We start from the raw sequence: 230686 nt of genomic DNA, 5'->3' as shown, positions 1-230686 counted from the left end.
AAAAACAAAAACAGCGCTCACAAGCCGCTTGATACCGGAGGAATACACTATGTCTGAATGGCGCCTTTACGAAGTCTTTGTTCGGTCCAAGCACGGCCTGAACCACAAACACGTTGGCAGCGTGCATGCCGCTGACGCCGAGATGGCCATGGAAAATGCCCGTGAACTCTACACCCGCCGTAGCGAAGGCGTAAGCATCTGGGTCGTTCCCTCCGACACGATCACGGCGTCCGCGTCTGACGAGAAGGAAGTGCTTTTCGACCCGTCGGAAGACAAGGTTTACCGGCACGCTTCCTTTTACAAGCTGCCCGATGAAGTCGGACACATGTAAGGAGCGGTTCCAGTGACACAAGCAGAAGCCCTGAAAGAATACCTGCTGCGCCTGGCAGACTCCGACATGATCCTGGGTCAGCGCCTGTCCGAGCTGTGCGGCAAGGCCCCGGCGCTTGAGGAAGAACTGGCCCTGATGAACGTTGCCCTCGACCTCATCGGTCAGGCCCGCAACTGGTACGAGTACGCCGCCGAGCTGATCGACGATGGCCGCGATGCAGACAAGCTGGCGTTCCGCCGGGATGCCCATGACTTCCGTAACCTGTTGCTCACCGAGCAGCCTAACGAAGATTACGCCGTTACCATGGGCCGCCAGTTCTTCTTCGACGCGTGGCACTACTTCACGCTCAAAAGCCTGACCGGATCCAGTGACGAGCGTATTGCCAGTATCGCGGCAAAGGCCGTGAAAGAGGCAACCTACCACCTGCGCCGCTCCTCGGAGTGGGTAAAGCGCCTGGGTGATGGCACCGAAGAGAGCCACCGCCGCATGCAGGATGCCGTTGATATCCTCTGGCGTTTTACCGGCGAACTGATTACCCCGGACGACACCGATCGTGTCATGGCCGAGGCGGGCATTGGCCCGAACCCCGACCAACTGGCCGAAGACTGGCGAGGCATGGTGAACGAAGTGCTGACCCAGGCAACCCTGACACCGGGTGCGGAAGACGCCTGGATGTATATGGGTGGCAAACACGGCGAACACACCGAACACCTCGGTTTCATCCTGGCAGAAATGCAGTTCCTGCAGAGGGCCTATCCCGATGCCACAACATGGTGATTCAGACAGCCGGTCAGCTGTCGACATTCTGATTGCCAGCGATCGGGTGCCGGCCAATGCCCGCCCCGATCTGCTGACAGAAAACGACATCTGGGCACTTCTGGAAGAGGTCAAAGACCCGGAAGTGCCGGCAGTGAGTGTTGTTGAGCTCGGCATTGTCCGGGCTGTTCGCTGGGACGGAAAAACACTGTCCATCGACGTAACACCAACCTACTCCGGCTGCCCGGCCACCGAATTGATTGAGGAACTGATTGCCGAAGCCATGCGTGCTGCCGGCTTCCGGGATCCCGAGATCAATCAGGTGCTGACCCCTGCCTGGACTACCGACTGGATTACAGACGAAGGCAAAGAAAAGCTCAGGGCATTCGGAATCGCGCCCCCCGAAGGCAGCTCCAGCAAAATGAGCCTGCTCGGGGAATCGGACGTCATTGCCTGCCCCCACTGTGGCAGCAAGGACACCGAACGGGTCAGCGAGTTCGGGTCCACCGCCTGCAAAGCCCTGTACCGTTGCAAGGAATGCCTCGAGCCCTTCGACTATTTCAAATGCATCTAGAGCCGATACGATCATGAACAAATTCTACTCACTGACCCTCAAAGAGGTCAGACCTGAAACAAAAAACGCCGTATCACTTGCTTTTGACGTGCCGGAAGATCTGGCAGACAAGTTCCATTACCAGCAGGGCCAGCATCTGGTTGTGCGGACCAAACTCGATGGCGAGGAAGTTCGTCGCTCCTATTCGATTTGCCGCAGCGTTAAGGACCAGGAACTGCGTATTGCCGTCAAACAGGTTTCCGGCGGCCGCTTCTCCACGTTTGCCAACGAGCAGCTGAAACCCGGCCAGACTCTGGAGGTCATGCCGCCGCAGGGGCATTTCTCCATCGATCTGGACCCGGAACGTGAAGGCAATTATCTGGCCGTTGCCGCCGGCAGTGGCATCACCCCGATCCTGTCGATCGTGAAGACCACGCTGGAAACCGAGCCCAAAAGTGAGCTCACCCTGTTCTACGGCAACAAGGCCACCAGCAGCACCATGTTCCGTGACGAGCTGCAGGACCTGAAGAACGAGTACATGTCCCGCCTGAATCTGGTGTACATCTTCACCCGCGAAGAGCAGGACATCGACCTGTACAACGGCCGCATTGATCACGAGAAATGCGACAAGCTGTTCGACCACTGGATCAATGCCAAAGAGCTGACTGCAGCCTTCATCTGTGGCCCCCAGCTGATGACCGAGACAGTGCGGGACTCACTGCTCAGGCACGGCATGGAAAAGAGCAAGATCCACTTTGAGCTGTTCACGCCGGCCGATGGCGTCCCTCAGGCCCGGAAAGACCGGGATCCGGCCCACGTTGATCCCCAGTCAATCAGCGAAGTGACCGTCATTGCCGATGGACGCACCCTGACCTTTCCACTGGTACGCGACACCAAAAGCATCCTCGATGCCGGCAATGAAGAAGGCGCTGATCTGCCCTATTCCTGCAAGGCTGGTGTCTGCTCCACCTGCCGCGCCAAAGTGGTGGAAGGCGAAGTGGAGATGGACCAGAACTTCGCTCTGGAAGACTACGAAGTGGACGCCGGCTACGTGCTCTCCTGTCAGTGCTACCCGATCAGCGACAAGGTGGTTCTGGACTACGACGAGATGTAGTTTCCGCCCCGACAACAAGACACAAGCAGGGCAAGTTCCGCAGCAACGGAGCTTGCCTTCGCCTTTCAGAAACGAATGGAGTATCCCATGTCAGTCCTGAAAAGTTTCATTGCCGGCCAGTGGGTCGGTGAAAAGCCCGCCAAAGCCCTGCCCAGCGCGGTAAACGGCGACATAATCGCCCACACCCACGACGACACCCTGGATTTCAGAAACGCCGTCGAGTATGGCCGCAAGGTCGGTGGCAAGAACCTGATGGCCATGGATTTCCAGGAACGAGCCCTGGCCCTGAAAGCCATGGCCCTGTACCTGCAGGAACACAAGAAAGAACTCTACGCCCTGTCGATGCATACCGGGTCCACCAGGGGCGATAACGGCATCGATATCGACGGTGGTTTTGGCACCCTGTTTTCCTATGCCAGTATGGGCCGCCGCGAGCTGCCCTCCGGCAATGTGGTCCACGAAGGACCGGTGACCCCGCTGGGCAAGAACAACCACTTTGCAGGCACCCATATCCTGGTGCCCCGTGGCGGTGTGGCGGTTCACATTGATGCCTACAATTTCCCGGTGTGGGGCATGCTGGAGAAGTTTGCGCCCACATTCCTGGCGGGCATGCCATCCATCGTGAAACCTGCCACCTCAACCTGCTACGTGACCGAACTGGCCGTTCGCCTGATGCAGGAATCCGGCGCGCTTCCTGAAGGCAGCCTGCAGCTGATCATCGGCAGCACCGGCGATCTGTTTGAGCACCTGGAAGAGCAGGACGTGGTGACGTTCACCGGTTCCGCCGCCACTGCCCGCAAGCTGCGCAACCATCCGAACATCATCAACCGTTCAATTCCGTTCAACGCGGAAGCGGATTCCCTGAACAGTGCAATCCTCGCCCCGGATGTCACCCCCGAGCACGAGGAATTCGACCTCTTCGTCAGGGAAGTGGGACGCGAGATGACCGCCAAGGCGGGTCAGAAATGTACCGCCATCCGCCGTGTACTGGTGCCGAAAGACCAGGTGGATGCGGTTTGTGAGAAGCTCAAGGAGCGGTTATCAAAAGTTACGGTGGGCGATCCTTCCGTGGAAGGCGTGCGAATGGGCGCCCTGGCATCCATCGACCAGCTGGAAGACGTGAAGGCCAACATCCAGGAACTGCTCAAGACCAGTGAGCTGGTGACCGGTGGCGAAGGTACCTTCGAGCCCACCGGCGACGGCACCGGGAAAGGCGCCTTCATCGAGCCGCACCTGCTGCTGTGCCGGAACCCGGAAAACGGCTGTGGCGCCCATGACATCGAGGCATTCGGCCCGGTTGCTACCGTGATTCCTTACGACACCATCGATGATGCTGTTGAGTTGTGTTCAAAAGGTCGCGGCTCCCTCGTCACCACCCTGACCACCCGTGACCCCGCCATTGCCGGCAAGGTCGCGCCACTTCTGGCCGCCTTCCATGGTCGTCTGCACCTGCTGGATGCCGAAGCGGCGAAAGAATCCACCGGTCACGGTTCCCCCTTGCCCATGCTCAAGCATGGCGGTCCGGGTCGCGCCGGTGGTGGTGAAGAACTGGGCGGTATCCGTGCGGTGCACCATTACCTGCAGCGCACTGCCATTCAGGGCTCTCCTAGCATGCTGGCCGCCGTTACGCGTGAGTATGTCCGCGGCGCAGCTCTTATCGAAACCGAAGTGCACCCGTTCCGTCGCCATTTCGAAGATCTGCAGATCAACGAGTCCCTGCTGACCCATCGCCGCACGGTGACGGAAGCAGACATCGTTAACTTCGGCTGCCTCTCCGGTGACCACTTCTACATGCATTTCGATGAACTTGCGGCCCGGGAATCCCAGTTCGGCAAGCGCATTGCTCACGGTTATTTTGTACTGTCGGCCGCGGCAGGCCTGTTCGTTTCTCCGGGCGAAGGTCCGGTGTTGGCGAACTACGGCCTGGATACACTGCGCTTCATTGAACCGGTGGCTCCGGGTGACACCATCCGGGCGCGGCTGACCTGCAAGCGCAAGATTGATCAGGGTCGGACTTCCCCCGACGGCCACCCCCAGGGTGTCGTTGTATGGGACGTCCAGGTAACCAACCAGAACGACGAGCTGGTTGCAAGCTACGACATCCTGACACTGGTTGCCAAAAAGCCCGAGTAACACCGGGCTTGCCTGCTTGCGCCCTGTCCTGGACCCCAGGGTGCAAGCGCGAGGCAAATAAAAGGGGGACAGGTCGCAAGACCTGTCCCCCTTTTATTTGTGTCGAGAAAACATCGGAGCGTTACATCCCCAGGTAGGCCTCCCGAACCTTCTCATTGCTGAGCAGATCACGGCCGGTTCCTTCGATCACAACCTTGCCCGTTTCCAGCACGTAACCGCGATCGGCCAGCGCCAGAGCCTGGGAAGCATTCTGCTCTACCAGGAAGATCGTAATACCCTCTTCCTTCAGTTCCTTTACGATGTTGAAGATCTCTTCGATGATCAGCGGCGCCAGGCCCATACTGGGCTCGTCCAGAAGCAGAAGTCTCGGCTTGGCCATCAGGGCACGCCCCATGGCCAGCATCTGCTGCTGACCACCGGACAGCTCACCCGCCAGGTTGTGGCGCTTCTGACGAAGGATCGGGAACTTCGTGTACATCCGCTCCAGATCGTCCATCACTTCAGGCGTCTTGCCCCGCGTGTAGGCGCCCAGCAGCAGGTTGTCATGGACACTCAGGTCCTTGAACACCTGCCGGCCCTCTGGCACCTGGACAATCCCACTGCCCACCCGCTGATCGGCACTTGTCTTCGACAGATCCTTACCCTCAAAGGTAATGGCTCCGCGGTCAGTGGGCTGCAGGCCGGAGATGGTCATCAACAGGGTTGATTTGCCGGCGCCGTTGGCGCCGACAAGCGAAACAATTTCGCCACTGTTGATGTGTATATCCACATCGTGCAGAACCTCAATCTGGCCGTAGGAAGTCACCAGCCCCTTGATAGACAGCATCTCCTGTTTGGCGTGGGGTGCAGTCACCCGCTCCGCGTGCTTCAGGCCCAGCCCGCCGAATTTCTCCGGGGTGTAGCTGACAATCTGGTGCCGCAATTCCCGGAAATCTTCCCGGACCCGCTCACCGAACAGAGGATCATTTTCCACATCCCGCGCGTCAATGATCTGCTGCCAGTCTTCTTCGGTCAGGAGCTTGCGGGCCCTGGGAATCACCACGCCCTCTTCCTTGCGAATGTGCTTGCGCAGGGCTTCCGTGAAACGCGCCAGGGCATGACTGAATTCCTCGCGACCCTCTGGCCAGCGTTCCTCACACTCAGCCAGTAACTGACGTAATTCCAGAAGCTTGCCATGACCGATGACATAGCCTTTGGCCAGTTTCTCCAGCAAGGGCGCGGTTTCCGGGGATTTTTCACCTAGCCTTTTGTACAGTTCAATATCGGTCGGTGTGCTATGGACACGCTGGGAGAAATGCTGGATGTAATCGAAAATCGTCTTCAGCAGCCGTTCATCCGGCCGCTGGTCGTTAAGGTTCATGTCACTCAGCAGCTGATCCAGCAGATCCAGAATCCGCCACAGCGCCTGGTGTTCCTGAACAATAATCCGGACGGCCTGCTCACTGCGTGACTGGGCAGGCGCCATTTCAGTGTTTTGTTCGCTCATGTGAAATGTCTCCTGGCTCAGCCACCCAGATAGGCGGCGATAACATCCGGGTTCTGACGGATTTCCTCGGGGCTTCCTTCGGCCAGCACGCGGCCATAGTTAAGCACCAGCAGCCGGTCGGATATTCCCATTACCAGCTTCATGTCGTGCTCAACCAGCATCACGGTAGTGCCCTGATCGGCAATTTTCCGGATCAGATCCTCCAGGGCAGCGGTTTCAACCGCATTCAGACCGGCGGCCGGCTCATCCAGAAGAATAACCCTGGGCTCAGCCGCCAGTGCCCGGGCAATCTCCAGACGCTTGAGAGCGCCATAGGACATGGCCGATGCGTCTGTATCCAGGTATTCACCACAGCCCACATATTCCATCAGTTCCGCTGCACGCTTGCGAGCGGCGGCCTCGTTGCGGCGCAGAGACGGCAACCGGAACAATGTGGTAAACAGACTGCTCCTGAGCTGCAGGTGTCGGCCCAGCATCACATTCTCGATGGCCGTCATGTTCATGCAGATCTGCATCTGCTGGAACGTGCGGCACATGCCTCTCTCAGCCAACTCATTCGGCTCCAGTTTGGCGGTGCTCTCACCATTCAACAGGATCTCACCCTTGGTCGGCGTATAAAGCCCGGTAATCAGGTTGAACAGCGTGGTCTTGCCAGCGCCGTTGGGACCGATAACCGAATAGACCTGCCCGGCTTCCACGGAGAAACTGACACCTTCCACCGCATGCACGCCACCGAAGGCCTTATCCAGCCCTTTGACTTCAACCAGCGCGGTCATGCCTCACCTCCCGCTTTCCGGCGCATTCTTTTGGAAAAGAATATGGTCAGCGTAGGCAACAGTCCCTTGGGCATAAAAATCATGGTGAGCATCAGGATCAGACCGAACATGACATGCTCCAGCTCCTGGAAATCCGCCAGAACCTGGGGTAACAGCTTCAGCACCACAGCACCGAGAATCACACCAAAGGTGGACCCCATGCCGCCGAGCACGACCATGGTTATAAAGAGAATGGAAAACTCGAAACTTGCCACCGCGGGCGTGATAAAGCCCTGAAAATGGGCATAGAGACTACCCATCAGACTGGCATAGACGGCAGAAATCACGAACACCAGACTCTTGTATTTCGCAGTATTCACGCCAACCACACTGGCAGCCACTTCCGAGCCATGAACCGAGCGCAGCGCCCGGCCAATGGGTGATTCGATAAGGTTCAGAGCGAACCAGACCGCCACCAGCAACACCACGCTGGCAAAGATGTACCAGGCCTGGAAACCTTCAATATCGATACCGAACAGCGAATAGCTACCGAACGCGCTCAGCTCCCAGCCGAAGACCTCGAACGCTGGCACTGGCATGCCGTCCGGCCCACCGGTGAGTGCCCGCTCGTTGTTCAGGATAATGGCAATAATGAACCCCACGGCAAGGGTCGCCATGGAAAGATAGTGGCCTTTCAGGCGTAGAATCGGCCGGCCAACAATCCAGGCAATAAAGCCGACAACGATCGCTCCCACCACCAGCGCAGGAACCGACGGCCAGCCGTATGTTCCGGTTGCGATGCCGGTAAAATAGGCACCAAGGCCAAAAAAGCCGGCATGGCCCAGACTGATCTGGCCCGCAAAGCCCACCAGCAGATTCAGACCAACCACTGTGGCGGCGATGATCGCCATCTGGGTAACCAGCTCATAATGGAACGGGTTGCCCAGAAACACGGGCAGAATGAGGAGAATCAGTGCAAGGATCACCAATCCCCGCAGGCGCGACTGCATAAGATTATTCAGCATCAGACGCGCTCCACTACTTTGGCACCAAACAACCCGCGGGGCATGAAGAACAGCACCAGCAGAATCATGGAGAATGCCACCGCATCCTTGTAATCGGACGAGATGTAGCCGGCCGCCATGGCTTCAACAATGCCCAGAGACAACCCACCGACAACCGCACCAACTCCGCTGCCCAGGCCGCCAATGGCCGCTGCCACAAAGCCTTTAAGTCCGAGAATGATACCGATGTCGTAGGAGGTGAACGTGATGGGCGCCACCACAATACCGGCCACTGAACCCAGCAACGCAGACACCATAAACGCCAGCATGAGAACCATCTGGGTCCGGATACCGACAAGGCGTGCCGCTTCCTTGTTCATGGATGTTGCCAGAATCGCCTTACCAATTAACGTTTTGGTAAAGAACAGCACCAGGGCCACCACCAGGATCGCACCTACACCCAGAACCCACAGGCTCTGACTGTTCAGCACGGCACCAAATACCTCAATAGGCTGGTCTGTGCTGAAATTCTGCATCACATGGTATTCCTTGCCCCAAACCAGCTGGGCAATACCGCGAATAAAGATAGAAGCACCAATGGTGATGATGATCAGGGTAACAACATCCGCCTGTTTGGCAGGCGCAATGGCAAAACGCTGCAGGGCGATGCCGAGAATGCCAGCCAGAACGACGGCCAATACGACCGCAATGATCATGGGCACACCCATGGCGGTGAGGGAAACCGTGGCCATGCCTCCAATCATCAGAAACTCGCCCTGGGCAAAGTTGATGACGTGACTGGCGTTATAAATCAGGGTAAAGCCGAGGGCTATCAGTGCGTAGGTCGCACCAATAGTAATCCCGGTAAACAGGTACTGTAAGAATTCTGCGAGCATAGCGGTGTTCCCGGTCGAACATCGGCTGGCCCCCTACCCGGCGGTCGGGGCGTGGCCAGCCGCGAGACAGGTTAAAGGGGGGTCACTTGATCAGTTTCCATTCGCCATCCTGGACTTCCAGGATGCGGAAGGAATCCGGATCAAGACCGTTGTGGTCTTCCGGCGACATGTTGAACACACCGGTTACGCCCACGTAGCCATCGATGTTTTCCAGCGCCTCACGAACCGCTTCCGGATCCGTCGAGCCCGCTTCTTCAATGGCACGAACTGCCAGCATCAGGCCGTCGTAAGCGTAGGCTCCGAAAGTGGACACCTTGGAATCCCAACGCGCTTCGTATTCAGCCTTGTAGTTCTGAACCACTTCTTTCTGGGGATCGTCTTCCGGCAGGGAATCCGGCACCAGCAGCGGAGACGCAGGCAGACGAAGGCCTTCGGCAGAAGCGCCCGCCAGCTCAAGGAAGCTGTCAGATGCAACACCGTGAGACTGATAGAACGGCAGCTCCATACCCAGCTGAGCGTAGTTGCGGGTCACGATGGCCGGTCCCTGACCAAAACCGAAGTTCAGCACCGCTTCCACACCGCTTGTGTTACGGATATTAGTCAACTGCGCGGTCATGTCTGTATCAGATCCGCTGTAGGTGACATCGGCCACTACTTCCATGCCCATCTGCTCGGCCACTTCCAGGGTCTGGGTACGACCAGAGCTGCCGAAACCACCGGTACCGGAGATCAGGCCGAACCGGGTAATACCGCGCTCTTTCATGTCGGTCAGGATTCGCTCTGCCGCCATGCGGTCCGTTTGCGGCGTTTTGAAGACCCACTCTTTTACCGGCGTGGTAATGACCACGGCACCGGCCAGGGAGATTAATGGAACCTTCGCCTGCTGAATCAGTGGAACAGCCGCCATGGTAGCGCCGGTGGTACTGCCGCCGACGATGATATCAACCCGATCCGACCGGATCAGGCGGCTGGCGAAGTTTCGGGCAGAAGACGCATTGCCAACGTCGTCATAGTGGATAAGTTCGAGCTGACGACCAAGGACACCGCCTTCTTCATTGATTTTTTCAACGTACATCTCGAGCGTTTTCAGCTCGGGATCGCCAAGGAAGGAGGCCGGACCTGTCACGGACAGGAACGAGCCAATCTTGATAGGTTCAGCTGCCTGGGCGCTCATCATCATGAGACCGGCGGCAGCAACGACTGCGCACTTTCCTGCGCGGCGTATCACTGTTTTGAACATTGTTTTTATTCTCCCGAATTGTGCAAGGGCTTTAGTGTTTTTATTTCTTCTTCCTTGACTATGACCATCCCTGTGCTTCGCTATGGGTACGCATAATTCGATACCATTGACGAATATCAAATGAAGTTATTGTATCATAACGTTCGTGTCAACCGATTTAAGGGAGCCCAGCGACAGCTCCTTCAATAAAGCCGATACAAGTGCCATGCGCCAATAGGGCAAACCGGAACACAAACCTTTACCTGACACGTAAGAACCGCATAATACGGGGAACGTGTTTCATTGATTTTTATCTGCGAACCCAGGCCATGACTGCAAAAAGCCAGCTAGAACTGCTCGTCAAAAACTTCCAGAAGAAGCGCCCCCTGCGGGCCGGCTCCCTCATTATCACCATTTATGGTGATGCCATCGTGCCGCGCGGCGGCAATGTCTGGCTCGGCAGCCTGATGAAACTGGTCGAACCCATGGGCATCAGCCAGCGACTGGTTCGTACCTCTGTGTATCGACTGGTTCAGGAATCCTGGCTACAGACCGAAAAGGTTGGCCGTTGCAGCTATTACAGTCTTACCGGCCCTGGCCTGCGCCGGTTTGAGCAGGCTTTCCAGTATGTCTACAGCCTGGATACCGAAGAGTGGAACGGCAGTTGGTGCCTGGTATACCTGAACCAGTTGTCTCCGGAACTTCGACAGAAGGTTCGGGAAGAGCTGAAATGGCTCAGTTTCGGCAGTATGGCACCCGGCCTGATGGAGCATCCTAGGTTTACCAGCGCGGAACTGATTCCCATGCTGCAGGAATGGGGTGCCCTTGAAGACACCGTTGTGATGCAGACCGTTCCCATGGAGCAGAAAAGCCCGAAGGCACTCAGGCTGCAGGTGCGCGAAAGCTGGAACCTGGACGAACTGGGAGGCCGCTACCGCCGCTTCCTTAGCCAGTTCCGCCCTCTGTGGCGGGAGCTTCAGTCTGAGGACACCCTCAGTCCCGAGGAATGCCTCATTCTGCGAATCCTGCTGATTCACGAATACCGGAAAATTCTGCTTCGAGACCCGCTCCTGCCGGATGAGCTGTTACCAGGTGATTGGGAAGGACGTAGCGCTAAACAGCTGTGCCGCAACCTGTACCGGCAGATCTTCGCGCGGGCCGAACAATGGCTTGATGAAACCCTGGAAAACGCCTCTGGCCCACTACCCGGACCAGGAGAAAAGTTTTACCGGCGCTTTGGCGGATTGCGAGACATGTCCAGTCAGGGCGCACAACCGCTGGAACCAGCTGTCTGAACCGAAAAAACTGGTGTATTCTGAACAGATCAGATGCGACCCTGGTGCTTTATGAGCACAACAAAACAACGCCTGAAACCCGAATTTGAGTGGGTCGATCAGCACGGTGATGAATCGATCCGCTACCTTGACCATGGCTACCCCAGCCCCCTCGTTCGCTGGCATTACCATGAAGAATACGAACTGCACCTGATCACAGAAACATCAGGCAAGGTTTTCGTTGGCGACTACATTGGCAACTTCTCGCCCAACAGCCTGATCCTCGTTGGCCCCAATCTGCCCCACAACTGGATCAGCCAGCTCGACAAGGGAGAGCACATCGACTTGCGCGACCGCGTCGTCAACTTCTCTCACCAGTTTGTGAAAGGCTGTGAATCTTTCTTTCCTGAAGCCAGACAGCTGGCACCTTTCTGGGAGCGAGCACAATATGGCATCGAGTTCCTGAACGCCGACACCATTGCCCGGGCGGTGGAGTTGCTTGAAGACATTGCAAACTACGGGGGATTCAGGCGCCTGACCCGCTTCTGGATGCTGATTGAGATCCTGGCAAGCAGTGATAATTACCGGGTGCTCTCTTCATCAACCTACATACCCATTACCGACGAGAAAATTCTCCATCGGCTCAACCAGGCCGTCAATTACATATTTGAGTCTTATGACTCCAGCATCTCACTCGAAGAAGTTGCAGATCATGTAAACATGGGCCCGACCTATTTCTCGAAATTCTTCAAAAAGGCGACCGGCCAACGCTTTGTCGAGTTCGTTAACACTCTGCGCATAAACAAAGCCTGCGAACACCTCGCCCATACTGACGAGCCCGTTACCGAAATCTGCTTCTCGGTGGGGTTCAACAATATTGCCAATTTCAACCGGCGCTTTTTCCACCTGAAGAAGATGACCCCCTCGGACTATCGAAAAGCCTCCCTGGACGCCCTGTACCGGGGCTGACCAACGCCTCTCACCAATACTTTATCGCCCCGATTTATTTTCCTTTTCAATCAGACAGATGGCGGAGCAGCTCCTTGTTCGGAGGCGGCTCTGCAACAACGAACACAACCGGGCACTGTTTTTTGAATGGCAAAAAAGTACATAAATCCGGCGAAGTATGTATTTGTCCGCATGTTCCGCTCGGCGTGTAATAGGCTCATAGGACTAAACACCCGAATGGGTGGACCGACAACAATGTTGACGGGTTTCCAGATTTAGCCCGGATCGACCTACTCCAAAAATAAACAGAGGTTCGAACATGAGCAGCAACCTTCTTCTTCCTGCGCTGGTAACAGCGGGGATCCTGAGCGCATCCTCCTCCGCCCTGGCAGCCACCAAAGTCACGATCGGCACTGTGAACAACGGCGACATGATTCGCATGCAGAGCCTCTCCGATGCTTTCGAAGCCGAATATCCCCACATCGACCTGGACTGGGTTGTACTGGAGGAAAACGTCCTGCGCCAGCGCCTGACGACCGACATTGCCACCGGCGGTGGTCAGTTTGATGTCATGACCATCGGCATGTACGAAGCCCCGATCTGGGGGGAAAAGGGCTGGCTGACGGTGATGGATGATCTGCCGGCAGACTACGACAAGGAAGATATCTTCCCGTCTGTTCTCGGCGGCCTCTCCAAGAACGGCAAGCTCTACGCGCTGCCCTTCTATGCCGAAAGCTCCATGACTTACTATCGCAAGGATCTGTTCGAGGCAAACGGCCTGACCATGCCCGATCAGCCTACCTGGGATCAGATGAAATCGTTCGCCAAAACCCTCCACAAACCAGACGAAGGACAGTACGGGATTTGCCTGCGTGGTAAAGCCGGCTGGGGCGAGAACATGGCACTGATCACCACCATGGCCAATGCCTTCGGTGCCCGCTGGTTTGATGAGGAGTGGAAGCCCGAATTCAGTGGCCCGGAGTGGAAAAACGCCCTTACTTTCTACGTCGACCTGCTGGGCAACTATGGCCCGCCAGGTGCGTCATCCAATGGTTTCAATGAAAACCTGGCGCTGTTCAACTCCGGCAAATGCGGAATGTGGGTAGACGCCACCGTCGCCGGCGCCTTTGTCACTGACGAAGCCCAGAGCAAGGTTGCCGACAAGGTTGATTTCGCTCTGGCCCCCAGCCAGAAGACCGACAAGGGTGCAGGTTGGCTGTGGTCCTGGGCACTGGCCATCCCGGTCAGCTCGGATGCCAAGGAGGCCGCCAAAACGTTTATCACCTGGGCGACATCCAAAAGCTACAGTGCCCTGGTGGCAGAGACTACGGGTATCGCCACTATTCCTCCGGGCACCCGGGCGTCCACCTACGAGAACGCGGAGTATATCGCTGCGGCACCGTTTGCGACCAGAACCCTTGAATCAATGGACAAAGCCGACCCCAATGACGCCACACTGAAGCCAGCCCCCTATGTGGGCGTCCAGTTTGCTGCCATCCCGGAGTTTCAGGCCATCGCAACCCAGGTTGGCAAACTCTTCTCTGGCGCGCTCGCCGGTTCCATGTCGGCAGAACAGGCTCTGATGGGGGCCCAATCGATTACCACCCGAGAAATGACCCGAGCTCGCTACTACTCGAACTGACCCGGGCGCACTAAACCCAAACGACTGACGCCAGAGTCTCCCGTCAAACCGCCTGAGCGGTTCTGACGGGCAGCCCCGTCGTCAGGGCTCCTTTCAGGAGGCATCGGTATGGAAACAAAGACTTTGGATGCGGGCGCGATCCGCACGTCAAAAGATGCAGCGCCCACTACAGGGGGCGTCAGCAAGCAGAAAGCCCGGATGAGCCGACTGATGGTATCGCCGTCTGTGCTTTTGCTTCTGCTCTGGATGGTTGTCCCGCTGTCCATGACCATTTACTTCTCTCTGATCCGCTACAACCTTCTGTATCCGGGCGAGAACGAATTTGTCGGTCTTGAGAACTTTCATTTCTTCGTGACCGACCTCGGCTTCATGGCCGGGATGACCAACACCCTGCTGCTGGTTGGCTCGGTACTTCTGATCACCGTGGTATTCGGCGTTCTGATCTCACTGCTGGTCAATCTGGCGTTCTGGGGTCAGGGGATCGTGAGGGTTTTGCTGATTTCTCCGTTTTTCATTATGCCAACCGTCAATGCCCTGGTCTGGAAAAACCTGCTGCTGCACCCGGTATCGGGCGTCTTCGCCGCTATCTGGCAGTTTTTCGGTGCTCAACCCATCGACTGGTTTTCCGAGTTCCCGCTGTTCTCCATCATCATGATCGTATCCTGGCAGTGGCTCCCCTTCGCGATACTACTTTTGATGACGGCGCTTCAGTCACTGGACCAGGAGCAGCAGGAGGCTGCGCGCCTTGACGGTGCCGGTCCATGGGCCCTGTTCTGGCATCTGACGCTTCCCCACCTGGCCCGCCCGATTGCCGTAGTGGTGATGATCGAGACCATATTCCTGCTATCGCTGTTTGCGGAAATCTTCACCACAACCGGAGGTGGTCCTGGCTACGAAACCACCAACCTGGCCTACCTGATCTACAGCCAGGCGTTGCTCCAGTTCGATGTTGGCCTTGCGTCAGCCGGCGGACTGATTGCCGTCATCCTTGCCAATATCGCGGCCTTCTTCCTGGTTCGTGTCGTTGGCAAGAGCCTGACCGAAAAACAATAACGCCGGAGAAGACATCATGCTTACACTGAAACAGCGTCGAAGCCTGACAACGGCCCTGATGGGCATTCTGGCCTGGGGTGTCGCCCTTGCCATCTTCTTTCCGATTTTCTGGATGCTGTTGACCAGCTTCAAAACTGAAATCGACGCCTTCGCAACGCCACCCCAGTTATTCTTCACGCCCACGCTGGAGAATTACACGCTGGTCAACGAGCGCAGCGACTACTTCCACTTTGCCTGGAACTCGGTCGTTGTGTCTTTTGGCTCAACCATTATCGGGATGCTGCTGGCGGTGCCCGCCGCCTACTCCATGGCGTTTTTCGAGACCAAACGCACCAAGGCCACCCTGCTGTGGATGCTCTCGACCAAAATGCTGCCGCCAGTCGGCGTTCTGGTTCCGATCTACCTGCTGTTCAAAGACCTGCAGATGCTCGACACCCGTCTGGGGCTTACCATCATCTTCACCCTGATCAACCTGCCCATCATGATCTGGATGGCTTACACCTACTTCAAGGAAATCCCCAAGGAAGTACTGGAAGCCGCACGTATGGATGGCTCAACGCTATTTCAGGAGATCTGGCGGGTTCTGCTCCCCATGAGCAAGGGGGGACTGGCGTCCACCGTTCTGCTGTCGTTAATCCTGAGCTGGAACGAGGCGTTCTGGTCACTGAATCTCACCGCATCACAGGCGGCACCGCTCACCGCGCTGATTGCCTCCTACTCGAGTCCCGAAGGACTGTTCTGGGCCAAGTTGTCCGCAGTTTCAACCCTGGCTTGCGCGCCAATCCTGATCTTTGGCTGGATCAGCCAGAAACAGCTGGTTCGCGGTTTGTCCTTTGGCGCAGTGAAATAACGGAGTATTCCCATGGCTGATTTAACGATAAAAAATCTGAAGAAATCCTTTGGGGATCTGGAAATCCTCAAGGGCATCAATCTGAATATCAAGGATCACGAATTCGTGGTCTTCGTTGGTCCATCAGGCTGCGGCAAATCCACCCTGCTCCGCTCGATTGCCGGCCTTGAAGAGGTCACCAGTGGGCACATCTATCTGGACGACCGGGAAATCACCGAACTGGCGCCTGCCAAGCGGGATCTCGCGATGGTCTTTCAGAGCTACGCACTTTATCCCCACATGTCCGTACGCAAGAACATGTCGTTCGCGCTGGAGTTGGCCAAGGAAAGCAAAGAAACCATCAACTCCAAGGTGGCTGAAGCCGCCCGTATTCTCGAGCTGGAACCGTTGCTGGATCGGAAACCCAAGGAACTGTCCGGAGGTCAACGGCAGCGCGTTGCCATTGGCCGGTCCATCGTCCGTCAGCCCAAGGTGTTTCTGTTCGACGAACCACTCTCGAATCTCGACGCGGCACTTCGCGTGCAGATGCGGCTTGAACTGGCCCGCCTTCATCATGACCTGAAGGCCACCATGATCTACGTAACCCACGATCAGGTAGAGGCCATGACCCTCGCCAACAAGGTCGTGGTACTGAATCAGGGGCAGATCGAACAGGTTGGCTCACCCATGGAGCTCTATCACAGCCCGGCAAACCGGTTTGTTGCAGGCTTCCTTGGCATGCCGAAAATGAGTTTTCTGCCAGCCACAGTCGTTTCATCCGACCATCAGGGAACCCGGATCCAGCTTGCAGACGGAGCCACCCTTGCCCTTCCGGTCAACGGTGCAACCCTGCATAAAAACAGCCAGGTCACTCTGGGTGTCAGGCCTGAAAACATCCATGTCTCTGATCCGTCAGAAAGCGACTTCACCGGCCGCCTGGACATAGCGGAAAACCTCGGCAGCGACACCTACTGCTACGTCAAGACCAGCAGTAATGAAACGCTCACCGTCCGGACACCTGGAAACTTCACATGCAACTTTGGCCAGCAGATCGGCCTGAGCCTTGAACTTGACCAGTGCCATCTGTTCGACGACCAGGATCAGGCCCTGCCCAGACTGGAGCGGATCGCCGCATGACATGCCAAGAGCCAGCCCCGACGGGCGGGAAACAGGGTGAAGCTATGAAGTTGAACGAAACCACACTGCCCGATTTGCCGGCCGGCGTTTCACGCCCGCAGTACAATCGGGCCCATCTGAAGCACGGCATTGTCCACATCGGCGTTGGCGGCTTTCACCGCGCCCATCAGGCCATGTACACAGACCGATTGTTGCAACAGGGCGACAACGACGACTGGGCCATTTGTGGCGTCGGGCTGCGTGAGGCAGACCGTGCCATGCAGTCTGCCCTGGGCGAACAGGACGGTCTCTACACTCTGATAGAGCTGGGCTCGGATGGCACCAACAAACTGAGCGTGATCGGTGCCATCACTGATTACCTGTTTGCGCCCGACGACCCGGATCAGGTGATCGAAAAACTTGCCAGTCCCGACGTACGGATCGTTTCCCTCACCATTACCGAGGGCGGTTATAACGTTGACGACAACACCGGTCTGTTCAATCACCACCATCCGGATGTCGTACACGACCACGAGCATCCCCGACAACCACGCACCGTGTTCGGATTTCTCACCGAAGCCCTGGACCGTCGCCGGAACCGGGGACTGGCTCCGTTTACCATCATGTCCTGTGACAACCTTCCCCACAATGGTCTTGCGGCACGGAGCGCGCTGCTGGCGTTCGCCTACGCGCGCGATGCCGGGCTTGCCGACTGGATTGATCAGCACGTCACCTTCCCCTGCAGCATGGTGGATCGAATCACCCCAGGAACGACACCTGCACACACACAATGGCTGAAGCTCGCGCATGGCATTGAGGATCGCTGGCCTGTTATCTGTGAACCCTTCACCCAGTGGGTTCTTGAAGACAACTTCTGCAACGGGCGTCCTGACTGGGCTTCTGCCGGCGCACAGTTCACAGGCGACGTCGCCCCCTACGAACTCATGAAAATCCGGCTGCTGAATGCCAGCCATTCGGCCATGGCCTACCTGGGCTACCTTGCCGGCTATCGCTACACCCACGAAGTGATGCAGGACAACCGGTTTACCGGCTTTATCCGGGCCTTCATGGACGAGGATGTCACACCGATTCTGGGCGACATCCCCGGGGTCGATCTGGACAGATACAAAGCGACACTGATCGATCGATTCTCCAACCCCCAGGTCGGGGATCAGCTGGCCAGGTTGTGTCTTGACGGATCCAGCAAGATCCCCAAGTTCCTGGTACCGACCATTCGGGCACTTATCAGCGACTCCCGGCCGCTCGATCGGGTGGCTCTGGTCATCGCAAGCTGGGCGATCTACCTCAGGGGAAAAGACGAAGCGGGCCAGCAGCATGACATCATGGACCCCCTTGCAGTACAGCTGAGAACCGCCGTGCAGAACCGGGAAACCCTGATCCAGACGTTTCTTGGCAAGACGGATCTGTTCAGCCGGGACCTGATCAATTCCCAGGCCTTTTGTGAGGCCTTTGAATCCGCGGTCAGCAGACTTGAATCCGATGGCACACTGGCAACGCTGCAATCGTTGTCCGTGGCCTGAAGCCGCCAGCCAGGAAACAGAGAATGCAAAAGGTCATCGCCTTTGGAGAAGCCCTGATCGACATGCTCTCCAACAACGTTCGCAACCCATCCGATACGGATGACACGCCGGTCTCCGGCCAGGAAACGTTCACCAAGTTCCCTGGTGGAGCGCCTGCAAATGTCGCTGCTGCTGTCGGCAAGCTGGGTGGCCGCAGCTTTTTTGCAGGCAAGGTCGGATCCGACATGTTCGGAGACTTCCTCAAGGCATCATTGCAAGCCAATGGTGTCAACACCGACTACCTGTTGCAGACCCGCGAAGCCAAAACGGCACTGGCATTTGTATCGCTGGATGCTCATGGTGAGCGAAGCTTCGAGTTCTATCGGAACCCGTCTGCGGACATGCTGTTTCGTCCGGAGGAGTTTCAGGATGACTGGTTTCAGGAACCGGGCATCTTTCACTTCTGCTCCAATACACTCACCGAGCCTGGTATCCGGGCAACCACTCTGGCCGGTCTCGAGAAAGCCCGGAACGCCGGATTCGTCATCAGCTTTGACCTGAACCTCAGGACGAACCTCTGGCCCGAGGACGGTGACCCGTTCGGTGCGGTATGGTCCTGCATCAAGCGGGCCCATGTTGTAAAACTCAGTGCAGAGGAACTCGGGTTTCTGTGTCGCGACCAGGACGAAGACATCGTTCTGCAGACACTTCAGAACGCCGGGGCGGGCTTGATTGTCATTACCGATGGCGGCGCGCCAATGCGCTATTACGCAGGCAGACAGATCGGCATCATCCAGCCCGTTACGGTTGATATGGTGGACAGTACAGCAGCAGGTGATGCGTTTGTTGGCGGCCTGCTCTACCGTCTGGCCGACAACGATCTGTCACCAGCGCAGTTGGCGGGTTTGGGTGAGAACCCTGATGTTCTGGAGGATATTCTGAGGTTCGCCAGTGCCTGCGGCGCCCATGCGGTGACCCGCGCCGGCGCCTTTACGTCCCTGCCCAGTCAGGCCGATCTTGACGCCTTGCTCAGGGCTTCCCACCAGACCTTGCCAACTGGTCTCGGGTACTGAGACGGCCCTCTCGCCGGATCTGGGCATTGTCATACCGACGCCTCTGCTCAGCGGTCTCTGGCCGAACTTCCGGCACATCCACCGGCCTGTCATTTTCATCGAGAGCCACAAACGTAAAAAAAGCCGAGAGGATGTGCCGGGTATCTCCGGTGTAACTGTTCTCGGCTTCAACCCTGGCGCCAATTTCCATGGAAGACCCCCAGCTTCGATTGAGGGCCAGGCTGAACAGCAAGGTATCATTGCCCTTGGCAGGGGCCCTGAAGTGGATCGAATCGACAGCCGCCGTCACACATACGTGCGCGGAGTGCCGCTCTGCAACCACCAGAGCCAGCCGGTCGCACTTCGCCATGATCATGCCCCCGAACACCGTGTTGTGAGCATTCATGTCGTTCGGGAAAACTTTGTAGACGTGCTTCTCTATGGCAGAGGCAGACACCGGCCTGGAAGGTCTATCAGACATGGAACATCCTCTCAATCCGGCTTTGATGAAGCAATAACGTCCCTGACAACGCCTGCGCTGTGAAGGAACGCAGCCTGCTCCCTCTCGTTCAATTTCGGGTGCAGGACCCGCTCAATACCGTTGCTGCCAATAACGGCCGGAAGGCTCAGGCAAACATCGTCAACACCAAGAAAACCATCCACCTTGAGACTGACCGGAAGCGTATGTTTTGCGTCCGTGGCGATGCAATCGATGATCTCTGCCGCCGCCAGTGCTACGGCATAGTTGGTACACCCTTTGTGCTTGAGAACCTCGAAACCCGCGCGGGAGGCGCGTTCAAAGAGGGCGTAGCGACCCGGTGTGGGATCAAGCATTTCACCGCCAACATCCGCACAACTCATGGCCGGAAACTGGCTGTCACCATGCTCACCCAGAATGTACGCCCGGATATCTTCGGTATGGATGCGAAGCTCTTCCGCCAGCAACTGACGGAACCGGGACGAATCCACCAGGGTGCCGGTACCAATAACCTGATTCGGGCGGAAATCACCAAACGCCAGGGCATAATGCACCAGAACGTCCACCGGGTTCGACACCATGACAATTTTGCAGCCGGGCGACAGGCGAGCAAGCTCGGGCATCATGTCTTTCATCAACCTGACGTTGCCCTGTGCGAGCTCCAGGCGACTGCTCATATTTTTCGGCGTTGGGACCGATGCGCAGACCGCAATGACATCCGAGCCGGCGGTATCACCAATGGTTCCGGCAGTAACCTGCGCAGGCGTGTTCACAAACAGCTGACCATGCCGCAGATCAAGTACATCGCCCAGGACCGAGTCTTTGCTACGTCCAACCAGAACCAGTTCTTTAACAATGTTCTTCAGGGTCAGAACAAACGCAAGCGTTGAGCCTACGTTGCCCATGCCGATGACGGATACTTTCATGTTCTCTCCAGAGTTGCCTCACCAGCATCGCTGGCTTGAGCCTTTCGGGCCAGGTGCAGAACAAAAACACCCAGCGCCATGACAACCAGTGTAAGCCAGAGCCCGTTGGTGTAGTTACCTTCTACGTCGGCCAGATAGCCAACCACTGCCGGCGCCAGCATCTGCGCAATGCCGTAGCTGAAGGTCAGCCGGCTCATCGGTCGCGAGGGATTTTCAGGGAACACTCGCCCCACCATCGCCAGCATCATGCTGACAATGCCGATAAAGCTGGCACCATAAATCACGGAGCTGAGCATCACACTGGCCAGACTGGTATTCACGATCAGCATAAAGATACTGAGCGAGTTCAGCGTATACGCCAGATACAAGGCCAGCCACTGCCCCCAACGGCGGGAAAACACGTCCCACAACCAGCAGGCCGGGGTAGCCGCCAAACCGGCGATCAACCAGACCAGCCAGCCCTGGCCACGAAGCTCAGGCATGGATTCAGCAATGGCCACCAGGAAGGTGGCCGTTACCACGTACCCTACGCCCGCACAGAAATAGGCCAGTTGCAGTATCCAGATGAACCGGCTGCGCTCGTTTGCGCCATTGGCCTGCCCCGTTTGGGGCAATGCACAGGCCCGGTAGTCAGGCATCCAGCGCCACGCAGGCACCAGAAGGGCCAGGGCCACCAGTCCGTAGATCACCCATTGCTGATCCCAGGCGAAAGGCTCCTTGATCAGCTCGGCCAGCACAGCGGTAAGAACAATCCCGAGTCCGATGCCGGAAAAGAACACACCGAGCTCAGACTTCTGGTTGTTCTTGATCAGCCAGCTCATCAACAGACCGGCACCCAGCAGCATGCCTGCAGAGGTGCTCAGCCCTGAAACAAAGCGCAGTACGAACCACAACCACACATTGGTGGTATACCCCATGAGCACCGTTGATACCACGGCAACCACCAGGCCGAGCTGATAGAGCCGCACCTTGAGGCCGAGATCGCTGATCCGGGTAATAAGCACCGCACCGGTCAGGTAACCGGCATAGTTCACGGTTGCCAGCATGCCAACAACGGATTTGCTCAATCCGAGTGCCGCGACCATTTCCGGGATCATTGGCGTATAGGAGAACCGGGCAATCCCCACCATGACCACAACGGCGATCACGCTGGCCGCCAGGACCTTAACTGTTTCTATCGGCTTCACAGGGTGTCCTTACTTCAGAACGACTGCAGATCAGGCGCGACCCAGGAACTTTCGCTCCTCCACGTTAATGCGAATACGGTCTCCGGTCGAGATATGCTCAGGAACCTGCACCACCAACCCCGTGGCGAAGCGGGCGGGTTTGGTTCTGGCCGTCGCAGATCCGCCTTTGACAGACGGATCTGTTTCCTCAATCACCAGTTCAACCGTAGGCGGAAGTGCAAGTGAAACCGGCGAATCGTTCAACAGGATAACCATCACGCCCTGGGTGTCTTCAGAAATGAACAGCAGTTCTTCGGCAATGCCCTCCCGATTCAGGCTGTACTGGGTAAAATCTTCCGCATCCATGAACACATACTCATCGCCATCGGCGTAGGAAAAGGTGGCTTCCCGGCGCGTGAGGTCGGCCAGGTTGAGCATATCCGAATCCTTGAACGTCTCATCGAGCTTCTGGTTGGTCACCACATCGTACAGGCGCATCCGGTATAGACTGCCACCGGCGCGACCCTGGGGCACTGAACGCTCAATGTCTTTCACAAAATACACTCGCCCATCGTATTCAACGGCGGAGTTTTTTTTGATTTCACTGGCTCTGGGCATATCGTCTGTTTCCGTAAAAATTAGAGGTTTTGGGGCTGCTGATATACCACGACAGCGTCCCCGAATCGATAGTTGTTAGCGTAACAGGGCACGCACATCAGACAGAAAACGGTCTACCTGTTCATTGCTCGTAGCCCAGGAACACATCAGGCGGGCACTGCCGCCAATAAAATTGTAAAAGCGCCATCCCCGGGCCCGTAGTGCGGTCTGCACCGTCTCCGGCATTTCCACAAACACTCCGTTTGCCTGTCTCGGGTAGCGTAGCTGGACCCCCGGCATGCCTTCCAGCCCGCTCGCAAGTCGCTCGGCACAGGCATTGGCATGGCGGGCATTCTGCAACCAGACATCCCCCTCAAGAAGTCCACACCATGGCGCGGAAATATAACGCATTTTGGACGCCAGCTGGCCGGCCTGCTTGCAACGCCACTCGAAATCCTCTGCCAGGGCACGGTTGAAGAACACCACGGCCTCTCCGAGCGCCAGTCCGTTCTTGGTACCGGAGAAGCACAACACATCAACACCCGCCTTCCAGGTGATTTCAGACGGATGCACGCCCAGCGCAGCTGCGGCATTGGCGAACCGCGCACCATCCATATGGATGCTGAGTTTGTGACGATCAGCCACCGCCCGAATGGTTCTGAGTTCCTCGGGCGTATAGACCGTCCCCACTTCCGTGGCCTGGGTGACGCTGAGTACCTTGGGCTTGGGATAATGAATGTCGGTCCGCTTGGTCACCAGATGCTCGATGCTCTCAGGCGTTAACTTGCCGTTCTCACCCTGACCCAACAGCAGCTTGGCACCATTGGACGCATACTCCGGTCCGCCGCATTCATCGGTTTCGATATGGGCCAGTTCATGACAGATCACGCTGTGGAATGACTGCCCCATAGAAGCCAGGGCCAGGGAGTTGGCGGCCGTGCCATTGAAGACGAAGAAAACGTCACAGTCGGTATCGAACAGCTTCCTCAGACCATCCGCTGCCCGCTGCGTCCAGCTGTCTTCACCATAGGCCGGTTCATCCACCCGGTTAGCTTGCTCCATGGCTTTCCAGGCCTGGGGACAGATACCACTGTAGTTGTCACTGGCAAACTGTTCGGATTCGGACATCACCCACTCCTGATTTATCCAGAGGAAAGCCTTTCACGTTATACCAACCAACGGTCCTTGCCAACGGCAACATACTCTATAATCCCACCCCTGAAAGACACCGGAACAAGGACCCCTCCCGCCATGAGGCGCTTTAACATAGCCAGTATTCCCGGCAGGATCATCACCACCATCATCGCGGTTGCCTGCCTGGCCGGCAGCTACTACGCCATGACCACCGGTCTGCGCCAGCTCGCCGAGGCACGCCAGCTCGAACGGCTTCCGGAGACACCCGTAGGCGCCCTGACCACTGGCCCTTACGTGACTGCGGGTGAAATAACTGACCGACTCGCCACCGTGGCCACCCCCTACTCCGGAACCGAGGCAGTCTACTATCGTTATAAACTGGAGGAGGAGTACAGAGACTCCGATGGCGATCTCAGGACCCGCACTCTTGAGTCCGGAACCCGTGCAACCGACTTCCTGCTCAGCGACAAGACCGGCTCGGTGACCGTGGCCCCGGGTATCGAACCGGAAACCGTAGAATGGAACCTGGACCGCACTTACCGCCAGCAATCCGGACGCAAGATCTACTCGGAATGGGCACTCGTTCCGGGTGACAGTGCCAGGGTTATTGGCCAATATGACAGCGAGACGGCGACGATTACGTTTGCCGGCCTCGACACCTTCAGTCTGCCCGCCATGGTTTCCCGGAACACCCTTGACGTAGACAGCGGCGACCGTTTTTTCGGTGCAGCCATCCGCATATCCATCGCAACCGGTCTTCTGGCTCTGGGCATAGCGCTGGTGCTTCCACTGATCAGAGTCCACCGATTCTGGGTCTACGTTCTGGTAATGACCCTTGCGGTGTCCGGGACCCTCTCGGTGCTCGGCATCAGTAAACTCCGGCAGGAATGGTCTGCCATCGCGTCCCTTTACGAGGCCCGCTATCACCAGATCGACACATCCGGTTCGCGCACTCTGCTGGTGTTGGCCGATGTTGCGGCGCTACAGGAGCTGATCCGCCAAAGCACGAGCGGCTGGCTGGATCGCTGGATGTTCCGGAGCCTGGTCGAGAATCGCCTGCCGATCCCCGAACTGGATGAGCAGACCGCCAGCACGGCTGAAGCAATCGTGGCAAGCCAGCCCGAAGGACGATACCAGCACATCTGGATCAGTCGCGGGCTTGCAGCGGCCAGTATCATCGCCGCTCTGCTGCTGTTGTGGCTGTCGATCCGAACCGTCAAATTCAAGCGATTGATTGAAGCGGTTCCGACCAGCAGCACGCGTGGGCTGAGTTTCGGTCTCTCGGAACTCAAGGCCATGGTGGATGTGGGTGACAGGCATCCGCCTCTCAGAGATCCGTTGAAAAACGAGAAATGCGTGGCCTTTGACTATAAGGTCGAAGAAAAACGCGGCTCCGGGAAAGATGAGAAATGGCGGGTTATCGAGCATCAGGAAGAACGGGTCCCCTTCTGGCTGGAAGACAGTGACGGCCGGGTTCTGGTCCAGCCCGAGGGAGCGAAGATTGAATACCCCCGGTTCCATTCGGAGCGGCGCGGCGATCGACGCTATACGGTCCGGTTCCTGGACACCTTCGTGAATGTCTATTGCCTTGGCTTTGCCGGGCTTGATCGTGACCAGCCAGACCGCCTCACCATTCAGCAGGATACCACCTCCCCTTTCCTGATCAGTGGGAAAGAAGAACAGGAGATCGTGCTGGATCGTGGCGCCCGTGGCTTTGCCGGCATCGCGCTGACACTCGGCCTGTTCCTGTTTTCAACCACCGCGCTCTTTGCTGCCGACGGCGGCTTCAGCCCCGACAACCTCATCCTGTCAGCCCTTGCGGTACCTGTGGTACTGCTCATCTACACGGGAATACTTCACTACAACGACATTGTCTTCCTGAGAAACCGCGTCGACAGGGCCGCCGCCAATATCGACACCATTCTTCAGCAACGCCATGACCTGTGGCCCAGCCTGGAGAAAGTGGTGAAGGCGTCTCTGGCCCACGAAAAACAGTTGCTGAAAGCCATTGCCCAGTTACGCAGTACCAACCCGGCGGAGATGCACTCGGAGGGCCAAACAGACAAGCTGCTCCAGTTTGAAAAGAAGGTGACTAGTGCCCTCCAGGCCCGGATCGAAGGTTATCCGGACCTGAAGAACAACGAGGTAGTTCAGACGTTCATGTCGATGATGGCAGAGACAGAAAACTACCTGTCACTGCTCCGGAACAGCTTTACCGAGAGCGCCATGATCTACAACACGCGAATCCAGTCATTCCCGGACGTGATCCTGGCAAAGCTGTTTCGGTTTAGCGAAGCACCGCAGTTCCGGTCAGAATCCTGATCTAGCCGTTCAGACCAAGGTTCGCTGCATCCTGCTCAATGCAACGATCCAGCAAGGCCAGATATTCCGCCTTGGCCTTTACCTTGGTCTCCCGGTGCGCTCGCATATTCAGGGTTTTGAAATGCTGGGCCAGCCCGATAGCTCGTTCGATCAGCTTGTCCTGGGCAACCACTTCATCAAGGAACCCTGCTTCTACCGCGCCTTCCGGGCTGTAGATCTCAGCATTCACGACTGACCGGTAAAAGTGGGCTGGCACCAGTCGGTGGCGCGCCATTTCAATGCCAGCGTGGTGCATGGTCATGCCAATTGCCACTTCATTCAGACCGAGTTTGAACGGGCCCTCGATTCCAATCCGGTGGTCTACTGACAGCAGAATAAACGCACCTTTGGCAATCGCATGGCCACTGCAGGCACCGATCACTGGTAAGGGAAACGCCGCCAGACGTCGGGTAAAGCTGGAGCCGGTTTTTACCAGCATAGCGGCCTCCTTCGGCCCCTTTTGCATTTCTTTCAGATCGTAACCCGCAGAGAAAATGCCTGGCTGGCCCGTCAGGATAACAACGGCCTTGTCCTGTTCTGCGCGATCAAAGGCCGCGTTGAGCCCCTCGAAAACCTCGTGACTCAGGGCATTGGCCTTGCCGTTACTGATCGCAATTGTCGCAATACCGTCTTTCAAATCATAACTTACCAGCTCAGTCACCTGTTCTACCTCTCTACGGGATTTAAAGTGAGCGTTTGTTTACCTAGCCGGACCCGATTGTGGGTTAGCCGGGGCCGACTTTCAATATGAATTGCAGACTCCCGAAGCTCCGGGGCAAGAAATGAGTTACCCACAGATTCTGTGGATAACTTTGTGGGAACCGTTCGGATAGGTGTCGTCAGCCCTGTAAACACAGGGCATCAGCAATTGTGGCGCTTTAATGACCGACCGGCGTCGATTGCCATCGGATAGCAATGTCCCGCAAGTCCAGGGTTTACCTTAAAAAGCCGACATCACATCCTGAAGATCCTGCTTGAGCTCTTCAGGCTCAGTGATCCACACGGTTTTATCCAGTCCGGGGAACACCCCGACATCCAGACCATCTTTAGTCAGTCCAGGCACCCATTTCCGGAAAAAGTCGGGCAGGGAGATGCTCCGGGGCGTCAGCTCATCGGCCCCTTGCGCGTACTGCGCTGCAAACTCCGAGGACGGCCATACGGGAAGATACTCCACATCGCCATCGTCAGAAGCAATTTTCAGAAAACGACTGTCACTGTTAACCAGAATCCAGATGTCCCGCTCCTCGCCCACCTGGGTAAGGAAAAAGTCGTACCGTTCTTCACCGTCCATTTCGATTATCTGGTTAAGCTCATCACTGGTCATATCGGGTACGCCACTCCAACAGGTTTCTTTCGGGTATGTGTCGGAGCCTATCACGTATACCTGAAAAACTGACCACAAAACGACTGAAATCAACCTGGTTCAGGTTCCAGGCGTTGCGGCGTTCAAGCCACTGTGCTGCCAGCGCTCCAGATCGTCGACGCTCAAGGGCTTGGCATAATAGTAACCCTGCCCGTAGTCACATCCCAACGCCATGAGAAACGCCTCGTCCTGCTCCGTCTCGATGCCTTCCGCAACCACTTTCATTCCGAGCTCGTGAGCCATTTTTATGGTCGATCGGACGATCGTCTGATTGTCCCGGTTATTTTCAATATCCGTTACAAAGGAACGGTCGATTTTCAACACCGACGCATGCAGGTCTTTCAGGTAGGCAAGCGATGAATAGCCGGTACCGAAATCGTCAATTGCCAAGGTGGCCCCGCTGCTCAGTAATTCCTCAGCGAGATTTATCGCACGTTCCTGGGAGCTCATCAGAGCCGTCTCTGTGATTTCAAACTCAATCTGAAAATAGCCAATAGACGAGGTTAAAAGATGATTCAGCTCGCGAATAAAATCGGCATCATGCAGAAGCCTGGCAGACACGTTGATCGCGATGTGACGGGGCAGGTCTTTTGCTTTCCACTCTCGCTCTTGCCGGAGTATGGCTTTGACCACCCAAAAGGTCAGCGGCGCAATCTGCCGTGAGTTTTCAGCCACTTCAATCAAGGTATTGACCGGAACGACAGTACCGTGATTCTGGGGCCACCGAAGCAAGGCCTCGCAGCCATATGCCTCGCCGGTCCTGAAGTCAAGCTTCGGCTGATAGACAAGATTGAACGCATCGGCCTCGATCAACGAGTGAATTGCCGGCACCAGTTTCAGGCGCTGACCTGCTGCCTGGCGGTCAGCTGAGCTGTATGAATGAATAGCAATGCCCTCTCCCTTCGCCAATCTGAGAGCATCAGCCGCGTTCCGCAACAACTCTTCTGCTGAAACTTCACCCTCCTCAGTCAGACCCTCGTCTTCGCCAGCCCTGCCCCAGGCCTCCGCCGCGCCAATCGTGCAGAAAACCCGGAGATCAACTTCAACCCCGTTATCAATCGGAACCCGTTCTTCGACACAGCTCATCAGTTGATTGCAAAATGTGCGGGCCATACCCGAGAAGCCAACACCTGGCAACCAGAGCGCAAACCCGTCACCACCGACACGGGCCACGCACCCATCTGGACTCGTCTCGCGCAGAGCGTCGGTCAGGCGATTCGCAATAACCCCAAGCAGATAATCTCCAACATCATGACCATAGGTATCGTTTACCTCGTGGAAGTAGTCCAGGTTCAGAGACAACACCGTCCCCCCGGAGCCAGCTTGCAAATCCCGATTGATCCGGGCAAACAACGAGGTACGGTTCAATAAGCCTGTCAGCGCATCATGACTGGCCTGATACTCGAGCTCTCTCTCCCTGGCTACCCGTTCGCTCAGATCCCTCAGCACAATGGTATAAAGAGGCTCCACAGACAGTTCAACGGTGCTGATCGTCGCCTCAACCGGGATGGCCTCTCCCCGGCTATCCAGCAGAACCGTATCAAATGGTTTACCGCTCAGTCTCTTCATCTCGTCTTCGATGTCAGGCAGCCATTGCGAAACGGGCGCCTCAATCAGTGCGGGTTCCGGTGCGTGACTGAGGCTCTGCATGGCAGGGTTGGCACGAGTGATTCGGCCGGAGGGAGTAACACACAATATACTGTCATTGGCCGTTGCCATGATCCGATTGTGGACTGCCTCACGGTCACGCAGGGTGATCTGCAGCCACAGATGCTCAAGCGTCACAACATCAAGCCGGGCAAGATTAACCGAAACATAGACAAGCGCGGCCGCCAGTACCGGCGCCACCATATTCAGAATCAGGTTAAGCTGGAAATAGGCAGCGACGGCTGCAAGGATCAGCAGAACGGTGAGGCCACCCAGACACTTCAGACCGTTTGCCCAGGACATCCTCGGGAAGACCAACACGGAAACCAACCAGATCAGCCCCACAAAGGCGATGGCAGCGACCGATCCGAGACGGTATAACCCGCCCCTGTTCAGGGTTTCGGTTCCCAAAGCCTGAACGACCACACCGGGCAGGCTCCGATGAACGGGTACAGCCAGGATATCGCCAAGTTCAATGGCGGTAGCACCAAGGAAGACATCTTTTCCTTGCAGCCTTTGATCGTCAACGTCGCCGCTCACGAGATCGTGGAAACTGATGTAATCGAAAGAGCCCGGAGAGATGCTGAAATCAATCCAGGTGCCATGATTCTCGCCCCGGGCTACGGCATTCCAGGCACCGGGAAAACTCTGGCCCTGCCACTCAAACCCCATGCTGAGTCTGCGCACCAGTCCGTCGGGCTCTGGGTACATATTCACCGAAACCAGTTCAGCCAGACCGGCAAACTCTGGTAAGGGTTTACGTAGCATAAGGTCTTCACTGACCAACGACCGCCGCTGCATGAATGCTGGCAGGTAAACGGGTGTGGCCTCAGAGATAGAGGCCAGAGCCTCTCTCAGCGCCGCATCATTTTCCGGAGTGGAGTGGGCACTGAAATCCACATCCATCATCAGAGACCGGATGCCGGCTGCTTCCAGGCGGACAATCGCCTCAGAGTAGAGGGATCTGGGCCACGGCCATCGTCCAACCGCTGCGACACTCGCGGAATCAATCTCCACGATGACCAGATTGGTTGGTTCCGACTCAGCCAACCATTCGACGTAAAGATCTCTGGCTTGATTCTCAAGCTTGTACAATCCGCCGGACGCCCACACGGCTATCATCAGCAAACCGGCGATCATAACCGCTAACGGGGGGAGGCCAAGGCCACGCTTAGCCGGTGTTACCGCCATAAATTCCAGGCTCCGGTCGCGGGAGGTTTGTCAGGCTAAAAGCCAATGTCAGAAGCCGCACATCAAAATGGTAAACCAAGGCCAAGATCAAGATCGAGATCCACGTTCAGATTATCGCCCAGATCAACATCCAGATCGGCGCCCAGATCAACATCCAGACCGTCGCCCAGATCGACCTCCAGATCGTTACCCAGTGCAACATCCAGGTCGTCTCCCAGATCAACCTCCAGATCGTTACCCAGATCAACCTCCAGATCGTTACCCAGATCGACCTCCAGATCATTGCCCAGCCCGACATCCAGATCGTTACCCAGGCCGACATCCAGATCATTGCCCAGCCCAACATCCAGATCGTTGCCCAACCCGACATTCAGATCGTTGCCCAGATCAATATCCAGATCATTACCCAGCGCCACATCGAGATCATTACCCAGATCGACCTCCAAATCGTTACCCAGATCGACCTCCAGATCATTACCCAGATCGACCTCCAGATCGTTACCCAGTGCAACATCCAGGTCGTCTCCCAGATCAACCTCCAGATCGTTACCCAGATCAACCTCCAGATCGTTACCCAGATCGACCTCCAGATCATTGCCCAGTGCAACATCCACCGCCGGGCCGACATCCAGTTCCTCTGTGACATCCGCCCCCATTGCCAGCTCGTCACCCACATCGGCGCCAAAATCATTGCCCAGGTCCGCCGCCCCAGAACTGCTCAGGCCATCAACGAACGCCAGCTCCGGAACAAGTGCATTCCCGTCCGATGCAAGGTCAAGTGCTAACCGCTGTTCCGGAGCGCTGAGCGCATCGGGAGTCTGTTGGAGGGAATCGATACCCGCCTGATCGTTTTTCACACTTGCAATATCACCCGGCTCCAGAATCCGGATATCACCACCTTCCAGATCAACAACCTCAAGCCGCCCTTCCTTCAGGGTCACGAACGACGAAGCTTCGGTGGCAACAATCGTGAATTGTGTCCCTTTGACCGTGGCAACCAAAAAAGCGGTTTCGACACTGAAGGTGTCTGGCTGACGCTCAACATCATAAAAAACGGTACCAAACCATTGTTTCACCCGAGATACCAGACCATCAGGATCATCGTCCTCGTTGGTCAGGGTAACTCGGCTATCGGCACTGATATCAAACGACGTTCCAGACTGGAATACCCGAGCCGAGCTATTCACGCCAGATCGGAATTCAACAGGAATCGGCAGTTCCGAATCCTCGGAAACCGGCCTCCATGCCTGGCTCTCATCGTGACGAAACTCAAGCACCCCATCAACAGCCACCACTTTTACGGGCTCGGCGACGGCTGCCGCCGACATCAGCATGGCAACAACGGTGCCTAAAGTGACCAACCAATAGTGAGTCCGAATGCTCTGTATATTGCCCATCATCCCAGTCATCCCTTCACATTCTCCGCCATTGCCCACAACGAATGCCGAAACAATTCGTTACTGTCGTGCTCTATCAAAGCAACTAGTCTAGTTTCTTAACATAGACAATTAATGGACACAGCGGTGAGATATTACGTTTTTATTTGTATCCTTTTACTACACACCGTACTTCCATCCAATGGATTCGCTGCCACACATTCTGCCGCCGTTATCGGCGCGGTAGCCTTTGAAGGTGTTACTGTCTTCAATGCGCAGCAGATCGCAGGCGTGTACCAGCCAATCATTGGGCAACGTTTTCAATCAGATACCCGTTCCCGTCTCGCCGACCGGTCCCGGGAACTCTATATCGAAAATGGATTCCTTACGCCCGATGTCAAAATCACGGAGCACCCGGAAATCGCCGGAGTCATACTCGTACAAGTGACTGAGCCGGGGATCAGCCTGATCAAGCTCACCAATGCCAATGCACGAGAAACCAGCCGGATCCAGCGACTACTGGCGCCGCTGAAACGACGCCGCCCCATCGCAAAAGCCCTTATCGAACGAACCCTTGCCTCTCTGAGTGATCGGACAGATCTCAACTTTGACTATGAACTGATCTCGTTACCAGATCGCCCTGCAGACTTGCAGCTTGTTCTGACCGTGCTTCCTGACATCAACGGCTCCCTGACCTACACCTCAGAGGGCGACCGTCGGCTGGACCGACACCTGGTTCTGGGCCACGTCTCAGTGCTGAAACCGGTCAGTCATGTAAACGAGTTTTCGGTGAGTGCTTTGCATTCGCTGGAATCGGATAGTTACCGCGTCGGCAGCGGCAACCTGGAATTTGGCGTTAACGCACGAAACAGCGTTGCTGTGAGCGCAAAAACGGGACGAGCCATTCTCGACCGGGACACTGCACCCGACACGGTTTACCGGTTTCAGGAAATGCAGTCCAGGTGGACTTATGATCTTGCCCCGGCCAGCCCCTACAGTACAGAGGTATACGGCAGTGTTATCACCCGGAGCTTTACGCGCACCGCCGATGGCGTTCGTGAACTGAACGAACATCTCCGAATGGCTGAGACCGGCCTCCACAGGTTCCTGGCCGGTACCGACAGACTTCACAGGGTCGCATTGAGTGCCCGCTTCGGATTCGATACATGGGGTGCCCGAAGAGATGGAACCCAGGCCGGGAGCACAATCGACACCGAGTTTCAGATAATCAGGCCGGAATATACCCTGTGGCAGGGATTACCCGCTGGGTTCATGGTCCGTGCTGATATTGAAGGCCAATATTCTCCAGACAATCTGCCATCGTCCCAACGCTTCACTATAGGCGGAAGCAGCTTCTCCCGGGCTTATGAGCCCGCAGAGTTCTCCGGAGACAGTGGTCTTGGTGGTCATATCGAACTGAGACGGAAACTGGCAGACAGCCACTGGCTCCCTGCCCAGGTGACTCCTTTCATTTACTACGCGCTCGCAGCTATTCGTAACAATGACAGCAATGAAAAGGACTCTGCGGCTGCCGCCGGCATTGGATTGCGTGTCAGCAGCAATGACTACTCCGGCTTTCTGGAATACGGCAAACCATTAACCGTCAGTTCCCGCTACAAGGATGATGAAGCCCGGCTGAATGGCCGAATCACCGTGCACTTTTAACCCGTCCTCCGGAAAACCCGCATGCTTCAGTTGCCCTGTCGGTTACGGCAGGGTCTGAACCAGCCCCTGCTCCCGTGCCATCGCCATGGCCGCTTTCGGCCCGGTCCAGAGAGAAGGAAGGATAATCAGGGAAACCGGAATTGCTGTCAGCACAATAAACTGCTGCAACACTCCGATCTGACCAGCCCCCATATACAACAGAATCGCAGCCATCAATGCCATTGCGCCACCCCAGAACACACGGACCCAGGGATCAGGTTCATCATGGCCAGCACCGACCATGGCGATGGCATAACTCATGGAATCACCGGTTGTGGCAACAAAGATCGTTGTCAGCAAAAGAATCGCAGCCGCCATCCAGGTGCCGCCAGGTAATGCCTGAGCCACGGTCAGCGTTGCCACATCAAACTGAAAATTGTTCAGTGCCTCCGTCAGATCGAAGGTGCCTGCAAGCTGGTGGTAAATGCCTGAGCCACCCAGAAGGGTGAACCAGATGGTGGTCGCGATGGGTGCCAGAACAGCCACCGCCAGAACCATTTCGCGAACCGTCCGGCCGCGGGAAATTCTTGCCACAAAGACTGCCATCAACGGTGTATAACCAATGAACCAGGCAAAGAAAAACACCGTCCACCACTGCATCCACCAGGCAGGTGCCGTTTCGGCGGTCATGGTGGCCATCGAAAAAAAGGAGGTGACGTATTCGCCCATAGACTGGGTATAGGTGTTGGTCAGGAACAACGTGGGACCGAAGACGAAGATCACCCCGGCAATGACCAGAGCCAGTATCACATTGAACCGGCTGAGCAGCTGGATACCCTTATGCAGTCCCGTCATGGCCGAGCTCATATACACTCCGGCAAGAAGCACCAACACCGTTAACTGAGTACCGTAACCATCAGGTACACCAAACAGCTCATGCAGGCCAAAACTCATCTGAGTCGCCAGAAAACCAATAGGCCCCACCGTTCCGGCAACGACGGCAATGACGCAAAAAGCATCAATGACACCACCCAGACGCCCCTGAATCACCTTCTCGCCAAATACCGGGTACAACAGAGTTCTTGGCTGCAGAGGTTTTCCCTGACCATAATGAGCCCGGCTCAGCACCAGGGCGGTCAACGACCCCAATACAGCCCACGCCAGAAAGCCCCAGTGAGTGAACGACTGGGCCATGGCCGGAGCGACTGCAGTTGCAGTGCCTGCCTCGGTGTCAAAGGCGGGAGGGGTCACCACGAAGTGATAGACCGGCTCCCCAGCGGCGAAGAACACACCGCCACCCGCCAGCAACGTGCACATGATCATTGAAAGCCAGCGAAAGCGGCCGATTTCAGGCCTGTCCAGCCCGCCTATCCGGGCTGCACCGGCGCGACTCAGGGCAGTTCCGATAGCAATGAAGAACGTCAGCAACAGCAGTAACTGGAAGAACGAGCCAAGATACGTTGCGGTCCAGGCGAACCCGCTTCCGATAAGGTCAGCCACATAATCGCTGTCGGTCACGGACGCGCCAACAAACACAAGGATGAAACCAATAGTCAGCACCAGAACCACTGGATCACTGTCGCCAAACGGGCCACTTCGGGCGCGCGCAAGAGGTTGGGATTGGATGGTCATAAGGTCTGCCTCTGGAAGAAAAAGCCGCGCAGGCTACAGGATGTGAAGGGATCATGCACGGGAATTTCTGAAACTACGCATGGTCCAACGAAATCTGTCACCGTATTGTTAGGATTCTAACTTTCAAGGAGGTTATTCTTGTCGCATCTGCAACTGGCGATACTGCTGGGCATGACGGTTGCCCTGGGGCCACTGGCACTTGATGCCTATCTGCCGGCCTTCCCGGACATAGCCGATGGCCTTGGCGTTGACCACGGGCATGTGGGCCTGACGCTCAGCGCTTATGTCACCGCTCTGGGGCTGGCACAACTGGCAGGAGGGCCGCTGTCTGACCGGTACGGTCGCAAGCCTGTGCTGTTCGGGGGGCTACTGATCTTCACAGCCGGTGCGGTCATGGTATCACTGGCTGACTCGCTCTCTGACATGGTGTTCTGGCGCATTGCCCAGGGTATCGGTGGTGCCTTCTGTGCGGTATCGGTTCCCGCGATTGTCCGGGATGAGGTCAGTGGGCAGGATGCCGCCCGGCTGTTCGGGCTTATCGGCCTGATCATGTTTATTGCGCCGGCAGCAGCACCCTCTCTCGGGGCCCTGATGATGGCGCTCGGCGAGTGGCACTGGATATTCCTGATGCTGGCCGGCTATGCGGTATTCCTCATTTTCACACTGCAGGTCGCCCTGTTCCCCAGGCTGCAGCCGCGCTCAAGGGCAACCACTCCGGTTCGGACCCTGGTAACCAATTATCTGCTGGTGCTCCGGCACGGGACCACCATGCGTTTCATCGGTATTCAGGTCTTGTGCTTCAGCACCATGCTTCTGTTCATCACGCACTCCTCGTTCATCTATCAGGAGTGGTATGGTCTCTCCAAAAACAGCTTTGCCATTCTGTTCGCCGCCAATATTGTCTTCATGGCGTGCCTGAACCTGGCCAACCGCCCGTTGTTGCGGAGGTTTTCATCGGTCAGTCTTGTGCGTGCCCAGGTTATCGCACAATGTCTGGCACTGAGCGCACTGGTCATAACAGTGTATTCACAGGGACCGCTGTGGGCGGTTGCCGGATGTATCATTGTTGCCATGGGTTGCCAGGGCGGCATCGTGCCGAACAACATGGCCAACGCCATGGAGTTCTTCCCTCACCTTAGCGGCACCGCCGCTGCTCTGCTGGGCGCCTCGCAATTTACCATTGCCGGGGCCATCAGTACTGTGTCGTCCCTTTTTGGTGATCAGACGCTGCTCACCATTTCTCTTGCTATGCTAACTTGTTCAACCGGTGCTGTTCTGCTTGCTCTGGGGGCTCCACGGTCCGTTGCCCGCGCGAAGGAATCAGCCCTGTAACATTTCGGGCACTGGGTGTGTCTGTATAGTTTTTGGGGAGTGTTGAACCATCCCTGATGTGCGAGACGTATTCCTGTAGACCAACAAAACGAAGGACCTGTTCGAAATGACATCGCCAATACCGGAAACTCCATTCTCAGCCAGACCGCTCAAACATAGCACCGGCCTCCTGAGAACACCTGATTTGAGCACCGGGTCGCCAGCAGAGAAACGTGAAGAGATCGCCCTGTACTTCGCCAACACCTTCGACACCTACACGGAACTCTTCGATTGCCTGGCCGATGATGCAGGTTACTTCAGGAAGTCGATCCCACTGCGACACCCGCTTATTTTCTACCTCGGCCATACCGCCACATTTTTCGTCAACAAACTGGTCCTGGCCAAACTCCTTCCCGAGCGCATCGACCCGCGCATGGAATCGGTTTTTGCCGTGGGTGTGGATGAAATGAGCTGGGATGATCTGAACGAAGACCACTACGACTGGCCCAGCGTTTCCGATGTCATGGACTACCGGGCCAAAGTACGGACAGCCGTGCTCGATCTTATAGAAACACTCCCTCTCAGTTTGCCCATCAATTGGGAAAGCCCCTGGTGGCCAGTCGTAATGGGCGTTGAGCACGAACGAATCCACCTGGAGACGTCGTCCGTTCTGATCCGTCAGCACGACCTGGCCAGAGTCCGTCCGCAGCCCCGTTGGGCGCCTGACCGTGAGACGGGTGAAGCCCCCGAGAACGAACTTGTCACCGTACCGGCAGGCAGTATCTGCATCGGAAAGCCCTATGACGACGCCTACTACGGCTGGGATAACGAATACGGCAGGCACGAGGCACAGGTGGATGAATTCAGGGCCAGTCAATATCTGGTCAGCAATCAGGAATTTCTGACGTTTGTTGAGGCCGGGGGATACCAGCAGGATCGGTTCTGGAGTGAAGAGGGCTGTGCCTGGCGGCAGTTTGCTCAGGCCAGGCATCCAACGTTCTGGCGCTGGCAGAACACTGGCTGGCGCCTGCGCCTGATGACCGAAGAAGTCGATATGCCCTGGGACTGGCCCGTCGAGGTGAACTACCACGAAGCCAAAGCCTTCTGCGAATGGAAACGGGAGCAAACCGGTCAGCCTATCCGGTTACCAACCGAAGACGAATGGTACCGCCTGTGTTCTGAGGCAGGCGTCGAGGAAGTCGGAAACGATCTGGCGAAGGCCAACCTTCATCTGGACCACGCCGCATCTTCCTGTCCGGTTACCCGATTCCGGCACGGTGAGTGGTTCGATGTGGTTGGCAACGTCTGGCAATGGACAGAAACACCCACATACCCATTCGATGATTTTAAAGTGCATCCGCTGTACGACGACTTCACAACGCCCACGTTCGATGGCCAGCACAATCTGATCAAAGGCGGATCCTGGATTTCCTGTGGCAACGAAGCCCGGCTGGCTGCGCGCTATGCCTTCAGGCGCCACTTCTTCCAGCATGCCGGCTTTCGCTATATCGCATCGGAGCGCGAAGCAGCTCAACCGAACGCTTACTATGAAAGCGACAAGTTGCTGACGGAGTATGCGGAATTCCACTTCGGTGACACCTGGTTCGGCGTCGAGAACTTCCCCAAGGCCCTGGCAGATCTGGCTCTCGAGGCGATGAAAGACAAACCTACCGGCAAGGCACTGGATCTCGGTTGCGCCTGCGGTCGTTCAAGCTTTGAACTGGCCAAACAATTCGACGAGGTGGAAGGCGTAGACTTCTCCGCGAACTTTATCCGGCTCGGCGTGGAAATGGCCGAGCAAGGCTCTGTTCGCTACGCTCTCGCGGAGGAAGGCGAATTGGTCAGTTATCATACCCGGACCCTCAAGGAGCTGGGGCTTGATGACTGCGCAGGAAACGTGAGCTTCCAGCAGGGCGACGCCTGTAACCTGAAACCTCAGTTTACCGGCTACGACCTGGTTCTGGCAGCCAACCTGATTGACCGGCTTTACCGGCCACGGCGCTTCCTGGAGAGCATTCACGAACGGATCAATGACGGTGGACTGCTAGTCATTGCCTCACCTTATACCTGGCTGGAAGAACACACACCGAAAGAGGAATGGATTGGCGGCTTCAAGAAGGACGGTGAGAATCACACGACCCTGGACGGTCTGAAAGAGCACCTTTCACCCTATTTCCGCTTGGTCAGTGAGCCGACAAAGGTCCCATTCGTTATCCGAGAAACCCAGCACAAGTTTCAGCACACTCTGTCTGAGGTGACAGTCTGGGAGCGTTTACCGCGCTGATCAGCGCGGTAAACTCATGACTGATCGGGCCATGCCGCATCCGGACAGGCGCGGCATGGCCGGGGGATGCATTGCTCCGGAAAAAGGAGACGAACGGAATCACAGGCGTTACGTTCTCGCGGCCCGGAACAGGACATAGTTGCCCAGCAGCGCCAGTGATGCTCCGATTACCGCCGTTACCGTCCACTCAAAACCTTCCAGCCAGGTCGAAACGCTCAGGGCAACGACCGGGAAAAGCACAGTCGCGTAGCCAGCCTTATCGGCGCCGAGGGTCTGAATCACAGTGATGTAGCAGTAGAACGCCACAATAGACCCCGGGATCGCCAAGAACACCGTTGCCCCCCAGAACGTCGCTGCGGTAGGTAGCACCCACTCCACACCCTGAACCAGACACCAGATTCCCAGAATCAAGGCGCCGTATACCATCGCCCAGGCATTGGCCAGGAACAGTGGCACCCGGGATGCCCGCACCTTGATGCTGACAAGGTTCCCCATGGAAAACCAGAAGGTGCCGGCCACCGCGAACAGAATGCTGGTCGCGGTGGCGTTACCCAACTGCAGATCATGCCAGAACAACAAAGCCACCCCGGTGATACCCAGAGAGATCGCGGGATAGAGCCGGGCCGTGGGCTTCAGCCTCAACCAGAGCCAGCCATTGAGAGCATTGAACAACGCAGCCAGCGAAAACACCACAGCCAGCAAACCACTGGTCATGGATTCCGCGGCACGGTAGATCAGCAGGAAATTCACGCTGTAGAGCGTCAATCCCTGCAACACGAGCCAGCCGTGCTGCTTCAGTGTCAGCTTCTCAAGCCGGCGCACCAAAGCCAGAACGACCAGAGCCACGGCGGAGGCCATCAGGAACCGGTAAAAAACGGCGATGTCGACGGATGCGGATTCCACCTGCAGGCGAATCGCCGTCCAGGTAAGGCCCCAGATCAATACCGTCAAACAATAATGAACAGAGATTGGCATGCCAGTGCTTCCTGTCGCTATAGGGAACAACCATTTATCAGTCGAACACAATAGGGCGAACACGACACCAGAACTTGTCAGATCCTGCTGAACCATGGATGATTCTTGCGGAGGCCTGATATGCAAACCAACTCTACATCTGCATCAAACCTGCCGACGCACTCGCGTCAGGCACCCCGGGATATTGTTGATTCCCTGAAAAGCGCCGGCGTTGTCCCCCGGAGAATCCTCGAACTCGATCAGGGACGGGCTCTGGCCCAGTGGCAGAATCACCAGGGCCAGGTGCAATACGAGAGGCCCAGGCACCACGCTCTTAGCATTTATATTGATAAGGGCGAGCAAGCCAGACGTGTTATGAAGGGCAAGGTTGTCAGCCAGGGCTTTCCGGGTGCCGTTTGCCTGTTCCCTGCGGGCAGCCGCTCAACCTGGGAGATAAGTGGACCGTTCGAGTTCTTCCATTTCTACTTCAATGACCTGGACATTACCCGCTGCGCAGAGCAGACATTCGATAGCGATCCGAACCAACGCCAGCTTGCCGAGTTATACCATGGCGAAGACCCGGTTCTTGCCGAGGCCGGCAGGCTTTTGACGCTCAGCGACTGGCAGGCACCCGGCCAGACCATGGCCATGGATCATCTCGCACAATGGCTTCTGCTTCAGATTGTCTGCCGACACGCTAACGTACCTCAAGCACCTCCGGATGTGACCGGTAAGCTGTCACTCAGATACCGCCGCCTGCTGCAGGAACGAGTCAACGCTCAACTGGATCAGCCGCTGACGCTGGCTGCCATGGCCAGCTGGGTCAATCTGAGCCCCTACCACTTTGCCCGGCTGTTCAAGGCAACGTTTGGCTGTGCCCCCTATCAATACGTCCAGGAACAGCGATTGATTCGGGCCCGAGACATGCTTCGTCTGCGAGACAACAACATTACCGCCATTGCACTGACCTGCGGTTTCAATGATTCCAGTCAGTTCAGCCGGGCATTCAAGACAAGGTTTGGTATAACGCCTTCCGGTTACCGGGCAGCCAATCAACCAACCAGGCCCGGTCGGGGTACCAGGCACTCCATCGCTGTGAGCGACACATCCCGGAATACCGACTCCGAAGCAACAACGGCCGGAAATCGATCGTAAAGCATCCTCCTGCAGGACGACGTGCGGGCGTCGGCTTTTTCGACACAATCGAGATGCGCGCTTGCGCCCTCGGCTTCTCCGGTCGCGTCTGAACAGAACTGAGGGATCTGGGTAACAATCCAGTCCACGGCGGCGCTCAACTGAACCGGATTCGCCCTCAAATTGCTCAGACGGCTTGCGTCGACCGGTTCGGGTTGTTCGCGGGTCTGCTCCCACAGGACAAAAAGCAATGCAGCACAGACCAGTACGACAGTGACCTTGGGAAACTTCATGGGTGCCTTTTTAATCGGAGGAATCAGGTCGCCCGATGATAAACGCTCGGGCATCTTCTGTCCCGGTTTCCTATACTGTCCGGGGTCCAACACATAAGGGCCTTCGACGGATAACCGGCCCGACACTCAAGCCCCAAATTCACAAAACCACAGGGAGTATTGCCAATGACCACACTGATTGTCGGTCTGATTCTGTTCCTCGGAGTACACTCGCTATCCATCGTCAACGAACCGCTGCGCAACCGGCTTAACATCTCCATGGGCGAGCTCACGTTCAAAGGGCTCTATTCCCTGGTGTCCCTGGCAGGACTCATTCTGATCGTCTGGGGTTACAGCGCCGCCCGAATGGATCCGACCGTCATCTACACGCCCCCGGGCTGGCTCAGGCACCTCGCCTTCCTGCTTCTGGTCCCTGTATTCCCGTTGCTGTTCGCTACGTATTTACCAGGCAAGATCAGGGCGAAACTGGGGCACCCCATGCTGGTTGCGGTCAAACTCTGGGCACTGGCCCACTTGCTGGCCAACGGGATGCTCCATGACCTGTTCCTGTTTGGCTCATTTCTGGCCTGGGCCGTGGCTGACCGGATTTCAATGAAACGCAGAACCCAGCGGGCAATTCCTGCCCTGCCAGTCAGCAAGGCCAATGACGTCATTGCTGTGATTGGTGGCCTTGCGGTGTACGTATTCATGGTGGTCTGGGCACACCGCTGGCTAATCGGTGTGGCGCCGGTCTGAGTGACCGGTGTATCGCTGAGTCAGAGTCCCTGGGCGCCCCGACGCAACCAGTCGTGCACGAATGAGAGTTTGCGTTGCGCCGTTTCAGAGAGCACGAACGGATACAGGTCTGAAAGCCCCATGGAACGATTCACGTGGTTTACCCGAATGGCCAACGACGCCGCTGCATGAATCAGCATCGCTGTATCAGACTCCGCATAGGGATCCCAGCCGGGTCTCGGCAATTCGGGTGAAGTCAGACCGGATGCAACGAAACTGTCCGAGATATCTGTCAGGTGCAGCAAATGCGCCGCAGTCTCGGCCCAGTCTTCGTGAGGGTGTGCCGACGCATAACTGGTCAGGTAAGACAGCTGCCAGTCAGACGGGGGCCCATCGTGATAATGCCGCTCAAGCGCCGCCGGGTAATCCGCGCGCTCGTCGCCAAAGGTTGCCCGGAACGCATCCAGAAAGTCTTCCCGCAGACTCAGCCGCCACCACAGCATGTGCGCAATTTCATGGCGCATATGGCCCATCATGGTTCGGTAAGGCTCGTCCAACGCCTGCCTCCTGGTTGCACGAACCACCGGGTCAGCTTCCGCCACACTGATTGTCACAACACCATTTGCATGCCCCATGGCAACTGCCGTCAAGCCCTCAGCGAGCATATGAAAAACCGGACGGGTACCTGGATCTTCTGGCCGGAACCAATGCCAGCGGCCAAGATTGTCGAGCACCCAGCGCTTTGCCGCCTCGGTCTCGGCCCAGTTTGGAATGGCATAAGCGATATCAGGATCCGGAGCCAGAGCTGTCATCGCGCAGGACCGACAAAACGCGCCCTGCTCCGGCGCTATCCAGTTGCAGCCAATAACCTCCCGGTTTGCACAGAATGGTGGCATGGGAACAAACGCCCGTGCCTGGGGGTCGTAAGCGACCGGCGTGCCCTCGGCGGTGGTCAGGTTGTCGAACCAGAGATTGCCGGAACCGACCGGATTGGAATAAACCTTCATTGAGCAGATGCTCCTTTTGCACGGCAGCAGGCAGAAAATGGATTGCCGTTCTCTCGAACCTATACCCTACAGCAAAGGAACACCAGCCAGAGCAGGAAATGGACCGGGCTACACTCACATCCTGACCACCAGTTCATCGTAGTCAAAACGGACTTTCTGCAAGCCGGCCGTTCTGTCACGGTCACTGCGGTAGCCCAGAGCCACAATGGCCGAACTTTCCAGGCCCCGCGCAGGCAAACCAAGCACTTCATCGTAAGCCTTGTGATCAAAGCCGGTCATCGGACAGCTGTCGATCCGCATCAAGGCGGCTGCAGTGAGCAACGTGCCCAATGCAATGTAGGCCTGCTGGTGCGCCCATGCCTGCTTTTCCGCAAGCGACTTGGCCGCCAGCGCCTCCTTCATATGCTTTACATAGCCAGAGATATCATCGGCAGGAACACCCCGGTCCTTGACGAACCGGGTGACGTAGCGATCCACCGTATGATCACCAATAGCCGTCTGCGCCGCAAAAACGATGAGATGTGAGCAGTCCAGCACCTTCTGCTGACCGAAGGAATATGCAAGCAAATCCCGCCTGACCGCACGGCTCTCCAGCACAAGAATCTTGTAGGGCTGAAGTCCGTATGAGGACGGGCTCTTCCGGGTTGCATCCACCAGGGTTTCGACCGTTTGGTTATCCAGTTTATCCGCAGAGAATTCACGGACGGCATAACGCCAGTCCAGAGCTTCATGTATGTTCATGACAACTGCTCCGATACAGGCAAACCGGTCGATACCGCCTTTCGAGAGCTGCATCTCAAAGCTGCAATGGTCAGGTTCAGGTGCTCAATAGCGGGTGTGGTTCGACGTTTCACAGGGTTTCCTCCTTCAGGTTGGAAGACTCACTCTATGAAATCGGTCAGGCGCAAAAAACGGACAAAACAGAACTACATATTTTCCAGAACGGAAACAGTTGCAGCGACACTATCCCGTGCCTGGCCCGGCAGCCCCTATTCCCAGTAGGGCTTCTCTCCCAGGTGCTGATCCAGATGTTCAAGCAGGAGACGTACCTTTGTCGGCTGTTTACGCCCCGGCGGGAACAAGGCAAACACCGTGTAGGGCTTTGGCGGGAAGTCGGTCAGCAAAGGAACCAGGGCGCCACTATCAAGGTCCCGCTGCACCAGAAAGCGGGGTAACAGGCCGATACCCGCCCCCCTCAACAGACTCTGCCGGATCGCCAGGCTGCTGTCTGTCCGGTAATTGCCGCTCACAACCACTTCCCGCTCACCAAGCGCCCAAACCCTCGGCCTGTCGTGGAGCGTAAACATCAGACAGTTATGCAGGGCAAGATCTTCCGGAACATTAATCGCAGGCGCACTCTCGAGGTAGCCCGGTGAGGCACAGACGATGTTCCTGGATTTTCTCAGCGGTTTGGCAAGAAGGCTCGAGTCGGCCAGGGAACTGCGCACCCGAATGGCTATATCAACGCCCTGCTCGACCAGATCAACCATCCGGTCGCTGAGTTGCAGGTCGATATCAATGTCGGGATAGCGCTGGAGGAAGCTATCGATCGCTTCCGTAATGTGGGTTAATCCAAACGACATCGGCACATTGAGCCGGATCGTACCCTTCGGCTCCGCCTGAAAACCCCGGGCCTCCAGCTCCGCATCTTCCAGCTCATCCAGCAGGGCCTGAGTTCGCTTCAGGAACGCCAGTCCGGCATCGGTAAGATTCATTCTGCGGGTCGTCCGGTGGATCAGTCTTGTGTCGAGGTCCTGCTCCAGAAACGCGATGTGCTTGCTGACCGTCGCCGCGGTTATGTCCAGATCGTCGGCCGCTCTGGTGAAGCTGCCCAGCTCCGCAACCCGCCTGAAGATGTTCATGGCTACTAGCTTGTCGGTGGCCACGGCTCCCCCTTGATTGTTTCCAAACTGGAAGGAGTATTGTTCGAATCCGTCCGATTATCAACTGAATCAACTGCGGCACACTGGCTCCTGGTAACGAAGCAACCGCAACCCGGAGCATGCAACAATGATGATCTCGATCCAGCGCCCGACCATTTCCCCCCAGACCATTGTCTGGGGCCTACTGATCACCAACGGGTTCCTGATAGCACTGATGCTGGCACTGGCAAAAACCGCAACCTCACAGGGTGTACCAGCCGTCTCTTATGCCTTCTGGCAGACGTTCATTGCCGGGTCCCTTCTGCTATCGACGTCGCAACAGCGCAGAACCATTTTCGCCGGCCGTCTGACCCGCTACTTTGTCATCAGTGGACTGACCGGTATCGCCGTACCCAACGTCATTGCGTTTTTTCTGGTCACAAAGCTGGGCTCCGGTTTCACGGGCATCATGTATGCGCTTCCACCGATCTTCACCGTTCTGATTGCAACCAGAATGGGCCTGGAAAAGCGAAGCCGGCAGCGCCTCTTCGGCCTTACGCTTGCCGTCCTCGCCTGCGTCTGGATTTTGTGGCAACGCCATTCGGAACTCAACGCAGCCAACCCGCTGTGGTTTCTCCTGGGTTTGATCATCCCGGCGATGCTTGCCATCGGGAACGTCTATCGCTCTGTCGCCTGGCCAGAACATGCCGACGCCAGGACACTTGCCGCCGGCACACTTCTCGTTTCGGCAATCGTGCTCGGGGTATTCGCAACACTGACGGATTCTTCACTGATTCCGGCCGGATTGGGCACACCTATGGTCGGCTTGATGGCTCTGCAGGGATTACTGACCGCGGCAACCTATGTCTGTGCCTTCGAGGTTCAACGACGCGCAAGCCCGGTTTTCTACAGCCAGTTAGGCGCTGTGGCCGCAGTCTTCGGCCTGATCATAGGTCTGGTCTGGTTTAACGAGACATACTCGTTTGCGATCTGGGTGGGCGTGGCAGGGGTTGTGCTCGGATTGAGACTTGGCAACGGACAACCCCGCCTGGCTTCAGTGAAAAGAGCTTCCAGAATTTCCAGTGATAAAAGCGCCTCTCATACGCCCCATTAATGCCCCGGACTCAACGCTCAGGTGGCCGCCATACCGGAACGTCCTCCCTTTTCGGTTCTTCCCAGTCCCGCTGCATGGCGCTGCTTAACGCCTCCTCCAGCTTCATGAACAGCTCGCCATAGCGGGGACTGAAGCGGATGCCCTCTTCAATTTCTTTCCAGGCACCGAACAGTTGGTCTTCGTGAGCTTTTTCATTATCCAGAAAGGCCCAGGTCATCTGCCGGGCGCGCATCGGGTGCACACCCATGGCGGTGAGTGCATGGCCACCCAGCTCAAGAGCCGAATGATAGGTTTCACTCACCACATCGTCGGCACCTGCCGCCCTCAACCTATAGCCGTGACCGCGATCAAAGGCGCGGGCGAGGACCCACACACCGGGAAAAAACTGCTTCACATGCTCAACCATCTGAACCGATCGGTCACGGTCATCAATAGCCACCACCAGCAGGCGCGCCTTCTCAATACCGGCCGTTTCCAGCAAATCAGGCCTACTCGCATCCCCGAAGAAACTCTTGATATTGATCAGCCTGAGATTCTCTATCTGGTCAATTTCATGGTCCAGAGCCACGATCGGGACATCATTGGCCCGCAACAGACGGCAGACGATCTGCCCGAAGCGACCGACACCGGCCACGATGACCGGGGCCTGCTCATCAATGGCATCGGCCTCCCGGTCATCGTTCTTTGAGCGCCGGTAACGTGGAAGCACGACCCGGTCATAAACAATGAACAACAGCGGCGTGAGGAACATTGAGAGCGCCACCACGAGCGAGAGAATCGCGGAGATCTCCGGGGGAATAACATGACTCTGGACACTGTAGGTCAGCAGAACAAAACCAAACTCGCCCGCCTGCGCCAGAGCAAGTGTGAACAGCCAGCCATTGCTGCCGTGAACCCGAAAAAGCAGGGCGAGGCCAAGCAGAATCAAGGCCTTGACGGCAATAACAGCGACCGCAAGCGACACCACGGTGCCCCATTGATCGAACAGAACATCAAAATTTATGCCGGCGCCAACGGTTATGAAGAACAGCCCGAGCAGCAGTCCTTTGAAGGGTTCGATATTCGCTTCCAGCTCGTGCCGGAATTCACTGTTGGCCAGGACGACGCCGGCCAGAAAGGCGCCCAATGCAGGAGAAAGATTGACCAGACTCATCAGGGCAGCAATTCCGATAACCAACATCAGTGCCGTTGCCGTGAACACCTCCCGCAACCCTGACTGCACCACATATCGGAACAGAGGTCGGCTCAGATAGTGCCCGCCAATAATCACCGCTCCAATGGCCGCTACCACAACCAGCCCGTGCGACCATCCCGAAAGGTTCGCCACCAGGCTCAGACTGCTTCCGTGCCCCTCGCCCCCGCCAGAGGCATCCATCAGTTCCGGTAAAGCCAGCAAAGGAATCAGTGCCAGCATGGGGATCACCGCAATGTCCTGAAACAGCAGAACCGAGAAGGCGCTCCGGCCACCTTCGGTTTTCACCAGGCCTTTCTCATTGAGGGTCTGCAATACAATCGCGGTGGACGACAGCGCAAAGATCAAACCAACAGCAAGCGCCGTCTGCCACTGAAGCCCGAGCCAGGCAGCCACGGCCATCCCGGCCGCCGCAGTCAGCACCACCTGAAGCCCCCCCAGTCCGACGAGCCGCACTCTCATGGCCCAAAGCGCCTTGGGATCAAGCTCCATACCAACAAGGAACAACATCATTACCACGCCAAACTCGGCGAAATGCTGAATGGTATTGGCTTCCTGGCCAACCAGCCCGGTCACCGGTCCAATCACCACTCCCGCCACCAGATAGCCAAGCACAGAGCCCAGACCAAAGCGTTTTGCCAGCGGCACGGCGATCACGGCGGCAACCAGATAAATAAACGCCTGAACAAAATACACTGTCATTGGTGGTTTCCTTGATTCGGGATCAATCCGTCTGCCGACCCTTTCAACAACTGCACCCGGCGGACTGGGGCTGGTTCAGCGCAGGCGTTGAAAGGCATCTTTCACATGCGATGCAAGCGCATCATTCAATGGGTTGGACCCCTTACGTACGAGCGCCAGCTGATAAAGGCCAATCTCCGGCAAACTCTCACCCGTTACCTCTTTCAGGGGCGGTCGTATCAGGCTTTGCGGAAACGGTGCCACGGCGAGGTCGGCGAGCATGGCAGCCTCCTGGCCCGAGCAGTGCTCACAGGTATAGGCGATCCTGTATTGCACGCCGGCCCGATCCAGGGCGCGCAGCGTCATCCGCCGCCAGGCACACCCTTCATGCGCCATGGCAATCGGCAACGGAGAGCGCTGGTAGGCCGACGAACCTTCCCGCCCGGCCCAGACCAACGGTTCCTCATGAACAACTTCGCCACGGGAAAGCCGGCCCTCATCAGCCACGGTCACCAGTGTCATATCCAGCTCACCGGCATCCAGACGAGCCAGGTTCTGTTTACTGGAACCAACCACCACGTTCACCAGCACTGCCGGGTATGACCTTGCAAACTCGGCCAGAACCTCAGGCAAAATCCGGGTACCGACATCGTCGGAGGTGCCAATGCCGACCCTTCCTTCGAGAGACGGTGAAATGAAGTGTTGCACGGCTTCTTCATTCAGCCGTAATAATCGCCGGCCATAGTCGAGCAGAACCTCACCCTCTGCGGTCAGGGTGACGCGTCTGGGTTCGCGGATAAACAGCATTTTGCCAAGACTCTGCTCAAGCTGTTTGATCTGCATACTGAGGGCAGAAGGAGTCCGGTGAACCACTCTGGCGGCGCTTGTAAATGTGCCACATTCAGCAATGGCGACAAAACTCCTGAGCACATCATTATCAAGTAGCGGCATATTCATGGAGGGACCTTTCAAGTCGGATTCTGGCCTGAAACTGACTTAAGAATAACTGAACGAGATCTTAAATTCTTTTCGTTTGATTGAATTCAGTGTCACCACCAGAATAATTCCGGTAGGCACCCGTATGCGAGTTTAACGAATTCTCCAAACGAGCTGCTGCAAGCCATTCACCGACCATCGGGGCCGTAGACATGTTGAAGAGCACAGAGCAACACGCAACCGCCACAATGCAGCCAATCACGTCCTGGATTCAGGGGTATTCAAAACGTCAGCAATTCCGCCGAATGGCGCAAACGTTGCTGAAGGAGAATGACGATACGCTTTCAGATCTTGGCTACGACCGTCATGACCTGGAGGGCGCTCTGCACCTCCCAATCAGAAATGATGCGATGCAATTTATAGAAGCACGCCGGTCCAGACGCGCGCTGGAAGCCCGACGTGCAAAAGGCTACCGGCTAGCCGGCTAATGCAGAGAAACGCACCAGTTCATAGTCACCATCCAGCACATCCGCCAAATGGCGGATGTGCTCAGGTGTAATTTCACAGCAGCCGCCAACGACCTGAGCACCATCCTCCAGCCACTGTTGCACCTGTATTGCGTAGACTCCCGGGGACACGTCAGGTCTGGCTTCCAGTTCATCCACCAGAGCACCACCTGCCATGGGCTCCACGGTTTTGAACGCGTTCGCGTAGCCGCCAGTGCAGGGAAACAGCCCGGCCAGTTCCGGCATCGCCTGCGAAATTATCTCCGGATCGCTGCAATTGAGCATGATGGCCGTTGGCCCGAACGGTTTCACCGCCTCAACAGCCTGCGCCAGCGTTTCCCCGGAGCGGAGCCTGCCATCCGCCTCAAGCCTGAACGCCACGCCAAAGGGCTTGCCTGACGCCCCGGCGGCCGCACAGGCAGCCGTTGCCTCCAGGATGTTGGTCATGGTTTCGATAAGAAAGACATCCGCCCCATCTTGCAGGCTAACCAGAATATCGAACTCCGACTTCAGATCCTCGAACGACCGGGCCGGTTGCCCCCGGTAGCTACCCACCAGGGGTGGCAGGCAGCCGGCGATATCAATCTCTGCGCCGGTGATCTCGATGGCGCGTTGCAGTACCTCGAACGCCCGTTGATGTATCACTGCTATCTGGTCACCCAGACCTTCCCGGGCCAGGCGAGTAGGCGTTGCGGTGTAGGTGTTCAGCGTCAGGGTCCGGGCGCCCGCCCGGATAAAATCCGCATGAACATCGGTGACAACGTCAGGCTGCTCCTGCATTACTGCCACCGACCACAGCCGTGACGTGACATTCATGGCCCGGCGATAGATTTCCTGGCCCAGGCCGCCATCAAGAAGCGCAACAGATTTCATAATCTACTCATCAAGGTGTAATTAAAGTAAGCCGGTAACAGCAGAGACAAGACCGAACCTTCTGCTCAGCCAAAATACTCTTCCACCCAGTCGAAAAGCATACTGGCAGTCATCTCGCCAAGAACCATCTGTTGGAAATCATTCCCTACTTCATCTTCTATAGTCACGAACTGATACAGAAGAACACCAGGCTGCTCATCGTGAAGAATAAGCGTGATACGCCGGCGGGTGCGAAGACAGTCGATGGTCATCACGTCTGCCGGTATGCCGGCGTCACGCATGCCCCGACGCACTTCAATTACCGGATTGATGTGCTGATGAGTTGCCTGAATGCGAGCGTGGGCATCGCTGGCAAGGTCAGACAGGGTTTTCAGGGGATCTTCAGACATTACATGGCAGCCTTTGTACCGGGTTGACTCAGAACCGACATGGTAGCCCAACCTGGGCTGCAAATGAAAAAGCCGCCGTCCTGTCAGGTCGACAACCAACTGCCCCATGGATGCACCCGCTGCGTGCAAGCGCACCATTCTTTACCACTTTCCCCGCCCCAAAACACCTGCCGGGCAAACCCACTTACATGCCAGCCTGTATATTTAAGGGCATTTAGAACTTATGGCACAAGGGTTGCAGCGTACCCAGGAAACATCTCAGGTATCGCTCAGGAGACGACTGTGAACTTAAAACGATTCAAAACTCTCTGGGGCCACGAGGGCTCTCTTGAAGAAGCCATAGCTCAGGTCAAAGACGCCGGATTCTCAGGTATCGAAGCGCCCGTCCCCGACTCCGCCGCCGACGCCGCAGCGTTCGGTGCGACCCTCGCCGACAACGGACTGCTCTGGATTCAGGAAATCTGTACAGCAGGCAGTTATGTGCCAAGGCGTGAGGCAACAATCTCAGAACATCTGACCGACTTCGAGGCGAAAATCGTCAGCGCGGCGACCACCGGCCTGAAACCGGAATTCGTGAACGTCATGGGCGGTTGCGATGCATGGGCAATCGACGAGTCCGTGCGCTTCTTCTCAGAGGCCCAGAACATTGCCGACAAACACAACGTGCCCGCCAGCTTTGAGACTCATCGCGGACGCAGCTTTTTCAGCCCCTGGAACACCGTTGCCATTCTGGAAAAAATACCGCACATCGACGTGACGTGTGACTTCAGCCACTGGGCCGTTGTCTGCGAGCGGCTGCCCCATATCGAGTGGGACTGCATTGTGCGGACCGCCCAGCAGGCGCGCCATATCCACTCCCGTGTCGGCTACGATCAGGGACCGCAAGTGCCGCACCCGGCCGCGCCTGAATATGCAGACGCCCTCGCCTCCCATCAGGCGTGCTGGGAAGCGGTATGGGATGCCCAGATAGCCCGCGGCCTGGAGGGCACCACCATGACACCGGAATTCGGCACAGACGGGTATCTGCATCTGCTGCCCTTTACCAAAGCCCCCATCGCCGATCTCTGGTCCCTGAATCGCTGGATCGGAGAAGAGGAGCTGGCCCACTACCAACGCTGGCAGTCCTCGGCCGCCAAAACACCCAAGATCGCCTAACCCCCTCAAGGAGAGAACAGGACCATGTTCAACCTGACTCAGCATTTTCGCCATTCAGACGGTGTCTGGCCGCTGACGCTTGTGCTGGCCTACATCCTCACAACCTATATCGGCGGCTGGTTCCTCATGGCCCAGCCCGGCTTCCTTCTGCCCGTCATCGGTGTATTGGCCTGTGGCCATGGGATGGTCATCGCCGCCTACCTGATACATGACTGCGGACACAATGCGCTGTTCAAGAAGACCGAATACAACACACGCCTCGGGAAGGCCTTGAACTGGCTCACCGGCGGCTGCTACGGCACCTATGAAGATCTGCGCTACAAACACATGCGCCACCATGTAGACAATGCCGACCCCATCTCCTTTGACTACCGGGCGTGGCTGAAAGCCCACCCGAAAACCGAAAAGCTGGTCTTTGCCCTGGAGTGGTTCTACTTCCCGGCCGTTGACATCGTTATGCATGCAATGCTGATCGTTGCCCCGTTCACAAGCGTCGGTAAGGGCGAGTTAAAGAAACGATCCCTGGCTGTTATTGCAATTCGTGTAGCCCTGCTAGCGGCGCTTGCGTTCTGGAGCCTGAAAGCGGTTTTGCTGTACGGGGTTGCCTATCTCCTGATGCTCACCGTGCTCCGTTTCTTCGATGCCTACCAGCACAACTATGAAATTCTGGTGAACCTGAACGATCCGGACGCAACCTTTCCTCACAAAGGTGACCGTGAGTATGAGGAAAACAACACCTACAGCAACCTTGTCAGCCGTCGCTGGCCGGTACTTAACCTGCTGGTGCTGAACTTCTGCTACCACAACGCCCACCACACCAGACCAACTATGCCCTGGTACAAGCTGCCTGCGCTGCACAAAGAGCTCTATGGCGACAACTACACCCGAACCGTGGGTCTGAAGGGACAGCTCAAGAGTTACCACCGAAACCGCCTGGAAGGCATTTATGCCGAAACCTACGGTCAGGTGGAAGTACCGGAGGCACTGCGCGATGGCAAAGCTGTCCCGGTGTATGGACTCAGCTTTCTGACGGCTTTCTGAGGTTAATCTCATGACCGCAAAACTCTCCAGACAGGCAACCACGCAACCGCTAAGCAGGACCACTATGAACAGTGCCAGGGCGAAACCGGAAGCGGAGAAATGGTTCGACTTCAACCAGACCATCTCTGGAGGCCAGAAACTGGCCCTGGGAGCCGTCGGCTGGTTCGCGTTTCTTGCCCTCTGGCAGGTAACGTCCCAGATGGACCTTGCTCCCGACCGGCTCTACCCTGGCCCCGTCGCTGTATTCAGTTCCCTCCGGGAACTGTTCATGGAGAAGGACTTTTTCAGTGACGTACTGGCCAGCGTCGGCCGAATCGTCATCAGCTTCGGGATTGCGGTCCTGATCGCCCTGCCCCTGGGCCTCCTGATGGGGTCATTCACCCGTGTGGACAGCATCCTCAACCCCCTGCTGGGAGCCTGGCGCTACCTGCCGGCTCCTGCGTTCATTCCCCTGCTTCTGATGTGGCTCGGGACCGGTGACAGCCAGAAAATCACCCTCCTGCTGATGGGCGTTGTGTTTTTCCTGGTCATTATGCTGGCCGACGTTACCCGACAGACGCCCCGCGTATTGATTGAAACGGCAAAAACACTGGGCGGAGGTCGGCGCATTATTCTGTGGACAGTCCTGTTCCGCAATTCACTGCCCGGCTATGTGGACACCTGCCGCCAGATGCTGGCGGTGAGCTGGACCTACCTGGTGATTGCCGAAATTGTGGCAGCAACCGATGGCATCGGCGCCATGATGATGCGGGCAAAACGGTTTGTGCACGTGGACGACATCATGGCAGGCATTGTCACCATTGGCGTGCTTGGTCTCATATTCGATGTGCTGTTCCGATTGATTTACCGAAAGTGTTTTCCCTATCTCGGTCATGCGAAGTAAGGATGAGCGCTATGGCCCCGATTCGTTTTCCAACCCAAGAGGTACTAAAAATGAACTGGCTCAAACGTGGAATGTCCCTGGTGCTGCTGGCGCTGCTTTCCAGCACCGCACTATCAGCTGAAAAAGTCAGGTTGTCGTTATTCTCATGGCCTGGTTACGGCTTCTGGTTTATCGCCCAGGAAAAGAATCTGGCGCCGGACCTTGAATTTGAGATTGCGATTATCGAAGACCCCTATGAAAGCTTTGCTCTGATGTCGGCGGATGCTCTGGATGTAACCTCCAGCACCGCAGAATACGCACCCATTGCGGCCGACAAAGATGTGCCCGTAAAAATGGTTACTTACACCAACCCCTCCTATGGCACAGACAAGATCGTTCTGGCACCCGGCGTGAACGGCGCTGAGGACCTGAAAGGGCAGTCTGTCGCAGTTCTGGAAGGCGGCCTGACCCAGATCTTTATGGGAATCTGGCTGGAAGAAAATGGAGTCAGCATTGACGATGTCCAGTTCACTAACCTGATCATGGATGACGCCGTTGGTGCCCTCGTCGGTGGTGATGTCGCAGCCGCAGAATTCTGGGAACCGTTCGGATCTCAGGCACTTGATGCCCTGCCTGGCGCAACTGTTGCCGCTACATCCGAAGAACCCGGCTGGATCGAGACAGCGTTGCTGGGCGATGCCATGTACATGAGCGACTTCTTCCTGAAAGAGAAGCCTGAAACAGCGGCCAAGGTGATGCAGGCGTATTTCGACGCGGTGGACTTCTGGAAAGCCAACCCCACAGAAGCCAACAAGATTATCGCTGAAAAGCTCAACTTCCCTGTTGCTGATGTCGAAAAAGTGCTCGGAACTGACGGTGAAATCTACAAGGGTGGTATCTGGATCTTCGACAAACTTCAGGCTGCCAGATACATGGGTCTTATTCCTGGTGAGCTGCCCTTGGGACTGCCCAACGGTCAGGTGACCAACAACTGGGAAACCGTTACCGATTGGTGGCTCAAGTTCGGGCTGGTGGACGAGCGCCATCCAATCGATGCCGGAGTTGATATGACACCACTGAAATCGACGCTCTGAACGAACGTCCATCAAGGAGCTAACCCATGTCTTCCAATACCGGTCTTGAGATCACAGGCGTGAACAAGGTTTTCAGGTCTGGCGGGCGCACCGTCCAGGCACTGGAGAACATCTCACTGTCGCTGTCAGCTGGCAAAGTGGGCGTTCTGCTGGGACCTTCGGGGTGCGGCAAATCCACGTTACTCAGAATGGTCGCAGGTCTTGAGAAACCGTCGGAAGGCGACATCAACCTAAACGGTCGGGCTGTTTCCCAGCCCGGCCGGGACAGGGGCATGGTGTTCCAGGATTATACATCCTTCCCCTGGCTGTCCGTTCGTGAGAACGTGGCTTACGGTCTCAGAATCAACGGTGACCGCAGCGCTTTGAATGAAGGCACCGTTGATCACTTCATTCAGGCCGTTGGTCTCGAAAAGTTCGCCAACGCCTATCCTCATCAACTTTCGGGCGGCATGCGCCAGCGGGTAGCCATCGCCCGAACTCTGGCCAACTATCCCGAACTTCTGCTGATGGACGAGCCATTCGGCGCACTGGACCCGGAAACCCGCTGGCAGATGCAGGATCTGCTGCTGAATGTGGTCCGAAAGGAGCGCAATACCGTGTTGATCGTGACGCATGATATTGAGGAAGCGCTCTATCTGGGGGATGTCGTGTACTTCCTGTCACGCCATCCTGGCCGGCTCAATGAAACCATTCATACCGATTTTAAAGCCGGATTGCCCGAGGGTGATCGTGAGGCATTTCTGAAGTCGGAGGACTACCGACGCCTCGAACTTCACATTCGTCGTCTCATGCGAGAAGAAGGCCGTGACGCAGCCTGAACCGTTCCAGAGATTACCAGCGAATGAGCATTTCTTAAGCGAAATCAGCGTTTATTACCGTTAGCCTGCGCCTCAATTGATCAACATTGAGGATTGTCCGACATGATCAACATGCTGGCAGCTATTCCGGTCCGGGCATTGTTTGCCCGGCTGTTTTCACTCGTTTTCTTTGTGCTGGCGTTCACCCTGGTCAGCGCCACCGTTGTAGAGGTGGTCAACTACATCCAATCCGGCCAACAGTTGATGCAGGCACTGATCAACGGCGTTAACGGCAGCATTATTGCACTGGCTGTGTACGAGCTGGCCATGGTGATCCGTTCCGAGTACAGCGGGAGCTCTGAATCCCACGATGTTATTACCATGATGAGGAGAACCCTGCCGCGCTTCATCGGTACGGTTTGCGTGGCGATGTCGCTTGAAGGGCTGATCATGATTATCAAGTACAGCCAGCTGGAGCTGGCCGGCAATCTCTATTATCCGGTTGCCATCATTGCCAGCACCGCACTGCTGCTGGCCGCCCTGGGGCTGTTCCTGAAATTGGCGCCCACAGAGCAGAGTGACTCTTGAATCAATACCTGTCCGCTCACAGGGTTCAGTTCTCGCTGATCTGCGAGTATTGCTCGGCCAGATAATCAATGAACGCTCTTACCGCGGGCAACATGCCCCGGCGTGAGGGGAACACCAGATGGATCACCTCTCGCCGCGGCGCCCAGTCAGGCAACAACCTGACAAGAGCACCACTGCCCAGCTCTCTGTTGAGCATGAGCAGGGGGAGCTGAACCACGCCGGCACCGGCCAGGGCCGCCTTCTTGAGAGCCTGCATGTCTGTCGTTGCATAGCGGGGAACGTAGATCACTTGCTGTTTCCCGCCGGTATTGTCGTACAGTGTCCACACCTGTTCAGCCAGCGAACCGGAACGAGTCAGGGCAGGCCATTGCGCAAGGCCTGCCGGATTCTCAGGCAGCCCGCCCATTTGGTCGACAAGGTCCGGACTGGCCACCAGACACTGCCCGCGATCTGACAGAACGCGAAGAACCAGCTCGCTGTCCTCCAGTGGCATCGGGCGAACGCGAAGCGCCACATCCACTCCCTCAGCCAATACATCAACACGGCGATTGGTTGCTTCCAGTTCGAGCGACACCTTGGGATATCGACTCAGGAACTCAGCCACCATGTCCCCAACATGAAAATGCAGCAGGCCCACCGGGCAGGTCACTTTTATTGTTCCGCAGGGCTCACCCTGCACCTGTTCCACCACTTCTTGCGCCGCTTCCGCCTCGACCAGCATTGCCTGACAGTGCTCGTAATAACGCTGCCCGATATCGGTCACCGAAAACCGCCGGGTCGATCGGTGCATAAGCCTTACGCCCAATCGCTCCTCAAGGCGGGCAATCCGCCGGCTCAGCTTTGATTTCGGAACGCCAATCGCTCGCTCAGCCGGCGCAAAACCGCCGGACTCGATGACTTTCACGAAATAATAAAGATCGTTCAGATCCTGCATGGCCGACCACCATTGTTCTAAAAACGAAACACTGCGACTCATTTTAGCAGTCTTATCGCCGATGCAACGCCGGTTTAGCCTTAATGTGAACTCCGCCGGTGCCCTCACCAGCGGATACTTCATGACATCTGCAAGGAGATCATCATGAGCACACCCTACGTTCGTCTCGACAAAAATAACGCTGCCGTACTGCTGGTCGACCACCAGACCGGGCTGCTATCTCTGGTCCGCGACATCGACCCGGACAAATTCAAGAACAACGTGCTGGCCTTGGCCGATCTGGCAAAGTATTTCGAGCTGCCCACAATCCTGACCACCAGCTTTGAAGCTGGCCCAAACGGTCCTCTGGTACCAGAACTGAAAGAAACCTTTCCGGATGCGCCATACATCGCCCGTCCCGGCCAGATCAACGCATGGGACAACGAGGACTTTGTACAGGCAGTCAAAGCAACGGGTAAGAAGCAACTGATCATCGCGGGCGTGGTAACAGAAGTCTGCGTGGCATTCCCGACGCTGTCTGCCCTGGCAGAGGACTTCGATGTGTTTGTTGTTACGGACGCATCCGGCACGTTCAACGAGTTGACCCGCGACTCCGCGCTGGACCGCATGTCCTCATCCGGAGCCCAGCTGATGACCTGGTTTGGCGTGGCATGCGAACTGCACAGGGACTGGAGAAATGACATCGAGGGTCTTGGCCAGCTGTTCTCCAACCACATTCCGGATTACCGGAACCTGATGAACAGCTACACCGAGTTAACGTCAAACTGATCTCAGGTCTGAGTGCCCCCGACCAGGAAAACCCTGGCCGGGGGCTCAGCATCGGGCTAGACCATCACATAGCGGGCCCGGCCTTCATTTTTTGCGCGATAGAGCGCCTCATCGGCTCGCTTGATCATGTCATCAACCGACTCGAAATCGTTGGCCAGGCCCTGGCAGATACCAATCGAGCAACTGAGATTTCGTCGATCCGGGCTGGCCTCGTTCGGAAGCGCCTGATTGCGCCAATGCTTCAGAACCTCTGCGGCCTGTCGCTCAAACTCCCCGGATTCTGAACCTTCAATGACGGCCATGAATTCTTCGCCACCATAACGCCCAAGAATATCGGTCTGTCGCCGGAACACCCGCCTCATGATGTCAGCCTGTAATCGAATGGCCCGATCCCCTTCCTGGTGGCCATAGCTGTCATTGAATTGTTTGAAGTGATCCAGATCTATCATAAAGACCGCCAACCTGCGGTCTGTGCGTTTCATGAGGGCGAACAGACGCTCTGATTCGGTCATCAGGACCCGTCGATTAAATAACCGTGTCAGTCCGTCAACCGAACTGAGTGTGATCAACTTCCCGTTGGCCTCTTCAAGTTCGCCCAGAAGCCGATCAACCCGGTGCCGTCCAATCACTCCGATAAACAGGGAGCCAACCACAAAGCCTGTGTTGATAACCGTCAACTGACCATACACCGGGTCGATCAGCATCAGCCCGATAAATCCAAGTGAGCTGACCACCATCAATGTCAGCGCATAATGGAATTTCATTCCCAGCACAAAGAAACCGAAATAAGCGTAAAGCAGCGTTCCCTCGTATGGAAAGCTGAACGCAGCCTGCTCCCAGGCGGCATGGATGAGATAGTAATTCGCATACGTCAGGCTCAGTACCATCAACAGAAAGGCGGGCTGGGCATAGCGATGAAATTGCGGAAAAAAAGTGAATACGAGCAGGCCACACAGAATAGGAAGCTGGATCAGAACCCTGTTGGTTATGTACGTGCCTGCCAGCTCCCGGGGGATCAACTCAAGATCACCGGTCATGAACAAAGCGATCAGAACCCCGCCAACCACGATGGAGAGTCGGATCATCAGCATGTCACTGGGGGACATGGAATGGGCATCAACCGAAGAATCCGGCATAAAAATAGATCTCTCAGCGCTCTTTATTTATCCAAATGACAAGTTCAAGGGCAAAGTTGATGTCCCGACCGGCCATAGAAACAGGTTCCTTCCCGGGAAGAGCGTACTGCAAGTGTAGCCCAGTTTACGATCGACAATCACTGCACCATAAACGCAACCTGCAACCAAAAATGCACCAAGGTCATGCGCACTGGTGCAAAATGATCACAGAGCCCGGGGGTTATTGTGCATTTTGCACACCCGGGCCTCGGAGCATCCGGCGGATAACGCCAGAAAAGATGGCCATGGCACAAACGTTGCCAACGCTCTGTGTGCATTCTACGACAAGGAGAGATCGCCATGACCACTGAACCAACCCCGAAAGAACAAGACTACCCCCTCAGCCCCGTGCCCATGGACCAGCGCAAGAGTGTCTGGTCCATGGGGCTGGTACTCCTCGGCTTCACCTTTTTTACCGCCACCATGTGGGCAGGTGGCAGCGTGGGGGTCGCATTCGATTTTTCCACCATGCTGCTGGTGCTGGTCATCGGTAACCTGCTGCTGGGCGTCTATGCCGCCGGTCTCGGCTACATCGCCGCAAAAACCGGGCTCAATACTGCGCTAATGAGCCGCTTCACCTTTGGTGAGCTTGGCAGCAAACTGTCTGATTTCATTCTCGGTTTCACCCAGATTGGCTGGTACGCCTGGGGTACGGCCACTATGGCCATTTTGCTGGTAAAGCTCACTGGCATGCCAGAAGTCATGACCACACCGCTTATGGTGCTGTTCGGTTTCGGCTTCTGTGTAACTGCGTTCATCGGTTATCGCGGCCTTGAATGGCTGTCTCGGGTTGCTGTCCCTGCGATGATCATTCTCGTCGCTGTCAGCATGTCCATCGCCACCTCCGATGCCGGCGGTCTTTCCGGTCTTCTGGCCATTACCCCGACTGATGAAATGAGCGTTGCAGCTGCAATCACATTGGTCTTCGGTACCTTTGTGAGTGGTGGAACTCAGGCCACCAACTGGACTCGCTTCGCCAAATCCGGCAAAACTGCCGTCTTCGCAACGTTACTCGCTTTCTTCCTCGGGAACGGATTAATGACCCTCATCGGCGCCTTCGGTGCTCTGGTTTATCAACAGGCCGACATTGTCGATATCATGGTCGCTCAGGGCCTGGCAACGCTGGGGATCCTGATGCTGTTCCTGAACCTGTGGACGACCCAGGACAACACCGTCTATAACTTTGCCGTCGCCGGCTGCAACCTGATCCGAACCCGCAGACGCAAATCGGTCACTGTCGCCGGTGCGGCCATCGGTACTGTTCTTGCGGTCCTGGGCATGTATGAATGGCTGATCCCCTTCCTGATTCTGCTGGGAACCTTTATTCCTCCGATCGGTGGCGTCATCATGGCCAGCTACTTTGTCGGCTATAAACGCCAGTACCCGGATCTGAACACGGTAACCTTACCAGCCTTCAACGTTCCGGGACTCGCCGCCTACGTTATCGGCTCAGCCGCCGCCTACACGTCGCCCTGGATCGCCCCCCTTGTGGGTGTCCTCGTTGCGGGCCTGAGCTACAGCCTCATTCTGGTTGTCAGCGAAGCGGTGCGTGAGCGTAAAGCACAGGCCATGGGAGCCATCTAAGTGACATTGCGATGCCGGGACGTTCCACAGCTTCCGGGCCTGGATGCCATTCGGCTCCGGGGCGGGGCGTCTGCCGCAAACAACTCAGTTCGCTGGCCCTATGTCGCAGAGAACCGCTCCTTCAAGAGCTGGGTAAAGGGCGGCGAACTGATCTTTGTGACGGGTATCAGCCGGCATCGCAGCCCTCAGAACCTGGCCGAATGCCTTTACGAAGGCAAAGAGTGTAACGTCTCCGGGTTGGTCGTATTGACCGGAGATGCGTATATCGGCCAACTGCCCAATACGCTTTGCCGGCTGGCCGACGAGCTTGCCATACCACTGTTCGAGCAGCCTTATTCGCTGCCCATGGTTACAGTAACCGAAGCCATCGGCAGAGCCATTGTCTGGGCTGAACAAACGTCGGCTCACCCGTTTGATCGGAATGCTCTGGCCGAGGCCACCGAACTGCTGGAAGCCTGGATTGCCTGCCGGGGCAACCAGAGCGCCATGGCCGAGGCGTTAGGTTGTCACAGAAACACAGTACGCAACCGAATGAACCAGCTTACTGAGCTGATACCCGATCAGACGAACCCGACTGACTCATTCAAAACACTACTCTTGAACCACCTGTTATCGAGACCCTGAGTGCTCGTGAGCCACTTGCCGGAGACCATATGACGACACAACTGAATGCCATAGTAAACGCACGTTTACAGGGCCGAGATGGGCTACACAGACTCGACATCCGCAAGGATCGTTTTTCGACTATCGTCGCCCAGACTGAAACTACCGTGCCAGGCGAGAATGAACTCGATGCCGGCGGCAACCTTGTTACACCCGCATTCGTGGAACCACACATTCATCTCGACGCTGCCCTGACTGCCGGGGAACCCCGCTGGAACACAAGCGGCACACTGTTTGAAGGTATTGAATGCTGGTCCGAACGCAAGACAACGCTGAGCCACGAGGATGTCATCAACCGCGCCACCCAGACACTGAAGCTGTTTGCAGCACATGGCATCCAGTATGTTCGCACTCACGTGGACGTGACCGATCCAAACCTGACCGCCCTCAAAGCCATGCTTGAGGTTCGCGAACAAACCTCAGCCTTCGTTGATCTGCAGATTGTCGCCTTTCCCCAGGAGGGCATCTGGTCGTTCAAGAACGGTCGGGAATTAATGGAAGAGGCAATCCGTCTCGGTGCCGACGTGGTTGGCGGTATTCCCCACTTCGAGTTTACCCGGGACTATGGCACCGAATCGGTTCGATGGCTGATGGAGCTGGCCCACAAACACGATCGGCTGGTGGACGTTCACTGCGATGAAATCGACGATCCGGAATCCCGTTTCCTGGAAGTTCTGGCAGCAGAAGCCTTGAGACTGGATTATGGCTCCCGGGTATCTGCCAGCCACACCTGTGCCATGGGATCCTACAACGACGCCTACTGCAGCCGCCTGTTCCGCCTGCTGAAAAAGTCCGGCCTGCGTTTCCTTTCCATGCCCACGGAAAGCCTTCACCTGCAGGGCCGTTTTGACAGCTATCCAAAACGCCGGGGAATTACCCGGGTGCCCGAACTTCTCGATGCGGGCCTGAAAGTCGCTTTCGGCCAGGACTCCATTCGCGATCCCTGGTACCCCATGGGCAACGGCAACATGCTGAGGACACTCGATGTCGGCCTGCACGCGTGCCATATGTTGGGCATGAGCTGGATCGAGCGCTCCCTTGAACTGATCACTGATAACGGGGCCGCAGCCCTGGACCTGAAGGAATATGGAATTGCCGAAGGACTACCGGCACGATGCATAGTTCAACAAGGACAAACGCCCTATGAAGTCCTGCTTGGCCAACGGCCGGTGCTGGCTTCAGTGAGAGACGGCCAGCCTCTGGTTCAGCGGGCAGCCAGCCATCCTGAAACTGGCCTGATGCTCTGATATCAACATCGAAAAGCTAACGTAGATCACAATCATCCGGCAAAAGGAGCTGGCGAAAAGGCCCGCTCCTTTTGGATGAGGAGAATACCGATGCTGCTGTCGGTACCGGACTTTACTCGGTCTCTGCACCAATCTCTTCAAACGCCTGTACCAGCGTGTCGGGTTCCTGCGCTCCGGCAATAAGATATTTACCGTTCACGATAAACGCCGGCACCGCTGAAACGCCGGCCCGCTGATAGGTCGCTTCGTCTTCCCTCACAATAGTTGCGTACTCATCCGACTCCAGTACGGCTTTCGCCCTGACCGTATCCAGCCCCAGGCTCTCGACACAACGGATCAGGACCTCGTGGTTGGAAACGTCTTCTGCACGACCGAAATAAGCCTCGAACAGCGCTTTTTTCATCTCGGTCTGCCGGCCCTGTTCCCCGGCCCACTTCAATAATCGATGGCCGTCAAAGGTATTGGTTGTGAGGCGCTCCTGCAGCATTTCAAAGTTGACGCCGAGATCCTTTGCGATCGTCATCATCTGATTCTGGGTAGCGCGAGCCTCTTCCTCCGTACGGCCATATTTTCGTGCCAGCGCCGGCAGGATCGGCTCACCCTCACCACTGTGATCAGGATTCAGTTCAAATGCGTGCCACTGAATGCTGAACTCGTACTCCGGAGCCAATTGCTCCATGGCGCGTTCCAGGCGTGCATAACCGATGGCGCACCAGGGGCAGGCAATATCCGAAACAATGTCGATCTGGATGTTGTGCATGGGGGAGATCCTGTCAATGAAAATGAGAGCAAGCTTGACCCTACCCTAACACGGAGACGTGTTAACCATCTCCTGCCAGATGCTCGCGGATCAAATCTGCCATCTGGCGCGCCGGCTCCGTTGGCCGGCCAGACGAACGGTGCAGGGCCATCTCGATGGACTGCAACGCAGGCATTCCGCTACGCTCATCCAGAACACGCAACTGCGGTGTCAGCATGTCGCGGGTCACCGGCACCACGGCCAGCCCGGCTACCACGACAGGCATCAGTCCGGTCATGGACTGGCTGGAGTAGGCCAGCCGCCATTGTCGTCCGGCAGCACGAAGCGCCTGCTCGGCCATATCCCGGAAAACGTCGGCTCCCGGAGAGTAGAGCGCCAGAGGAATGGGATCCGTCAGTGACGGCTGCTTCTCTGCGCCCACGGCCCATACCAGCGGTTCCCGTCGAATGATTTCGCCCCCTGGTGAGCGGGTCTGTCGGGTGACAACGGCAAGATCCAGCTCACCCGCCTGCACCTGCTCCAGAAGCCTCACACTGGAGCCACAGTTGACCTGCAACTGGACAGCAGGAAACAGTTGGCTGAAATGAGACAGAACCGATGTCAGTAAAAACGCATAATCCTCAGGAACACCAAGACTCAACTGCCCGGAAACCCGCCGCTGACGGAGTGCATCCAGCGCCTCGTTATTCAGTGCCAGCATCTTCCGCGCGTAACTGACCAGTTGCTCGCCCTCAGCCGTGAACCGGATCCGTCGCCCTTCCCGTTCGTGAAGCGACAGCTCAAGTGCGGCCTCAAGTCGGTGCAGTTGCATACTGACGGTTGACTGGGTGTACGCAAGACGATCGGCGGCGGCAGTCACCGTTCCGGTGTCAGCAATAGCGACCAATGTCTGAAGCACGTTCAGATCGAGAGTCTGCGCACGCAAAATATCAATTCCCGTGATGTTATAAATCAAAAACTGTTGATTTTGTGATGCATCAAGCAAGTATATCCTGCCGGTGCTGAATCGCAATGTAACCGCAACAGGAGGACTGCCCATGAGGATTCTGGACACATCAATCCGGATGCAAAACGTTCTGGGCATCGCCGCAGCCCTGTTTGCCGTCTTGCTCTGGGCCAGTGCGCCTTTGCTGGTAGAAGCAGCGCGATCCATTCCGCCTTTCCAGCTTGCGACTATCGCCCTGACCAGCGGTGCACTGACGGTGCTACCCATGAGTTTCCGGGGCCGCAGTGCCCGTGGGCAGGTAACCCTATCCTGGCAATGGAACCTCGTGATTTTCGGCCTGGTGCCTTTACTGGTACTTGGCGCCGTCGGTGCCTACCTGGCCGGGTTAGCTTTAGCACCCACCGCCGAGGCTTCACTGATCACCTACACCTGGCCCGTCATGTTTATTCTGATCAGCCAGTGGGCCTTTCATCGACGTATCGCTCTGCCTGTGATCGCCGGTTCACTCATCGCGTTTTCCGGCGCCGCACTGCTGCTTGCACCGGAAGCTCTCAACCACGGTTTTTCGGGTAACCTCACTGGCTACGGACTGGCACTGCTTGCCGGAGGGTGCTGGGCTCTGTACTCGTGGATTTCTCAGACAACGCCCGTGGCCATCGCACCCGTCATGCCCGGCCTGTTTGTGCTGGCCGGCGCGGGAGCCGCAGCCGCCGATACCCTGTCCGGCACCGCGACAGTGCTCCCCTCGGGAACCGCCCTTGCAGCGGGTGTTGGTCTTGGCCTGGGCCCATACGGCCTGGCCATGGTGGCCTGGGATCTGGCGCTTCGCCGGGGCCCGACGGCGCTGGTCGGCAGCCTCGCCTATGCTGTACCCGTTCTGGCTGCACTTTTCCTCGTTCTGGCCGGGATCGCGGCTCCAGACTGGAGGCTTCCACTAGCCGCGGTGCTGGTTGTCCTTGGATCTCTTGTTGCCGCAAGTCGCAGACACCATTGAGAATTACGCGGCGGGTTCCACCCGGTTCCTGCCGTTCGCCTTGGCCACCAGTAACGCGGCATCGGCACGCTTGAGGACGGAATGGGGCACCTCATCTTGTCGCAGTTCAGCAACCCCCTGACTTATCGTGAGGGAGCCGATCAGGGGCATGACTAACTCGTGAATGCGCTTGCGCAGATTCTCGGCAAGCAGAATGGCACCATCCAGTTCCGTCTGCGGTAGCAAAGCGACAAACTCCTCTCCGCCCCAACGGGCAAGCCAGTCGCTCTGTCGTAAACGAAGCCCCATCTCTTGAGAGACCATCTGCAAGGCCACATCCCCTGCGTCATGCCCAAATTGATCATTTACCTGTTTGAAATGATCGATATCAATGATGATCAGGGAATACGTCTGCCCGTAACGAAGTGCTTCTCCATGGGTCTGCAGTAACGCCTGCTCAAAGCGTCGACGATTCCACAAGCCAGTCAGCGAATCGTGGCTTGCCTCGTGTTCGAGTTTCGAAAGACTGCTCTTCTGGTCGGTAATATCCCAGTATTGCCACAGATGGCCAAGATAGGTATCGCCATGAAAGATAGGGACGTAAGTACGCTCAAGTATGAGCCCGTCGACCGTCTCCAGCTCATCCGTAACCGTTTGTCGCGATTGCAGGGCCAGATGAATGCCCTCGATAAAAGCCTGAGGATCTCTGAACCGGGACTTGCTTTGCTCCGCTGCGGCGGCACAATCTGCACCTTCCTGCGCCATCAGGAAACCAAAGAGATCGCAAAAACTCTGATTAACGAGGATCATTTTGCGGTTTTCGTCTTCAACTACGATACCACCTCGCAGGTTCTTGATAAGCGCAGCAAGCCGCTCGCGGGCATTGGTAAGCGCCTGCTCACTCTCGACTCTGGCGGTAATATCACTTTCACTGGCCAACACCACTCGCTTTCCTGTTACCGGATCAAATGTCCGTTGCAGGTCTACCCGGTGCCAGCGTTCTCCATTACGGGTTGCAACCGGTGCCTCCATCGACAGGCTTTCCTGACCACTCGCTATCCAGTTCTGAACCCTTTCCCGGTCCGACATCCGGGTAAAACTCTTAGCGAAACAGTGCTCGTCTGGCAGACTCTTCTTTGCCGCCGGATTTCTGGCAACAAGCCCACCATCCAGATCATAGGTAGACAGCAGGGTAGGCACATGACGCAAGGCTTCCTGGGCACGCAAGGCCGGAATGTCCTCCTGCCCGATAACTGGCATGGCTTCCACCAGCATCGCCATGCCACTCTCGGTCTGGTATCCGGAACACAGACATTGAAGGTTGGCCGGTTCTCCATCCGGGTAGATTGTCCAGGTTTCAATAACGGTCTCGCCGCGCCGAAACCTGACCAGGTAGCCGTTAAGACGGGTCAGAACCGGGCCGGACATTTCCGACTCAAAATCCCTTCGACGAAGTGACTCCAGGTCCTCCGCGTTCCACAACCTCAACCCCGCTGAGTTTGCCCACAGCATCGCACCTTTCTCGATATCGAATATCCACAACGCAGTCTGCAGCTGTTCGGTAATATCCGCTTCTATACCTGGCACCGGGTTTGTTTTCTGGACGGGCCTGCCAGTCATTTATCACCCATTCAACATGGTTCTTGAAACAGTAAAACCTTCACTATTACCGTAAGATAGATAACCAACTCGAATGTAACAACATTAAAGCCCTACAAAAGAGCGCTCGCAATGAATGATCAAGATACCCTGGAAGCATTGAAAATAGCCTTTACCTTCATGCCCCAATCCGTGGAAATCAATCGGTTTGAATACGGCGACAATGCTGGCAAAATTCTGGCACAAGTGAATTTTGTGCGGGAAGTACTGACCAGTCATGGTATTGATCCGGACGAGGTCGCCGGCGAGATCAACCCGGACTCATCACCAAATTCCTGTTACTGAGCCAACGGTGTTTCCCGGAGAAAACGAGCTTTATCAGTTCGAAATCCTTAAAAGAGCTTCCAGAACCACTGATTCGACAGCCACACAGGAATGAGCATGTCACACCCGAAACGCATCTACCTCGCCGGCCCGGAAGTCTTCTTCCCGGCAGACGAGCACCGGGCGATTGTCAGCCAGAAAAAACACATACTCCGCGAGCACGGATTCGAGGGCGTTGACCCACTGGACACCGACCTTGTCTTCGCCGGGCATGAATCGAAACCAGAGCGTGGCTCCCGGATTTATCTGGCCAACCGCCAGTTGATGGACAGCTGCCACGCCATTATTGCCAACCTGACACCGTTCCGGGGCATCAGCGCCGATCCGGGCACTGTCTTTGAAGTAGGCTACATGATCGGTCAGGGCAAACCCGCTTTTGGATTCACCATGGATAACCGCGGTTACCGGGAAAGGGCAGGATCAACGGAACGTGACGGCCTAGGCCATAGCATCGAAGACTTCCAGCTCAACGACAATCTGATGATCGAATGCGGGATGGCAGAATCTGGCGGCAGGCTTTTTGTGGCAGAAGCTGCCGGTGCGCACGCGTATTTTTCAGGCGACCTGTTCGGTCAGTGTGTAAAGTCACTGTCCGGTCAATTACCAAACCCTCTGCCCTGACAAAAGCAGGGCATGGGCTCGGCAAGAAACGGTAGCACACTTATTTGAGTCAGAGATTGCCCTGATCGTTTTCTGCCTGCTCCTCCCGCAGTTTGGCCCTCACGTTCATCAGCACTTTCCCGTAATGGTTCTCGCCCCGACGATCGCGACCACAGCCCCAGAAATAATCAAAGTTGCTGTTTTCAACAATCTTCTGATCACCGGTATCCAGTAATGCCCTGGCCAGTTCCGGGTGCGTGCGACAGCGGATATACACTCCGCGCGTCATCACAGTTTCACGCACCTGCTTCCAGTCCGGGCGCAGGCTCTTGTGACGCTTCCGTCCCAGTTTCCCTGCTTTGGCGGGAGTCGCTGCTGTGCGTATTTTTTCCTGCCGGTTTTCATCGGAGAACTTCATACCCTGGAAATAGTGTTCAACCGTTGGCCAGACCTTGCCTTCCAACTCAAAACTGTAAGGCGCATGCGTTCCCAGCAGGTTGTCTGGATCTGCTCGTGAGGTGAACAGATCATTCTCGCCGTTGTCGGCCGGAAAAATTGCCATAGCTAAATACCTTTCAGAAAAATACCAATGTTCAGATAGCGCCCAGTATCAACGAGTAAGAGCCAATGGTCACGCCAATAAATCCACCCTTGCTTCCTACAGGAGCCCTCGCAGATACCCGGGCCCGAGTTGCGCCATCTGGCCCCGAATCCACTCCACCCGCTCCTGTACGTATGCGGAAGGCGAAGAGACGCTGAGCACCCCGGGATTCGGGAGCACTGCGGCCAGCCGGGCAGCCTGATATAGGGAAAGGTTACGGGCAGGCTTGCCAAAATAGGCCTGGCTGGCCGCTTCCACGCCATAGATACCGGGCCCGAACTCGGCGATGTTCAGATACACCTCCAGCACCCGCTGTTTTGGCCACAAACCGTCGAGACCAACAGCCAGCACCGCCTCAATGGCTTTGCGAACGAAGCTCCTGCCGTTCCAGAGAAAAAGGTTTTTGGTGGTTTGCTGGGTAATGGTACTGGCACCGCGGAGGCCCTCGCCGGCCCGATACTCTGTGAAGGCCTGGCGAATCGCCTTGAAATCCACGCCTGCATGATGTGGAAAACGCTGATCCTCACTAGCCACCACCGCCAGGGGCATCCACGGAGAAATGTCAGACAGGGGCACCCATTCATGAGCAAGGGATTCGTCCGGGTGCTGCAACTGATAGCCCAGCATAAACGCAGAGGTTGGCGGATTCACAAACCGGAACAGCAGAATCACCGACAGGATCAAAGCGACTGCAATGCCGAGTGCCAGTACGAAAAAACGTAAAAATTTACGACCCGTGGTCGATGCCATTGAGCTGCTCCAGTTGTTTGCATCAATCTTTGCACACTCCAGGACCCCGGGCACAATTGACCGTCACCCCGGAGACCGCGCACACTAGGGGGGTCCAATTCAAGAGTGAACGCACCTCCAAATGCCAGCAAACGTAAAAACCCGGATCCTGTTTCATTCCAGACGACTGAATATATACCTGGTCCGATACCCTGAAGGCCACAAAGTGGGGCCCCACCTGGACATGATTTCCGAAGGCCGGCTTTACAAACTCAATTGTGTTCTGGCTAAACCCAAAGCCGGTGGTGAGTTTATCTGCGAGAAGAACATCTTCAACCTGTTCGGACGCTTGTATCTGTTCCGCCCGGATCTATACCAGCACCGGGTCTCGAAAATTGAACAAGGAAACCGTTGGCTACTCAGCGTTGCCTTGACCACCCCATAGTTCGCGCGCACCAGCATCAAACACCAATATTCCGCTGTTGCCCTTTTTCGAAGCGCGCTTTTCTGCTTCCCGGTGACTAACGCGCGAAATTCCTTCTCTTCGGACATTCGTAACTCATTGTTTAAGTGTGATTTACAGATCACCCCCGATGTTTTGGCACAAATTACGCTTTACCTCGGGCAACTGAAGAAACCCGCCGCCCGGGTTCCTGCCTTTTTCTTCCGGGACGACCCGGACGGTTTTTACAACCGCTTTCCCGTCTGGACGACCAGCCCCCACGAATAAGGATGAGCACCGATGCGCATTGCCGACCGATGGTTTGAAACAAAACGCATAGACGACCGCATTACCCTGCTGTGGGAGCCCCATGTTTCACGACTGGACCAGTGCAACATGTGGCATATACGGGGCCGTGATGCAGATCTTCTGGTAGACGCAGGTATGGGCATCAGTAGCCTGAAAGACGCGATGGCAAAACTTCTGGACAAGCCTCTCATCGCCGTTGCCACCCACAGCCACACGGATCATGTCGGTAGCCTGCACGAATTCGACCAACGCCTTGTCCACCCTCTGGAAGCAGAACAGTTGAACCAACCGGATGAGTTTCCGGTGCTGTGCAGTTGCCACTGGCCTAAAGGCCTGCGGGAGTCTATCGAAAGACAGGGCTATGAAGTGCCGGATATTCTGATAGACGCCTACCCTTATGAAGGTTTCGATCCTTTGGCATTCCGCACACAGAAAACCGAACCCACAAGACTAATCGACGAAGGTGACGTACTGGATCTGGGTAATTGCGCCTTTGAGGTCCTGCACCTGCCCGGACACTCCCCCGGCAGCATCGGCCTTTGGGAGCAATCCACCGGGACACTCTTTTCCGGTGATGCGATTTACGACGGCCCACTGCTCGATGACATCGAAGGTGCCGACAAGTGCGCCTACGCGACCACCATGGAACGTCTTCGTCAGTTGCCGGTATGCGTGGTTCACGGCGGCCACGACCCCAGTTTTGGCAAACAGCGCTTGCACACACTGATTGACCAGTACCTGTCGTCACAGTGAGAAGGCAATCGCGCGCTAAGGCTCCCAGGTCAAAGCAAGGGAGCGGCGCTTGCACCATCTCCGGACAATAGCCGGCTATTTCATCATGTGTGCCACATAAGCCACAGTAAACGCAGTTTCCTGAAAGACCTTCAGCCCGGTCTCGGCAAAAGGGATCGGCAAGGGGTTGGCTGCCAGCGTCGATTTGATCAGCGCTGGCGATAATAGCGAGACCTCAAGCTCTGCATCAGAAATAAGCTGAATCGCAGCCTCCAGCTTGAAACTGACAGCGCCACCGGCAAACTTGCCTTTGGGCATACGCTCTTTTATCGCCACCTGTTTAACGCCGGCTTCAGTCATCAGTTCTGCAAATGAAGCCTGAAACGCCAGGAGATCCTCCCGTGTGTGGTTCTTCTTGAGCGTGAGCTTTCGCACCTTGCTTTCCGGCAGGCTGAATTGCGCCTGATCCAGATTCAGAAAACACACAACGGCATCGCTGCCGGTAAGTTCAACACCGCAAATAATCATCGAAATTCCTTAACAGGCTCTAGCCACAACACTTCTTGAATTTCAGACCACTACCGCAACTGCAGGGATCGTTTCGTGACGGCAGCCTTTCCTGTTTGACCGTCGGACTCTTGTTCAGAATCGCGGTCAGTTCAGTAATGGATTCGACCGCACCCTCTCGGGTATCCAGCGTAATATCGGCGTACAGCCCGGCGTCGGCAACCAACGCTTCGATCTCCTGCTTGCGCGCTTCAGTGGTCACTAGCAAGGTTAACGGATACTTCCTGCTTCCGCTGTTTTGCCTGGCATTGGTCTGGAAGCCGCCGTAAGCCGTATGATGCTGGCGCGCATCCTGCCGGCCTTTGTAGAAAAATTTGTCTGACATGAGCAAGTCCTGATGGTTTGACGTTGTAGCCCGGGTCGCGGGAAAGTACTCCATTTTCTGGATAAATGCTCCCGGAACTTTCTGATGGGTCAGCCCATGCCCTGACCTGCAAGGCTCTGCCCGCGATCTAAAGCCATCGCCTGGCCTCAGAAATAACAGTCCTGACCCGGTTCGGCACCGGGTTATGGCGTCGCAGTCCCAGATATAGGGTTTCGTCGACCGGATTGGGCAGTACGTGAGTACTGACAAGCCCGGGGCTATGAAACGCCGCCACCGCATGAGCCGGCAGCACCGTAAAGCCCATCCCTCGACTCACCGGCTCCAGGATAAGTCCGATCTGGTTTGAGAACCCACGGTGCTCAAACTGGTTACTGTGCTGGAATTCCGGAAAGTTGGCACCCAACAGCAATCTGGCGTGATGAGGGCCGTCCGGATGGCTAATGAACCCCAATGCCATCAGTTGCTCCCATTCCGGATCGGAGCAGCCAGCGGGCATAACCAGCAGCAGAGCTTCCCGTGCAATTGCTTCGCAACTGACTTCCTCCCGGTCAGATACCTTGGTCATCAGGCCAATATCAACATCATGATCGGCAATGGCCTTTTCTACATCCGCATTCGGGGCGAACCGGTAATCAATCACAAGTTTCGGATGTTGCAGCTGCAATTCCAGGAGCTGTGGATACAACTTCAGGCCAACGCTGCCAGGCGACATCATCCGAACCACACCCTCAAAAGGAGCGTCTTCTCCAACCTGCTGCTCAAGACGGGACAGCGCCCCAATGATCTCACTGGCCTCCCTGTACAAGCGCTGCCCCGCGTCGGTCAACGAGAACTGCTTGCCCTGACGCACCAGCAGATCACACCCCAGGTAACCCTCCAGTTTCTTCACATGCTGGCTTACGCCGGATTGCGTCATATGAAGGCGCTCAGCAGTCCTGGTGAAATGGCCTGCCTCGACGAGCGTACAGAAACTGCGTAGCCATACCGTATTTATCATTACATTTAATACTCATTTTCATGATAAATGATAATTTTAAGTTATTCATGAGCCTTTGTAAGCTGTTCTCAACGTCAACATTGGAGCACCGCACATGAGTAACGTTTATCCCCGTAATTTTTCACACATTGGCATTTCCGTACCGGACCTGGAAAAAGCCGTTAAATTCTACACTGAGGTCATGGGCTGGTACCTGATCATGGAGCCCACCGACATTGTTGAAGACGACAGTGCGATCGGAGAGATGTGTACCGACGTGTTTGGCAAGGGCTGGGGCAGCTTCCGGATTGCCCACATGTCGACCGGTGACCGGATTGGTGTGGAACTCTTCCAGTTCAGGGATCAGGTTAACCCGGAGAACAACTTTGAATACTGGAAGACCGGAATTTTCCATTTCTGCGTCCAGGACCCGAACGTGGAAGAGCTGGCCGACCGTATCGTGGCCGCCGGTGGCAAAAGACGTATGGAAAAGCCTCGCTACTACTATCCGGGCGAGAAACCCTACCGGATGATCTATATGGAAGATCCATTTGGAAATATTGTGGAGATCTACAGCCACAGCTATGAGCTGATATACGGCGCCGGTGCTTACTGAGCCGGAACACATCAACAGGTTTCCGTCGTTGTCATACCCGGAGACCTGTTGGGCACTGAAAGAAGAGTCAGGGCCCCCTGGTGCCTCATCGGTTAACTCCGTTCAGGCTGTGCAGAGATCAAATGAGGCCGTCATCCGTGGGACAATCTAGCGCCCCAGGTACCTGAAACGCAGCACGCTCTGGTATTTGTCGATAAATTTATCATTGATGGCATCAATGACCCCGCGATCGCTCAACCGGTCAAAACACTTGTCGAACGCTTCCGCCAGGCTTGCCTCGCGAAAAACCATCCGTTGTGGCACAGGGTTGAATATGGGCGCGAAACGGAACGTATCCGACTGTGACGGCCACATTTCCTGCAGACGTTTTGATTGGAAAATACGCCGGTTCACTTCAGCCACTACGAAGCCATCGGCCAGAATGGCATCAACGCGTCCCATGAACAGCAACCGGGAATGAATGGATCGGTCCGTTATTTCGGTAATGCTCCCGAACATCGACAGCTTGTCCTGAATGCCCAGAACATTGATCCCCCCTCTGAAGGTAACCACATGCAGGCCCTCGAGATCGGCAAGAGTCTCCACATTCCCTAATCTTGAGTGGTTATAGAAAGCGCCGGGCTGATACCAGATATAGGCAGACGTAGCGAAACCGGGAAGGTCCCAGAACAAAGGCGCAGTCATGACCGCATCAAACTCGGGCCTGTCGCGATAGGTTCTCGCGTGCCGTTCGTAGGGCTGCATCGTGAATCTGGCCTTGAAGCCGCATTCCTTGAACGTCGCCAGCACCAACTCGATGTCGCGCCCGTTAAGTCCCGACTCCGACGCACCCGGAATTTGAGCCGCGAGAACTTCAAGTTCCCGTACAGGCTCCGGATGCCCCACCAAAGGCAGACCGGCAAGAGCAAAAACAAACCACAGGCTCAGCGTTTTTGTCTTCAAAACCGATCGTCCCTCCCCTCAAGGCAGCGTGCACATTATTTCAACAATAGAGCGATTCGCCTTCAGAGGCAATTGACATGAGGATATTCTGGAAGGCTCTTCCCGCAAAGACTTAGCGCAACAGGCACGCCTTGGCCTCGTTAATGCGAGCAGCCAGGTAATTGCTGCCGCCATGATCCGGATGCACTTTCTGCATCATCCGGCGATGCGCCTGAATTATCTCTTCCCGGCTGGCACCGGGATCAAGCCCCAGGATGTCCAGAGCTTCGCTTTCTGACAAAGGACCTCCGGCGTTACTGCCTCCGCCGGCTGCAGTGTCGCCCTCATCATCCGCGCGCCATGAATCTCCAAAGCGGCGATCCAGGTAGGTTTCCAGTAGCCGTGCAGAATCCTCGTCCTGCTCCCGGCAGTAGCGCAATAGCTCAAGAAACTCGCTCTCGCCAAGGTCGCTCAGCTCCCTGCCAGCCATTGGCCCCTGGATGATCCGGCCACTCATGGTTTCAGAATCATGATCCAGGCTCATTTCAAGAATCTCACTGGACACATGAGACTGGTTGCCAGGCCTGGCCTTTGCACCGCCACCAGCACCTGCCAAACCACCACCGAGCAGAGACGGCAGCACCCGACGCAGCAGTGGATACAGAAACGCGAGAAAAGCGAACAGAAAATGCAGACGGCCAGTAACCGCCAGCAAAAGGACGATCGCTATTCCGGCAATCAGAGCCAACTTGAGAATAGCCGCCTTGCGTTGGCTGGCCGGCTGATTCCGCAGCCATACAAAGGCAACAATCAGGACGACAATGACAACAAACGTTAAAGGCACTCAAATACCCCGAACCCGCGGGCCCACCAATGGATGTTCACAAGCACTACCGGATTTGCCTGGTCAGGCGCTTTACTTCCGCAGAGCTGCGGCTGGAAAAGTCCTGCAGGGCTTTGGCTCCCCCGGAAGCATAGACCGCAACCGCCGCCATAAGATCCTTCAGAATCTGGGGGCTGTTTCGATCAAAGGGAGCGTATGCACCTCCAGATAACTTGCTCACCTGCTGAAACACCGCTCGGGCATGGGCATCATTGCCCTCATGAAACATAAATACCGGCGTACGCAGCATGCCCAGCTCGCCGGCGGTATGGCACAGCTCGTCAACCGGCTCTTCACAACAGTCTCCGATAAACACCACCGCCCTGACAGGCTTCGCGCGGGTTTCTTTTACCGCGTGGGCCAGCACACGGCTGATCTGAGTTCGGCCGCCCAGGCAGGACACTCCGTTCATCAGGTTCAGCAGTTGACCGGTTTCACTGACAAAACCGGTAGCCTTGAATTCGCCAAAGCCCCGGTAATAACACAACTGAATGGCCAGCCCACCCAGATCCCGGGTCGCCATGAACAACTCACTTTGCAGGTGGCAGGCCTGATCCCAGGTTGCCTCCCGACTCGCGGTGGCATCCAGCGCAAAAATCAGCCGGCCCTTTCCACCGCCCTGTTTGGGCAAGGTGCGGACCTCGTTAATAAACTGGTCGATAGCGAGCTTATCAGACCTGATGCGTAGATCTTTGTCGGACATAGGTTTGGCTTACCCGGTCTCAGTGGTTATCGAATCTGAAAGTCAACGAAACGGCCCTGGCGTCCGACACCCCGGACAGCCTGTCCGGCACATCGGTCAGTTTGAATTCTTCACCCGTACGCAACATTGCAAAATCAGACACTTACATCCTGGCACGATATTTCCTTGTTCTACCATGCCCAACAATAACTTCAAAAACGGAGCGTTCAACCATGAAACAGATATTTCTCCCATTGCAGAGCGGGGCCGGACTGTCGGTGCTGCTTCTCGCAGCATTACTGATTTTGCCGGTCATGCCAACGACTGCGGGCCAAACCTACTCTTACAGCCAACCCCAGCAAAGTTACAACCAGTCCCGAACCCGGAACTACAAGGTATACGTTCCGGATAACCTTACCAGTCCGGCGCCCATGGTCATGGCCCTGCACGGCTGCAAACAGACCAACGACGATGTCCTGAACGACTGGGGACTGACCGCAGCAGCGGACACCTATGGTTTTATTCTGGTGGCCCCGTTTATAACGAGCTACGACGGGATGAGAAATGAAAACTGCTGGGGCTTCTGGTTTGACCACCATCGTCACGAGGGTGCTGGTGAAACAGAAGATCTCCATCAGATCGGCGTCCAGGTAGAAGCCGACTATAACATCGACCCCAACCGGAGGTTCATTACCGGCCTGTCTTCCGGTGGCGCCATGACCGCTGTCGCCGCAATCACCCACAACGAATACTGGGCGGCGGCTGCCGCAGCTGCCGGGCTGCCTTATGGCGAGGATGCCGCCTCTGTGTCCCTCTCTGGCCAGTGTCCGGGCAGCGCCAGTTTCCATAGCGTGTCCCAGGTCGTATCAGACATGCAGGGAGAGCTGGACGATAGCTACCCGATCCCCATGATGCTGCTTCATAACGAAAACGATTGCACCGTTCTGAAAGAGGCGGCAGACAATATCCGCGATGCCCACCTGCAGGTATTCGGCGCAACGGCATACGACACGCCGGCTGAAGCCCAGGCCTCCTCTACCGCCTGTGGCCCCTATTATCAGAACAATTATAGCTGCGAGCATGTCCGTTACACCGAGGATGCCACCATGGGCACGCGCTCACTGGTAGAAACTGTTTATCTGGATGGCCCTCTGTCAACGCCCAACACCCAGGACACCAACCACGGCCACTACTGGGTTGGTGGTTCCAATGGCAACAACGGCAAATGGTCGGTTAAAGTCGGACCAAGCTACCCAGATATCATCTGGAACTTCTTTGACCGCCACAGTCGTGATGGGTCCCAGCCAGAGGGTTTCCCGGTTATCACCCTGATCGGCAACAACCCGATGAACGTGGCCATCAACAGCACCTTTACAGACCCTGGCGCCACCGCGAACGATGCCGAGGATGGCTCGATTACCGTCACCGGGGACTGCAGCAACGTGGATACTTCCACCGTCGGTTCCTATACCTGCATGTATTCCGCCACCGACAGCGACACCAACACCACAACCAGGCAGCGTGACGTGCTGGTGTATGACCCGAACGCACCAACGGAAACCTGTGAACAGGCCATATCTTCGCCCAGCGCTCACATTTCCGCTGGCCGGGCCTATGCGGGAGGCGCATACAACTATCGCACATTTGCTTCCGGCGACGACGTAGATATCGGTGCCTCCTACGACACCTGGAGCAACGTAACCCTGTACGAGGGTGACCCCGGATTATGGTATTCAGCCGAGCCGGCAGCCTGCTCAGGCTCAGGCGGAGGCGGCGACGGTGGTGGTGAACCAGCAGCCTGCCAGGACTGGAACGACACAAACCTGAACCACGACAACGCTGGCCGGGCCTACTATGCCGGTGGCTATTACTCTACCGGGGGTAACGATTACCTGGGCTCCGTATCCGGCATCTACACCTGGGTAAAAGAGACTCAGGACGGAATCTTCGAAGCAGGTCAATGCGACTGACGTCACGACGAATAGAGTGACTGCGAAGGTTGGAAAAGCCGTGCCCGGCAATGAGAGCCGGGCACGGACGTGAGGCGCCGCCAATCAGCGCCGGCGGTGCAGCTCTAGCCTGCCAGCGCAGCCCGAACCTTCTTGCTCAGATGTCCCATATCCACCCGGCCAAGCACCTGCGGCCGCAACTCATTCATGACTCGTCCCATATCCTGCATGCCTTTGGCATCTGCAGAGCTGACAGCCTGGAGAATCAGGGCATCCAGATCATCCTCAGTGAGGGCTGCAGGCATGAATTCCTCGATGATAACCATCTCCGCTCGCTCCTTATCGCCCAACTCCGTGCGCCCGGCATCGTCATACTGACTGGCCGCATCCCGGCGCTGTTTAAGCATCTTGTCCAGCACCTTCAGAATATCCTCATCAGCCAACTCGCGGCGTTCATCAATTTCAATCTGCTTGACCGCGGCCTGCGCCATACGAAGGGTAACAAGGCGGGTTTTATCCTTGTTCCTCATAGCCTCTTTTACGGCGCTGTTCAGTTGTTCCTTGAGTGCGGGTGCTGTCATCATCGGGCTCCTTTTCTTTGGGTTGGTTTCTGCTTTATGGGGGCAGAATCCGAATAATACAAAGGGCAGGCATTCCATGATCCATGCCGCCCTGTAAAATGCAGTCATTCTGACGACTCACGAGGCGCCACCACCATGATCGATTTTCGCAGCGACACTGTTACCCGGCCTACCGCAGAGATGCGCGAGGCCATGGCCAGCGCCGAAGTAGGAGATGACGTATATGGTGATGACCCTACCGTAAACAGCCTGCAGGCCCACGCTGCCGAACGGCTCGGGTTCGAAGCCGCATTGTTTACCGCCACCGGCACCCAGGCCAATCTGCTGGCGATCATGAGCCATTGCGGCCGGGGCGACGAATACCTTTGCGGCCAGTCGGCACATAACTATCGCTATGAAGGCGGCGGCGCCGCAGTACTCGGCAGCGTACAACCGCAGCCGATCGACAACGAACCGGACGGCAGCATAGATCTGGACAAAGCCCGAGCCGCTATCAAAGCCAATGACTTTCATTTTGCCATCACCCGTCTGCTCTCGCTGGAAAACACTATCGGTGGCAAGGTGCTGTCATTGGACTATCAGCAACAGGCTCGCGCCTTTTGCGACGACCATGGACTTCAGCTGCACCTTGATGGCGCCCGGATATTCAATGCCTCAGTAAAATCCGGCTGCGATGTCACCGAAATAACCAAATACTACGATTCGGTCAGCGTCTGCCTCTCGAAAGGCCTGGGCGCACCCGTCGGGTCGCTGCTTCTGGGTACAAGCGCCTTTATCGACCGCGCAACACGCCTGCGCAAAATGGTGGGTGGCGGCATGCGCCAGGCCGGTATACTGGCGGCCGCCGGGCAAATCGCACTGACTCAGGGCCCGCTGCGACTGCACGAGGATCATGAGAACGCGGCATACCTGAGTGCCGGCCTCGCCGCGATTCCGCAACTGGACATCAACCCTGCCAGCACCCAGACCAACATCGTCTACGCCCGATGCCGGGCCGGCCAGGCCCCGCAGCTTCGTGACTACCTGTTGAACCAGGGTATCCTGATAACTGCAGGAGACCCTGTCCGCTTCGTGACGCACCAGGATGTCAGCCGGCAGGATATAGATGTCTTGCTGGAGTGCATCCGGCAGTTTTACCGCTCTTGATCCTGCTCATCCATGCCACGTTAAAGGCCCGCGCCCATGAAACCCAACCCCTTTAACACCCGTATCGGTCTGGCTCTCGGAGGCGGCGCCGCAAAAGGGATTGCCCACATTGGCGTACTGAAAGCCTTCGAAGAAGAGCAAATCAAGATTCACTGCATTTCAGGTACCAGCGCAGGCGCACTGATCGCCGCCTACTACGCCTTCGGCCGGCCGGCAGAGTCGATCCTGTCTATCTGTTCAACTCTGAACCTCTCGAAAATCATCAATTTCACCTTCGAGCGCGGAGGCCTGTTCAGCACCAATGCCATTCGGGAGATGATCCACCGGGATCTGGGAGATGTCCGGATTGAAGATGCCCAAATTCCACTGGCTATCTGCGCAACGAATATTGAAACCGGCGGGCAGCTGATCTTTCGGGAAGGTAATCTGGCAGATGTCGTCTGCGCATCCATGGCAGTACCCGGCCTGTTTGTGCCGGTAGAGATCGATGGGCAGATACTGGTGGACGGCGGACTGGTCGAAAACGTGCCGATTTCACCCTTGCAGAGCATGGGAGCCGGAATCACCGTGGCCATTGACCTTAGCCATGTCAGCCGTTATCCAAAACCGGATAACACCTTTGATGTCATCACCAACGCCATCAATATTGGTATCGATTTCAACACCCGAAAGCAGTTGAAGAACGCCGACATAGCGGTACCACTGGACCTCAGCGACTACAGTCTCACCAACAACGCAGAGCGTGTTGAAGAACTGTACCTGGAAGGCTACCACCCCATGAAGAAAAAGATCCGCCGGGTTCTCTGGTACAAACGGATGCATGTCGCCATCAGCCTCCTGAGAACAACCAAAACCCTCATGCCCTTCAAAGTGCCCGAGATCCTTAAAGATCTCAAAAAAAAGGGATTTACTGAGCGCCATCGATAGTCCACCGAAACGCCACAGGCAGGTTTCCCGGTTTTATGCTACCAATAGACTACTTTAGAACCTGAACGACCTGACCTAAGCTTTCCTGAAGCAAATCGTGGCGCTCGGTTTGCTCAATCAAGGCAACCGTCTGGGCCATGAAGGCTAAGATCGACAAACAATAAACAACCATAAGGACACACCATGAGAACCATAAAAACCGCCCTCGCCGCCTCCGTAGTCGCAGTCAGTTTCGTTGCTGCCGATGTCCATGCGGCCACTGAGTGGAACGTTTCGTTATGGGGGAAACGCCGCGCTTTCACCGAAAACGTTGAAAAACTGGCCGAACTGGTCGAAGCCAAAACCGACGGTGAGTTCACCCTCAATATCTCATACGGTGGTTTATCCAAGGCTCGTGAAAACCTCGACGGCATATCCTTTGGTGCCTTCGAGATGGCGCAATTCTGCTCCTTCTACCACACCGACAAGAACCCGACCATCACAGTCACCGAACTGCCTTTTTCTCAGGATGTCTCACTGGCTCGGATCAGCGAAATTTACACCCAGGTGTTTAAACATCCCGAGGTTAAAAAAGATCTGGCACGCTGGAACGCCACCCTGCTGATGCCCACGCCGCTGCCTCAATACAACATTGTTGGCAAAAGTGAGCCCCTGGAGACGCTGGCAGATTTCGAAGGCATGCGCATTCGGGGCCCCGGAGGAATCATGGGCGTCCTGGGCAAACTGGGCGCGGTCAAAACCGGCGTACCGTTTTCAGAAGTGCGCCAGGCCATGGACTCTGGCGTCATTGACGCTGCCTCCTTTGCCCCCCATGCACATCTGGCAACCACAACCTACAAAGTGGGCCAATGGGCAACCACCAACCTGAACCTTGGCTCTGCCAACTGCCCGGTGGTCGTCAACACTGAAGCGCTGGAAATGCTTGAGCCAGAGCACCGCGAGGCACTGCTGGGCTCGGTCGAGGAAGCTCTCGACTACTACGTGGAAAACTACGAACAGAACACCACCGCCAGATTTGAAACCGTCAAGGACGAAGCAAACATTACCGAAGTCACCTTCACTCCCGAGCAGACGGCCAAACTCAACGAACTGGCAGAATCGGTTCGTCAGGAGTGGATCGAAACCCACAAGGGCCAGTTTGATGCCAAGGCTGTCTTCGATTACACAGCCAAGCTCTTCGCTGAACATTAACCGGCCCGAGCCCGGAGGAATCCGATTCAATGCTATCGGGCTCCTCCGGGGTTCCGGAATCTGAATAACCCCTCACCTGGAGGCTGACATGTCCGCAGCAGCATCAGTGCTGGCTGACAACTCTACGCTGAGCCGTCTGGATCGCCTGTTTTTCCGGCTGGAATCCATACTCACCCTGGCCGGCGGTTTCGCAATTTTCCTGCTGGTCTTGCTGGCCACCGTGAATATTCTGGGCCGTTGGCTTTTTTCAGCGCCGATCAGTGGTTACGTTGACTGGGTCGAGCAGGCGATGGCGTTCATTGCCTTTCTCGGTATTGCCTACACCCAACGGATGGGCGGTCATATCCGCATGGACATTCTGGTTGGTAAATTCCGGGGCCGCTACCTGTGGTTCACCGAGATGATCACAACCCTGTTAATGCTGATGATCACTTCCGTGCTGATCTACGGCAGCTACATGCATTTCTGGCGAGCCTACTCCATCGGCGACTCATCACTGGACATCAATCTGCCAACCTGGCCAGCCAAGCTGGTGGTTCCTGTGGCCCTGACCATCCTGACGCTACGACTGCTTTTGCAGCTCTGGGGTTACATCCGTGCGCTCAGGCAGGGTGGCGACAAGCCTGTGGCGGTGCCACTGGTAGAGTCCGCCGCCGAAATTGCAGCCCGGGAAGCCAGTACCGTTAGCGGCCACGAGGACAAGACTAACCATGACTGACCTTTTTCAAGCCATGGGTAACATGGATTCCATCGAGATTGGCCTTTGGGTCTCCGGAGCAATGCTGGTCTTTGTTCTGCTCGGCGTTCGGGTTGCCTTCGCCGCAGCAACGGCGGGTTTTCTGGGACTGGTGTGGATTTTCTCCGCCAAACTCGGATTCGAGCGGGGCTTCCTGGTCGCCGTCAAGATGGCCGGCACCATTCCTCATTCCAAAGTATCCTCGCTCGCCCTGTCATTGATTCCGGCCTTTATCCTGATCGGTTTTCTGGCCTATCACGCAGGCCTCACCAAATCCCTTTTCGAAGCCGCCAAGCGCTGGGTTGGCTGGTTGCCAGGGGGAATGGGGGTGGCGACAGTGTTTTCCACCGCGGGTTTCGCCGCTGTTTCAGGCGCATCGGTCGCAACGTCCGCGGTGTTTGCACGCATCGCCGTACCCGAAATGCTGAAACTGGGCTATGACAAGCGCTTTGCCGCTGGCGTGGTTGCCGCCGGCGGCACCCTGGCGTCGCTCATTCCGCCCTCAGCCATCCTCGTCATCTACGCCATCATTGTGGAACAGGACGTCGGCGCCCTGCTGATGGCCGGGTTCCTGCCGGGTGCCTTTTCGGCGCTGATTTACGGCGCGCTTGTCATATTTATGGCGATGACCCGCAAAAACTTCGGTCCACCGGTGCGGGGCTACACCTGGAAACAACGCTTCGAATCGGTTCCCGGCGCCCTGCCGATTTTCGTGGTGATTGGCATCATCATGGTTTGTATCTACGGTGGTGTGGGCACACCAACGGAGGCCGGTGCCCTGGGCGCCTTTGTGATTCTCTGCATGGCACTCTATAACGGCAGCCGCTGGCCAGAACTCAAAGCCTCGCTGATGGAAACGGCCAAATTGTCAGCCATGATTTTTGCCATCATCTGGGGCGTACTGATCTATGTGCGCTTTCTTGGCTTTGCGGATCTGCCCAGTGCGTTCTCAGACTGGATCGTCAGTCTGGACCAGAGTCCGTTACTGACACTGCTGCTCATCCTTTGTGCCTATGCCGTTCTGGGTATGTTCATGGATGCCATCGGCATGCTCCTGCTGACCTTACCCGTGGTCTATCCGGCAGTCATTGCCCTGAACGGTGGCATCGATGTCACGGCAGCTGAATCGGCGTTTGGGGTCTCAGGAACCGGATGCGCTATCTGGTTTGGCATTATCGTGGTGAAAATGGCGGAACTTTGCCTGATTACGCCACCCATCGGACTGAATTGCTTTGTGGTGGCCGGCGTTCGCCCTGAGTGCTCGGTACAGGACGTGTTCCGGGGTTGCACGCCCTTCTTTGTGGCAGATGTTCTCACCATAGCCGCGCTGATCGCCCTACCCGGCATTGTATTGTGGTTGCCAGGCCAGATGGGGTACGGCTAAGGACTCGCCGGTCGTAACGGCCAGTGCCAGATCAGCACCCAATCGACGTAGTCCCGGCCATGGTGCGGAACACACCATGGCTACTTTTTGAGGCTGATCTGCTTGGAACCCGTGGGTGCCACTTGTCCGCTTTTGCCCTTGCCGACGTATTCAACAGACCCACCGGCCTTCAGAAACGCAGCGGTCTGTTCTTCAATCGTGGCAGACGTCAGGGTTACCTTCTCGGCTTTCTTACTCATAGTGATTTCCAGTTCAGGAGGAGTTGATTGCTAACATAAGGTGTTCATTATGCCAGAAATGCCTAAAAATTGCTCAGACTCTAACCTTCTGTTGAAACAATCGGATGTACCGGAGGACTTCATCCCATGGAAATCGCTGACATATTCCTGGCGCTGCTGTTCGGCTGCATCGGTTTCGGGTACTTCATGCATGGGCGACGAAGCAGAAATATTGTCACCCGGTACTGTGGCATTGCGCTCGCTCTGTACCCCTACCTGGCAAGCAGCACCTTGGAAATGCTGGCAGTGGGTATCGGGCTCATGGTGGTACCGCGATTTATCGAGCTATAAAGCGTGAGAACGCCAGTCCATTTCTGATCGGAAAAGCCGGAGCCAGGATCGCACCGGAGGGCTGCAACAACGGCCCGTCTGGTGCGATCCGCGCCCGGGATTTCAAATCAACAGGTTACGGGTCAGGCGAGCAGCTTGCGCGTGGTAACTGGTTAATCCAGCTGCGGAGCAGCTCAACGCCTTCTCGATGCACTGTGCTGCGGCCCAGCTCTGGCATCTTGTGGCGGCTGTCCGTGGTTTCTGTCCGGAAGAGCAGGTAAGACTCATCTGCGTTTCCCGGAATGACATCGTAGGGATACCCTTCCTTGCCCCCTGCCACGGGATCCTTGCACACGCCAAACTTGCCAGGCGAATCATCATAGTTTCGATTGTATTCCAACTGCACCCCGCTACTGCCCGCTGGTCCGGCATAGTCTGGCGGGAGCGTCAGATCAGCCCGGTGACAGTGAGCACAGTTGATGTCCAGATAGGCCCGGGCCTTAGCGTTCAGTTCACTGCTGCTGATGGAAGAAATATTCGTCTCGTCGTTAAACACTGCCGCCTTCTCCACTTGGTTGAAGTCCGCAGGCAAACCACTGAGCAACTCGCCCTCAGCCCAATACTGGAGCTGGTTATAAACGGTCCCATCCGGATAGGTAACGTCCTTGTTCAGATATCGGGCCTTGGGCCCGATCGGCAGAAAGACCTGCTCGCGCTGATCATCCGGCCCTGCCAGATCCGGCACAATGGAATGGCAGGAAGTGCAATCCGCGGCCTTTGGAACCGAATAATCAAAGCTGAGCGTTTGCCCCTGATTATTGACGGTTGTCAGGCCGGTCAGGCGTTTACCGGCAATCGCCAATGTCGCATCGGATTCCGAAGACCAATAATAGGGCAAGGCAATCCAGCCATCAGCCCGATGAATAAGCAACCGGGTCTCGATGACCAACTCTGCACCGTCGCGCATCGCTGTGTTTTCTGGCAAGGCGAAGGTCTTGGTGATCACTGTACCAACCGGGAAGTCCAGGGCTTCAGACGGGGTATAACCGACCGCCGCCCCCTCCGGCACAAACACGAAACGGTACTTGCTGGTGTAATCCGAGAACAACGAGGTAGAGAGATCATAAGGCACTCCTCCCCGGGTTGGCCCGGCGGTTGGATCACCCGCATTGGTAAACAGGTTATAGTCAGAGAGCCTGGGGCAGACCTCCGTCATCAACGCATCCCAGTTGACGCCATCCGTTACCGCACTGCAACTACCCTCGCTTCCCGTTGGCGAACCTGCGCCAAAGTTCAGGACATTGCTGGGGGGAGCGGCAGCGTCGGTGCCCGAAGAATCACCACCTCCGCCGCCACAGGCCGCTATAAAAATGGACGATACCAGGGCCACGCCAATCGCTTTCTTATCGTGTTTCATTGGAGTCCCTCTCTTAGAGCGCACAGGCCGCTTCCGCCAGGTCATCTCCGGAACAGCCATAAATGTTGTTCCGGAAATTAACCACCGCCGGTGCCAGTCGCGGTTGAACGCAGTTCAGATAGGTGTTGTTGACCATCTGATCAATCAGTAGATGCGGGAGCGGATTACCGGCACCGTCTACCAAAGTCACGTCGGTGGGGTCATCGGGATAAACCAGCCCTGTGTTAACCGCGTCATAGTCAGGCGCCGGATTGCCATTGATGTTGCTATTGGCACAAACCTGGTCACCCACGCCATACGGGTCGTAATTCACGCCATCAGCTTGCGCATCGATACCCACAAGCGCATTGAAGCCAGCAAGCTCACCGGCGTTTGATAGCAACTCACCGATGCCATCGTACAAAAATGCCGGAAACGTCTGCGGTGCCCCTTTGCTGTTCAGGTTAGAGCTGTAGCCATCAATAACGGGCTGGAGAAGTGCACCCTGTGGGTTGGCACCGTTACGGGCAATGGTGTTGTTGTGCAGGTAGACATTCTTGAGCGTCGGACTCCAGCCATTCCCCATGGTGGCACCGTAGTTCGCCGGATAGCTGGCCAGGTCGTCGTCAACGAGCAGGTAACTGGTGATCGCTACCGCCGTGGTGGCGTTGTCAGTAATCCGGTTGTTATAGATTTCCACATCGCTCGTGGCGAGAACGAGGGCACCCGTTCCCGGCGGCACCATACCAACCACACCAGCACCCACGTTCTCTGCGTTGTTGCTGTATGCCTGATTATTGAAGACGCGCACATTGCCACCATAGGCCTTATCCAGTCCCGGCAGGTCAAATACCAGAATACCCCCGGAATTACCCACCGCGATGTTGTTGTACACATCCGCCATCGTAGAGTTTTCTATTTCAATACCAGCGACGTTCTGTTTGGCTGTATTGTTGCGCACCACTATATTTTCGGACTGCCCAACATAGATGCCGGCATCGGCAGAACCGAAGGCATAATTGTTCTCCAGGAGCACGTTCTGGCTCTTGAGCGGATACAGGCCATAAGCGCCGTTGCTGGCTTCCAGATCACCTTCCCAAACGGTGGCGGTAAAGGTCATGTGAATGCCGTTCACATTGGTAGCCTTTATCCCGTTCTTGGGTGCCTCATAGACGCCGAAATCACGCACGCTAATGCCATTCCCCCCCTGGAAACGAAAGGCGTCATCCCCGTTGGAGGCACTGAAATCAAGGGCCGTTTCGTTAATGCCGTACCCGGTAAGCGTAAGCCCGCTAGCGCTGTTAACCACAATACTCTCGGTCACCACAAACCGCCCTTTCGGCAAAACAACCAGAGCGTCATCCGGCAAATCAAACAACGCCACTGACAACGCTTCGGTAATGTCATCACCATCCGTTGCCTCTGGCGCTACCAGAATGGCGTCCTCTGGAATGGAGAAACCGGAGGTGGTCACAGCCAACTGGGCGGTGACATCAGCAGATTTCCCGTCTGCCCCATCCTTGCCGTCGTCCCCCCCGCAACCGACGAGTAGCAGCCCACTCGACATGGCGGTCACCAAAAGTAGTTTCGTTCCTGTGTTTGCCTGGCGCATCACGACCTCTGCTTGATTGTGTTGTTATTCGTGCGCTTCCTTACGAAACGCAACGTACAGAACGACACTAGGCAGCATGAGATCAGTAAGCGAGAACAACCTATATGCAGAAAACCACAACCCCTGTGCAAATTCTGAAAAGGCCTGATTCGCAAGGGATAGCGAGGCAAAACGGTGGGGACTTTGCAAATCCTGAAATCACCGGGATTTCAGGATTTGATCAGCGAACCTCAGGCTCGGGACATTGCTGACGGAACTCTGTCGGAGTGGTGTTCTGAATATCCCTGAACGCCCGGTTGAACGAACTGAGGGTGCGATAACCAACATCCAGAGAGATATTGAGCACCGGCGTTTCAGGCTCCAAACGCAATCGCGCAGCGGCATCGGCCACCCGCAACTGATTGATGTAATCATTGAAATTGCGGTAGCCGAGAGTCTGATTGATGACTTTGCGCAAACGATACTCGGGGATGTCAGTGGCTTCCGAAAGTTTCTTGAGCGTGAGCTTTTCGGTTCGATAAAAACCCGACGCCATAACCCGGCCAAGTACCTCCGAATCCATTTCCTGCTGTGCCGGAATGACACTTTTCTGATCTGTCTCTGGCGCTCGGCTGCACTGTTCCCGGGGTAACTCCGCATCCGCACGGCTGCCCACAAGTTCAAGTATGCCCTCTCGTGAGGTGACCAGACAGGTGAGTGTTGTGAACGCTGCCAGCCCGGTGATGATCCCCCGGATATATTCATGATACAGCCCGAAATTCAGGCTTACCGTGGCGACCCCCACTGCGCTGCCGACAATCAGAAGAAAAGCCAAACGGGCCTTTCTGCGGGCCTCCACCAGATCATTACGCCAGTACCGGATAACCAGACTCAGACCATGCAACACCACAACGTATTCAAAGAACTGCCCCAATCGCCAGCCCAGAAAGACGTCCAGTGTCCAGGAACCATCGGATACCACAAACGGCCGCGCCAGAGCGGGTGCCAGGAAACTGTATATCGCCATCGCCGCCCATACAGACTTCAAGCGCAGTCGCGGCGCAAAAATCAACTGACACAAGAACCAGAACAGACATGGCAAGGCGGTTTGCAGATCAGAGGTAATCCAGCGCCATTGCAAGGGCATCAAGGGATCAATCAGAAAGGCCACAGACGCAATGATCACTATCAGGAAGAGTTGACCCACCAACAAATGCCGGAAGTCCCTCAGCGTGATTACAAACAGGGGCAACAGGCAACCAAGCCCGAAGCCGGTTAGTAACATCACTTTTTTTACCCTTTTGTTATTATCAGACGGTTCAACAGTCCAGGAGACAAACCGGGCGACCTGCCGTTGGTCAAACATTACTGTGCCAGGCACCGCCAGTTCAAATAAAACAATAAACCATTCAGAAATGTGCCAAAGTAATTATCTGAGTGAACCCCTGCCATAACAAGGAGTCGCGCCCTTATTGTGCCTAGCCAAGCCCATGCCAGCACAGAGGGGCGGAAGCCAATGATCTTCCGCCAGGTTATCCTCGTCATAACACTCGCTCTTCTCGCCTTTGCTCTCTGGGCAAGCCCCGAGTTCAAACACATCGCTGCAGGCGTTGCGATCTTTTTGTCTGGCATGCTCTCCCTCGAGAAAGGGTTTCGCCAGTTCACCGGCGGGTTTCTTGAGAGTATTCTGCGGCGCACAACAGACACCCTTCCGAAGAGCCTGGGCTTCGGCATTGTCAGCACCGCCATCATGCAATCCAGCTCTCTGGTATCGGTCATCACCATCTCATTCCTGAGCGCAGGCCTGCTCCCCCTGATCACCGGTATCGGCATTATTTTCGGCGCCAATCTGGGCACCACAACCGGCGCGTGGCTGTTCGCCACCATCGGCATGAAAATGAGTCTGTCGGTTTTCGCATTGCCAATGCTTGTCTTTGGCGTGGTACTGAACTTTCAGCAATCGCGCACATTGAAAGCCTTCGGGGCCATTCTCGCCGGTCTAGGGTTTCTGTTTCTCGGCATCGATTTCATGAAAGAGGGGTTCGAAAGCTACCAGTCGGCGGTCGATTTGCGTGAATATGCCATGGCCGGCGTTCCCGGGCTTCTCGTGTATACCGGGCTCGGAATCCTGGCAACGGTCATTATGCAATCGAGCCACGCTACGCTGGCTCTCACCCTGGCGGGTCTGGCCACCGGCCAGATTACCTACGACAACGCCTTGGCATTGGCTATTGGTGCCAATATCGGTACCACGGTCACCGCCCTGCTTGGCGGCCTCGGCGCCAATATCACTGGTAAACGTCTGGCCGGCGCCCATCTCCTGTTCAATGCAGCAACGGCGGTGATCGCCCTGACACTGATTGAACCCCTGCGCTGGTCCGTGGATACCTTGTCGACCCTCCTGCCGATTGCCGCTGATGACTATACCGTCAAGCTCGCTCTGTTCCACACCCTGTTCAACTGCCTGGGCGTGATCATCATGCTTCCACTGATCTCAAGGATGGCGCGCACCCTGGAGCACTGGTTACCGGAGCGGGAGGAAGAACTCGCCGCGCAGCCCCGGTACCTCAATCCCGCTGCGATGGATTCTCCCGATAGCGCCAACGTGGCGGTGCGCAGGGAAGTCTGGCACCTGTTCGATCAGGCCTTCATTATCCTTGCCCACGGTCTTCACCTGCACCGCGAACATATCCGACAGAGCAATGATCTCAGGGCAACGATCACCCATTCGCGAGAGCGCATAGACATTGACATCGACCTGGTGTACCGACAACGGGTCAAGCGCCTGTACAACGCCATTCTTGATTTCATTTCCGGGCGGATAACGCGCGAATCACCGGCCAGTTCAACCGAATCACTTTACCGTCTGCAGCATGCTGCTGCGGAAATGGTTGAGGCCATCAAACATGTCAAACACCTGCGCAAGAACCTCACGATCTACCTGGCGTCAGATAACGCCACGATCCGTAAGGAGTACAACGAGCTTCGATTGCGAGTCGCGATGGTACTCCGCGAAACCCACCGGTTTTACGAGGGTAGGTTTGACGACGCAAGCTCCGCCATTGTGGCGCTTGATGAGATTGCCAAACGTGCGCGGGTAAACCGTGAATCCATGGTCTCACGCGTTACGAAGCTTCTCGGCGAAAAGCGGATTGATGCTGCCATGGCCACGTCCCTGCTCAATGATTCCGCCTATGCCAGCGAAACCGTCGATGCCATGCTGACAGGCACCCGCGAGCTACTTACCGCCATGGATGTTGAGGCCGCCAGATCAAACGAGGAACGGTCGGTGAACGAAGAAGAACAGGCACAGGAAAAGACCTGTCTCGGTTAACCACACTTTTTTTATTGATTTTCACCCCAAATAATAGGTTACTACTATCAAAAGTACATCCTAAGGAACCCAGATGAACGCCATCCTCAAGCAATTCCTCCTGATCTCCAGCATCTATTTGCTCTCACCTACCGTTGACGCTGTCAGCCTGACTGACACCCTGTCCAAGGGAACTCAAGCGCTCTCTTCAGCAACGGAAGTCAGTGGTGAAGCACAACTGCTGGTTGGCCAGATTCAGGATCAGCTTGGCGTAACTGAAACCCAGGCAGTTGGCGGCACCAGTGCCTTACTGCAACTCGCAAAAAACCAGCTCGGCACAGACACCATAAGCACCCTGGCCAGCAAAGCCACTGGTCTGGACAGCCTGTTGGGAGGCACCAGCAGCCTGAGCGGAAGCCTGCTTTCCGGTCTCTCATCGATGGACGGGGTCCAGTCGGCCTTCTCCGCACTGGGTATGGATTCAGGCCTGATTCAGCAATTCGTCCCTATCGTACTGGGCTTTCTGGGTAACCAGGACGTTGGTTCGTCTTTGATCGGACAACTGCAAGGCCTCTGGACACCCGCCAGCTAGCTGAAACGCTAGTCCACAAGCGCGATTCAAGCTGACAAGCTGAGGTGAATACCTGCCTCAACCGACTGAAGGCAGGCAATCTCACAGTAGGTTTTCAATCAGGTACGTTATATCCACGTACCTGATTGCGCCCTCCCGCAGCCAAATTCCATTCGGCAACGCCTTTTTTTTCGTCCAGACACCGGACAGGGATATTGCGTCTTATCCCCGCCGATGACACTCTACCAGCCCACTTCCCTGCAACGACCGACGATGCCAGAAAAGCCTCCCTTGCATACCTTGCGCGACTCGCCATCAGCAACACCCGGGGCCATACCCTCCGGGCGAGACGTCTCCGAAGCCGAGATAGAACAGGCCATCCACTCAGGTATCGAACGTTATTTTGACGAATGCCGCGCACGGGTCCCGGCTTTTATCGACCGTCATTTCCATTTTCCCGGCGCCATCGCCACCAACCGAAAGGCACTGGGATGGGACATGCTGCGGGCACCAATCAATCTGCTCTGGGCCCCGGTGTACGCCCTCGCATCGCTGATAACGGCCCTGATGCCAGAACGAAAAGGCCTGATGTGGCTGCACCGGCTGGCCCATCGGGTGCCTGCCGGCCTGACCACGCGGGTACAGCAACACATCTCAAACCTGATCCTGGTGGAACTGTTGAACAACGACCAGCAGGGCCTGACACTTGAAAGCTATCTGGTTGGGTCATTGGAAACGCTCTATGAGCGCCATAGCAGCGGGCCTGTCGACCATCGCCAGTTCAGCCAGATGATTGAGCCCCTGGTCGCGGAAACGCTCAGTCAGTACCGGGTGAGCCGGACGGCGTCGGCCGACATCACCAACAGTATCAGCTGCACAGTGCTGGGCGCGTTCGCCTTCCAGAAGTTTACCCCGGGAGGCATCGGGCTCGGCATAGTGCTCGCCTCCATGTTGGCCAAAATCCTGGCCGCAAGGGACTTTATCCTCGGAGAAACCATTGGCGGGTGGTACTACAGCGTCTTTCCGCCGGAGCCTTCACTGGCCACAACGGCCGGCGTGATGGTCGCTGTCATGGCCGCTTTAGCGGCATTTGCGGCTCTGTCTGGCGTGATATCGGATCCGGTTCAGGCAGCGCTCGGCTTACACCGACGCCGCCTGCACAAACTGCTGGATCACCTGCAGAAGGACGTTATGCTCAGCACCCAGAGCAGCTTCCGCCCGAAGGATCAGTTTGTGGCCAGGGTTCTGGACACATTCGACATGATCAAATCGGGCTTGCTTTAGTTAGCCAGCTCCCAGATCCGGCAAGGTAGACATTCACCAGCTCACGCATACCTTGCCAAAATGAGCGCCGCTTTTCTGGTAGGCAAACGCCCCGGCAAGGTCGCTGAAAGGGAACACTTTGTCGATGACCGGGCGACGGTCGTTTGCCTCAAGGGCTTTCACATATTCCATCTGGTGTTTACGACTACCAACCAGCAAACCTTGCAAACGCACCTGTTTGAACATCATTGCCGCCGTTGGCACCGTGCCCTCAAAACCGGTCAACACACCAATCAATGAAATCTGCCCGCCCGGGGCAACCGCCTGAATCGACTGTTCGAGCGTTCCGGGGCCACCTACCTCAATAATCTGCCTTGCACCTCTGCCCTGGGTCAGTTCAAGCACCTTTTGCCCCCAGTCGGGCGTTTGGCGATAGTTGATGACCTCGTCCGCACCCAGTGACCTGAGCCTTGCAAGCTTGTCGTCGGATGACGACGTTGCAATCACCCGTGCACCCGACATCCTGGCGATCTGCAGCGCCGCAATCGAGACGCCGCCGGTCCCCAGGGTGACAATCGTATCGCCTGCCTGAAGCTGACCATCACTCACCAGCGCACGCCATGCGGTTACCCCGGCCGTGGTGATGGTTGCAGACTGCTCAGGCGTCCAGCCCTCAGGCGCATGAGTGAACGCATTGGCTGATCGGGTAACCACTTCCGCAGCCATACCATCAACACCGTCACCCGGGGTCTGCGCAAAGTCACTCACCGACGCGCCTGCCGGCCCGCTCTGCCATTGGGGGAAAAACACCGAAACAACGGAATCACCAACGCTGAATTCAGTGACACCCTCTCCGACCGCCTCGACCACACCGGCACCGTCAGACAGCAGAATACGATCGTCTTCGGTTGGCAGGGCTCCCTCAGCAACCAGCAGGTCATGGTAATTCAGAGAACTGGCCTGGATGCGTACTCTGATTTCACCGCGCCCGGGTGACGTCTCAACAGCCTCCTCGCTGAGCCTGATGTGGTTCAATCCGCCAGGTTGTTTGAGAGTCATTGCTTTCATAAAGCCCTCCAGAAGGAATTGGTTGGGGTGCATAACACGAGTGACCTATCGGCACAGTTTGAATCGTGATTTCGTGGAATTCACTCCGCCTTTGGGCCCGGTTACCCCTGCCATTGGTCGCAGTCTGTTCAAGGCTACAGGTATGGAAAACCAGAGGTGAACAGCATGGAGGCTGCCAACAGGGATGGCACGTGGACACAGGGTTACTGTCCCTTCAGGAACCCGTCCGGAACTTGCACCCACTCTGCCCCCATGCCACGGTAATATGACAATTCTCGAACGGAGGATAGAAAATGCTCTATTGGGCTATTGTCTGTCTGATCATCGCAGTTATCGCTGGTGTCCTGGGTTTCGGTGGCATTGCTGGAGCCGCCGCCGGCTTTGCGAAGATTCTGTTTTTCATCTTTCTTGCACTGCTGGTGATATCGCTGGTGGCTAACGCCCTCAGGGGCAAAGGCCCGAAAGTCTAGCAACCAGGCCGCTGCTGCCACCTCCACACTCTTTTCCGGCAGCGGCGGCGCATCATTTCCAGACCACGGTCTGACCAGGCACGCTGAAACGACCCACGGCCATCACCCCGGCATTTCCCAGGCCACGTTACCTCCAGCTTGCTTACCTCCAACCTGAACAACGCTGCATCCGGATACGGGGATTAAGGAGCAATCTCTATGACCTGGCTATCACAGAATTATGAAACCATCTCAGCCCTCACCTCCATCGGAACACTCTTCATCTGGCTGTTCTATGCCCAACTGCTGTACTCCGGCTACAAGCGCCAACGCAGGCCCCGAATCATCATCAATCGGGGCAGACGAAAAGACGCAGACGCCCTGTGCATCATAAGCAATATGAGCGCAGAACCCGTTTTCGTGGAATACATCATCGCTGAGCTGGAGACCAACCAGGGAAGCATCACGATCGATGTCACTGACTATGAGCGTGAGTACGACCATCGTGCCAGCGAGGACAAAAATCCGGGAGCAGTTGAGCGCACCCAGACACCCATTCCCGAGCGTGTTCGTGACAATACCCGGCAGGGTCCCTTGCACTCCGGAGATTTCCTCCATATCGGATCGTTTCGGGAAATCATCCGGCGAGTTGCAAGCACTGAGAACATTGAACTTGACGGGCAACTGCCAGCACAGAACATTCAGTTCAAGCGCTTAACCATCAAGTTGATTGGCGTCTACGGGTCGGAAGATCTTCCCACAGGGGCAGAACGAAGCTTCAGCCTTGTCGTCCATGACACCATTTGCGACCTTGCACCGGAAACCTGGGATACCCAGCATCAAGCCTCCTGGTTGCAACGGAGAAAACTGCGCAAGACACTCAAAAAACTCAATGAATCTAACGACTGCACCTACTCTCCTATCCAGAAGGTCAGTTAAGCATTGCCAGGATTCCGGTCCACACACCCAACTCTTCAGTGCCCGATGAATGCTGAACCAATTATCGGTTTTACCAATTACAAAAACCCAAAACATCCAGTTAACAGATTTATAGCTACCTAATAGAATATGGATATTCCAAAAAGTTAGGAGCGGGCAATGTTCAGAGGATTAGGGTTATGCGCATTTCTGACACTCGCCGGTTATGGGCTGGCTGCCCTGCCGCCGGTGCAAAAGACGGGCCTGGGACCTTTGGTGTTCACGCTATTGCTGGGTCTTGTTATCGGAAATCTCAGGCTCAGCAAGCGACTGAGCGGCGTCTCAGCCGGCCTCCAGTTTTCAGCACGCTGGTTATTACGGACCGGAATCGTGCTGTTTGGATTCTCGCTCACCTTGCAACAGCTAATCGGCCTTGGCCCCAAAATCATCGTGCTGGATATGCTGGTGGTTCTCACGATTACGACCGCAGGTTATTGGCTGGGTACTCGCTGGCTGAAGCTTGATCGCGATACTGCCATCCTGACCAGCGCGGGAAGTGCCATCTGTGGAGCGGCGGCAGTGCTGGCAACCGAGAGCGCGATTCGCGCGCGGCCAGCCGCCACCTCCATGGCGGTAGCAACGGTGGTTCTGTTCGGCACCCTGGCCATGTTCATCTATCCGGTGCTGTATCCCCTGCTCGGCTGGGAGCAAGGACTATACGGAATTTACATTGGATCGACCGTACACGAGGTTGCTCAGGTTGTGGCCGCTGGTGGTGCTGTCGGACAGGAAGCCCTGGCTAACGCTGTTATTGTGAAACTGGTTCGGGTGATGCTTCTGGTACCCTTTCTTCTGATCGTTGGTCAGATCTGGACAAGGTACCGCCGCACCGAAGGCGGGGCTGAGAATGACGGTGGCAAGCTGACCATTCCCTGGTTCGCTTTTGGCTTTATCGCTGTTGTTTTGCTCAACAGCCTGTTGCATATGCCGCAGCCGATACAAGGTGGACTGGTATTTACCGGGCACGTCGCCATGACCATGGCAATGGCGGCTCTGGGCTACCAGACCCGGATCGAAGCGCTCCGACACCTGGGCCTGAAGCCATTTATTTTGGCACTCTGCCTGTTCGGTGCGCTGCTCGCCGGGGGCGCTCTGGTCACGCCGGCGCTGATTGGCGCAGCATAGGGCCAATCAACGCCGGAGGGCAATCATCAGGCCCCTACCAGGGGCCTACAACATAACCAAGCTTCTCCGGCAACCACAGCGCAATGCCCGGCACCAGCATCACCAACAGCAGACTCAATCCCATGGCCGCGATGAACACCAGTGCCCAGCCAATGGTATGTTCCAGACGGATGTTGGCTATACGGGTGGTCACCATCAGGTTAACGGCAACCGGCGGCGTAAACTGCCCGATGGCGATGTTCATCGCCAGCAGAATGCCGAACCAGATCGGGTTCCAGCCAAAATGGTTCATCAGCGGCAGCACGATCGGGATCAAAATCAGGTAGATGGAAATGGCGTCCAGCAACATACCGGCGATCAGCACCAGGACCATCACAAGACCCAGTAGCACCCACCCGTTTTCCGAGAGCGAAAGCAGCGCATCCGCCAGATGCTGGAAGGTGCCCAGAGTGGTGCCGGCCCAGGCAAAGATACCGGCCAATGCAATGATAAACATGACCACCCCGGAGGTAACGGCCGCTTCGGTCATCAGGTTCCACAGATCCCGGATACCCAGATTCCGGTACAACAGGCAACCAACCAGCACCCCATAGGTTACTGCGACGACAGCGGCCTCCGTTGGCGTGAAAAGCCCCGACCGAAGCCCTCCGAGAATAATCACCGGTGCAAACAACGCCGGCAGCGCGGCCTTGAAGCTGGGCCACAGTAGCGGACGCTCCACAGTTTCCGGATCTTCCCACCGATACTTGCGGGCAAAATACAGCGCCGGCGCCAACAGAGAGATGCCCGCCAGGATGCCGGGGAAAAGTCCGGCGGCAAAGAGCGCCCGCAAATCAACGCCAGGAACCACAATAGAATAGAGAATCAACGCAATGGAAGGCGGAATCAGAATCGCCGTAGACGACGAAGCCGCAATCAGAGAAGCCGAAAACGGCTGCGGGTAACCGGCTTTCTTCATACTCGGCAGCATCACCATCGCTACCGCCGCCGCGTCGGCAGGGCCAGATCCGCTCATACCGCCCATGATGAGGCACACCAGCACCGCAACAACCGTCAACCCACCATGACGGGGGCCAATAACCGCCTGGGCAAACCGCACCAGACTGGCAGCCACCCCCGCGCGCTCGAAAATCAGTCCTGTCAGGATGAACAGAGGAATCGCAATAAGCGGGTACTTGGCCACACTGTTGTAGGTGTTGGTGCCAAAGGTACCCAGCATGGCCGGGGGTAAACCGGCCACAATACCGACCACGCCACCCACACCCAGGGCAATGGCCACTGGCACACCCATCAGCAGAGCCAGCAGGAAACTGGCGATCATCAACAGATCAGGACTCATGAACGGCCTCCGGATCTGTCTTGCCACGCAGTCGGTCAACCATGTTCTGGGTTGTGCGAATGAAAATGGCCACTGACAACAACGGCAGCCAGACAACGTAGATCCAGTTGGGCAGCCCCAGCCCCGGCGACAGAGATTCCCACTGGTATTCCTGCAGGGCAAAGGTACTGCCATACCACGTCATGGCACCCAGAACGGTCGCGCCAGCCAGCCATTGCAGCACATACAGCACTTTGCGGGCCCAGAGCGGAAGGTAATGTTCAATCAACTCAATACGAATATGCTGGTTGTGACGAGCAGCCACTGCCGCTCCACCAAAGGTAAGCACCACCAGGAAGAACACCGAAAACTCCTCGGTGAAGGCAAATGAGGCATCCGTGGTATAGCGGACAATCACATTACCCAGACTGATGCCGCAGATTGCAATCAGTGCAATGGTGGCCAGCCAGGCCTCAGGGCGAAACTTGGGAGTTCGGGACGGCATGTCAGCTCCGGGTCGGGACAAGCGCCCGCCAAAGATGGCGGACGCGGAGGCAGGTTTGAATTACTGGTTGCGATTGGCAACAGCGTCCTTCGCCTGCTGGACTAGATCTTCACCAATGCGAGGGGTCCACTTTTCGTAGACAGATTTGGTCGCATCAATGAAGGCATTGCGCTGTGCAGGGGTCAGCTCGGTCACTTCCACGCCACGTGCCTTGATCTCGGCAAGGATTGCGTCCACTTCGCCCCGGGATTTCTCGATTTCCCACTGGCCAGCATCAATTGCCGCCTGCTTCAGCAGAGCCTGATCTTCTGCAGAAAACTGATCCCACACCTGATTGCTGACAGCGAACACCAGCGGGTCGGCCATATAATGCCAGCGCGTCAGGAAGCTCTGACCCACCTGATCGATGCGCGCCACGTCAAAGACCGACAACGGGTTTTCCTGACCATCCACGGCACCGGTAGTCAGTGCCGGCTTGGCGTCAGCCCAGCTCATCTGGGTAGGATTGGCGCCCAGAGCCGTGAAGGTGTCCTGGAACAGAGGCGAGCCCACAACGCGAATTTTCAGACCGTCCAGATCGGCCGGCTCATCAATGGTCTGCTTGGAGTTAGACAATTCCCGGAAGCCGTTCTCGCCCCAGCCCAGCGGCGTAACACCACGTTTCTTGATGGCAGCGAAAATTGCCTCGCCAGCCTCACCCTGGGTGATGGCATCAATGGCGGCGTAGTCCGGCATCAGGAACGGCAGGGAGAACAGGTTCAGTTCCGGCACCTGGGGCGACCAGTTAATGGTAGACCCTACGGCCATATCAATCAGGCCGGACCGCATGGCAGAAAACTCCTTGGTCTGGTCACCGGAGACCAGCTGGGAGTTACTGTAAATCTTCATATTGATACGGCCGTCGGAGCGCTCTTTTACCAACTCCACCCATTTGTCGGCAGCCTGGCCCCAGGGAAAGGCTGACGGAAGAACCGTTGAGACGGTGTATTCATCCTTGTAATCGGCGTGAGAAGCGACACTGAACAGGAGTGTAGCCGCCGCAGTGGCAGCCAGAAAGGCACGACGTTTCAACATAGCGTTTTCCTTCTTATTGGAGTTGACCAGATCGCCAAACAGCCATCTGGCAGCGGACCGCCCCGCGATTATAGAAACGGAGATAGGGGGAGGCAATAGAAGAGGAACCTATCAATAAGTCGACCCACTATTTGCGAGCGTCTCGAAGCATGCTACCAACCCGCGTACAGACGGGCGTTCCGGCTCTCCACAATCCTTCAGAAAGGCTTGAACTTTGGCCAAAAACGACCAACACTTCAGAGATCATTACTTCATAAAACGAGCACTTTGTTAATGCCCACCAAAGACAGTGAGGCCGATCAGGAGCAACAGCGCTGTAACGCCTTGCAAACATTGGAGACCAGCGAACAGCGTTTCCGTGCCTATTTCGAGCAATCCATGTTTGGAATGGCCACCACCGGTCCGGACAACCAATGGATCGAGTTCAACCAGGCGTTCTGCGACCTGTTCGGCTACACCCCGGAGGAATTGAAGACCAGAACCTGGGCTGATCTGGTCCATCCGGATCGCCATAGTCACCAGGAAAGCCTCATCCAGAAACTGGTCGGCGGAGTCATTGACGATTTCGTGATGGAAACCCGGTATATCCGGAAATCCGGTGACAACATTGATGTGCTCCTTTCCACACGCGCGGTTCGAAACCCGGATGACAGCCTGGCCTATACTGTCAGCCAGATCGAAGACATCACATTCCGGAAGCTCGCTGAGCGGCGTGAGCAGATGCGACGCAAGGCACTGGAAAGCGTTGCGCAGGGCGCCTCCCTGAAAGAGATTATGCTGCAGATTGTCGAGGCCGCTGAAGCGATCTATCCCGGGGCCATGTGCTCAATCCTGCTGATGGACAGAGAAGAAAAGCATCTGTTGATTGGCGCTGCGCCCAGCCTGCCCGACCGTTATAACCAGGCGATTCATGGTATACAGATCGGTATGGCCGTTGGCTCCTGCGGTACCGCTGCGTTTACCGGCAAACGCACCATTGTCTCCGACATTGCGTCCGACCCTTACTGGAAAGACTACAGGGCGATGGCTCTTGATGCAGGCTTGGCCGCGAGCTGGTCAGAGCCGATTCTGTCGGCCTCCGGCAAAGTACTGGGAACCTTCGCTATATACCGCAGCGAGGCCAGCTCCCCCGACGAACAGGAAATCGCTCTGATCGAGAGTGTCGCCAACCTGGTTTCAATCGTGATCGAGAGAGCCCGGGCCCAGGAAGAGCTTGATCTTGCCGCCTCCATTTATAACCACAGCTCCGAATCCGTACTGGTGGCCGACGCGGACAACCGAATCATTGCCATCAACCCGGCCTTCGCCCGCACAACCGGCTACAGTTTTGAGGAAGTACAGGGAAAGAATCCGGCCATCCTCAGCTCCGGCCGCCACGATGCTGCCTTCTTTGAGGCCATGTGGAAAGAAATCCACGAGAAAGGGGTCTGGCAGGGAGAGATCTGGAACCGTCGCAAGAATGGCGAAGTTTTTCCGGAATGGCTCACCATCAACACCCTTCATAACGAAAAGGGCGAAATCCAGCATTACGTTGCCATGGGCTGGGATATCACCAAAAAAATCCGTTCCGATGAACTGATCTGGCGCCAGGCCAACTACGATTTCCTGACCGATCTGCCTAACCGGTATATGTTTCAGGATCGCCTGGAACAGGAAATCCGGGCATCGCAACGAGAAGGCTCCCTGCTGGCGCTTTTGTTCATCGATCTGGACCACTTCAAAGACATCAATGACACCCTTGGACACCCGGTGGGTGATCAGTTACTGATCCAGACCGCTGAACGCATCAACCACTGCACCAGGGGGTCTGACACCGTTGCACGAATGGGCGGGGACGAATTCACCGTTATTCTGCGAGATCTGGCCAAAACCGCTGATGCCGAAGCCGTAGCCGAGCAGATTATTAACAAGCTGGCCGTTCCCTACACCATCAACGGCGAGACCATCTATGCCACCACCAGTATCGGCATCGCCTTCTGTCCTGATGACGCCTCAGATGTAGACCAGTTGGTCAGTAGCGCCGACCAGGCCATGTATGCGTCCAAATCGGCGGGCCGCAACCGTATCAGCTATTTCACCCGCGCCCTGCAGGATTCGGCCCGGAACCGCCTCGCGCTGATTGCGGACATGCGGCTTGCCCTTCAGAACGAGGAGTTTGAAGTATTCTTCCAGCCGATTCTCGACCTGGCCAGCGGACAGATTCAAAAAGCAGAAGCGTTGATACGCTGGAATCACCCCCGGCGCGGTTTGATCAGCCCGGCAGACTTCATCCCTCTGGCGGAGGAAACCGGGTTGATTGTCGAGATCGGCGACTGGGTATTCCGGGAATCAGCCGCCGCTGCCAAGCAATGGTACGACCTCACCGGGATCGGTATACCAGTGTCTGTCAACATGTCACCGATACAGTTCCAGAGCGACGCTCTGAGTATCAGCAGCTGGCTGGAACACCTGCACGCGCTTGGTCTGGAAGAACGGTTCCTGAGCATCGAGATTACCGAAAGCCTGCTTCTGAACGCCAACAAGGAAGTGAAAGACAGACTTCTGCACTTCCGTGATGCCGGCATTCAGGTGGCCATTGATGATTTCGGAATCGGCTACTCTGCCCTGTCTTACCTCAAACGGTTTGATATCGACTATCTGAAGATTGACCAGTCGTTTGTAAAGAACATGGAAACCGAACAGAACGATCGGGTGCTTTCCGAAGCGATTGTGGTTATGGCCCACAAGCTTGGCATGCAGGTCATTGCTGAGGGTGTTGAGACCGAAGCCCAACGCCGCCTGCTGCTGGACATGGGCTGCGACAGCGGACAGGGCTACCTCTTTTCCCGCCCCCTGCCTGCCAAAGAGTTCAAGGTACTCATCCTGAATGCCCCGGGGAAGACTTTGCGCCCCTGATAACCAATGTGATCTAATTTCAGGCCATTCCAACTGGCCAAAGCCGCTCTCTGGAGTCCTGTTTCATGATTGTACGTGACCGCCCCGGTGCCCTCAGGCTGATGCTGGCGTGGCGGGGATCTGTTATTCCCCACATCCTTCCCCATATTTTTCTGACCGGGCTGTTTGCAGGCGGAGTGACCTGGGTTTCCCGTCACCATTACCTCGACGGCATCGTCGATTACACCCTGTTGCCGTTCACAATCATGGGCATTGCGCTGTCGATTTTTCTGAGTGTGCGCAACACCGCCACCTACGATCGCTGGTGGGAGGCTCGCAAACACTGGGGACACATGGTCTATGAAATGCGGAGTCTGGCACGCGCCAGCAATATCTACCTGAATCCCGGGCAGCGCCGGGAACTGTTGATGCGAAGCCTGGCCCACGCCCATCTTCTGCGGGGCCAGTTACGCGGCGAAGACGTGACAGCTGACCTGCCGGAGTCCTTGTCCGGCGCACTGGTACAGAAGGCTTTGAAGACCCGGAGTCCGGCCGAATTCATGTTACAAAGAGCCGGAGATGTCGTTGCTGAAGCCCATAAGGCGGGCGACATTGACTCGGTGGCGGCAGCCGCAATAGACCGGCACCTGCACGGTCTGGCAGGCATACAGGCGTCCTCAGAACGCATTGCAAACACTCCCCTGCCCTTTGCTTACACTCTGCTTGCCCACCGCACAGCCTATGTCTATTGCTATATGTTGCCGTTCGGGATGGTGGGTGTCGCGGGCTGGTTTACCCCTGTATTCACGGCGATTGTGGCTTACACCTTCTTCGGGCTGGACCGCTTATCGGAACAGCTTGAGTTCCCGTTTGGCCGCCACACCAACGACCTTCCCCTGGATGCCATATGCCGGCTGCATGAGATAAGCATTGCCGAAGCGCTGGGCGAGCCGGCACCAGAGCCTTTGCAGCCGGTGGGCTACCTGTTGCAGTGACGCTGCCCCTGCCCAGACGCTCTATGCCTGCTACACCCGGAATCCCTGAGCCAGAGCCTGGAGTTCACTGGCCAGCTGCGCCTGGCTGACCGTAACCTGAGAGATTTCCTGAGACCCTGAGAGGGTCTGAAGTGAGGTGTCACGCACGGTGGCCATGTTGCGGGAAATATCCCGGGTGACGGTCACCTGCTCATCTGCTGCCGCGGCAATCTGGGTAGCCATCCCCGAGATACGATCCACATCCCGCAAGATGTCAGCGAGCGTATCTTCCAGGGATGCAGCCTCGTCGGCACTGCGATTAGCCAGTTCATGACTTTCCGTCACCGCTCCGTGGACGTCATCGGTAATGGAATGCAACCCGGTGATAATGGATTCGATTTCAACGGTAGACTGGTGCGTTTGCTGCGCCAGTGTCCGGACCTCCTCTGCCACCACCGCAAAGCCTCGGCCATGCTGCCCGGCGCGGGCCGCTTCAATGGCAGCGTTCAGGGCCAACAGATTGGTCTGATCTGCAACGCTGCGGATTACATCGATCACACGGGTAATAGACGCGCTGCTCTCCTGCAGGCGTGCCACCTGACCGCTGACCTGTTCAATCGAGCTGGCCAGGCTTCGGATCAGGCCGACGCTGCTTTGCACCACCTGGCGTCCGGCCTCGTTCTTGCCAGAAGCACTGGCAGCTGCTGCGGCGACTTCCTGGGTATTGCGCGAAATGTCCTCTGAGGTACTGGTCATTTCCTCTGCGGCGGTAGCAACCTGCTCCACCAATTGTTGCTGCTGATCAACCTGATCGGCATTGTGACCCGCGGTTGCACGGGTCTGCTCAGAGGCAGACGCCAGTTGCACACTGGTCTGGTCGATCTGGTTCAACGCACCGGAAAAATTCTCCATCAGACTGTTCAGAGCGGTGCCAATCAATCCGATTTCATCTTTCGAACTGACCTGGGTCCGGATACCCAGGTTCTTCTCATCCATGATCTGTCGGAAGTCGCGCAGCAACTGGTTAACCTGTCCGCTCACCCCGCGAATGATCATGATGGCCAGCAGAATCACCGCCAGCATAACCACCCCACCAACAATGGCCGCTTCGCGCAGATCCGCGGTCGCCTCAACAAGCACCGCCTGTGTCCCTGTAGCCAGTTCCTTGCTCACGATGTCTTTGAGCTGACTGACCGCTTCAACGGCTTGACTGGAGCTGTCGAACCACTCGATGTTAGCCATGCCAAGAAATCCGTACTGACTGCCAATCAACCGGTCCCGCAGCTGCCCGAAAGCCACCACCGGCTCCGATTCACGCATAGCCTGAAGCGTCTCGTTAAAGCCATTACCAAGGGTATCGCCAGCCAGAGACAGAAGCGCATCCTGACTACCCGCCGCATGACTGATGCTGGAAGCCAGAGCCAGAGTGGTCGCACTTTCCCTCAGAATGCGCGAACCCGCTTCCATTTCACGGCCACCCCACTCCGTGGCTCTGGTGATCGCCAGGAAGGCACTCAACTGGCGCGTCAGGTTGGGTTCATCCGCTCGTTGCAGAATCAGGGGAAGCAGATCAATCAGCCCCGTTATGCCGTCGGTGTAGCGGGCCTGGACGGTTTCAAGCGTTACGTCACTGCCATCCATGAAGCCACTGCGAAGGTCATTCAGCGGCCTCAGCGCATCGTTCAGGGTGTCCAGTTGCGCCGCGACAATCTGGCGGTCATCCTCGGCCATGGCTTCGATGAACGAGAGCACACTGGCAAGGCTGGCATTCGTGGCTTCATTCTGCACCTCCAGGCGCTCAACAACCCGGCTATCGCTACCTCCGGTCGCAAGATACAGCTCAGAAAGCCCCCGCTCTCTCTGCAAATCCTTTACTAACGGATCAGCCACCAGCACCAGGTTGAACAGCGTTTGCAGAGAACGGGTAGTCTGGAGGTTGGTGTAACGCTCACTAACCGTGGACACAGAGAAATAGAGGATGCCCAGCAGCGCGGGCAAAATGAGCAGCAACAGTTTGCCGCGCATGGATAAATTTCGAAGCAAGAACAGCATAATTCTCCAGCCCTGAATAAAATCTGACTCGTTGGACAGGAAACAAGGCAAGAACGGTGCCATCACAAGATCCGTGAAATGACAGGCGCATGCTGCGCAAAGCGCACCAGATCAGTGCCAGACAAGACAAAGCCTCAGGCAAGCGCCCCAAAAAGAATGACCGCGTAGAGTGGTCCCGGTGTTCGCACCTCTCTGGCCTACGTCATCCAACGCATGGACACCACCGGGCTTGCAGCCTACATTCTGTTATCAGTCTACAGAGAGCATGAATCATGGAACGCGTTGGGCAGATTGCATCTATCTGGCAGTACCCGGTCAAAGGCATGGCGGGATCGGCACTGTCTGACGCTTTCATTGATGATCGGGGCATCGAAGGCGACCGGCTCTGGGCGGTCCGGGACATCGAACGGCAGGAGATACAGAGCTGCAAGTTCCGTCCGCAACTCCTCCAGTGCCGCGCCCGCTTTTCCGGCACGGACAAAGAGGCCGTGCAAATCACCTTCCCCAATGGAGAACAAAGTCTGTGTGGCGACCCCCGCACCGATCAACGTATTTCGGAACTGGTCGGTCACCGGAGCGAACTCAGGCCCCTTGAACCTGAATCCAACACCGCGTTCTACCGCCGCTATAAACGTGGAAAGCAACACTGGCTGGACGAGCTCAAGAGCACCTTTACGCGAGAATCCGGTGAGCCGTTACCCGATCTCGACAACCTGCCACCGGAAATGCAGGAGTACGTGTCGCGACTTGGCACCTTTTTCCTGGTCTCACCGCTGCATATTCTGACCACCGCCAGCCTGGAAAACATGCGAACCACCAACCCTGCTGCCGACTGGAACCTGGAACGGTTCCGCCCCAACGTTGTCATCGAAACCGGGCCCGGCACTTCCGGTCTGGCCGAACAGAACTGGCTGGGCCGTACCTTGCGTATCGGTGAAACCGATATCCAGTGCCAGACCCCGGCGCCTCGCTGCGGTGCCGTCGTTCGGCAGCAACAAGACTTTAAAGAAGATCGAACCATCCTCCGCAGCATTGTTGCCAATGCCAACCAGAATCTCGGGATCTACGGCGAGAATGTGAAAACCGGGACCATCCGCGTGGGCGATCCCGTCTATCTGGTGTAAACGGGCCCAGCAAACCTGCTGAACCCGGCACCAAACGCCATTACACCAGCCGGGCGTCCATACTGTTCCGGGCCAGCCGCCGCGCCTGCTCTTCGGTCATGCCCAGACCATCGCGCAACGCCTCGAAGTTTTCCAGCACATAACCGCCGAAATAGGATGGGTCATCCGAGTTCACCGTCACCTTCAGACCACGCTCCAACAGCTCCAGAATATTGTGCTGAGCCATGTCCGGGAACACACACAGCTTGATGTTGGACAGTGGACAAACCGTAAGCGGGATCTGCTGTTCCGCCAGCCTGTCGAGTAGCCTCGGGTCTTCAGCGGCACGAACACCGTGGTCAATCCGGCTCACCTTGAGCAGATCCAGTGCCTGCCAGATATACTCGGGCGGCCCTTCCTCACCGGCATGGGCAACCGCCAGAAAACCTTCGGCCCGCGCCTTGGCAAACACCCGCTCAAACTTACTGGGCGGATTGCCCTGTTCGGAGCTGTCCAGGCCCACCGCAAAAAACTGATCACGGAATGGCATGGCCTGCTCAAGCGTCCGGAAAGCATCGTCTTCCGACAGGTGCCGCAGGAAACTGAGAATCAACCCACCGGAAATCCCCAGCTGCTCGCGGCCGTCGCGCATGGCACCACTGATGCCATTGAGGGCAACTTCAAAGGGGATGCCACGACTGGTGTGTGTCTGCGGATCGTAAAAAGGCTCAACGTGCACCACGCCCTGAGCCTGGCACTTTTTCAGATATGCCCAGGTGAGATCGTAAAAATCCTGCTCCGTACGCAGCACGCTGGCTCCCTGGTAATACAGATCCAGAAATTCCTGCAGATTGTTAAAGGAATAGGCCTCGCGCAAAGACTCTACATCATCCCACGGAACTTCAATGCCATTGCGACGAGCCAGAGCAAACATCAGTTCGGGCTCGAGCGCACCTTCCAGATGCAGGTGCAGTTCCGCTTTGGGCAAGGCTTTCAGCCAGGCTTCGTTCATCGCAGTCTCCGGATTGCTTGATGGTCAATCAGTAAATCATCCCGGAAAGCCGTGAGCTCTTGCAAATATCAGTATTAACATGAACTCGGCGACGCCCCCTGCAGGGCCACCCGGCGCCGCCAGACAAGACCAAAGCTTAAGAACAAATACCTACGGATATGGTATTATCACCAGCCCTTTTTGGTACCTCTATCAGCATAAAGAAAACCGGAGTCATCGTGATTACTGCCCCCCGAATTCTCTGCCCGAAACTGCGTGAACGCATTATGACTGCCAAGGAAGCGGCTGCCCTTATTCCCTCCGGCGTCAATGTCGGCATGAGCGGATTCACTGGCGCCGGCTATCCAAAAGCGGTTCCGCAGGCTCTGGCTGAACATATTCGGGAACACCGGGACCTTGGTGAAAAGTACCGTATCAGCGTCTGGACGGGTGCCTCCACCGCGCCGGAACTGGACGGAGCTCTGGCCGAAGTGGATGGCATCGAGATGCGTCTGCCATACCAGAGTGATCCGGTTTGCCGTCAGAAGATCAACGAAGGGCGGATGGAATACGTCGATATTCACTTGTCTCATGTTGCCCAGCACGCGTGGTCCGGCTTCTTCGGCAAACTGGATGTGGCAGTCATTGAAGTGGCCGGCGTGACCGAAGATGGCAGGCTGATTCCGTCGTCCTCCATTGGCAACAACAAAACCTGGATCGACCAGGCTGACCGGGTGATCCTGGAAGTGAATCATGGTCAGACCTCCGGCCTTGAGGGCATGCACGACATCTACTACGGCACCGCCCTGCCGCCACGGCGCAAACCCATCCAGATGACGGCTCCGGACGACCGGATTGGTGAGAAATACCTGCTGTGCCCGCCCGAAAAAGTCATTGCCGTGGTGGAAACCAACTCGCCCGACCGCAATTCCCGCTTCAGCGAGCCGGACGAAAACTCCCAACGCATTGCCCGGCATCTGCTCGAATTTTTCGAGGCAGAGGTGAAAAGCAACCGGCTCCCGAAGAATCTGCTGCCCATGCAGTCCGGTGTCGGCAACATTGCCAACGCGGTACTTGCCGGCCTGAATGAAGGTCCGTTCGATAACCTGACCGCTTACACCGAGGCATTGCAGGACGGCATGCTCGCCATGCTTAAATCCGGAAAATTGAGGATGGCCTCAGCCACTGCCTTCTCCCTGAGCCCGGAAGCCATCAGGGAGCTGACCCAAAACATCGATTTCTACCGGGAGCGCATCGTCCTGCGCACCCAGGAAATCAGCAACCACCCGGAAATCATCCGCCGACTGGGCATCATCGCCATGAACGGCATGATTGAGGCCGACATCTACGGCAATGTAAATTCCACCCACATAATGGGCAGCCGGATCATGAATGGCATCGGTGGCTCCGGCGACTTCGCCCGGAACGGCTACATCTCCGTATTCATGACCCCCTCCACGGCCAAGGACGGTGCTATCTCCAGCATCGTGCCCATGGTTTCCCATGTCGACCACACCGAGCACGATGTGCAGATCGTGGTTACCGAGCAGGGGCTGGCGGACCTGCGTGGCCTGGCACCCCGCCAGCGGGCTCTCAAAATCATTGAAAACTGCGCCCATCCGGATTTCAAGCCGAAGCTGCTCGACTACTTTGAACGGGCCTGCAGCAGTGGCCGGGGCATGCATACCCCGCACCTGCTGGGTGAGGCACTGAGCTGGCACCAGCGTTTTGAAGAAACCGGGCAGATGTAACTAGCGCAGCACAACAATGAGCAGAGTCGCGCACAAGATGATGTTCACAGCCCAGATGATCAGGGAAACCCGACGGCGCTGGCTCAGGCGCCTGCTTGGATCAGTCATAATTGAACCGCTCCGACAGGATACGATGAGGGGCTGTGCCCCTCTGGATCAGATGATCTTCAACAACGTCCATCATGCCTCCGGGCCCGCACATCACGAACACCCATTCACTGAACTCTTTCGCTGAAAACACCCGGTCCATCAACGCTGCATCAACGAGCCCGGACTCTCCCTGCCAGGTTTCCGGTGGCTCCGACAGCACATAGACCACGTCTTCTTCACCCAGCTCGTCGCGATAGGCAATCTGATCAATTGTCCGGTTTCCATAGATCAACTTCACCTTGCGCGAATCGCCGGTCCGGCGCATCTGCCTGAGTATGCCCAGCAGCGGAGAAAGGCCAACGCCACCAGCAATAAGAGCAACCCCGGGTTCAGTGCGATGATCGACAGAAAGGTTGCCATACGGGCCATCAAGATAGGCCACTGTTCCGCTGTCTATCTGGCCAACTGTTCGCGTGAAATCACCCAGCTCCCTGATCATGAAACGGATTTCCGGCCCGGCTGCCGGCGCCGAGCAGATGGAAAACGGGTTTTCTTTCATCGAGAACGGACTGTGACCCACAGTGAGCCAGACGAACTGACCCGCGTTGAAATTCATGCCACGATGGCCATCCGGATTCACGGTCACCTCCCATTGCTGTGGCGTCAACCGGACCACGGAAGTTACACGCCAGGGACGCGCCTTCTGCACAAGCGGAACCACCAGATAGACCGTCAGCAGCGACCCAACAGCCACTCCAGTCATTGCCAGCCACACCCAGGTCATCACCGGCTGCGACCCGTAACGCCCCGCGTAAACGGTGTGATGCAACAGAAGAACTGCAATCAAGAGCGCGCCAATCCCATGTAGCAGGCGCCATGTCTCGTATTTGTAGCCGAGTTGCGCGCGCCCGATGGCCAGTAATACAAGACTTGGAAGCAGCAGGTAGGCAGCAATACCGGTCGACAGAGCGGCGAAATCGGTCGTGAGCGTCAATTCGCGCGTAAGGTCCCATGGGCGCTGGCCACCAGAAGGCGTGCCCTGGTACAGAAACGGGTGCAACAATGCAAAGATCAGAGCTGTGCGAGCCATGACCTGGTGAAACCGCATAGTCACGTCCATGCCCACGCCATTGGAAATGGCCTTGAACCGGCCAGACAGGATGAACTCAACGAGAATCATTGAAAAGGCAAGAATGCCAAGGCCGGAGGCAAGCTCCTGGTGAAACTGGCGTGGCGGGCCACCTAGCCAAGTGGACAAGATCAACGGCAAGGTGACAGCAACAAGGTACACAACGATCAAAAAGAGCGGCTTCATCCGTCCGACCTGTTTCACGCCTCTGATCTTGCAATCTATTCTTTCAAAGCCTCTCTGGCAACGCGGTCGCAACGAAAACGCCCGGAAAGAGCTGCGTAAACCTCCCTGGCGAAGCGTTCTGAAACGAGAGGGGAGCCCGTATCTTCACCAGGGAGCCGCACACTTCAACATGGCGGAAAAGCGCTTTGTCAGCTGGCGCTCGGTACCTTGCCAGAGCCGCGAGAAAGCGTCAGCGTGTCGTAGTCCCGAAGCAGAAACAGAACAATACAGGCCGCCAACATCGGCCAGGCTGCAAAGAACAGCAGGTTGTCGAACGGTTCAAGGTATTTGCCGAAAGCCGACAGGGTAGACATCCCATGAAAGAACAGAATGGCGCCATAGGTCCAGGTCTTCAGAAAACCCGCAACGAAGGCAAAGATCAGAACGAGTTGGGCAACACCCAATACGTAAATCAACATGTCACCAAGACCGCCAAAACCGTAGAAAGCGTTCAGTACTCTGGCGGCATGGTCCGGGTAAAACAGTTTATCCAGGGTCCAGAACAGGAATACAGTAAACACACCAAGTCTGAGCAGCAGCAGGGAAAACGGTAACTGTTTGGGCATTCTTTTCTCCAAAGATTATTTTTGAACGATCGTTCCAAAGACCGGGAGATCTGAATAGAGTTCCCAACAAATATCAGTGACGCCCGTTTATCGGCAGTCTCTACGCCTCATTTGCCTTACGATACGGGCCCTGATAGTCAAAAATGCGCTCCTGCACTTGCCAATAGTGCTTTTGTTTGCGGGCAATCACAAAATCCGGCGCCGGCAATAAAGCCTGATTCTCCAGCACCTCATCAATCCGGCTGAACGCTTTCGGAGCCTGGCCAGTCGCGAAACGACGCCCGAACAGCCGGTTGAAAACCGCGCGCTGCGCCGGCTTGCCGAAATCAAACGACTCTCTGAGCTCTTCCCCATCCTCAGCGTGATAGGTAAGCCTCAGTTTGCTGCCATCAACACCCAAGGTGATCCCGGCGCAACGAATCACCATGGCATCCTTGAGCTTCAGGGCATCTCTTAGCTGATCATCCGGGTCGATAATGGCCTTGTGACACAGCTGGCAGTTGCGGGCGGCGATATCGTTCTCGCCACCGCAGTGTGGGCATTCCTTGAAGCGGAAACGGTAATCACATTGCTGAGGGCGCCCGCCCTGCCCTGCAGGTTCATCCCCGTCAGCTGGCTCCAGCAATCCCTGACAGCGGCGCCCGTAGTGCTCGATGACACGGCCATCACTGTCGGTTTTGCCCCAGAAGATATTGGCAAAACCACAGCCCGGACAGAACACCTGCACCGGCTCACTGTCGGGGTTCGGTTTCGGCTCCCCCACCTCCGGGTGGTGCAGATTCACGTGGTTGCCGGCGTAATCAATCACCAGACAATCCTGCTTGCCTTCATCCAGACGAAGACCACGGCCCACGATCTGCTGATACAGACTGACCGACTGGGTAGGGCGGAGAATGGCGATAAAGTCGACGTGGGGCGCATCAAAACCCGTGGTAAGCACCGACACATTCACCAGGTACTTCAACTGCCGCTGTTTGAAGCGCCGAATCAGCAAGTCCCGATCCCTGAGGTCGGTAGCGCCGGTCACCAGAGCGGTTTGCTGTTCCGGCAGGTAGCCGGTGATCTCCCGGGCATGATCCACCGTTGCTGCAAAAATCATCACGCCCCGGCGATCAACGGCCAGCTCCATCACTTGTTCAATGATGGCGCGAGTCACCCGCTGATGCCTGCCCAGCAGCTGGTTAACGTCTCTCTCGGCGTATTCGCCAAAGCGGTCCTGAGCCAGCACGGAGAAATCGTATTGCGCCACCGCCGCATTCACCAGCTCGGGCCTCGTGAGATACCCCCGGCTGATCATGTAGCTCAACGGAAGCTCGTAGATGCAATGCGCAAAGGGCTTGTCCTGCCCGTCATCCGAGCCGCGAACAAAGCCCCGGTAGTGATAGCGATAGATCCAGCCCATGGCCAGACGGTAGGGTGTGGCGGTGAGGCCAAGCACTTTGAGGGCGTCATTCTGTTTTCGGAGCAGCTCGATGATTCTCTGATACTGACTGGTTTCATCACCACTGACCCGATGGCACTCATCGATGATCACCAACGAATATTCGTCTTTGAACTGATCCAGGTTCGCCGATACCGACTGCACACTGGCGAAGGTCACCTGATGCCGGTTTTCCTTTCGCTTCAGCCCGGCGGAGAAGATGCCACCGCTCTGTCCATAGCTCTCGTATTTGGCGTGGTTCTGCTCCACCAACTCCTTCACGTGGGTCAGCACCAGAATCTTGCGCCTGGCGAGACGGGCCAACTCGGCAATAACCAGGCTTTTACCCGCACCGGTCGGCAATACAATAACCGCAGAGTCATCTGATTTGCGGAAGTGCCTCAACGTGGTATCAACCGCTTCCTGCTGGTAAGGCCGAAGCCTGAAAGGAGCATTCATTTGCCGAGCCAAATCGCTATCAAGGTGAAAAGGCGGTCATACTAACAAAGTCCGAAGCCGTTACCTGTCCGCTCGAACCATTTTTCGCGCTTCACCTCAATCAGAAAAACAGGAAAGTGGCATACCCGGCAATCATCGCCATGGAAAAGATGACAACAACAAAAGCCGCCAGAAGTCTGAGCGTGAACAGTGAGCGCAACAATATCAGCTCAGCCAGACTCGCGCCGGCACTACCGATAATCAACGCCAATACCGTGCCCGCACCAACGCCCTTGGCCAGCAAAGCGCCTGCCAGAGGTATCACGGCTGCAGCACGAATATACAGAGGAACGCCGATCACAGCCGCTACCGGGATGGCGAAGGCGTTATCCGGGCCCGCATAGTGTTCCAGCAACCCCATCGGCATGAATCCATAAATCGCGCTTCCAATTGCAATGCCGATGAGCAGATACGGCACCACTTTTAAAAAATCCGACCAGGCTTCACGCCATAAGCCGTTATACCGGCCTTTGGGAACATCGGCAGAAGCGGGTCCTCCACATTCACCACCGGAAGATGCACTGCACCCTGTCGCGGGTTGCGCACCTGCACCCCGGACATATCGCTCAAATCCAAGTGTGTACAGCAACCACCCCGCCCCCAGGGAAACCAAAAAGGCTGCGCACACATAGATGGCGGTAAGTGTCCATCCAAAGGTGGCCACAAGCAGAACAACCACAATGGGATTCAGCAGCGGAGAGGAGAACAGAAACACCATTATGGGCCCAAACCCGGCACCCGCTCGAATCAGCCCTTTCAACATAGGTATCGTCGAACAACTGCAAAACGGCGTGATCGCTCCGAGGCCAGCAGCAAGCAGATAACCGCGGCCGCGACTGGAACTCAGCAATGCCTCAACCTTTGAGGGCGGGATGTGACGTTGAAGCACCCCAACCAGAAGACTGATACCAATAAACAGTACCGATAGCTCAACAGAGAGAAAAACGAACATGCCCAGGGCATCGTTAACTTGAGATGACATCGCATCTGGCCTCCACATTTCTAGAATCATCGAATTATTGGCATCAGGATAAATTGCAGACAACTGCCCAGTCAACTATAATTCTAGAATTATCGAATTTTATACAAAGGACTCCTGATGGACCACGAAAACGTCGCAGCCAGCTTAGCCGAGCTGGGCAATAGCCATCGTCTGTCGGTGTTTCGCTTCCTGGTGAAAGCCGGACATGAGGGGGCCTCGGTCGGGGATATTCAGAGAGAGTTGGGCATCCCGGCGTCGACACTGTCGCACCACCTGGCGCGAATGGCCAAGGTTGGCCTGATCCGGCAAGAGAAGCACAGCCGCACCATCATCTGCATCCCGGAATATGAGCACCTGGAACAGCTGATCGGCTTTCTGCGCGAGGAGTGTTGTGCCGGAGTGGCTGGCTAACCTGGCATCAAGTGATTCTAGGGTGGCAGTCCGGCCAGCACGCCCCCTTTTTGCAACAACGCCATTTCGGCACGGCTGGCAAAGCGGGCGATCTCGCTCTGACCCAGAGTTGGCCGGATACGTCGGGCATCGTTTATGGCATCAACTGCCAGAGGGATGTCACCCTCGTGAATATGGGCGATGGCGAGCACAACCCTGGGCAGAAAGATTCGATCGTCACAACGACAGGCATCGCCGGCTGTCCGAATGGCGTTTTCAACCTGGCCGAAATTGAGCATTCCACGGGCGAGTAACGCACCCCACGCCGAGCGACGATTATCTCGCGGGCTGATTCTCATGCCCCTGAGCATGTAATCGATGCCCTGAACATCGTTCTGGCGAATCATGGCGGCCCCCAGTGCGGCCACCGCCTGAGCGTTACTCGGGTCCAGTTCCACTGCGCGCTGCAACATGCCAACGCCCCGTTGCAGGTCCCCCATATCGGCAAACGCACAACCGGCATAGCCCAGAACATCGGTATCCTGACCGTCAAGAGCCACGGCTTTTTCAGCGGATCGGGTGGCCTCAACGAGCCAGTCTCGCCCCCGGATGAGCCCCACCAGATGACCAATGGCGATAATCAAAGCCAGATAGGCGTGGGCAAATGCGAGCTCCGGATCCCGTTGAATCGCTTGCCTCAAAAGTCCGGCAGCTTCGTTGAAACTCTCCTCACTCCAGCCTTTTTGGCCTAGGATGGCGTGTCCCTGGCGATACAGTGCCCAGGCCCCCAGATCCACCGTACGTCGTTTTCGCAGGTGGATCAGCTCAGCCCGATTGAGCTGGGGCTCAATCCTGCTCACGATCTCGCGCACCACCTCCTCTTCCAGCGCATTCAGGCTTTCTGCAGGGATCAGTTTTCTGTCTGACCAGAGCATGTTGCCGCTGGCTGCATCCAGCAGCTGGACGCCAACTCGCAAGTTATCCCCCATGGGCCATACCGAGCCTTCGACGACGTAGTCCACACCCAGCTCTCTGGCAATATGCTGAATACTCACTTCCCGTTGGCGATACTGAGATGCAGTGTTGCGAGACAGCACCAGGAAGCCGGGAATGCGGGCCAGATGAATACTGATATCTTCACTGAGCACCTCGGCAATCCAGGCGGTCTGATCAACGCCCACGTCGTGAGAAAACGGAAGCACCGCCAGCACAGGCTGATCTTTTTCCTGTTCACTACGGGACGAAAACAGGCAGGCAGCGGCCAGCTCCTGATGCGCTTCGGCAGCGCTCTGTTGCATAACATCAGGTCCGGGAATCTGTGAAAGCGGCTCGGAGGCATCAATGTCGGCCACAAAGCGATAGCCCCGACGATTGAATGTGGCAATAAAGCCCTGTGTCTGCCCGTTATCCCCCAGGGCATGGCGTGCGGCTTTAACGGCACTGCTCAAGGCGGACTCGCTGACAACCTTGCCAGACCACAGCTGGTCCAGCAGTTCCGCCCGGCTCACGATACGGTCACGGTGAGTCACCAGATAGGTCAGCAAATCGAAGACAAGCGGCTCCAGAGGCTGGGCTGCGCCGGCGCGACGCAGCTGGAGCTGATGAGTGTCCAACTGAAAATCAGAAAAACTGAAGATCATGGATCTGTTCCGCTATAGCTAGCTACATTCAAGTTAGCAGACAACACCCCGAGATTCTCCACATATTCCTCACACCTTCCCCAAGTTTGGTCGGGCGCAACCTCGTAGACTGATCTCACGTTGTTTTTCATGCCGCCCATCAAGGGAGGCTTTCAACCAGAGCAAGGAGAACGACCATGCCATTAGTCACCATCAACCTGATCGAGAACGTATTCGACAAGAAACAGAAGCAGGACATGATTGCTAAAGTCACGGACGCCATGGTGGGCATTGAAGGCGAAGCCATGCGCGGTCTGACCTGGGTAGTCATCAATGAAGTCTGCGAGGGCGAATGGGGAATCGGCGGAAAACCCCTCAGCAGTGACGATGTCCACAAAATCCAGGCCGCTGCTGGGTAACATCAGAATGGGCTGGCCACACGCCAGCCCGTCTTGTCATACCGGCATAGCCGGGGCAGATAACTTTTCGTTTGTAATGGTCATTTTGCACATTGTCCATGTATAGTTATGAAAAAATGTTAACAGTTTCACTTCCGGGTTCCCCTGACCATGCCCGTCGAAAATAGCGCCAATCTACTGAATGCCAGTTCCAGTCGTCTGCTCCCCTTTATTAACGCTCTGCCTGATGCCGTCGTTATCGTAGATAATGAACACAGGATTGTCCTGGTAAACGCCCACGCCGGGGAAATGTTTGGGCATCCTGCAGAAATCCTGGAAGGCTCTGATCTCGCGATGATCATTCCGCAGTTATACCAGGCGTCACACAGGGAACGGGTGAACGCTTATTTCAAGAACCCAATCCCTCGTCCCATGGGGGCGCATAAAAGATTCTATGGTGTGCGGGCCGATGGCTCAGAAATCCCTGTCGACATCATGATTAACACGATCATTCTGGACGGCGCCCTGGTTGCTATGGCCCTTGTCAGAGATGTCACCTATCAGAGGGCGCTGGAAGACCGGCTGATCCGGGAATCCCTGACAGATGAAATGACGGGTTTCTTCAATCGGAAACATTTCATCAATCAGTTGAATGCCCAGCATTCAGGCTTCCGCCGGTCGGGCTTGCCTTCTTCCGTCATCATGTTCGATTTTGATCACTTCAAACGCATCAATGATCAATACGGCCACCCCGCCGGTGATATTGCACTCATTGAAACAGCCGAAATGATCAGGAACGAACTGCGCCCGCTGGATGTGGCCTGCCGTATTGGCGGAGAGGAATTTGCCATCATCCTGCCAAATACGCAGTTACAGAGTGCGACGATATTTGCAGAGCGTATTCGCCAGAAGATTGAAGACATGAAATTCAGCTTCGAAGGCATAACCTTCCAGGCCACTGTTACCATGAGCGTAGCCTCGTTCCTGGCCTCGGACGAATCATACGATTCGCTGATCAAGAGAGCTGACAAAGCGCTTTATATCGGCAAGGCTGCCGGGCGTAATTGTGTTGCTACTCAGGAAGCGCTGGAGCAACCCCGAGAACAGCCATCAACAAACCGCCCGCACCAATGACTACACGACGAGTCATGAGTCAGCTCTCTGCGATGAAGAGCAGCAACTGTCTGCAGCCGTGTTGCCGCCACCGTTACCCGATGAAGCGCTCTGTTCAGAGCCACCCACGCGCCATTCCTCCATGCCCTCACGGATAACCTGCCAGGCGGAGTACAGGAAAAGCGCGGCGATGGCGAGGCCGACAATGATATCGGGCCACAGAGTATTGGTAACAGCTACCAGCCCGGCCGCAACGATGACACTGCTGTTGGCAAACAGATCGTTCCTTGAACACAGCCAGGTAGATCGCATATTGAGATCGTCTGCACGGTGGCTATAGAGCAACGCAAAACAAATGCCGTTCGCAAGCAGAGCGAGCGCGCCGATAACGCCCATCCATTCGGCCTCGGGCACTTCCTGCACCAATAACTTGCGCACGGCATCGGCAACCACAAGAACACCGAACAGCAGCATAAAGCCACCTTTGAACAGAGCCGCTCCGGCGCGCGCACGCTGGCTTCTGTCCAACACAAAGAGCGTCAGGGCATAGACCGATGCATCACCAAACATATCCAGCGAATCGCCCAGCAAAGCGGTCGAGCTGGCAATCCAGCCAGCACTGAATTCCACAAGAAACATCACCGCATTAATGGCAAGCGCAATGTAGAGCACCCGGCTCTGGTTCGCTCTCAATTGCGCCAGTTCACCGGCCTTGTTTTCACAGCAACTGTCCACGACAGGCCCTCCTAAAATTTGCCACAGGGCCGTACAATAGGGGTTATAGTAACTATAAGGTCAATGGCGATGAGCGAGAAAAGCTACACAGTCGGTCGATTAGCGGACCACACAGGCATCAAGCCGGTAACCATCCGCTACTATGAAAAAATCGGGCTTCTGCCGAAAGCCACCCGCTCGACATCCGGCTACCGCCTGTACTCCGAGGCCGATCAGTCGCGGTTGCTGTTTATCCGACGAAGCCGGAGGCTTGGGTTCAGTCTTGACGACATCCGTGAACTGCTCTCACTGACCGATCGTCAGCAGGAATCCTGTGCGCGGGTGGACGCCAAAGTGGAGCAACAGCTGATACAGGTACGCTCCCGGCTGAACGATCTGCGTGCGATGGAACAGGAACTGGAAAGACTGAGTGCGTGCTGTGAAGGCGGCGTGATTATGGACTGCCGAATCGTTGATACGCTGTCCGGCTGCAACGGTTCACAGTGAACCCTTACAGGCCGGTTTCCCGCTCGATAAACATCCTGATGTACACCAGTTAACCCGAAAACAAAAACAACGGGGCGGTGTACCAAAGGTACGCCAGAAGACATTGCCCAATGGTGCCTGCAATTACCCGTCCCAGAGTCAGCTTTTTCCCTTTTACTCGTTGATTGCCTGGCAGCGTCCCAGCGCTTGCGCCCTCAGATACTCACAAAACGCCTTCACATCAGGGTTCGTGAACTCATTAGAAATAAACTCACCCGGAACCAGACCTTCATCCCATCGCGACGTAACCAGAGTATGCGGGTACCCGCTCTCATCACCGGGATAAATCTGCACCTCCGCCAGAGTCCGATGAATATAAAGGTCGCGAAGTTCTCTGGTGCAACGAAGCGCACCGGGATCATCGCGGGTAACGCACTGATAGCCCGCCCTGGTGAAAAACTCACTGGCGACAGAAAACAGCGTGCCTGTGTCCAGCGCAGAAGACGGCGCCGGATGAATGGTTCGGGTGACATCGCCGGCGACGTTTGTGCAACCGGCGATTAACGACAGCCACAGAAGCATCAACCCCCTGAACCCAGTCACAAAACTGTTCTGAAACACGACTGCTTGATTCTTCTCAATTGGCATCACATTGGCTGCAACTGTTAAAAGAACGCCATTATAGCCAGCACCAGTGCCGACTCCAGAAGAAGAACGGAGCCGGCCTGTCCCGGCCATTCGCCTTATGCAATAATGATATAACAGTAAACCAATAGATAATATTATTAGGAAAAACAAGTATGAAAAGGATTGTAATGTGCACCCTCGTTTCTGCCTTGATGGCTGGCTGCGGAGGCGGCGGTAATGGGAGCAACCTGGAACCTGTCAACGAAGATACTACTCCCGATACAGGCACCCCTGAGGAAGGCGAGGATAACGGTACCGTAACGCCAGGCGATCAGGTCACCGTACTCGAGGGCACCTGGAAGAAGCAATGCGGGAGTGTTGATGGCGAATCGCACTACGATATCGTAACCGTATCCTTCACCCTCGGCACATTCACCACAAGTATCGAGAACTACATCGATAGTGGTTGCACCATCCCGCTCCAGGAAGCTCCGAACCCTGTTTCATCAGGCAACTTCTCACTGGGCGAAGATGTCGTGCTGAGTGAAGGCCTAACCGCCACCGAACTCGACACACATGTTACGCAGTTCGATGGCGCCTACTTCGAAATCTACGAATACGATATCATTTACATCAATAACAATGTTCTCTATGCAGGAATAGAGTCAGGCAGTTCACCAGAGCAACGAGCGAGCAGCCTGAATTATAACCGCCCATTCTATCGACTGAACTAGGTTTCCTGATCACAACCGGGACAGATCTGTCCCGGTTTCTCCTCTTACTGACCCGCCCCTAGGACAGAGCTTTCTCCCGCACCCCAGAGCGCTCCGCAACCGCCTCATCGTTCTGCTCGGAACGGGCAATCACGGAGGTACACGCCAGATCTCCCGTGACATTCATGGCCGTAGCCCCCATACCCACAAGGGCATCAATGGACCCCAGCAGAGCCACGGTTTCAATGGGCAGACCCACCTGGGCAAACACGGTGGCAATCATGACGATGCCCGCGCCCGGCACACCAGCGGTACCTATGGAAGCCAGGGTGCCGATCAGAACAATTTCCAGCATGGTGACAATGTCCAGGGGCACCCCCACCACATTGGCAGCAAAGGCAGCCGAAATGGCAATACGGATACCCGCCCCGTCCATATTGATAGTGGCCCCCAACGGCAGGCTGAAGCCATAGATACTCTGGGGAATACCCAGACGCCGCGCCGCGTTCAGGGTCAGGGGCAGAGTCCCGGAACTGCTCTGGGTGGCAAAGGCCGTAGCGACCGGAGCCCGGGCTTCACGAATAAAGTCCGCCAGCCTCACACCATTGAGGCGCATAAGAATCCCGTAGACCACCAGCTGCACCGCCAGGGCGAGATACAGCACCAAGACCATATCTCCCAGAGCCAGTATCGTGGCCATGCCCTGCTCACCTGCGGTACTGGCCACGATCGCAAACACGCCAATGGGCACATACTGGAGAACCCCGGCCATCACCTTCATCGTGACATCGTTCAAGCCAGAAACCACCTCATACACCCGGGCCCCGGCTTCCCTGTGAACGTCTGACTCCCGCAGTTTCAGCAGGGCCATGCCAAATACAATCGCGGTAAAAATAATCCCAAGCAGGTTCGGCTCGGCAAATGCCGCCACAATATTGGCGGGAACAATATTCAGAAGCACCTGAACAAAGCCCGGATTCTCCGGCACCTCAACACTGGCCGAAGGCGACAACTCCAGACCGATGCCGGGTTCAAATACCGAAGCCACAACCAGCCCTACCGAAATGGCCAGAGCCGAAGTCAGCACATAGAAACCCATCAGTTTGCGGCCCACACGCCCCATGCTGGAAAGATTGGCCTGGTTGATGCCCACCATCAGAGTGAACAGGACAATCGGCACTACCAGAAACTTCAACAGCCTGAGCAGCAGTTCGCCTAACGGGTTGAGCCATTCGGCCACGACCGGCCCGCCTGCAAGGCCAACAACCAGACCAAGAACCAGCGCAATACCAATGCGCAGCACCAGAGAAGTCTTCAGATAAACATCAAGTACAGCTTTCATGGGGGCTCCCGTTACACCCTGACCCGTTAATGAACAAGCGTTCAAATACGCCTGGGCCGGGAATTCTGGTCAGCACCGGCTGACGGGTAAACCGGTATTCCCACGTACGTTACTCACAGAAGCTGTGGATAAGTTTGTTGGAAACATCGGGTTAAATACCCCAAAGCCTTGTGCCACGGGCACTCGGGAAACCTGATGCAAAAATGGACTATGCGTGAGGGCTATATGAATATGAAGGATCCGTCTCAGCAGGTATCGGACGCCCCTGCCCTCATAAACGCTGAGTATCCAACGCCATTCGAATATACTCTTTGAATGGATAAGTCCGATGTTAGTCTCCACCTTCGAAGCTACGACGACGAAGGAAAAAAGCATTCTCATGGCCATCATCAACTGGTGCTTCCTCTACTGGGGAAGCTTTCGCTGTCGGTAAACAACACCGAGGGTGCAGTTGAGTGGAACCGGGCAGCGGTCATCCCATCCGGAAGTAACCACGGGTACTCCGCTGAAGAAGAAAACCGGTTTCTGGTGGTCGATTTGCCAGAGGCGCTTGCCCCGGCACTGGAGCGGCTCCCTTTCTTTGTTGAGCTGGATTCAGCACTGCTTCACTACGTCAGATTCCTGCACACCCAACTTGTTAATGGAATGGGGTCATCTCACACAGAGCATCAGATGTTGCTACTGCTGATTCAACTTCTGCAGGAACGCCACGGCGACACGCTGAACCTGGACCGAAGGGTCGCGGCGGCAAAACAATATATTGACGATAACTTCCGCAAGAAACTCACCGCGACTGAACTGGCGACGGTGGCCCACCTGAGCATTCGGCAGCTTAACGAGTTATTTCGTACACAGATTGGCATGACGCCACACCATTACCTCACCGAGTTACGCATGCAGGAGTCATGGCGGTTGCTGAAACAGTCGGACTTCACTATCCAGCGAATTGCTGATTCGGTTGGGTATAGCTCTCTGTCCTCGTTCAGCGAACGCTTTTCGCAACACTTCGGAAAATCACCGAGTCACTTCCGCCGAAAATCGTAACAATCCTGCCGTAATCAGAAAGCGGGTGACCCTCGACTGACCGCAAACTTCACCTCCTGTACGCACGTTAGTTTCAGGGGGATATCATGACGGCGATTGTTGCAGCAACGTGGATAGGTTCTATCTCTGTTTTCTTGTGGGGAACGCTTGCGCTATTAACCAAGCTTACCGGTGGCGGCATCCCGGAATTTCAGCTCATGGCGATGACCTTTGGCGTTGCCTTTCTATTGATGACGGTTCGTTGGTACCGCGCCGGTCATAGTGGCGTCCGGTTTCTGCGCCAGCCCATGTTGGCATGGTGCATCGGGGTTGGCGGCCTATTCGGTTATCACTTCGCTTACTTCAAAGCCATGACACTGGCTCCGGCGGTGGAGGTGAGCCTGCTTGCCTACCTCTGGCCGTTGTTTATCGTTTTAATGTCTGCACTTTTACCTGGCGAGTCCTTGCGCAAACAGCACGTGCTAGGGGCCGTGCTTGCCCTTGCGGGGTGCTGGTTGCTGATCGGGAAGAAAGGCGGTGGTTTTGGGTTAAACCATCTGGAAGGGTATCTGGTTGCCTTTAGTTGTGCGTTGATATGGTCATCATATTCTGTCCTGTCGAGACTGGTAAAAAGCGTCCCGACAGATGCCGTAGGCTGGTTTTGTGGTGCTACTGCGGTTCTGGCCCTGTTGTGTCATCTGGCTTGGGAAACAACCGTGTGGCCAGTCGGATGGATTCAGTGGGCTGGGGTGCTCGGGCTTGGTCTGGGCCCGGTGGGCATCGCCTTTTTTACCTGGGACTATGGCGTGAAGCACGGCAATATCCAGTTGCTCGGCACCCTGGCATACGGTGCTCCGCTAATTTCCGTGGTATTGCTGCTGATGGCTGGTTACGGGGAAGCGACCAGCACGGTTATTGCCGCAAGCGTTCTCATTGTAATCGGTTCATTCGTCGCCAGCAGAGCGAAGCGGCAGCCGGCACCCGATCCTGAAACCGTTTATTAATTAGTTTTAGTGTGAAGGTGGATTCGGGCCGGAGATCGGCCCGTTCGTATCAGATTGCCTGATAACCGAGAAACCGGTGCCGAGGTCTCCCTACATCTCGCTCATCAGCCACTCCTTGAAGGCTTTCATTCCGATGGTCAGCGGACGTTGCTTGCGGTAGACCAGGTAGAAGGCGCGATTCGTATCCAACTGGATGTCGAAAGGCACTACCAACTTCCCTGATTTGATCTCACGGGACGTCAGGGTGCTATCAGCCAGCGCTACTCCCAGGCCCTCCTGGGCCGCCGCCGTGGCGAGTTGCCCGCTGGACATCTGCAGGCTGCCCCGGGCGGATATAAAATCCACGCCTGATTGTTGCAGCCAGTTCTCCCACTCCCACTTCCGCTTGCTGACATAAATCAGAGTGTGTCTGGCCAGGTCTGCAGGCTTTTCCAGCGGCAACTCACCCTCCAGTAACAGCGGGCTACACACCGGAACCAGCATAACTTTGCGCAGGAAATGCACTTCAATATCGTCCCATTCACCATTCCCGAAATACACCGCCATATCGGTACTGGTGCGGTCGAAATCCAGCAGGCCCATGGACGCATTAATTTCCAGCTCAATGTCCGGGTACAGGGCCTGGAATCGAGCCATGCGTGGCATCAGCCAGCGGGTCAGGAAGTTGGGGGCAACACTGATCTTGACCACGTTGGATTCCTGGTTCGCGGTCAGTCGTTGGGTGGCCATTTCAACCTCATCGAACGCGTGCCTGACAGATGAGAGGTATTGCTCACCCTCAGGGGTCAACGTCACCGTTCGCCGGCTTCGGTCAAATAGTGAAAGCCCCAAATATTCTTCAAGTGTCTTCACCTGATGACTGACCGCCGATGACGTCACGAAAAGTTCCTTGCCAGCTGCCGCAAAGCTGCGGTTTCTCGCGGCTGATTCAAATACCCGAAGCGCATTAAGGGGTGGCAGGTGGCGCATAGTTTCGCTCGAATGGTGAGATTAATTCATCAGTCTGATGAGAAAGGATCGCTTTTTCAAGAGCCCCGAACTGATTAATATATGTCCTGTAGAAGGTACTCACTTATCGAATCAGGACACAGCATCATGGCTTATCAGACTCCAAAACTGGACGAATACGGCACTATCGACATGGCTTACTACAAAAAGCTTGCAGCGCAGGAACGAAGCGAATACCTCTCGCAGATGGCGGCTTCACTCTCAGCCAAAATCAAATCCTTCTTCCACGTGAAGCTGCCTAAACTGTCCACTAACCATTAATCGCAGGCACCCGCATCCATCGGTGTGATCTTGAAACGCCCCTCCCACTGCGCTTTCAAGAGCATTCACGAAACGGGTGGCGGTTATGTCCCCGCTGGACAATATAGTGAGGAAAACCGGGCACGATCACCCTGGCTCGTTTTGGCAGCAGCGTCTCCCTGCTTTTGAGGCACTCGAGACCCTGAAAAAATAAAGCTGCCCCGGCTTTCCTAACGAATACCTTTCGATTGCAACCACTGACTGATCTGGGCCTGATTCATGGCACCACTTTGGCGAGCGACTTCCCGACCGTTCTGAAACAGGATCATGGTGGGTATGCTGCGAATCGCAAACTGACCGGCCGGCCCAGGGGCTTGTTCGGTGTTCAGCTTGGCAAAGCGCACTTTCCCCCGCCAAACTTTCGCGGCCTGCTCAAACTGGGGCGCCATCGCTTTACACGGACCACACCAACTGGCCCAGAAGTCCACCAGAACCGGCACCTCACTGCGCCCCGTGTGGGTAGCAAAACTCTGCTCCGTCAACTCCAGAACCTGATCCGGCCAAAGCGGCTGTTTGCAGGCGCCACAATTGCCGCCGGATGACAACTTGCCGGCAGGTACACGGTTCACTTTGTGGCAATGGGGACATACCAGATGTCGAACGTCAGTCATGATGAATCTGCCTCTGATTGGCTGATTGTAGAAATAATCAGGCCAGGTATTCGGGGAAATGTCAGGGTGAATCACCCATAACATTACTGCCTTTTTTTAGAATTCGGAAACACTCACAGCAAGCCCTGGAGATCAGAAAATCCGGGTTCCAACCTGAACATGCACTCAAAAATCAATAAAAACGCCGCATCCACGCCAGATAAATACCCCCTGAAGCACGCAAAATCACTGCCTGAATAACTGCCAGCTTCCCGCATGAACAAAGCCCTGCTCCGCGAACCACTCACTTAAAACTTGTTTGTATACGAACGATCAATTAAGATTTTATCCGGTCTGACCGGTCATACCGGACTGACCGGCTAAGAACGATCAACCGACGTGACAACCGGTGCATCAAATAGCACTTAACCCCCAATTAACTCGAAAAAGTCTGCGCTCCCCCGGCAGTAAATCAGAGACGCTGATTGGCCGCAGACAATAAGATCACCTAACTGGAGAACACAATGAAGCACGGATTTATTCCAGCAATCTCAACTCTTGCACTGTCTATGGCGCTGTCTTCCAACATGGCGTTTGCGCAGGACTACACCCTTCGCCTCAACCACACAGGCGCCCCAAGCCACCACTATCAAACCATTACTGAACAGTTTGCCAAAGAGATCGCGCAGAAAACCGACGGTGCTGTTGAGATTCAGGTATTCCCTTCCGATCAGCTGGGGAACCAGCTGGAGTCTGTAGAAGGCACCATGATCGGCACCCTGGAAATGACTCTGGCTTCAGACACCGTACTGTCTAACTGGGTACCCGATATGGGCATGCTCAACCTGCCTTTCCTGTTCGAAGACATGGACGAATACCTTGAGGTAGTTGAAGGTCCCGTTGGCGATATGCTGAGTGCACAGGTAGAAGAGCAGGGTGCGGTTATCATCGGCTGGTGGGGCAATGGCATGCGCCATGTCACCAACTCCGTTCGCCCAATCAACAAACCAGAAGACCTTGAAGGCCTGAAGATCCGTGTTCCTGAAGGAAAAGTGTTCGTAGACACCTTTGAGGCATTGGGTGCCGGCGCAACAGTGATGTCCTTCGGTGAGTTGTATTCCGCGCTACAACTGGGTGTTGTAGACGGCCAGGAAAACCCGCCCGCTCACATCATTACCCAGAACTTCAATGAAGTTCAGGACTATGTGTCACGTACAGGCCACATCCATATGGGCTCGCCGCTCATCATGAATGCACACCTCTTCTACAGCATGCCTGAAGACATCCAGAAAACGCTGCTTGAGGTTGGCAGAGAGTACGACCGCAAGCACATTGATTTGATCGCGAACCTTGAAGCCGAGCAATGGAAGGAAGTCGCTGAGCGTGGCATGAAGATAAATGATGTTGATAAATCTCTGTTCCGCAAAGCCGTTCAGCCTGTCTATGACGACGCAGCTAAAACGTTTAACAAGGACATCCTTGACCAGCTAACCCAGTAATTAACTCAGCAAAAAGATCGCCAACAGAACCGTAGTCTAGCGGTTCTGTTGGCACGATCGGGACCGGTTTCATGGATAATACAGATCAGCCATCCGCCTCTGGTATCAGAAAATCACTAATCTCACTCTGCGACAAAATTGCTGTTGTCTGCCATGTGATAGCCACCATCGCTATTGCTGTGATGCTGTCGCTGGTCATCATTCAGGTCGTATTCAGATACGTACTTAACACCCCTATAGGATGGACTCAGGAAGTTTCAGTATTTTCGCTGATGCTTGCCGTCATGTCGGGAATGGCCGTTGCTTTCTGGCGCGGAGAACATTTCAGGGTGTCTATCTTCGTTGACAGCCTGCCCTCGGTACTTGCCAAAGTAGTCAATCTTGCGTCCCGTCTTATTACCATCACCTTTCTTTCCGTGGTTGTGTGGTTCAGCTACTCGCTGGCACTGCGAGGTATCAGACAGGTATCACCCACCTCAGGAATTCCGATTGGATACGTCCAGTTTTTCCTGACAGGCGGCTGTCTTGTAGCGGCTTTCCTGCTTACCGTGAAAACCCTGCTGGGCCAAGAAACCATCAGTGACAAAAACGCTGTCAGCGCGGAACCTGTATCATGATTGAGATTCTGATTTTCTCATTTATCGGTTTTCTGATAATCGGATTGCCTATTGCGATCGCCCTGGGCGCAGCCAGCACTCTTGCCATTTATTTTGGCAGCCATATCCCACTGCTGGTAGTTGCGCAGAAGATGTTCCAGGGACTGAATAACTTCTCCTACCTGGCCATTCCCCTCTTCCTGCTGGCCGGTGCCTTGATGTACGAGGCCAAACTATCCGAGCGCCTTGTTGACATGGCAAGCCGGCTGGTAGGAAAGCGCCCGGGCGGATTGGCCAATGTGGCGACGACTTCTTCCGCGTTCTTCGGAGCGATTTCCGGATCTGCACCGGCAACCACCGCCGCCGTTGGCACCGTCCTGATCCCCTCCATGAAAAGATTGGGCTACACCGCAGCAGGTTCAGGAGCTGTAGTGGCTGCCTCGGGCGCATTGGGACTGATTATTCCACCGAGTATCACCATGGTCATCTATGGCGTGATTTCCGGGGTATCCATTGGCGGGCTATTCATCAACGGGATTGTTCCAGGAATACTGCTGACGCTGGCCATCTGTGTACTGAACTGGTGGCGTGGAAGAAAGAGCGTTGATGACATCAGCCTTGACGACACCCCACCACCTGCCAGCGAGCGCATCAAGAACCTGGCGGCGTTGCTCATGCCGATTATCATCATTATAGGGATATACTCCGGCGCATTTACGCCAACCGAGTCAGCCGGGGTGGCCTGCATTTACGGGCTGCTCATTGGCGTCTTCCTCTATAAAACCCTCGGCATTGCAGAAATAAAGCGAGCCTTCATGGGCACCGCGGCCACAACTGCCGTCATCATGTTCCTGATGGTCTGTGCCAATATCTTTGCCTTTGTGATAACCACGGAACGCGTCCCTCAGCTATTCTCTGCCTGGGTGATGAGCATCACCACTGACCCGACCATGGTTATGCTCATGATGCTGGCATTGCTGATTGTGGTAGGCACCTTTCTGGATAACGTGTCAGCTCTGGTACTGCTGGTCCCTACCCTGGTAGCGATCACCTCTGCCGTTGGCATTGACCCGATGTACTTTGGCGTATTCACCATCATTGCACTGGCCGTCGGGCAGTTTACGCCCCCCGTAGGGCTCAACCTGTATATCGCAGCCAACATTGCCAATGAAACGGTGGAAAAAATCAGCCATGCGGTGCTTCCGTTTGTTGCGGTTTACATCGCAGCCCTGCTGATTTTCGTAGCCTTCCCCAACATCCTGACTATTTTTTCCTGAAGATATGGATATGAAAAATACCCTAGTACTGATTTCACTGGGCGGTACGATTGCCAGCCTTCCGGGCAGTTCAGGCAGGGCCGTTGCTGGCGCGCTTTCCGGCAAAGAACTCATGGACAAATTGCAGATCAAGAGCAATGGTCCGGTAGAAGTTATCACCCTTTGCCAGAAGCCCAGCAATGCCATTACTACAGCTGACCTGCTGCAGCTGAGACGGCTGTGTATTGATCTGTCACAACGCGAAGATGTGGCAGGGCTGGTAGTGTCTCAGGGCACAGACACCCTTGAGGATACGGCTTATTTCCTCGATACAAGCCTGGAGCTCGCAGACACAGCGATTGTGGTCACCGGCGCCCAGCGCGTGCCCTACGCCCCCGGCTCGGATGCCGGCCCCAATCTTCGTGATGCATTGAAGGTAGCAGGCGCTGCCCAGGCACGAGGAGCCGGCACACTTGTCGTGTTCAATGAAGAAATTCATGCAGCAAACGCGGTTCGCAAGCTCAGCAGCTATCAGCTTAACGGCTTTGGCTCGCCGGGCATCGGGCCCATGGGTTTTGTTGACGGCGATGAAGTCAGGCTGGTCAAGCGGCTGCAGCGCTCAGATGTTATTACACCGGGCGAGCAGTTACCGCGCGTGGATATTCTGCCTGTCGCAATCGACGCATCTCCTGCCCTGCTTGAAGCGGCTGTGGCCAGCGGTGCCCAAGGGCTGGTAATCGACGCTATCGGCCGTGGCCATATTCCACCGAGCTGGGTAGAACCGCTGGGCTCCGTTTTGAGCTCTGGCATTCCAGTGGTGGTGACATCCTCAACACACTGGGGCCGTGTCGATGAGGCGTATGAATATAAGGGATCTCTGGCAGACCAGGTTTCAATGGGTGCAATCAAGGCTTATCACCTCAACGCCAGAAAGGCCCGACTGCGGCTTATGTGCGCTCTGTCATGCAAGTTGCCCATCGACCAATCGGTGTTTTCCTGATGCCAGCTTCCTTGCTCAGGTAAAGCCTGGCCACTGACGGATTAGTGTAAAAACAAAACATCCAGGAGAGATAATGAATTCTTATAATATTGCAGTCATTCCCGGTGACGGCGTGGGCGTCGAAGTAACAACAGCAACGCTTGCCGTGCTCGAAGCGGCAGCCGGTAAATATGGCTTTATCCTGAACCCCACCCACTATGAATGGGGATGTGAGTATTACCTGGAACAGGGCCAGATGATGCCCGATGACGGGCTGGCGCGCCTTGAGAAAAGCGATGCGATTTTTCTGGGTGCCGTAGGCTGGCCTGAAAAAGTGCCAGACAGTGTTTCACTGCACGGCCTGCTGCTGCCGATTCGCAAACAATTCGACCAGTTCGTCAACGTACGCCCACACCGGCTGCTTAAAGGCGCACAGGGACCACTGAAGAAATCAGACTTCAACATCCTGTGCATACGGGAAAACACCGAAGGCGAGTACTCCGGAGCCGGTGGCCGTGTGCACATGGGCAATCCACAGGAAGTCGCTGTGGAAACCTCCATATTCACTCGCCACGGGGTTGAACGCATTCTCCGCTTTGGCTTTGAGCAGGCCCGGCTACGCTCCAAAAAGCTGGCATCCGTGACCAAATCAAATGCGCAAAAATACTCCATGGTATTCTGGGACGAAATCACGGATGAGCTGGCAGCCGAGTACCCGGACGTAAAAGTTGAACGCTACCACGTTGATGCTGCCGCCGCGCGCATGATCACGCACCCGGAAAGCTTTGATGTAATCGTTGCATCCAACCTGTTTGGCGACATCCTCAGCGATATCGGTGCCGCTATTCAGGGCGGCCTGGGATTCGCGGCCTCTGCAAACATCAATCCGGGGCGCAAGATGCCTTCAATGTTCGAGCCTGTACATGGCTCAGCACCGGACATTGCAGGCCTGGGCAAAGCCAACCCGGTGGCTGCAATCTGGTCGGGGGCGATGATGCTTGAACACCTCGGGGAACAACAGGCAGCAGATGCCATCATGAGCGCGCTGAACGATGTGTTGGACATCAAGGATAACTGCACGCCAGATATGGGGGGCACAGCTACAACGGCGGAGTTGGCCGATGCTATAGTAAAGTCACTCTAGCTGCTTGCATTGCCCGATAGGGCCTTGCCAGACTGGCGCGAAAATCATTACATTTTCAATGTCTTTTAGAAGCGTGAATACGTAAACATGCTCAATAATGCTATAGCGAAGCTCCTTCAGTCCAAGATATTAGACGGCGAGTATCCTCCGGGGAAAGCGCTGCCAGGCCAGCGGGTTCTGGCGGCAGAGCTGGGCGTCAGCCGCCCGGCTCTGCGTGAGGCGTTGAGTGTTCTGGAGACACTGGGCCTGATCGACATCCGCCAGTCCAGAGGAGTGTTTGTTCCTGACCCCAAAAATCAGGCTGCCAGCAGCGACAGCAAGATAAGCCATCGCATCAGGGAAGTTTTTCAGTTTCGTTTAGCTGCAGAACCCTACGCTGCTGCAATGGCAAGCCGACTTCGTTCGGATGAGGATCTGGAGCGCCTGAAAACATCCCACTACCGAATGCGCTTTGCGCTCGAAGAGGGGCAACTGATTGATGCAGCTCAGGAAGACTTTAACTTTCACCACACCATCTACTCCATATTACAGAACTCGATTTTTGCAGACACAAAACGCCGCGTAGCCACAGACCTTCACAGTGCCCAGTTAAGCCCGTTGCGCAACAGAGAAGAGTTGCTGAAGCCCCTGGAAGAGCATCAGCAAATTATCAACGCTATTCAGGACCAGTCTCCAGAGCGTGCAAGCGCTGCCATGGCCCATCACATCCGATCGGCAGCAATACGTGGTGGTTTGAGCGACGACGATATCTAACCACAACATTGCCAATCTGCGATGGTTAAGCGGAAACCTCATATGAGTGAGCAGTTATTGCAATTGACGGCCGAGCCGCTGACCCCCGAGGCTTTCGCAGACTTTGGCGAGGTGATCGATCACCGCAGTGCAGATTATTTCATGATCAATAGCGGGCGAACCCGGCGCTACCATGATCTGGCAAAGGTAGAGACATCAGGTGAAGACGCAAAAACGCTGATCAGTATCTTCGTCAGCCAGCCAGTACAAATGCCTTTGGAGCTGAGCTTTCTTGAACGCCACCCACTGGGCAGCCAGGCTTTTGTGCCGCTGCACTGTGAGCGCTTTGTTGTTGTCGTAGCACCCGCCGGAGACGCAATAAACCCGCACCAGGTGCGGGCTTTCGTTACCGATGGCCAACAAGGCGTCAACTACCACGCCGGCACATGGCATGCCATACAGTCTGTACTGGAGAGCGAAGGCACCTTTCTGGTGGTGGACCGTGGCGGCGCAGGCAACAACTGCGACGAGCATCCACTGGCACTGAGGGTGACGCTCGGGTAAACCGGGACAGATTTGCCTTCCTCTGCCTGGCCGTGATCAGAGCGCGCAGATTGGGGCGGACGTTTGACGTTAAGCTCTGGCCTTTACTGCGTGGCCTGCTCAAGCTGTTCCGCGTGCTTGGCCGCCTCATCCTCCATAAACTTCTTCATGTCTTCTTCAAACTTCGGCACATCGCCCGGGCTCGTCGGAACCTTTGGCGGCTGGCCGGGCGCCGTTTCCGCTGCCTGTTCAGTGCTGGCTTCCTTACCTTTGTTCAGTTGCTGAGTCACCAACAGACCAACCACCGCTAAAGCGGCGAGCAAAAGGATCAGTTTCATAACGATTTCTCATTCAGTGGTTAACGATCAGATTAGCTCAATCGGTGCGCATCTCGCGAGACCGAATCGGCATGGCGTCGATACGAGCAGAATAACCCTGGCCTGCCTTGGCATCAGCCAAGACGGAAAAATAAATCTTTCCCGGTTTCCCGAGCTTCAGCTTTCACGGACAGGGGAAATACCATCGACCTCAGTAACGGTTTTTGCATCCGCCCGTTCAATGATTTTGAGGAGTGTAGACTGAATGGTTTCGTCTTCCCTGGCATCACTGCCACTTGCGAACGCTTGCTTCTGGGGTTCAGCGCCCTCTTCCTCGGTATAAGAAATCACAACCTCGCTGGCTGAATCGGGCGTTTTGCCGAAGTACTCCAGCGCAACCAACGGATAGCCGTGAAAGCCTTTCTTGACCTGCTTCGCAATACGCTTTTTTGCTTTATCCACATTCATAGTGAAGGCCTGTCGCTGCGGTTGTTATCTGAGTGCACATCGGCACCCAGTCGATACCATTCGCCAATTCTATGCCCTTAGCCCCATCCAAAATAGCTCTGCCCCGGTTTTCGCTGTCACCGTAAAAACCGGGCCAGGAAATCCAACTGATCTTCGATGGACTGATCCAGAGCTTCGCCCCGATAGACATCAAAATGCCCGACCGGATAGTGCTTCACTTCCACTTTCGGCATTCTCTGGGCCGCTTTGACCGCAGCACTCGCCGGGGCGACGGTATCGTGGTCGCAAATCAACACCAGTGCCGGGCAGGCGACTTTGTTGGCCAACCGGATGGGCCGGAAAAGAGGAATGGCATAACTCACGCCCGCGGCGACGTAATTCGCCGCGTTATCCGCCAGCAAGGGAACATACCCCTCGTGGCAGTCCTCGGCGGTCATCATGCCCAACTCGCCGGGGCGGCCGGCCGACGCTATATATCGGGGAGACATGCCCAGCCCACGACGAAGCCAGTCGACCGTTCCGTGCCAGGTCAGGCGCATCGCCTGCATGAAGCCGGCATAACCGACTACCCCCAGCAAAGACGCCAAGCCATCCATCATCGGGCATTGGGAGATGGTGCATTGCACGTTTCCATCCTTTGCCGCGGCCGCAATCACAAGCCCGCCAGAAAACGACGTTCCCCACAGGCAAATGCGGCTGCCATCGACACGATCGAGCTGCCGCGCAAAATTCAGTGCCGCCAGCCAATCTACCACTTCCTTCCAAGGGCTCAGCGTTTGCCGTGGCTGACCGTCACTGTCACCGAAATGGCGGTAGTCAAAGGCAAAGACCGCGTAACCCGCATTGCAGAAAGCTTCTTTGAACGGTGCCAGACCGCTGGCATGAGTCAGCCCAAAACCATGGGCCATAACGACACACGGCAAACCTTTACTGTCGGCATCCGGCGTATAGAGAACACCGCGACAGGTTATACCATCGCTCTGAAATTCCAGGGGCGTTTCGATCATTGTTTGGCTCGCATGCTTGAAGGTCGAGAGTCTCAGGATAGCTCATTGCTTGCGGATCTAACCGGCCGTTCAATAATCTCATCAACCACACCGACTTCACTCACCTGCAACCGCCCCACCGTGATCGGTAGCGTAAATCGGAAAACCGGGACAGATCTATTTTTCCGTTGCTGGCCTTCCCGGCTTGCAGGTTTCAACTCTGATACCGATACGAGCAGAATAACCCTGGCCTACCTTGGCATCAGCGTCTCCTTGCCTTTGAAGCACAGAATCCGTTCTGTGCAGTGGAAGCCGATGTTAACCGGGCCAGAGAGGCTCTTGGTAGTCACTCGAGTTGGCTTTCAGGCACTGAAGAAGCTGGGAAATAAATCTGTCCCGGTTTTTCACTGGCCTTAGACTAAGCCATTATTTTGATGCATTCATTGCAGTAGAACACTTCAAGGTTGCTGCAGTTGTTCGTGGAAACACCACCAACTCATCGCCTTCCTGCCACGGCTGGCATTTGACCATTACTTCCAGGAACACTGGATGTTCCAGCCACCCCCTCAGCCATCGCTGTACATTCGGATAGGGCAGACTGTAAAACACCTCCCGATCCACATGGGCGAACTGGCGCACAAAGGGCATGACGCCAATATCAGCGATGCTGATGTTGCTCCCCAGAAGATACCGGTTCTTGGCCAATAGGCTTTCCAACGCCTGCAAAAACACCTCACCCTTTTTCCGGTAATCCAACTGGGAGAGTTCCGGGTGGCGATCCGCGTATTTATAGCGATCCAGCCAATGTTTAAATTCGTTATCGTTACGGTCAATCAGGGCATTAGCGCTTACTAAATCCGTATTCAACAATCCCTGCGGATCACTCTGCTGCAACGCCCATTCGACGATTTCCCGGCTTTCCTCGATAACGAGCCTATCAGAGCCGTCACCACCTGCCAGTTCCAGAACAGGAACCGTGCCTTTGGGACTGACCGCCAGCATCTGCGCCGGTTTGTTTTTTAGCACGATCTCCCGCAGCTCCACTGCCAGCCCGGCAAACAAGATCCCGAGCCTAGCGCGCATAGCGTAAGGGCAACGACGGAAAGAATATAAACGAGGCAATGGCACGGTAATAGCGTAGCTCCTGGCTGAATTAACGAAGCCGGTCATTGTAGGGAAAATAAATCCGTCCCGGTTTTCTAAGCCCGGTTTTCTGAGTCGAAATAGATCTGTCCCTGTTTTCCAGCAATAATTTTTCTGAAGCCGAGATCCCTTAAAAAGACGGAACAGAATAGACGCTAGCCTTTCAATCTAGCTTCCATCGGAACAGCTCCCAACAGAGTTTTTCCCTGGCTATAGAGACCATCAAACGCCATTGTCAAGGAACCATGGATTCCTGAAGCAACAATACAGTTTCTTTCGTCACAGGGCTTCACGACGATCTCATCATCGTCCCGTTTATCAAGCCAAAAGCACCCATGAGGAACCGAGGTATGTGTACGATCGAACCAAAATATCAGTGGGGAAAGTGAAAGCGCTTTATTTAGTCTTCTGTGGTACAAGAGGGCTAGATTCTTTCCAATGCTTTCCGAAGACCAGTAATCAAAAGAATTGATAAAAGGTGCATTATCATGAGCAACCATAAATAGCCCCCTATAATTTTCAGAGCTAAACGGTTCTATCTCACACTCAGTGCTGTATCCAAACATTTGTCCTTCTAAAGATGCAGATAAAATCTTAACCAAAAGTTCAACATGACCTTGCCAATCAACGTCCTTAAAATCGAGCTTTTCATGCTTATGATCAGTAAAATCCTTCATTGCCTGAGTAAATCGGTTTTTATTCTTAGGGCTGAACAAATCTAGAAAACCAACTGAAAATTCCGGATTACTCCCCAGCTCTTTCAATGAACTTTCGAGTAACGCTTTTAGCGGTCCCATAGAGCGATGCTGAAAGTTACGCATAATTCGTTCAATCGAGCTATTCAATGAAGCTTCCGCCGCTGCCGTGTATGCCATAAAGGCCAAGCAACTTTCGAACGCTTCACGAGCAGAGGAAGGTAATTCTCGCTCCTGTGTGGTTCCGAGAAACTTTCGAACTGAAATTGCAACGGGAAACGGAAGATGAGAAACAGCAGTAGATAACCCCTTCCACGTTGAAGAGCTTTGTCTTTGGGACGTTATCTTTATTTTTTCGCTGTCAAGAACACAAAGTGAAGAGTTACTGGTTCCAAAATCTAGCCCTAGGAAATGACTGCCGCTTTTAACCTCATGTCCATCGGTGGTCATATCGATATGAAACGGGCGGCCAACAACGGAGTTTTCCTCTGCGCCGAATTGTGTATTTTCGGCCTTATAAATGAACTTCGGAGTTACTGTTCCGTCCTCGCGAATAACGATTTCAACCGTTGTACTGCTGTCAAAATGTCTATTATCGCGCGTAACAACCCTAGTTTCCTCTACGTTATAATAATCAAATTCATCCTCGGAATCGGGTCTACTAAAAAAGTAATCAAGGTAATTTTTTGGAGGTTTGGAAAGCTTAATCTTCCACTGTAAGGGAACGTTAAAGAAATTTTTCAGTGACTGCGCTGACGGAACAAGGTCCGCTTGCTTGGCGGACGTCATATCGATATTTTCAGATACGGACTTATACCTTTTTTCTCCCTCAATCCCTGCACCATCAGGATCTAAAAAGAGCTTTATAGGATTATAAGTGACGGCCACAAACTCGCTATTGGGGTCGTAAAACCTCCTAGCGCACTCTATTGCTAAGCCATTCGCCACGACTTCTTGGAAGGAATGACTGATTGGAACTGGTTCCGCACTATCCAGCTCCTCGCTAAACTCCTCAACGAGCAGCTCTTGTAGCCACTGCAAATTTGAAGATCCTCCAGATACGAGAGTTACAGAAATGCTCCTGTCATCAAGAGCCTCCCTTGAACGAGACAAAACGTTGAACACGGTTTTCTTTAAATGTTTTCGCCAAACCTCTTGAACAAAAACTTTACGCATCTGATGCGCATAAAATTCCGAATTTATCCAAGGCGAGTCTGAAAATGGATCCTCTGGGATTTTTATAACAATCTTTTCGTAAGCGTCCCCATCTAAACTCCAACTTCTTATCTTTGAGGCAAGGTTTATCTTATATTGCTCCGATTCAGCCTCGAGCTTCATGAAGTTCGAAATAAAACACTGATTTCTTGTCCCCAAGCTCTCGAACCTTAACTCTCCAGAGAGAACTCTTTTATACTGGGATATAAATTTATCAGCTTCTTTTCTTTTCCCATTTTCAAGATCTCTTTTTATGAGATAGGTTGCAATTTCTCTGTTTATATAAAATCCACCTATCGGATCTGAGTCAGCGGCGAGCGGCTTGGAGGCCTTGCCAGACAAGCTGATATCGCCTTTATTTGTGGACTCAATGACGCACGCATCGAACGTACCACCACCGAAATCTAGGATGAAGGCCACATGCTTCGCAGCGTCCTGAAGTATTGGGATTCGACATCCATAACGATAGTACTGAAAAACGGCGAAAGGCTCAGGCAGGAACTCAACCTCTTCATACCGATCAAGAATACGTCGAATATTATCTCTATAGTTATATATCCACTTTTGGCTGTAACCTTCTACTTGAAAGCTCAATGGTTCAGCCACTATGATTTTTGCAGGGTGTTTAAATTTAGTTTCCTCGGAGCGAGGAAACCTGTGCTCAACATGAGAAAGTAGATTATCTAGATAATCTTTCGTAAGGCTGTACGCATTTTTTGGATCACCTGTTTCTACTGCAAATTCTCGTCGGTTAACCGAAGATCCGCCGGGAACAACATCCCCAAGAGCAACTTTAAATTCTCGATTAACAATAGATTCTCCGTTCAGCTTTTCCAGCGCTGGGGAGCCAAACAATAGCTCATCATTCCCTAAATAACAAAGGGCTGTTGGTATGTATTTTTGCCCAGCCAAAAGTTCAGGCTCAACCGACGATACCCACAACGTTTTTTCTATTTTCTTTGTCATATAGCTGCCATAAACTCCGTTTTAAAACTCTCTAACGCCCCAGTTATTTCTTCCAAAATCGAAAATTAGCCTACGACTATCGATTAATTTTTTTCATTGCCCCTTTCCTTAAAATTTCGAGATATTTAATTTTCGACATCCTACCAAAGCGGAAGTTGGCAAGAGTTACCAGAAAACATGCGATAGCATTAGTCGAATTTCAAAGTTAGTCGATAATAGATAAATTTAAAGCATATTTAAAGAATAGACCGGAACCTATTCAACTACTCTGGCGAATTCCTAACCGCCAAGCTAGCGCGGACCGACATACTTGGTTTCGATAAAAAGAATACATCTACCAACGCTCTTTACCCATCGTTCCGACCTCCGAGTGAACCACCCAGATCTAGATAAATGTGCGATGCGTGCACGGTCTCGTCGCTCAAACATCGATCCGGAAAAACAAAAAGCTGCGCGGTCTTTACCTCGCAGCTTTTTGAGCACCTAGTATTTCCCTAAGTCCTTACGAAAACTGAACCTCGGATTTAGAAACCTATTTCCTCACTTGTGCTTGCTCAACTTATACCCAATAGCCCCACAAAAGGACCGAAACCGGGACAGATTTATTTCGCGAAAAATAGATCCGAAAAATAGATCTGTCCCGGTTTTCCCGGATAAGACGAATGGCATTCAATAGCTCCCGGTCCAAAGCCAAAGCTTTAAGGATGTCCTTGCTCATCATTTATGATTCCCACCGTTCAGCATCAACGGCAGCGCTCAGCAAAGCCCGATGCATACTGTTGTTGTGCCTAAAAGGTCCCCGTTTCCCGAACCGTGGACCATTCTCGCCACCCTAGCGATACCATTCCGCCTTGATTTCCGCGATGTCCATATCCTTCCACTTTTCCTTCCAAAGTTCCCAGTAGGGTATATCGTTCGACGAAGGAGCAGGGTCGCATTGATCAATTTGAACAATAGACGGCAGAACAATAGATTCACCCACAAGCAGCGCTTCTCCCTGTCGAAATGAGGTCATCTTGTCTATCAATGTTCCTAGAGAATCTGGTAGCAGTTTCTTGACGTAGCCTTGGTCAACAGGGTTGGTCAGACGCATCGCGATGAAATTGTTGCACTGTGAGAAGATTGTCTCTGAAATTTCGGAAGGACGTTGGCTTGAGAGAAGTAAGGTCACCCCATACTTACGGCCTTCCTTTGCTATTCGCTCAATGGATGTTTTAGAAGAGCGGTACTTCGAGAGCCCGCTGTTTGGCACGTACTTATGTGCCTCTTCATAGACCAAAAGAATAGGCACGTCATTGTTGATCTTCTCAGTCGGGTCCTTGGCGCAGCGCAAGCGCTTGTATATGTATCCGTACTCGAAGATCAGACGAGAAATAAGGGAAACCGTTATGCTGAGGACTTCAAAAGGTACGCCGCTCAGGTCTATAACTGTAACGTTTGATTTATTTGCTGCCGAGTAGCTAAGCAAGGTCTCGAGCGTCTCCTCGAATGTGATTGTCTTTGACCGCTCTCCTAGAAAGAAGCCGAGCCGACGATCGTTAACCTTGCTCTCCAGTCTATTAACAAAGTTGGTAAGCTTACCGAACAAGCTACCCTGTGTGGTTTTAGGCTGCCCCTTCTTTGCGCCGCTTGCGTACGTCTCACCAGTATCAATCATCTCCTCATTTTTGCGTTTTGCAGTATCGAGTACAGTTTGAATATCGAAAACCAGCGGAGAGTCCAAATGAATTCTCTCTCTATCTGCTTCCGGCCCTTTAAACTTGTCCTTGCGATCTTGGATTATGGCCTCTTTGAAGACGTTGCGTTGGTTGTGGTCGTTTGCTTCCGTATCCAGAAAGAACTCTTCGAGCTCTTCGCTGTTGAGCATCCAGTAAGGCAAGGTGAGATTTGAGACATCAATGAAATTGGCGCTGGGAAACGCGGATCGGTATTCCGAATGGATATCGAAGACGATCACGTGCGAGTTATTGAGCGTGAAGTCGCCTGCCTTCTCTGCAACCGCCCTCTGAATGGTGGTCGCTAGTGTGTGAGATTTGCCAGATCCGGTGGACCCAACGATGGCGATGTGCTTGTTGAAAAATTTATTCCCATTAACCGGCACTGGGACGTCGGGATTAGACGCTAGGCTTGAGAAACAGAAGTTCTCTGCCTCTGTGACCGAATCTGAATAGATGCGCCGAATGTCTTCAATCGTTGCCGGCTCTACACTCTTTGGAGGTATCGCGAGTGAGTCGCCGCCACGCTCGAATTTACCGTCCCGTAAAACACCTAATGGGAAAGCCTCAATTAAGTGATTTCGGGTTCCATCGTCCAGGGCTACTATTTGGAAGTTTTCGATGATAGCAATGAGAATGGCGTTCTCGTTGTCGGCGATTCGGACATACGAGCCAACTCGAAGCGATTCCTCTGCAATTTTGAAATCTTCTAGCTTATCGACGACGATGCGGACCTTATCTGGAAAGACTGCAACCACTTGGGCATTGAGGTTGTCTGCTGTAGTTTCGACTGCCATTTGCCACTCCTTTTCGGTTAGATGATTGCTTTAATGTCTGTAAGCTTTCTCAGCTGGATCTGAACGTGCTTGACGGCTTCGTTCGCGGGGTCAAAATAACTATTCCCCAAGTGGAACTGGTATACCTCTCGGGTCTTCGTGACAGCGCACAGAGTCGCCTCAAGATCAGCGATTGAGTTCAACAATTTCAGCCTTATACCGTTGTTATGTGTGGCAGGCTTTGAAATTGATTTCACGTTGAAGTCGGCGCCAAGAAAGTCGTAACCGTCGATGAAGCCGAATTCCTCGGTTGCTAGTTCCTTCTTGAGCGCCACCAAATCTTCACTCGGAAGCCCGTGGACATAGACGTAGGGGCAAAAGGACGAGGCTCCATCCCGCCTGCTCGTTTTGGACCACTTCTTTGACAGTGTGTGCAGCACATCTTTGAGGTCACTCCGAACAAACATTGAGGGGTCCACTTCGATTAGAAAAAAACGCTCGAACGGGGACTGGTTTAGGTCCGAAAAGTACTGTTTTCGCAGCGCAGCGAAGTGGGCTCTCTCACCCTTCTTCCGCACGAACCATTCGTTGAACAAGACGCCAGACGTGTCTGACCGCTCTAATAACGTCCTCTTCGTAATGGTTCGGTCGGCCTGCAAGGGTTGGATCGACAACTCTCGCATAAGTGCAAGGGCATTGTTGTAGTAGAAGTACTCTGCGGTGAATCGCGTGCAATTAAAAGCGGCCTGCAGCTCCAGAATTACCTGTTCGAATTGATCCTCGAAACTCGCCGCGTTGATATCAATCTCAAGAACTGAAAGGAATTCCGCAAGATCGGCATCACTGAGACCCAGTTCCTCATGATGGCGGTGCTCGACTTTCTTTTCGCTGTAGGTCAGGAAGTGCTGTTTTAAGAACGCTACATCTATTGGCAATGCCAGCTTGTGGTGACCTGAGCCGTAATGACCACAAAGCATGTACCTGACGACTGGCTTTCCATCATCTCTTATCGCCTTAAAATGTGTCAGCATGAGCATGACTGCTGGCTTGATAACCGAGTGGTTGTACTCCGTGCCGGAGTAGTACTTGCACTGTACGGCTGTAACCTCCGTTGCAGTGCGGATGTCAACATCTTCGATGCACTCCACCGCAATGGAGTCATCGAGCTTGGACAACTGGACAACTTTCAGTATCGAGTAGTCGAATTGGTAAAAGTACCCGCGTATCGTGTCTACGGCGCTGCGGTCTGTCATACGCTCATTCCCAGCGCGCCGTCTTGCGCTCCCCAGTCACTCGCCTTTTGCTCCTGCAACCACCTCATACCCCGGCCACTGCCAAGCCGAGGTCGGTAATGAGATGAAAAAAATCGACATAACATATCTGGGATCCCGCTTGTTTAGGCTCAATAATAGTGAGACAGCGACGCTTTATAAATGCGATCATTTGCACGCGCAAAAACACTGAAATCCATAGTTTAATCTGGTCATTTACTTCAAAAGTCAAAAGTCTAACCCCATAACAACGGTGCTTTAATCAAAATCATATGATTGCCTGATACCGGCAATATCGAAGCGTCCGAAACAAATCTGACAGTTTGGGTCATAGTCTCAGGGTGCTAGACAAAATGGATTTTTTTGAAACCAGAGAGAATCGAAGAGGGCTTTAATGCATTGGTGTAGTCCATCCGTCATCCTTAACCGCGGCGTGAATCCGTTTCTTGTGACTACACACTAGCCCAAACTTTAGAAAATTTCCTACCCGTCCGATGTAAAATCTAGTAAACCAGATACGTAAAAAGCCGCCCGGTTTCCCGGGCGGCTTTTTTGGTTGCCTTGGTTAACTGTGCAGTATCAGGCAGCCGCCAGATACGCCCCCGCAACCGCCAGCACACCACCAACACCACGGCTGAAGCGGCTGTCCGCTTTCAGCATCAGGCTACCCAGCCCACGCCCAGCGAAGGTGATGGCGAGGGTGGCGATGGAGAAGCCTGCCAAATACGCGGCGAGAGTGGCGCCTGCAGGCATCTCCGCCCCATGCGCAAAGCCGTGGAACAGCATGAAGGCGGCGACCAGAGTGCCACCAACAGCGGTGGGCAACTTGGCCAGGGTGGCAATAAGGATGCCGGCAACCAGTACCGAGAAGGTGATGCCGGTTTCAACGCCTGGCACGCTCAGGCCCGCCCACGCCAGGGCCGCGCCGAAGACCATGCCGCCGATCACGAAGGCCGGGGTGGCGTTTTTCATGAGTTTGCTCTGGCGCACACTCCAGAAGCCAATGGCAGCCATGGCCAGCAGGTGGTCAAGGCCCATCATGGGGTGCAGCAGGCCACTGGTGAAGCCACCTTCAGCGTGGCCGGGGTGAGCCATGGCGGAGGCGGAAGCAGCCAGCAGGGCAGCGGCGGTGAGGAGTTTGGAAGCAAGTTTCATGGTGTTTCTCCTGATGGTTCTGGATTCGTTCGGATTCGGTTGGCTCAGGCCGGTTCGGCCACTTTTTCGGGCCGTCTTTCCGGCAGCATACCGCGCTCAAGAATGAAGCTGATGATGGTCTCCAGCCCTACCCCGTCGTACAGGTTGGTGAACACAAAGGGCCGTTCGCCGCGCATCTTCTTGCTGTCCCGCTCCATAACGTCGAGGGAGGCGTGTACCTGTTCGGCGATGTCGATCTTGTTGATGATCAGCAGGTCGGATTTGGTGATACCTGGGCCGCCTTTGCGGGGGATCTTGTCGCCGGCGGAGACATCGATCACGTACAGGGTGAGGTCGCTCAGTTCCGGGCTGAAGGTGGCGGAGAGGTTGTCGCCGCCGGATTCCACCAGCACCAGTTCCAGATCCGGGTGGCGGTTTTGCAGATCGTCGATGGCCGCCAGGTTCATGGAGGCGTCTTCGCGGATGGCGGTGTGCGGGCAGCCGCCGGTTTCCACGCCGAGGATGCGGTCTGCGTCCAGCGCTTCGTGGCGCAGCAGGAAGTCGGCGTCTTCCCGGGTGTAGATGTCGTTGGTAACCACGGCGATGTTGTAGTGGTCGCGCAGAGCTTTGCACAGCTGGCGCAGCAGAGCGGTTTTACCCGACCCGACCGGGCCGCCGACTCCAACTCTCAGACAATGTGTCATGGCATTTTCTCCTAAATGTTTCTTCAGCTTCTGAAAAGCCGTGAATACTGTGTTTCGTGTAAGGCACTTCCGAGCGCCAGTCCCGGCAGGATGGGCCCGAGTTCGTGATCGCTCCGTTCCAGGGCGGTGTCTACCGCCACGGCAAGCTGTGGCCGCAGCCGTTCGATAATGCGCTGGGCGGCAGTGTGGCCAAGAGGCAGCGCTTTGCAGGCCACCGCGAGCTGGTTTTCCAGCCAGGCCCAGGCAAAGCCGAGCAAAGTCTGGCGCACGGGCACATAGCGTTTGTGGGCGGCCCAGGCGAACATGGTGATGTAGCCGGGGTCTGCCGGAATCAGGTGTTGCTCGGGCAGCAGCTCCAGATTGCGCAGCAGAGTCACGAGGGCGCCGCCAAGGCGGGTGTCTTCGTCGCTCAGCTCGGCGGTTTCCCGGGTGGCGTGCAGCCAGTCGTTCCACTGCGACAGCGCGTCGGCATCACTGCTGGCCCAGGCGCTCTGCAAACGCACCAGCAGGGGCAGTTCGCAGCGGCTGAGGCCGTCTTCCAGTACGCCTTCAATCCACTCGGCCAGTTCGGCTTCGTTGTTCACCCAGCCCAGTTCAAAGGCGCTTTCCAGGCCCTGTGACCAGGCGAAGGCACCGATGGGCAATGCCGGGCTGACCAGTTGCATCAGGCCCAACAGTGCCAGGTCGTTCACCTGTGGGGTGACGGCCTCAGTGGGTGTGCTTGTGGCTGTGGCCATGGCTATGCCCGTGGTCGTGATCGTGTGAATGGCTATGCCCGTGCCCATGGGAATACCCGGCCTGGGTGTAGGCACCGGGTTCCGGGTCGAACGGGGCGGTGTGGTGCATCAGGGTAGCGCCCAGGCGTTCCGCCAGCTCTTCCAGTACATGGTCCGGCGTGATGCGCACGTAGGCGCCCTGCTCGTCCATACCGATGGCCAGGGTTACGTGGCGGTTGCCCAGGTGATAGCACAAACGCGCCAGGGGCTGACCGTTTTCGATGCGGGCGGTAACCACCTGTTCTTCCGCCGCACGGATGCGAATGATCTCGCCGGTTTTGGCCTGCAGCAGGTCACCGTCCCGCAGCACCGGGCCGCGATCCAGAAACAGGCCCACATCCACGTTGGTTTCGGTGGTGGCCCGCAAACGGCCGCGAATGCGCAGCTCGTAAGGCAGGATCAGGTTGTCCAGGATCTCGCTGGTGTCGATCCCGGTGCTGTTCACATCACCGATGCGTTCTGTCAGTTCCAACATATTCAGTTCTCCAATACCCGGCTCAGAACAGGTGGTAACGCTGGGCCAGGGGCAGTTCGGTGGCCGGCTCACAGGTGAGCAGTTCGCCATCTGCGTGTACTTCGTAGGTTTGCGGGTCCACGGTGAGGTGCGGGCACGCATCGTTCAGTTTCATGTCTTTCTTGCGCACGTCCCGCACGCCTTTACAGGCCGACAGCGGGCTGTCCAGGCCCAGCTCTTCGTTAATACGGGCATCCAGCGCGGCCTGGCTGACAAAGGTCAGACGGGTGGCACTGGCGGCCTTGCCGAAGGCGCCGAACATGGGGCGGTAATGCACCGGCTGGGGCGTGGGAATCGAGGCGTTGGGGTCACCCATGGGGGCGGCCGCAATCATGCCACCCTTGATGATGCAGGCGGGCTTCACACCAAAGAACGCGGGGCTCCAGAGCACCAGGTCTGCCAGTTTACCCACTTCCACCGAGCCGACTTCGTGGGCGATGCCGTGGGTGATGGCAGAGTTGATGGTGTACTTGGCAATGTAGCGTTTGGCGCGGAAGTTATCGGCGCCCCGTTCCTCGTCTTCCGGCAGCAGGCCGCGCTGCACTTTCATCTTGTGGGCAGTTTGCCAGGTGCGGCACACCACCTCACCCACCCGGCCCATGGCCTGGGAGTCGGAGGAGATCATAGAGATCACGCCCATGTCGTGCAGGATGTCTTCCGCGGCGATGGTTTCCCGGCGAATACGGGAATCGGCGAAGGCCACGTCTTCCGGGATGTTGGGGTCCAGGTGGTGGCACACCATCAGCATGTCGAGGTGTTCGTCGATGGTGTTCACGGTGTAGGGCCGGGTCGGGTTGGTGGACGACGGCAGTACGTAATCCTTGGAACACGCGGTGATGATGTCCGGTGCGTGACCGCCGCCGGCGCCTTCGGTGTGGAAGGTGTGAATACAGCGGCCCTTGAACGCCGCCAGGGTGTCTTCCACAAAGCCGGATTCGTTCAGGGTGTCGGTATGGATGGCTACCTGCACATCGTACTGGTCTGCCACGGTCAGGCAGTTGTCGATGCTGGCCGGGGTGGTGCCCCAGTCTTCATGCAGTTTGAGGCCAATGGCACCGGCTTTGATTTGCACTTCCAGTGCTTCCGGCAGGCTGGCGTTGCCCTTGCCCAGAAAGCCGATGTTCATGGGCAGGCTGTCGACGGCCTGAAGCATTTTGCCCATGTGCCAGGCACCCGGTGTGCAGGTGGTGGCGTTGGTGCCCGTGGCCGGGCCGGTGCCGCCACCGAGCATGGTGGTGATACCGCTCATCAGGGCTTCTTCCACCTGCTGGGGGCAGATGAAGTGAATGTGCGGGTCGATACCGCCGGCAGTGAGAATCTTGCCTTCCCCGGCGATGATTTCAGTGCCCGGGCCGATAACAATTTCCACGTCTGGCTGGGTGTCCGGGTTACCGGCTTTGCCGATGGCGGCAATGCGGCCTTTCTGGATGCCCACGTCGGCTTTAACGATGCCCCACCAGTCCAGAATGAGGGCGTTGGTGATAACGGTGTCCATCACGGCATCGTCGCAGCGCTGGCTCTGGCCCATGCCATCACGGATAACTTTGCCGCCGCCGAATTTTACTTCGTCGCCGTAATGGGTGTGGTCTTTTTCAACTTCAATCCACAGTTCGGTATCACCGAGGCGCACACGGTCGCCAACGGTGGGGCCGTACATATCGGCGTAAGCCTGTCTGGAAATCTTCATGCTTTGCCCTCCAATTTACCCATCACATCACCGCGGAAGCCGTAAATCTCCCGATTGCCGGCGAACGGAATCAGGGTGACAGACCGGGTCTGGCCGGGTTCGAAGCGAATCGCGGTGCCGGCGGCAACGTCCAGGCGGTAGCCCCTGGCTTTGGCACGGTCGAAGTCCAGTGCGGGATTGGCTTCGGCGAAGTGATAGTGGGAGCCGATCTGTACCGGGCGGTCGCCGGTATTGGAAACGTCGATGTCGATGCGGTCGCGGCCGGCGCAAAGTTCGATATCGCCGTCCTGGATCTGGTATTCACCGGGGATCATGTCGCGCTCCTTATACAATCGGGTTGTGAACGGTCACCAGCTTGGTGCCGTCCGGGAAGGTGGCCTCTACCTGCACCTCGTGCACCATGTCGGCAACGCCGTCCATGACATCTTCACGGGTGAGGATTTCGGTGCCGGCGCTCATCAACTCGGCCACAGAACGGCCTTCGCGGGCGCCTTCCATGATCTCGGCGCTGATCAGGGCAACGGCCTCCGGGTAGTTCAGCTTCAGGCCCTTGGCTTTGCGGCGCTCGGCCAGCAGGGCCGCGGTAAACAACAGCAGCTTGTCTTTGTCTCTGGGTGTGAGTTCCATGAATGACTCCGTTGTTTCTAAAAGGCTTCAGGTAAGCCAGATTCTGGGTGTATGGGCCGGCGAGCCGGTCAGCATGGGCCGCAGAAGGTGCCAGGCCTGTTCGCACAGGGCCCAGGCTTCGTTGCGTTCGGCGCCCAGGTAACGCAGCAGCAATACGCCCCTGCGCCGGGTAACCGCCCAGCGGGGGTTGTCCGGAAGTTGTTCTCTCAGCGTTTCAATAGCGGCCGCTTCGTCCTCCAGGCCAACGGCCCAGAGGGTTGCCTGCACGGTGGCGCCACCCTGGCCCCAGTGGCCGGTAAACCGGCGATGTGCGGGGTCCAGCAACTGGCGTTCCAGCCACAGGGGTTTGCCATCAAGGCTGAGATGAAAGCGTTGCTCCAGCGCACCGGTGGCGAAAGGCAGGTCGCTCGCAGGCCGACCCAGGGCGAGTACTTCCCAGCCCAGGGTTCTGGCGCCGCTGGCCAGTTCGATGGTGGTGGTCTGTTCGCCCCGGGAGCCATCAAAGGCGATGGTTTCCTGGGGCAGGTATTCGAGGATGGCGTCTCTGGCCACCTGCAACCGGGTGTGCTGGCCCCAGGCCACACCGTGGCTGTCGGCCTTGTACAGCTTGGCGGCAGCCGGGGTGGTCAGCAGGGCGTGGCCGCCTTCAGCCACGGAGGCTTCGATACGCAGTTCGTCGCCACTGACCAGCCCGCCGGGCGGGTGCAGCAGATATACATGGCAGCAGCCGTGTTTGCCTTCCGGGTAGAACGGACGCTGAACCCGCAATGGGCCCAGATGCTGCCGGCGTACCAGCCGGGTAACCGGCTCTGCGGCGCCCTCGTTCCGGGATTCAAAACCGAGGGACAGGGACGCGGCCCAGCGCCGTTCGGTGTCGAAACGGTGGCCGGAGGCGTGGGCGGCGATAGGCTGGTATGCGGTCATACGGTCAGGTGCTTCTTGATAAGTTCGTCGGTCAGACCGGCAATTTCACCCTCGGCAACGCGGCGACCACGGTCGAGGATGGCGAAACGGTCGGCGTATTTGCGGGCAAACGGGAGTTTCTGTTCCACCAGCAGCACGGTCAGACCGTCTTCTTCGATCAGCTTGCGAATAACCTCGCCAATCTGGGCAACAATGTTGGGCTGAATGCCTTCGCCCGGCTCATCCAGGATCAGCAGGCGCGGCTCGATCACCAGAGCCCGGCCAATGGCCAGCTGCTGTTGTTGGCCCCCGGAAAGGTCACCGCCACGGCGGTTACGCATTTCTTTCAGCACGGGGAAAAGTTCGTAGATCCGCTCGGGGATTTTCTTGCTGCCGTCCTTGCGCACGGCCAGGCCGGTACGCAGGTTTTCTTCCACGGTCAGCAGCGGGAAAATCTGCCGGCCCTGGGGCACGTAGCCGATGCCAAGGCGCGAGCGGTCTTCCACTTTCTTTTTGGCAAGTTCCACGTCGCCGGCAAATTCCATGCTGCCGTTCTTGGTGCTTTCCTCGCCCATGATGCACTTCATCAGGGTGGTCTTGCCCACCCCGTTGCGGCCCATCACACAGGTGCATTGGCCCTGGGGTACGTCCAGGTCCAGATCCCAGAGGGTGTGGCTTTCGCCGTAGAACTGGTTCAGTTTTTCAATCTTCAGCATTACGCCTCCTCCCCGAGATACACCTTGATCACTTCCGGATCGTTGGAGACCTGGTCCATGGAACCTTCAGCCAGCACACTGCCCTGGTGCAGTACAGTCACCTTGCGGGCAATGGAGCGCACGAAGCCCATGTCGTGCTCCACCACCACCACCGACTGTTTGCCGGCGAGGCTGGTGAGCAGTTCGGCGGTACGTTCCATTTCCTGCTCGGTCATCCCGGCCACCGGCTCGTCCATCAGCAGCAGGCGGGGCTTCTGCATCAGCAGCATGCCGATCTCCAGCCACTGCTTCTGGCCGTGGGAAAGGATGCCCGCCAGGCGTTCACGCAGATCCTTCAGGCCGATCATCTCCAGCACTTCGTCGATGCGGTCCCGGTATTCCGGTTTCATAAGCGCGGTAAGTGTGGGAAACACCCGCTTGTCGGTCGCCATGGCCAGCTCCAGGTTTTCGAACACGGTGAGGGCTTCAAACACCGTGGGTTTCTGGAACTTGCGGCCAATGCCGAGGGACGCAATGTCCGGCTCGTTCATAGTGAGCAGGTTGTGACGGCTGCCAAACCATACCGAGCCTGTGTCCGGCCGGGTTTTACCGGTGATGATGTCCATCATGGTGGTCTTGCCGGCGCCATTGGGGCCGATAATGCAGCGCAGTTCGCCGTCGTCGATGGTGAGGTTGAGGTTGTTGATGGCCTTGAAGCCGTCAAAGCTCACATTCACATCTTCCAGATACAGGATGGGGCCGTGGCGCACATCCACCGGCGACTGCACCTGGGTCAGAAACTCGAACACTCGTTCACGGTCGGCCAGCTCCTGAAAAAAGCTCATACGGTCGCCTCCTGCCCGGTAGTGGTGTCGTCATCGGCTCTGGCTTTGCTGCGTTTCTGCAGCAGCCCGGCAATGCCCTTGGGCAGGAACACGGTAACCAGCACGAACAGACCACCCAGGGCGAACAGCCAGGCGTCCGGCATGATGCCGGTGAACACGGTTTTGGCGTAATTCACCAGAATGGCCCCGATCACTGCGCCGTAGAGGGTTGCACGGCCACCCAGAGCCACCCACACCACGACTTCGATGGAGAACAGCGGCGAGAATTCGCTGGGGTTGATGATGCCCACCTGGGGCACGTAGAGCGCACCGGCCACACCCGCCAGCATGGCGGAGACCACGAACACGAACAGCTGCACCCGCTCAACCCGGTAGCCCAGGAAGCGGGTACGGGCTTCGGCATCCCGGCAGGCCACACTCACCCGGCCGAGTTTGCTGGTTACGATTCCCCGGCAGATCACGTAGCCAATGGCCAGGGCAATACCGGTAGCAATGAACAGCCCGAGGCGGGTGGCATCGGTGCGCAGGTTGAAGCCGAGAATGTCCTTGAAATCGGTCAGGCCGTTGTTGCCGCCAAAGCCCATTTCGTTGCGGAAGAAGGCCAGCATCAAGGCAAAGGTCAGCGCCTGGGTGATGATCGAGAGGTATACCCCGGTTACCCGTGAGCGGAAGGCCAGGAAGCCGAACACCAGCGCCAGCAGGCCCGGAGCCAGCAGCACCATGAGGAAGGCAAACCAGGCCATGTCGAAGCCGTGCCAGAACCAGGGCAGCGAGTCCCAGTTCAGGAACACCATGAAGTCCGGCAGGACCGGATCACCGTACACGCCGCGATCGCCAATCTGGCGCATCAGGTACATGCCCATGGCGTAGCCGCCCAGGGCAAAGAAGGCGCCGTGGCCCAGGCTGAGGATACCGAGGTAGCCCCACACCAGGTCCACTGCGACCGCCAGCAGGGCATAGCACAGGTATTTACCCAGCAGCGTTACGGTGTAGGCGCTGACGTGCAGCGCACTGTCCTGGGGCATAACTACATGGAGAAAAGTCACCACCACCAGGGCGGAAAAAAGCACGCCAAGGAAGATCTGGGTTGAACGTTCCTGCAAAGGTCTTGTTAACCACATAATTTAACCCTCCGCAGCCCGGCCTTTCTGGGGGAAGAGCCCCTTCGGCCGTTTCTGGATAAACAGAATGATGAACACCAGCACGATGATCTTGGCGAGAACAGCACCGGCCCAGGGTTCAAGCAGCTGGTTGATGGTACCCAGAGAAAGCCCGGCAATGAGGGTGCCCCAGAGGTTACCAACGCCGCCGAACACCACCACCATGAACGAGTCGATGATGTAGTTCTGGCCGAGGTTGGGCCCCACGTTGGTGAGCTGGGACAGCGCCACCCCGGCCAGGCCGGCGACACCGGAGCCCAGGGCGAATGTCATGATGTCTACCCGGGTGGCCCGGATACCCATGGAGCGGGCCATGGCCCGGTTCTGGGTAACGGCACGCACTTCCAGGCCCAGACGGGTCTTGCGCATGATCAGCATCAGCCCGGCGAAGACGATCAACGCAAACGCCAGTACATAGAGGCGGTTAAGTGTCAGCGACAGCGCGTCGTTGATCACCAGGGAGCCGCTCATCCACTCCGGGGTGATCACGGTACGGTTCTGCGGGGAGATCACCGTACGCACAAGCTGCTGCAGGATCAGGCTGATACCGAACGTGGCCAGCAGGGTCTCCAGCGGACGACCCTTGAGGTACTGGATCACGCTGCGCTCGATGATAATGCCGGCGGTGGCAGCCACCAGGAAGCCGGCGGGAATCGACAGAATCAGTGCCAGGCCTGGCTGGCCCGGGAAGAGCTGCTGCATGCCCCAGGTGGTGTAGGCACCCAGCATGATCAGTTCGCCGTGGGCCATGTTGATCACGCCCATCACGCCAAAGGTAATGGCCAGGCCGATGGCCGCCAGTACCAGAACCGAGCCGAGAGACAGCCCGAAATACAGGGTCTCTGCGGCGCGGTTCAGTGTCAGTTTCTGTTCGATGCTGTCCAGGGCTTTGGCGGCACTGGCAGCCAGTGCCGGGTCGTCGCTCCGGGCGGCTTCGTTCAGGGCCGCGCGGGCACGGGGGTGCAGGCTGCCGGCCAGCACGTCCACGGCCTCCAGGTTGCCCTCGCCTACCCGGTAAATGGCCAGCGCCTCTTCAATACGGTTACGTACCGCAGCGTTTTCTTCCTGTTCCAGTCGCGCTTCCAGTGGTTGCACCAGTGAAGCGTCTACTTTGCCCATCATGTCCTGTGCGGAAGCTTCGCGCAGGTCGGGGTCTTTGGCATTCAGGTCCAGCATGGCAAGGATGCCTTCAAGCTGCCCCCGGATGCGGTTGTTGATGGCGACCCGGTCCAGCTTGCGGCGGGACATTTCGCCCATGTTCTCTGCGGTCAGCGGGTTGGCGATTTCCCAATCCCGCCCCCGGTTGCTCAATACCAGCACCACCTGGCCTGTATCTTTCACCCGGCTCAGACGGTTGTTTCCGTAGGCTTCGAGCCAGCCCCTGGCTCTTTCATCACCACTGCTGACAATGGCATTAACCGCCTCTTCCACCTTGTTGGCGGGTGCTTCGGCAAGGTTGATCAGCAAGTCTCGGCCAGGGTCGCTCTCTTGTGCGGTTGCCGGAAGCGACCCCGCGCAAATGAGGGCAATAAGCAGCAGTGTGAGCGATCGGAAGATGCTCATGAGTGTGTCCTGTCTGTTAAAAGCGTGTTGCTATGCAACAGCCGGAGGCAGCGTAACCACCCCCGGCTGTCCATGGTGCTATACCGTCTTGGCCTTACTTGGTTTCAGCGGCCATTTCGCCCGCAGACGCACCACAGCTTCCGGTTGCGGTGTTAAAGGTTCCGCAGAACATCGGTTTACGCCAGTCGGCAATCATGTCCCGTGAACCCGGCAGATAATCAGACCAGGCATCGCCCGCCACCAGTGCCGGAGTTTCCCAGACAACGGAGAACTGGCCGTTGTCCTGGATTTCACCAATCAATACCGGCTTGGTGATGTGGTGGTTGGGCATCATGGCAGCGTAGCCACCGGTGAGGTTGGGCACAGTCACACCGATAATGGCGTCTTTCACTGCGTCTACATCCGTGGTGCCGGCCTTCTTGACGGCTTCGATGTACATGTTGAAGCCAATGTAATGAGCTTCCATCGGGTCGTTGGTAACGGCTTCTTCGTTGCCGGTGTGCTCGATCCACTGGTCAATGAAGTCGTAGTTGGCGTCGCTGTCCACGCTCATGAAGTAGTTCCAGGCGGCCAGGTGACCCACCAGCGGGCCGGTGTCGATACCGGAGAGTTCCTGCTCACCCACGGAGAAGGCGACAACCGGGATGTCGGAGGCAGCAATGCCCTGGTTACCCAGCTCACGGTAAAACGGCACGTTGGCGTCACCGTTGATGGTGGATACAACCGCCGTCTTCTTGCCGGCAGAGCCGAAGCGCTTGATGTCAGAGACGATATTCTGCCAGTCGGAGTGACCGAAAGGCGTGTAGTTGATCATGATGTCTTCCTTGGCCACACCCATGTCCATCAGGTAGGTCTCAAGGATCTTGTTGGTGGTGCGCGGATAAACGTAATCGGTACCCGCCAGCACCCAGCGCTCCACGCCGATTTCGTTCATCAGGTAGTTAACCGCAGGAATGGCCTGCTGGTTGGGCGCAGCGCCGGTGTAGAAGACGTTTTCGGAGGATTCCTCACCCTCATATTGTACCGGGTAAAACAGAAGGCCATTCAGCTCTTCCACCACCGGCAGTACGGACTTACGGGAAACCGAGGTCCAGTTACCGAAGATAACGTCCACTTCTTCCTGGGCCAGCAGTTCGCGGGCTTTTTCAGCAAACAGCGGCCAGTTGGAGGCCGGGTCTACCACAACGGCTTCCAGTTGACGGCCAAGTACACCACCCTTGGCGTTCTGTTGCTCGATCAGCATTTCAACGGTGTCTTTCAGAACGGTTTCACTGATCGCCATGGTGCCCGAGAGCGAATGCAGGATACCCACTTTGATCGGATCTTCCGCTGCCACGGAATTAAAGGAGATGGAAAGCGCCAGTGCAGAGAGGCCCAGTTTCACGTGTTTTTTCAAGCTCATTATCGTCATCCTTTTCGTTTTTTAGTTAGGTTGTACAGTTCGCCTTCAAACCCACCAACTCTCTGCATTAGCTGTTCCACAAGTTACACATTTTCCTAAAAAACAGTCAGTTAACTAGTATACAAGCCCAATTTCGAGCCTCTGCACGGCCCAGCGCCCTCAAAATGGGCAACTGTCCGGCCCCATATTGGGGCGCACGCACCTTTCGAGGGCGGCGCGGAGCCGGCGCAGGCTTCACGAATACTTATAACCTTATGTTTTTAATGAACTATCAAGAAAATCCTGCAAATGGCACAGGCATTGCCAACCAACATGTATACAAGTTGCTAACTGACATGAGGATGATCAATGCCTTCAACTCTCGGATGGACTATCAAAGACTGGCAGAACACCTATCAACAAGGTGCAAGCCCCGAATCACTGCTGGGCGAGTTACTGGCCAGTCTGGATGCGACAGACGCTGCCTGGATTTCACTGCTCGACAAGCCCGGGCTGGACACGGCACTCGCCGAGCTGGCGCAAACGCTCCAGAAAGCCGGTGGCGACAAGAGCAAGCTGCCGCTTTATGGCATCCCGTTTGCCGCAAAAGACAACATCGATGCCGCCGGATTTGAAACAACGGCCGCCTGCCCGGCCTTTGCCTACACCCCGGAAAACGACGCCAATACCGTTGCCAGGCTCAAGGCCGCCGGTGCAATTGTTATCGGCAAGACCAACCTGGACCAGTTTGCTACCGGGCTGGTGGGTACCCGCTCGCCTTATGGCGCGGTGCCGAACAGCTTCAAGCCGGAGATCATCAGTGGTGGTTCCAGTTCCGGCTCCAGTTCCGTTGTTGCCAGGGGGCTGGTGCCCTTTGCCCTGGGCACAGACACCGCCGGTTCCGGGCGGATCCCCGCCGGGCTGAATAACCTTGTGGGGCTGAAACCAACCAAAGGACTGTTCAGCATTCGTGGCGTGGTTCCGGCTTGCCGGTCGCTGGACTGTGTTTCCATTTTTGCGCTTACCGTGAATGACGCCGGGCAGGTCTCCGATGTCATGGCCGGGTTTGACGCCGAGGACGCATTCTCCCGCCAGGCCCCCTACGCCTTGCCCCTGGACGGACCGGCCCTCCGCCGGCCCGGCCCGATCAAACGCCTGGCCATTCCGGAGCAACCACAATGGTTTGGTGACCAACAGGCCGAAGCCGCCTGGGATAGTGCCATCAGTCTCTGGCAACAGCAGGGCGTGGAACTGGTCGCTCTGGATTTCAGCCCCATGCTGGAGCTGGCCGCACTGCTTTACGAAGGCCCCTGGGTTGCCGAACGCCACGCCGCCGTGGAGGATTTCATGGTCAGCCATAACGAGGACATGAACCCGGTGGTGAAGGGCATCATCAGCAAGGCTGGCAACTTCAGCGCCACCGATACGTTCAAGGCCCAATACCGCAAGGAGGAGCTGCTGCGTCAGATCGACAAACTGCTCGCCGATGTTGATGCCCTGCTGGTGCCCACCGCGCCGACGGCGCCTACCATTGAAGCGGTGAACGCGGATCCGGTTACCCTGAACAGCCAGCTGGGCACCTACACCAATTTCGTCAACCTGGCCGATATGAGTGCACTCGCTATCCCCGCCGGTTTCCGGGACGATGGTCTGCCGTTCGGCGTTACGCTGATCAGCGGAGCCTGGAAGGACGCCGAACTTCAGCGTCTGGCCTGCCAGTGGCTGAACTCGCATCCAACGCCCCTGGGCGCCACCAGCAAAGACCGTCCCGGGGAAGCACCCGCGACCACCACTTCCACGCCCACCATCCAGGTGGCTGTTGTCGGCGCCCATCTCAGTGGCATGCCGCTGAATACTCAGCTCAGCGAACGCTACTCGGTGCTGCTTGAGCAAACCACAACCTCTGCCAACTACCGGCTCTTCGCCCTGCCCAACACCACGCCGCCGAAACCCGGTCTGAAACGGGTATCCTCTGGCGAAGGCCAGGAAATCATTGTCGAAGTCTGGGAAATGCCCGCCTCGGCCTTTGGCTCCTTTGTGGACCTTATCCCGGCACCGCTGGGCATCGGCAGTGTCGAACTGGCCGATGGCCGGTGGGTTAATGGCTTTATCTGCGAGGGCTACGGTCTTGATGGAGCCGAGGATGTAACCGCGTTCGGCGGCTGGCGTGCTTATATTGCCTCCAAAAGCTGAACAGAGCGGATAAATCTGGCGCTGGCAGAGAGGATCAACGAAGCCAATGGCAACACCAAACCAGAGAAGAAAGGCGTCCGTCGCAGAGCGGGTCTACGAGGCTCTGAAGGAGGACATCTTCGAGTTTCGCCTGATCCCTGGCGACAAGTTCAGCGAGGGGGATGTCGGAACCCGGTTGAATGCCAGTCGAACACCGGTTCGGGAGGCGCTCTATCGTTTGCAGCGCGAGGGACATGTCGAGGTGCTGTTCCGCAGCGGCTGGAAGGTGAAGCCGTTGGATTTCCAACAGATGGAGGAGCTCTATGAGCTCCGGATCACGCTCGAGCGGGAAGCCGTGCACAAGATCTGCGGCCTGACAGAAGAGCCTGAGACACTGCGGGCACTGGCCCTGCTCTGGAACCCGGACCAGCCATCCGGCCGGGCGTCGGGGAGTGCGGTACGGGCGCTGGACGAAAGCTTTCATTGTGAGCTGATGATCGCAGCCGGCAACCGGGAGATGGTCCGCGTCCATCGCGAGATCACCGATCGACTTCGTATTGTCCGGCGCCTGGACTTCACCCGGGATAATCGGGTGGAAGCCACCTACGAAGAACATGCGGCGATTCTGGAAGCACTGCACCAGGGTCTGGCCCATGACGCCGCAGAGCGGCTGACCCGACATATTCGCACAAGCCAGAAAGCGGTTCGCGAAATCACCATGGAACGCATTAAGGAAGCGGCGCAGGCCCATCGAAGCGATTCACAAAGTGCCTGACGGGGCCAGGATCACTGAGCGTTCACTCAATTTTCGACCTCCGCAATGCTTACGGTGCTGTAAGACATATCGTACAAAGCCCGAAGCGATTCTCCGATAGGGAGGCGTGGGATCCCCGATAGAATAGAAAACGTCAGGGATGACAAGCCAGCACGGAACGTTGGCGCAAGGATGAGAACTCCACGGATCAGGAGTTGCCCTAAGGATCAGGGCTTACAGGGATGACGCACTCACCATGAGTCGCACGCCTGAAGGAACAGGCAGGGGTCAGCCACGGAATCGTGGGATCACAGGGACGTGATCCCATCCGTGCACTCTTTCTGTCTTACTGCCATTTCTGTGTCTCTTCTTACATTTCGCTTCTGCTGTCTGCTGCCCTGGCTTAATCCCACTAACGCAAACAAGCCTCAGGAGCTCAGTGCCATGAAACGCACACCGTTTTTCGCAACCCTCGTTCTGCTGTTCAGTCTGGTGACCGGATACGCCTACGCTGAAGAAGCCGCCATCAACATCAACACCGCCGACGTGGCCACTCTCGCCAGTCTGAATGGCGTCGGCCAGAGCAAAGCCGAAGCCATTGTGGCCTACCGGGAAGCCAATGGTCCTTTTGCTGCAACCGCAGATCTGGCAAACGTTAAAGGCATTGGCGAGCGCACCATCGAGAAGAATGCCCAGCGTTTAACCGTCAAGTAACACCCAGGGCGGTGGCGCAATGCTGCTGCCCTTGTTCTTTTTGCAGCCCCCTCTTCTGTGTGTCCTGAAAGTCGTCTGGCAACACAGCCTTCTCCCCCCTATTATTGCTGGATAACAACTCAAAACAGACGAGTGTCGGCACATGGTTGATCCGATCAAGGTTTACCCCGCAAAACCCGCAAAAGTCTATTTCTATGGCACCTGTCTGGTAGACATGTTCTATCCCGATGCCGGCATTGCCGGTGTCGAACTGCTGGAACGGGAGGGCATTGAGGTGCTGTTCCCGCAAAATCAGACCTGTTGCGGCCAGCCGGCCTACACCTCCGGCTACCATGACGAAGCCCGCTCTGTAGCCAGGGCGCAGCTGGATCTGTTTCCCGGCGACTGGCCCATTGTGGTGCCTTCCGGATCCTGCGGCGGGATGATGCGCAAGCATTACCCGGACCTGTTCAGGGACACTCCCGAGGCAGCCAAAGCGTCCGACGTGGCAGGCCGCGTCTGGGAGCTGACAGACTTCCTGCTCAACGTTTGCCATATCAAACTCGAAGACCTGGGCGAACCCACCACGGTGGCCATGCACACCTCCTGCTCGGCGCGGCGCGAAATGGGCGTGGCCGAGGTGGGCCCGAAACTGCTGGGCCAGTTGAAGAACGTGAACCTGGTAGAACAGGTGCGACCGGAGGAGTGTTGCGGGTTCGGCGGCACCTTTGCCGTACGTCACCCGGAAATTTCCGGGGCCATGGTGAGCGAGAAGGTGGATGCCTTGGTGGATACCGGCACCAGGCAATTTGTGACCACCGATTGCGGCTGCCTGATGAACATTGCCGGTTACGCCGAGAAGAACCAGAAACCGGTTGAAGGCCAGCACATTCTCAGTTTCCTCTGGGCACGAACCCGGAACAAAGGGGGGCAACCGTCATGAGCGAGACAGCCGGGCACACCGACCATCACATAGACGTAAAACAGTTTCACCCGCGCGCTCAGGCGGCCATTCACAACCCCAAGATCCGGAAGAACTTCCGCAGCGCCATGGACGGGCTGATGTCCAAGCGCAAGGCTGCGTTCGAGGGCTGGGATCTGGAAACCCTGCGGGAACTGGGCGCCAATGTGCGCCTGCGGGCTCTGGCCAACCTGCCCGATCTGCTGGAGCAGCTGGAGAAAAAGCTCACCGAGAACGGCATCAAGGTGCACTGGGCCGTGGACGGCGATGAGGCCTGCCGGATCGTGCGTGACATCTGCAAGGCCCGGGATGCCAGAACAGTGATCAAGGGCAAGTCCATGGTTTCCGAGGAAATGGAACTGAACCATTACCTCCAGGAGCAGGGCATCGAAGCCCTGGAATCGGATCTGGGCGAGTACATTGTTCAGTTGGCCGGGGAGACACCCTCGCACATCATCATGCCGGCTATTCACAAGAACACCGGAGAGATCTCGGAACTGATGCACGAGAAAACCGGCACCGATCTCTCCCACGATGTCGAGTACCTTACCGCCAGCGCCCGCCAGCAGTTGCGGGAGAAGTTCATGAGCGCCGATGTGGGGGTTTCCGGAGTTAACTTTGCCGTGGCGGAAACCGGCACCCTCTGTCTGGTGGAAAACGAAGGCAACGGCCGGATGACGACCACCGTACCGCCCTGCCACATCGCAGTGACCGGCATTGAGAAAGTGGTGCCGACCATGGAAGACGTGTCTGCCCTGCTTGCCCTGCTGACCCGGTCTGCTACCGGCCAGCACATCACTACCTACTTCAACATGATCTCCGGCCCGCGCAAGGCCGATGAGCTGGACGGCCCGGAAGAGGTCCATCTGGTGCTCGTGGATAACGGCCGCTCATCCATCTACCAGGACGACGAGCTGCTCGACACTTTGCGCTGCATCCGCTGCGGTGCCTGCATGAACCACTGCCCGGTGTACACGCGGGTTGGCGGCCATGCCTATGGCACCACCTACCCGGGTCCGATCGGCAAGATTCTGATGCCGCATCTGATTGGCCTGGATGAAGGCCGGCATTTGCCCAGCGCCTCCAGCCTGTGCGGGGCCTGCGGTGAAGTCTGCCCGGTGAAAATCCCCATTCCTGATCTGCTGGTGCGTCTGCGCCAGGAATCGGTGGATGGCGACAAGCTGCACCCTGCCCGTGTCAACGGCCATGGCGCCAAACGCAGCCCCATGGAGGCCATGGTCTGGAAAGGCTGGGCCTGGATGCATGCCAGCCCGGGCCTTTACCGCTTTGGTACAGGCGCCGCTACGAAGCTCAGAGCCCTGCAACCTTCAAGCGCCGGCGCCTGGACCAACTACCGTACGGCGCCAAAACTGGCCGCAAAAACCCTGCACCAGCGTATGAAGGAGCGCAGCCAATGAGTTCCCGCGACACCATTCTTCAGCGTCTGCGCGACCGGGCCGGCGGCGAACTGACGGTACCGGAATGTGACTTCTCCGTTCTCGAACGGGATGACTGGTCCACCGCAGAGCGTATCGAACGGTTCGAGAAAATGATCGAATCGGTGCATGGCGAAGTGCACCACTGCACCGGGGACAGCTGGATCGAACGGTTAGCGGAACTGCTGGCCAGCCGTGGCGCACGGAACCTGCTGATACCCAGGGCTCACGAGATTGGTCAGTCTCTTCGCAACGCCGGGCGCAACGATCTGCCGGAACTGCTGATCTACGATGAGCCCATAGAGAGCTGGCGGCCTCATCTGTTCAACGAGGTGGATGCCAGTATTACCTCCACCCGCGGTGGCATTGCCGAAACCGGCTCGCTGATCCTGTGGCCGACGGACGATGAACCCCGGCTGATGAGTCTGGTGCCGCCGGTGCATATTGCCCTGCTCAAGGCATCGGAGCTTTACACAACCTTCCATGAAGCCATGAAGGCCCAGGAATGGTCCGCTGGCATGCCGACCAATGCCCTGTTAGTCTCGGGCCCTTCCAAAACCGCCGACATCGAGCAAACCCTTGCTTACGGTGTTCACGGTCCCAAAGAGCTGATTGTGTTGATTATTGAATGATTCAAGGCGCCCTGTTGATCGCCCTGGCCGCCCTGCTTTGGGCGACCACGGGGATTGTTGCGAAATTTCTGTTTACCGGTACCGACCTTCAGGCCATCACGCTGGCGTTCCTCAGACTGGCGGTCGCCCTGCCGTTTTTCTGGCTGCTGATGCGGCGGGAACAGGTCCGCCTTGAACGTGCAAACCCGGGCGCCCGGGTACCAGGAAGCTCACTGAAAAGCCTCTCGCCAAAGGCCTTGATTCCCCTGGCGGCGCTGGGCCTTTTCCAGGCTTTCTACCAGGGCAGCTACCTTCTCGCGGTGGACCTCACTGGTGCCGGCATTGCCACTTTGATTGCGCTCTGTCTGCCCCCGGTACTGGTGGCCATTCTCGCCGCCCCCCCTACTCGGAGAGAAGCCCGGCCTGCTCACGGTTCTGTCACTGATTGCCGCCATTGGCGGCACGGCCATGCTGGTGCTCAGCGATATGGACACCAGTGGCACCCTGCGCCTTGCCGGGATTCTTGTCGCCTTACTCGCCGCCTGCGTGTACACCGGCTTTACCCTCACCAGTCGCTACAGCTCCGCCGGCACACCGGTGTTTACTACGGCGTTTATCTGTTTCTTTACCGCGGCATTGATGTTGTTGCCGGTGGTGGCCCTGAGTGGTGGATTCGAGGGGCTGGCAAGCCTGGAATTCAGACACTGGCTGATGGTGGTTTATGTCGGCGTGGTGCCAACCTGCATCGGCTACGTGTGTTTCTTCACCGGCATGAAAACCACACCGGCAACACTTTCCAGCATCATCGTGACACTGGAACCGTTGTTTGTGGCACTACTGGCCTGGGTGTTTCTGGAAGAGATTCTGGGGCCGATCGGTATTGCGGGCGCCTTGATACTGACTGCAGCAGTCATTGTAGCTTCCCGCTTTGGCAGCAGGCCCGCAGCCGGCCAGGAGGCCGGCGCGGAGTAAGGAAGATCAGTCGTCCTTACGCTGTTTTTCGAGCATGTCTGGCTGCAGGATCTCAATCCAGTAGCCATCCGGGTCTTTGATAAAGGCCAGACCTTTCATTTTGCCGTCGTCCGGCTTCTTCACAAATTCGACACCAAGTTTTTCAAAACGGTCGCAGGCGGCGTACACGTCGGGTACGGCAATACCGATGTGGCCGAAGCCCTGGGGCTGCTCGTTGCCATTGTGGTAGCCAAAGTCGTTGTCGTCTTCGGTACCCCAGTTATGGGTCAACTCAAGCATGGCTTCGCGACCGAAGGTGAATGTCGTTCTGTGTGCATCGTCCTGTGGTACAAGACCAGCCTGGCGGTCGTCCAGGTAAGCCAGGAAATACAACGTGAACTTCATTTCCGGAAAGTCGAGCTTGCGAACCAGACGCATGCCCATCACTCGGGTGTAGAAGTCCATTGAGCGCCCGGGTTCCTTGATGCGCATCATGGTCTGGTTGAATACGTAACCTTCGGTTTCGGGAACCGGTTCTTCGTGGAGGCCGGGAGCCTGTTCGAAATGCTTGGGCATCAGATTTTCCCTTTTTCGCGAGACTTAAACGCTATACCTGCGTGCGTTTCAGGGAATTTCAAGGGTGGAAAACAAGGTCGGGACAGGCAGAAAGCCCAATCTGCCTGTCCTTGAACGCTAAACCAGCTGTTGTTCCTCGCCTCTGTAGTAGGCCTCGACTCTCGGGTTCATGACCTTTCGCCAGAGCGGTGGAAACAGGGCCAGAACAACCATTGCAGCGTAGCCGGCGGGAAGTTGCGGGGCGAAATCGTGATGGCGGAGGATCTGATACCGGCGCTTGCCCCAGGCGTGATGGTCGCTGTGGCGTTGCAACTGGAACAGGAAAACGTTGGTCAGGAAGTAATTGCTGTTCCAGCTGTGTTTCGGCGTGGTGCGCTCGTAGCGACCGTTTTCGAGCTTGCGGCGGTGCAGGCCGTAATGTTCAAGGTAGTTAACGATCTCCAGCAGGTTGAGCGCGATGAAGCTCTGACCCAGGAAAAATGCGGTACCAAGCCAGCCAAAAGCAATGGTGAAGGCCGCCAGCACCAGGGCACTGATGCTGTACCACCAGATCAGTTCGTTGCGCCAGCTCAGGGCTTTGAGGCCTTTGCGTTGCAGCCGTTCGGTCTCCAGTTTCCAGGCATTGAGAAAGTTGCGCACGTAAGCCTGAGGCAGAAAGTTATACAGGGATTGGTTGTAACGCGATGACGACGCATCTTCCGGAGTAGAGACGTTCACATGATGGCCGCGCAGATGCTCGACCTTGAAGCCTGCGTAGCAAACCAGCGACAGCAAAAAACCACCCGCCCGGGTTTCGAACCTGCCGTCTTTGTGGATAAGTTCATGGGCAACGTTGATCCCCAGGCCGCCCACGATTCCGATGGAAACAATCCAGCCAGCACTTCCTGCCGGACTAAAGGTACCGGAAGCCATCTCCAGCATGCCCCAGACCAACAGGGTCGCGAAGCCGGGCACCCAGGCCAGGGTCATTATCCTGTAAAAACACTCGCCGCCCATCCGGGGCACGTCAGCTTCTTCGTCCGGATTCATGGAGTCCTTACCAAGCAGCAGATCCAGTACCGGAACAATCCCGAAGACAACAACCGGTACGCCCCAGGAAAACAGATTCACGAGACCGGTCGCGTGGCCCGCCGCCAGCAACAGGGGAGGAAGAACGAGCGGAACCATGGCGATCATGTAGCTGTATTTTTTCAGGGTCAGCAATAGCCGCCGGCGGGCTGCCTCGCGGTTTACCGATAAGCGCGTCGTGCTCATTGGGCTTTCTCCATATCGGATGGTGTTGGTGAAACTCTGATCAACTGCCTCCCATAAATTATTGTCCTACAATATAGCAGTCGTCAACCGTACACTCGATCAATTCCTGATCGCCCTGGGTATGCCTGCAAAGTCGTGGCTCTGTCGCTGTCGGACTCAACGGCTGTGATAGACTCATGCGCACACGTTTCAGCGCCGGCCCGGGTCTGCCACCCGGGCATCGGGTCGGTGTTTACATCCTGTTCAGAGAGCCTCTATGGATTTTCAGGTGCCCAATACCCTGGCCGAGCAGATTGCCAATTTCCTGGCAGACCGGATCATGACAGGGCAGATTCGCCCTGGTGAGCGCCTTCAGGAAGCCACCCTGGCCGGTGAACTGAAGGTCAGCCGCGCTTCGGTAAAGGAAGCCCTGTATAACCTGGAGCGCTGGCATCTGGTGGAGATCACACCTCGCAAAGGTGCCTCTGCTACCCGGCTGGATGCGGCTCATGCGTCTGAGCTATACGATGTGTACATGCACTTGCTGATGATGCTGGCTGCCCGCCTTTGCGAGCGCTGGCAGGAGAGTGACAGATCGACGATGCTACAAGCGGTGAGCACGGCGACCGAGCAGATGAAAGATTCGTCCGGAAATGTCGCGGCAGTGGTGGAAGCAAGTTTCAGCGTGATGGAGATCTGCTGCGAGATTGTGGGCAATCCGTATCTCACAGAAGCTCTGTTGAACTTCAAGCCCGCCGTGAGCCGGGCCTATTACCTGAGTGCCGACCGGTATCGCCGGGGCGTGGCCCGGACCAGTGAGTTTTTTGCCAATGTGCCACAGGCCGTGCTGGCGCGTGATACCGAAAAAGCGCAGACGTTGATTCAGGAGTTTGCGGAGCATCAGAAGTGCCTTATCCAGCAGGCTCTGAGTCCCTGAGCCTGAGTGCCTGCCAACCTGCGCCTTATCCTCTCCGATGCCATCTTCCTGTGACAGGGCTCACAGACGTTTTCCCTCCGGCAGCCTATCGTTACAGTCTGTAACAAAACACAGAATTGCTGCATTGGTTGTGCTGTCCCCCTGCGGCCCGGAGAGTGCTCGCGTGCTCTCCGCAAAAAAACAAATAAACCAGACTGTCGGGACCACCATGACTCTGCCACTTGCCTGTTGCCGAACAACCACTTATTCCACTCTCTCGCTCTGGGTAATGGCCCTGTCGATACCCCTGCCCGCTTGGGCCGAGTTCACGCCCCTCGATGACGGGGCACTGTCTGGCGTAACCGGGCAAGCGGGGGTCACTATCGAGCTGGAGACAAAACTCAGCATTGATCGCTTCACCTGGATTGATGAAGGTTCGCTGAACGTGAACGGGCTCAGGTTATCCGGCAAAGACGATACCGTGCTGGATAACGTGAAGCTGACGATCGATATTGCCGGCGATGGGGAGGTACTGGAGCACGGGTTTTCAGAGATTGCCCGACGGGCCAATTCGGGGTTGTTGGACCCAACCAATCCGGATGTGGCCGATGCTCTGGCGAAGTATTCCATCGCAGGCTCTTTTGGCAAGCAGTTCGACAGCGGTGATCTGGTGATGCATCTGGGTGGCGCAGACACTGGCGATCCGACCAGTCTGGATGATTATCTGCAGGCAGTGGATTTTGAATTGGCCATCGACAGCGTGACCAGCTCAGGCAGTGAGGGTTCAGCGACCCTGTTCTCGGATATCCTGCTGCAGGGCCACATCGGGCCGACGGATCTGGTAATCCGCAACGAAGGCAGTGCTACCCGCACTCTGGCGAACGGCAACCAGGTGTCTGGCTCTGAACTTCAGCTGGATACCCATTTTGAACTCACCAACGGCAGCCTGAACTGGGATGCCGCCGATGTGATTCTGCTGTTCAACTTTGCCGCCGTAGGGATTGAAGGCCTTCAGATTCATAACCGTCGGGGCGATGACACGCTGGGACACTTCGGCATGGCCAGTGCTACCGCGAAACTGTCACGGGGCACCAGTAGCGCCACGGGTAACGAAGGGCTTTCGGTTCACGAGGTTGAGTTCCGGGCAGACATCGATATGCCAGTCTTCAAAATGGGAGGCATCAGCATTGGCAGTGTTCAGTTCACCGACTTTGCCATTACTAACACCACCATGATGGTGTATGGCCACTAGCCCGACACTGGACACCAACCACACCCTACCCTGTAAACTGCCCGCCTAACTCTGACGGGCAGCCCATGACTGAATCCTCTGACATCAACTATTCGCAGCGCGCCTCAGGTAAAAGGCTGGCGCTTTTCAGTCTGTTGTTTCTGGCGCTTACGGCCGTCGGACTGTACGCCGTTTACGACCAGTTTGCCGGTCGCAGCATTACCTTCGATGCCAGGCTGATTGCCCCGGAAACACTGCTGGCGCTGGCAGGTTTGCTGCTGGTGTATTTCACCTCGGATGGCCTGCGGCTCTATTTCACTCTGCGGGCGCTGGGCCATCGCCTGCCCTTGCCGGCCATGTTCCGGCTAGTGTTTATCAATCTCTTTTTCTCCAACGTCACCCCCATGGCCACCGGTGGCGGTTTCGCTCAGATCTGGTTCCTCAACCAGCATGGCGTCCCGGTTGGCAGGGCGACGGCAGCAACCACCATCCGGACAGTGTTGGCGGTATTGTTCATCTTCACCCTGACGCCGATCTTCCTGCTCACACTGACATCCCTCGATGGCACGACCATTGCCGGCGATATTGGCACCGCACTGGCCATTTTCATCGTGCTCTACCTCGGCTTTTTCATCGTGTTGCTGTTCCGGACGCACTGGCTGATAGGACCGCTCACCAGCATTCTCAAAACAGCTCGCCGGTGGCATCTGATCAGTGAACAGAGGCACCGGCGCTGGCAGTTCAAGGCTCGCAGGGAGATGCTTAGATTTTCCCGTAGCTTCAGCGACTATCTGCGCGGCAGGCCCGTATTCGTGTGGCTGTCGGTTCTGTTCACTGCGGTGTTCCTGCTTAGTCTGTTCAGCTTTCCGGCGTTGTTGATGGCCAGTCTCGACTACGATGTGGACTACCTGGTGTCCGTTGGTTTACTGGTGGTTACCACATTCATTATGTATTTCTCCCCCACGCCCGGAGCCTCCGGTATTTCCGAGGGTGTTTTCGGCAGCTTCTTCCGGGATATCCTCTCGGGTAATCACCTGATACTGGTCATCGTCTGCTGGCGCCTGCTGACGATTTACCTTGGCATGATTATCGGGCTGGTGGTCCTCCAGAGGGAACTTGTTACCAATCGCAGGAGAGCCGGATGATGTTCCGAAACCCACTCAAGCTTCTGTTCTACCTGAGCCTGCTGGTGGTCATTTTGCTGGTTGGCTACAAAGCCTACCTGAACCTGTTCACTGAGGATTTCGAGGGCGAACACACTGAGCAGGTCGAGCAGATCCATCACCGGATACAGGCCGGTGAGCCGTTCAGTTTTGCGGTTGTGGGTAACATCAACAATTCGGTAGGCATTTTTGAAGACCGCATCATCCCGGAACTTAACGGCTCCGGGCTCGACTTTCTGGTGTCGGCCGGCAACGCGGTCAGCGGCGGCGGTGAGGACAAGTACAGGGCGCTTTACGGCACCCTGAGCCATCTGGACATCCCCTACCTGCTGACCTTCGGTGCCCACGAATACGAAGATTTTGGCAGTTTCCGTTTTTACGATCATTTCGGCCCGCATTTCTTCAGCCTTCAGGTGGGCAATAGCCAACTGATTTTTCTCGACAGCACCGGTAAAACCCCCTGGCGCTGGCAGATCCGCTGGCTGAACGATTTACTGGCCCAGGATACCGGCCAGGCCAGGATCCTGTTTATTGGCCACCCACCCCTGCATCCGGACGAAAACGCTCCGTTTGACCAGCAAGACGATTATCTGGCCCCACCAGAATTCCGGGACGCATTGCTCAAGGCCATCAGCGAACACGATGTGGACCGGGTGTTTTCCTCCAATCTGTCCCTGTTCTCTGAAGAGGTGGTGGGAAACACCACATTTGTCACTACCGGCGGTGCCGGTGGCCTGGTGCTGAACGACGACACCAGTTTTTACCACTACGTACGGGTCAACGTGACAGCCGACGGTGAGGTAAGCCACAGCCTGCAGCGGCTGGAAGTGGGCCAACACCCGATCCTCAAGCGTCTGGAGAGTCTCTGGTTCTTTATCCATTCCCTGTTCTACACCGGCTACCTCAATTTCCTTTTGATCGTGGCGTTGTTTTCAGCCATAACAATCAAGCTGTATGGCGCCATTTTCATCGGCAAGGACTATTACCCGGATTACGACCTGGACCCCGCCCCCTGGCTGGAAAAACCGATGCGGGTGGCCATGTTTACCAATAACTACCTGCCCTTCATTGGTGGGGTGCCGATTTCGATTGAACGTCTGCGCCGCGGCCTGGAAGCACTCGGCGACAAATTGCTGGTGGTTGCCCCCCGCTACAAGGGCCAGCCGGAAGCCGAGGCCCATGTGCTGCGAGTGCCTTCACTTCTGGCCATGGGCGAGAAGCGGGAATTCCGTCTGGCGAATATCTTTCTGGCCCGAATCCGCAAACGCGTCCGGGCGTTCAAGCCGGATATCATCCATCTGCATCACCCCTTCTGGCTGGGATCTCTGGGGCTTTTCGTGGCGCGCACCCTCAAGATACCGGCGATCTACACCTACCATACCCGTTTGGAGCACTATGCCCATTTTGTGCCCTTGCCGGGTATGCTGTTCCGCAACCTGATTTCTCACGCCCTGATCAAACGCTTTGCCAACAAGTGCGACGGGGTGATCGTGCCGACCTACTCCACCGAGGAATACCTGCGGATGATCGGGGTGAAAACCCCCACCTTTGTGCAACCCACCGGTATTGAATACCAGAAGTTCCAGGACGTTCGGCAAGAGGACATTGAGCAGCTGCGCAACCAGCTGGGACTCCAGGACGAAAAGGTATTCATCAGTGTTTCCAGACTCTCCAACGAGAAGAATATCGACTTCATGATTGAGGCGATTGCTACCCTGAGACGGGAAACCGAGGTGCCCTTCCGTTTCCTGATGATTGGCGACGGCCACCAGAAGGACCGGTTGCAGAAGAAGATAGACGATCTCGATCTGCAGAAACACGTCACTCTGGCAGGCGCCGTGCCCCCTGAGGACATGGCTGTCTGGTACCGGATGGGGGACGCCTTCCTGTTTGCCTCCAAATCCGAGACCCAGGGCATGGTGATCCTGGAGGCCATGGCCGCCGGACTGCCCGTAGTGGCGGTACGTTCCAGTGGCATAGAAGACGTGGTCCGGCACGGCTTCAACGGCTTCAAAACTCCGGAAAAGCAGAATCAGTGGCGGGCACAGGTCCGGAAACTGCTGGAAGACGACGAGCTGCGCGGCACACTGGCCTCTCAAGCTCTCGAATTTGCAAAGGACTATTCCGTCGAGCAATTCGCCCGTGACGTTCGCACCATCTACGCCACGACCCTGGCCATGTTTGCCAAGAAACAGAAAAGCTCCGGGCGCGATTCCGAATAAACCAACACGCAGTTTTCCCGGAGCCCGTGATCGGACTAGACTGAATTCACGTATCACAGAAACAGGTTTAATTATTGGAGGGTCAGCGTGAGCGGCATCCCCGTCGGAATCAGCACCTGCCTGCTGGGCAAGGAAGTTCGCCATGATGGCGGCCATAAACACTCCCGTTACTGCACCCAGGTGCTGTCCAGGCACTTTGAGTTTCGGTCCATCTGCCCAGAGCTGGAAGCTGGCCTGGGCGTTCCCCGCCCTGCCATTCATCTGCGCGAATACAATGATGGCCTGCATCTGATTGAATCCAGGGGCACTGCAGACCACACAGACGCCATGCAGGGCTTCATCGAACAGGTCATACCCACCCTGGCAGATCTCCGCGGCTACATCCTGATGGCAAAATCACCCAGCTGTGGCATGGAACGGATCAAGGTGCACAACGAAGAAGGCAATGTTACCCGCCGTGATGGCCGGGGTATGTTTGCCGAGGCACTGCTGAATGCCTACCCGCTGATGCCGGTTGAGGAGGAAGGCCGCCTCAATGACGACATGATCCGGGAAAATTTCATCGAGCGGGTTTTTGCCTACGACGACTGGATGCAGAACGTCGTCAGCGACACTCTTACGGCAAAGGCGCTGATTGAGTTCCATACCCGCCACAAATTTCAGCTGCTGGCTCACTCCGAGAAAATCTACCGCCAGCTTGGCCCCATGCTGGGAGATCTGAAATCCGAGCCACTGGAGGCGATTGCTGAACGTTACATCCAGCTGTTCATGGAGGCGATGAGCAAGAAGGTCAGCCGGGGATCACACCTGAATGCCATGCAGCATCTGATGGGCTACCTGAGGGATTCCATGGGCGAGGAGGACCGCAAGGTACTGATAGAGCAGATGGAAGCCTACAACAGAGGCGAGGTCCCGTTAGTCGTTCCCATGACCCTGTTACGGATGGCTCAGCGCCGGGAGCCGGTGGATTACCTGAACGTTCAGCAATACCTGACGCCCTACCCGGATGAACTGGGACTCAGAAACAACGTTTGAGATCCGGACGAAGGGTCCGATGGAGTATCCATCGGACCCTCTGCCTCAGAAGCCGTACAGAAGAGAGAGTGACGTTTCGGTGTCGGTGCTGTCAGACCCCGCCGGCGCGTCCGACTCATGGCTGACAAGGAAGGCCGCCTTCATTGAGAGGTTTCCGATCAGGTTCGCCTGTAAAGACGTTTCCGATTCTGTCGAGGTGTTGTTCTCATCCAGACCGATTTCGGTGCTGAGTTTCTGACGAAACAGCGCATTTTCAGACAGGGCGTAATCAAACTGGCCGGCCAGACGGGCAATCGCCTCTTTTTCGGCGTCCTCACCGTCGGAGTTTACCGTTTCCAGCTTGTTGTACCGGTAACCGGCACCGGCAGAAAGATCCAGAAATGAGCGCTCACCCAACTTCCAGACCCGGTTTCCATAACCAGTGGTTACCGAAGATTCAAAGTCGTAACCCGAGAACCGGTCGTTCTCATAGGCACCTCGAAGAAACCAGTACTGGTTTTCATCGAACTTGTAATCAGTCTGCAGGGCCGCCACGTATTTTTCAGCGGTGGTTTCGTCTTCTGTTTCGGAATAGTTGGTTCGGAAATCCCCCGTGTTGCGCCAGGATTCCACTTCATGAATCAGGCCGAGTCGGCCTTTGATGTTGGTCTCTTCGGTATTGCCCGAGGTGATCAAAACACCCAGTTCAGTTTCGCCCTTCCAGTTATCGGCCTCCTGCCCGTTGGCAAACGGTGCGATAACAACTGCGGTAATGGCTACTGCCTGTCGAAAATCCATGAAGTCTCCTTTCGGGGTTGGTCAGGCGCCCTCGGTTTTCCCGGCCTTTTCACCGGCCAGACTTTTCCGGGCCTGACGTTCTCTTTCTGCCTGTTTCCGGGCCTTACGCTCCGCAATGATGCGGGCCGCGTCGCCACCCACATGAGCCTCACCACGCTGCTCGGCCAGGCGCATCTGCCGTTCACGCTCTGCGAACCGTGCCTTCTGCTCCTCGGTCAGTGTATGAATGCACTGATGGCAGCTGACCCCCTGCTCATACTCGGGACGCTGCTTGTCTTCCTCGGTGATCGGCCTGCGGCAGGCATGACACTGATCGTAGTCGCCTCGCTCCAGCCGGTGATTGACCGTCACCCGGTCATCAAATACAAAGCACTCTCCGTGCCATAGACTCTGCTCTTCGGGCACCTCCTCCAGGTATTTCAGGATACCGCCCTTGAGGTGGTATACCTCATCGAAGCCCTGCTCCTTGAGGTAAGCCGTGGATTTTTCACAGCGGATGCCACCGGTACAGAACATGGCCACCTTTTTGTGCTTTGAGGGATCCAGGTTCTGCTTCACGTATTCCGGGAATTCCCGGAAGGTGTCGGTAGCCGGATTAACGGCATTCCTGAAGGTGCCGATTTCCACTTCGTACTGGTTACGGGTATCCACCAGCACCACTTCCGGATCGGAGATCAGATCGTTCCATTCCTTCGGATCGACATAGGTGCCCACGATGCGTTTCGGGTCTATACCGTCCACGCCCATGGTGACGATCTCTTTCTTGAGCTTCACTTTGGTGCGTTTGAAGGGCTGGATGTCCACAAAGGACTCTTTGTAATCAATCCCGTCAAAGCGCTCGTCGCTGGCAATCCAGGCTTTCACGGCATCGATGCCCTCGCGGCTGCCCGCGATGGTGCCATTGATGCCCTCCCTTGCCAGCAGGAGGGTCCCGTGCACGTTTTGCTCGAGCATCAGGTCCAGAAGTGGCTGGCGAAGGGATTGGTAATCATTCAGGACTGCGAACTTGTACAGTGCGCAGACGACAACGTTGTTGCTCATCTTTTTCTCCTGCGGGCCGGACCGTAAATCCGGAGCATGGTTTGGGGGTAGCTCAAAAGCCGGAGCCTGAGAGGGCGCAAATTTTAACCAACTCAGGCTCACGATCAAGTGCGGGATTGTCCGGGTATCAGAGAGTTAATCCACCTCGCGGGCCAACTCACGCTCAACCACGGCAGAAAGCTGCCCCCAACCTGGCCGGGTCAGCCAGATGTTATCCACCAGAACCGTTGGCGTGCTGGCCACTTTCAACTGCATCGCCACCTGGCGACTCTGCTCCACAACTTCACGATGCAGTTCAGTTGTCAGACAACGGTTAAAGCGCCGTTCCTCAAGGCCAAGCTCTTCCGCGTACCGGGTGAAGGTGGCAACCGGGTCGTTTGAGCCACTCCATTCGATCTGGGAATCGAAAAGGCGCTCATGCATGTCCCAATAGGCATCCTGATCACCGGCGCAACGAGCTGCCTGGGCAGCCGGCATGGCGTTCTCATGTTGCTGCAGCGGCAGGTCGAAGTAGACAAAGCGCACCTTGCCTGTATTCACGTATTCTTCTTTCAGCTGTTTACTGGCAGAAGAAAAGTTGGCGCAGGCCGGGCACTGGAAATCAGCAAATTCACGGACCACTACCGTGGCATCATCAGGACCAATGGACACGCCGTACTGATCCAGTTGAGCCGGAAAATCACTGGCATTGGGCGCGGCGACCGGCAGATCGTCAGACGTCGGTTTGGGTGCAGCGGTCAGGAAAAATACCCCTAGAAGCACGGCGGCCAGAACCAACACAACGACGCCTATATAGAGCGGCTTATTGGATTTTGCTTTTCTGGGAGGCGGTGCGCCGGTTTCCTGACGACGTTTTGCTTCACCCATGGAGGGACTCCTTTCGTGTGTCTGATTTAGGAAATTAATTAGCTCGCGACCGTTTTCAGATCGGGCATGGCACGCTAAGATCCTTTATATCCTACAAAAGTTCCAACAAAAATTAAGGAATCCTCATGCCATTGCCCGTATCCCTGAACGATACGCTGTCACTACCTCTTGTAGCGGCCCCCATGTTCCTGATTTCCGGTCCTGAACTGGCCCTGGCCTGTTGCAAGCAGGGCATCGTGGGCAGTTTCCCGGCCCTGAACCAGCGCACCAGCGAAGGCTTTGAAGACTGGCTGATCCAGATGAACGAAGAGCTGGCTGCTTTCCGAAGCCTGAACCCGGATCGAAAAACCGCGCCCTATGCGGTTAACCTGATTGTGCACCGGACCAATCCCCGCTGGCAGGCCGACCTGGCGCTGTGCGTAAAGCACCAGGTGCCCATCATCATTACGTCGCTGGGCGCTGCCAGCCAGGTAGTCGAGGCCGTTCATGGTTATGGCGGTGTGGTGTTCCACGATGTGACCAACCAGAAGCATGCCCGCAAGGCTGCAGAGGCGGGGGTCGACGGCATTATCGCCGTGGCGGCTGGTGCCGGGGGTCATGCGGGCACCATCAATCCGTTTGTTCTGATCCATGAGATCCGGGAAGTGTTTGACGGCACGATCCTGCTGGCCGGCGGCCTCTCCCACGGCGAGGATCTTCTGGCCGCCCAGGCCCTGGGTGCCGACCTGGCGTACATGGGGACCCGGTTCATCAACACCACCGAATCCCATGCCGACGAGGCCTACCGGAACATGATCATTGATGCGGTCTCAGCCGACATCATCCACACCCCGGCGGTTTCCGGCATACCCGCCAGCTTCATGCGGCAAAGTCTGGAGGCGGCCGGCTTCCCCATGGACAAACTGCACCAGGCCGGTGAGATCAACTACGGCGACAAGCTAAAACCCGTTGATGATGAGGCCAAGGCGTGGAAAACCGTCTGGTCTGCCGGCCAGGGCGTCAGCCAGATCCACGACGTACTGAGCGTAGGGGATCTGGTGGGCCGCCTGACCGACGAATACCGGACTGCCCGGGCGCGCCTAGACCCGGAACTGTGACGCTTTATCCTTCAATGAGGTCAGTGTCTGGCCGATCTGGCCACTGGCCTCATCGGAGCGTTCAATCGCATCCACTGTTTCTCGTGAAGAAGCGGCGATGTCGTTGACACTGACACTGACCTCACTGGCATGACGCCCCTGCTCTTCGGCAACCGATGAGATCGAAAGTGCGCGATCCTGAAGACTGCTGAGCAGCTGATTGATCCGGTCAAAATGCTCGTCAGCCCGCCGGAATTCCGACGAGGATTCCGTGACCTGATCAGAGACGTCGCCAATGGCAGTGACGGCCTGGCGACTGCCCTTCTGCAGCTTTTCGATGATCGACTGGATTTCCGTAGTGGATTCCTGGGTACGGCTTGCAAGCGTGCGAACCTCATCCGCCACCACGGCAAAGCCACGGCCGGACTCCCCTGCGCGGGCGGCCTCTATGGCCGCATTCAGAGCCAGCAGATTGGTCTGCTCTGCGATGGCACCAATCACCGACAACACCGAGCCAATTTCCTTGCTCTGGTTGTCCAGCTGATTAACGGCTTCCACCGCCTGTTCAACATTGCGCACCACCTGATCCAGCCGGTTTCGCACTTCACGGGAAATACCGGCAGTGGCTTCACTCTCGGAACTGACATTGCGGATAGATCCGGCAATATCGTGAATGTTCTCCGCCACTTCGGAAATACTCCGGGACATTACATCCATGGTTCCAGACACTTCCGCTACGTCCTGCTCCTGACGATTCACCGCAGCCACGGCACTGCGACTGACGTCACCCTGCGCCTGAGCCTGGCCGGCGGCCGATTCAGCGGACGCCTTGACGTCAGAGACCAGTTCCTGAATACGGGCAATAAACCGGTTCATCCCCTGAGCCATTTCGGTGAGTTCATCCTTGCCTTTCATGGACACCCGGCGGGTCAGATCGGCTTCACCATCGGCAATACCCCAGATCGCAGAACTCAGACGGAACACTCGGGGCAACAGACCGCCACCCAGCACCAGTGCCACCAGCACGATCAGAACGACCACGGAGCCGATCGCCAGCAGGCTGAGATTGGCGGAAAGGCTCGACGCCTCGGTGTTCAGTGCGTCCACGGTGCTCTGCATTCTGGCCTGGGTGTCAGAATCCATACCGGCCAGCTGTTGCTGAAGGCGCTGATTTACCTGCTCGGTTTCTGCCTCCAGAGTGTCTCGAAGCGCATCGATGCTACCGGTAATCGTGGCACTGAACTCTTCTTTCAGGGCGGCCAGATCCTGATTGATCCCCTCCATGGATAGCCCCAGTTTGAGCTGGCCAATCGCAGACCCCTGGGGCGCGATGTCGGCAGTGATGATCACCACGTTCGGGTCACGACTTGCCGCATCCAGGACACGATTTGCCGCACCACGACCCTCACCCTGCTCCATTAAAGCGCGCACCCGGTCGTCGGTACGATCCACGTACCGGGTCAGACGCTCGCCGTACTGGTCGTAATAGACCGCAAACAGCACCGATTCCCGGGCGTCGGCCAGTTCCACCAGATCGGTCAGGCGTGGCACATCACGGTCCCAGATCAGCGGAGCGGCAACAGCCGCCAGCACATCTGCCAGACCCTGCGCTTCCGCCATCACGGCGCTTCGAACGTTGTTGGCAACGCGCTCCTGCTGGGCGGTTTGCTGACGGGTAAGCTCGGCGGAGAGTTCATCGGTGGTCTTCTGCCGCATGGTCTCCAGGCGTGTCCGGACATCTTCGCGGGTATCTCCGAAAGAGGCGCTGACTTGCTCGCTGCTGGCCTCAAGTGCGGTTCCAGCGGTGCCGACCAGTCGCTCCACCTGACTGGAAATCAGCCACTGGCTGACCACCACCTGAACCAGGCCAACAACCACCAGCACAATGAAAACCGGTCGGAGAAGGCGGCTTGAGATCAGCTGCCTGAAAAATCTGAATGACATACGAACTCCGCTAACTGTGTGCTTCATGCATCCTGCACAATCTGTGCCCGCATCCCTGCAACACGTGTAATCCTATGTATAGCAAAACCCGGGCCGAAACAGGACGCTTTTCTGTACGGGTTTTGTTGCGAAGGTTTGCCACCCTTATTCCCGCCAGTGAACTTTCAATGCCCACCGACGTATAATCGAAACACGCTTCTGAACAGGCTCAAACCTATGCTGGGATTTTTGAAAAGCGATCCGAAGAAAAAGCTGCAGAAAGAGTATGAGGCAAAACTCGCCAAGGCACTGGTTGCCCAGCGCAACGGCGACTTGAGAACGCATGGAACCCTCATGGAGGAAGCGGAAAAGATCTACGCGGAGATCCAGGCGCTGGAAGAAAAGCAATAACGGGGGAAGCGGCTACTCCCCCATCAGTTGACTGATCCTGTGATTGAGACGGGCCACTTCCCGGCGCATGTCTTCCACCTCATCGAGGAGTTCCAGAGACATGGCCAACCCGGGGAGATTCATTTTCAGATCCCGTTGCAGTCTCTGAGCTTTGCGCAATCGGCTCAGGGCAGCGATATCGAAGTGCCATTGCCGGGACTCCGGTGACACCTCCAGCGGCTCAATTATGCCGTAGTCGACCAGCTTGATGACAAACTCGGCATGGCACTCACCGCGCTCACAGACTTCACGCAGAGTGAAGGTGCTGCCTTCCGGGTCGAACACCTCTACCGTAAAAATATGATCTTGCTCACTCATACCTTACTCCCGCTCACACGTGAAGCTTGCTGCGTGGATTGAAGTTTGCCTCGGCCTCAGCCAGTTGCTCATAGAGTTTCTCAGCCTCTGGACTGTGTTTCTCCGGCATGGCCACCTGCAGCACCACAATCTGGTCACCCGGATGCTTGCCCGGAAAGCCCTTCCCCCTGAGCCGCAACTTCTGTCCACTGGTGGCGCCTTTGGGCACTTTCACGTTCACTTTTGAGCCAACGGTTGGAACCGTAACGGTTGAACCCAGGGCTGCTTCCCAGGGCGCAATCGGTACAGTGATCATCACATCGCGACCTTCTACGGTGAACTGCGGGTGCGGCGCAAAAGCTACCTCAATGAACAGATCACCGGGCTCCCCTCCGCCAGTTCCGGGCGAGCCCTGACCTTTCAGGCGAATATGCTGCCCTTCGCGCATGCCGGCGGGTACTTTCACTTTTAACGTCTTTTGCCGGGCAACCACCCTGCCATGCTCGTCGGCTTCGTGGACCGGGAACGAGACCTGTTTTTCGCACCCATGAAAGGCCTCTTCCAGAAACAGAGCAATCCTGGCGTGAACATCTTCGCCGCGCATTTTCATGCCCTGGCGAAAACCACCGCCTCCAAAACCACCCTGGCGACCACCTCCGAAGATCTCCTCGAAGAAGTCACTGAACTGGCGGGCATCGGCCTCGGTATAACCACCGCCGCCAAAACCGGAGGCGCTCTGCCAACCCGGAGGTGGCTCAAAAGAGCCATCGGCCTGTGCGCCGTATTTGCGCAGCTGGTCGTACTCCTCACGCTTTTCCGGATCTTTCAATACTTCATAGGCTTCCCCCACATCCTTGAACCGGGCATCCGCGTCTTCTTCCTTGCTGACGTCAGGGTGAAATTTCCGGGCGAGCTTGCGGTAGGCTTTTTTGATTTCTTCGGCGGAGGCAGACTCGCTCACACCGAGTACGGCGTAATAATCTTTAAAGTCCATGACACTCCTTGTTACTGATCATCAACAACCAACCATTTTTGAACCTTCTTCTTTAATATTCGACGCTGCCAGCAAAATTACAAGGCGGCCGTGATAGCCAGTTGCTGTAGATCAAACACAGCAGGACTAATCCCCCGGCCACTGTGGTAATCCGTATGGCGTCTCACTCCTGTTAGCGCGAAAATCGCCGGTTTTCTCCGTTCCACCAGCATCAGGGAGTGCTTTTTTTGAGCCGTGCACCAGCCACTCGATTCCGGATTTTTCTAATCGAATTTGCCCTTGCCCTCGGCGGCTTTGCCATCGGCACGGGTGAATTCGCCATGATGGGTCTCATGCCCAACATCTCCCGGGATCTCGGAGTATCAGAGCCCCAGATCGGCCACCTCATCAGTGCTTATGCGTTGGGCGTGGTGGTCGGTGCACCGATTCTGGCAATTATCGGTGCGCGTTTTTTCCGCCGGCAACTCCTGATCTGGCTGATGGTGTTCTATGCCATAGGAAATCTGGCCAGCGCCCTGGCTGTCGACTACACAGGGGTTGTCATTGCCCGCTTCTTTGCCGGGCTGCCGCACGGCGCCTATTTTGGCATTGCGTCCCTGGTGGCCGCCTCCCTGGTGCCCACTCACCAGCGCGCCAAAGCCGTGGCCAGGGTCATGATGGGCCTGACACTGGCGTTGTTGCTGGGTAACCCCCTGGCAGCCTGGATGGGGCAATCGCTGGACTGGCGATACGTGTATGCCTTTGTGGGGCTGACTGCTACGGCCACCTTCCTTATGGTGCTCTGGGTACTCCCTCCGGATCCGAACGAGACTCGCCAGGGCTCATTAAGCGAAATCCGTGCGTTCAATCGCACCGGTATCTGGTTCGCGCTGGCCATCGGCGCCATTGGCTTTTCCGGCATGTTCGCTGTGTTGAGCTATCTGGCACCAACGTTACTTGAGGTTACCGGGGTGGCGGACTATTGGATTCCAGTTGCTCTGGCCGTATTTGGTCTTGGTGGCTTTATCGGCAATCTGCTCGGTGGCTGGCTGTTTGACCGGCTGGGCTTCCGCGCAGTGGGCGTGATTCTGCTTCTGAGCGCTGGCATTCTGCTGGCCTTTCCGTCCACCACAGGCTCATTGCCAGCGCTGATGGCGGCCTGTTTTCTGGTGGCAATGATGGGCTCTCTGGGGCCTGCGCTCCAGACTCACCTGATGGATGTCGCGCACGGGGCGCAGAATCTTGCGGCAGCCTCACATCATGCTGCCTTCAATGTGGCCAACGCCCTTGGGCCCTGGTTAGCCGGCATCTCGATCACCGCCGGTTTTGGCTGGTCATCAACTGGCTATGTTGGAGCTGCGACTGCCGCTATCGGCCTGCTGATTTTTTTCGCAGCCTGGCGGCACGACGAAAAAGGCCTCCGCAATGCGGAGGCCTATCAGGCGTCGTTCTCTTGAGCTTATCTGACCTTGGGGTCTAGCTCACCGGCAGCGTAACGCTCGAACATACGCTCCAGATTGACCGGCTTGATCTTGCTTGCGTTACCGGCACAACCGAAGGCTTCGTAGCGTGCAATGCACACGTCGGTCATCGCTTTCATGGTTTCCTTGAGGAACTTGCGTGGGTCGAACTCGGCCGGGTTTTCGGCCAGGAAGCGACGGACCGCGCCAGTGCTGGCCAGACGCAGATCGGTGTCGATGTTGACCTTGCGTACGCCGTGCTTGATGCCTTCCACGATTTCTTCAACCGGCACACCGTAGGTTTCCGGAATCTCACCACCGTACTCGTTGATGATTTTCAGCCACTCCTGAGGCACGGAGCTGGAGCCGTGCATAACCAGGTGGGTATCCGGGATGCGGGCGTGGATAGCCTTGATCTGATCGATGGCCAGAATGTCGCCTGTGGGCGGACGGGTAAACTTGTAAGCGCCATGACTGGTGCCGATGGCGATGGCTAACGCGTCTACATGAGTTTTCTTGACGAAGTCCGCCGCCTCTTCCGGATCGGTCAGCATCTGGCTGTGGTCCAGGATGCCCTCCGCACCGATTCCGTCTTCTTCACCGGCCTGGCCGGTTTCCAGAGAACCCAGGCAACCCAGTTCGCCTTCTACGGAGACACCACAGGCGTGGGCCATTTCAACGGTACGACGGGTCACATCCACGTTGTACTCGTAGTCGGTTGGGGTTTTACCGTCTTCACCGAGAGAGCCGTCCATCATCACAGAGCTGAAGCCCAGCTGGATGGAGCGTTGGCACACGGAGGGGCTGGTTCCGTGGTCCTGGTGCATAACCACCGGGATATGCGGAAATTCTTCGATCGCCGCCAGGATCAGGTGACGCAGGAAAGGTGCGCCGGCATATTTACGGGCACCGGCGGAGGCCTGGACAATCACCGGGGAGTCGGTTTTGTCGGCGGCTTCCATGATGGCGCGCATCTGTTCCAGGTTGTTTACATTAAAGGCTGGCACACCGTAACCATGCTCGGCGGCGTGATCCAGCATTTGCCGCATCGAAATCAGGGCCATGGGTCGTCTCCTTCATTTAGACTTTGGATAGTTGAATTCTGTCTGTAACTCTTTACGCGCCGCGTTCTTCCAACACCGCTACTGCCGGGAGGGTCTTGCCTTCGACGAATTCCAGGAAGGCGCCACCACCGGTAGAGATGTAGGAGATTTTGTCAGCAATGCCGTACTTGTCAACGGCGGCGACGGTGTCTCCACCGCCAGCCAGGGAGAATGCGTGACTTTCCGCGATGGCGTGGGCAAGAGCTTTGGTTCCGTTGCCAAACTGGTCGAATTCGAAGACACCGACCGGGCCGTTCCAGAGGATCGTTTTGGCATTCTTCAGAACGTCGGCAAACTTGCCGGCCGTTTCCGGGCCTACGTCGAGGATCATGTCATCGGCACTGACATCTGAGATGTTCCTGGTGGTGGCCGTTGCTGTTTCGGCAAATTCACTGGCAACCACAACGTCTACCGGCAGCGGTATGTCAACGCGGCTGGCTATGTCTTTGGCGGTGTCGATCAGGTCATGCTCGCACAGGGATTTACCGACCGGATGGCCTGCCGCCGCCAGGAAGGTATTGGCGATGCCACCGCCGACGATGATCTGATCGCACACTTTTTCCAGGGCATTGAGAACATCCAGTTTGGTTGACACTTTTGAGCCACCCACAATGGCCACCACCGGCTTTGCCGGATTATCCAGGGCTTTGCCTAGGGCATCCAGTTCAGCCGCCAGCAGCGGGCCGGCACAGGCTTCAGGGGCGAACTTTGCCACGCCGTGAGTGGACGCCTGGGCGCGGTGAGCGGTACCGAACGCGTCCATCACGTAGATATCGCACAGGGCGGCGTACTTCCTGGCCAGCTCTTCGTTGTCTTTCTTTTCGCCCTTGTTGAAACGGACGTTCTCGAACAGGACCACTTCGCCGTCGGCGACATCAACGCCATCCAGGTAGTCCTTGATCAGGCGAACGTCCTGGCCCAGCACTTTGGTAAGGTGGTCGGCGACCGGCTTCATGGAAGAGGCCTCATCGTAGACACCTTCCTCGGGGCGGCCGAGATGGGACATCAGCATGACTTTGGCGCCAGCTTCTTTGGCGGCCTTGATAGTAGGCAGTGACGCGCGGATGCGGGCATCACTGGAGACTTTACCGTCCTTGACCGGTACGTTCAGGTCTTCACGGATCAGCACTCGCTTGCCAGCGAGGTCGAGGTCGGTCATTTTCTTGATGGCCATAACGTTCGTCCCTTCAACAAAATTCAGATCAGATAGGTTTGGTTAACCAGCTTTTGCTGACATCGAGCATCCGGTTCGCGAAGCCCCACTCATTATCGAACCAGCAGAGCACCTTCACCATGGTACCTCCGGTTACCCGGGTCTGGCCGCCGTCCACCACGCCGGAATGGGCGTCATGATTGAAGTCAGAGCTGGCGAGCAGTTCGTCGGTGTAGCCGAGTATGCCGTTTAACGGGCCACTGGCGACCCCTTTTAACAGGTGGTTCACCGCTGCCACGTCTGTGGCCGTGCGCACATTCACCACCATATCGATAGCCGAGACGTTCATGGTCGGCACCCGCATGGCGACCGAACTGAACCGGCCCTCCATGTGTGGCAGCAGACGCTCAATGCCCCGGGCCAGACCGGTTTCCACAGGAACAATGTTGTGCAGGGCACTGCGGGTTCGACGCAGATCCTGATGGTGGTAGGCGTCAATCACCGGCTGGTCGTTCATGGCTGCATGGATGGTGGTGGTGCTGCCCTGCTCCACACCGAACGCATCGTCCAGCACCTTGATGACCGGCACCAGGCAGTTAGTGGTGCACGAGGCCGCCGCAACGATGACATCGTCCGCTGCGAGCTCGGTGTGGTTGATACCAAAGACCACGGTACGGTCAACATCCGACTCTGCCGGCTGCGAGAAAAGCAGACGTTTGGCACCGGCATCGATGTGTTTCTGGGCTTTTGAGCGGTCAGAGTATGAACCGGAACATTCAAGCACCAGATCGACATCCAGTAAGCCCCAGGGCAGGTCTGACGGATCGGAGTGACGCAAAACCCGGATAGCATCGCCATTGACCATCAGATCCTGACCCGACACGGAAACGTCACCCTGGAACCGGCCATGGGTGGAGTCGTATCGGGTCAGGTGGGCAATGGTGTCGATATCTGACAGCTCATTGATAGCGACCACCTGAAGATGGTCGCGGAAGCCGTTTTCATAGAGCGCACGCAACACGCACTGGCCAATTCGGCCGTACCCGTTGATGGCAATACGAAAAGGCGCAGCGTCTGTCATCAGGCGTCCAGAAGCTCGGCAGCCACTTCCAGAACGTTGTCGACAGTAAAGCCGAACTCCTTGAACAGCTCACCCGCAGGCGCGGACTCACCAAAGGTGGTCATGCCAATAATGCGACCGTCCAGGCCAACGTACTTGTACCAGAAATCTGCAATACCGGCTTCGATGGCGATGCGGTTAGTCACATCCAGCGGCAGAACCTGCTGCTTGTACTCGGCGCTCTGAGCATCGAAGGTGTCGGTCGACGGCATGGAGACGACGCGTACCTTGTTACCCTGCTCACGCAGTTTAACGGCAGCATCCTGCGCCAGGGCAACTTCGGAGCCGGTGGCGATCAGGATCAGATCTGGAGTGCCTTCGCTGTCAGACAGGATATAGGCGCCTTTCGCGACATCGGCCAGTTGCTGGGCATCGCGCGGCTGGGCCGGCAGACCCTGTCGAGAGAAGATCATGGCTGTCGGGCCGTCCTTGCGCTCAAGCGCCGCTTTCCAGGCAACCGCGGATTCAACGGTATCTGCCGGGCGCCACATGCTCATATTCGGCGTGGTGCGCAGGCTGGCCATCTGCTCGATTGGCTGGTGTGTCGGACCGTCTTCACCCAGGCCAATGGAATCATGGGTGAATACGTAAATTGAGCGCTGCTTCATCAGGGCCGCCATACGCACGGCGTTACGGCAGTATTCCATGAAGATCAGGAAGGTGGCGCCATAGGGTACGAAACCGCCGTGCAGCGCAATACCGTTCATGATCGCTGCCATACCGAATTCACGGACACCGTAATAGATGTAGTTGCCGCTGGCATCTTCTTTGGTCAGACCCTTGGTGTCGGACCAGATAGTCAGGTTGGAACCGGCCAGGTCGGCAGAGCCGCCCATCAGTTCCGGAAGCAGCGGACCGTATGCGTTCAGAGTGTTCTGCGAGGCTTTGCGCGAGGCCACAGTCTCGGCCTTGTCCTGGCACTCCTGAATATAGGCCTGGGCCTTCTCTGCGAAATCGGCAGGCAGGTCACCGGCCATGCGGCGCTTGAACTCGGCCGCCAGCTCAGGCTCGGCTTGCGCGTAGGCGGCGAATGCCTGCTCCCACTCGGACTGGGCAGCGGCACCTTTCTCACGGGCATTCCAGGCACCGGCGATGTCGGCAGGGATTTCGAACGGGCCATGCTGCCAACCCAACTGCTCGCGGGTCAGGGTGATTTCGTCGTCACCCAGGGGGGCACCGTGGCAGCTTTCCTTGCCTTGCTTGTTCGGAGAACCAAACCCGATGATGGTCTTGCAGCAGATCAGCGTGGGCTGATCCGTATTGGCACGGGCCGCTTCGATGGCGGCGCGGATGGCGTCGGCATCATGGCCATCAACGGCCGGAATCACCTGCCAGCCGTAGGACTCGAAACGCTGCGGGGTGTTGTCTGTGAACCAGCCGTCGACTTCACCATCAATAGAAATGCCGTTGTCATCATAGAAGAACACCAGCTTACCCAGACCCAGCGTGCCGGCAAGAGAGGCGACTTCGTGGGAGATGCCTTCCATCAGGCAGCCATCGCCCAGAAACGCGTAGGTGTAGTGATCAACGATCTTGTGACCCGGACGGTTGAACTGCGCTGCCAGCGACTTTTCGGCAATCGCAAAACCGACCGCATTGGCAATGCCCTGACCCAGCGGACCGGTGGTGGTTTCTACGCCCGGCGTATAACCGTATTCGGGATGGCCCGGCGTTTTGGAATGCAGTTGACGGAAATTCTTGATGTCGTCGATGGAAACGTCATAACCGCTCAGGTGCAGCAGGGAATACTGCAACATGGAGCCATGTCCATTGGACAGCACAAAGCGGTCCCGGTTGGCCCACTGAGGGTTGGCCGGGTTGTGGCTCAGGTAATCATTCCACAGAACCTCGGCGATATCCGCCATACCCATGGGCGCACCCGGGTGGCCGGATTTGGCTTTCTGAACCGCATCCATGCTCAGCGCGCGAATGGCGTTGGCGAGATCTTTACGAGACGGCATTGACGTTTCTCCAGTGTTTTGCAGGAAAAGAATTCGCAGTGATTAAAAGGCGATCAAAAATGAGGCGCGTATTTTCGCCGATTAGTGTGTGCCGGGGCAAATCGACATGCGCCTGTTTCGCGATTGTTAGCCTGTGGATTTCCGAAAGGGCCTGATTTCAAAGCCCGATAAATCTATATCAAAATTTTTTGATATGGCTATTGATTGAACAACCGAACCCCCCTACACTTCGTTGCCATGACATCAATGAACGCACACGCCGATAACTTGTCCTCCCTGGACGCTCTGGCCCCGATCTTTAAAGCAAGCGGGGATCCGTTGCGTCTGGAGATATTGCGCGTGCTCAGAAAGGATACCTTTGGCGTTCTTGAGTTAAGCCAGCTTTTCGACATGCGCCAATCAGGTATGAGCCATCACCTGAAGGTTATGAACAAGGCCGGCCTGCTGGAACCCCAGCGGGAAGGGAATGCGATTTTCTATCGTCGCCCCCTGCACCTGGACAGCGACAAGCCAACAGACCAGACCATTCGCCAGATATTCGAAGCGGTCGACCGGGTGCCGTTACCACTGCACCTGCAGGAACGTATTGAAGCCATCCGCACCCAACGTGCGGATCAGTCCCAGGCTTTCTTTGCGCGCCATGCAGAGCAATTCCGGGAACAGCAGGAACTGATCGCCGCCTTCGATCTCTATGCCGAACCTGTGGCAAAGATGATCCGGAAACGGTCCCGCAAACACCTGTGGCAGGCCACCCTGGAAATCGGTCCGGGTGAAGGTGCGTTCTTACCGGTGCTGGCCGAGCTAAGCGAGCACGTGGTTGCCCTGGATAACAGCCGGGACATGCTGGCCAAGGCAACCCGGACCTGTATCGACGAACGGCTGAACAATATCGATCTGATTGAGGGCGTCACTGACACCCTGCTGGCCCGGGGCGACGCGTTTGACCTGGTGGTTGCCAACATGGTGCTGCACCACGTGCCCAGTCCCGCTGACATCTTCCTGGATGCCGCCGCACTGATGAACAACGGTGGTTGTCTGGTAATCAGCGACCTGTGCAGCCACGACCAGGACTGGGCAAAAGCAAATTGTGGAGACCTGTGGCTGGGCTTCGAGCCGGAGGAGCTCACCACCTGGGCCGCCGACGCCGGGCTGGTTGCCGGAGAACAGCTGTTCATCGGTTTACGGAATGGTTTCCAGATTCAGGTTCGGGAGTTCTGGAAACACAACGGTCAGATTTGACGACCCGAATCGCAATATCAACAAATTTTGATATACAGATACGTAGTTTTACGTATCCTCACAAAAACCACCAAAACGGATACGGGAAAGCGCTTCAAACAAGCCACTTACCGACCTGAATTCGAATCGCTCACAAAGGAGCATGCGTTATGGCTGACTACAACATTTTCACTTCCGAATCGGTCTCTGAAGGCCATCCGGACAAATTGGCTGACCAGATCTCCGATGCGGTTCTTGATGCCATCCTGACCGAAGACCCACACGCCCGCGTTGCCTGTGAAACCATGGTAAAAACCGGTGTGGCCATCGTCGGCGGTGAAATCACGACCAGCGCCTGGGTCGATCTGGAAGATCTGGTGCGCGGCGTTATCAAAGACATCGGCTACACCTCATCAAAGGTGGGCTACGACGGCGATACCTGCGGCATTATCAACATCATCGGCAAGCAGTCTGTTGATATCGCCCAGGGCGTTGATCGACAGAAGCCGGAAGACCAGGGTGCAGGTGACCAGGGCCTGATGTTCGGCTACGCCAGCAACGAGACCGACGTATTGATGCCTGCGCCGATCACCTTCTCGCACCGTCTGGTTCAGCGTCAGGCCGAAGCCCGCAAGAGTGGCCTGCTGCCATGGCTGCGTCCGGATGCCAAGAGCCAGGTCACCTGCCGTTACGAAAATGGCCAGGTGACCGGTATTGACGCGGTGGTCCTGTCGACCCAGCACGACGAAGACGTAACTCAGGAAGACCTGAAAGAAGCGGTAATGGAGCTGATCGTCAAGCATGCCCTGCCGGCAGAACTGCTGCACAAAGACACCCAGTTCCACATCAACCCGACCGGCAAGTTCGTGATCGGTGGCCCGGTGGGCGACTGCGGCCTGACTGGCCGCAAGATCATCGTGGACACCTACGGCGGCATGGCCCGCCACGGTGGTGGTGCGTTCTCCGGCAAGGATCCGTCCAAGGTTGACCGTTCCGCCGCATACGCTGGCCGGTATGTCGCCAAGAACATCGTCGCCGCCGGTCTGGCAGACAAGTGCGAGATCCAGGTTTCTTATGCCATTGGTGTCGCGCAGCCAACATCGATCTCCCTGAACACCTTCGGCACAGGCAAGATCAGCGACGACAAGATCATTGACCTGGTGCGCCAGAACTTTGATCTGCGCCCGTACGCCATCACCAACATGCTCGACCTGCTGCACCCGATGTACCGGGCTACCGCAGCCTATGGCCACTTTGGCCGCGATCCTTATGAAATGACCGTCGGCGGCAAGACCTTCACCGCCTTCCCCTGGGAGAAGACCGATCGCGCGGCCACTCTCAAGGATGCCGCTGGTATCTAATTCAATTTCGGGCGTATGTCATCAGACCTGCGCCCAGGCCAAACTCACTGACAGGAGAACACCATGAGCACTCCCGCAGAAAAACTGAACAGCTTTGACGATTATAAAGTCCGCGATATTTCCCTCGCCGGTTGGGGCCGCAAGGAAATCAACATCGCTGAAGGCGAAATGCCTGCCCTGATGAAGCTCCGCGAGAAATACAAAGGCGAGCAACCGCTGAAAGGCGCCAACATCATGGGCTGTATCCACATGACCATCCAGACGGCCGTATTGATCGAAACACTGGTTGAACTGGGCGCCAACGTTCGCTGGTCCTCCTGCAACATTTTTTCAACTCAGGATCAGGCTGCAGCGGCCATTGCCGAAAGTGGTATTCCGGTCTTCGCATGGAAAGGTGAAACCGACGAAGAGTACGACTGGTGCCTCGAACGTACCGTTGGAGCCGACGTAGACGGCTGGGAACCGAACATGATTCTGGACGACGGCGGCGACCTGACCGCCCTGCTCCATGAAAAGTATCCGGACATTCTGGTGAACTGCCACGGCGTAACCGAAGAAACCACTACCGGTGTGCACCGCCTGCAGGAAATGCTTCGCGAAGGCACCCTCAAGGTTCCCGCGATCAACGTCAACGACGCCGTCACCAAGTCCAAAAACGACAACAAGTACGGATGCCGCCACAGCCTGAACGATGCGATCAAGCGTGCTACGGACCACCTTCTTTCGGGTAAGAAAGCGCTGGTGATCGGCTATGGCGACGTAGGCAAGGGCTCTGCCGCGTCCCTGCGTCAGGAAGGCATGATCGTAAAAGTTGCCGAGGCCGACCCGATCTGCGCCATGCAGGCCTGCATGGACGGCTTCGAAGTTGTATCTCCGTACCTTGATGGCGTGAATACTGGCACGGAATCCAGCGTCAACCGCGATCTGCTGCAGAATACCGATCTGCTGGTCACCACCACCGGCAACATGAACGTGTGCGACGCGCACATGCTCAAAGCCATTAAATCCGGCGCCGTGGTGTGCAACATCGGTCACTTCGACAACGAGATCGATACGGCCTACATGCGCAAGAACTGGGAATGGGATGAGGTGAAGCCTCAGGTTCACGTGATTTACCGGGACAAGGCCAGCAATGACCACCTGATTCTGCTCTCCGAAGGTCGTCTGGTGAATCTGGGTAACGCCACCGGCCACCCTTCACGCATTATGGATGGCTCCTTTGCCAATCAGGTTCTGGCCCAGATGTACCTGTTCGAACGCAAGTTCGCCGACCTGCCGGAAGATGCCCGTGAGAAAGGCGTGTACGTTCAGGTGCTGCCCAAGCATCTTGATGAAGAAGTGGCCCGGGCCATGGTGGAAGGTTTTGGTGGAGTGATCACCAGGATGACGCCAGAGCAGGCCAAATACATCGGTGTACCGGTCGAAGGCCCGTACAAGCCAGAAAGCTACAAGTACTGATCGGGTAACCAGATGCAATCCCAGAAACAGTTCAAGCGCCGTTTCAGCTTTGAGTTTTTCCCACCCAAGACCGACCAGGGCAAGGAAAAGCTGAAGAACGTGCGCAACCAGCTGGCCGAAGTGAATCCGGACTTTTTCTCCGTCACTTTCGGCGCTGGTGGTTCCACCAGGGACCGCACTATAGAAACCGTGCTCAACCTGCACAAGCAGGGCATTTCCACGGCACCGCACCTGTCCTGTGTCGGGGGCACTCGCCAGGATATCGGCGAACTGCTGGATCTGTACAAAGAGCACGGGATCAACCGGATTGTTGCCCTTCGGGGCGACCTGCCTTCGGGGATGGGCGCAGCGGGTGAGCTGCGCTACGCCAATGAGCTGGTGGAGTTTATCCGCGAGCACAGCGGCGACACCTTCAACCTTGAGGTAGCCGCGTATCCGGAGTTTCATCCCCAGGCGCGCAATGCCGAAGAAGATCTGAAGAACTTTGCCCGCAAAGTTGAGGCTGGTGCCAACAGCGCCATCACCCAGTACTTCTTTAACCCGGACAGCTACTTCTACTTTATCGACCGGCTGGAGAAAATGGGGGTCACCATTCCGGTGGTTCCGGGCATCATGCCCATCGTCAATTTCTCCAGTCTGGTTCGTTTCTCGGACATGTGCGGTGCGGAGATTCCGCGCTGGATTCGCAAACAGCTCGAAGCCTATGGCGACGACAGCGTGTCCATCCGTAAGTTCGGTGAAGAAGTCGTTACCGAGATGTGTGAGAAGCTGCTGAAGGCCGGCGCACCCGGCTTGCATTTCTACACGCTCAACCAGGTCGAACCCAGCATCAGTATCTGGAAAAACCTGGGCATCAGCGAGCGAGAGAAGATCGCTTTCTGAGTTGCCGGAGCGGATACACAGGGTCAGTTGGCGTCGTCCATCTGACCCTTTTTTTCGTTCCCTTATCTCTTGCTCTGGCCCTCCCCGGACATTTGATTTCCTCTGTCCATCTGCGTAATAGTCTAGAGTGTACGTGATAGTTACATCCACGCTCCCCGGAGATCGCGGTCAACAGCAGTGATTGGTCCGGCTTGCCTTACCGGGCAATTGGAGCCTTATAAGAAAGTAAAGGAGATTGTATGAGTACCAAGTGGCTGAAGAACGTAAGCGCCAGTCTTGCCCTCACAGTTGCTGCAGGCACCGTCAGCGCAGAAACCCTGCGCGTCGTCACTGACCCCAGTTTTGTTCCGTTCGAGATGATGGACCAGGAAACCGGTGAAATGATTGGTTTCGACATGGAAATCATCCGCGAGGTGGCCGACCGCGCCGGTTTCGACATTGATCTCAACACCATGGATTTCAATGGCATCATCCCTGCCCTGCAAACCGGTAACGTGGACATTGCCATTGCCGGCATCACCATTACCGAAGAGCGCGAAGAGATCGTCGACTTCTCCGACCCCTACTACGATTCCGGCCTGCGGATTCTGGTTCGCGAAGGCAACGGCGAAGTGACCGAGCTGGACGATCTGGAAGGCAAGAAAATCGGCACCAAGATCGGCAGTACCAGTTATGACTTCCTGGTTCAGAACCTGGATGCCAACGATGGTGTAACCCCCTACCCCGGAAGCTCTGACATGTATATGGCACTGATGTCCCGTGCCATTGATGCGGTTTTCTATGACGCACCGAACGTCGGCTATTTCGCCCGTACCAAGGGTGAAGGCAAGGTGACAACCGTTGGACCTCTGTACGAAGGTCAGCAGTATGGTATCGCCCTGAAGAACGGTAGTGAGTGGGTTGATGACGTCAATGACGCCCTGGCTGCCATGAAAGAAGATGGTACCTACAAAACCATCTACGAGAAGTGGTTTGGCCCCATGCCTGAAGGCATGTAAGGCCCCCGGATCCGAACGGTCCGATTCTCTGTGCCGGGGCATCCCCGCCCCGGCAATTCGTGACTCCAAAACCCTGCGGAGACTCTCACTGTGGAATTCCAGTTTCAGTTCGACTGGCAGGCAGCCATCGACTCCATCCCTTTTCTGATAAAAGGGATTCCTTACACCCTGCTGATTTCCTTCGGCGGTCTTCTGATCGGCTTTGGCCTGGGCATTTTCTTCGGCCTGTTAAGCATCAACAAGAAGTGGTATCTGCGGTGGCCGGCAACCGCTTATATTGAAATCTTTCGTGGCACCCCCATCCTGGTGCAGGTTCTGTTCATTTTCTATGGCCTGCCCGACCTTATCGGTGGCCCTATTGATCCCCTGACTGCCGGCATTGCGGCCATCGCACTCAATTCCGGAGCCTATATTTCCGAGGTGGTTCGAGGTGGTGTCCAGTCCATCGCCAAAGGCCAGACCGAAGCAGGTCTTTCTCTCGGGCTGTCCAGAACCCAGACGTTCTGGTCCATCATCTGGCCTCAGGCGTTCCGCCGGATGATTCCGCCGCTGGGCAACCAGGCCATTGTCAGCATCAAGGACACCTCACTGTTCTCGGTTATTGGTGTGGGTGAGCTGGTACGCCAGGGTCAGATCTACATCGCCAACACCTTTACTGCGTTCGAAGTGTACTTTGTTGTGGCGATTCTTTACCTGGCCATTACCCTCTCATTATCCCTAATTCTCCGCTTTGTCGAGCGGCGCGGTCTGGCATCTGTCTGAAGGAACGTTACCCATGACTCAGATTGTAAAAATGAAGGGCATGAACAAGTACTTCGGCAAACTGCATGTCCTGAAAGATATTGATCTTACGGTTGAACAAGGTGAAGTGGTGGTCATCATCGGTGCCAGTGGCTCCGGAAAATCCACCCTGATCCGCTGTGTAAACGGGCTCGAAGAGTTCGAATCCGGAACCCTCGAAGTCGATACCCATCCACTCGCCCCCAAAAGCGGCAACCCGAAATCCCTGGCGGAAATCCGCAAGGAAGTCGGCATGGTCTTCCAGCAGTTCAATCTGTTCCCTCACCTCACAGTGAAGAAGAACATCATGCTGGCCCCCCAGAAAGTCAAAAGCACCTCTCAGACCGTTGCAAACGCAACCGCGGAGCGTTTGCTGAACCGCGTGGGCATCGGCAACCAGGCCGACAAGTACCCAAGCCAGCTTTCCGGTGGCCAGCAACAGAGGGTCGCAATCGCCCGGGCCCTGGCCATGGAGCCACGCCTGATGCTGTTCGACGAGCCCACGTCAGCGCTGGATCCCGAGATGATCGGCGAAGTACTGGACGTGATGCGCGAGCTGGCCAAAGAAGGCATGACCATGATGGTCGTCACCCACGAAATGGGCTTCGCCCGCGAAGTGGCCGACCGCGTGATCTACATCCACGAAGGCCAGATTGTGGAACAGGGCAAGCCGGACGAGGTGTTCGACAACCCGCAGAATGAGCGCACCCAGGCCTTCCTGAGCCGGGTTTTAGCGCACTGAAAAATCCGTCAGACGGCGGAGTGGCCAGTTGTCGCTGTTAACTGTAATATCCGGACAGGTTAACCGCCGACAATTCCAGAATCTGACCGTCTGACGGAGAATTATCATGCGCAATGCTGACCTCGTCGCCCGTGGCCTCAAGTCCGTGTGGCACCCCTGCACCCAGATGAAAGACCACGAAGGCGCCGTACCCCTGGTGCCTATCAAGCGGGGCGAAGGTGTCTGGCTGGAAGATTTCGAAGGCAACCGCTTTATCGATGCCGTCAGCTCCTGGTGGGTCAACCTGTTCGGTCATGCCAACCCCAGAATCAACGCCGCCATCCAGGATCAGATTGGTCAGCTTGAACATGTCATTCTGGCCGGGTTTACCCATGAACCCGTGGTCAACCTGTCCGAGCGATTGATTGAGGTTACACCGCCCGGTCTGAACAAGGTTTTCTACGCCGACAATGGATCGTCAGCCATTGAAGCCGCCCTTAAAATGAGCTTCCACTACTGGAAGAACCAGGGCAAACCGGGCAAGAAAAACTTTGTAAACCTGAGCAACAGCTACCACGGCGAAACCCTCGGCGCCCTGGCTCTTGGCGACGTATCTCTTTATAAGGACACCTACCAGCCGCTGCTGATGGAAGTGCTGACAGCCCCGTCCCCAGACGCGTTCAACAAGGAGCCGGGCGAGACCGACGAAGAGTACGCCCTGCGGCAGTTTGAGGCCATGGAGAAGCTGCTGGCCGAAAAGCACGAGGAAATCTGCGCCGTGGTGGTGGAGCCACTGATCCAGTGTGCCGGGGGCATGCGCATGCACCACCCCGTTTACCACACCAGGCTGCGGGAAGCCTGCGACCGTTACGGAGTGCACCTGATTGCCGACGAGATTGCCGTTGGCTTTGGCCGTACCGGCACCCTGTTTGCCTGCGAACAGTCAGGCATCACGCCGGATTTCATGTGCCTGTCCAAAGGCCTGACCGCCGGCTACCTGCCGCTATCCGTTGTGCTGACCACCGATGATGTCTACAACGCGTTCTACGACGATTACGAAACCCTGAAAGCCTTCCTGCACAGCCACAGCTACACCGGCAACCCCATCGGCTGCGCCGTGGCACTGGCCACCCTGGACATCTTCCGGGATGACAAGGTGATCGAAAGCAACCGCCAACTCTCCGCCTGCATGGCCGAATCCGTCGCTCACCTTGCAGACCATCCCAATGTCGGAGACATTCGTCAGCATGGTATGACTCTGGCGGTGGAAATGGTGAAAGACAAAGCTTCGAAAACGCCCTTCCCCTGGCAGGAACGTCGCGGCATCCGCGTTTACCAGCACGCTTTGACGCGCCAGGCCTTGCTTCGCCCCCTGGGTAATGTGGTTTACTTTATGCCGCCTTACGTGATCACCGAAGAACAGATCCGCCACCTCGGCCAGGTTGCTACGGAAGGTATTGCGATCGCGGTTCGCGACTGAAAACCGCCAGGAGACCCGAGAGAAAGCCCATGCGCAAACCCCGCATCTATACCGATTCCGCCCTCATTGACGGCGCAACCGCAGACCTTGATGACAACGCCGCCCAGCATGTGGGCCGGGTATTGCGCATGCAGCCGGGGCAAGAGCTCAGGCTGTTCAACGGCGACGGCAACGACTATTCCGCCACCATCACCAGCGCCAGCAAAAAGAACGTGCAGGTTCAGGTAGGCACAGCGGAAGCCAACACCACCGAATCCTCCCTGGAAATTGTCCTGGGGCAGACGCTCTCCAAGGGCGACCGTATGGATTACGCTGTGCAAAAAGCTGTAGAGATGGGTGTCACCCGCATTGTGCCACTGACCACGGAACGCTGCGACGTCAGACTCAGGGGCGACCGGGAAGACAAACGCCTGCGTCACTGGCAATCCGTTGCCATCAGCGCCGCCGAGCAATGCGGCCGGGCCCGGGTACCCGATATATCTCCGATCATGGCCCTGTCCGACTGGTTCAGGCACACCGAGGACTGTGACGTGAGACTGGTACTCCACCACCGCACGGAACAATCCCTGGACTCCATGGCCACACCTTCGCGGATTGCTCTCATGATTGGCCCGGAAGGCGGCCTCAGCCCGGAAGAGATCAGCGCCGCAGAAACAGCCGGCTTCCTCCCGGTCGCTCTCGGCCCCCGGATTCTCAGAACCGAAACCGCCCCGGTCGCCGCCATGGCCCTGTGCCAATGGCTTTGGGGTGACATCGGCAGCTGATCAGCTCCAGACCGTGTCTCCGTCGCATGCCGGCACACAAGTCATTGACAGCAGACGGCCACAACAACATTATCTTTTTCGGCCCAATACTCCGTTAAACGCTACGCCAGAACGAACGTCGGAACCAACACGAGTATCAGGATGACAAGCCTGCTAAGTACCCCAGAATTCTGGCAATATCTCAGTATCCCGGTGATTGCAGCCCTCATCGGCTGGACGACCAACTGGCTCGCCATCAAAATGACGTTCTACCCGCTGGAGTTCGTCGGCAAACCACCGTTTCTGGGCTGGCAAGGCATTATTCCTTCCAAAGCAGGAAAAATGGCGGCCATCAGCGTGGACGCCACCATCTCGAAAATCGGCACCGTCCGGGAAATATTCCAGCAGATTGACCCCAAGGTACTCGCCACGCACATCGTTCACTCCGTCGATCCCCGCATCGAGGAATACGTGGACGAAATGATGCTCAAGGAATACCCCACCTTCTGGGAAAACCTGCCCACTGCTGCCCGGAACATGGTTTACGAACGCGTCCGAAGAGCCACTCCTCAGCTCGTAGACAATCTGGTAGAAGACGTCTCTGACAACATCGAAGACCTGTTGGATATCAAAGGTATGGTGATCGAGCGCCTGGCCAGTGACAAACAGCTTCTGAACCGGATTTTTATCGAGTGTGGCAAGGTTGAGTTTCGGTTCATTATCAATTCAGGGTTCTACTTCGGTTTCCTGTTTGGCCTGATACAGATGGCGGTCTGGTATGTTTTTCCGGCATGGTGGGTCCTGCCATTCTTCGGTTTGCTGGTGGGCTGGGCCACCAACTGGATTGCACTGAATGTCATCTTCCGGCCTCTGCATCCCAGAAAAGTGGGCCCCTTGCGTATCCAGGGACTGTTCCTCAAACGCCAGCCAGCCGTAGCAGAAGCCTTCTGCCATATTGTGACCCATGAGATCCTGACTGTCGGTAACATCATTAACGCCATTCTCGAGGGGCCCAAAGGGGAACGTGCACGCAACATGGTCAAGAAGCACATCAAGCCCCTGGTGGACGAAACTGCCGGTATGGGTAAAGCGCTGACCCAGATAGCCGTCGGACCCACCGGCTTCGCCTCACTCAAGCAAAAGGTTGGTGAAAAAGCGATCGAGATATCACAGACGTCTTTCGACAATCCGGTGTTCGAAAAGGACCGGGCACAGGCCGTCGAATCCATTATGGTTGAGCGGATGATTGCGCTGTCCTCCGAAGAATTTCAGGATCTTCTTCGCCCGTGCTTCCAGGAAGATGAGATCAAACTGATCCTGGTCGGCGCGTTCCTCGGCTTTGGTGCCGGTATCTGTCAGCTGGTGTTCGTGTTTGGAGAGTCGCTCCTGTAAATTCTCCCGATGGCTCATGGGCTTAATCGCTGTGCAAGGATGCGTCGTACCTCTATACTCATGTAATTAAAGGTTCACTACTTCGAACTGGTTGACCCTGGAGGCATCGGATGCCAGGTTTTCTATCCTGGATATCAGGATTATTCGATAGAAAGCAGCCTGCACGGCCGGCGACAGAGGCACGGCTGCTTAATCCATCTGCAGAAATGCCTGCCAACGAAACTTCCGATATCAGCCCGGAGCTTGCCGAAGACCTCGAGAACCACCTGTTCTGCTGGCTGCTGGACGCCGGGCCTTCAAGTCTTCAAGCCGATCTTTCTCCATATGAGGATGTGCTGGAGGAGCTGTATCTGCGACTCACCAGCAATAAAATGGAGGAACTCCCCCGCCAGCCCATGAGCCTGCCCATGCTCATGCGCGCGCTGTCAGATGAGTCCACGGACCGCCAACACCTGACTGACATCATTCTGGGTGATCCATCGCTGACCGATCAGCTGCTCCAGATTGCCAACAGCCCCTACTTCCGAACCAGTGAGCACAGCATTGAATCGGTCGACCAGGCGGTATTTGTACTGGGGGTGGACGGTATCCGGAATGTCATTTCTGCCGCCCTCATGCGCCCCATGATGGCCGCAAGAAATAGCCGAGAAGCCCTTTTCGGACAGCGTGTCTGGCGCTGGGGACTGACCTGTGCCCGGGCAGCTGAACTGATTGCCAGGATCCAGGGCGAGGACACCAGTGCGCACTTTATGATGGGCCTGCTTCCCTCCCTGGCTTACATCACTATTCAGCGGGAACTGCAGCGCATCTGCCGGGCACGCACTTCCGCCGGCGACCCCGATCCGGCACTGGTTCGCCATGCTCTGGCCCGGTACCAGTGGACCACGTGCCAGTTGCTCGCGAATGAATGGAATCTGCCTCCCAAGTACCACGCCAACCTGTTGGCGGCAGAGCGACCGGCGCCGAGACAGAAGCACACACCGCTGACCGATGGAATGATCATCGGCACCCGAGAGGTACTCAGACACGCCAATCAGCGAAACCTGGCCGAAGACCAGCTGCCCAAAGTGGTGTGCCTGAGCCCCGAGCAAATCGATACCGTGCGCAAGGCCCTGCAGACGATGCTCAAGAAGGGCGGACGCTCAACTGTCAGAAGCTGATACCGCATCCTGTTCGGCCAGAACCCCGGGCTGTTCCAGCTCATCAACGTCTCGCAATAATTCAGAAAATGTTCGTGTTTCCGCCACCTTTCGCGACCCCAGTAGTTCAGCCGGAAGCACATTCGGCAGCCGGTCAACGATCCGGTCCTCGTCGTAGCGAACAACCTTGAGAACCTCGCCAATGGTTATCAGATCCAGTGCCCGCCCGGGCACAAGCCGATCACCCTGGCTCCCTGCCAGACTAAGCAACCCTGCACGGATTAACTTGTCGCTGAGGGCGCGAGTTACTTCCCCGGGTACTCTCAGCTGGTGTTCCAACACCTCCTGCTGAGGTGCCGGTTTGCCCTCGCTGAACGGCTTGGCCACCAGCCACATGGTTGCAAGCGCCACTCGTTCCTGCAGCTCGGGCGCCAGCTGCACCTGGCGACGCTTGGCTACAGAACCGGGATTCTGGAGGTAGAACGTAAGACTGGCGCCGAGCAGCAGAATCATCCAGTTCAGATAGATCCAGATCAGCAGGATGATACCAATGGCGAAGCTGGAGTAGATGGCTGCGTACTTGGCCGAGCCCGCCACGAAAGAGGCGAACAGCATACCGCCCGCCTGCCAGGAAACACCGGCCACCAGGCCACCGATCGCCGCATACCGCAACTTGACCCGGGTATTGGGCATGAAGACGTAAACAAAGGTGAATGCGCCAACGACCAGAAAAAACGGGGTAAAACGACTGGCTACGAGAATGACCGATCCAAACGGCTCAATCTCGATAAGCTTCTGGACAATGGTCGAGGAAAAAATGGTGGCGCTGACACCAATTGCCGACACCATCAGCAGCGGCCCTACCATAATGACACTGAGGTAGTTGCTGAACCGCTGCGCCATGGAGCGCATGTCTGGCACCCGCCATATCATATTAAAGGAGCGTTCGATTTTCTGAAGCAGGGAAACAACTGTGTAAACCAGTAAAGCCAGGCCCACCGAGCCCAGCACCCCGACTTTCATGTTATCAACGAACCCCAGTATCTGCTCAGCAAGCTCTACCCCCTGAGGGCCCAGCGGTTCAAAGAACTGGAACAGAAAAGGCTCCATCTTCTGATGCACACCCAGGGCCTTTAAGACCGAGAAGCTCAGGGCAAGCAGAGGCACAATACTCAACAACGTGGTGTACACCAGACTCATGGCATGAAGAGTCAGCTGGCCGCTGAGTACGTCCCTGGCCATCGCGTAGGCTGTACGCCCCACCTTGTACATCCAGGTCCAGGGCCAGCTCTGGGGCGGATTGGGGTTCGCCAGAATCCAGCTTTCAGCTGCCCGGAGTCGGTCTTTTAGTTGAAATGAAGCCACTTTAGGTCCTGTCGTTCCTTGTTTTGTTCAGATTATCAGTCAGATATCCGGTCTTAACAGAGTATGGCCGATTCACAGCCGTTTGCGAGGCAACGAAGCTCAATATAACCATATCAGCATTCGTTACTTCCTCTTATAACAATTTCTCTGTAAAACGAACGTCAACTTCGATATGACGCTTTTCTTAACGGATATTTTCTCATGCGTATTGAACTTGCTCTGGGCGTTTCGGCACTTGTGGCCCTCTCACCGGCTACGGCTCTGGCCACCAACGGCTATTTCAGCCACGGCTATGGCACAATCAACAAAGGCATGGCCGGCGCAGGTACAGCGCTGTCCCAGGACAGCATTGCGGCTGCCACCAATCCGGCGGGTATGGCTTTCGTTGGCAACCGCGTTGATGGTGGCTTCGAGATCTTCTCGCCCAGGCGGAAATATACCGTCGAAGGCGCGGTGTCACCGCCTCCTGCGTTTTCGCTGCAGCCCGGCTCCTATCAGAGCAGCCGTAATGGCTTCGTTATCCCGCACCTGGGTTTTAACCACGAACTGTCAAACTCCACCAGTTTCGGCGTTTCCGTCTTTGCCAACGGTGGCATGAACACCGATTACTCCGGTGAAAGCGGAGGTCCTTTCTACGCTGGCCGCACGGGCGTGAACCTTGAGCAGCTGTTTATTGCTCCTACCTGGTCCTGGAAGTTCTCCGAAAACCAGGCCATCGGGATTTCGCCGGTTATTGCCTATCAGCGCTTTGAGGCTGAAGGTCTTCAGAGCTTCGCACCATTCTCTTCCGACGCCAGCGCACTGTCCAACAATGGCACCGACGACGCCTGGGGCTATGGTTACCAGATTGGCTGGCAGGGCGAAATTACCGACACCCTCCGGGGTGGCGTGAGCTGGCGCAACATTCTGGAAATGAACGAGTTCGACCAATACCGCGGCCTGTTCGCAGAACAGGGCGATTTCGACATTCCACAAATGTTCAATGCGGGTATTGCCTGGTCTGGTCTTCAGGATCACTGGTTTCTGCTGGACATTCAGCACATCCGTTACAGCGAGATTAACAGCATTGGCAACCCGCTACTGCCGAACCTTCAAACCGCGCAACTGGGCGATGACAATGGCGCCGGCTTTGGCTGGGACGACATGACCATCATCAAGCTTGGCTGGCAGTGGCAACAAACACCGGCTCACGCGTGGCGCGCCGGTGTAAGCTATGGCGAGAATCCGATTTCCGATGAGGATGTGCTTTTCAACATTCTCGCCCCGGGCGTTCAGGAATGGCATCTCACTGGCGGGTTCACTCACGAATTCAGTGCAAGCCTCGAGGTATCCGGGATGGCATTCTATTCCCCGTCTAAAGAGGTATCCGGAACCAATCCGCTGGCGCCCAACCAGACCATTGCTGTGCAAATGCACCAGGTTGGCGCTTCAATCAGCGTCGGCTGGGCCTACTGAACCTCCGCTTGCCCGTTGCCTTGCCAGAAGCCCCGGCCTGACCGGGGCTTTCTCTTATAACACGGACCTCAGGTTCGCTGCCGTAATTCCCACAATTCGTTGCCGCGCCTCCCGGCTGGCCCAGGCAGAGTGCGGGGTAAGAATCAGATTCGGAATATCGTCTGCCAGCAGGGGATTGCCATTGCGGGGCGGCTCCTCGGTCAGAACATCGAATCCGGCACCGCCAATTTCACCCGCCCGCAGCGCGTCCGCCAGGGCCTGCTCGTCCACCAGCCCACCTCGACTGGTGTTGATCAGCAAAGAGTCCCGCTTCATCATCTGCAGTTCCCGGGCACCGATCAGCCCCCGGGTTTCATCCGTCAGCAAACAGTGCAACGACAGGACATCCACCTGGGGCAACAACTCATCCATGGGAACCCTGGAATACCCGTCTACCTCTCCGGGTTGTTGTCCCGGACGGGCCCCGAGCAGGACCTTCATACCAAAGGCAGCCGCCCGTTCGGCGACACCCTGTCCCAGATCTCCGAAGCCGACGATCCCGAGGGTGCGTCCCTCCAGTTCCAGGATAGGATGATCCATCAGGCAAAACATGTCGCTCCGCCCCCAGCGACCGTCCTGCACATCCCGACTGTAGTCCAACAAACGCGTGGCAAGCGCCAGCATCAATGCCATGGTGTGCTGGGCAACGGTGGAGCGACCGTAGTTGGTCACGTTCATCACCTTGATGCCATGATCTTTTGCGGCCGCCCGATCAATGTTATTGACCCCGGTGGCAACCACAGCAATGGTCTTCAGCTCCGGACAAGCCTCAAAATGCTGGCGCCCGAGCACCACCTTGTTGACCAGCACCGTATCAAAACCCCGAATTCGTTCCAGCACCTCATCAGGTGCTGTCCGATCGTATTTTTCCAACCCGCCCGTCACCGTCTCGATCGACGACAGGTCTACATCATCACCAAGCGTTTTGGCATCAAGAAACACCGCTTTCATACATTTCTCCTGGACCCAGATGGCCACAGATTAGGGTAGACTGGAACAAACGTCCAAAACTAAAAATATCGAAGCAAGAACAGGGTCTGAACCATGGAACATGAATTCTGGCACGAACGCTGGGCCAAAAAAGAGATCGGTTTTCACGAAGGCACGGTTAACCAGTACCTCCACGATCACTGGCCGGACCTCGCCGGCAAAGGCACTGACGCCGTCTTCGTCCCATTGTGCGGAAAAGCCCACGATATGTGGTGGCTCCACGATCGGGGCCATCCGGTCTTGGGTGTGGAGCTGAGCGACCTTGCCTGCAAGGACTTTTTCGAAGAAGCCGGCGAGAAAGCCCAGGTTCACCCCGGCGAACCTTTCACGACCTTCAGGCACGACAACCTGCACTTGTGGTGCGGTGACTTCTTCCAACTGGTCCCCGACGATCTCAAGCACATTCGTCTGGTTTACGACCGGGCGGCCCTGATTGCCCTGCCCCCGAGCATGCGCAAAGGCTACGTAAACCATCTGAGCGCGATCATCCCGGACGGTACCAGAATACTGTTGATTACCCTGGACTACGACACCGAGATCAAGGGCCCGCCGTTTAACGTGAGTGATGAAGAAGTCCGAGCACTCTACCAGGAAGATTTTGAAATCGAACACATCCTGACCAACACCCTGGCCAAGGATCATCCGTTCACGAAACGCAAAGGTCTGGAAAAGGCTTCAGAAAGCGTGTTTCGTTTGACCAAACGTTAGCGTTTTCGAGGCCTCACCCAAAAGGTCTGGCGGGAGCGTGAAGAGGGGCTGCCCAGCCCCAACTCCCGCCACAAAGAGCCAAGCCCCAGTCCCGGTAAACTACAAAAACCTCACACGCCTCTAACATAATTTAATGAACCTTAACCACTTTTCCACTGTCCAACCTATTAACCCTGAACTAAGCTCAAAATAAGCAAGCCGACCTCGACCTGATCGTGCACAGGCTTGCAAGTATCCATTCCTTCCACCCATAACTAAATAAACCGCCCGGCGGGGCGGAACTGACTGCAACGGGGAAATTGCGTGAACTGAAAGCTGAAGATACAGCGAGCGAGGGCGATCTATGAGCATACTGCAGCACTTCAAAGACCGGTATGAGAGTACTCAGGAAGAAGAGTTCAGCCTGGAAGAATACCTGGAGATCTGCAAAAAGGATCCAACGGCCTATGCCACGGCCGCTGAGAGAATGTTAATTGCCATTGGCGAACCAGAGCTCGTCGACACTTCGAACGATCCGAGGCTGTCGCGCATCTTTTCCAACAAGGTCATCAAACGCTACCCCGAGTTTTCCGAATTCTATGGCATGGAAGACGCCGTGGAAAACATCGTTTCCTTCTTCCGTCACGCAGCCCAGGGCCTGGAAGAGAAGAAACAGATTCTCTACCTGCTCGGTCCCGTAGGTGGTGGTAAATCCTCCCTGGCGGAAAAACTCAAATCACTGATGCAGAAAGTGCCCTTCTACGCTATCAAGGGCTCTCCGGTGAATGAATCTCCACTGGGGCTGTTCGATCCGACGGAAGATGCCCAGATTCTGGAAGAGGAATACGGCATCCCCGCCCGCTATCTCAAAAACATCATTTCACCATGGGCCGTTAAACGTCTTCATGAATACGGCGGTGACATCAGCCAGTTCCGGGTTGTGAAAATGTACCCTTCGGTCCTTGACCAGATTGCGGTGTCCAAGACCGAGCCCGGGGACGACAACAACCAGGACATATCCGCGCTCGTCGGCAAGGTCAATATTCGTATGCTGGAGGATTTCTCCCAGGATGATCCGGATGCCTACAGCTTCAGCGGTGGCTTGTGTAAGGCCAATCAGGGCCTGATGGAGTTCGTGGAAATGTTCAAGGCACCGATCAAGGTGCTGCATCCATTGCTGACAGCTACCCAGGAAGGCAACTACAACACCACCGAAGGTATGGGATCGGTGCCCTTCGATGGCGTAATCCTGGCCCACTCCAACGAATCCGAGTGGCAGACCTTCCGCAACAACAAACACAACGAGGCGTTCCTTGACCGGGTTTACATCGTCAAGGTGCCCTATTGTGTGCGGGTGACCGAAGAAATCGAGATCTACAAGAAGCTGTTGAGCAGCAGCTCCCTTGACGGTGCGCCATGCGCGCCGGACACCCTCGACATGTTGGCCCAGTTCTCGGTGCTCTCGCGCATCAAGGAACCGGAGAACTCCAGCATCTTCTCCAAAATGCGTGTCTATGACGGTCAGAACATAAAAGACACCGATCCGAAGGCCAAGTCCATCCAGGAATATCGGGATGCTGCCGGCGTGATGGAGGGCATGGATGGTCTGTCGACCCGCTTTGCCTTCAAGATCCTGTCCAAAGTGTTCAACTTCGATACCTCCGAAGTGGCCGCCAACCCCGTGCACCTTCTGTATATTCTTGAAAAACAGATTGAACAGGAACAGTTCCCTTCAGAAACTCATGAGAAATATCTCCGGTTTATCAAGGAGTTCCTGGCTCCTCACTACGTGCAGTTTATCGGCAAGGAGATTCAGACTGCGTATCTGGAAAGCTATAGCGAGTACGGCCAGAACCTGTTTGACCGGTACGTGACCTATGCTGATTTCTGGATTCAGGATCAGGAATACCGGGATCCCGACACCGGCGAAATCCTTGATCGTTCTTCCATCAATGAAGAGCTGGAGAAAATCGAGAAGCCTGCCGGCATCTCTAACCCGAAGGATTTCCGCAACGAGGTTGTCAACTTTGTACTTCGGGCCCGAGCAAACAATGGTGGCAAGAATCCGTCCTGGCTCAGCTACGAAAAGTTGCGTGCCGTGATCGAGAAAAAGATGTTTTCGAACACCGAGGATCTGTTGCCTGTCATTTCCTTCAACCCGAAGGCAAGCCAGGAAGATCAGAAGAAACACAAGCAGTTCGTCGAGCGTATGGTCGATCGAGGCTACACGGAGAAGCAGGTTCGGCTATTGGCTGAATGGTATCTGCGGGTTCGCAAGTCGCACTAAGTCAGTGACCATTCACTGAGCTGGAGTAACGCCATGGGAATGACCCACATAGTCGACCGGCGACTGAACGGTAAGAACAAGAGCGCAGTGAACCGCGAACGGTTCCTGCGCCGCTATCGCCACCATATCAAACGTGCCGTGGCGGATGCCGTACAAAAGCGTTCGATTACAGACATTGAGCGGGGCGAGAAAGTCAGCATTCCGTCCCGGGACATTGAAGAACCCATTTTCCACCACGGCCAGGGCGGCAAGCGGGAGATGGTCCACCCCGGTAACCAGGAGTTCGTAGCTGGAGACACGATCCCCAAGCCCGAAGGTGGCGGCGGAGAGGGGGCCGGCCAGGGGCAGGCCAGTCCGGACGGCGAGGGCATGGACGAATTTGCCTTCCAGATTACCCAGGAGGAGTTCCTGGATTTTCTGTTCGACGATCTCGAACTGCCCAACCTGGCCCGCAAGAAACTCAAGGATACCGAAGCGTTCAAGTATGTTCGCTCCGGCTTCAGCACTCAGGGTGTACCGGCAAAACTGGATGTGGTGCGCTCGTTGCGCGGCGCCCATGCCCGTCGCCTGGGGCTTGGAGGCGCCCGCAAGAAGAAGATCCGGGACCTGGAAAAACAGCTGGAAGCGCTGAAAGCGGCGCCGGATGAACTGGATCCGGCGTTCAGCCACGAGGACCAGATTCAGGTTCTGGAAGAGGAAATTGCCCGGCTGAAGGCGAACATCCGCCGGATTCCGTTCATTGATGAAATTGACCTGCGTTACCGGCAGCACCTGAAGCAGCCGCAACCGGCCACCAGCGCGGTGATGTTCTGCCTGATGGACGTATCCGGGTCCATGACCCAGATGCACAAGGATATCGCCAAGCGCTTCTTCATCCTCCTGTATCTGTTCCTGAAAAAGAACTACAAGAAGATTGAAGTGGTCTTTATTCGTCACCACACCAGCGCCAAGGAAGTAGACGAGGAAGAATTCTTCTACTCCCGGGAAACCGGCGGCACCATTGTCTCCAGCGCCCTCAAGCTGATGCACAAGATCATTGAATCACGCTATTCCCCCGACGAGTGGAATATTTACGCCGCCCAGGCCTCTGACGGCGACAACTGGAACGACGACTCCCCGGTGTGCGGCAAGATCCTGGCCGACAACATTCTTCCACTGGTGCAGTACTTCGCTTATGTGGAAATAACGCCGCAAGACCACCAGATGCTCTGGTACGAGTACGAGAAGATCCACGAGCGATTTCCCCACGGCTTTGCCTTGCAGCAGATCGCCGACCCCGGGGAAATCTATCCGGTGTTCCGACAGTTGTTTGAGAGGAAAGCCGCATGACGAATCTCATGGATCGCCCGAACCTGCCGAAAAGTGACCTGCCCAAGGCCTCGGAGCCCATCTCCACAAGCTCGGAATGGACCTTTGATCTGATCCAGCAATACGACGATGAGATCGCCAAATGCGCTGCCGAGTTTGGCCTGGAGACCTACCCTAACCAGATTGAAGTGATCAGCGCCGAGCAGATGATGGATGCTTACAGCTCCGTTGGAATGCCCGTTGGCTATCACCACTGGTCGTTTGGCAAGCAGTTTCTCAGCACCGCCAAAGGTTACCAGCGGGGTCAGATGGGCCTGGCCTATGAAATCGTCATCAATTCCAACCCCTGCATCGCCTACCTGATGGAAGAGAACACTCTGCCGATGCAGGCGCTGGTCATTGCCCACGCCTCCTATGGCCATAACTCCTTTTTCAGGGGTAACTACCTCTTCCGAACCTGGACCGACGCCAGCGCGATCATCGATTACCTGGTGTTTGCCCGACATTACGTGGCGGAGTGCGAGGAGCGCTACGGCGTGGATGCAGTGGAACAAATTCTCGATTCCTGTCACGCCCTGATGAACTATGGCGTTGACCGCTACAAGCGCCCGGCACCGATATCTGCTTCAGAAGAGTCCCGGCGGCAGAAGGAGCGGGAAGAGTACCAGCAACGGCGCATCAACGATCTCTGGCGCACCATCCCGAAAATGGACGACGATGACGACCCGGAACACCGTCGTCGTCGCTATCCCGAGGAACCACAGGAAAATATTCTCTACTTCATTGAGAAGAATGCGCCCCTGCTGGAAACCTGGCAACGTGAAATCATCCGCATTGTGCGCAAGCTGGCGCAGTACTTTTACCCGCAGCGCCAGACCCAGGTCATGAACGAGGGCTGGGCCACCTTCTGGCACTACACCCTGCTGCACCGCATGTATGACAAAGGGCTGGTCAACGATGGCTTCATGCTGGAATTCCTCCAGAGTCATTCCGCGGTGGTGTACCAGCCACCGTTCAACAGCCCCTGGTATTCGGGCCTCAATCCCTACACGCTGGGTTTCTCGATGTTCACCGACCTTCGCAGGATCTGTGAGCATCCGACAGATGAGGATCATCAGTGGTTCCCGGACATCGCCGGCAGTGACTGGCTGGAAACCCTGCATTTTGCCATGCAGAACTTCAAGGATGAGAGTTTTATCCAGCAGTTCCTTTCACCCAAGGTAATGCGGGATCTGAAGCTCTTTGCGATCCAGAACGACGACCAGGAAGACGTTTACCGGGTAACCGCCATTCACGACGAGCCCGGGTATCGGGACCTGCGTGAAAAACTGGCCCGCCAGTACAACCTGAGTTACCGCGAGCCCAACATTCAGGTCTGGAATGTCGATGTCCGCGGTGACCGCTCACTGACCCTTCGCCACATTCCGGTAGACCGTGTCCCCCTTGGCGGGGAAACCGACGAAGTGCTGCGCCATGTGCACCGGTTGTGGGGTTTTGATGTTCATCTTGAAAGCGTCGACGACGGCACTCTCATGGAAGAACATCACTGCCCTCCCAGGGAACCTGAGGACGATTGATCAGACGTTGCTCGCCTGTGATCGCTTGTCAGGCCGGAAACAGAGATTCAATCAGATCAACGAGCCAGGGAACCAGCAACGCTGTCGCGAAGGCAGAAAGCGCCATCGCAAGGCCTGAGAACGCGCCCATTTGCGAACTTACCTGAAACGCTCGCGCAGTCCCGATGCCATGGGCCGCGACGCCCATGGCAATGCCCCTGGCGGTATCATCCCGAACGCGGATCCACTCGAAAAGCTTGGTCCCAAGTACGGCTCCGGTAATACCCGTGATGACTACCAGCACGGCGGTTAGCGATGGAAGCCCGCCTATTTTTTCTGAGATACCCATGGCCACCGGCGCCGTTGCGGACTTTGGTGCCAGGGACATCTGAATTTCCTGGGAGCCACCCAGCAACCGGGCGAGGCCGATGGAACTGCCGGCCGCGATGACAACACCACAGAACAGCGAAATCGTCACCGGCAACCAGAGCTGTCGAAGCCTGGAAAACTGCTGATACAGAGGAACCGCCAAGGCCACCGTAGCCGGCCCCAGCAAAAAGTGAACGAACTGTCCGCCTTCAAAGTAATCACTGTAAGACGTGCCTGTGGCCAGCAAAAGCACAATGAGCATGGCGACGGAGGTGACAACAGGATTCGCCAGCGGGCTGGAGTTGGTTCTCAGGTATAACCGATAAGCCAGACCATAGGCCACCAGCGTAATGGTGAGTCCCAGAAGCGGTGAGGCCGAGAGGTATACCCAGATGTCTTTCAGGCCCGGTTCATTCATCGGCGGGCCCCTTTTGCGCAAGTGGTTTGGTAAACCAGCGTGTGGTTATCTGCATGATCAGGGCCGTGGCGACCATGGTGATCACCGTACTCAACAGCAGCGCCAGCGCTATCGGAACCCATTCATCGGCAATACGATCAAAGTGCGCCATCATTCCCACACCCGCCGGAACGAACAGCAGTGAAAGATGACTGAGCAATGCCGTTGACGCCTGATCAACCGACGCGGGCGCCTTGCCCCGGATCATCAGGGTAATAAACAGCATCACCATGCCCAGCACAGGCCCGGGGATAGGCAGGCCCAGCAATCGGACGGTGATCTCGCCCACCAGCTGGTACACAAGAAGCAGGGTAATGCCGTTCAGAAACTGCATGGTGCAGGACTCCGGTCAGTTTTGTGACTGTACGGTCGAAACGGGAATGATGCTCCGTCCATACATGGCCAGCATAAACCCGATCGGGAACATCAATACTCCGTATACCGCTGCAGGAATCGACATGGCACTGGATTCCAGTAATGTCAGGGTAACCATCAGGGCGATAGTGCCGTTTTTAACACCCAGTTCGACTGCCACGGCAAGTGATTCCCGCTGGGTCAAACCGGCCATCCTGCCCGCAACAAGGCCAAGCCCGATACCTGCAAGATTCAACAGAATGGTTGCCGGCCCCGCCTGTTTCAGAAGCTCCCAGATCTGGTCACGCACCCCGTAAACCAGCGCAACAATGAGCAAGGCCAGCACAACACCACCAAAGATACTGACAATGCTCTCGGCCTTGCGGGCAACCTCGGGATTACGGGTGCGCACGACCATTCCGATGGCAACCGGAAACAGGACAATGCCGATCAGCATGCCCACGGTTTTCCAGACGGGCAGAACAATGTTTTCCTCCGTACCCATATAGTGCTGGAGAGCAATATTGGTAAACAGGGGTAACGTGAGGATGGTAATCAGGCTGGCACTGACCGTCAGCACGATAGACAGCGCAATGTTGCCCCGTGACAGAAGCACGAACAGATTCGATGTGGTGCCCCCCGGGCAGGCGGCAATAATCACCAGTCCTACGGCTATGGCTGGAGGCACCGCCAGCAGAGTGGCCAGCAGGAAGGCCACGAGCGGCATGATCAGGATCTGGGCAATCGTGCCCACAATCATCCCCTTAGGATACACCGCCACCTGACGGAAATCCCGGATCGTCAGGGTCATACCTATACCAATCATGATGATAAACAGAGCAATCGGCAGTCCTGCCGAGATAAGCGGGCTGGATTCCACAGTACCTCCGAATGTTTTTATTGTTACTGCAACCAACCCATGAAAGTAGCACAGACCAAGCGCTTTCGGGAGCCTTCAACGGCAACAGCCTGTAACTTTCATACCCGCCAAAAACCGCAAACTTTATGACCGCAGTCATCGTGTAAGGTCGCCGTTACACGTTATACTTGCATCAAACAATTACTATATCTCGACACTAGTGGAGACACACAAGGAATGAAACGCCTGGCAACGCTGGATGCCTCCTGGTTGGCCGTCGAATCTGAAGACACTCCCATGCACGTGGGAAACCTGCAGATTTTTTCGCTACCGGAGGGTGCCCCTGAGACCTTTCTTCGGGACATGGTGACCCGTATGAAAGAAACCGGTGATGTCGCACCTCCCTGGGGTTACAAGCTGGCCTGGTCGGGCTTGCTCGGTCGGGTGCTGGCGCCGTCCTGGAAAGTGGACAAAGACATTGATCTTGATTACCACGTGCGCCACTCCGCACTCCCCCGCCCCGGCGGCGAGCGCGAGCTGGGTATTCTCGTATCGCGTCTGCATTCCAATCCTCTGGATTTCGCCCGTCCACTCTGGGAATGCCACGTAATAGAGGGCCTGGAAAACAACCGGTTTGCGCTTTATACCAAAATGCATCACTCCATGATTGATGGCATAAGCGGTGTGCGCCTGATGCAGCGTGTACTGACGACAGACCCCGATAAAAGAAATATGCCGCCACCCTGGTCAGTGCGCCCGGAGCGTCGGCGCGGCAGCAAAACCGATTCTGAGGCCAGCGTTCCGGCAGCCTTCTCACAGGCCATGGACGCCCTGAAGCTGCAAGCCGACATGGCGCCCAGGTTGTGGCAGGCCGGCAACAGGCTGGTTCATTCGGTGCGCCATCCGGAAGATGGCCTGACAGCGCCCTTCACCGGCCCGGTATCCAAGATCAACCACCGGGTTACCGGTCAGCGCCGCTTCGCCACCCAGCACTACCAGCTGGGACGAATCAAAGCACTCTCTCATGTGTCCGGCGGCTCCCTGAACGATATCGTATTGTATCTTTGCGGCACGGCTCTTCGCCGCTTTCTGCTGGAACAGGATGAACTGCCAGACATTCCCCTCACCGCGGGCATACCGGTCAATATACGGCCGTCCGATGACGAAGGGACAGGCACGCAGATCAGCTTCATGATCGCTTCATTGGCGACCAACGAGGCGGATCCCCTGACTCGCCTGCAGAGTATCAAGGCCTCCACCCGCAGAGCCAAAGAGCACTTGCAGAAACTGCCGAAAAGCGCCCTGACGCAATACACCATGCTGTTGATGTCACCTTATATTCTTCAGCTGATGTCTGGCATGGGCGGACGCATGCGCCCTGTTTTCAATGTCACAATTTCCAATGTGCCAGGGCCTCAGCGAACACTCTATTACGAGGGAGCAAAACTCGAAGCCATGTACCCGGTTTCTCTGATTGCTCATGGCGGCGCACTGAACATTACCTGCCTCAGTTACGACGGCTCACTTAACTTTGGCTATACAGGGTGCCGGGACACCTTGCCAAGCATGCAGAGACTGGCTGTCTATACCGGCGAGGCACTGGATGAACTGGAAGGTTTGATCTTGCCCCCCAAAGCAGACACTGCGGTCAAGCCCGGGGCGAACCGGAAAAAAACCACAAGAAAGCCCAAAACGGAATGATGCAGGCGGCTCTCGATCCTGGTTTTGTCATGGAGCGCGCCTGTATCCGGAACTGCCCGGCCAGATTTCAGACAGTCGCCTGGCCGGATCAGGCGATCTGAAGAATACGAAGCAGCTGGGGACGGTGCTGCTCCTGGATGACATCGGCCAGGGTGTACTTGTCGAGGACCTCAAGGAAGGCTTTCAATGCCTCCCCGAACATTGATTTAAGACCACATACCGGCGTGATCTTGCAGGCGTTATTGGAGGTATGGCACTCCACGATGCTCAGGTCCTGTTCGGTCTCCCGGACCAGGATACCGACGTTGATATCGGACGGAGACCGGTGCAGACGCATTCCGCCTTTCTTGCCCCGGATGGTTTCGATGTAACCTTTCTTGTTGAGCTGATGAACCACCTTCATAAGATGGTTCTTGGAAATATCATAGCTGTCCGCGATTTCCTGAATCGTCGCCAGACGATCACCCTGCACTGCCAGATAAATCAGCACGCGAAGCGAATAATCCGTGTAACGGGTGATGTGCATTCAATACTCCAGTCGGTATCCAGGTGGTTCAGTAAGAAGGTCGTGTCAGCAGGTAACAGGCGGTACCGCACAAAAATACACCCGAAAACCCCAGCACCACACCAGACGCCCCAAGCGCTAACAGCATCCCCCAACTCAGGGCCATCATGCTGCAGGCCAGAACCTTGGCTCTCGCAGGGACTGCGCGACGCGTGCGCCATTGGTCGATTGCCGGACCAAACCTGGGATGGTCCTCAAGCCACTGGGCAAACGCCGGTGATCCCTTGCTGGCGAAGAACGCGGCCAACAGGACAAAGGGCGTGGTTGGCAGCAGCGGCAAAACTACACCCACTACAGCCAGTCCTGCCGATATATACGCAAGAACCCGAAAACCGGTTTTCCCCAAACGATCGCCCATAGCGTGGTTCTCACCAAGGTTGATAACTGCATCTATTCTACCGGGATTCAGTGTACAGGTCTGCCCAGACGGCTCAGAAACACCAGGCCCGTGACGGCTTACTTTTCAGGGGGTATCGGAATTGGTGATCCGATCTGTAATACTTAACCTACACTCGATTTAAAGAACAATCGGCAACAGGACCAACCCGATGTCCCAGAGCAAGCTGACTGACCGTTTTGGCCGCACCGTCAACTACGTGCGCCTGTCCGTCACTGACCGCTGTGATTTTCGCTGCGTCTACTGCATGGCCGAGGACATGACGTTTCTGCCCCGCCAGCAGGTTCTGACGCTTGAGGAAATTGCCCGGATTGCCCGCAACTTTGTCGACCTGGGAACGGAAAAAATCCGGCTGACCGGCGGCGAGCCGCTGGTACGCAAGGACATTCTGGAGCTGGTCAGGGAGATCGGCACCTATGGGTTGCGAGACTTCGCCATGACCACCAACGGCAGCCAGCTGCCAGCCATGGCAGAGTCTCTCCGCAAGGCCGGAATACATCGGCTGAATATCAGTATCGACTCACTGGACGCGGAAAAGTTTCGCAGCATCACCCGCACCGGCAAACTGAGTCAGGTACTGGAGGGCATTGATGCTGCCCGCGAAGCCGGCTTCGAAGGCATCAAACTCAACACGGTTGTCATGAAGGGCCGTAACGATGAAGAAATCCCGGAGCTGATCGAGTTCGCCCGCAGGAAACACGTGGATATCAGCTTCATCGAAGAGATGCCACTGGGCGAGATTTCCGAGCATGACCGGGGCCTCGCCTTGTGCACCAGCGAAGAAGTGCGGGACATTATCCGCAAGCATCATGAACTGGTCCCGGCTACCGAGGACTCCGGCGGTCCCGCCCGCTACTACCGGATGAAAGATAGCGAAACCCGGGTTGGTTTCATATCTCCCCATTCCCACAACTTCTGTTCCACCTGCAACCGGGTGAGGGTCACCGTTGAGGGTCGACTGCTTTTGTGCCTCGGAAACGAGCATTCGGTGGATCTGCTCAGAGTGCTTCGCGGCAATCCGGTAACGGACGACAAGCTGCGGCAAACCATCATCAATGCCATGGATCTGAAGCCGGAACGCCATCACTTTGCCACCAACGGAGATGTTCAGATCCTGCGCTTCATGAATATGACCGGCGGTTAAACAAAGCCCTTTGATATCTGTGCGGGCGGCTTTAACCGGCAAGGTCCTCTCAATTTTCACCCTCGTCGCCAATGAGATGGCCGTTCAAGATAAAATCCCGTAGCGCAACGGCATTGTTGTGCTTGGTCTCTTTAGACCCGAACACCAGGGTGATGCGACGGTATTCTGCGAACAACCCTTTGAGCTTCTCAAGATCCTCACCAGCTTCCGGCGCAGACAGTTCCCTCAGATATCGCTTCCGAAATTCCAGCCATTTCCCGGGATCATGGCCAAACCACTTGCGCAGTTCCGTGGAAGGCGCCAGCCCTTTCAGCCACAGGGTGAGGTCGGCATCTTCCCTGGCAACCCCTCGGGGCCAGATACGATCAACAAGTACTCGCGGGCCATCGGAGCGTGCAGGTTTGTCGTAGGCTCGTTTCAGGTGAATATCCATCAGCGCCCTCCTCCAGCTGTTCCAAACAAAAAACGTTCGGCCATCGAATGACCCGGAACAACACTGTAGCAAACTCAAAGCCCACGCCAGAGATGCCGGTTTATCCAGATCAAGCCCCGAACAGATCCATGCCCGGGAGACTGATCTCAGATAATGCGTGAAAAGCGCTGGCTCGCGCCTTCTTTACGATACAGGTCGAAGATCTGACAGATAGCCCGAATCAGCAATCGTCCTGCAGGCTCGACCTGCAGCGCGGGTCCCTTGTCCGCCACGAGTTGATCCCTGATCATCGGGCGCAAGCGGGCAAGTTCATCGGCAAAGTAGCGGTCGAAGTCCTCAGCCCAAGTGTCTGCAAACTGCTGGCGGTCGAGCCGGAACTGACAGATCAGTTGGCCGATCACCCAACGGCGGATCCGGTCATCACGGGTCAGGCTTACGCCCTTGGTAATAGCCAGCTGGCCAGCATCAATCGCCGCTTCCCAGGAAGGCAGGTCGTGATTGTTCTGGAAATAGGCATCGTCGGTCTGGCCAATAGCCGATACGCCCAGGGACACCAGGTCGCACTCGGAATGGGTGGTGTAACCCTGAAAATTCCGGTGCAGGCGGCCTTCGCGCTGGGCCACGGCAAGGCTGTCGTCCGGCTTGGCGAAATGGTCCATGCCGATGTATTCGTAACCGGCTTCCAGGAGCCGATTGATCGTGTTGTGCAGGATGGTCAGTTTTTGCTGCGGGCTCGGCAGCGTATTCTCCTGGATGCGGGTCTGTGGATAGAACCGATCGGGCAGGTGCGCGTAGCTAAATACAGAAAGCCGGTCCGGTGACATTTCAATGACTGCTTCCAGGGTCTCGGCGAAACTCTCCGGAGTCTGATGTGGCAGGCCGTAGATCAGGTCCAGGTTAATAGAACGGAAGCCGATGCGGCGCGCTTCATTGAGCACAGATTCGGTCATGTCCCGGGGCTGGATACGGTTCACCGCTTTCTGAACCTCCGGGTTCACATCCTGAACGCCGAGACTGATCCGGTTAAAGCCGAGATCCCAGAGTGTGGGCAGGGTATCCTGATCCACTTCCCGCGGGTCGATCTCGACACTGTAATCCCGCTCTTCACTGGCCTGCAGGTTGAACAGTTCGCCATACCCGGCCATCAGGTGTTCCATGACATCTTTCGGCAGGAACGTGGGTGTGCCGCCCCCCCAGTGCAGTTGGGTAACCGGCCGGTCAGCGCCGAACAGTTTTGACTGGATAGCCGCTTCTTTCAGCAAACGCTCCACGTAGGGCATGGCCTTGTCACGCTTCTTGGTGATGACCTTGTTACAGGCGCAGTAGTAGCAAAGATGCGCGCAGAACGGCAAGTGTGTATAGAGGGACAAAGGACTGCCAATGGCCTTGCTTCGGGCCGCCGCCTTTACCATCTCCTCGACCGGGTAACTCTGGTTGAACTCAACGGCCGTTGGGTAGGAGGTGTACCTTGGGCCGCTGAGGTCGTAGCGGCGGATAAGGGCGTCGTCCCAGATGAATTCTGGCAATGTTGAATTTTGGGCTTTGAGTGCGGGGATGGAAATCATATTAAGTGCTCTGGGGTATAACGGGATCATCCAGGATTTGCCGGCATTTTAGGGCAATCCCCTCACTCGCATTTTGATGCGGGTCAGGTGACTGATGGTTTCATTTTATCAGCCTGGCTTATGAACCACCCTTGGGCTGTTGGCGTACTTCGTTTACCCCTTTGTGGGCATCACTGTGCGTGGAGCCCGATATATGGAGAACAGTCCCGACATGGCAAACCTGATTCTGATTCTGGGTGATCAACTAGCGAGAGATATCAGTGCACTCGAAAACGCCGACAGGGATCAGGATCTCGTCGTGATGGCTGAAGTCCACGAGGAGGCCAGCTACACCAACCACCACAAGAAGAAAATCGTTCTGCTGTTCAGTGCTATGCGGCACTTCGCCAGACAGTTGGAGGATGAAGGCTGGCGGGTGCATTACCAGGTCTACCATCCGGACAATCAACTTCAGAGCCTTGAGGCAGTGGTTGCCGAACAGATTCAGAGGATAAAAGCGGACAAGGTGATTACCACGGAATGCGGGGAGTGGCGGCTGCATGAACAGATCAGCGGCTGGCATGAACGCCTCGGCCTACCCGTGGAAATTCGTCCGGATACGCGGTTTATTGCCACCAAGCAGGAATTTGCCGACTGGGCCGAAGGCCGGAAGCAGTTGCGGATGGAATTCTTTTATCGGGAAATGCGACGCAAGACCGGCTTACTGATGACGCCCGAAGGCGAGCCTGAGGGCGGGCAGTGGAATTTCGATGCGGACAACCGGAAAAAGTGGGCGGGCAAGCCCGCGGCACCCGCGCCATTTCGTATTGAACCGGACGAGGTCACCCGCGATGTGATTGCGCTGGTTGACGAACACTTCGGCGATCACTTTGGCACCACTGACGACTTTCATTTTGCGGTCGTGGCAGAAGACGCACAGGCCGCGCTCGACCATTTCATCGATTTTGCCCTGCCCTGCTTCGGTGATTATCAGGATGCGATGTCTGACACCGAGGACTGGCTGTTTCACGCGATTCTGTCTCCCTATATCAACAGCGGTCTGCTGGATCCTCTCGCTGCTTGCGAAGCGGCGGCTCAGGCCTGGTACTCAGGGCGGGCTCCGATCAATGCGGTGGAAGGATTCATTCGGCAGATTCTGGGTTGGCGGGAGTTTGTGCGGGGGATCTATTGGATGAACATGCCGGCTTACGCCCGGGAAAACCGCCTGGGCAACACCCGCGCCCTGCCCTGGTTCTACTGGACCGGCGATACCAGGATGCGCTGCATGCACAAGGCCATTGATGCAACACGCCGCAACGCCTATGCCCACCACATCCAGTGGCTGATGGTAACCGGCAACTTCGCGCTGCTGGCGGGCATAAAACCGGAGGAAATCTGCGACTGGTACCTGGCGGTGTATGCCGATGCCTATGACTGGGTGGAGCTGCCCAACGTACTGGGCATGGTCATGCACGCCGATGGTGGCTACCTGGGTTCCAAACCCTATGCCGCCAGCGGCAAGTATATCCAGCGCATGTCAGACCACTGCGCCAACTGCCACTACAAGGTAAACAAATCCACAGAATCAGACGCCTGCCCGTTCAATGCCCTGTACTGGCACTTTATCGACCGGCACCGGGGCGACTTCGCCAAAAACCCGCGTATGGGCATGATGTACCGTAACTGGGACAAACAGAAACCGGAACGGCGGGAAGCGCTGCTCCAGCGCGCCGAGTATCTGCTGGCGAATCTGGAGCAGCTGTAGCTCCCGGCATCGGTCATCGTCCGGGCCCGGCCCAGCCCAAGTCCCTGATCAGTTTCGTCAGCGCTAATTTTGGCTGTTCGTCACCGTTATCAAATTGTGTCTATACTTCCTGAGGTAAGAGCAAAAAAGGCGCGCTAGCCTGTTTTTATCATTGTTGACAACATGGACGCAGTCTTCACGATGACTTTTCAATGGGCTGTAGGCCTGACGATGTCAGTGACATCTGCCATCTGTATGGCTCAGGCCCCAACGCTGAACCTCTATACCTTTGAGAATCCGCCCTATCAGGTAGCGGGTGACGAACAAGGTGCAATCAGTCAGATATCCGGCGAAACGGTGAATACCGTGGTATGTGCCGCGAATCTTGCCGGCTGGTCAACCCGGATCCGGGTTACTCCTCAGAACCGCGCCTTGCACGCACTGCAACGCAACCTGATCGACGGGTACTTCGCCATTGATCCATCAACAGAGCTGGACAACGTTGCAAAACGGAGCAACCCCGTGGCCCTGGAAAAGTGGTACTTTTTCTCGGCGGAAGATCCGGCACCCACTGACGACCGGCGCATCGGAGTGGTCGATGGCAGCAATGAGAAAGCCTGGCTTGAAACGCACGACTTCAGGATTTTTCTCAGTGTGTCTTCGCCGCACCAGTTACTGGCCCTGCTTGAAAAAGGACGCATCGATACGGCCCTCATGGATGAGCGGGTAATGACAGGTCTGCGCGCAGCAACCCCATCAACCGCCATAGATCTGGCCCCGGCTTTTGTTCGCTATGCGCCTCTTTATCTGTACCTGAGCGAGACCTTCGCGTCCAACCACCCAAAGTTCCTCCCCACATTCAACCACATGCTGAAGTCCTGCATGGCGGGGCAGATTGCCTTGTCTCCGGAGGAACAACACCGGATAAAAACACTGTCAGGCAGGCTGATCTCGGAGATGAAAAGCGCTCTCGACATTAACCAGATGATTGCTGCGGGCCCGCACCTCGACAGTTTTTCCGATGTCATGACACTCGACAGTATGTGGCAGGCGCTGGCTCCATTCTCCCCAACATCATTGGCCGAACGCATTCTGGATTCACCCGGTTCAAAAGCCCTGCTTGGATGGCAGGTTGCCCAGAAAGGGCTGGTCACCGAGACCATTGTGATGAACAGGATGGGCACATTGGCGGCAATGAGCCAGCTGACGTCTGACTACTGGCAGGGTGATGAAATCAAATTCCAGACCGTTTTGCAGAACTCCCGACGAGGTCTGTCGGGTACAGACGCACTGTATATTTCACCGATTGCCTATGATGCGTCCACATCGCAGTTCCAGATCATGGTCAGCGCCCCGGTCGCACCCTTTGATAATGGCGTCCCCTACGGCGTTATCACGTTCGGACTGAATGCCGAACAGGCCCTGCGGACACCAGACACACTCTGACGTTATGGCCCCACCTCGCAGGGTCAAGAGCTACTGCCACCTATTTTCCAAGGCCCATGAGTCATTGCAGTAAAACCATCTCCAATCGCGACACAAAACTACGACATGGCCAAGCACAACTTGCGCTACTTGTTATAGCGCTCTGAAATCACTTTGCGCCGTCGTGGAACCGCCCAGACGCCTTCGCACCAAACACGGGCGCCGTCTCATCATCCAATTTTCCACCGTTCCCCCGTTTCGATTTTTTTTTACTCCAATAAAAACAAAAGGTTTCAAACCGCTCGCAGCTATCTGGCACAGCAGGTGCAACACCTATAACAGGGATCATGACCTGTTAGTACAAGTGCAACCAAACGGGAAGGATAAAACGATGAGAGAGGCAAAAACCCTTACAACCATAATCCTTTGGGGATCGGTAGTGTTTTCTGCCAGTGCAGTATCCGCAGAGACCATTCGCGTTGGTATCGGCCACCAGAGCATGGTGACCAACACAGTTTCCGGCGGAATTGTACTGGAGAAACTGCACCTGCTGGAGAAGCATCTGCCAACCACTGGCAAGTACGAAGACGTCAACTATGAAATTGTCTACCGGGACTACGATTCAGGACCGCCCATCACTAACCAGATGCTGGCTGGCAAGCTGGATTTCGGAGTGATGGGGGACTACCCCCTTATCGTCAATGGTGCCAAATTCCAGGAAACCGGCAAACAGGAAACCCGATTTATTGCCGTAACTGGCTACAACCTCAGAGGTACCGGTAATGGCATAGTTGTGCCCATCGATTCCGATGCCCAGAGTTTGGCGGACCTGGAGGGAAAGACATTGTCGGTACCCGTAGGTAGCGCCGCATGGGGCATGACCCTAAAAGCACTGAGCGAGGCTGGACTAAGCGACAAGGTTCAGATTGTTAACCAGAGCCCTGCAGTTGGCGCCGCGAATATTCAGGCCGGACGCATCGACGCCCATGCTGATTTCTGCCCCTGGTCAGAAATCATGGAGTTCCGCGCCACTGGCCGCAAGATCTACGACGGCAGCGAGGCAGAAATTCCGACCTTCCACGGCATTGTGGTTCGTGAGAGCTACGCGGAGCAGTACCCCGAGGTAGTGGAGGGCGTGCTGAAGGCCACTCTTGAAGCCCAGAAATGGATCCAGGAAAACCCCATGGAAGCGGCCGTAAAAGTGGCCGAATGGACCGGCGTGGAAAAGGAAGTTCTTTACCTCTACTTCAGTGAGGGGGGCATTACCACAGCCGAAGCCAGCATCAAAGACGAATGGGTCGATGCCATGAAGTACGACCTGGACCTGCTGAAACGGGAAGTGGGCGTGCCGGACCTCGATTTTAACCGTTGGGTGGACGACACGTATCTTCGCGCGGCTTATCAGGCCATGAGCCTGGATTACGACGCCCTGGTCAGTTCTGTGGTGGCCACGCAACCCGACAATCCTGCTTTCAAACCAGCTGAAATCTGGTTCGAGGGCAAGGGCATTGTCACCTATGACTCGATTGCCGAAATGCTCAACGCAATGGAGGCATCCAGTGACACCATCAACGCGACCTACGTGTACGACAAACTCACCGGCCTGAAATTGTTTGGCAAGGCTGCCTACCTAGTGCGCGGAGACGACGGAGAAGTAGTCGCTTTCCTCAAGAAAGTCGACTCGGAGCAGCACATAGCAAATCACGGAGGCACCCCGGTAGTTCCGGGCAATACCCTCGCAATGGCCCACTGATCCTTTGCTACGCAGGCTAGCAACAGCGCCTGCGTAGCATTGGTTCCAGGAGTGAAGACGATGGACAGCAAAAGTAACGCTGCAATCAGGACAGAGCCGGTAGCCGAACCCCCGCTCCAACCTACTGTCGGCCAATCGGCCGCGAGGGAGTCGAAACCGGTATTGCCCACAATGCAGAAGCAGGCAAACAACGAATCACGGCTGCCGGCCCGGGTGTGGATGAAAACCACCGGAGTTCGGTATCTCGTGCGCACGATGGCACTGATCGTAGCAGTGGTGCTCTGGCAACTGGCCTCCACCAAAGGCTTTCATTTTTACATCAACTTCGAAAACATTCCCGCGCCCTCCGTGGTTGGTGCCGCACTGATGTCAGAACTGACGGGACAGGAATTCTATCTTCACATTCTCCATAGCCTTGAACGTGTTGCCATTGCCTATGTTCTGGCCGTTGTTGTTGGTGTGGTTCTAGGTGTGGCCATGGGACGTTCGCGCTGGGCCGAGGACATCATCCTCCCCTACATCGAACTGCTGCGGCCAATTCCCGCTGTAGCCTGGATTCCGCTGGCGATACTGATGTTGCCGACCGAGCAGTCCAGCATCATTTTCATCACGTTTCTGGGAGCGTTGTTCCCGGTAATCCTAAACACGGTTCACGGGGTGGAACAAACCAACAGCGTACTCATCAGGGCAGCACGTAGCCTGGGAGCCAGCAGAACCGCCATTCTCTGGCATGTGATTTTGCCCGGTGCGATGCCATCTATTGTCGCTGGCCTTGCAATCGGTATGGGCGTTGCTTGGTTTTCTTTGCTGGCCGGAGAAATTATCAGCGGCCAGTACGGTATTGGCTACTACACCTGGAATTCCTACACGCTAATCCAGTATCCCCAGATCATCATCGGCATGCTGACAATCGGCGGGCTTGGAACTTTGTGCACACTGCTCGTGCGCCACTCCTGCAGCCCACTACTGAAATGGCAGGCAAAGGGAGGCCGGTCATGAGCGATACCCCTGTCAGTAACAATCGTCTTGCGGTACTTGATCACAGTCGTTTACGCGCTATATCCGGCAAGGCTGATGACGAACGTGGTCGAATCTCAGTGCGGGATGTCGACATTGTATTCGACACTGTCAGCGGCCCACACGTCGCAGTCCAGAACGCCAACCTCACGATTCGCCCAGGTGAATTTGTTTGCCTGCTAGGCCCATCGGGTTGTGGTAAGTCGACACTAATGAATGCCATTGCTGGCTTTGTAGCGCCAAAAACTGGTGACGTCCAAGTGGATGGCAATACTGTGACTGAGCCCGGACCAGACCGAGGCATGGTATTTCAGCAACACTCACTGTTTCCATGGAAAACGGTTCAGGAAAACGTCGCTTTTGGGCCTCTCATGGCTGGCGTTGGAAACGATGAAGCCAACAGCATCGCTCGAACTTTCCTTTCACTGGTTGGGCTGGCCGCCTTTGCAAATGCCTACCCAAACACCCTGTCCGGCGGGATGCAGCAACGTGTCGGTATCGCCCGCGCACTTGCCAACTATCCCAGCGTTCTGCTGATGGACGAACCGTTCGGGGCCCTTGATGCCCAAACCCGGATCATGATGCAGGAGAACCTGCTGGACATCTGGAGCGAGTTCCATAACACCGTAGTCTTCGTCACCCACGACATCGACGAAGCGGTGTTCCTTTCCGACAGGATCGTCGTAATGAGTGCCAGCCCTGGCCAGATCATTGCCGACATTGACGTAAAACTGCCCCGGCCACGGGAGCAGTCGCTGCTGACAAGTGCCGACTTCATGGCTCTGAAACGCCAGTGTCTGGACCTGATTCGCAAGGAAACACTCAATGCTTTCGAGCAGCAGAACAGAGCGGGGTGAACCATGTATCAGTCCAGTTTCCGTTTACCCAAACTCGCCATAACTTGTCATAACAAGGAGGGGAGTATGCCATGCCCGATGTAACCCAACTAATCGCAGGGCACTCGCCATTGCCACTGTATGTTCAGATTCGAGATAGCCTGCGCCGACAGATTCTTGATGGCCATTACGAGGTTCATGAGCGTTTGCCTTCGGAAAACGAAATGATGAACAGCTTTGGTGTCAGCCGAATCACTATTAGGCAGGCCCTAAGAGATCTACACAACGAAGGGTTGGTGTTCAGCGCTCAAGGCAAGGGTACCTTTGTCAGCAAACCCAAGGCGGTCCAGAACGTGCAGCGGCTAGAAGGTTTTGGCGAAGCCATGGCAGCCCAAGGCTACGAGGCGTCTGCTCGTGTGATCAGCATTCAGCAGATGAAAGCCCCCAAAGCCGTCGCCGCCTCGCTTGACCTGCAACCCGGAGACGAAGCTGTCGAGGTGAAGCGGGTGAGATACCTCAACCGATCACCCGTATGCATCGAAAACAGCTACTTCCCCATGGATGTTGGCCGCCAGATGTTCAGTCTGGACCTATCCGGCGACATCTTTCCCATGCTGGAAAACCTGTTCGGCATCTCGCTGGGCGGCGCGGACATAAGCCTGGACTCCATCCTGGCGGACGACGAAGCCCAGCAATACCTCAACCTTAAAGCCGGCGAACCCATCCTTCGTGTCGAGCGACTGACCCACAACCGGGATGGCCGGCCCATCGATTTCGAATACCTCTGCTATCGCGGCGATTCATTCAAATATCAATTCCGGATTGACCGGAAATAGGAGCGCATCATGCAAATCAATGACATTCCTGTTATCGAAACCGACGTTCTGGTGATCGGAGGCGGCACCGCAGGTCCCATGGCCGCCGTGACCGCAAAGGAACAGGATCCCAGCTTAAACGTCATGCTGCTAGAGAAGGCCAATGTCAAACGTTCCGGAGCCATCTCCATGGGCATGGATGGCCTGAACAACGCCGTTGTTCCGGGCCACGCCACTCCCGAGCAGTACGTCAAGGAAATCACCATCGCCAACGACGGCATTGTCCACCAGCCTGCACTGATGGCCTATGCAACTCGCTCATTCCCGATGATCGAGAAACTGGATAGCTGGGGCGTACATTTCCAGAAAGACGAAACCGGTGACTACGATATGAAAAAGGTCCACCACCTGGGAACCTACGTGCTGCCCATGCCGGAGGGCCACAATGTCAAAAAGATCCTTTATCGTCGTCTGCGTCGTAACCGGGTGCAGATCGAGAACCGCTTTACTGCCACGCGCCTGTTGAAAGATCCGGACGGCAAGATCGCTGGCATGATCGGCGTGAACACCCGCACAGCGGAACCCATCATCATCCGCGCCAAAGCCGTGATCATGGCCACCGGTGCCGCCGGTCGCCTGGGCCTACCCACATCAGGCTACTTGTTCGGCACCTATGAAAACCCGGCCAACAACGGTGACGGCCATGCTATGGCCTACCACGCCGGGGCTGACCTGGCGAACCTGGAATGTTTCCAGGTGAACCCGCTGCTGAAGGACTATAACGGACCGGCCTGTGCATACGTGACCGGCCCTCTTGGTGGTTTCACAGCAAACGCCTTTGGGGAACGATTCATTGAGTGTGACTATTGGTCCGGACAGATGATGCTGGAGTTCTTCAAGGAACTGGAATCCGGCACCGGACCGGTGTTCCTTAAGTTGGATCATTTGGCGGAAGAAACAATCCAGGAAATCGAGACTGTCCTGCACACCAACGAGCGTCCCACCCGGGGTCGCTTCCACGAAGGCCGCGACGTGAACTACCGCCAGCGCATGGTGGAAATGCACATTTCTGAAGTGGGCTTCTGCTCCGGCCACTCGGCTTCCGGCGTGTGGACGGATGAAACCGGCGCCACCACCGTACCCGGACTCTACTGCGCCGGCGACATGGCCAGTGTGGCCCACAACTATATGCTAGGCGCATTCGTGTATGGCCAGATCTGCGGTGAGAGCGCGGTTGAATTCGTGAAATCGCGAAGCGAGCCCAAACTCGACGAGGACTTCATCACCCGCGAACTAGAACGTATTCAGGCGCCGATGAAACGAGTAGACGGCATCCCCCCGGAGCAGATGGAGTACAAAGTACGGCGCCTGGTGAACGATTACCTACAGCCCCCCAAAGTCACCAAGAAGATGGAAATTGGCCTGGAGCGGATTCTGGCGGTTCGCGAGGACGTACCCAATCTCTGCGCCCGGGACCCCCACGAACTACTGAGAGCCATGGAAGTCCAGTCCATCATCGACTGCGCCGAAATGGCGGCCCGCGCCTCTCTCTACCGCACAGAATCCCGCTGGGGGCTCTATCACTACCGTGTGGACTTCCCGGATCAAGACGACAGCGAATGGTTTTACCACAGCCGACTATTCAAGGATGACAGCGGACAGATGGCCAGTGGCAAGCGGCCGATTGCGGATTACCTGGTACCTCTTGGTGAGGAAAAAGACGCCTACCGCAAGATGCGGGTCCAAAAAGCCGCCAACGGCTGATATCTCCGAAAACACATTCCATGATGAGAGAGGAACACTAACATGCCTATCGCCAATCACCACTCAAGCGTTCCCGTTATTGTCGACGAGGACAAGTGCATTGCAGACAAGGGCTGCACCGTGTGCATCGACGTATGCCCACTGGATGTGCTCTGGATTAACGAAGACACCGGCAAGGCCCACATGAAATACGACGAATGCTGGTATTGCATGCCGTGTGAGGCGGACTGCCCCACAGACGCCGTCACCGTAAACATTCCCTACCTGCTGCGCTGAGGTAAGCCATGAAAACGTACGACGACCCCGAACTACAGGCTATTGCCGTAAAACTCACCTCCGACGATCCCGGCATTCGTCGGGTGGCAGTCATGGACCTGGTGGATTCAGGTGAGCCGGAAGCCGTGGAATTGGTTATCCACGCTCTGAAAGACCCAGACACCAATGTGCGCCAGGAAGCCGCCAAGGTAGTGGATGAATTCGAGGCGGCAGACATGGCCGATGCTCTGATTGCCGCACTTGGTGACAGCGATGAAGTGGTGCGTAATAGCGCCGCCCATGCACTGGCCGACCTGAAGGATCCGGCAGCTGCTGATCCTTTACTGGAAGCCCTGGAGACCAGCACCGACGGATTTGTCGTGTCTGGAATCCTTCGTGCGCTCAAGCCTCTTCGTAATCCCGGTGCCCAACGCCCAGCCCTGAAGCGGCTCGGCGATGAAGATCCACGCGTACGGCGCGAGGCGGTAGCCGTTATTGGCTGGTTGAAACAGCCGGAAAACCTCCCGGCCTTGGTAGAAACAGCTCAGCACGACAAAGACCCGGAGGTACGTCGTGCTGCCACTGGTGCTCTGGTGTATGCCAACCCGCAGCAAGTTGGCCAGGCCCTGATTGGCCAGTTGAAAGACGAGCATTGGCAGGTCCGCTGCGAGGCTGCCAACAGTATCGGAAAGCTGGACCATCAGGCGGCCGCTTCCGCCCTGATGGAGGCTACCAAAGATGAGCTCTGGCAGGTTCGCGAAAAAGCAGTGGATGCGCTCGGCAGGCTTGGCGCGATCGAGTCCATTCCGGTACTGGGCGAATGCTCGAAAGACGCCATGAGCAATCTGCGCAAGGCGGCTATCGGTGCTCTCGGCGCTATTGCACATAGTGATGGCAGGCCCTACGTAGTAACCGCTCTGGATGACCCCGATCCAGATGTACGCAAACTGGCCCGCTGGGCCATCTCAAAACTGGACGCCGCGGCCTGAGCTATCCGGCCGGCCTGTTAAATACCAGGCTGGCCCGGCAACTACCTACAACCCGAGAGGAGACTGTCATGACTTTTGTTGTCACCGAGAACTGCATCCGTTGCAAATACACAGACTGCGTCGATGTGTGCCCCACAGACTGCTTCCATGAGGGCCCCAACTTTCTGGTAATCAATCCCGAAACCTGTATCGACTGCAGCCTGTGCGTCACCGAGTGCCCAGCTGATGCCATTTTCGATGAAAACGACCTGCCGGAGGGTCAGCGGCATTTCATTCAATTGAATGCCGATCTGTCGCAGGTCTGGCCGGTCATTGACTCCACGTCTGCCCCCCTTCCGGAAGCCGAAAAATGGGTTGACCGCCCCGACAAAATGCAATTTCTGGAGCGCTAGATCATGCCTCAACTTGTCATAACGAGTTGCTTCCGAACAGTTTCGCTAGTGCTCGTGGTCTTGTCCGCCGCCATTTTAGGCAGCACCCGGCCGATGGAGCTACCGGATCTACATGTACCGATGTCAGAGACGCCGGAACTGGTCATCCCATCTTTTCCGAAAGGAGATAATTGTGGCTCGACAAACTCTGATTGAACCCCCAAAAGAGGTTCGCCTAAAACGTAAGCTCAACGAGTTGGAACTGAGCTGGCCCGATGGACTGACCTCGCGTTTGAGCTGCCTGATCCTTCGGAAATCCTGCGCCTGTTCCCATTGCATGCAAGCGAAACGTTCGGGCCGGCTCAGCCTGATTGACGCCGACATCCGCGTTGAACGGGTGGAGCTTTCGGGCGTCAGCGGCCTGCAGCTTTTCTTCAGTGACGGCCACTATCGTGGTTTATACCCTTGGGCGTTCCTCCGTGAGCTGAGCGAGCAAGTGTCATGAATCATACCCTCCGCGCCCTGGATACCCACTGGTGGGCACCGGCACGGCTACGCTATCCCGGAGTGGCGCTGTGCGTGGTTCTGGCCCTAGCAGGCAGTTTCCTGGCAAACCACTACGGTGCGCCCGCGCTGGTTCTGGTACTTCTTCTGGGGTTTGGTTTCGCCAGCCAGGCAGCTGATACCCGCCTACGACCCGGTGTAGAGTTCTGCAGCCGCCAAGTCCTGCGCGTTGGCATTGCCCTTCTCGGAGCGCGAATAGGGGTGGAGCAGTTAATGACCGTCGGCAACCTGCCGTTGCTGATGGTCCTCACCTGCACGCCCATCATCATCGGCTCTGGGCTTTTGTTCGGGCATTGGCTGGGCCTGCCCCGAATGCAAAGCCTGGTGGCCGGCGTGGCAGTAGCAATCTGCGGAGTATCTGCTGCTGTCGCCGTTGCAGCCGTTATTCCCCAAGGCAAGCTAGAAGACCGGCGACTGCTGGGTGTTGTGGTGGGCGTCACTGCCCTCGGCACACTCAGCATGTTGGTGCTACCGCCCCTGTTCGGTTTGCTGGGCTATAGCGATCCGCAAACGGGCATGCTTTTGGGCGCAAGTATTCACGACGTGGCTCAGGCCGCTGGCGCCGGTTACCTGGTGTCCGATACCGCTGGCGACATTGCCACCCTCACAAAACTGTTGCGGGTTGCTCTGTTGGCCCCCCTGCTTCTATTGCTGGGTGCACTACTGAACAGAAACAACACCGGAAAAGCGGAGCATCCCTGGTTTTTGCTCGGCTTTGTCACCCTGTTTGGCATGAACAGCCTGGGTTGGCTACCGAACGACATTCGGCAAGCCCTGGCCAGCACTTCCTTGGCCTGCCTGATGGTAACCATGGCTGCCCTGGGCATGCGTACCAGCCTGTCCGCCCTGATCGCCCAAGGCTGGAAACCCTTTGCCCTGCTCGCGGTACTCAGCGGTCTGCTCCTCATCTCGGCCATGACATCCATGGCCATTTACTCACCCTGACATTCACTAAAATTAGCCTATTCGGAGGAATACCCTATGGCTGCACTCGGAACCGAAAACGTAATCAGCGTCCATCACTGGAACGACACTCTGTTCAGTTTCCGGACCACCCGTGACAAAAGTCTGCGCTTTGAAAATGGCCACTTTGTGATGATCGGCCTGCCAGTGGATGGCAAACCGCTGCTCCGCGCCTACAGCATCGTCAGCGCAAACCATGAGGAATACCTGGAATTTCTCAGCATCAAGGTGCAGGATGGCCCTTTGACTTCCCGCCTGCAGCATATTCAAGAGGGCGACTCGCTGTTTGTCAGTCGCAAGCCAGTGGGCACACTGGTGATGCACGACCTGAATCCCGGCAAGAACCTCTACCTTTTTGGCACCGGCACTGGTCTAGCCCCGTTTATGAGCATCATTCGCGATCCAGACACTTATGATCGCTTTGAGAAAGTGGTGCTGGTGCATTGCGTGCGCGAAGTGAGCGAACTGGCCTATCACGACTACCTGACCAGCGAATTACCCGGCCACGAATTCCTGGCAGAGATCATTGGTGACAAGCTGATTTATTACCCCACCGTTACCCGGGAACCATTTCGTAACCAGGGCCGAATCACCACCCTGATTGAGTCCGGCCAACTAGCCAACGACATCGGTCTTCCGCAACTAAACGCCGAATCAGACCGGGTGATGCTCTGCGGTAGCCCCGCACTGTTGAAGGACTTGTCCGTCATGCTGGACAGCCTTGGCTTCAAAGCTTCACCACAGCAGGGCGAGCCCGGCGACTACGTTATTGAACGTGCGTTTGTGGAACAATAATCGGAGATATCATCATGTCCAGCCCAGTGTCCTACCTTCCTGCACACCAACAGAAGCGCCAACTCCCGGAACAGAAAGCGGTTCCGGGTGTGAAACACCTGATCGCTGTCGCTTCCGGCAAGGGCGGCGTCGGTAAATCAACCACCACGACCAACCTGGCCCTGGCCCTCGCCAGCCAGGGAGCCCGCGTAGGTGTGCTTGATGCCGACCTGTACGGCCCCAGCCAGCCCCGTATGCTTGGGCTCAAAGGCATGCCCGAAAGCCCGGATGGGAAATTTCTCGAACCCATGATCGGCCATGGTATCCAGACCATGTCTATCGGCTTTCTAGTGGATGACGAGTCCCCCATTATCTGGCGTGGCCCGATGATCACCCAGGCACTAACCCGCCTGGTGTATGAAACGCGATGGGACAACTTGGATTACCTGATTGTGGATATGCCTCCAGGTACCGGGGACATCCACCTGACCATGGCCCAGCGAATGCCTGTTTCCGGTGCGGTCATTGTAACCACACCCCAGGATATCGCCCTACTGGATGCCCGCAAGGGATTGAGAATGTTCGAGAAAGTTAATATTCCGGTACTGGGCATCATTGAGAACATGAGCACCCATGTCTGTTCCGAATGTGGCCATGAAGAGCCCATTTTCGGGGAAGGCGGTGCCAGAAAAATGGCACAAGAAGCCGGAACCGAGCTTCTCGGCGCGTTGCCTCTGGATATCCGCATACGCACCGGATCAGATTCGGGCCAGCCCGTTATGACCAGCGAGCCAGATGGCGCATTGGCAGTCACTTACGGGCTGATTGCAGAACGGATCCGCCAGGAGATCGAAGCACTCTCCTGCTCCAGGCAGGGCAGCGAGAATACCGGACCAGATGTACCCAGAATCGTGATGGAATGAATCGTCGGCCGCCTACTCAGGGCGGCCCCACCTCGCAGGCCAGCACCAGGGCCCAGAATTCCGAGAAATCGTTGACCACCACATCCGGCTTGTCCGGGTGCTTGTGGGTGCCGGGGAAAATCCGGTTCAGCCAGGGCAGGTCCCACTGCGCTCCGTTGAAAAACACCGATGTCATGCCTGCCCGCTTGGCCGCGATAACGTCTGTGGTGCTGTCGCCGACATACCAGACACTCGGGTCGGGCGGGTAATCCAGTTTCTGAACCGCCAGCAATAGCTGATCCGGATGCGGCTTGCGCAGGGGCGTGTCGTCCCCACAGACATCAACATCGAACAGATGAGTCCAGCCAGTGTTTTCCACGGCAGCCAGTTCGTGTTCGAAAAACTCACGATCCCGGTTGGTAATCACTCCCACCTGGATATCCAGCCGCCTCAATCCCTCCAGCACTGCCCGCACCTTTGGTTCAAACGGCTTCACCGTGCCATAGTGCTTTCGGTAATGATAATTGAAGGCCTGATGGGCAATCTGCTTGGCGTCCTGATCTTCACCGAACAGCACTTCAAAAATATCGGTCCGGGAAATCTTCCGGTCCGCCTTCACCTTCGGATGCAGCCTGGCAAACTCACGCACGTAGGCAACCAGTTTGACGTCCTCCGGCGTCTTACTGTCCTCCGGAGCAACCATACGGTCCATCAATTGCAGCTTGTGAAACTCCGGCAACATGTCGTCCACCGCGTGGTACATGGCGTCCAGGGTATCCACCAGGGTGGCGTGCCAATCGAACAGGATTACGGCAGGGCGAATGAGTTTGACCACTGCCGGGTGCCAGTCGGGTTCGATGCGCGGCTCCGGAGGCCGGGGCTTCGGGAAGGGCTGGGGACGGACCTCGGCGGGCGACCGTTCGAACGCTTCCGGCTCATTCCGCTCAAGCAGAGCGAGCAGATCAATAAGGTCTTCAAAACTGTCCAGAATGGCAGCAGGCGCATCCCGGTGGGAGAACCAACTGTCGATCCGGCTGGATTCCCAGCAAGCCCCGTTATAGAACACCCCGGACACACCCGCCTTGTTGGCGGTGAGCATATCAATGTAACTGTCGCCCACATACCAGGCGCGCTCATCAGCCGGCAATCCGACCTGTTTCAGAGCCTTGAGAATAACCTCCGGATCAGGTTTGTACTCGGTTACATCATCGGCACACACCGTGGCGTCAAACAAATGCTGCCAGCGGCCTCCATCTACCGTGCGCAACTCAAGGTCCAGAAATTCCCGGTTCCGGTTGGTGGATACCGCCAGCCGGATGCCCATGGCTTTCAGCGCCGAGAGATACTCATAGGCACCGGGCTGAAAAGGTTTCACCTGACCGAAGTAGCGTCGGTAGGCTTCGTTATAGGCCTTGTGAGCAATCAACCGGGCGTCTTTGTCATCACCGAAGATGGCGTTAAAAATATCGGTTCTCGAAACCCGGCGTTCCGCCAGTATGCGCGGATGCAGGCGCCGGAAAATCCGGATATAGCGTACCAGCCGGGCATCATCGGCGGTTCGGCATTTATCCTCCGGCAGCAGCCGCTCCACCAGCCCCAGTTCCTCCAGCTGAGGCAGCATATCTTCCATGGCACTGAACATGGCATCGTGGGTGTCTACCAGGGTGCCGTGCCAGTCGAAGATAAGTACTGACGGCGCTGAAATGGAATCACTGAATCGGGCCATGTCCTGCCTCCAATTACACAAACCTCACACCGGCCTTGAAATCCGCCGCCGGGCCGGCAAAACTCGGCGGTACTGACAAGAAAGATAAACCCGGTTTCCGTTGCGTGCACGTTAAGAGTCCTGTCCATGCAAGTAATGAGCAATTTGCTGCCCTATGATTTTTCCCCCCTGACGCTGCTCAGTTATATGCTGGTCCTCGGGTTATACGGTGTCGCCTTGCTGAAAATGCCGGGACACGACCGGCCAGGTCCGGGACGGATCGTTACGTTCACGCTCGGGGTCATGCTCTGCTACGCGGTGATGCAAACCCGGTTCGACTACTATTCCCAGTACATGTTTTTTGTCCACCGGGGGCAGCACCTGATCCTGCATCATCTGGGCCCCTTTCTGATTGCGCTGTCCAATCCTCTGCCCGTGATGCGGTTCTGGTACCAGAGGATTTCCCCATCGGTGCATTACTGGCTGCAGCCATTGGGCTGGATTTACCGGCTGCTGCAGCAACCGGTGATCGCCTCAGTTCTGTTCGTAGGGCTGATCTATTTCTGGCTCTGGCCACCTATCCACTTTGACGCCATGCTAAGCCGGCAGCTGTACTGGGTCATGAACTGGAGCATGCTACTGGATGGTGTGCTGTTCTGGTGGCTGATCTTCGATCCCCGCGCCCCGGCAATGACCAATGCACTGGGATACGGCAAGCGCATCCTCCTCCTGGCCCTGGTGGCCATCCCCCAGATGATTCTGGGTGCCTGGATCGTGTTTTCCCGGGGCATGGTCTACGACGTTTACGAAGTCTGTGGCCGGGCCTGGCCCATGCCACCGGAAACCGACCAGTTGCTGGGTGGGCTGCTGACCTGGATCCCCCCGGCCATGATGAGCATCCTCGGTATTCTGATTGTGCTTCGCCGGGCCATGCATGAAGACGGCAAATACCCCCAAAGCCATTCGCTGGCAGGAGGAAACCCATGACCAGAACGATGCCACTATGGCCTGCTCTCCTTATTCTGATACTGGCCGGCTGCTCCGACAGCAACGACAACTGGCACGGCAAAGACATCGCAGGCCTGATGCCGGATCTCGAGTTCCGGCTCAATGGCACCGATGACGGCACGGTCACGCCCGACGACTCAAAGGGCAACATCCGCCTGTTGTACTTCGGTTTCACGTCCTGCCCCGATGTCTGCCCAACAACCCTGAGCGATCTCCGACGATCCATTCACCAGATGCCGGAGGAGTACCAGGACGATGTCATCACCCTGTTCGTGAGTGTCGATCCTCGGCGGGATACACCGGAACGCCTGGCCAGCTACGTGAACTTTTTCGGTGACAGAATCCTTGGCCTGACCGCTGAAGAACCCATGCTCCGGAAACTCACCAAGCGCTACCGGACCACCTTCGGCTACGAAGAGCCTGACGCCAGCGGCAATTACAATGTCTCTCACAGCAGCGCCGTGTATGTCTTTGATCGCGAGGGCAACGCGCGGCTGCTGCTGCGGCCCGGCCTGTCGCCCGAACAGATCAGCGAGGATCTGGCTCAGCTGGCCCGGGAGTCCAGCTCCTAGACTGAGCCTTGTCACCGGACCTCAGATTTGATCCCGGCCTGCAGCGCAAACGTAGAAAGCCGTACACCCTGACAGGAAGACGCTGGTGCCACATAAGAAGCTGAACCTCCCTGAAAAAGTTTGCCCGGTCTGCCAGCGGGCATTTGCCTGGCGCAAGAAGTGGGCGAAAGACTGGGACAATGTCCGTTATTGCAGTGAACGCTGCCGGCGCGAGAGAAACTCGCAGTCATGACAACCGTGGTCTGGTTCAAACGCGACCTGCGCACAAGGGATCATGCGCCACTGGCGGCTGCGGCCAGCCTGGGCGAACCCGTCATCCCGCTGTACGTTATCGAAGAGGATTACTGGCAATTACCGGACACCAGCGGTCGCCAATGGGGGTTTATCAGGGCCTCGCTGGAGGATCTGGACCGGCAGTTGCGAAAGGCCGGCAGCGGCCTTCTGGTGATGAGAGGCTCGATGACAGGTGCCTTGAAGCAGCTTCAGGCCAGTCATGGCGTCACCCGCCTGTTCTGTCATCAGGAAACCGGGGGACAGTGGACGTTCGATCGTGACAAGGCGGTTGTTGGCTGGTGCGCAGAGAACCAGGTGGAATTCCGGGAATGGAG

Annotated in this window: 218 protein-coding genes and 3 pseudogenes (2 of these 221 running past the window's edge); 121 read left to right on the top strand and 100 right to left on the bottom strand. The window is 56.3% G+C overall.

The genetic code is table 11. The annotated features are described in order from the left end of the window. The 6 genes from paaA to paaZ form a co-directional block, all read left to right on the top strand. Window positions 1-32, top strand: partial view of a 1,2-phenylacetyl-CoA epoxidase subunit PaaA gene (gene paaA, locus KO499_RS08290; RefSeq protein ID WP_215983219.1) — the 3' end only. The gene continues 961 nt to the left of window position 1, outside the view; only the last 32 of its 993 coding nucleotides appear in the window; its start codon lies beyond the left edge, outside the window; it ends in the stop codon at window positions 30-32. A 17-nt stretch (window positions 33-49) separates the two neighbouring features. After that, entirely contained in the window at window positions 50-331 is a 282-nt protein-coding gene (paaB, locus tag KO499_RS08285) for a 1,2-phenylacetyl-CoA epoxidase subunit PaaB (RefSeq protein ID WP_215983218.1), read from the top strand. 12 nt (window positions 332-343) lie between these two features. Further along, window positions 344-1108: a 1,2-phenylacetyl-CoA epoxidase subunit PaaC gene (gene paaC, locus KO499_RS08280; protein WP_215983217.1), complete on the top strand. Its 765-nt coding sequence runs from the start codon at window positions 344-346 to the stop codon at window positions 1106-1108. Beyond that, the gene (gene paaD / locus KO499_RS08275; protein ID WP_215983216.1) at window positions 1092-1661 is read left to right on the top strand and encodes a 1,2-phenylacetyl-CoA epoxidase subunit PaaD; all 570 of its coding nucleotides are present in this window, start codon (window positions 1092-1094) and stop codon (window positions 1659-1661) included. The genes paaC and paaD overlap by 17 nt, the downstream gene beginning before the upstream one ends. A gap of 13 nt (window positions 1662-1674) precedes the next feature. Further along, window positions 1675-2754, top strand: coding sequence for a 1,2-phenylacetyl-CoA epoxidase subunit PaaE (paaE, locus tag KO499_RS08270; protein ID WP_215983215.1), 1080 nt, complete (start codon window positions 1675-1677; stop codon window positions 2752-2754). An 87-nt stretch (window positions 2755-2841) separates the two neighbouring features. Further along, window positions 2842-4887 (top strand): phenylacetic acid degradation bifunctional protein PaaZ, encoded by a 2046-nt coding sequence (paaZ, locus tag KO499_RS08265; RefSeq protein ID WP_215983214.1) that lies wholly within the window; start codon window positions 2842-2844, stop codon window positions 4885-4887. Window positions 4888-5008: 121 nt separating this feature from the next. On the opposite strand, the gene KO499_RS19720 is transcribed toward paaZ, so the two are convergent. The 6 genes and pseudogenes from KO499_RS19720 to KO499_RS08240 form a co-directional block, all read right to left on the bottom strand. Beyond that, complete coding sequence (locus KO499_RS19720; protein WP_228339857.1) at window positions 5009-5713, bottom strand: ABC transporter ATP-binding protein; 705 nt, start codon at window positions 5711-5713, stop codon at window positions 5009-5011. Window positions 5714-5923: 210 nt separating this feature from the next. Next, window positions 5924-6352 (bottom strand): annotated as a pseudogene (locus KO499_RS19715) (hemerythrin domain-containing protein); the annotation flags it as partial. 38 nt (window positions 6353-6390) lie between these two features. Next, entirely contained in the window at window positions 6391-7149 is a 759-nt protein-coding gene (locus tag KO499_RS08255) for an ABC transporter ATP-binding protein (protein ID WP_215983212.1), read from the bottom strand. Further along, window positions 7146-8153 carry a branched-chain amino acid ABC transporter permease gene (locus KO499_RS08250; RefSeq protein ID WP_215983211.1) on the bottom strand — a complete coding sequence of 336 codons (1008 nt, stop codon included), beginning with the start codon at window positions 8151-8153 and terminating at the stop codon, window positions 7146-7148. The genes KO499_RS08255 and KO499_RS08250 overlap by 4 nt, the downstream gene beginning before the upstream one ends. Beyond that, the gene (locus KO499_RS08245; protein ID WP_215983210.1) at window positions 8153-9028 is read right to left on the bottom strand and encodes a branched-chain amino acid ABC transporter permease; all 876 of its coding nucleotides are present in this window, start codon (window positions 9026-9028) and stop codon (window positions 8153-8155) included. Before KO499_RS08245 ends, KO499_RS08250 begins: the two co-directional genes overlap by 1 nt. Before the next feature lie 82 nt (window positions 9029-9110). After that, entirely contained in the window at window positions 9111-10268 is a 1158-nt protein-coding gene (locus tag KO499_RS08240) for an ABC transporter substrate-binding protein (protein WP_215983209.1), read from the bottom strand. Between the two features lie 308 nt (window positions 10269-10576). Here KO499_RS08240 and paaX point away from each other — a divergent pair, with 308 nt between their 5' ends. The 8 genes from paaX to KO499_RS08200 all read left to right on the top strand — a co-directional run bounded on the left by paaX (window position 10577) and on the right by KO499_RS08200 (window position 19702). Next, window positions 10577-11542 (top strand): phenylacetic acid degradation operon negative regulatory protein PaaX, encoded by a 966-nt coding sequence (gene paaX / locus KO499_RS08235; RefSeq protein ID WP_215983208.1) that lies wholly within the window; start codon window positions 10577-10579, stop codon window positions 11540-11542. A gap of 51 nt (window positions 11543-11593) precedes the next feature. Continuing rightward, window positions 11594-12490, top strand: coding sequence for an AraC family transcriptional regulator (locus KO499_RS08230; protein ID WP_215983207.1), 897 nt, complete (start codon window positions 11594-11596; stop codon window positions 12488-12490). Window positions 12491-12788: 298 nt separating this feature from the next. Then, on the top strand, window positions 12789-14111 hold the full coding sequence (locus KO499_RS08225; RefSeq protein ID WP_215983206.1) for an ABC transporter substrate-binding protein: 1323 nt from the start codon (window positions 12789-12791) through the stop codon (window positions 14109-14111). A gap of 198 nt (window positions 14112-14309) precedes the next feature. Continuing rightward, a complete protein-coding gene (locus KO499_RS08220) occupies window positions 14310-15164 on the top strand; it encodes a carbohydrate ABC transporter permease (protein WP_228339856.1) in 855 nt (284 codons plus the stop codon). A 16-nt stretch (window positions 15165-15180) separates the two neighbouring features. Further along, window positions 15181-16014: a carbohydrate ABC transporter permease gene (locus KO499_RS08215; RefSeq protein ID WP_215983204.1), complete on the top strand. Its 834-nt coding sequence runs from the start codon at window positions 15181-15183 to the stop codon at window positions 16012-16014. 12 nt (window positions 16015-16026) lie between these two features. Beyond that, window positions 16027-17130 (top strand): ABC transporter ATP-binding protein, encoded by a 1104-nt coding sequence (locus KO499_RS08210; RefSeq protein WP_215983203.1) that lies wholly within the window; start codon window positions 16027-16029, stop codon window positions 17128-17130. A gap of 44 nt (window positions 17131-17174) precedes the next feature. After that, window positions 17175-18650: a mannitol dehydrogenase family protein gene (locus KO499_RS08205; protein WP_215983202.1), complete on the top strand. Its 1476-nt coding sequence runs from the start codon at window positions 17175-17177 to the stop codon at window positions 18648-18650. Window positions 18651-18673: 23 nt separating this feature from the next. Next, the gene (locus KO499_RS08200) at window positions 18674-19702 is read left to right on the top strand and encodes a carbohydrate kinase family protein (protein ID WP_215983201.1); all 1029 of its coding nucleotides are present in this window, start codon (window positions 18674-18676) and stop codon (window positions 19700-19702) included. Here KO499_RS08200 and KO499_RS08195 read toward each other — a convergent pair. The 5 genes from KO499_RS08195 to KO499_RS08175 all read right to left on the bottom strand — a co-directional run bounded on the left by KO499_RS08195 (window position 19659) and on the right by KO499_RS08175 (window position 23979). Then, complete coding sequence (locus KO499_RS08195) at window positions 19659-20162, bottom strand: acyl-CoA thioesterase (RefSeq protein ID WP_215983200.1); 504 nt, start codon at window positions 20160-20162, stop codon at window positions 19659-19661. The two genes, KO499_RS08200 and KO499_RS08195, sit on opposite strands and share 44 nt — an antisense overlap. 11 nt (window positions 20163-20173) lie before the next feature. Then, entirely contained in the window at window positions 20174-21085 is a 912-nt protein-coding gene (locus KO499_RS08190) for a malate dehydrogenase (protein ID WP_215983199.1), read from the bottom strand. Continuing rightward, window positions 21082-22272, bottom strand: coding sequence for a YbfB/YjiJ family MFS transporter (locus tag KO499_RS08185; protein ID WP_215983198.1), 1191 nt, complete (start codon window positions 22270-22272; stop codon window positions 21082-21084). Before KO499_RS08185 ends, KO499_RS08190 begins: the two co-directional genes overlap by 4 nt. A 30-nt stretch (window positions 22273-22302) precedes the next feature. Then, the gene (gene yeiP / locus KO499_RS08180) at window positions 22303-22869 is read right to left on the bottom strand and encodes an elongation factor P-like protein YeiP (RefSeq protein ID WP_215983197.1); all 567 of its coding nucleotides are present in this window, start codon (window positions 22867-22869) and stop codon (window positions 22303-22305) included. 75 nt (window positions 22870-22944) lie between these two features. After that, window positions 22945-23979 (bottom strand): low specificity L-threonine aldolase, encoded by a 1035-nt coding sequence (locus KO499_RS08175; protein WP_323133328.1) that lies wholly within the window; start codon window positions 23977-23979, stop codon window positions 22945-22947. 120 nt (window positions 23980-24099) lie between these two features. Here KO499_RS08175 and KO499_RS08170 point away from each other — a divergent pair, with 120 nt between their 5' ends. Next, on the top strand, window positions 24100-26304 hold the full coding sequence (locus KO499_RS08170; RefSeq protein WP_215983195.1) for a LemA family protein: 2205 nt from the start codon (window positions 24100-24102) through the stop codon (window positions 26302-26304). 1 nt (window position 26305) lies between these two features. Here KO499_RS08170 and KO499_RS08165 read toward each other — a convergent pair whose 3' ends face one another. From KO499_RS08165 to KO499_RS08150, 4 genes are all read right to left on the bottom strand, one after another. Then, window positions 26306-27004 carry a crotonase/enoyl-CoA hydratase family protein gene (locus tag KO499_RS08165; protein ID WP_215983194.1) on the bottom strand — a complete coding sequence of 233 codons (699 nt, stop codon included), beginning with the start codon at window positions 27002-27004 and terminating at the stop codon, window positions 26306-26308. 279 nt (window positions 27005-27283) lie between these two features. Next, window positions 27284-27667: a DUF2750 domain-containing protein gene (locus KO499_RS08160; protein WP_215983193.1), complete on the bottom strand. Its 384-nt coding sequence runs from the start codon at window positions 27665-27667 to the stop codon at window positions 27284-27286. Between the two features lie 99 nt (window positions 27668-27766). Then, window positions 27767-30544, bottom strand: coding sequence for an EAL domain-containing protein (locus tag KO499_RS08155; protein ID WP_215983192.1), 2778 nt, complete (start codon window positions 30542-30544; stop codon window positions 27767-27769). Window positions 30545-30606: 62 nt separating this feature from the next. Beyond that, entirely contained in the window at window positions 30607-31953 is a 1347-nt protein-coding gene (locus tag KO499_RS08150) for a FecR domain-containing protein (RefSeq protein ID WP_215983191.1), read from the bottom strand. 114 nt (window positions 31954-32067) lie between these two features. Here KO499_RS08150 and KO499_RS08145 point away from each other — a divergent pair, with 114 nt between their 5' ends. Further along, window positions 32068-33585 (top strand): ShlB/FhaC/HecB family hemolysin secretion/activation protein, encoded by a 1518-nt coding sequence (locus tag KO499_RS08145; protein ID WP_215983190.1) that lies wholly within the window; start codon window positions 32068-32070, stop codon window positions 33583-33585. Between the two features lie 42 nt (window positions 33586-33627). On the opposite strand, the gene KO499_RS08140 is transcribed toward KO499_RS08145, so the two are convergent. Then, complete coding sequence (locus KO499_RS08140; protein WP_215983189.1) at window positions 33628-35196, bottom strand: BCCT family transporter; 1569 nt, start codon at window positions 35194-35196, stop codon at window positions 33628-33630. A gap of 138 nt (window positions 35197-35334) precedes the next feature. On the opposite strand from KO499_RS08140, the gene KO499_RS08135 reads away from it, so the two are divergent. Both KO499_RS08135 and ovoA read left to right on the top strand, forming a co-directional pair. Further along, window positions 35335-36528 carry a multidrug effflux MFS transporter gene (locus tag KO499_RS08135; protein WP_215983188.1) on the top strand — a complete coding sequence of 398 codons (1194 nt, stop codon included), beginning with the start codon at window positions 35335-35337 and terminating at the stop codon, window positions 36526-36528. A 106-nt stretch (window positions 36529-36634) separates the two neighbouring features. After that, window positions 36635-38791: a 5-histidylcysteine sulfoxide synthase gene (gene ovoA, locus KO499_RS08130; RefSeq protein ID WP_215983187.1), complete on the top strand. Its 2157-nt coding sequence runs from the start codon at window positions 36635-36637 to the stop codon at window positions 38789-38791. 108 nt (window positions 38792-38899) lie between these two features. Here the strand turns inward: ovoA and KO499_RS08125 are convergent, their stop codons facing one another. Beyond that, the gene (locus KO499_RS08125) at window positions 38900-39766 is read right to left on the bottom strand and encodes a DMT family transporter (protein WP_215983186.1); all 867 of its coding nucleotides are present in this window, start codon (window positions 39764-39766) and stop codon (window positions 38900-38902) included. A 120-nt stretch (window positions 39767-39886) separates the two neighbouring features. Here KO499_RS08125 and KO499_RS08120 point away from each other — a divergent pair, with 120 nt between their 5' ends. Further along, a complete protein-coding gene (locus KO499_RS08120) occupies window positions 39887-40900 on the top strand; it encodes a helix-turn-helix domain-containing protein (protein ID WP_215983185.1) in 1014 nt (337 codons plus the stop codon). A gap of 437 nt (window positions 40901-41337) precedes the next feature. Further along, the gene (locus KO499_RS08115) at window positions 41338-41907 is read left to right on the top strand and encodes an NnrU family protein (RefSeq protein ID WP_215983184.1); all 570 of its coding nucleotides are present in this window, start codon (window positions 41338-41340) and stop codon (window positions 41905-41907) included. A gap of 20 nt (window positions 41908-41927) precedes the next feature. Here KO499_RS08115 and KO499_RS08110 read toward each other — a convergent pair whose 3' ends face one another. The 3 genes from KO499_RS08110 to KO499_RS08100 all read right to left on the bottom strand — a co-directional run bounded on the left by KO499_RS08110 (window position 41928) and on the right by KO499_RS08100 (window position 44779). Further along, entirely contained in the window at window positions 41928-42893 is a 966-nt protein-coding gene (locus KO499_RS08110; RefSeq protein WP_215983183.1) for a zinc-binding metallopeptidase family protein, read from the bottom strand. Window positions 42894-43007: 114 nt separating this feature from the next. Next, complete coding sequence (locus tag KO499_RS08105) at window positions 43008-43634, bottom strand: NAD(P)H-dependent oxidoreductase (protein ID WP_215983182.1); 627 nt, start codon at window positions 43632-43634, stop codon at window positions 43008-43010. Window positions 43635-43882: 248 nt separating this feature from the next. Beyond that, complete coding sequence (locus KO499_RS08100) at window positions 43883-44779, bottom strand: LysR family transcriptional regulator (protein ID WP_215983181.1); 897 nt, start codon at window positions 44777-44779, stop codon at window positions 43883-43885. Window positions 44780-44903: 124 nt separating this feature from the next. Between KO499_RS08100 and KO499_RS08095 the strand changes: the two genes are divergently transcribed. After that, complete coding sequence (locus KO499_RS08095; protein WP_215983180.1) at window positions 44904-45869, top strand: DMT family transporter; 966 nt, start codon at window positions 44904-44906, stop codon at window positions 45867-45869. 10 nt (window positions 45870-45879) lie between these two features. On the opposite strand, the gene KO499_RS08090 is transcribed toward KO499_RS08095, so the two are convergent. Both KO499_RS08090 and KO499_RS08085 read right to left on the bottom strand, forming a co-directional pair. After that, complete coding sequence (locus KO499_RS08090; RefSeq protein WP_215983179.1) at window positions 45880-47763, bottom strand: monovalent cation:proton antiporter-2 (CPA2) family protein; 1884 nt, start codon at window positions 47761-47763, stop codon at window positions 45880-45882. Between the two features lie 75 nt (window positions 47764-47838). Continuing rightward, window positions 47839-48699, bottom strand: coding sequence for a LysR substrate-binding domain-containing protein (locus tag KO499_RS08085; protein ID WP_215983178.1), 861 nt, complete (start codon window positions 48697-48699; stop codon window positions 47839-47841). A gap of 191 nt (window positions 48700-48890) precedes the next feature. On the opposite strand from KO499_RS08085, the gene KO499_RS08080 reads away from it, so the two are divergent. Then, a complete protein-coding gene (locus KO499_RS08080; RefSeq protein WP_228339789.1) occupies window positions 48891-49166 on the top strand; it encodes a hypothetical protein in 276 nt (91 codons plus the stop codon). Here KO499_RS08080 and KO499_RS08075 read toward each other — a convergent pair. Together KO499_RS08075 and KO499_RS08070 are read right to left on the bottom strand one after the other, a co-directional pair. Further along, complete coding sequence (locus tag KO499_RS08075; RefSeq protein WP_215983177.1) at window positions 49155-50057, bottom strand: homocysteine S-methyltransferase family protein; 903 nt, start codon at window positions 50055-50057, stop codon at window positions 49155-49157. The two genes, KO499_RS08080 and KO499_RS08075, sit on opposite strands and share 12 nt — an antisense overlap. Window positions 50058-50122: 65 nt before the next feature. Beyond that, the gene (locus KO499_RS08070) at window positions 50123-50446 is read right to left on the bottom strand and encodes a hypothetical protein (RefSeq protein WP_215983176.1); all 324 of its coding nucleotides are present in this window, start codon (window positions 50444-50446) and stop codon (window positions 50123-50125) included. Between the two features lie 282 nt (window positions 50447-50728). On the opposite strand from KO499_RS08070, the gene KO499_RS08065 reads away from it, so the two are divergent. The 6 genes from KO499_RS08065 (at window position 50729) to KO499_RS08040 (ending at window position 55983) form a co-directional block, all read left to right on the top strand. After that, window positions 50729-51601: a sugar phosphate isomerase/epimerase family protein gene (locus KO499_RS08065; RefSeq protein ID WP_215983175.1), complete on the top strand. Its 873-nt coding sequence runs from the start codon at window positions 50729-50731 to the stop codon at window positions 51599-51601. A 24-nt stretch (window positions 51602-51625) separates the two neighbouring features. Further along, window positions 51626-52642 (top strand): fatty acid desaturase family protein, encoded by a 1017-nt coding sequence (locus tag KO499_RS08060; protein ID WP_215983174.1) that lies wholly within the window; start codon window positions 51626-51628, stop codon window positions 52640-52642. 10 nt (window positions 52643-52652) lie between these two features. Next, the gene (locus tag KO499_RS08055; RefSeq protein WP_228339788.1) at window positions 52653-53525 is read left to right on the top strand and encodes an ABC transporter permease; all 873 of its coding nucleotides are present in this window, start codon (window positions 52653-52655) and stop codon (window positions 53523-53525) included. A 50-nt stretch (window positions 53526-53575) separates the two neighbouring features. Further along, window positions 53576-54598, top strand: a complete 1023-nt coding sequence (locus tag KO499_RS08050; protein ID WP_228339787.1) for an ABC transporter substrate-binding protein — start codon at window positions 53576-53578, stop codon at window positions 54596-54598. A 26-nt stretch (window positions 54599-54624) separates the two neighbouring features. After that, the gene (locus KO499_RS08045) at window positions 54625-55416 is read left to right on the top strand and encodes an ABC transporter ATP-binding protein (RefSeq protein WP_215983173.1); all 792 of its coding nucleotides are present in this window, start codon (window positions 54625-54627) and stop codon (window positions 55414-55416) included. Between the two features lie 102 nt (window positions 55417-55518). Then, the gene (locus KO499_RS08040; protein ID WP_215983172.1) at window positions 55519-55983 is read left to right on the top strand and encodes a hypothetical protein; all 465 of its coding nucleotides are present in this window, start codon (window positions 55519-55521) and stop codon (window positions 55981-55983) included. 25 nt (window positions 55984-56008) lie between these two features. Here KO499_RS08040 and KO499_RS08035 read toward each other — a convergent pair whose 3' ends face one another. Beyond that, complete coding sequence (locus KO499_RS08035) at window positions 56009-56917, bottom strand: LysR family transcriptional regulator (protein ID WP_215983417.1); 909 nt, start codon at window positions 56915-56917, stop codon at window positions 56009-56011. 144 nt (window positions 56918-57061) lie between these two features. On the opposite strand from KO499_RS08035, the gene ycaC reads away from it, so the two are divergent. Beyond that, a complete protein-coding gene (gene ycaC / locus KO499_RS08030; protein ID WP_215983171.1) occupies window positions 57062-57685 on the top strand; it encodes an isochorismate family cysteine hydrolase YcaC in 624 nt (207 codons plus the stop codon). Window positions 57686-57741: 56 nt separating this feature from the next. Here ycaC and KO499_RS08025 read toward each other — a convergent pair whose 3' ends face one another. Further along, on the bottom strand, window positions 57742-58821 hold the full coding sequence (locus tag KO499_RS08025; protein ID WP_215983170.1) for a GGDEF domain-containing protein: 1080 nt from the start codon (window positions 58819-58821) through the stop codon (window positions 57742-57744). A 339-nt stretch (window positions 58822-59160) separates the two neighbouring features. On the opposite strand from KO499_RS08025, the gene codB reads away from it, so the two are divergent. The 3 genes from codB to codA are packed head-to-tail and all read left to right on the top strand — an operon-like array spanning window position 59161 to window position 62354. After that, complete coding sequence (codB, locus tag KO499_RS08020; RefSeq protein ID WP_215983169.1) at window positions 59161-60444, top strand: cytosine permease; 1284 nt, start codon at window positions 59161-59163, stop codon at window positions 60442-60444. Continuing rightward, window positions 60445-61068: a PucR family transcriptional regulator gene (locus KO499_RS08015; RefSeq protein WP_215983168.1), complete on the top strand. Its 624-nt coding sequence runs from the start codon at window positions 60445-60447 to the stop codon at window positions 61066-61068. A 29-nt stretch (window positions 61069-61097) separates the two neighbouring features. Beyond that, window positions 61098-62354 carry a cytosine deaminase gene (codA, locus tag KO499_RS08010; protein ID WP_215983167.1) on the top strand — a complete coding sequence of 419 codons (1257 nt, stop codon included), beginning with the start codon at window positions 61098-61100 and terminating at the stop codon, window positions 62352-62354. 112 nt (window positions 62355-62466) lie between these two features. On the opposite strand, the gene KO499_RS08005 is transcribed toward codA, so the two are convergent. Then, on the bottom strand, window positions 62467-63114 hold the full coding sequence (locus KO499_RS08005) for a DsbA family oxidoreductase (RefSeq protein WP_215983166.1): 648 nt from the start codon (window positions 63112-63114) through the stop codon (window positions 62467-62469). Between the two features lie 61 nt (window positions 63115-63175). Further along, entirely contained in the window at window positions 63176-64039 is an 864-nt protein-coding gene (locus tag KO499_RS08000; RefSeq protein ID WP_215983165.1) for a LysR substrate-binding domain-containing protein, read from the bottom strand. Between the two features lie 112 nt (window positions 64040-64151). Here KO499_RS08000 and KO499_RS07995 point away from each other — a divergent pair, with 112 nt between their 5' ends. Then, the gene (locus tag KO499_RS07995; protein ID WP_215983164.1) at window positions 64152-65054 is read left to right on the top strand and encodes a DMT family transporter; all 903 of its coding nucleotides are present in this window, start codon (window positions 64152-64154) and stop codon (window positions 65052-65054) included. Between the two features lie 3 nt (window positions 65055-65057). On the opposite strand, the gene KO499_RS07990 is transcribed toward KO499_RS07995, so the two are convergent. Continuing rightward, the gene (locus tag KO499_RS07990) at window positions 65058-66653 is read right to left on the bottom strand and encodes a diguanylate cyclase (protein WP_215983163.1); all 1596 of its coding nucleotides are present in this window, start codon (window positions 66651-66653) and stop codon (window positions 65058-65060) included. 111 nt (window positions 66654-66764) lie between these two features. Between KO499_RS07990 and KO499_RS07985 the strand changes: the two genes are divergently transcribed. Together KO499_RS07985 and KO499_RS07980 are read left to right on the top strand one after the other, a co-directional pair. After that, window positions 66765-66977 carry a penicillin-binding protein gene (locus tag KO499_RS07985; protein WP_215983162.1) on the top strand — a complete coding sequence of 71 codons (213 nt, stop codon included), beginning with the start codon at window positions 66765-66767 and terminating at the stop codon, window positions 66975-66977. Between the two features lie 96 nt (window positions 66978-67073). Beyond that, window positions 67074-67637 (top strand): nucleoside 2-deoxyribosyltransferase, encoded by a 564-nt coding sequence (locus tag KO499_RS07980; protein ID WP_215983161.1) that lies wholly within the window; start codon window positions 67074-67076, stop codon window positions 67635-67637. A 49-nt stretch (window positions 67638-67686) separates the two neighbouring features. Here the strand turns inward: KO499_RS07980 and KO499_RS07975 are convergent, their stop codons facing one another. Further along, window positions 67687-68178 (bottom strand): NADAR family protein, encoded by a 492-nt coding sequence (locus KO499_RS07975; protein WP_215983160.1) that lies wholly within the window; start codon window positions 68176-68178, stop codon window positions 67687-67689. A 96-nt stretch (window positions 68179-68274) separates the two neighbouring features. Continuing rightward, on the bottom strand, window positions 68275-68967 hold the full coding sequence (gene mtgA / locus KO499_RS07970; RefSeq protein ID WP_215983159.1) for a monofunctional biosynthetic peptidoglycan transglycosylase: 693 nt from the start codon (window positions 68965-68967) through the stop codon (window positions 68275-68277). 121 nt (window positions 68968-69088) lie between these two features. Between mtgA and KO499_RS07965 the strand changes: the two genes are divergently transcribed. Together KO499_RS07965 and KO499_RS07960 are read left to right on the top strand one after the other, a co-directional pair. Then, the gene (locus KO499_RS07965; RefSeq protein ID WP_215983158.1) at window positions 69089-69391 is read left to right on the top strand and encodes a 2OG-Fe(II) oxygenase; all 303 of its coding nucleotides are present in this window, start codon (window positions 69089-69091) and stop codon (window positions 69389-69391) included. A 297-nt stretch (window positions 69392-69688) separates the two neighbouring features. Further along, on the top strand, window positions 69689-70450 hold the full coding sequence (locus KO499_RS07960; RefSeq protein WP_215983157.1) for an MBL fold metallo-hydrolase: 762 nt from the start codon (window positions 69689-69691) through the stop codon (window positions 70448-70450). Window positions 70451-70525: 75 nt separating this feature from the next. Here the strand turns inward: KO499_RS07960 and KO499_RS07955 are convergent, their stop codons facing one another. The 3 genes from KO499_RS07955 to KO499_RS07945 all read right to left on the bottom strand — a co-directional run bounded on the left by KO499_RS07955 (window position 70526) and on the right by KO499_RS07945 (window position 72318). Then, window positions 70526-70957 (bottom strand): DUF3010 family protein, encoded by a 432-nt coding sequence (locus tag KO499_RS07955; protein ID WP_215983156.1) that lies wholly within the window; start codon window positions 70955-70957, stop codon window positions 70526-70528. A 19-nt stretch (window positions 70958-70976) separates the two neighbouring features. Then, window positions 70977-71321: a PBPRA1643 family SWIM/SEC-C metal-binding motif protein gene (locus KO499_RS07950; RefSeq protein ID WP_215983155.1), complete on the bottom strand. Its 345-nt coding sequence runs from the start codon at window positions 71319-71321 to the stop codon at window positions 70977-70979. 127 nt (window positions 71322-71448) lie between these two features. After that, the gene (locus tag KO499_RS07945) at window positions 71449-72318 is read right to left on the bottom strand and encodes a LysR family transcriptional regulator (protein WP_215983154.1); all 870 of its coding nucleotides are present in this window, start codon (window positions 72316-72318) and stop codon (window positions 71449-71451) included. A 94-nt stretch (window positions 72319-72412) separates the two neighbouring features. Here KO499_RS07945 and KO499_RS07940 point away from each other — a divergent pair, with 94 nt between their 5' ends. Then, window positions 72413-72913, top strand: a complete 501-nt coding sequence (locus KO499_RS07940; RefSeq protein WP_215983153.1) for a lactoylglutathione lyase family protein — start codon at window positions 72413-72415, stop codon at window positions 72911-72913. A 147-nt stretch (window positions 72914-73060) separates the two neighbouring features. Here the strand turns inward: KO499_RS07940 and KO499_RS07935 are convergent, their stop codons facing one another. The 3 genes from KO499_RS07935 to KO499_RS07925 all read right to left on the bottom strand — a co-directional run bounded on the left by KO499_RS07935 (window position 73061) and on the right by KO499_RS07925 (window position 75420). Further along, window positions 73061-73855 carry an amino acid ABC transporter substrate-binding protein gene (locus tag KO499_RS07935; protein ID WP_228339786.1) on the bottom strand — a complete coding sequence of 265 codons (795 nt, stop codon included), beginning with the start codon at window positions 73853-73855 and terminating at the stop codon, window positions 73061-73063. A 112-nt stretch (window positions 73856-73967) separates the two neighbouring features. Continuing rightward, the gene (locus KO499_RS07930) at window positions 73968-74678 is read right to left on the bottom strand and encodes a molecular chaperone DnaJ (RefSeq protein WP_215983152.1); all 711 of its coding nucleotides are present in this window, start codon (window positions 74676-74678) and stop codon (window positions 73968-73970) included. 46 nt (window positions 74679-74724) lie between these two features. Further along, on the bottom strand, window positions 74725-75420 hold the full coding sequence (locus KO499_RS07925) for a VWA domain-containing protein (protein WP_215983151.1): 696 nt from the start codon (window positions 75418-75420) through the stop codon (window positions 74725-74727). A gap of 212 nt (window positions 75421-75632) precedes the next feature. Between KO499_RS07925 and KO499_RS07920 the strand changes: the two genes are divergently transcribed. Then, the gene (locus KO499_RS07920) at window positions 75633-77369 is read left to right on the top strand and encodes a PHB depolymerase family esterase (RefSeq protein WP_215983150.1); all 1737 of its coding nucleotides are present in this window, start codon (window positions 75633-75635) and stop codon (window positions 77367-77369) included. A gap of 104 nt (window positions 77370-77473) precedes the next feature. On the opposite strand, the gene KO499_RS07915 is transcribed toward KO499_RS07920, so the two are convergent. Then, window positions 77474-77929, bottom strand: a complete 456-nt coding sequence (locus KO499_RS07915) for a GatB/YqeY domain-containing protein (protein WP_215983149.1) — start codon at window positions 77927-77929, stop codon at window positions 77474-77476. 135 nt (window positions 77930-78064) lie between these two features. On the opposite strand from KO499_RS07915, the gene ltaE reads away from it, so the two are divergent. From ltaE to KO499_RS07890, 5 genes are all read left to right on the top strand, one after another. Then, window positions 78065-79075, top strand: coding sequence for a low-specificity L-threonine aldolase (gene ltaE / locus KO499_RS07910; protein WP_215983148.1), 1011 nt, complete (start codon window positions 78065-78067; stop codon window positions 79073-79075). A 36-nt stretch (window positions 79076-79111) separates the two neighbouring features. Beyond that, window positions 79112-80002: a patatin-like phospholipase family protein gene (locus KO499_RS07905; RefSeq protein ID WP_215983147.1), complete on the top strand. Its 891-nt coding sequence runs from the start codon at window positions 79112-79114 to the stop codon at window positions 80000-80002. Window positions 80003-80185: 183 nt separating this feature from the next. Next, window positions 80186-81193: a TRAP transporter substrate-binding protein DctP gene (gene dctP, locus KO499_RS07900; RefSeq protein WP_215983146.1), complete on the top strand. Its 1008-nt coding sequence runs from the start codon at window positions 80186-80188 to the stop codon at window positions 81191-81193. Window positions 81194-81281: 88 nt separating this feature from the next. Next, window positions 81282-81911: a TRAP transporter small permease subunit gene (locus KO499_RS07895; protein WP_215983145.1), complete on the top strand. Its 630-nt coding sequence runs from the start codon at window positions 81282-81284 to the stop codon at window positions 81909-81911. Next, window positions 81904-83313, top strand: a complete 1410-nt coding sequence (locus tag KO499_RS07890) for a TRAP transporter large permease (protein ID WP_228339785.1) — start codon at window positions 81904-81906, stop codon at window positions 83311-83313. The genes KO499_RS07895 and KO499_RS07890 overlap by 8 nt, the downstream gene beginning before the upstream one ends. Before the next feature lie 80 nt (window positions 83314-83393). Here the strand turns inward: KO499_RS07890 and KO499_RS07885 are convergent, their stop codons facing one another. After that, window positions 83394-83552, bottom strand: a complete 159-nt coding sequence (locus KO499_RS07885; protein ID WP_215983144.1) for a hypothetical protein — start codon at window positions 83550-83552, stop codon at window positions 83394-83396. 126 nt (window positions 83553-83678) lie between these two features. On the opposite strand from KO499_RS07885, the gene KO499_RS07880 reads away from it, so the two are divergent. Further along, the gene (locus tag KO499_RS07880; RefSeq protein ID WP_215983143.1) at window positions 83679-83882 is read left to right on the top strand and encodes a hypothetical protein; all 204 of its coding nucleotides are present in this window, start codon (window positions 83679-83681) and stop codon (window positions 83880-83882) included. 115 nt (window positions 83883-83997) lie between these two features. Here KO499_RS07880 and KO499_RS07875 read toward each other — a convergent pair whose 3' ends face one another. From KO499_RS07875 to KO499_RS07865, 3 genes are all read right to left on the bottom strand, one after another. Then, window positions 83998-85278 carry an SO2930 family diheme c-type cytochrome gene (locus tag KO499_RS07875; RefSeq protein WP_215983142.1) on the bottom strand — a complete coding sequence of 427 codons (1281 nt, stop codon included), beginning with the start codon at window positions 85276-85278 and terminating at the stop codon, window positions 83998-84000. 13 nt (window positions 85279-85291) lie between these two features. After that, window positions 85292-86824 (bottom strand): parallel beta-helix domain-containing protein, encoded by a 1533-nt coding sequence (locus tag KO499_RS07870; protein ID WP_228339784.1) that lies wholly within the window; start codon window positions 86822-86824, stop codon window positions 85292-85294. Window positions 86825-87089: 265 nt separating this feature from the next. After that, complete coding sequence (locus tag KO499_RS07865; RefSeq protein WP_215983414.1) at window positions 87090-88133, bottom strand: helix-turn-helix domain-containing protein; 1044 nt, start codon at window positions 88131-88133, stop codon at window positions 87090-87092. Between the two features lie 189 nt (window positions 88134-88322). Here KO499_RS07865 and KO499_RS07860 point away from each other — a divergent pair, with 189 nt between their 5' ends. The 3 genes from KO499_RS07860 to KO499_RS07850 all read left to right on the top strand — a co-directional run bounded on the left by KO499_RS07860 (window position 88323) and on the right by KO499_RS07850 (window position 92016). Then, complete coding sequence (locus KO499_RS07860) at window positions 88323-90182, top strand: Na/Pi symporter (RefSeq protein WP_323133327.1); 1860 nt, start codon at window positions 88323-88325, stop codon at window positions 90180-90182. 73 nt (window positions 90183-90255) lie between these two features. Continuing rightward, the gene (locus tag KO499_RS07855) at window positions 90256-90753 is read left to right on the top strand and encodes a DUF2780 domain-containing protein (RefSeq protein ID WP_215983140.1); all 498 of its coding nucleotides are present in this window, start codon (window positions 90256-90258) and stop codon (window positions 90751-90753) included. Between the two features lie 252 nt (window positions 90754-91005). Then, entirely contained in the window at window positions 91006-92016 is a 1011-nt protein-coding gene (locus tag KO499_RS07850) for a DUF6635 family protein (RefSeq protein ID WP_228339783.1), read from the top strand. 33 nt (window positions 92017-92049) lie between these two features. Here KO499_RS07850 and KO499_RS07845 read toward each other — a convergent pair whose 3' ends face one another. Continuing rightward, complete coding sequence (locus tag KO499_RS07845) at window positions 92050-93063, bottom strand: zinc-dependent alcohol dehydrogenase family protein (RefSeq protein ID WP_215983139.1); 1014 nt, start codon at window positions 93061-93063, stop codon at window positions 92050-92052. 293 nt (window positions 93064-93356) lie between these two features. On the opposite strand from KO499_RS07845, the gene KO499_RS07840 reads away from it, so the two are divergent. The 3 genes from KO499_RS07840 to KO499_RS07830 all read left to right on the top strand — a co-directional run bounded on the left by KO499_RS07840 (window position 93357) and on the right by KO499_RS07830 (window position 95615). Continuing rightward, window positions 93357-93533, top strand: a complete 177-nt coding sequence (locus KO499_RS07840; RefSeq protein ID WP_215983138.1) for a DUF1328 domain-containing protein — start codon at window positions 93357-93359, stop codon at window positions 93531-93533. 198 nt (window positions 93534-93731) lie between these two features. After that, window positions 93732-94451 carry a hypothetical protein gene (locus KO499_RS07835; protein WP_215983137.1) on the top strand — a complete coding sequence of 240 codons (720 nt, stop codon included), beginning with the start codon at window positions 93732-93734 and terminating at the stop codon, window positions 94449-94451. Window positions 94452-94610: 159 nt separating this feature from the next. Then, on the top strand, window positions 94611-95615 hold the full coding sequence (locus KO499_RS07830; RefSeq protein ID WP_215983136.1) for a YeiH family protein: 1005 nt from the start codon (window positions 94611-94613) through the stop codon (window positions 95613-95615). A 34-nt stretch (window positions 95616-95649) separates the two neighbouring features. On the opposite strand, the gene KO499_RS07825 is transcribed toward KO499_RS07830, so the two are convergent. The 3 genes from KO499_RS07825 to KO499_RS07815 are packed head-to-tail and all read right to left on the bottom strand — an operon-like array spanning window position 95650 to window position 98512. Next, window positions 95650-96954, bottom strand: a complete 1305-nt coding sequence (locus KO499_RS07825) for a TRAP transporter large permease (RefSeq protein WP_215983135.1) — start codon at window positions 96952-96954, stop codon at window positions 95650-95652. Next, the gene (locus tag KO499_RS07820; protein ID WP_215983134.1) at window positions 96944-97438 is read right to left on the bottom strand and encodes a TRAP transporter small permease; all 495 of its coding nucleotides are present in this window, start codon (window positions 97436-97438) and stop codon (window positions 96944-96946) included. Before KO499_RS07820 ends, KO499_RS07825 begins: the two co-directional genes overlap by 11 nt. 60 nt (window positions 97439-97498) lie before the next feature. Then, entirely contained in the window at window positions 97499-98512 is a 1014-nt protein-coding gene (locus KO499_RS07815; protein ID WP_215983133.1) for a DctP family TRAP transporter solute-binding subunit, read from the bottom strand. A 273-nt stretch (window positions 98513-98785) separates the two neighbouring features. Here KO499_RS07815 and KO499_RS07810 point away from each other — a divergent pair, with 273 nt between their 5' ends. Beyond that, window positions 98786-101407, top strand: a complete 2622-nt coding sequence (locus tag KO499_RS07810; protein WP_215983132.1) for an EAL domain-containing protein — start codon at window positions 98786-98788, stop codon at window positions 101405-101407. 65 nt (window positions 101408-101472) lie between these two features. Further along, on the top strand, window positions 101473-102381 hold the full coding sequence (locus tag KO499_RS07805) for a bestrophin family protein (protein WP_215983131.1): 909 nt from the start codon (window positions 101473-101475) through the stop codon (window positions 102379-102381). Between the two features lie 30 nt (window positions 102382-102411). Here KO499_RS07805 and KO499_RS07800 read toward each other — a convergent pair whose 3' ends face one another. Beyond that, window positions 102412-104412: a methyl-accepting chemotaxis protein gene (locus KO499_RS07800; RefSeq protein WP_215983130.1), complete on the bottom strand. Its 2001-nt coding sequence runs from the start codon at window positions 104410-104412 to the stop codon at window positions 102412-102414. A gap of 272 nt (window positions 104413-104684) precedes the next feature. Between KO499_RS07800 and KO499_RS07795 the strand changes: the two genes are divergently transcribed. Beyond that, complete coding sequence (locus KO499_RS07795; protein WP_215983129.1) at window positions 104685-105536, top strand: MOSC domain-containing protein; 852 nt, start codon at window positions 104685-104687, stop codon at window positions 105534-105536. 40 nt (window positions 105537-105576) lie between these two features. Here the strand turns inward: KO499_RS07795 and KO499_RS07790 are convergent, their stop codons facing one another. Continuing rightward, the gene (locus tag KO499_RS07790) at window positions 105577-106527 is read right to left on the bottom strand and encodes an adenosine deaminase (protein ID WP_215983128.1); all 951 of its coding nucleotides are present in this window, start codon (window positions 106525-106527) and stop codon (window positions 105577-105579) included. A gap of 221 nt (window positions 106528-106748) precedes the next feature. Between KO499_RS07790 and KO499_RS07785 the strand changes: the two genes are divergently transcribed. Further along, on the top strand, window positions 106749-108257 hold the full coding sequence (locus KO499_RS07785; protein WP_416240388.1) for an acetyl-CoA hydrolase/transferase family protein: 1509 nt from the start codon (window positions 106749-106751) through the stop codon (window positions 108255-108257). Between the two features lie 100 nt (window positions 108258-108357). Here the strand turns inward: KO499_RS07785 and KO499_RS07780 are convergent, their stop codons facing one another. From KO499_RS07780 to KO499_RS07765, 4 genes are all read right to left on the bottom strand, one after another. Beyond that, on the bottom strand, window positions 108358-109662 hold the full coding sequence (locus KO499_RS07780; RefSeq protein WP_215983126.1) for a ferric reductase-like transmembrane domain-containing protein: 1305 nt from the start codon (window positions 109660-109662) through the stop codon (window positions 108358-108360). 188 nt (window positions 109663-109850) lie between these two features. Beyond that, window positions 109851-110267: a hypothetical protein gene (locus KO499_RS07775; RefSeq protein ID WP_215983125.1), complete on the bottom strand. Its 417-nt coding sequence runs from the start codon at window positions 110265-110267 to the stop codon at window positions 109851-109853. A gap of 100 nt (window positions 110268-110367) precedes the next feature. Then, window positions 110368-112146, bottom strand: coding sequence for a DEAD/DEAH box helicase (locus tag KO499_RS07770; protein ID WP_215983124.1), 1779 nt, complete (start codon window positions 112144-112146; stop codon window positions 110368-110370). Between the two features lie 100 nt (window positions 112147-112246). Continuing rightward, window positions 112247-113167 (bottom strand): permease, encoded by a 921-nt coding sequence (locus tag KO499_RS07765; RefSeq protein WP_215983123.1) that lies wholly within the window; start codon window positions 113165-113167, stop codon window positions 112247-112249. A gap of 117 nt (window positions 113168-113284) precedes the next feature. On the opposite strand from KO499_RS07765, the gene KO499_RS07760 reads away from it, so the two are divergent. Then, window positions 113285-113578, top strand: a complete 294-nt coding sequence (locus KO499_RS07760; RefSeq protein ID WP_215983122.1) for an ArsR/SmtB family transcription factor — start codon at window positions 113285-113287, stop codon at window positions 113576-113578. Between the two features lie 17 nt (window positions 113579-113595). Here KO499_RS07760 and KO499_RS07755 read toward each other — a convergent pair whose 3' ends face one another. Further along, complete coding sequence (locus KO499_RS07755) at window positions 113596-115197, bottom strand: winged helix-turn-helix domain-containing protein (protein WP_215983121.1); 1602 nt, start codon at window positions 115195-115197, stop codon at window positions 113596-113598. A gap of 176 nt (window positions 115198-115373) precedes the next feature. Here KO499_RS07755 and KO499_RS07750 point away from each other — a divergent pair, with 176 nt between their 5' ends. Continuing rightward, window positions 115374-115595 (top strand): tautomerase family protein, encoded by a 222-nt coding sequence (locus tag KO499_RS07750; RefSeq protein ID WP_215983120.1) that lies wholly within the window; start codon window positions 115374-115376, stop codon window positions 115593-115595. A 150-nt stretch (window positions 115596-115745) separates the two neighbouring features. Beyond that, window positions 115746-116708 carry a GGDEF domain-containing protein gene (locus KO499_RS07745; protein WP_215983119.1) on the top strand — a complete coding sequence of 321 codons (963 nt, stop codon included), beginning with the start codon at window positions 115746-115748 and terminating at the stop codon, window positions 116706-116708. 12 nt (window positions 116709-116720) lie between these two features. Here KO499_RS07745 and KO499_RS07740 read toward each other — a convergent pair whose 3' ends face one another. Then, window positions 116721-117422, bottom strand: coding sequence for a cation diffusion facilitator family transporter (locus KO499_RS07740; protein ID WP_215983118.1), 702 nt, complete (start codon window positions 117420-117422; stop codon window positions 116721-116723). 69 nt (window positions 117423-117491) lie between these two features. Between KO499_RS07740 and KO499_RS07735 the strand changes: the two genes are divergently transcribed. Next, window positions 117492-117908: a MerR family transcriptional regulator gene (locus tag KO499_RS07735; RefSeq protein ID WP_228339782.1), complete on the top strand. Its 417-nt coding sequence runs from the start codon at window positions 117492-117494 to the stop codon at window positions 117906-117908. 153 nt (window positions 117909-118061) lie between these two features. Here the strand turns inward: KO499_RS07735 and KO499_RS07730 are convergent, their stop codons facing one another. After that, window positions 118062-118469 carry a hypothetical protein gene (locus tag KO499_RS07730; RefSeq protein WP_228339781.1) on the bottom strand — a complete coding sequence of 136 codons (408 nt, stop codon included), beginning with the start codon at window positions 118467-118469 and terminating at the stop codon, window positions 118062-118064. 218 nt (window positions 118470-118687) lie between these two features. On the opposite strand from KO499_RS07730, the gene KO499_RS07725 reads away from it, so the two are divergent. Beyond that, the gene (locus KO499_RS07725) at window positions 118688-119248 is read left to right on the top strand and encodes a hypothetical protein (RefSeq protein WP_215983115.1); all 561 of its coding nucleotides are present in this window, start codon (window positions 118688-118690) and stop codon (window positions 119246-119248) included. 58 nt (window positions 119249-119306) lie between these two features. Here KO499_RS07725 and KO499_RS07720 read toward each other — a convergent pair whose 3' ends face one another. Next, the gene (locus tag KO499_RS07720) at window positions 119307-120569 is read right to left on the bottom strand and encodes a dicarboxylate/amino acid:cation symporter (RefSeq protein ID WP_215983114.1); all 1263 of its coding nucleotides are present in this window, start codon (window positions 120567-120569) and stop codon (window positions 119307-119309) included. Between the two features lie 315 nt (window positions 120570-120884). Between KO499_RS07720 and KO499_RS07715 the strand changes: the two genes are divergently transcribed. Together KO499_RS07715 and KO499_RS07710 are read left to right on the top strand one after the other, a co-directional pair. Further along, a complete protein-coding gene (locus KO499_RS07715; RefSeq protein WP_215983113.1) occupies window positions 120885-121613 on the top strand; it encodes a helix-turn-helix domain-containing protein in 729 nt (242 codons plus the stop codon). Between the two features lie 86 nt (window positions 121614-121699). Next, the gene (locus tag KO499_RS07710) at window positions 121700-122596 is read left to right on the top strand and encodes a DMT family transporter (RefSeq protein ID WP_215983112.1); all 897 of its coding nucleotides are present in this window, start codon (window positions 121700-121702) and stop codon (window positions 122594-122596) included. Between the two features lie 90 nt (window positions 122597-122686). On the opposite strand, the gene gcvA is transcribed toward KO499_RS07710, so the two are convergent. Continuing rightward, window positions 122687-123565, bottom strand: a complete 879-nt coding sequence (gcvA, locus tag KO499_RS07705) for a transcriptional regulator GcvA (protein WP_215983111.1) — start codon at window positions 123563-123565, stop codon at window positions 122687-122689. Between the two features lie 126 nt (window positions 123566-123691). Here gcvA and KO499_RS07700 point away from each other — a divergent pair, with 126 nt between their 5' ends. Then, window positions 123692-123865: an RSP_7527 family protein gene (locus tag KO499_RS07700; protein ID WP_215983110.1), complete on the top strand. Its 174-nt coding sequence runs from the start codon at window positions 123692-123694 to the stop codon at window positions 123863-123865. A 209-nt stretch (window positions 123866-124074) separates the two neighbouring features. Here KO499_RS07700 and trxC read toward each other — a convergent pair whose 3' ends face one another. Then, window positions 124075-124515, bottom strand: a complete 441-nt coding sequence (gene trxC, locus KO499_RS07695; RefSeq protein WP_215983109.1) for a thioredoxin TrxC — start codon at window positions 124513-124515, stop codon at window positions 124075-124077. 503 nt (window positions 124516-125018) lie between these two features. On the opposite strand from trxC, the gene KO499_RS07690 reads away from it, so the two are divergent. The 7 genes from KO499_RS07690 (at window position 125019) to KO499_RS07660 (ending at window position 131264) form a co-directional block, all read left to right on the top strand. Then, window positions 125019-125993, top strand: a complete 975-nt coding sequence (locus tag KO499_RS07690; RefSeq protein ID WP_215983108.1) for a TRAP transporter substrate-binding protein — start codon at window positions 125019-125021, stop codon at window positions 125991-125993. Between the two features lie 71 nt (window positions 125994-126064). Next, window positions 126065-126610, top strand: coding sequence for a TRAP transporter small permease (locus tag KO499_RS07685; RefSeq protein ID WP_215983107.1), 546 nt, complete (start codon window positions 126065-126067; stop codon window positions 126608-126610). Next, window positions 126607-127866 (top strand): TRAP transporter large permease, encoded by a 1260-nt coding sequence (locus KO499_RS07680; protein ID WP_215983106.1) that lies wholly within the window; start codon window positions 126607-126609, stop codon window positions 127864-127866. The genes KO499_RS07685 and KO499_RS07680 overlap by 4 nt, the downstream gene beginning before the upstream one ends. A 10-nt stretch (window positions 127867-127876) precedes the next feature. Next, window positions 127877-128845, top strand: coding sequence for an asparaginase (locus KO499_RS07675; protein WP_215983105.1), 969 nt, complete (start codon window positions 127877-127879; stop codon window positions 128843-128845). Window positions 128846-128918: 73 nt separating this feature from the next. After that, a complete protein-coding gene (locus KO499_RS07670; RefSeq protein WP_228339780.1) occupies window positions 128919-129968 on the top strand; it encodes a tartrate dehydrogenase in 1050 nt (349 codons plus the stop codon). Between the two features lie 87 nt (window positions 129969-130055). Then, on the top strand, window positions 130056-130721 hold the full coding sequence (locus tag KO499_RS07665) for a FadR/GntR family transcriptional regulator (protein WP_215983104.1): 666 nt from the start codon (window positions 130056-130058) through the stop codon (window positions 130719-130721). A gap of 42 nt (window positions 130722-130763) precedes the next feature. Then, entirely contained in the window at window positions 130764-131264 is a 501-nt protein-coding gene (locus KO499_RS07660; RefSeq protein ID WP_215983103.1) for an ureidoglycolate lyase, read from the top strand. An 83-nt stretch (window positions 131265-131347) separates the two neighbouring features. Here KO499_RS07660 and KO499_RS07655 read toward each other — a convergent pair whose 3' ends face one another. The 20 genes from KO499_RS07655 to urtA all read right to left on the bottom strand — a co-directional run bounded on the left by KO499_RS07655 (window position 131348) and on the right by urtA (window position 152805). Continuing rightward, window positions 131348-131581 (bottom strand): hypothetical protein, encoded by a 234-nt coding sequence (locus KO499_RS07655; RefSeq protein WP_215983102.1) that lies wholly within the window; start codon window positions 131579-131581, stop codon window positions 131348-131350. A gap of 156 nt (window positions 131582-131737) precedes the next feature. Then, window positions 131738-132028 (bottom strand): hypothetical protein, encoded by a 291-nt coding sequence (locus KO499_RS07650; RefSeq protein WP_215983101.1) that lies wholly within the window; start codon window positions 132026-132028, stop codon window positions 131738-131740. Window positions 132029-132144: 116 nt separating this feature from the next. Further along, window positions 132145-133035 (bottom strand): alpha/beta fold hydrolase, encoded by an 891-nt coding sequence (locus KO499_RS07645; RefSeq protein WP_215983100.1) that lies wholly within the window; start codon window positions 133033-133035, stop codon window positions 132145-132147. 405 nt (window positions 133036-133440) lie between these two features. Continuing rightward, window positions 133441-134184: a glutathione S-transferase gene (locus tag KO499_RS07640; protein ID WP_215983099.1), complete on the bottom strand. Its 744-nt coding sequence runs from the start codon at window positions 134182-134184 to the stop codon at window positions 133441-133443. 128 nt (window positions 134185-134312) lie between these two features. Beyond that, a complete protein-coding gene (locus KO499_RS07635; protein WP_215983098.1) occupies window positions 134313-137033 on the bottom strand; it encodes an Hsp70 family protein in 2721 nt (906 codons plus the stop codon). Between the two features lie 832 nt (window positions 137034-137865). After that, entirely contained in the window at window positions 137866-139545 is a 1680-nt protein-coding gene (locus tag KO499_RS07630; RefSeq protein WP_215983097.1) for an ATP-binding protein, read from the bottom strand. A gap of 17 nt (window positions 139546-139562) precedes the next feature. Next, entirely contained in the window at window positions 139563-140777 is a 1215-nt protein-coding gene (locus KO499_RS07625; RefSeq protein WP_215983096.1) for a DUF4297 family anti-phage-associated protein, read from the bottom strand. Window positions 140778-141374: 597 nt separating this feature from the next. Further along, window positions 141375-141950, bottom strand: a complete 576-nt coding sequence (locus tag KO499_RS07620; RefSeq protein WP_215983095.1) for a HupE/UreJ family protein — start codon at window positions 141948-141950, stop codon at window positions 141375-141377. Between the two features lie 44 nt (window positions 141951-141994). Then, entirely contained in the window at window positions 141995-142633 is a 639-nt protein-coding gene (ureG, locus tag KO499_RS07615) for an urease accessory protein UreG (RefSeq protein ID WP_215983094.1), read from the bottom strand. Between the two features lie 23 nt (window positions 142634-142656). Next, on the bottom strand, window positions 142657-143370 hold the full coding sequence (locus KO499_RS07610) for an urease accessory protein UreF (RefSeq protein WP_215983093.1): 714 nt from the start codon (window positions 143368-143370) through the stop codon (window positions 142657-142659). Next, window positions 143342-143884: an urease accessory protein UreE gene (ureE, locus tag KO499_RS07605; protein WP_215983092.1), complete on the bottom strand. Its 543-nt coding sequence runs from the start codon at window positions 143882-143884 to the stop codon at window positions 143342-143344. Before ureE ends, KO499_RS07610 begins: the two co-directional genes overlap by 29 nt. A 22-nt stretch (window positions 143885-143906) precedes the next feature. After that, window positions 143907-145610 (bottom strand): urease subunit alpha, encoded by a 1704-nt coding sequence (gene ureC / locus KO499_RS07600; protein ID WP_215983091.1) that lies wholly within the window; start codon window positions 145608-145610, stop codon window positions 143907-143909. After that, a complete protein-coding gene (locus KO499_RS07595) occupies window positions 145607-145924 on the bottom strand; it encodes an urease subunit beta (RefSeq protein ID WP_215983090.1) in 318 nt (105 codons plus the stop codon). The genes ureC and KO499_RS07595 overlap by 4 nt, the downstream gene beginning before the upstream one ends. A 10-nt stretch (window positions 145925-145934) precedes the next feature. Then, window positions 145935-146237 carry an urease subunit gamma gene (gene ureA / locus KO499_RS07590; RefSeq protein WP_215983089.1) on the bottom strand — a complete coding sequence of 101 codons (303 nt, stop codon included), beginning with the start codon at window positions 146235-146237 and terminating at the stop codon, window positions 145935-145937. 27 nt (window positions 146238-146264) lie between these two features. Further along, on the bottom strand, window positions 146265-147161 hold the full coding sequence (locus KO499_RS07585; protein ID WP_215983088.1) for an urease accessory protein UreD: 897 nt from the start codon (window positions 147159-147161) through the stop codon (window positions 146265-146267). Next, window positions 147158-147856, bottom strand: coding sequence for an urea ABC transporter ATP-binding subunit UrtE (urtE, locus tag KO499_RS07580; RefSeq protein ID WP_215983087.1), 699 nt, complete (start codon window positions 147854-147856; stop codon window positions 147158-147160). The genes KO499_RS07585 and urtE overlap by 4 nt, the downstream gene beginning before the upstream one ends. After that, a complete protein-coding gene (gene urtD, locus KO499_RS07575; protein WP_215983086.1) occupies window positions 147856-148680 on the bottom strand; it encodes an urea ABC transporter ATP-binding protein UrtD in 825 nt (274 codons plus the stop codon). Before urtD ends, urtE begins: the two co-directional genes overlap by 1 nt. Next, a complete protein-coding gene (gene urtC, locus KO499_RS07570; protein WP_215983085.1) occupies window positions 148677-149801 on the bottom strand; it encodes an urea ABC transporter permease subunit UrtC in 1125 nt (374 codons plus the stop codon). Before urtC ends, urtD begins: the two co-directional genes overlap by 4 nt. Before the next feature lie 3 nt (window positions 149802-149804). Then, entirely contained in the window at window positions 149805-151403 is a 1599-nt protein-coding gene (gene urtB, locus KO499_RS07565) for an urea ABC transporter permease subunit UrtB (RefSeq protein ID WP_215983084.1), read from the bottom strand. A 94-nt stretch (window positions 151404-151497) separates the two neighbouring features. Beyond that, window positions 151498-152805: an urea ABC transporter substrate-binding protein gene (urtA, locus tag KO499_RS07560; RefSeq protein WP_215983083.1), complete on the bottom strand. Its 1308-nt coding sequence runs from the start codon at window positions 152803-152805 to the stop codon at window positions 151498-151500. 348 nt (window positions 152806-153153) lie between these two features. Here urtA and atzF point away from each other — a divergent pair, with 348 nt between their 5' ends. From atzF to KO499_RS07525, 7 genes and pseudogenes are all read left to right on the top strand, one after another. Further along, the gene (gene atzF, locus KO499_RS07555; RefSeq protein WP_215983082.1) at window positions 153154-154977 is read left to right on the top strand and encodes an allophanate hydrolase; all 1824 of its coding nucleotides are present in this window, start codon (window positions 153154-153156) and stop codon (window positions 154975-154977) included. A 46-nt stretch (window positions 154978-155023) separates the two neighbouring features. Beyond that, window positions 155024-155731 (top strand): GntR family transcriptional regulator, encoded by a 708-nt coding sequence (locus tag KO499_RS07550; protein WP_215983081.1) that lies wholly within the window; start codon window positions 155024-155026, stop codon window positions 155729-155731. A gap of 423 nt (window positions 155732-156154) precedes the next feature. Further along, window positions 156155-156424 (top strand): ComEA family DNA-binding protein, encoded by a 270-nt coding sequence (locus KO499_RS07545; RefSeq protein WP_215983080.1) that lies wholly within the window; start codon window positions 156155-156157, stop codon window positions 156422-156424. A 142-nt stretch (window positions 156425-156566) separates the two neighbouring features. Then, window positions 156567-157346, top strand: coding sequence for a (Fe-S)-binding protein (locus KO499_RS07540; protein WP_215983079.1), 780 nt, complete (start codon window positions 156567-156569; stop codon window positions 157344-157346). Then, window positions 157343-158782, top strand: a complete 1440-nt coding sequence (locus tag KO499_RS07535) for a LutB/LldF family L-lactate oxidation iron-sulfur protein (protein ID WP_215983078.1) — start codon at window positions 157343-157345, stop codon at window positions 158780-158782. The genes KO499_RS07540 and KO499_RS07535 overlap by 4 nt, the downstream gene beginning before the upstream one ends. Then, the gene (locus tag KO499_RS07530; protein ID WP_215983077.1) at window positions 158779-159432 is read left to right on the top strand and encodes a LutC/YkgG family protein; all 654 of its coding nucleotides are present in this window, start codon (window positions 158779-158781) and stop codon (window positions 159430-159432) included. Before KO499_RS07535 ends, KO499_RS07530 begins: the two co-directional genes overlap by 4 nt. Further along, a pseudogene (locus KO499_RS07525) lies at window positions 159429-160383 on the top strand (DMT family transporter). Before KO499_RS07530 ends, KO499_RS07525 begins: the two are co-directional and overlap by 4 nt. Before the next feature lie 6 nt (window positions 160384-160389). On the opposite strand, the gene gloA reads toward KO499_RS07525, so the two are convergent. Together gloA and KO499_RS07515 are read right to left on the bottom strand one after the other, a co-directional pair. Continuing rightward, entirely contained in the window at window positions 160390-160938 is a 549-nt protein-coding gene (gene gloA, locus KO499_RS07520; RefSeq protein WP_215983076.1) for a lactoylglutathione lyase, read from the bottom strand. Window positions 160939-161055: 117 nt separating this feature from the next. Then, window positions 161056-162192: an alkane 1-monooxygenase gene (locus tag KO499_RS07515; RefSeq protein ID WP_215983075.1), complete on the bottom strand. Its 1137-nt coding sequence runs from the start codon at window positions 162190-162192 to the stop codon at window positions 161056-161058. Between the two features lie 256 nt (window positions 162193-162448). Here KO499_RS07515 and KO499_RS07510 point away from each other — a divergent pair, with 256 nt between their 5' ends. The 5 genes from KO499_RS07510 (at window position 162449) to KO499_RS19900 (ending at window position 168738) form a co-directional block, all read left to right on the top strand. Beyond that, complete coding sequence (locus KO499_RS07510; RefSeq protein WP_215983074.1) at window positions 162449-163108, top strand: GntR family transcriptional regulator; 660 nt, start codon at window positions 162449-162451, stop codon at window positions 163106-163108. Window positions 163109-163316: 208 nt separating this feature from the next. Beyond that, window positions 163317-164339 carry a DUF6160 family protein gene (locus KO499_RS07505; protein ID WP_215983073.1) on the top strand — a complete coding sequence of 341 codons (1023 nt, stop codon included), beginning with the start codon at window positions 163317-163319 and terminating at the stop codon, window positions 164337-164339. Between the two features lie 65 nt (window positions 164340-164404). Further along, on the top strand, window positions 164405-165463 hold the full coding sequence (locus KO499_RS07500) for a lysylphosphatidylglycerol synthase transmembrane domain-containing protein (protein WP_215983072.1): 1059 nt from the start codon (window positions 164405-164407) through the stop codon (window positions 165461-165463). Then, window positions 165460-167703, top strand: a complete 2244-nt coding sequence (locus KO499_RS07495) for a glycosyltransferase (RefSeq protein WP_215983071.1) — start codon at window positions 165460-165462, stop codon at window positions 167701-167703. Before KO499_RS07500 ends, KO499_RS07495 begins: the two co-directional genes overlap by 4 nt. An 87-nt stretch (window positions 167704-167790) precedes the next feature. After that, window positions 167791-168738 carry a YbgA family protein gene (locus KO499_RS19900; RefSeq protein ID WP_215983070.1) on the top strand — a complete coding sequence of 316 codons (948 nt, stop codon included), beginning with the start codon at window positions 167791-167793 and terminating at the stop codon, window positions 168736-168738. 45 nt (window positions 168739-168783) lie between these two features. Here KO499_RS19900 and KO499_RS07485 read toward each other — a convergent pair whose 3' ends face one another. From KO499_RS07485 to KO499_RS07475, 3 genes are all read right to left on the bottom strand, one after another. Continuing rightward, complete coding sequence (locus KO499_RS07485; RefSeq protein WP_215983069.1) at window positions 168784-169515, bottom strand: DUF481 domain-containing protein; 732 nt, start codon at window positions 169513-169515, stop codon at window positions 168784-168786. A gap of 21 nt (window positions 169516-169536) precedes the next feature. Next, the gene (locus tag KO499_RS07480) at window positions 169537-170556 is read right to left on the bottom strand and encodes a rhodanese-related sulfurtransferase (protein ID WP_215983068.1); all 1020 of its coding nucleotides are present in this window, start codon (window positions 170554-170556) and stop codon (window positions 169537-169539) included. 135 nt (window positions 170557-170691) lie between these two features. Next, window positions 170692-171423 (bottom strand): DsbA family protein, encoded by a 732-nt coding sequence (locus KO499_RS07475; RefSeq protein ID WP_215983067.1) that lies wholly within the window; start codon window positions 171421-171423, stop codon window positions 170692-170694. Between the two features lie 125 nt (window positions 171424-171548). Between KO499_RS07475 and KO499_RS07470 the strand changes: the two genes are divergently transcribed. Further along, entirely contained in the window at window positions 171549-172520 is a 972-nt protein-coding gene (locus KO499_RS07470; protein WP_215983066.1) for an NAD(P)H-dependent flavin oxidoreductase, read from the top strand. On the opposite strand, the gene KO499_RS07465 is transcribed toward KO499_RS07470, so the two are convergent. Further along, entirely contained in the window at window positions 172503-174443 is a 1941-nt protein-coding gene (locus KO499_RS07465; protein WP_215983065.1) for a methyl-accepting chemotaxis protein, read from the bottom strand. The genes KO499_RS07470 and KO499_RS07465 overlap by 18 nt on opposite strands. Before the next feature lie 216 nt (window positions 174444-174659). Here KO499_RS07465 and KO499_RS07460 point away from each other — a divergent pair, with 216 nt between their 5' ends. Next, a complete protein-coding gene (locus KO499_RS07460; protein WP_215983064.1) occupies window positions 174660-174833 on the top strand; it encodes a DUF6435 family protein in 174 nt (57 codons plus the stop codon). A gap of 12 nt (window positions 174834-174845) precedes the next feature. On the opposite strand, the gene KO499_RS07455 is transcribed toward KO499_RS07460, so the two are convergent. Both KO499_RS07455 and KO499_RS07450 read right to left on the bottom strand, forming a co-directional pair. Continuing rightward, complete coding sequence (locus KO499_RS07455; RefSeq protein WP_215983063.1) at window positions 174846-175190, bottom strand: chaperone modulator CbpM; 345 nt, start codon at window positions 175188-175190, stop codon at window positions 174846-174848. Window positions 175191-175203: 13 nt separating this feature from the next. Beyond that, complete coding sequence (locus KO499_RS07450; RefSeq protein WP_215983062.1) at window positions 175204-176163, bottom strand: DnaJ C-terminal domain-containing protein; 960 nt, start codon at window positions 176161-176163, stop codon at window positions 175204-175206. A gap of 227 nt (window positions 176164-176390) precedes the next feature. On the opposite strand from KO499_RS07450, the gene KO499_RS07445 reads away from it, so the two are divergent. Then, a complete protein-coding gene (locus KO499_RS07445; protein WP_228339779.1) occupies window positions 176391-177599 on the top strand; it encodes an MFS transporter in 1209 nt (402 codons plus the stop codon). A gap of 2 nt (window positions 177600-177601) precedes the next feature. Here the strand turns inward: KO499_RS07445 and fba are convergent, their stop codons facing one another. Genes fba through tkt form a run of 4 tightly spaced genes read right to left on the bottom strand, consistent with a single transcriptional unit; the run spans window position 177602 to window position 182939 of the window. Then, a complete protein-coding gene (gene fba, locus KO499_RS07440) occupies window positions 177602-178666 on the bottom strand; it encodes a class II fructose-bisphosphate aldolase (protein ID WP_215983061.1) in 1065 nt (354 codons plus the stop codon). 52 nt (window positions 178667-178718) lie between these two features. Then, window positions 178719-179879 carry a phosphoglycerate kinase gene (locus KO499_RS07435; protein ID WP_215983060.1) on the bottom strand — a complete coding sequence of 387 codons (1161 nt, stop codon included), beginning with the start codon at window positions 179877-179879 and terminating at the stop codon, window positions 178719-178721. A 28-nt stretch (window positions 179880-179907) separates the two neighbouring features. Next, window positions 179908-180939: a type I glyceraldehyde-3-phosphate dehydrogenase gene (gene gap, locus KO499_RS07430; protein WP_215983059.1), complete on the bottom strand. Its 1032-nt coding sequence runs from the start codon at window positions 180937-180939 to the stop codon at window positions 179908-179910. Further along, entirely contained in the window at window positions 180939-182939 is a 2001-nt protein-coding gene (gene tkt, locus KO499_RS07425; protein ID WP_215983058.1) for a transketolase, read from the bottom strand. The genes gap and tkt overlap by 1 nt, the downstream gene beginning before the upstream one ends. A 237-nt stretch (window positions 182940-183176) precedes the next feature. Between tkt and KO499_RS07420 the strand changes: the two genes are divergently transcribed. From KO499_RS07420 to KO499_RS07370, 11 genes are all read left to right on the top strand, one after another. Then, window positions 183177-184178: an ArsR/SmtB family transcription factor gene (locus KO499_RS07420; RefSeq protein ID WP_215983057.1), complete on the top strand. Its 1002-nt coding sequence runs from the start codon at window positions 183177-183179 to the stop codon at window positions 184176-184178. A gap of 149 nt (window positions 184179-184327) precedes the next feature. Continuing rightward, window positions 184328-185518 (top strand): methionine adenosyltransferase, encoded by a 1191-nt coding sequence (gene metK / locus KO499_RS07415; protein WP_215983056.1) that lies wholly within the window; start codon window positions 184328-184330, stop codon window positions 185516-185518. Window positions 185519-185581: 63 nt separating this feature from the next. Then, on the top strand, window positions 185582-186976 hold the full coding sequence (gene ahcY, locus KO499_RS07410) for an adenosylhomocysteinase (RefSeq protein ID WP_215983055.1): 1395 nt from the start codon (window positions 185582-185584) through the stop codon (window positions 186974-186976). A gap of 12 nt (window positions 186977-186988) precedes the next feature. Beyond that, a complete protein-coding gene (gene metF, locus KO499_RS07405; RefSeq protein WP_215983054.1) occupies window positions 186989-187858 on the top strand; it encodes a methylenetetrahydrofolate reductase [NAD(P)H] in 870 nt (289 codons plus the stop codon). A 239-nt stretch (window positions 187859-188097) separates the two neighbouring features. Beyond that, window positions 188098-188856: a transporter substrate-binding domain-containing protein gene (locus KO499_RS07400; RefSeq protein ID WP_215983053.1), complete on the top strand. Its 759-nt coding sequence runs from the start codon at window positions 188098-188100 to the stop codon at window positions 188854-188856. A 90-nt stretch (window positions 188857-188946) separates the two neighbouring features. Beyond that, the gene (locus tag KO499_RS07395) at window positions 188947-189618 is read left to right on the top strand and encodes an amino acid ABC transporter permease (protein WP_215983052.1); all 672 of its coding nucleotides are present in this window, start codon (window positions 188947-188949) and stop codon (window positions 189616-189618) included. A 13-nt stretch (window positions 189619-189631) separates the two neighbouring features. Then, entirely contained in the window at window positions 189632-190378 is a 747-nt protein-coding gene (locus KO499_RS07390) for an amino acid ABC transporter ATP-binding protein (RefSeq protein ID WP_228339778.1), read from the top strand. A gap of 106 nt (window positions 190379-190484) precedes the next feature. After that, window positions 190485-191837, top strand: a complete 1353-nt coding sequence (locus tag KO499_RS07385) for an adenosylmethionine--8-amino-7-oxononanoate transaminase (RefSeq protein ID WP_215983051.1) — start codon at window positions 190485-190487, stop codon at window positions 191835-191837. Between the two features lie 29 nt (window positions 191838-191866). Next, window positions 191867-192601 (top strand): 16S rRNA (uracil(1498)-N(3))-methyltransferase, encoded by a 735-nt coding sequence (locus KO499_RS07380; RefSeq protein WP_215983050.1) that lies wholly within the window; start codon window positions 191867-191869, stop codon window positions 192599-192601. Window positions 192602-192742: 141 nt separating this feature from the next. Then, the gene (locus KO499_RS07375) at window positions 192743-193972 is read left to right on the top strand and encodes a DUF445 domain-containing protein (RefSeq protein WP_215983049.1); all 1230 of its coding nucleotides are present in this window, start codon (window positions 192743-192745) and stop codon (window positions 193970-193972) included. A 110-nt stretch (window positions 193973-194082) separates the two neighbouring features. Next, on the top strand, window positions 194083-195132 hold the full coding sequence (locus KO499_RS07370; RefSeq protein WP_215983048.1) for an HDOD domain-containing protein: 1050 nt from the start codon (window positions 194083-194085) through the stop codon (window positions 195130-195132). Here the strand turns inward: KO499_RS07370 and KO499_RS07365 are convergent. After that, window positions 195115-196476: a YihY/virulence factor BrkB family protein gene (locus tag KO499_RS07365; protein ID WP_215983047.1), complete on the bottom strand. Its 1362-nt coding sequence runs from the start codon at window positions 196474-196476 to the stop codon at window positions 195115-195117. The genes KO499_RS07370 and KO499_RS07365 overlap by 18 nt on opposite strands. Window positions 196477-196677: 201 nt before the next feature. Between KO499_RS07365 and KO499_RS07360 the strand changes: the two genes are divergently transcribed. Continuing rightward, a complete protein-coding gene (locus tag KO499_RS07360) occupies window positions 196678-197931 on the top strand; it encodes an OmpP1/FadL family transporter (protein ID WP_215983046.1) in 1254 nt (417 codons plus the stop codon). Between the two features lie 54 nt (window positions 197932-197985). On the opposite strand, the gene KO499_RS07355 is transcribed toward KO499_RS07360, so the two are convergent. Further along, complete coding sequence (locus tag KO499_RS07355) at window positions 197986-198921, bottom strand: D-2-hydroxyacid dehydrogenase (RefSeq protein WP_215983045.1); 936 nt, start codon at window positions 198919-198921, stop codon at window positions 197986-197988. A 93-nt stretch (window positions 198922-199014) separates the two neighbouring features. On the opposite strand from KO499_RS07355, the gene tmpT reads away from it, so the two are divergent. From tmpT to KO499_RS07335, 4 genes are all read left to right on the top strand, one after another. Next, a complete protein-coding gene (gene tmpT, locus KO499_RS07350) occupies window positions 199015-199668 on the top strand; it encodes a thiopurine S-methyltransferase (protein WP_215983044.1) in 654 nt (217 codons plus the stop codon). Between the two features lie 343 nt (window positions 199669-200011). After that, window positions 200012-201934 (top strand): PrkA family serine protein kinase, encoded by a 1923-nt coding sequence (locus tag KO499_RS07345; RefSeq protein WP_215983043.1) that lies wholly within the window; start codon window positions 200012-200014, stop codon window positions 201932-201934. Between the two features lie 33 nt (window positions 201935-201967). Further along, window positions 201968-203263: a YeaH/YhbH family protein gene (locus tag KO499_RS07340; protein ID WP_215983042.1), complete on the top strand. Its 1296-nt coding sequence runs from the start codon at window positions 201968-201970 to the stop codon at window positions 203261-203263. Next, window positions 203260-204819, top strand: a complete 1560-nt coding sequence (locus KO499_RS07335; protein ID WP_215983041.1) for a SpoVR family protein — start codon at window positions 203260-203262, stop codon at window positions 204817-204819. The genes KO499_RS07340 and KO499_RS07335 overlap by 4 nt, the downstream gene beginning before the upstream one ends. A gap of 28 nt (window positions 204820-204847) precedes the next feature. Here the strand turns inward: KO499_RS07335 and KO499_RS07330 are convergent, their stop codons facing one another. The 3 genes from KO499_RS07330 to KO499_RS07320 are packed head-to-tail and all read right to left on the bottom strand — an operon-like array spanning window position 204848 to window position 206858. Beyond that, entirely contained in the window at window positions 204848-205585 is a 738-nt protein-coding gene (locus KO499_RS07330) for an LrgB family protein (RefSeq protein WP_215983040.1), read from the bottom strand. Further along, window positions 205578-205958 (bottom strand): CidA/LrgA family protein, encoded by a 381-nt coding sequence (locus KO499_RS07325; protein ID WP_215983039.1) that lies wholly within the window; start codon window positions 205956-205958, stop codon window positions 205578-205580. The genes KO499_RS07330 and KO499_RS07325 overlap by 8 nt, the downstream gene beginning before the upstream one ends. A gap of 15 nt (window positions 205959-205973) precedes the next feature. After that, window positions 205974-206858 (bottom strand): bile acid:sodium symporter family protein, encoded by an 885-nt coding sequence (locus tag KO499_RS07320; RefSeq protein ID WP_215983038.1) that lies wholly within the window; start codon window positions 206856-206858, stop codon window positions 205974-205976. 216 nt (window positions 206859-207074) lie between these two features. Here KO499_RS07320 and KO499_RS07315 point away from each other — a divergent pair, with 216 nt between their 5' ends. After that, window positions 207075-208538 carry a WS/DGAT/MGAT family O-acyltransferase gene (locus tag KO499_RS07315; RefSeq protein WP_215983037.1) on the top strand — a complete coding sequence of 488 codons (1464 nt, stop codon included), beginning with the start codon at window positions 207075-207077 and terminating at the stop codon, window positions 208536-208538. An 88-nt stretch (window positions 208539-208626) separates the two neighbouring features. Here KO499_RS07315 and KO499_RS07310 read toward each other — a convergent pair whose 3' ends face one another. After that, complete coding sequence (locus KO499_RS07310; RefSeq protein ID WP_215983036.1) at window positions 208627-209064, bottom strand: RrF2 family transcriptional regulator; 438 nt, start codon at window positions 209062-209064, stop codon at window positions 208627-208629. 28 nt (window positions 209065-209092) lie between these two features. After that, window positions 209093-209461, bottom strand: coding sequence for a YbaN family protein (locus KO499_RS07305; RefSeq protein ID WP_215983035.1), 369 nt, complete (start codon window positions 209459-209461; stop codon window positions 209093-209095). A 190-nt stretch (window positions 209462-209651) separates the two neighbouring features. Here KO499_RS07305 and moaA point away from each other — a divergent pair, with 190 nt between their 5' ends. Next, window positions 209652-210644, top strand: a complete 993-nt coding sequence (gene moaA / locus KO499_RS07300; RefSeq protein WP_215983034.1) for a GTP 3',8-cyclase MoaA — start codon at window positions 209652-209654, stop codon at window positions 210642-210644. Window positions 210645-210693: 49 nt separating this feature from the next. Here moaA and KO499_RS07295 read toward each other — a convergent pair whose 3' ends face one another. After that, window positions 210694-211077, bottom strand: coding sequence for a DUF488 domain-containing protein (locus tag KO499_RS07295; protein WP_215983033.1), 384 nt, complete (start codon window positions 211075-211077; stop codon window positions 210694-210696). Window positions 211078-211223: 146 nt separating this feature from the next. Beyond that, entirely contained in the window at window positions 211224-212642 is a 1419-nt protein-coding gene (hemN, locus tag KO499_RS07290) for an oxygen-independent coproporphyrinogen III oxidase (RefSeq protein ID WP_215983032.1), read from the bottom strand. A 211-nt stretch (window positions 212643-212853) separates the two neighbouring features. Between hemN and KO499_RS07285 the strand changes: the two genes are divergently transcribed. The 14 genes and pseudogenes from KO499_RS07285 to apbC form a co-directional block, all read left to right on the top strand. Next, window positions 212854-214386, top strand: coding sequence for a cryptochrome/photolyase family protein (locus KO499_RS07285; protein WP_215983408.1), 1533 nt, complete (start codon window positions 212854-212856; stop codon window positions 214384-214386). A gap of 210 nt (window positions 214387-214596) precedes the next feature. Then, window positions 214597-215811: a substrate-binding periplasmic protein gene (locus KO499_RS07280; RefSeq protein WP_215983031.1), complete on the top strand. Its 1215-nt coding sequence runs from the start codon at window positions 214597-214599 to the stop codon at window positions 215809-215811. 370 nt (window positions 215812-216181) lie between these two features. After that, complete coding sequence (locus KO499_RS07275; protein WP_215983030.1) at window positions 216182-217543, top strand: ABC transporter substrate-binding protein; 1362 nt, start codon at window positions 216182-216184, stop codon at window positions 217541-217543. A gap of 219 nt (window positions 217544-217762) precedes the next feature. After that, window positions 217763-218542, top strand: coding sequence for an ABC transporter permease (locus tag KO499_RS07270; RefSeq protein ID WP_228339844.1), 780 nt, complete (start codon window positions 217763-217765; stop codon window positions 218540-218542). Continuing rightward, window positions 218539-219417, top strand: coding sequence for an ABC transporter ATP-binding protein (locus tag KO499_RS07265; protein ID WP_215983028.1), 879 nt, complete (start codon window positions 218539-218541; stop codon window positions 219415-219417). The genes KO499_RS07270 and KO499_RS07265 overlap by 4 nt, the downstream gene beginning before the upstream one ends. Window positions 219418-219488: 71 nt before the next feature. After that, a complete protein-coding gene (locus KO499_RS07260) occupies window positions 219489-220232 on the top strand; it encodes a GntR family transcriptional regulator (RefSeq protein WP_215983027.1) in 744 nt (247 codons plus the stop codon). A 9-nt stretch (window positions 220233-220241) separates the two neighbouring features. Further along, a complete protein-coding gene (locus tag KO499_RS07255; RefSeq protein ID WP_215983026.1) occupies window positions 220242-221975 on the top strand; it encodes a fumarate reductase/succinate dehydrogenase flavoprotein subunit in 1734 nt (577 codons plus the stop codon). 42 nt (window positions 221976-222017) lie between these two features. Continuing rightward, window positions 222018-222251 (top strand): 4Fe-4S dicluster domain-containing protein, encoded by a 234-nt coding sequence (locus KO499_RS07250; RefSeq protein WP_131479546.1) that lies wholly within the window; start codon window positions 222018-222020, stop codon window positions 222249-222251. Window positions 222252-222259: 8 nt separating this feature from the next. Beyond that, the gene (locus KO499_RS07245) at window positions 222260-223219 is read left to right on the top strand and encodes a HEAT repeat domain-containing protein (RefSeq protein ID WP_215983025.1); all 960 of its coding nucleotides are present in this window, start codon (window positions 222260-222262) and stop codon (window positions 223217-223219) included. Between the two features lie 68 nt (window positions 223220-223287). Continuing rightward, window positions 223288-223611, top strand: a complete 324-nt coding sequence (gene fdxA, locus KO499_RS07240; protein WP_215983024.1) for a ferredoxin FdxA — start codon at window positions 223288-223290, stop codon at window positions 223609-223611. Between the two features lie 172 nt (window positions 223612-223783). After that, window positions 223784-224095, top strand: coding sequence for a DUF971 domain-containing protein (locus tag KO499_RS07235; protein ID WP_215983023.1), 312 nt, complete (start codon window positions 223784-223786; stop codon window positions 224093-224095). Continuing rightward, a complete protein-coding gene (locus KO499_RS07230; RefSeq protein WP_215983022.1) occupies window positions 224092-225099 on the top strand; it encodes a YeiH family protein in 1008 nt (335 codons plus the stop codon). Before KO499_RS07235 ends, KO499_RS07230 begins: the two co-directional genes overlap by 4 nt. 36 nt (window positions 225100-225135) lie before the next feature. After that, window positions 225136-225912: a ferredoxin--NADP reductase gene (locus KO499_RS07225; protein WP_215983021.1), complete on the top strand. Its 777-nt coding sequence runs from the start codon at window positions 225136-225138 to the stop codon at window positions 225910-225912. Window positions 225913-226001: 89 nt separating this feature from the next. Continuing rightward, window positions 226002-226814: pseudogene (gene apbC, locus KO499_RS07220) on the top strand (iron-sulfur cluster carrier protein ApbC); the annotation flags it as partial. A gap of 16 nt (window positions 226815-226830) precedes the next feature. Here apbC and KO499_RS07215 read toward each other — a convergent pair. Then, window positions 226831-228519: an HAD family hydrolase gene (locus KO499_RS07215; RefSeq protein WP_215983019.1), complete on the bottom strand. Its 1689-nt coding sequence runs from the start codon at window positions 228517-228519 to the stop codon at window positions 226831-226833. Between the two features lie 126 nt (window positions 228520-228645). Here KO499_RS07215 and KO499_RS07210 point away from each other — a divergent pair, with 126 nt between their 5' ends. From KO499_RS07210 to KO499_RS07195, 4 genes are all read left to right on the top strand, one after another. After that, complete coding sequence (locus tag KO499_RS07210) at window positions 228646-229485, top strand: cytochrome c oxidase assembly protein (RefSeq protein ID WP_215983018.1); 840 nt, start codon at window positions 228646-228648, stop codon at window positions 229483-229485. Next, entirely contained in the window at window positions 229482-230078 is a 597-nt protein-coding gene (locus tag KO499_RS07205) for an SCO family protein (protein WP_215983017.1), read from the top strand. The genes KO499_RS07210 and KO499_RS07205 overlap by 4 nt, the downstream gene beginning before the upstream one ends. A gap of 85 nt (window positions 230079-230163) precedes the next feature. Continuing rightward, window positions 230164-230310: a DUF2256 domain-containing protein gene (locus KO499_RS07200; RefSeq protein WP_215983016.1), complete on the top strand. Its 147-nt coding sequence runs from the start codon at window positions 230164-230166 to the stop codon at window positions 230308-230310. Then, window positions 230307-230686, top strand: partial view of an FAD-binding domain-containing protein gene (locus tag KO499_RS07195; RefSeq protein WP_215983015.1) — the 5' end (the start) only. The gene runs 1156 nt beyond the window's last position; only the first 380 of its 1536 coding nucleotides appear in the window; the start codon lies at window positions 230307-230309; its stop codon lies beyond the right edge, outside the window. The genes KO499_RS07200 and KO499_RS07195 overlap by 4 nt, the downstream gene beginning before the upstream one ends.

Source organism: Marinobacter sp. F3R08 (genome assembly GCF_018860425.1).
In the GTDB taxonomy this organism is placed as follows: Bacteria; Pseudomonadota; Gammaproteobacteria; order Pseudomonadales; family Oleiphilaceae; genus Marinobacter.
The sequence above is the reverse complement of the archived record's forward strand: the minus strand, read 5'-3'. Positions and strand labels throughout refer to the sequence as shown.

What these genes read in the sequence shown, in the direction of transcription:
- paaB (WP_215983218.1), top strand. Translation starts at nt 50, where the DNA reads ATGTCTGAATGGCGCCTTTACGAAGTCTTTGTTCGGTCCAAGCACGGC.
- paaD (WP_215983216.1), top strand. Translation starts at nt 1,092, where the DNA reads ATGCCACAACATGGTGATTCAGACAGCCGGTCAGCTGTCGACATTCTG.
- paaE (WP_215983215.1), top strand. Translation starts at nt 1,675, where the DNA reads ATGAACAAATTCTACTCACTGACCCTCAAAGAGGTCAGACCTGAAACA.
- paaZ (WP_215983214.1), top strand. Translation starts at nt 2,842, where the DNA reads ATGTCAGTCCTGAAAAGTTTCATTGCCGGCCAGTGGGTCGGTGAAAAG.
- KO499_RS19720 (WP_228339857.1), bottom strand. Translation starts at nt 5,713, where the DNA reads ATGCTGTCTATCAAGGGGCTGGTGACTTCCTACGGCCAGATTGAGGTT.
- KO499_RS08255 (WP_215983212.1), bottom strand. Translation starts at nt 7,149, where the DNA reads ATGACCGCGCTGGTTGAAGTCAAAGGGCTGGATAAGGCCTTCGGTGGC.
- KO499_RS08250 (WP_215983211.1), bottom strand. Translation starts at nt 8,153, where the DNA reads ATGCTGAATAATCTTATGCAGTCGCGCCTGCGGGGATTGGTGATCCTT.
- KO499_RS08245 (WP_215983210.1), bottom strand. Translation starts at nt 9,028, where the DNA reads ATGCTCGCAGAATTCTTACAGTACCTGTTTACCGGGATTACTATTGGT.
- KO499_RS08240 (WP_215983209.1), bottom strand. Translation starts at nt 10,268, where the DNA reads ATGTTCAAAACAGTGATACGCCGCGCAGGAAAGTGCGCAGTCGTTGCT.
- paaX (WP_215983208.1), top strand. Translation starts at nt 10,577, where the DNA reads ATGACTGCAAAAAGCCAGCTAGAACTGCTCGTCAAAAACTTCCAGAAG.
- KO499_RS08230 (WP_215983207.1), top strand. Translation starts at nt 11,594, where the DNA reads ATGAGCACAACAAAACAACGCCTGAAACCCGAATTTGAGTGGGTCGAT.
- KO499_RS08225 (WP_215983206.1), top strand. Translation starts at nt 12,789, where the DNA reads ATGAGCAGCAACCTTCTTCTTCCTGCGCTGGTAACAGCGGGGATCCTG.
- KO499_RS08220 (WP_228339856.1), top strand. Translation starts at nt 14,310, where the DNA reads ATGAGCCGACTGATGGTATCGCCGTCTGTGCTTTTGCTTCTGCTCTGG.
- KO499_RS08215 (WP_215983204.1), top strand. Translation starts at nt 15,181, where the DNA reads ATGCTTACACTGAAACAGCGTCGAAGCCTGACAACGGCCCTGATGGGC.
- KO499_RS08210 (WP_215983203.1), top strand. Translation starts at nt 16,027, where the DNA reads ATGGCTGATTTAACGATAAAAAATCTGAAGAAATCCTTTGGGGATCTG.
- KO499_RS08205 (WP_215983202.1), top strand. Translation starts at nt 17,175, where the DNA reads ATGAAGTTGAACGAAACCACACTGCCCGATTTGCCGGCCGGCGTTTCA.
- KO499_RS08200 (WP_215983201.1), top strand. Translation starts at nt 18,674, where the DNA reads ATGCAAAAGGTCATCGCCTTTGGAGAAGCCCTGATCGACATGCTCTCC.
- KO499_RS08195 (WP_215983200.1), bottom strand. Translation starts at nt 20,162, where the DNA reads ATGTCTGATAGACCTTCCAGGCCGGTGTCTGCCTCTGCCATAGAGAAG.
- KO499_RS08190 (WP_215983199.1), bottom strand. Translation starts at nt 21,085, where the DNA reads ATGAAAGTATCCGTCATCGGCATGGGCAACGTAGGCTCAACGCTTGCG.
- yeiP (WP_215983197.1), bottom strand. Translation starts at nt 22,869, where the DNA reads ATGCCCAGAGCCAGTGAAATCAAAAAAAACTCCGCCGTTGAATACGAT.
- KO499_RS08170 (WP_215983195.1), top strand. Translation starts at nt 24,100, where the DNA reads ATGAGGCGCTTTAACATAGCCAGTATTCCCGGCAGGATCATCACCACC.
- KO499_RS08160 (WP_215983193.1), bottom strand. Translation starts at nt 27,667, where the DNA reads ATGACCAGTGATGAGCTTAACCAGATAATCGAAATGGACGGTGAAGAA.
- KO499_RS08155 (WP_215983192.1), bottom strand. Translation starts at nt 30,544, where the DNA reads ATGGCGGTAACACCGGCTAAGCGTGGCCTTGGCCTCCCCCCGTTAGCG.
- KO499_RS08150 (WP_215983191.1), bottom strand. Translation starts at nt 31,953, where the DNA reads ATGACTGGGATGATGGGCAATATACAGAGCATTCGGACTCACTATTGG.
- KO499_RS08140 (WP_215983189.1), bottom strand. Translation starts at nt 35,196, where the DNA reads ATGACCATCCAATCCCAACCTCTTGCGCGCGCCCGAAGTGGCCCGTTT.
- ovoA (WP_215983187.1), top strand. Translation starts at nt 36,635, where the DNA reads ATGACATCGCCAATACCGGAAACTCCATTCTCAGCCAGACCGCTCAAA.
- KO499_RS08125 (WP_215983186.1), bottom strand. Translation starts at nt 39,766, where the DNA reads ATGCCAATCTCTGTTCATTATTGTTTGACGGTATTGATCTGGGGCCTT.
- KO499_RS08120 (WP_215983185.1), top strand. Translation starts at nt 39,887, where the DNA reads ATGCAAACCAACTCTACATCTGCATCAAACCTGCCGACGCACTCGCGT.
- KO499_RS08115 (WP_215983184.1), top strand. Translation starts at nt 41,338, where the DNA reads ATGACCACACTGATTGTCGGTCTGATTCTGTTCCTCGGAGTACACTCG.
- KO499_RS08110 (WP_215983183.1), bottom strand. Translation starts at nt 42,893, where the DNA reads ATGAAGGTTTATTCCAATCCGGTCGGTTCCGGCAATCTCTGGTTCGAC.
- KO499_RS08105 (WP_215983182.1), bottom strand. Translation starts at nt 43,634, where the DNA reads ATGAACATACATGAAGCTCTGGACTGGCGTTATGCCGTCCGTGAATTC.
- KO499_RS08095 (WP_215983180.1), top strand. Translation starts at nt 44,904, where the DNA reads ATGATGATCTCGATCCAGCGCCCGACCATTTCCCCCCAGACCATTGTC.
- KO499_RS08090 (WP_215983179.1), bottom strand. Translation starts at nt 47,763, where the DNA reads ATGACAGTGTATTTTGTTCAGGCGTTTATTTATCTGGTTGCCGCCGTG.
- KO499_RS08085 (WP_215983178.1), bottom strand. Translation starts at nt 48,699, where the DNA reads ATGAATATGCCGCTACTTGATAATGATGTGCTCAGGAGTTTTGTCGCC.
- KO499_RS08080 (WP_228339789.1), top strand. Translation starts at nt 48,891, where the DNA reads ATGTTGAAGAGCACAGAGCAACACGCAACCGCCACAATGCAGCCAATC.
- KO499_RS08075 (WP_215983177.1), bottom strand. Translation starts at nt 50,057, where the DNA reads ATGAAATCTGTTGCGCTTCTTGATGGCGGCCTGGGCCAGGAAATCTAT.
- KO499_RS08070 (WP_215983176.1), bottom strand. Translation starts at nt 50,446, where the DNA reads ATGTCTGAAGATCCCCTGAAAACCCTGTCTGACCTTGCCAGCGATGCC.
- KO499_RS08060 (WP_215983174.1), top strand. Translation starts at nt 51,626, where the DNA reads ATGTTCAACCTGACTCAGCATTTTCGCCATTCAGACGGTGTCTGGCCG.
- KO499_RS08055 (WP_228339788.1), top strand. Translation starts at nt 52,653, where the DNA reads ATGACCGCAAAACTCTCCAGACAGGCAACCACGCAACCGCTAAGCAGG.
- KO499_RS08050 (WP_228339787.1), top strand. Translation starts at nt 53,576, where the DNA reads ATGAACTGGCTCAAACGTGGAATGTCCCTGGTGCTGCTGGCGCTGCTT.
- KO499_RS08045 (WP_215983173.1), top strand. Translation starts at nt 54,625, where the DNA reads ATGTCTTCCAATACCGGTCTTGAGATCACAGGCGTGAACAAGGTTTTC.
- KO499_RS08040 (WP_215983172.1), top strand. Translation starts at nt 55,519, where the DNA reads ATGATCAACATGCTGGCAGCTATTCCGGTCCGGGCATTGTTTGCCCGG.
- KO499_RS08035 (WP_215983417.1), bottom strand. Translation starts at nt 56,917, where the DNA reads ATGCAGGATCTGAACGATCTTTATTATTTCGTGAAAGTCATCGAGTCC.
- ycaC (WP_215983171.1), top strand. Translation starts at nt 57,062, where the DNA reads ATGAGCACACCCTACGTTCGTCTCGACAAAAATAACGCTGCCGTACTG.
- KO499_RS08025 (WP_215983170.1), bottom strand. Translation starts at nt 58,821, where the DNA reads ATGCCGGATTCTTCGGTTGATGCCCATTCCATGTCCCCCAGTGACATG.
- codB (WP_215983169.1), top strand. Translation starts at nt 59,161, where the DNA reads ATGACCACTGAACCAACCCCGAAAGAACAAGACTACCCCCTCAGCCCC.
- codA (WP_215983167.1), top strand. Translation starts at nt 61,098, where the DNA reads ATGACGACACAACTGAATGCCATAGTAAACGCACGTTTACAGGGCCGA.
- KO499_RS08005 (WP_215983166.1), bottom strand. Translation starts at nt 63,114, where the DNA reads ATGCACAACATCCAGATCGACATTGTTTCGGATATTGCCTGCCCCTGG.
- KO499_RS07995 (WP_215983164.1), top strand. Translation starts at nt 64,152, where the DNA reads ATGAGGATTCTGGACACATCAATCCGGATGCAAAACGTTCTGGGCATC.
- KO499_RS07990 (WP_215983163.1), bottom strand. Translation starts at nt 66,653, where the DNA reads ATGACTGGCAGGCCCGTCCAGAAAACAAACCCGGTGCCAGGTATAGAA.
- KO499_RS07985 (WP_215983162.1), top strand. Translation starts at nt 66,765, where the DNA reads ATGAATGATCAAGATACCCTGGAAGCATTGAAAATAGCCTTTACCTTC.
- KO499_RS07980 (WP_215983161.1), top strand. Translation starts at nt 67,074, where the DNA reads ATGTCACACCCGAAACGCATCTACCTCGCCGGCCCGGAAGTCTTCTTC.
- KO499_RS07975 (WP_215983160.1), bottom strand. Translation starts at nt 68,178, where the DNA reads ATGGCAATTTTTCCGGCCGACAACGGCGAGAATGATCTGTTCACCTCA.
- mtgA (WP_215983159.1), bottom strand. Translation starts at nt 68,967, where the DNA reads ATGGCATCGACCACGGGTCGTAAATTTTTACGTTTTTTCGTACTGGCA.
- KO499_RS07965 (WP_215983158.1), top strand. Translation starts at nt 69,089, where the DNA reads ATGCCAGCAAACGTAAAAACCCGGATCCTGTTTCATTCCAGACGACTG.
- KO499_RS07960 (WP_215983157.1), top strand. Translation starts at nt 69,689, where the DNA reads ATGCGCATTGCCGACCGATGGTTTGAAACAAAACGCATAGACGACCGC.
- KO499_RS07955 (WP_215983156.1), bottom strand. Translation starts at nt 70,957, where the DNA reads ATGATTATTTGCGGTGTTGAACTTACCGGCAGCGATGCCGTTGTGTGT.
- KO499_RS07950 (WP_215983155.1), bottom strand. Translation starts at nt 71,321, where the DNA reads ATGTCAGACAAATTTTTCTACAAAGGCCGGCAGGATGCGCGCCAGCAT.
- KO499_RS07945 (WP_215983154.1), bottom strand. Translation starts at nt 72,318, where the DNA reads ATGATAAATACGGTATGGCTACGCAGTTTCTGTACGCTCGTCGAGGCA.
- KO499_RS07940 (WP_215983153.1), top strand. Translation starts at nt 72,413, where the DNA reads ATGAGTAACGTTTATCCCCGTAATTTTTCACACATTGGCATTTCCGTA.
- KO499_RS07925 (WP_215983151.1), bottom strand. Translation starts at nt 75,420, where the DNA reads ATGTCCGACAAAGATCTACGCATCAGGTCTGATAAGCTCGCTATCGAC.
- KO499_RS07920 (WP_215983150.1), top strand. Translation starts at nt 75,633, where the DNA reads ATGAAACAGATATTTCTCCCATTGCAGAGCGGGGCCGGACTGTCGGTG.
- KO499_RS07915 (WP_215983149.1), bottom strand. Translation starts at nt 77,929, where the DNA reads ATGACAGCACCCGCACTCAAGGAACAACTGAACAGCGCCGTAAAAGAG.
- ltaE (WP_215983148.1), top strand. Translation starts at nt 78,065, where the DNA reads ATGATCGATTTTCGCAGCGACACTGTTACCCGGCCTACCGCAGAGATG.
- KO499_RS07905 (WP_215983147.1), top strand. Translation starts at nt 79,112, where the DNA reads ATGAAACCCAACCCCTTTAACACCCGTATCGGTCTGGCTCTCGGAGGC.
- dctP (WP_215983146.1), top strand. Translation starts at nt 80,186, where the DNA reads ATGAGAACCATAAAAACCGCCCTCGCCGCCTCCGTAGTCGCAGTCAGT.
- KO499_RS07895 (WP_215983145.1), top strand. Translation starts at nt 81,282, where the DNA reads ATGTCCGCAGCAGCATCAGTGCTGGCTGACAACTCTACGCTGAGCCGT.
- KO499_RS07890 (WP_228339785.1), top strand. Translation starts at nt 81,904, where the DNA reads ATGACTGACCTTTTTCAAGCCATGGGTAACATGGATTCCATCGAGATT.
- KO499_RS07885 (WP_215983144.1), bottom strand. Translation starts at nt 83,552, where the DNA reads ATGAGTAAGAAAGCCGAGAAGGTAACCCTGACGTCTGCCACGATTGAA.
- KO499_RS07880 (WP_215983143.1), top strand. Translation starts at nt 83,679, where the DNA reads ATGGAAATCGCTGACATATTCCTGGCGCTGCTGTTCGGCTGCATCGGT.
- KO499_RS07875 (WP_215983142.1), bottom strand. Translation starts at nt 85,278, where the DNA reads ATGAAACACGATAAGAAAGCGATTGGCGTGGCCCTGGTATCGTCCATT.
- KO499_RS07870 (WP_228339784.1), bottom strand. Translation starts at nt 86,824, where the DNA reads ATGTCGAGTGGGCTGCTACTCGTCGGTTGCGGGGGGGACGACGGCAAG.
- KO499_RS07865 (WP_215983414.1), bottom strand. Translation starts at nt 88,133, where the DNA reads ATGTTACTAACCGGCTTCGGGCTTGGTTGCCTGTTGCCCCTGTTTGTA.
- KO499_RS07855 (WP_215983140.1), top strand. Translation starts at nt 90,256, where the DNA reads ATGAACGCCATCCTCAAGCAATTCCTCCTGATCTCCAGCATCTATTTG.
- KO499_RS07850 (WP_228339783.1), top strand. Translation starts at nt 91,006, where the DNA reads ATGCCAGAAAAGCCTCCCTTGCATACCTTGCGCGACTCGCCATCAGCA.
- KO499_RS07845 (WP_215983139.1), bottom strand. Translation starts at nt 93,063, where the DNA reads ATGAAAGCAATGACTCTCAAACAACCTGGCGGATTGAACCACATCAGG.
- KO499_RS07840 (WP_215983138.1), top strand. Translation starts at nt 93,357, where the DNA reads ATGCTCTATTGGGCTATTGTCTGTCTGATCATCGCAGTTATCGCTGGT.
- KO499_RS07835 (WP_215983137.1), top strand. Translation starts at nt 93,732, where the DNA reads ATGACCTGGCTATCACAGAATTATGAAACCATCTCAGCCCTCACCTCC.
- KO499_RS07830 (WP_215983136.1), top strand. Translation starts at nt 94,611, where the DNA reads ATGTTCAGAGGATTAGGGTTATGCGCATTTCTGACACTCGCCGGTTAT.
- KO499_RS07825 (WP_215983135.1), bottom strand. Translation starts at nt 96,954, where the DNA reads ATGAGTCCTGATCTGTTGATGATCGCCAGTTTCCTGCTGGCTCTGCTG.
- KO499_RS07820 (WP_215983134.1), bottom strand. Translation starts at nt 97,438, where the DNA reads ATGCCGTCCCGAACTCCCAAGTTTCGCCCTGAGGCCTGGCTGGCCACC.
- KO499_RS07815 (WP_215983133.1), bottom strand. Translation starts at nt 98,512, where the DNA reads ATGTTGAAACGTCGTGCCTTTCTGGCTGCCACTGCGGCGGCTACACTC.
- KO499_RS07810 (WP_215983132.1), top strand. Translation starts at nt 98,786, where the DNA reads ATGCCCACCAAAGACAGTGAGGCCGATCAGGAGCAACAGCGCTGTAAC.
- KO499_RS07805 (WP_215983131.1), top strand. Translation starts at nt 101,473, where the DNA reads ATGATTGTACGTGACCGCCCCGGTGCCCTCAGGCTGATGCTGGCGTGG.
- KO499_RS07800 (WP_215983130.1), bottom strand. Translation starts at nt 104,412, where the DNA reads ATGCTGTTCTTGCTTCGAAATTTATCCATGCGCGGCAAACTGTTGCTG.
- KO499_RS07795 (WP_215983129.1), top strand. Translation starts at nt 104,685, where the DNA reads ATGGAACGCGTTGGGCAGATTGCATCTATCTGGCAGTACCCGGTCAAA.
- KO499_RS07790 (WP_215983128.1), bottom strand. Translation starts at nt 106,527, where the DNA reads ATGAACGAAGCCTGGCTGAAAGCCTTGCCCAAAGCGGAACTGCACCTG.
- KO499_RS07780 (WP_215983126.1), bottom strand. Translation starts at nt 109,662, where the DNA reads ATGAAGCCGCTCTTTTTGATCGTTGTGTACCTTGTTGCTGTCACCTTG.
- KO499_RS07775 (WP_215983125.1), bottom strand. Translation starts at nt 110,267, where the DNA reads ATGCCCAAACAGTTACCGTTTTCCCTGCTGCTGCTCAGACTTGGTGTG.
- KO499_RS07770 (WP_215983124.1), bottom strand. Translation starts at nt 112,146, where the DNA reads ATGAATGCTCCTTTCAGGCTTCGGCCTTACCAGCAGGAAGCGGTTGAT.
- KO499_RS07765 (WP_215983123.1), bottom strand. Translation starts at nt 113,167, where the DNA reads ATGTCATCTCAAGTTAACGATGCCCTGGGCATGTTCGTTTTTCTCTCT.
- KO499_RS07760 (WP_215983122.1), top strand. Translation starts at nt 113,285, where the DNA reads ATGGACCACGAAAACGTCGCAGCCAGCTTAGCCGAGCTGGGCAATAGC.
- KO499_RS07755 (WP_215983121.1), bottom strand. Translation starts at nt 115,197, where the DNA reads ATGATCTTCAGTTTTTCTGATTTTCAGTTGGACACTCATCAGCTCCAG.
- KO499_RS07750 (WP_215983120.1), top strand. Translation starts at nt 115,374, where the DNA reads ATGCCATTAGTCACCATCAACCTGATCGAGAACGTATTCGACAAGAAA.
- KO499_RS07745 (WP_215983119.1), top strand. Translation starts at nt 115,746, where the DNA reads ATGCCCGTCGAAAATAGCGCCAATCTACTGAATGCCAGTTCCAGTCGT.
- KO499_RS07735 (WP_228339782.1), top strand. Translation starts at nt 117,492, where the DNA reads ATGAGCGAGAAAAGCTACACAGTCGGTCGATTAGCGGACCACACAGGC.
- KO499_RS07730 (WP_228339781.1), bottom strand. Translation starts at nt 118,469, where the DNA reads ATGCTTCTGTGGCTGTCGTTAATCGCCGGTTGCACAAACGTCGCCGGC.
- KO499_RS07725 (WP_215983115.1), top strand. Translation starts at nt 118,688, where the DNA reads ATGAAAAGGATTGTAATGTGCACCCTCGTTTCTGCCTTGATGGCTGGC.
- KO499_RS07720 (WP_215983114.1), bottom strand. Translation starts at nt 120,569, where the DNA reads ATGAAAGCTGTACTTGATGTTTATCTGAAGACTTCTCTGGTGCTGCGC.
- KO499_RS07715 (WP_215983113.1), top strand. Translation starts at nt 120,885, where the DNA reads ATGGATAAGTCCGATGTTAGTCTCCACCTTCGAAGCTACGACGACGAA.
- KO499_RS07710 (WP_215983112.1), top strand. Translation starts at nt 121,700, where the DNA reads ATGACGGCGATTGTTGCAGCAACGTGGATAGGTTCTATCTCTGTTTTC.
- gcvA (WP_215983111.1), bottom strand. Translation starts at nt 123,565, where the DNA reads ATGCGCCACCTGCCACCCCTTAATGCGCTTCGGGTATTTGAATCAGCC.
- KO499_RS07700 (WP_215983110.1), top strand. Translation starts at nt 123,692, where the DNA reads ATGGCTTATCAGACTCCAAAACTGGACGAATACGGCACTATCGACATG.
- trxC (WP_215983109.1), bottom strand. Translation starts at nt 124,515, where the DNA reads ATGACTGACGTTCGACATCTGGTATGTCCCCATTGCCACAAAGTGAAC.
- KO499_RS07690 (WP_215983108.1), top strand. Translation starts at nt 125,019, where the DNA reads ATGAAGCACGGATTTATTCCAGCAATCTCAACTCTTGCACTGTCTATG.
- KO499_RS07685 (WP_215983107.1), top strand. Translation starts at nt 126,065, where the DNA reads ATGGATAATACAGATCAGCCATCCGCCTCTGGTATCAGAAAATCACTA.
- KO499_RS07680 (WP_215983106.1), top strand. Translation starts at nt 126,607, where the DNA reads ATGATTGAGATTCTGATTTTCTCATTTATCGGTTTTCTGATAATCGGA.
- KO499_RS07675 (WP_215983105.1), top strand. Translation starts at nt 127,877, where the DNA reads ATGAAAAATACCCTAGTACTGATTTCACTGGGCGGTACGATTGCCAGC.
- KO499_RS07670 (WP_228339780.1), top strand. Translation starts at nt 128,919, where the DNA reads ATGAATTCTTATAATATTGCAGTCATTCCCGGTGACGGCGTGGGCGTC.
- KO499_RS07665 (WP_215983104.1), top strand. Translation starts at nt 130,056, where the DNA reads ATGCTCAATAATGCTATAGCGAAGCTCCTTCAGTCCAAGATATTAGAC.
- KO499_RS07660 (WP_215983103.1), top strand. Translation starts at nt 130,764, where the DNA reads ATGAGTGAGCAGTTATTGCAATTGACGGCCGAGCCGCTGACCCCCGAG.
- KO499_RS07655 (WP_215983102.1), bottom strand. Translation starts at nt 131,581, where the DNA reads ATGAAACTGATCCTTTTGCTCGCCGCTTTAGCGGTGGTTGGTCTGTTG.
- KO499_RS07650 (WP_215983101.1), bottom strand. Translation starts at nt 132,028, where the DNA reads ATGAATGTGGATAAAGCAAAAAAGCGTATTGCGAAGCAGGTCAAGAAA.
- KO499_RS07645 (WP_215983100.1), bottom strand. Translation starts at nt 133,035, where the DNA reads ATGATCGAAACGCCCCTGGAATTTCAGAGCGATGGTATAACCTGTCGC.
- KO499_RS07640 (WP_215983099.1), bottom strand. Translation starts at nt 134,184, where the DNA reads ATGACCGGCTTCGTTAATTCAGCCAGGAGCTACGCTATTACCGTGCCA.
- KO499_RS07635 (WP_215983098.1), bottom strand. Translation starts at nt 137,033, where the DNA reads ATGACAAAGAAAATAGAAAAAACGTTGTGGGTATCGTCGGTTGAGCCT.
- KO499_RS07630 (WP_215983097.1), bottom strand. Translation starts at nt 139,545, where the DNA reads ATGGCAGTCGAAACTACAGCAGACAACCTCAATGCCCAAGTGGTTGCA.
- KO499_RS07625 (WP_215983096.1), bottom strand. Translation starts at nt 140,777, where the DNA reads ATGACAGACCGCAGCGCCGTAGACACGATACGCGGGTACTTTTACCAA.
- KO499_RS07620 (WP_215983095.1), bottom strand. Translation starts at nt 141,950, where the DNA reads ATGAAACTTGCTTCCAAACTCCTCACCGCCGCTGCCCTGCTGGCTGCT.
- ureG (WP_215983094.1), bottom strand. Translation starts at nt 142,633, where the DNA reads ATGACACATTGTCTGAGAGTTGGAGTCGGCGGCCCGGTCGGGTCGGGT.
- KO499_RS07610 (WP_215983093.1), bottom strand. Translation starts at nt 143,370, where the DNA reads ATGGCCACAGCCACAAGCACACCCACTGAGGCCGTCACCCCACAGGTG.
- ureE (WP_215983092.1), bottom strand. Translation starts at nt 143,884, where the DNA reads ATGTTGGAACTGACAGAACGCATCGGTGATGTGAACAGCACCGGGATC.
- ureC (WP_215983091.1), bottom strand. Translation starts at nt 145,610, where the DNA reads ATGAAGATTTCCAGACAGGCTTACGCCGATATGTACGGCCCCACCGTT.
- KO499_RS07595 (WP_215983090.1), bottom strand. Translation starts at nt 145,924, where the DNA reads ATGATCCCCGGTGAATACCAGATCCAGGACGGCGATATCGAACTTTGC.
- ureA (WP_215983089.1), bottom strand. Translation starts at nt 146,237, where the DNA reads ATGGAACTCACACCCAGAGACAAAGACAAGCTGCTGTTGTTTACCGCG.
- KO499_RS07585 (WP_215983088.1), bottom strand. Translation starts at nt 147,161, where the DNA reads ATGACCGCATACCAGCCTATCGCCGCCCACGCCTCCGGCCACCGTTTC.
- urtE (WP_215983087.1), bottom strand. Translation starts at nt 147,856, where the DNA reads ATGCTGAAGATTGAAAAACTGAACCAGTTCTACGGCGAAAGCCACACC.
- urtD (WP_215983086.1), bottom strand. Translation starts at nt 148,680, where the DNA reads ATGAGCTTTTTTCAGGAGCTGGCCGACCGTGAACGAGTGTTCGAGTTT.
- urtC (WP_215983085.1), bottom strand. Translation starts at nt 149,801, where the DNA reads ATGTGGTTAACAAGACCTTTGCAGGAACGTTCAACCCAGATCTTCCTT.
- urtB (WP_215983084.1), bottom strand. Translation starts at nt 151,403, where the DNA reads ATGAGCATCTTCCGATCGCTCACACTGCTGCTTATTGCCCTCATTTGC.
- urtA (WP_215983083.1), bottom strand. Translation starts at nt 152,805, where the DNA reads ATGAGCTTGAAAAAACACGTGAAACTGGGCCTCTCTGCACTGGCGCTT.
- atzF (WP_215983082.1), top strand. Translation starts at nt 153,154, where the DNA reads ATGCCTTCAACTCTCGGATGGACTATCAAAGACTGGCAGAACACCTAT.
- KO499_RS07550 (WP_215983081.1), top strand. Translation starts at nt 155,024, where the DNA reads ATGGCAACACCAAACCAGAGAAGAAAGGCGTCCGTCGCAGAGCGGGTC.
- KO499_RS07545 (WP_215983080.1), top strand. Translation starts at nt 156,155, where the DNA reads ATGAAACGCACACCGTTTTTCGCAACCCTCGTTCTGCTGTTCAGTCTG.
- KO499_RS07540 (WP_215983079.1), top strand. Translation starts at nt 156,567, where the DNA reads ATGGTTGATCCGATCAAGGTTTACCCCGCAAAACCCGCAAAAGTCTAT.
- KO499_RS07535 (WP_215983078.1), top strand. Translation starts at nt 157,343, where the DNA reads ATGAGCGAGACAGCCGGGCACACCGACCATCACATAGACGTAAAACAG.
- KO499_RS07530 (WP_215983077.1), top strand. Translation starts at nt 158,779, where the DNA reads ATGAGTTCCCGCGACACCATTCTTCAGCGTCTGCGCGACCGGGCCGGC.
- gloA (WP_215983076.1), bottom strand. Translation starts at nt 160,938, where the DNA reads ATGCCCAAGCATTTCGAACAGGCTCCCGGCCTCCACGAAGAACCGGTT.
- KO499_RS07515 (WP_215983075.1), bottom strand. Translation starts at nt 162,192, where the DNA reads ATGAGCACGACGCGCTTATCGGTAAACCGCGAGGCAGCCCGCCGGCGG.
- KO499_RS07510 (WP_215983074.1), top strand. Translation starts at nt 162,449, where the DNA reads ATGGATTTTCAGGTGCCCAATACCCTGGCCGAGCAGATTGCCAATTTC.
- KO499_RS07505 (WP_215983073.1), top strand. Translation starts at nt 163,317, where the DNA reads ATGACTCTGCCACTTGCCTGTTGCCGAACAACCACTTATTCCACTCTC.
- KO499_RS07500 (WP_215983072.1), top strand. Translation starts at nt 164,405, where the DNA reads ATGACTGAATCCTCTGACATCAACTATTCGCAGCGCGCCTCAGGTAAA.
- KO499_RS07495 (WP_215983071.1), top strand. Translation starts at nt 165,460, where the DNA reads ATGATGTTCCGAAACCCACTCAAGCTTCTGTTCTACCTGAGCCTGCTG.
- KO499_RS07485 (WP_215983069.1), bottom strand. Translation starts at nt 169,515, where the DNA reads ATGGATTTTCGACAGGCAGTAGCCATTACCGCAGTTGTTATCGCACCG.
- KO499_RS07480 (WP_215983068.1), bottom strand. Translation starts at nt 170,556, where the DNA reads ATGAGCAACAACGTTGTCGTCTGCGCACTGTACAAGTTCGCAGTCCTG.
- KO499_RS07475 (WP_215983067.1), bottom strand. Translation starts at nt 171,423, where the DNA reads ATGGGTGAAGCAAAACGTCGTCAGGAAACCGGCGCACCGCCTCCCAGA.
- KO499_RS07470 (WP_215983066.1), top strand. Translation starts at nt 171,549, where the DNA reads ATGCCATTGCCCGTATCCCTGAACGATACGCTGTCACTACCTCTTGTA.
- KO499_RS07465 (WP_215983065.1), bottom strand. Translation starts at nt 174,443, where the DNA reads ATGTCATTCAGATTTTTCAGGCAGCTGATCTCAAGCCGCCTTCTCCGA.
- KO499_RS07460 (WP_215983064.1), top strand. Translation starts at nt 174,660, where the DNA reads ATGCTGGGATTTTTGAAAAGCGATCCGAAGAAAAAGCTGCAGAAAGAG.
- KO499_RS07455 (WP_215983063.1), bottom strand. Translation starts at nt 175,190, where the DNA reads ATGAGTGAGCAAGATCATATTTTTACGGTAGAGGTGTTCGACCCGGAA.
- KO499_RS07450 (WP_215983062.1), bottom strand. Translation starts at nt 176,163, where the DNA reads ATGGACTTTAAAGATTATTACGCCGTACTCGGTGTGAGCGAGTCTGCC.
- fba (WP_215983061.1), bottom strand. Translation starts at nt 178,666, where the DNA reads ATGGCCCTGATTTCGATGCGGCAAATGCTGGATCACGCCGCCGAGCAT.
- KO499_RS07435 (WP_215983060.1), bottom strand. Translation starts at nt 179,879, where the DNA reads ATGGCCATCAAGAAAATGACCGACCTCGACCTCGCTGGCAAGCGAGTG.
- gap (WP_215983059.1), bottom strand. Translation starts at nt 180,939, where the DNA reads ATGACAGACGCTGCGCCTTTTCGTATTGCCATCAACGGGTACGGCCGA.
- tkt (WP_215983058.1), bottom strand. Translation starts at nt 182,939, where the DNA reads ATGCCGTCTCGTAAAGATCTCGCCAACGCCATTCGCGCGCTGAGCATG.
- KO499_RS07420 (WP_215983057.1), top strand. Translation starts at nt 183,177, where the DNA reads ATGACATCAATGAACGCACACGCCGATAACTTGTCCTCCCTGGACGCT.
- metK (WP_215983056.1), top strand. Translation starts at nt 184,328, where the DNA reads ATGGCTGACTACAACATTTTCACTTCCGAATCGGTCTCTGAAGGCCAT.
- ahcY (WP_215983055.1), top strand. Translation starts at nt 185,582, where the DNA reads ATGAGCACTCCCGCAGAAAAACTGAACAGCTTTGACGATTATAAAGTC.
- metF (WP_215983054.1), top strand. Translation starts at nt 186,989, where the DNA reads ATGCAATCCCAGAAACAGTTCAAGCGCCGTTTCAGCTTTGAGTTTTTC.
- KO499_RS07400 (WP_215983053.1), top strand. Translation starts at nt 188,098, where the DNA reads ATGAGTACCAAGTGGCTGAAGAACGTAAGCGCCAGTCTTGCCCTCACA.
- KO499_RS07390 (WP_228339778.1), top strand. Translation starts at nt 189,632, where the DNA reads ATGACTCAGATTGTAAAAATGAAGGGCATGAACAAGTACTTCGGCAAA.
- KO499_RS07385 (WP_215983051.1), top strand. Translation starts at nt 190,485, where the DNA reads ATGCGCAATGCTGACCTCGTCGCCCGTGGCCTCAAGTCCGTGTGGCAC.
- KO499_RS07380 (WP_215983050.1), top strand. Translation starts at nt 191,867, where the DNA reads ATGCGCAAACCCCGCATCTATACCGATTCCGCCCTCATTGACGGCGCA.
- KO499_RS07375 (WP_215983049.1), top strand. Translation starts at nt 192,743, where the DNA reads ATGACAAGCCTGCTAAGTACCCCAGAATTCTGGCAATATCTCAGTATC.
- KO499_RS07370 (WP_215983048.1), top strand. Translation starts at nt 194,083, where the DNA reads ATGCCAGGTTTTCTATCCTGGATATCAGGATTATTCGATAGAAAGCAG.
- KO499_RS07360 (WP_215983046.1), top strand. Translation starts at nt 196,678, where the DNA reads ATGCGTATTGAACTTGCTCTGGGCGTTTCGGCACTTGTGGCCCTCTCA.
- KO499_RS07355 (WP_215983045.1), bottom strand. Translation starts at nt 198,921, where the DNA reads ATGAAAGCGGTGTTTCTTGATGCCAAAACGCTTGGTGATGATGTAGAC.
- tmpT (WP_215983044.1), top strand. Translation starts at nt 199,015, where the DNA reads ATGGAACATGAATTCTGGCACGAACGCTGGGCCAAAAAAGAGATCGGT.
- KO499_RS07345 (WP_215983043.1), top strand. Translation starts at nt 200,012, where the DNA reads ATGAGCATACTGCAGCACTTCAAAGACCGGTATGAGAGTACTCAGGAA.
- KO499_RS07340 (WP_215983042.1), top strand. Translation starts at nt 201,968, where the DNA reads ATGGGAATGACCCACATAGTCGACCGGCGACTGAACGGTAAGAACAAG.
- KO499_RS07335 (WP_215983041.1), top strand. Translation starts at nt 203,260, where the DNA reads ATGACGAATCTCATGGATCGCCCGAACCTGCCGAAAAGTGACCTGCCC.
- KO499_RS07330 (WP_215983040.1), bottom strand. Translation starts at nt 205,585, where the DNA reads ATGAATGAACCGGGCCTGAAAGACATCTGGGTATACCTCTCGGCCTCA.
- KO499_RS07325 (WP_215983039.1), bottom strand. Translation starts at nt 205,958, where the DNA reads ATGCAGTTTCTGAACGGCATTACCCTGCTTCTTGTGTACCAGCTGGTG.
- KO499_RS07315 (WP_215983037.1), top strand. Translation starts at nt 207,075, where the DNA reads ATGAAACGCCTGGCAACGCTGGATGCCTCCTGGTTGGCCGTCGAATCT.
- KO499_RS07310 (WP_215983036.1), bottom strand. Translation starts at nt 209,064, where the DNA reads ATGCACATCACCCGTTACACGGATTATTCGCTTCGCGTGCTGATTTAT.
- KO499_RS07305 (WP_215983035.1), bottom strand. Translation starts at nt 209,461, where the DNA reads ATGGGCGATCGTTTGGGGAAAACCGGTTTTCGGGTTCTTGCGTATATA.
- moaA (WP_215983034.1), top strand. Translation starts at nt 209,652, where the DNA reads ATGTCCCAGAGCAAGCTGACTGACCGTTTTGGCCGCACCGTCAACTAC.
- KO499_RS07295 (WP_215983033.1), bottom strand. Translation starts at nt 211,077, where the DNA reads ATGGATATTCACCTGAAACGAGCCTACGACAAACCTGCACGCTCCGAT.
- hemN (WP_215983032.1), bottom strand. Translation starts at nt 212,642, where the DNA reads ATGATTTCCATCCCCGCACTCAAAGCCCAAAATTCAACATTGCCAGAA.
- KO499_RS07285 (WP_215983408.1), top strand. Translation starts at nt 212,854, where the DNA reads ATGGCAAACCTGATTCTGATTCTGGGTGATCAACTAGCGAGAGATATC.
- KO499_RS07280 (WP_215983031.1), top strand. Translation starts at nt 214,597, where the DNA reads ATGTCAGTGACATCTGCCATCTGTATGGCTCAGGCCCCAACGCTGAAC.
- KO499_RS07275 (WP_215983030.1), top strand. Translation starts at nt 216,182, where the DNA reads ATGAGAGAGGCAAAAACCCTTACAACCATAATCCTTTGGGGATCGGTA.
- KO499_RS07270 (WP_228339844.1), top strand. Translation starts at nt 217,763, where the DNA reads ATGAAAACCACCGGAGTTCGGTATCTCGTGCGCACGATGGCACTGATC.
- KO499_RS07265 (WP_215983028.1), top strand. Translation starts at nt 218,539, where the DNA reads ATGAGCGATACCCCTGTCAGTAACAATCGTCTTGCGGTACTTGATCAC.
- KO499_RS07260 (WP_215983027.1), top strand. Translation starts at nt 219,489, where the DNA reads ATGCCCGATGTAACCCAACTAATCGCAGGGCACTCGCCATTGCCACTG.
- KO499_RS07255 (WP_215983026.1), top strand. Translation starts at nt 220,242, where the DNA reads ATGCAAATCAATGACATTCCTGTTATCGAAACCGACGTTCTGGTGATC.
- KO499_RS07250 (WP_131479546.1), top strand. Translation starts at nt 222,018, where the DNA reads ATGCCTATCGCCAATCACCACTCAAGCGTTCCCGTTATTGTCGACGAG.
- KO499_RS07245 (WP_215983025.1), top strand. Translation starts at nt 222,260, where the DNA reads ATGAAAACGTACGACGACCCCGAACTACAGGCTATTGCCGTAAAACTC.
- fdxA (WP_215983024.1), top strand. Translation starts at nt 223,288, where the DNA reads ATGACTTTTGTTGTCACCGAGAACTGCATCCGTTGCAAATACACAGAC.
- KO499_RS07230 (WP_215983022.1), top strand. Translation starts at nt 224,092, where the DNA reads ATGAATCATACCCTCCGCGCCCTGGATACCCACTGGTGGGCACCGGCA.
- KO499_RS07225 (WP_215983021.1), top strand. Translation starts at nt 225,136, where the DNA reads ATGGCTGCACTCGGAACCGAAAACGTAATCAGCGTCCATCACTGGAAC.
- KO499_RS07215 (WP_215983019.1), bottom strand. Translation starts at nt 228,519, where the DNA reads ATGGCCCGATTCAGTGATTCCATTTCAGCGCCGTCAGTACTTATCTTC.
- KO499_RS07210 (WP_215983018.1), top strand. Translation starts at nt 228,646, where the DNA reads ATGCAAGTAATGAGCAATTTGCTGCCCTATGATTTTTCCCCCCTGACG.
- KO499_RS07205 (WP_215983017.1), top strand. Translation starts at nt 229,482, where the DNA reads ATGACCAGAACGATGCCACTATGGCCTGCTCTCCTTATTCTGATACTG.